At 47.1% G+C, this 230,686-nt stretch carries 213 protein-coding genes, 3 tRNA genes, 1 pseudogene, 1 riboswitch and 1 other annotated feature (2 of these 219 running past the window's edge); of the genes and pseudogenes, 171 read left to right on the top strand and 46 right to left on the bottom strand.

Going from position 1 to position 230,686, the window contains the following annotated elements:
- Both DL94_RS0100825 and uraA read right to left on the bottom strand, forming a co-directional pair.
- Nucleotides 1-649, bottom strand: partial view of an RluA family pseudouridine synthase gene (locus DL94_RS0100825; RefSeq protein ID WP_028128503.1) — the 5' portion only. The gene continues 230 nt to the left of window position 1, outside the view; only the first 649 of its 879 coding nucleotides appear in the window; the start codon lies at nt 647-649; the stop codon falls past the left edge of the window.
- The gene (uraA, locus tag DL94_RS0100830) at nt 646-1,923 is read right to left on the bottom strand and encodes a uracil permease (protein ID WP_028128504.1); all 1,278 of its coding nucleotides are present in this window, start codon (nt 1,921-1,923) and stop codon (nt 646-648) included. The genes DL94_RS0100825 and uraA overlap by 4 nt, the downstream gene beginning before the upstream one ends.
- A gap of 354 nt (nt 1,924-2,277) precedes the next feature.
- Between uraA and DL94_RS0100835 the strand changes: the two genes are divergently transcribed.
- From DL94_RS0100835 to DL94_RS0100900, 13 genes are all read left to right on the top strand, one after another.
- Nucleotides 2,278-3,507, top strand: a complete 1,230-nt coding sequence (locus tag DL94_RS0100835; RefSeq protein ID WP_028128505.1) for an aspartate kinase — start codon at nt 2,278-2,280, stop codon at nt 3,505-3,507.
- A gap of 189 nt (nt 3,508-3,696) precedes the next feature.
- Nucleotides 3,697-4,938 (top strand): aminotransferase class I/II-fold pyridoxal phosphate-dependent enzyme, encoded by a 1,242-nt coding sequence (locus tag DL94_RS0100840; RefSeq protein ID WP_081798726.1) that lies wholly within the window; start codon nt 3,697-3,699, stop codon nt 4,936-4,938.
- Between the two features lie 154 nt (nt 4,939-5,092).
- Nucleotides 5,093-5,719 carry a DUF47 domain-containing protein gene (locus DL94_RS0100845; protein WP_028128507.1) on the top strand — a complete coding sequence of 209 codons (627 nt, stop codon included), beginning with the start codon at nt 5,093-5,095 and terminating at the stop codon, nt 5,717-5,719.
- Nucleotides 5,712-6,707 (top strand): inorganic phosphate transporter, encoded by a 996-nt coding sequence (locus DL94_RS0100850; protein ID WP_028128508.1) that lies wholly within the window; start codon nt 5,712-5,714, stop codon nt 6,705-6,707. The genes DL94_RS0100845 and DL94_RS0100850 overlap by 8 nt, the downstream gene beginning before the upstream one ends.
- 120 nt (nt 6,708-6,827) lie before the next feature.
- Nucleotides 6,828-8,441: a nucleoside kinase gene (locus DL94_RS0100855; RefSeq protein WP_369793681.1), complete on the top strand. Its 1,614-nt coding sequence runs from the start codon at nt 6,828-6,830 to the stop codon at nt 8,439-8,441.
- A gap of 22 nt (nt 8,442-8,463) precedes the next feature.
- A complete protein-coding gene (gene radA, locus DL94_RS0100860; RefSeq protein WP_028128510.1) occupies nt 8,464-9,849 on the top strand; it encodes a DNA repair protein RadA in 1,386 nt (461 codons plus the stop codon).
- 103 nt (nt 9,850-9,952) lie between these two features.
- Nucleotides 9,953-10,264 (top strand): hypothetical protein, encoded by a 312-nt coding sequence (locus tag DL94_RS0100865; RefSeq protein WP_028128511.1) that lies wholly within the window; start codon nt 9,953-9,955, stop codon nt 10,262-10,264.
- Nucleotides 10,265-10,504: 240 nt separating this feature from the next.
- Nucleotides 10,505-12,571, top strand: a complete 2,067-nt coding sequence (gene recG / locus DL94_RS0100870) for an ATP-dependent DNA helicase RecG (protein ID WP_028128512.1) — start codon at nt 10,505-10,507, stop codon at nt 12,569-12,571.
- A gap of 86 nt (nt 12,572-12,657) precedes the next feature.
- Nucleotides 12,658-13,452 carry a 4-hydroxy-tetrahydrodipicolinate reductase gene (gene dapB, locus DL94_RS0100875; protein WP_028128513.1) on the top strand — a complete coding sequence of 265 codons (795 nt, stop codon included), beginning with the start codon at nt 12,658-12,660 and terminating at the stop codon, nt 13,450-13,452.
- Between the two features lie 17 nt (nt 13,453-13,469).
- Nucleotides 13,470-14,501, top strand: coding sequence for an aspartate-semialdehyde dehydrogenase (locus DL94_RS0100880; protein WP_028128514.1), 1,032 nt, complete (start codon nt 13,470-13,472; stop codon nt 14,499-14,501).
- Between the two features lie 239 nt (nt 14,502-14,740).
- Nucleotides 14,741-15,166, top strand: coding sequence for a DUF805 domain-containing protein (locus DL94_RS0100885; protein ID WP_028128515.1), 426 nt, complete (start codon nt 14,741-14,743; stop codon nt 15,164-15,166).
- A gap of 362 nt (nt 15,167-15,528) precedes the next feature.
- Nucleotides 15,529-15,681: a hypothetical protein gene (locus DL94_RS15930; RefSeq protein ID WP_156031620.1), complete on the top strand. Its 153-nt coding sequence runs from the start codon at nt 15,529-15,531 to the stop codon at nt 15,679-15,681.
- A 151-nt stretch (nt 15,682-15,832) separates the two neighbouring features.
- A complete protein-coding gene (locus tag DL94_RS0100900; protein WP_028128516.1) occupies nt 15,833-17,458 on the top strand; it encodes a peptide chain release factor 3 in 1,626 nt (541 codons plus the stop codon).
- 53 nt (nt 17,459-17,511) lie between these two features.
- Here the strand turns inward: DL94_RS0100900 and DL94_RS0100905 are convergent, their stop codons facing one another.
- Nucleotides 17,512-18,291 carry a DUF4931 domain-containing protein gene (locus DL94_RS0100905; RefSeq protein WP_156031644.1) on the bottom strand — a complete coding sequence of 260 codons (780 nt, stop codon included), beginning with the start codon at nt 18,289-18,291 and terminating at the stop codon, nt 17,512-17,514.
- 282 nt (nt 18,292-18,573) lie between these two features.
- On the opposite strand from DL94_RS0100905, the gene DL94_RS0100910 reads away from it, so the two are divergent.
- The 32 genes from DL94_RS0100910 (at nt 18,574) to DL94_RS0101070 (ending at nt 51,076) form a co-directional block, all read left to right on the top strand.
- Nucleotides 18,574-18,648: transfer RNA gene (locus DL94_RS0100910), tRNA-Arg, on the top strand.
- Between the two features lie 160 nt (nt 18,649-18,808).
- Nucleotides 18,809-19,189: a universal stress protein gene (locus DL94_RS0100915; protein WP_028128518.1), complete on the top strand. Its 381-nt coding sequence runs from the start codon at nt 18,809-18,811 to the stop codon at nt 19,187-19,189.
- Nucleotides 19,190-19,298: 109 nt separating this feature from the next.
- Nucleotides 19,299-20,288 carry a dihydroxyacetone kinase subunit DhaK gene (gene dhaK, locus DL94_RS0100920; RefSeq protein ID WP_028128519.1) on the top strand — a complete coding sequence of 330 codons (990 nt, stop codon included), beginning with the start codon at nt 19,299-19,301 and terminating at the stop codon, nt 20,286-20,288.
- Between the two features lie 12 nt (nt 20,289-20,300).
- Nucleotides 20,301-20,924, top strand: coding sequence for a dihydroxyacetone kinase subunit DhaL (dhaL, locus tag DL94_RS0100925; protein ID WP_028128520.1), 624 nt, complete (start codon nt 20,301-20,303; stop codon nt 20,922-20,924).
- 49 nt (nt 20,925-20,973) lie between these two features.
- Nucleotides 20,974-21,360, top strand: a complete 387-nt coding sequence (dhaM, locus tag DL94_RS0100930; RefSeq protein WP_028128521.1) for a dihydroxyacetone kinase phosphoryl donor subunit DhaM — start codon at nt 20,974-20,976, stop codon at nt 21,358-21,360.
- 13 nt (nt 21,361-21,373) lie between these two features.
- Nucleotides 21,374-21,973, top strand: coding sequence for a nitroreductase (locus tag DL94_RS0100935; protein WP_028128522.1), 600 nt, complete (start codon nt 21,374-21,376; stop codon nt 21,971-21,973).
- A gap of 126 nt (nt 21,974-22,099) precedes the next feature.
- Nucleotides 22,100-22,975 carry a UTP--glucose-1-phosphate uridylyltransferase GalU gene (gene galU, locus DL94_RS0100940; RefSeq protein ID WP_028128523.1) on the top strand — a complete coding sequence of 292 codons (876 nt, stop codon included), beginning with the start codon at nt 22,100-22,102 and terminating at the stop codon, nt 22,973-22,975.
- A 10-nt stretch (nt 22,976-22,985) separates the two neighbouring features.
- A complete protein-coding gene (locus DL94_RS0100945; protein WP_028128524.1) occupies nt 22,986-24,221 on the top strand; it encodes a DUF445 domain-containing protein in 1,236 nt (411 codons plus the stop codon).
- The gene (locus DL94_RS0100950) at nt 24,218-25,522 is read left to right on the top strand and encodes a DUF445 domain-containing protein (RefSeq protein ID WP_028128525.1); all 1,305 of its coding nucleotides are present in this window, start codon (nt 24,218-24,220) and stop codon (nt 25,520-25,522) included. Before DL94_RS0100945 ends, DL94_RS0100950 begins: the two co-directional genes overlap by 4 nt.
- Nucleotides 25,523-25,656: 134 nt before the next feature.
- The gene (glmM, locus tag DL94_RS0100955) at nt 25,657-27,006 is read left to right on the top strand and encodes a phosphoglucosamine mutase (protein WP_028128526.1); all 1,350 of its coding nucleotides are present in this window, start codon (nt 25,657-25,659) and stop codon (nt 27,004-27,006) included.
- A 3-nt stretch (nt 27,007-27,009) separates the two neighbouring features.
- Complete coding sequence (locus DL94_RS0100960; protein WP_028128527.1) at nt 27,010-27,786, top strand: sirohydrochlorin cobaltochelatase; 777 nt, start codon at nt 27,010-27,012, stop codon at nt 27,784-27,786.
- 135 nt (nt 27,787-27,921) lie between these two features.
- Entirely contained in the window at nt 27,922-28,272 is a 351-nt protein-coding gene (locus tag DL94_RS0100965) for an OadG family protein (RefSeq protein ID WP_028128528.1), read from the top strand.
- 21 nt (nt 28,273-28,293) lie between these two features.
- Nucleotides 28,294-29,424, top strand: coding sequence for a sodium ion-translocating decarboxylase subunit beta (locus tag DL94_RS0100970; protein WP_028128529.1), 1,131 nt, complete (start codon nt 28,294-28,296; stop codon nt 29,422-29,424).
- Nucleotides 29,425-29,704: 280 nt separating this feature from the next.
- Nucleotides 29,705-31,207, top strand: a complete 1,503-nt coding sequence (locus tag DL94_RS0100975; RefSeq protein ID WP_028128530.1) for an acetyl-CoA hydrolase/transferase family protein — start codon at nt 29,705-29,707, stop codon at nt 31,205-31,207.
- Nucleotides 31,208-31,266: 59 nt separating this feature from the next.
- On the top strand, nt 31,267-32,916 hold the full coding sequence (locus tag DL94_RS0100980; RefSeq protein ID WP_028128531.1) for an acyl-CoA mutase large subunit family protein: 1,650 nt from the start codon (nt 31,267-31,269) through the stop codon (nt 32,914-32,916).
- A 34-nt stretch (nt 32,917-32,950) separates the two neighbouring features.
- A complete protein-coding gene (locus tag DL94_RS0100985; protein ID WP_026765868.1) occupies nt 32,951-33,346 on the top strand; it encodes a cobalamin B12-binding domain-containing protein in 396 nt (131 codons plus the stop codon).
- A 102-nt stretch (nt 33,347-33,448) separates the two neighbouring features.
- A complete protein-coding gene (gene meaB, locus DL94_RS0100990; protein ID WP_026765869.1) occupies nt 33,449-34,390 on the top strand; it encodes a methylmalonyl Co-A mutase-associated GTPase MeaB in 942 nt (313 codons plus the stop codon).
- 28 nt (nt 34,391-34,418) lie between these two features.
- A complete protein-coding gene (gene mce, locus DL94_RS0100995) occupies nt 34,419-34,835 on the top strand; it encodes a methylmalonyl-CoA epimerase (RefSeq protein WP_014424707.1) in 417 nt (138 codons plus the stop codon).
- 116 nt (nt 34,836-34,951) lie between these two features.
- Nucleotides 34,952-36,481, top strand: a complete 1,530-nt coding sequence (locus DL94_RS0101000) for a methylmalonyl-CoA decarboxylase subunit alpha (protein ID WP_028128532.1) — start codon at nt 34,952-34,954, stop codon at nt 36,479-36,481.
- A 20-nt stretch (nt 36,482-36,501) separates the two neighbouring features.
- Entirely contained in the window at nt 36,502-36,657 is a 156-nt protein-coding gene (locus DL94_RS0101005) for a hypothetical protein (RefSeq protein ID WP_028128533.1), read from the top strand.
- Between the two features lie 36 nt (nt 36,658-36,693).
- On the top strand, nt 36,694-37,083 hold the full coding sequence (locus tag DL94_RS0101010) for a biotin/lipoyl-containing protein (RefSeq protein ID WP_028128534.1): 390 nt from the start codon (nt 36,694-36,696) through the stop codon (nt 37,081-37,083).
- Between the two features lie 181 nt (nt 37,084-37,264).
- Nucleotides 37,265-38,146: a metal ABC transporter substrate-binding protein gene (locus tag DL94_RS0101015; protein WP_037371119.1), complete on the top strand. Its 882-nt coding sequence runs from the start codon at nt 37,265-37,267 to the stop codon at nt 38,144-38,146.
- 132 nt (nt 38,147-38,278) lie between these two features.
- Complete coding sequence (locus DL94_RS0101020; protein WP_028128536.1) at nt 38,279-38,731, top strand: CtsR family transcriptional regulator; 453 nt, start codon at nt 38,279-38,281, stop codon at nt 38,729-38,731.
- 11 nt (nt 38,732-38,742) lie between these two features.
- Nucleotides 38,743-39,288 carry a UvrB/UvrC motif-containing protein gene (locus DL94_RS0101025; RefSeq protein WP_028128537.1) on the top strand — a complete coding sequence of 182 codons (546 nt, stop codon included), beginning with the start codon at nt 38,743-38,745 and terminating at the stop codon, nt 39,286-39,288.
- Nucleotides 39,281-40,366, top strand: a complete 1,086-nt coding sequence (locus DL94_RS0101030) for an ATP--guanido phosphotransferase (RefSeq protein WP_028128538.1) — start codon at nt 39,281-39,283, stop codon at nt 40,364-40,366. The genes DL94_RS0101025 and DL94_RS0101030 overlap by 8 nt, the downstream gene beginning before the upstream one ends.
- 2 nt (nt 40,367-40,368) lie before the next feature.
- Nucleotides 40,369-42,873 carry an ATP-dependent Clp protease ATP-binding subunit gene (locus DL94_RS0101035; protein WP_028128539.1) on the top strand — a complete coding sequence of 835 codons (2,505 nt, stop codon included), beginning with the start codon at nt 40,369-40,371 and terminating at the stop codon, nt 42,871-42,873.
- Nucleotides 42,874-43,099: 226 nt separating this feature from the next.
- Complete coding sequence (ftsE, locus tag DL94_RS0101045) at nt 43,100-43,786, top strand: cell division ATP-binding protein FtsE (RefSeq protein ID WP_028128540.1); 687 nt, start codon at nt 43,100-43,102, stop codon at nt 43,784-43,786.
- Nucleotides 43,776-44,663: a permease-like cell division protein FtsX gene (gene ftsX, locus DL94_RS0101050; RefSeq protein WP_028128541.1), complete on the top strand. Its 888-nt coding sequence runs from the start codon at nt 43,776-43,778 to the stop codon at nt 44,661-44,663. Before ftsE ends, ftsX begins: the two co-directional genes overlap by 11 nt.
- Nucleotides 44,664-44,665: 2 nt before the next feature.
- Nucleotides 44,666-45,784, top strand: a complete 1,119-nt coding sequence (locus DL94_RS0101055) for a murein hydrolase activator EnvC family protein (protein ID WP_028128542.1) — start codon at nt 44,666-44,668, stop codon at nt 45,782-45,784.
- 15 nt (nt 45,785-45,799) lie between these two features.
- Nucleotides 45,800-46,951 (top strand): S41 family peptidase, encoded by a 1,152-nt coding sequence (locus DL94_RS0101060; RefSeq protein WP_028128543.1) that lies wholly within the window; start codon nt 45,800-45,802, stop codon nt 46,949-46,951.
- Nucleotides 46,952-47,016: 65 nt separating this feature from the next.
- Complete coding sequence (locus tag DL94_RS15095) at nt 47,017-49,035, top strand: sensor domain-containing diguanylate cyclase (protein ID WP_028128544.1); 2,019 nt, start codon at nt 47,017-47,019, stop codon at nt 49,033-49,035.
- Nucleotides 49,036-49,189: 154 nt separating this feature from the next.
- Entirely contained in the window at nt 49,190-51,076 is a 1,887-nt protein-coding gene (locus DL94_RS0101070) for a type I glutamate--ammonia ligase (protein WP_028128545.1), read from the top strand.
- A 65-nt stretch (nt 51,077-51,141) separates the two neighbouring features.
- Here DL94_RS0101070 and DL94_RS0101075 read toward each other — a convergent pair whose 3' ends face one another.
- Nucleotides 51,142-52,743 carry a sensor domain-containing diguanylate cyclase gene (locus DL94_RS0101075; protein ID WP_028128546.1) on the bottom strand — a complete coding sequence of 534 codons (1,602 nt, stop codon included), beginning with the start codon at nt 52,741-52,743 and terminating at the stop codon, nt 51,142-51,144.
- A 235-nt stretch (nt 52,744-52,978) separates the two neighbouring features.
- Here DL94_RS0101075 and cpaB point away from each other — a divergent pair, with 235 nt between their 5' ends.
- The 55 genes from cpaB (at nt 52,979) to DL94_RS0101360 (ending at nt 112,821) form a co-directional block, all read left to right on the top strand.
- Nucleotides 52,979-53,905: a Flp pilus assembly protein CpaB gene (cpaB, locus tag DL94_RS0101080; RefSeq protein ID WP_051586234.1), complete on the top strand. Its 927-nt coding sequence runs from the start codon at nt 52,979-52,981 to the stop codon at nt 53,903-53,905.
- Between the two features lie 11 nt (nt 53,906-53,916).
- Nucleotides 53,917-55,464 (top strand): type II and III secretion system protein family protein, encoded by a 1,548-nt coding sequence (locus DL94_RS15100; RefSeq protein ID WP_028128548.1) that lies wholly within the window; start codon nt 53,917-53,919, stop codon nt 55,462-55,464.
- 36 nt (nt 55,465-55,500) lie between these two features.
- Nucleotides 55,501-56,361: a CpaE/TadZ family protein gene (locus DL94_RS13840; protein ID WP_051586235.1), complete on the top strand. Its 861-nt coding sequence runs from the start codon at nt 55,501-55,503 to the stop codon at nt 56,359-56,361.
- A gap of 15 nt (nt 56,362-56,376) precedes the next feature.
- Entirely contained in the window at nt 56,377-57,483 is a 1,107-nt protein-coding gene (locus DL94_RS0101095; RefSeq protein ID WP_037371031.1) for a CpaE/TadZ family protein, read from the top strand.
- 5 nt (nt 57,484-57,488) lie between these two features.
- The gene (locus tag DL94_RS0101100) at nt 57,489-58,445 is read left to right on the top strand and encodes a type II secretion system F family protein (protein ID WP_037371033.1); all 957 of its coding nucleotides are present in this window, start codon (nt 57,489-57,491) and stop codon (nt 58,443-58,445) included.
- 44 nt (nt 58,446-58,489) lie between these two features.
- Nucleotides 58,490-58,711 (top strand): hypothetical protein, encoded by a 222-nt coding sequence (locus tag DL94_RS13845; protein WP_037371035.1) that lies wholly within the window; start codon nt 58,490-58,492, stop codon nt 58,709-58,711.
- Nucleotides 58,712-58,811: 100 nt separating this feature from the next.
- A complete protein-coding gene (locus DL94_RS0101110) occupies nt 58,812-59,258 on the top strand; it encodes a TadE/TadG family type IV pilus assembly protein (protein ID WP_028128551.1) in 447 nt (148 codons plus the stop codon).
- 51 nt (nt 59,259-59,309) lie between these two features.
- Nucleotides 59,310-60,836, top strand: coding sequence for a CpaF family protein (locus DL94_RS0101115; protein WP_081798727.1), 1,527 nt, complete (start codon nt 59,310-59,312; stop codon nt 60,834-60,836).
- Nucleotides 60,837-60,850: 14 nt separating this feature from the next.
- Entirely contained in the window at nt 60,851-61,834 is a 984-nt protein-coding gene (locus DL94_RS13850; protein WP_051586236.1) for a type II secretion system F family protein, read from the top strand.
- Nucleotides 61,835-61,865: 31 nt separating this feature from the next.
- Nucleotides 61,866-62,642, top strand: a complete 777-nt coding sequence (locus DL94_RS0101125; protein WP_028128553.1) for a Flp family type IVb pilin — start codon at nt 61,866-61,868, stop codon at nt 62,640-62,642.
- Between the two features lie 12 nt (nt 62,643-62,654).
- The gene (locus DL94_RS0101130; RefSeq protein WP_028128554.1) at nt 62,655-64,316 is read left to right on the top strand and encodes a TadE/TadG family type IV pilus assembly protein; all 1,662 of its coding nucleotides are present in this window, start codon (nt 62,655-62,657) and stop codon (nt 64,314-64,316) included.
- A 13-nt stretch (nt 64,317-64,329) separates the two neighbouring features.
- Nucleotides 64,330-64,965, top strand: a complete 636-nt coding sequence (locus DL94_RS0101135; RefSeq protein WP_037371037.1) for a prepilin peptidase — start codon at nt 64,330-64,332, stop codon at nt 64,963-64,965.
- A gap of 12 nt (nt 64,966-64,977) precedes the next feature.
- Nucleotides 64,978-65,274, top strand: coding sequence for a DUF192 domain-containing protein (locus tag DL94_RS0101140; protein ID WP_231464428.1), 297 nt, complete (start codon nt 64,978-64,980; stop codon nt 65,272-65,274).
- Between the two features lie 66 nt (nt 65,275-65,340).
- Nucleotides 65,341-65,575, top strand: a binding site (T-box leader).
- 37 nt (nt 65,576-65,612) lie between these two features.
- Entirely contained in the window at nt 65,613-68,291 is a 2,679-nt protein-coding gene (locus DL94_RS0101145) for a valine--tRNA ligase (protein ID WP_028128557.1), read from the top strand.
- Nucleotides 68,292-68,309: 18 nt separating this feature from the next.
- The gene (locus DL94_RS0101150) at nt 68,310-69,620 is read left to right on the top strand and encodes a bifunctional folylpolyglutamate synthase/dihydrofolate synthase (RefSeq protein ID WP_028128558.1); all 1,311 of its coding nucleotides are present in this window, start codon (nt 68,310-68,312) and stop codon (nt 69,618-69,620) included.
- Nucleotides 69,617-71,497: an O-antigen ligase family protein gene (locus tag DL94_RS0101155; protein ID WP_369793674.1), complete on the top strand. Its 1,881-nt coding sequence runs from the start codon at nt 69,617-69,619 to the stop codon at nt 71,495-71,497. Before DL94_RS0101150 ends, DL94_RS0101155 begins: the two co-directional genes overlap by 4 nt.
- Nucleotides 71,460-72,089, top strand: a complete 630-nt coding sequence (locus DL94_RS0101160; protein ID WP_028128560.1) for a redox-sensing transcriptional repressor Rex — start codon at nt 71,460-71,462, stop codon at nt 72,087-72,089. Before DL94_RS0101155 ends, DL94_RS0101160 begins: the two co-directional genes overlap by 38 nt.
- A gap of 1 nt (nt 72,090) precedes the next feature.
- On the top strand, nt 72,091-72,975 hold the full coding sequence (locus tag DL94_RS0101165; RefSeq protein ID WP_028128561.1) for an ABC transporter ATP-binding protein: 885 nt from the start codon (nt 72,091-72,093) through the stop codon (nt 72,973-72,975).
- A gap of 151 nt (nt 72,976-73,126) precedes the next feature.
- Entirely contained in the window at nt 73,127-73,381 is a 255-nt protein-coding gene (locus DL94_RS0101170; RefSeq protein ID WP_028128562.1) for a type II toxin-antitoxin system RelB/DinJ family antitoxin, read from the top strand.
- Nucleotides 73,374-73,631 carry a Txe/YoeB family addiction module toxin gene (locus tag DL94_RS0101175; RefSeq protein ID WP_026765595.1) on the top strand — a complete coding sequence of 86 codons (258 nt, stop codon included), beginning with the start codon at nt 73,374-73,376 and terminating at the stop codon, nt 73,629-73,631. The genes DL94_RS0101170 and DL94_RS0101175 overlap by 8 nt, the downstream gene beginning before the upstream one ends.
- A 36-nt stretch (nt 73,632-73,667) precedes the next feature.
- A complete protein-coding gene (locus DL94_RS0101180) occupies nt 73,668-74,405 on the top strand; it encodes an ABC transporter permease (protein WP_028128563.1) in 738 nt (245 codons plus the stop codon).
- A 36-nt stretch (nt 74,406-74,441) separates the two neighbouring features.
- The gene (nudC, locus tag DL94_RS0101185; protein WP_028128564.1) at nt 74,442-75,281 is read left to right on the top strand and encodes an NAD(+) diphosphatase; all 840 of its coding nucleotides are present in this window, start codon (nt 74,442-74,444) and stop codon (nt 75,279-75,281) included.
- 84 nt (nt 75,282-75,365) lie between these two features.
- Nucleotides 75,366-75,561: riboswitch (cobalamin riboswitch) on the top strand.
- A gap of 137 nt (nt 75,562-75,698) precedes the next feature.
- The gene (locus DL94_RS0101195; RefSeq protein ID WP_028128565.1) at nt 75,699-76,691 is read left to right on the top strand and encodes a sirohydrochlorin cobaltochelatase; all 993 of its coding nucleotides are present in this window, start codon (nt 75,699-75,701) and stop codon (nt 76,689-76,691) included.
- Between the two features lie 155 nt (nt 76,692-76,846).
- The gene (cobI, locus tag DL94_RS0101200; protein ID WP_028128566.1) at nt 76,847-77,548 is read left to right on the top strand and encodes a precorrin-2 C(20)-methyltransferase; all 702 of its coding nucleotides are present in this window, start codon (nt 76,847-76,849) and stop codon (nt 77,546-77,548) included.
- Between the two features lie 24 nt (nt 77,549-77,572).
- Nucleotides 77,573-78,523 (top strand): ABC transporter substrate-binding protein, encoded by a 951-nt coding sequence (locus DL94_RS0101205; protein ID WP_072023078.1) that lies wholly within the window; start codon nt 77,573-77,575, stop codon nt 78,521-78,523.
- Between the two features lie 59 nt (nt 78,524-78,582).
- A complete protein-coding gene (locus DL94_RS0101210; RefSeq protein ID WP_231464457.1) occupies nt 78,583-79,536 on the top strand; it encodes a FecCD family ABC transporter permease in 954 nt (317 codons plus the stop codon).
- Nucleotides 79,536-80,315 carry an ABC transporter ATP-binding protein gene (locus DL94_RS0101215; RefSeq protein WP_028128569.1) on the top strand — a complete coding sequence of 260 codons (780 nt, stop codon included), beginning with the start codon at nt 79,536-79,538 and terminating at the stop codon, nt 80,313-80,315. The genes DL94_RS0101210 and DL94_RS0101215 overlap by 1 nt, the downstream gene beginning before the upstream one ends.
- A gap of 205 nt (nt 80,316-80,520) precedes the next feature.
- A complete protein-coding gene (locus tag DL94_RS0101220) occupies nt 80,521-80,745 on the top strand; it encodes a FeoA family protein (RefSeq protein WP_026761104.1) in 225 nt (74 codons plus the stop codon).
- A gap of 45 nt (nt 80,746-80,790) precedes the next feature.
- Complete coding sequence (gene feoB, locus DL94_RS0101225) at nt 80,791-82,686, top strand: ferrous iron transport protein B (RefSeq protein WP_028128570.1); 1,896 nt, start codon at nt 80,791-80,793, stop codon at nt 82,684-82,686.
- Between the two features lie 35 nt (nt 82,687-82,721).
- Nucleotides 82,722-82,886: a hypothetical protein gene (locus DL94_RS15935; RefSeq protein ID WP_028128571.1), complete on the top strand. Its 165-nt coding sequence runs from the start codon at nt 82,722-82,724 to the stop codon at nt 82,884-82,886.
- Between the two features lie 138 nt (nt 82,887-83,024).
- On the top strand, nt 83,025-85,082 hold the full coding sequence (locus tag DL94_RS0101240; RefSeq protein ID WP_028128572.1) for a methyl-accepting chemotaxis protein: 2,058 nt from the start codon (nt 83,025-83,027) through the stop codon (nt 85,080-85,082).
- A gap of 179 nt (nt 85,083-85,261) precedes the next feature.
- The gene (locus tag DL94_RS0101245; RefSeq protein ID WP_028128573.1) at nt 85,262-86,512 is read left to right on the top strand and encodes a PHP domain-containing protein; all 1,251 of its coding nucleotides are present in this window, start codon (nt 85,262-85,264) and stop codon (nt 86,510-86,512) included.
- A gap of 107 nt (nt 86,513-86,619) precedes the next feature.
- Nucleotides 86,620-87,627 (top strand): WYL domain-containing transcriptional regulator, encoded by a 1,008-nt coding sequence (locus tag DL94_RS0101250; RefSeq protein ID WP_037371041.1) that lies wholly within the window; start codon nt 86,620-86,622, stop codon nt 87,625-87,627.
- Nucleotides 87,624-87,938, top strand: coding sequence for a hypothetical protein (locus DL94_RS0101255; RefSeq protein ID WP_028128575.1), 315 nt, complete (start codon nt 87,624-87,626; stop codon nt 87,936-87,938). Before DL94_RS0101250 ends, DL94_RS0101255 begins: the two co-directional genes overlap by 4 nt.
- Before the next feature lie 26 nt (nt 87,939-87,964).
- Nucleotides 87,965-88,594 carry a hypothetical protein gene (locus tag DL94_RS0101260; protein WP_028128576.1) on the top strand — a complete coding sequence of 210 codons (630 nt, stop codon included), beginning with the start codon at nt 87,965-87,967 and terminating at the stop codon, nt 88,592-88,594.
- A 460-nt stretch (nt 88,595-89,054) separates the two neighbouring features.
- Nucleotides 89,055-89,807, top strand: coding sequence for a hypothetical protein (locus tag DL94_RS0101265; protein WP_028128577.1), 753 nt, complete (start codon nt 89,055-89,057; stop codon nt 89,805-89,807).
- Nucleotides 89,808-89,843: 36 nt separating this feature from the next.
- Nucleotides 89,844-90,635 carry a hypothetical protein gene (locus tag DL94_RS0101270; RefSeq protein ID WP_028128578.1) on the top strand — a complete coding sequence of 264 codons (792 nt, stop codon included), beginning with the start codon at nt 89,844-89,846 and terminating at the stop codon, nt 90,633-90,635.
- 92 nt (nt 90,636-90,727) lie between these two features.
- Nucleotides 90,728-91,699 carry a hypothetical protein gene (locus DL94_RS0101275; RefSeq protein WP_028128579.1) on the top strand — a complete coding sequence of 324 codons (972 nt, stop codon included), beginning with the start codon at nt 90,728-90,730 and terminating at the stop codon, nt 91,697-91,699.
- Between the two features lie 83 nt (nt 91,700-91,782).
- Nucleotides 91,783-92,358: an HD domain-containing protein gene (locus DL94_RS0101280; RefSeq protein ID WP_028128580.1), complete on the top strand. Its 576-nt coding sequence runs from the start codon at nt 91,783-91,785 to the stop codon at nt 92,356-92,358.
- Nucleotides 92,359-92,385: 27 nt separating this feature from the next.
- The gene (gene dnaE / locus DL94_RS13855) at nt 92,386-94,491 is read left to right on the top strand and encodes a DNA polymerase III subunit alpha (protein ID WP_051586237.1); all 2,106 of its coding nucleotides are present in this window, start codon (nt 92,386-92,388) and stop codon (nt 94,489-94,491) included.
- Between the two features lie 132 nt (nt 94,492-94,623).
- Nucleotides 94,624-94,839, top strand: a complete 216-nt coding sequence (locus DL94_RS15105) for a hypothetical protein (RefSeq protein WP_028128581.1) — start codon at nt 94,624-94,626, stop codon at nt 94,837-94,839.
- 252 nt (nt 94,840-95,091) lie between these two features.
- Nucleotides 95,092-96,960: a condensation domain-containing protein gene (locus tag DL94_RS0101295; protein WP_028128582.1), complete on the top strand. Its 1,869-nt coding sequence runs from the start codon at nt 95,092-95,094 to the stop codon at nt 96,958-96,960.
- Between the two features lie 34 nt (nt 96,961-96,994).
- The gene (locus tag DL94_RS0101300) at nt 96,995-97,432 is read left to right on the top strand and encodes an ATP-binding protein (protein ID WP_028128583.1); all 438 of its coding nucleotides are present in this window, start codon (nt 96,995-96,997) and stop codon (nt 97,430-97,432) included.
- Between the two features lie 52 nt (nt 97,433-97,484).
- On the top strand, nt 97,485-97,784 hold the full coding sequence (locus DL94_RS0101305) for an STAS domain-containing protein (protein WP_028128584.1): 300 nt from the start codon (nt 97,485-97,487) through the stop codon (nt 97,782-97,784).
- A 5-nt stretch (nt 97,785-97,789) separates the two neighbouring features.
- A complete protein-coding gene (locus DL94_RS16385; protein WP_028128585.1) occupies nt 97,790-98,407 on the top strand; it encodes a hypothetical protein in 618 nt (205 codons plus the stop codon).
- A 76-nt stretch (nt 98,408-98,483) separates the two neighbouring features.
- Nucleotides 98,484-98,559 (top strand) — tRNA-Lys (locus DL94_RS0101315).
- Between the two features lie 198 nt (nt 98,560-98,757).
- Entirely contained in the window at nt 98,758-101,013 is a 2,256-nt protein-coding gene (locus DL94_RS16265) for an amino acid carrier protein (protein WP_072023079.1), read from the top strand.
- Nucleotides 101,014-101,033: 20 nt separating this feature from the next.
- Entirely contained in the window at nt 101,034-103,832 is a 2,799-nt protein-coding gene (locus DL94_RS13865; protein WP_051586238.1) for a hybrid sensor histidine kinase/response regulator, read from the top strand.
- 60 nt (nt 103,833-103,892) lie between these two features.
- Nucleotides 103,893-105,257, top strand: coding sequence for a GGDEF domain-containing response regulator (locus DL94_RS0101330; RefSeq protein WP_028128586.1), 1,365 nt, complete (start codon nt 103,893-103,895; stop codon nt 105,255-105,257).
- Between the two features lie 180 nt (nt 105,258-105,437).
- Nucleotides 105,438-106,145, top strand: coding sequence for a hypothetical protein (locus DL94_RS13870; protein ID WP_037371044.1), 708 nt, complete (start codon nt 105,438-105,440; stop codon nt 106,143-106,145).
- Nucleotides 106,142-107,143 carry a nucleoid-associated protein gene (locus DL94_RS0101340; RefSeq protein ID WP_028128587.1) on the top strand — a complete coding sequence of 334 codons (1,002 nt, stop codon included), beginning with the start codon at nt 106,142-106,144 and terminating at the stop codon, nt 107,141-107,143. The genes DL94_RS13870 and DL94_RS0101340 overlap by 4 nt, the downstream gene beginning before the upstream one ends.
- A 14-nt stretch (nt 107,144-107,157) precedes the next feature.
- A complete protein-coding gene (gene hflX, locus DL94_RS0101345; protein WP_028128588.1) occupies nt 107,158-108,957 on the top strand; it encodes a GTPase HflX in 1,800 nt (599 codons plus the stop codon).
- Nucleotides 108,958-108,962: 5 nt separating this feature from the next.
- Complete coding sequence (locus DL94_RS0101350) at nt 108,963-110,210, top strand: methionine gamma-lyase family protein (protein WP_028128589.1); 1,248 nt, start codon at nt 108,963-108,965, stop codon at nt 110,208-110,210.
- Between the two features lie 33 nt (nt 110,211-110,243).
- Complete coding sequence (locus DL94_RS0101355) at nt 110,244-111,398, top strand: acyltransferase family protein (RefSeq protein ID WP_028128590.1); 1,155 nt, start codon at nt 110,244-110,246, stop codon at nt 111,396-111,398.
- 16 nt (nt 111,399-111,414) lie between these two features.
- Nucleotides 111,415-112,821 carry a protein O-GlcNAcase gene (locus DL94_RS0101360; RefSeq protein ID WP_028128591.1) on the top strand — a complete coding sequence of 469 codons (1,407 nt, stop codon included), beginning with the start codon at nt 111,415-111,417 and terminating at the stop codon, nt 112,819-112,821.
- Between the two features lie 68 nt (nt 112,822-112,889).
- On the opposite strand, the gene DL94_RS0101365 is transcribed toward DL94_RS0101360, so the two are convergent.
- The 4 genes from DL94_RS0101365 to DL94_RS0101380 all read right to left on the bottom strand — a co-directional run bounded on the left by DL94_RS0101365 (nt 112,890) and on the right by DL94_RS0101380 (nt 116,471).
- The gene (locus DL94_RS0101365) at nt 112,890-114,038 is read right to left on the bottom strand and encodes a GspE/PulE family protein (protein WP_028128592.1); all 1,149 of its coding nucleotides are present in this window, start codon (nt 114,036-114,038) and stop codon (nt 112,890-112,892) included.
- Between the two features lie 36 nt (nt 114,039-114,074).
- Nucleotides 114,075-115,562: an FAD-dependent oxidoreductase gene (locus DL94_RS0101370; protein WP_051586240.1), complete on the bottom strand. Its 1,488-nt coding sequence runs from the start codon at nt 115,560-115,562 to the stop codon at nt 114,075-114,077.
- Nucleotides 115,563-115,680: 118 nt separating this feature from the next.
- On the bottom strand, nt 115,681-116,256 hold the full coding sequence (locus DL94_RS0101375) for a 4Fe-4S binding protein (RefSeq protein ID WP_028128594.1): 576 nt from the start codon (nt 116,254-116,256) through the stop codon (nt 115,681-115,683).
- Nucleotides 116,253-116,471, bottom strand: a complete 219-nt coding sequence (locus DL94_RS0101380; RefSeq protein ID WP_028128595.1) for a 4Fe-4S binding protein — start codon at nt 116,469-116,471, stop codon at nt 116,253-116,255. Before DL94_RS0101380 ends, DL94_RS0101375 begins: the two co-directional genes overlap by 4 nt.
- 260 nt (nt 116,472-116,731) lie before the next feature.
- On the opposite strand from DL94_RS0101380, the gene DL94_RS0101385 reads away from it, so the two are divergent.
- Nucleotides 116,732-117,031 (top strand): LysM peptidoglycan-binding domain-containing protein, encoded by a 300-nt coding sequence (locus tag DL94_RS0101385; RefSeq protein WP_028128596.1) that lies wholly within the window; start codon nt 116,732-116,734, stop codon nt 117,029-117,031.
- Between the two features lie 84 nt (nt 117,032-117,115).
- On the opposite strand, the gene DL94_RS0101390 is transcribed toward DL94_RS0101385, so the two are convergent.
- Nucleotides 117,116-118,039 (bottom strand): YihY/virulence factor BrkB family protein, encoded by a 924-nt coding sequence (locus tag DL94_RS0101390; protein ID WP_028128597.1) that lies wholly within the window; start codon nt 118,037-118,039, stop codon nt 117,116-117,118.
- A gap of 213 nt (nt 118,040-118,252) precedes the next feature.
- On the opposite strand from DL94_RS0101390, the gene DL94_RS0101395 reads away from it, so the two are divergent.
- Together DL94_RS0101395 and DL94_RS0101400 are read left to right on the top strand one after the other, a co-directional pair.
- Nucleotides 118,253-119,131 carry an ROK family protein gene (locus tag DL94_RS0101395; RefSeq protein ID WP_028128598.1) on the top strand — a complete coding sequence of 293 codons (879 nt, stop codon included), beginning with the start codon at nt 118,253-118,255 and terminating at the stop codon, nt 119,129-119,131.
- Between the two features lie 84 nt (nt 119,132-119,215).
- A complete protein-coding gene (locus tag DL94_RS0101400; RefSeq protein WP_037371047.1) occupies nt 119,216-120,298 on the top strand; it encodes a haloacid dehalogenase-like hydrolase in 1,083 nt (360 codons plus the stop codon).
- A 15-nt stretch (nt 120,299-120,313) separates the two neighbouring features.
- Here the strand turns inward: DL94_RS0101400 and DL94_RS0101405 are convergent, their stop codons facing one another.
- Both DL94_RS0101405 and DL94_RS0101410 read right to left on the bottom strand, forming a co-directional pair.
- Entirely contained in the window at nt 120,314-121,543 is a 1,230-nt protein-coding gene (locus tag DL94_RS0101405) for a type II secretion system F family protein (RefSeq protein ID WP_028128600.1), read from the bottom strand.
- Complete coding sequence (locus DL94_RS0101410) at nt 121,533-122,582, bottom strand: type IV pilus twitching motility protein PilT (RefSeq protein ID WP_028128601.1); 1,050 nt, start codon at nt 122,580-122,582, stop codon at nt 121,533-121,535. Before DL94_RS0101410 ends, DL94_RS0101405 begins: the two co-directional genes overlap by 11 nt.
- Before the next feature lie 231 nt (nt 122,583-122,813).
- On the opposite strand from DL94_RS0101410, the gene DL94_RS0101415 reads away from it, so the two are divergent.
- A complete protein-coding gene (locus DL94_RS0101415; RefSeq protein ID WP_028128602.1) occupies nt 122,814-123,566 on the top strand; it encodes a PrsW family glutamic-type intramembrane protease in 753 nt (250 codons plus the stop codon).
- 25 nt (nt 123,567-123,591) lie between these two features.
- Here DL94_RS0101415 and nadE read toward each other — a convergent pair whose 3' ends face one another.
- Nucleotides 123,592-125,487 (bottom strand): NAD(+) synthase, encoded by a 1,896-nt coding sequence (gene nadE, locus DL94_RS0101420; protein ID WP_028128603.1) that lies wholly within the window; start codon nt 125,485-125,487, stop codon nt 123,592-123,594.
- 131 nt (nt 125,488-125,618) lie between these two features.
- Between nadE and DL94_RS0101425 the strand changes: the two genes are divergently transcribed.
- The gene (locus DL94_RS0101425; RefSeq protein ID WP_028128604.1) at nt 125,619-126,026 is read left to right on the top strand and encodes a hypothetical protein; all 408 of its coding nucleotides are present in this window, start codon (nt 125,619-125,621) and stop codon (nt 126,024-126,026) included.
- Nucleotides 126,027-126,083: 57 nt separating this feature from the next.
- Here the strand turns inward: DL94_RS0101425 and DL94_RS0101430 are convergent, their stop codons facing one another.
- Nucleotides 126,084-126,932: an AraC family transcriptional regulator gene (locus DL94_RS0101430; RefSeq protein ID WP_028128605.1), complete on the bottom strand. Its 849-nt coding sequence runs from the start codon at nt 126,930-126,932 to the stop codon at nt 126,084-126,086.
- 206 nt (nt 126,933-127,138) lie between these two features.
- On the opposite strand from DL94_RS0101430, the gene DL94_RS0101435 reads away from it, so the two are divergent.
- From DL94_RS0101435 to DL94_RS16500, 15 genes are all read left to right on the top strand, one after another.
- The gene (locus DL94_RS0101435; RefSeq protein WP_231464431.1) at nt 127,139-127,414 is read left to right on the top strand and encodes a diaminopimelate epimerase; all 276 of its coding nucleotides are present in this window, start codon (nt 127,139-127,141) and stop codon (nt 127,412-127,414) included.
- Nucleotides 127,415-127,603 carry a hypothetical protein gene (locus tag DL94_RS0101440; protein WP_028128607.1) on the top strand — a complete coding sequence of 63 codons (189 nt, stop codon included), beginning with the start codon at nt 127,415-127,417 and terminating at the stop codon, nt 127,601-127,603.
- Nucleotides 127,566-127,934 carry a YlxM family DNA-binding protein gene (ylxM, locus tag DL94_RS0101445; RefSeq protein WP_028128608.1) on the top strand — a complete coding sequence of 123 codons (369 nt, stop codon included), beginning with the start codon at nt 127,566-127,568 and terminating at the stop codon, nt 127,932-127,934. Before DL94_RS0101440 ends, ylxM begins: the two co-directional genes overlap by 38 nt.
- Nucleotides 127,931-129,319: a signal recognition particle protein gene (gene ffh, locus DL94_RS0101450; RefSeq protein ID WP_028128609.1), complete on the top strand. Its 1,389-nt coding sequence runs from the start codon at nt 127,931-127,933 to the stop codon at nt 129,317-129,319. Before ylxM ends, ffh begins: the two co-directional genes overlap by 4 nt.
- A gap of 39 nt (nt 129,320-129,358) precedes the next feature.
- Nucleotides 129,359-129,628: a 30S ribosomal protein S16 gene (rpsP, locus tag DL94_RS0101455; RefSeq protein ID WP_028128610.1), complete on the top strand. Its 270-nt coding sequence runs from the start codon at nt 129,359-129,361 to the stop codon at nt 129,626-129,628.
- A 29-nt stretch (nt 129,629-129,657) separates the two neighbouring features.
- Nucleotides 129,658-129,885, top strand: a complete 228-nt coding sequence (locus tag DL94_RS0101460) for a KH domain-containing protein (RefSeq protein ID WP_028128611.1) — start codon at nt 129,658-129,660, stop codon at nt 129,883-129,885.
- Nucleotides 129,886-129,954: 69 nt separating this feature from the next.
- Nucleotides 129,955-130,386, top strand: coding sequence for a YlqD family protein (locus tag DL94_RS0101465; RefSeq protein ID WP_028128612.1), 432 nt, complete (start codon nt 129,955-129,957; stop codon nt 130,384-130,386).
- Nucleotides 130,358-130,903 carry a ribosome maturation factor RimM gene (rimM, locus tag DL94_RS0101470; protein WP_028128613.1) on the top strand — a complete coding sequence of 182 codons (546 nt, stop codon included), beginning with the start codon at nt 130,358-130,360 and terminating at the stop codon, nt 130,901-130,903. Before DL94_RS0101465 ends, rimM begins: the two co-directional genes overlap by 29 nt.
- Nucleotides 130,893-131,627 (top strand): tRNA (guanosine(37)-N1)-methyltransferase TrmD, encoded by a 735-nt coding sequence (trmD, locus tag DL94_RS0101475; protein WP_028128614.1) that lies wholly within the window; start codon nt 130,893-130,895, stop codon nt 131,625-131,627. Before rimM ends, trmD begins: the two co-directional genes overlap by 11 nt.
- A 117-nt stretch (nt 131,628-131,744) precedes the next feature.
- Nucleotides 131,745-132,479: a hypothetical protein gene (locus DL94_RS0101480; RefSeq protein ID WP_028128615.1), complete on the top strand. Its 735-nt coding sequence runs from the start codon at nt 131,745-131,747 to the stop codon at nt 132,477-132,479.
- Between the two features lie 135 nt (nt 132,480-132,614).
- A complete protein-coding gene (udk, locus tag DL94_RS0101485; RefSeq protein WP_028128616.1) occupies nt 132,615-133,238 on the top strand; it encodes a uridine kinase in 624 nt (207 codons plus the stop codon).
- 209 nt (nt 133,239-133,447) lie between these two features.
- Nucleotides 133,448-134,848, top strand: a complete 1,401-nt coding sequence (locus DL94_RS0101490) for a sodium-dependent transporter (RefSeq protein ID WP_028128617.1) — start codon at nt 133,448-133,450, stop codon at nt 134,846-134,848.
- A gap of 137 nt (nt 134,849-134,985) precedes the next feature.
- On the top strand, nt 134,986-136,932 hold the full coding sequence (locus DL94_RS0101495) for an EAL domain-containing protein (RefSeq protein WP_037371052.1): 1,947 nt from the start codon (nt 134,986-134,988) through the stop codon (nt 136,930-136,932).
- A 110-nt stretch (nt 136,933-137,042) separates the two neighbouring features.
- Nucleotides 137,043-137,129, top strand: a tRNA-Leu gene (locus DL94_RS0101500).
- Nucleotides 137,130-137,404: 275 nt separating this feature from the next.
- Complete coding sequence (locus DL94_RS16500; RefSeq protein WP_255326868.1) at nt 137,405-137,527, top strand: hypothetical protein; 123 nt, start codon at nt 137,405-137,407, stop codon at nt 137,525-137,527.
- 236 nt (nt 137,528-137,763) lie between these two features.
- On the opposite strand, the gene DL94_RS0101510 is transcribed toward DL94_RS16500, so the two are convergent.
- Nucleotides 137,764-137,967: a hypothetical protein gene (locus DL94_RS0101510; protein ID WP_028128620.1), complete on the bottom strand. Its 204-nt coding sequence runs from the start codon at nt 137,965-137,967 to the stop codon at nt 137,764-137,766.
- A gap of 174 nt (nt 137,968-138,141) precedes the next feature.
- On the opposite strand from DL94_RS0101510, the gene DL94_RS0101515 reads away from it, so the two are divergent.
- The 6 genes from DL94_RS0101515 (at nt 138,142) to DL94_RS13880 (ending at nt 143,734) form a co-directional block, all read left to right on the top strand.
- Complete coding sequence (locus tag DL94_RS0101515) at nt 138,142-138,498, top strand: hypothetical protein (protein WP_028128621.1); 357 nt, start codon at nt 138,142-138,144, stop codon at nt 138,496-138,498.
- 219 nt (nt 138,499-138,717) lie between these two features.
- A complete protein-coding gene (locus tag DL94_RS13875) occupies nt 138,718-139,704 on the top strand; it encodes an XdhC family protein (protein ID WP_037371055.1) in 987 nt (328 codons plus the stop codon).
- 12 nt (nt 139,705-139,716) lie between these two features.
- Nucleotides 139,717-141,831, top strand: coding sequence for a xanthine dehydrogenase family protein molybdopterin-binding subunit (locus DL94_RS0101525; RefSeq protein WP_028128622.1), 2,115 nt, complete (start codon nt 139,717-139,719; stop codon nt 141,829-141,831).
- 15 nt (nt 141,832-141,846) lie between these two features.
- The gene (locus DL94_RS0101530; RefSeq protein WP_028128623.1) at nt 141,847-142,314 is read left to right on the top strand and encodes a (2Fe-2S)-binding protein; all 468 of its coding nucleotides are present in this window, start codon (nt 141,847-141,849) and stop codon (nt 142,312-142,314) included.
- Nucleotides 142,308-143,150, top strand: a complete 843-nt coding sequence (locus DL94_RS15490) for an FAD binding domain-containing protein (RefSeq protein ID WP_028128624.1) — start codon at nt 142,308-142,310, stop codon at nt 143,148-143,150. The genes DL94_RS0101530 and DL94_RS15490 overlap by 7 nt, the downstream gene beginning before the upstream one ends.
- Nucleotides 143,147-143,734 carry a nucleotidyltransferase family protein gene (locus DL94_RS13880; RefSeq protein ID WP_072023080.1) on the top strand — a complete coding sequence of 196 codons (588 nt, stop codon included), beginning with the start codon at nt 143,147-143,149 and terminating at the stop codon, nt 143,732-143,734. The genes DL94_RS15490 and DL94_RS13880 overlap by 4 nt, the downstream gene beginning before the upstream one ends.
- Before the next feature lie 74 nt (nt 143,735-143,808).
- Here DL94_RS13880 and DL94_RS0101545 read toward each other — a convergent pair whose 3' ends face one another.
- Nucleotides 143,809-144,669 (bottom strand): alpha/beta hydrolase, encoded by an 861-nt coding sequence (locus DL94_RS0101545; RefSeq protein ID WP_051586241.1) that lies wholly within the window; start codon nt 144,667-144,669, stop codon nt 143,809-143,811.
- Between the two features lie 412 nt (nt 144,670-145,081).
- Here DL94_RS0101545 and DL94_RS0101555 point away from each other — a divergent pair, with 412 nt between their 5' ends.
- The 30 genes from DL94_RS0101555 to DL94_RS0101700 all read left to right on the top strand — a co-directional run bounded on the left by DL94_RS0101555 (nt 145,082) and on the right by DL94_RS0101700 (nt 175,731).
- Entirely contained in the window at nt 145,082-145,885 is an 804-nt protein-coding gene (locus tag DL94_RS0101555; protein WP_028128627.1) for a Cof-type HAD-IIB family hydrolase, read from the top strand.
- Nucleotides 145,886-145,893: 8 nt separating this feature from the next.
- Nucleotides 145,894-146,832 (top strand): ComEC/Rec2 family competence protein, encoded by a 939-nt coding sequence (locus DL94_RS0101560; RefSeq protein WP_037371057.1) that lies wholly within the window; start codon nt 145,894-145,896, stop codon nt 146,830-146,832.
- Nucleotides 146,829-147,029, top strand: a complete 201-nt coding sequence (locus DL94_RS0101565; protein ID WP_028128629.1) for a DUF3006 domain-containing protein — start codon at nt 146,829-146,831, stop codon at nt 147,027-147,029. Before DL94_RS0101560 ends, DL94_RS0101565 begins: the two co-directional genes overlap by 4 nt.
- Before the next feature lie 13 nt (nt 147,030-147,042).
- The gene (locus DL94_RS0101570; RefSeq protein WP_028128630.1) at nt 147,043-148,089 is read left to right on the top strand and encodes an N-acetylmuramoyl-L-alanine amidase family protein; all 1,047 of its coding nucleotides are present in this window, start codon (nt 147,043-147,045) and stop codon (nt 148,087-148,089) included.
- 19 nt (nt 148,090-148,108) lie between these two features.
- Nucleotides 148,109-148,702, top strand: a complete 594-nt coding sequence (locus DL94_RS0101575; protein ID WP_028128631.1) for a GerMN domain-containing protein — start codon at nt 148,109-148,111, stop codon at nt 148,700-148,702.
- Between the two features lie 146 nt (nt 148,703-148,848).
- Nucleotides 148,849-150,135, top strand: coding sequence for a trigger factor (gene tig / locus DL94_RS0101580; protein ID WP_028128632.1), 1,287 nt, complete (start codon nt 148,849-148,851; stop codon nt 150,133-150,135).
- A 27-nt stretch (nt 150,136-150,162) separates the two neighbouring features.
- On the top strand, nt 150,163-150,774 hold the full coding sequence (gene clpP, locus DL94_RS0101585; protein ID WP_028128633.1) for an ATP-dependent Clp endopeptidase proteolytic subunit ClpP: 612 nt from the start codon (nt 150,163-150,165) through the stop codon (nt 150,772-150,774).
- A gap of 11 nt (nt 150,775-150,785) precedes the next feature.
- Complete coding sequence (gene clpX, locus DL94_RS0101590; protein WP_028128634.1) at nt 150,786-152,057, top strand: ATP-dependent Clp protease ATP-binding subunit ClpX; 1,272 nt, start codon at nt 150,786-150,788, stop codon at nt 152,055-152,057.
- Between the two features lie 75 nt (nt 152,058-152,132).
- Nucleotides 152,133-154,436 carry an endopeptidase La gene (gene lon / locus DL94_RS0101595; RefSeq protein ID WP_028128635.1) on the top strand — a complete coding sequence of 768 codons (2,304 nt, stop codon included), beginning with the start codon at nt 152,133-152,135 and terminating at the stop codon, nt 154,434-154,436.
- Nucleotides 154,437-154,485: 49 nt separating this feature from the next.
- Entirely contained in the window at nt 154,486-155,118 is a 633-nt protein-coding gene (gene yihA, locus DL94_RS0101600; RefSeq protein ID WP_037371060.1) for a ribosome biogenesis GTP-binding protein YihA/YsxC, read from the top strand.
- Between the two features lie 68 nt (nt 155,119-155,186).
- On the top strand, nt 155,187-155,645 hold the full coding sequence (locus DL94_RS0101605; protein WP_028128637.1) for a siroheme decarboxylase subunit alpha: 459 nt from the start codon (nt 155,187-155,189) through the stop codon (nt 155,643-155,645).
- 11 nt (nt 155,646-155,656) lie between these two features.
- A complete protein-coding gene (locus DL94_RS0101610) occupies nt 155,657-156,139 on the top strand; it encodes a siroheme decarboxylase subunit beta (RefSeq protein WP_028128638.1) in 483 nt (160 codons plus the stop codon).
- A 125-nt stretch (nt 156,140-156,264) separates the two neighbouring features.
- Nucleotides 156,265-157,449 carry a pyridoxal phosphate-dependent aminotransferase gene (locus DL94_RS0101615; RefSeq protein ID WP_028128639.1) on the top strand — a complete coding sequence of 395 codons (1,185 nt, stop codon included), beginning with the start codon at nt 156,265-156,267 and terminating at the stop codon, nt 157,447-157,449.
- A gap of 197 nt (nt 157,450-157,646) precedes the next feature.
- Entirely contained in the window at nt 157,647-159,008 is a 1,362-nt protein-coding gene (locus tag DL94_RS0101620) for a GumC family protein (RefSeq protein WP_028128640.1), read from the top strand.
- 125 nt (nt 159,009-159,133) lie between these two features.
- Nucleotides 159,134-159,727, top strand: coding sequence for a recombinase family protein (locus DL94_RS0101625; protein ID WP_028128641.1), 594 nt, complete (start codon nt 159,134-159,136; stop codon nt 159,725-159,727).
- 293 nt (nt 159,728-160,020) lie between these two features.
- Entirely contained in the window at nt 160,021-160,167 is a 147-nt protein-coding gene (locus DL94_RS15495) for an Arc family DNA-binding protein (RefSeq protein ID WP_231464460.1), read from the top strand.
- 102 nt (nt 160,168-160,269) lie between these two features.
- A complete protein-coding gene (gene wbaP, locus DL94_RS0101635) occupies nt 160,270-161,601 on the top strand; it encodes an undecaprenyl-phosphate galactose phosphotransferase WbaP (RefSeq protein WP_231464435.1) in 1,332 nt (443 codons plus the stop codon).
- A gap of 25 nt (nt 161,602-161,626) precedes the next feature.
- Nucleotides 161,627-162,754 (top strand): glycosyltransferase family 1 protein, encoded by a 1,128-nt coding sequence (locus DL94_RS0101640; RefSeq protein WP_037371063.1) that lies wholly within the window; start codon nt 161,627-161,629, stop codon nt 162,752-162,754.
- A gap of 203 nt (nt 162,755-162,957) precedes the next feature.
- Nucleotides 162,958-164,259 carry a hypothetical protein gene (locus tag DL94_RS0101645; RefSeq protein WP_028128644.1) on the top strand — a complete coding sequence of 434 codons (1,302 nt, stop codon included), beginning with the start codon at nt 162,958-162,960 and terminating at the stop codon, nt 164,257-164,259.
- Complete coding sequence (locus tag DL94_RS0101650; RefSeq protein ID WP_028128645.1) at nt 164,259-165,380, top strand: glycosyltransferase family 4 protein; 1,122 nt, start codon at nt 164,259-164,261, stop codon at nt 165,378-165,380. The genes DL94_RS0101645 and DL94_RS0101650 overlap by 1 nt, the downstream gene beginning before the upstream one ends.
- A 76-nt stretch (nt 165,381-165,456) precedes the next feature.
- Nucleotides 165,457-166,353, top strand: a complete 897-nt coding sequence (locus DL94_RS0101655) for a glycosyltransferase family 2 protein (protein WP_028128646.1) — start codon at nt 165,457-165,459, stop codon at nt 166,351-166,353.
- A gap of 130 nt (nt 166,354-166,483) precedes the next feature.
- Nucleotides 166,484-167,488: a GHMP family kinase ATP-binding protein gene (locus tag DL94_RS0101660; RefSeq protein WP_028128647.1), complete on the top strand. Its 1,005-nt coding sequence runs from the start codon at nt 166,484-166,486 to the stop codon at nt 167,486-167,488.
- Nucleotides 167,485-168,201, top strand: coding sequence for a nucleotidyltransferase family protein (locus DL94_RS0101665; RefSeq protein ID WP_028128648.1), 717 nt, complete (start codon nt 167,485-167,487; stop codon nt 168,199-168,201). Before DL94_RS0101660 ends, DL94_RS0101665 begins: the two co-directional genes overlap by 4 nt.
- A gap of 75 nt (nt 168,202-168,276) precedes the next feature.
- The gene (locus DL94_RS0101670) at nt 168,277-169,407 is read left to right on the top strand and encodes a glycosyltransferase (RefSeq protein ID WP_231464463.1); all 1,131 of its coding nucleotides are present in this window, start codon (nt 168,277-168,279) and stop codon (nt 169,405-169,407) included.
- Between the two features lie 55 nt (nt 169,408-169,462).
- Nucleotides 169,463-170,440 carry a hypothetical protein gene (locus DL94_RS13885; RefSeq protein WP_156031624.1) on the top strand — a complete coding sequence of 326 codons (978 nt, stop codon included), beginning with the start codon at nt 169,463-169,465 and terminating at the stop codon, nt 170,438-170,440.
- Nucleotides 170,441-170,548: 108 nt separating this feature from the next.
- On the top strand, nt 170,549-171,877 hold the full coding sequence (locus tag DL94_RS0101680) for a nucleotide sugar dehydrogenase (protein WP_028128650.1): 1,329 nt from the start codon (nt 170,549-170,551) through the stop codon (nt 171,875-171,877).
- A gap of 16 nt (nt 171,878-171,893) precedes the next feature.
- Nucleotides 171,894-172,973, top strand: a complete 1,080-nt coding sequence (locus tag DL94_RS0101685; protein ID WP_028128651.1) for a Gfo/Idh/MocA family protein — start codon at nt 171,894-171,896, stop codon at nt 172,971-172,973.
- Entirely contained in the window at nt 172,970-174,049 is a 1,080-nt protein-coding gene (wecB, locus tag DL94_RS0101690; protein ID WP_028128652.1) for a non-hydrolyzing UDP-N-acetylglucosamine 2-epimerase, read from the top strand. The genes DL94_RS0101685 and wecB overlap by 4 nt, the downstream gene beginning before the upstream one ends.
- 5 nt (nt 174,050-174,054) lie before the next feature.
- Nucleotides 174,055-174,636, top strand: coding sequence for an acyltransferase (locus DL94_RS13890; RefSeq protein ID WP_037371068.1), 582 nt, complete (start codon nt 174,055-174,057; stop codon nt 174,634-174,636).
- Entirely contained in the window at nt 174,637-175,731 is a 1,095-nt protein-coding gene (locus DL94_RS0101700) for a DegT/DnrJ/EryC1/StrS family aminotransferase (protein ID WP_028128653.1), read from the top strand. It abuts the gene before it with no gap.
- A gap of 45 nt (nt 175,732-175,776) precedes the next feature.
- Here DL94_RS0101700 and DL94_RS0101705 read toward each other — a convergent pair whose 3' ends face one another.
- Both DL94_RS0101705 and DL94_RS0101710 read right to left on the bottom strand, forming a co-directional pair.
- On the bottom strand, nt 175,777-176,154 hold the full coding sequence (locus tag DL94_RS0101705) for a toxin-antitoxin system HicB family antitoxin (RefSeq protein ID WP_037371070.1): 378 nt from the start codon (nt 176,152-176,154) through the stop codon (nt 175,777-175,779).
- Nucleotides 176,132-176,392: a type II toxin-antitoxin system HicA family toxin gene (locus DL94_RS0101710; RefSeq protein ID WP_028128655.1), complete on the bottom strand. Its 261-nt coding sequence runs from the start codon at nt 176,390-176,392 to the stop codon at nt 176,132-176,134. The genes DL94_RS0101705 and DL94_RS0101710 overlap by 23 nt, the downstream gene beginning before the upstream one ends.
- A gap of 106 nt (nt 176,393-176,498) precedes the next feature.
- Between DL94_RS0101710 and DL94_RS16270 the strand changes: the two genes are divergently transcribed.
- From DL94_RS16270 to DL94_RS15115, 13 genes and pseudogenes are all read left to right on the top strand, one after another.
- Nucleotides 176,499-176,861, top strand: a complete 363-nt coding sequence (locus DL94_RS16270; RefSeq protein ID WP_197020693.1) for a hypothetical protein — start codon at nt 176,499-176,501, stop codon at nt 176,859-176,861.
- Nucleotides 176,848-177,714: a GNAT family N-acetyltransferase gene (locus DL94_RS0101715; RefSeq protein WP_197020694.1), complete on the top strand. Its 867-nt coding sequence runs from the start codon at nt 176,848-176,850 to the stop codon at nt 177,712-177,714. Before DL94_RS16270 ends, DL94_RS0101715 begins: the two co-directional genes overlap by 14 nt.
- A 137-nt stretch (nt 177,715-177,851) precedes the next feature.
- Nucleotides 177,852-179,087: a polysaccharide deacetylase family protein gene (locus DL94_RS0101720; protein ID WP_156031626.1), complete on the top strand. Its 1,236-nt coding sequence runs from the start codon at nt 177,852-177,854 to the stop codon at nt 179,085-179,087.
- A complete protein-coding gene (locus tag DL94_RS15110) occupies nt 179,084-179,662 on the top strand; it encodes a hypothetical protein (RefSeq protein ID WP_051586243.1) in 579 nt (192 codons plus the stop codon). The genes DL94_RS0101720 and DL94_RS15110 overlap by 4 nt, the downstream gene beginning before the upstream one ends.
- A 158-nt stretch (nt 179,663-179,820) precedes the next feature.
- Nucleotides 179,821-181,137: an oligosaccharide flippase family protein gene (locus tag DL94_RS0101730; protein WP_028128658.1), complete on the top strand. Its 1,317-nt coding sequence runs from the start codon at nt 179,821-179,823 to the stop codon at nt 181,135-181,137.
- A 15-nt stretch (nt 181,138-181,152) separates the two neighbouring features.
- The gene (locus DL94_RS0101735; RefSeq protein ID WP_028128659.1) at nt 181,153-182,763 is read left to right on the top strand and encodes an asparagine synthase-related protein; all 1,611 of its coding nucleotides are present in this window, start codon (nt 181,153-181,155) and stop codon (nt 182,761-182,763) included.
- Between the two features lie 174 nt (nt 182,764-182,937).
- Nucleotides 182,938-183,810, top strand: a complete 873-nt coding sequence (locus DL94_RS13900) for a decaprenyl-phosphate phosphoribosyltransferase (protein WP_051586244.1) — start codon at nt 182,938-182,940, stop codon at nt 183,808-183,810.
- 12 nt (nt 183,811-183,822) lie between these two features.
- The gene (locus DL94_RS0101745; RefSeq protein ID WP_028128660.1) at nt 183,823-184,194 is read left to right on the top strand and encodes a DMT family transporter; all 372 of its coding nucleotides are present in this window, start codon (nt 183,823-183,825) and stop codon (nt 184,192-184,194) included.
- A 13-nt stretch (nt 184,195-184,207) separates the two neighbouring features.
- Nucleotides 184,208-185,185 carry an NAD-dependent epimerase/dehydratase family protein gene (locus tag DL94_RS0101750; RefSeq protein WP_028128661.1) on the top strand — a complete coding sequence of 326 codons (978 nt, stop codon included), beginning with the start codon at nt 184,208-184,210 and terminating at the stop codon, nt 185,183-185,185.
- Nucleotides 185,185-185,589 carry a divergent PAP2 family protein gene (locus DL94_RS0101755; RefSeq protein ID WP_028128662.1) on the top strand — a complete coding sequence of 135 codons (405 nt, stop codon included), beginning with the start codon at nt 185,185-185,187 and terminating at the stop codon, nt 185,587-185,589. Before DL94_RS0101750 ends, DL94_RS0101755 begins: the two co-directional genes overlap by 1 nt.
- Complete coding sequence (locus tag DL94_RS0101760; RefSeq protein ID WP_028128663.1) at nt 185,586-187,253, top strand: hypothetical protein; 1,668 nt, start codon at nt 185,586-185,588, stop codon at nt 187,251-187,253. Before DL94_RS0101755 ends, DL94_RS0101760 begins: the two co-directional genes overlap by 4 nt.
- A 200-nt stretch (nt 187,254-187,453) precedes the next feature.
- Nucleotides 187,454-188,020 (top strand): annotated as a pseudogene (locus tag DL94_RS16560) (transposase).
- Nucleotides 188,021-188,559: 539 nt separating this feature from the next.
- Nucleotides 188,560-188,904: a helix-turn-helix domain-containing protein gene (locus DL94_RS15115; RefSeq protein WP_051586245.1), complete on the top strand. Its 345-nt coding sequence runs from the start codon at nt 188,560-188,562 to the stop codon at nt 188,902-188,904.
- 590 nt (nt 188,905-189,494) lie between these two features.
- On the opposite strand, the gene DL94_RS0101785 is transcribed toward DL94_RS15115, so the two are convergent.
- Complete coding sequence (locus tag DL94_RS0101785; RefSeq protein WP_028128666.1) at nt 189,495-189,785, bottom strand: hypothetical protein; 291 nt, start codon at nt 189,783-189,785, stop codon at nt 189,495-189,497.
- A 446-nt stretch (nt 189,786-190,231) separates the two neighbouring features.
- Here DL94_RS0101785 and DL94_RS0101795 point away from each other — a divergent pair, with 446 nt between their 5' ends.
- Nucleotides 190,232-191,908 (top strand): carbon starvation CstA family protein, encoded by a 1,677-nt coding sequence (locus DL94_RS0101795; protein ID WP_028128667.1) that lies wholly within the window; start codon nt 190,232-190,234, stop codon nt 191,906-191,908.
- A gap of 451 nt (nt 191,909-192,359) precedes the next feature.
- On the opposite strand, the gene DL94_RS0101800 is transcribed toward DL94_RS0101795, so the two are convergent.
- The 8 genes from DL94_RS0101800 to cobO all read right to left on the bottom strand — a co-directional run bounded on the left by DL94_RS0101800 (nt 192,360) and on the right by cobO (nt 199,576).
- Nucleotides 192,360-192,725: a type II toxin-antitoxin system HicB family antitoxin gene (locus DL94_RS0101800; RefSeq protein ID WP_028128668.1), complete on the bottom strand. Its 366-nt coding sequence runs from the start codon at nt 192,723-192,725 to the stop codon at nt 192,360-192,362.
- Between the two features lie 2 nt (nt 192,726-192,727).
- Nucleotides 192,728-192,982 (bottom strand): type II toxin-antitoxin system HicA family toxin, encoded by a 255-nt coding sequence (locus DL94_RS0101805; RefSeq protein ID WP_369793676.1) that lies wholly within the window; start codon nt 192,980-192,982, stop codon nt 192,728-192,730.
- Between the two features lie 89 nt (nt 192,983-193,071).
- Nucleotides 193,072-195,141: a polyribonucleotide nucleotidyltransferase gene (locus DL94_RS0101810; protein WP_028128670.1), complete on the bottom strand. Its 2,070-nt coding sequence runs from the start codon at nt 195,139-195,141 to the stop codon at nt 193,072-193,074.
- 127 nt (nt 195,142-195,268) lie between these two features.
- Nucleotides 195,269-195,544: a 30S ribosomal protein S15 gene (gene rpsO / locus DL94_RS0101815; protein ID WP_028128671.1), complete on the bottom strand. Its 276-nt coding sequence runs from the start codon at nt 195,542-195,544 to the stop codon at nt 195,269-195,271.
- 134 nt (nt 195,545-195,678) lie between these two features.
- Nucleotides 195,679-196,239, bottom strand: coding sequence for a GNAT family N-acetyltransferase (locus DL94_RS0101820; protein WP_028128672.1), 561 nt, complete (start codon nt 196,237-196,239; stop codon nt 195,679-195,681).
- The gene (locus tag DL94_RS13910; protein WP_051586246.1) at nt 196,229-197,140 is read right to left on the bottom strand and encodes a LysR family transcriptional regulator; all 912 of its coding nucleotides are present in this window, start codon (nt 197,138-197,140) and stop codon (nt 196,229-196,231) included. The genes DL94_RS0101820 and DL94_RS13910 overlap by 11 nt, the downstream gene beginning before the upstream one ends.
- Before the next feature lie 187 nt (nt 197,141-197,327).
- Nucleotides 197,328-198,980, bottom strand: a complete 1,653-nt coding sequence (gene ilvD, locus DL94_RS0101830; protein ID WP_028128673.1) for a dihydroxy-acid dehydratase — start codon at nt 198,978-198,980, stop codon at nt 197,328-197,330.
- Between the two features lie 59 nt (nt 198,981-199,039).
- Nucleotides 199,040-199,576 carry a cob(I)yrinic acid a,c-diamide adenosyltransferase gene (gene cobO / locus DL94_RS0101835; RefSeq protein ID WP_028128674.1) on the bottom strand — a complete coding sequence of 179 codons (537 nt, stop codon included), beginning with the start codon at nt 199,574-199,576 and terminating at the stop codon, nt 199,040-199,042.
- An 82-nt stretch (nt 199,577-199,658) separates the two neighbouring features.
- On the opposite strand from cobO, the gene DL94_RS0101840 reads away from it, so the two are divergent.
- Nucleotides 199,659-201,278, top strand: a complete 1,620-nt coding sequence (locus DL94_RS0101840; protein ID WP_028128675.1) for an SGNH/GDSL hydrolase family protein — start codon at nt 199,659-199,661, stop codon at nt 201,276-201,278.
- A 53-nt stretch (nt 201,279-201,331) separates the two neighbouring features.
- Here the strand turns inward: DL94_RS0101840 and DL94_RS0101845 are convergent, their stop codons facing one another.
- The 20 genes from DL94_RS0101845 to argF form a co-directional block, all read right to left on the bottom strand.
- The gene (locus DL94_RS0101845) at nt 201,332-203,014 is read right to left on the bottom strand and encodes a ShlB/FhaC/HecB family hemolysin secretion/activation protein (RefSeq protein WP_231464438.1); all 1,683 of its coding nucleotides are present in this window, start codon (nt 203,012-203,014) and stop codon (nt 201,332-201,334) included.
- 158 nt (nt 203,015-203,172) lie between these two features.
- Nucleotides 203,173-207,153: a two-partner secretion domain-containing protein gene (locus DL94_RS0101850; protein ID WP_028128677.1), complete on the bottom strand. Its 3,981-nt coding sequence runs from the start codon at nt 207,151-207,153 to the stop codon at nt 203,173-203,175.
- Between the two features lie 217 nt (nt 207,154-207,370).
- Complete coding sequence (locus tag DL94_RS0101855) at nt 207,371-211,435, bottom strand: two-partner secretion domain-containing protein (protein ID WP_197020695.1); 4,065 nt, start codon at nt 211,433-211,435, stop codon at nt 207,371-207,373.
- A 279-nt stretch (nt 211,436-211,714) separates the two neighbouring features.
- Nucleotides 211,715-215,644, bottom strand: a complete 3,930-nt coding sequence (locus DL94_RS15775; protein ID WP_028128679.1) for a two-partner secretion domain-containing protein — start codon at nt 215,642-215,644, stop codon at nt 211,715-211,717.
- 159 nt (nt 215,645-215,803) lie between these two features.
- The gene (locus DL94_RS15120; protein ID WP_051586247.1) at nt 215,804-216,256 is read right to left on the bottom strand and encodes a CAP domain-containing protein; all 453 of its coding nucleotides are present in this window, start codon (nt 216,254-216,256) and stop codon (nt 215,804-215,806) included.
- A 272-nt stretch (nt 216,257-216,528) separates the two neighbouring features.
- Nucleotides 216,529-218,448, bottom strand: a complete 1,920-nt coding sequence (locus DL94_RS0101870; RefSeq protein ID WP_028128680.1) for a helix-hairpin-helix domain-containing protein — start codon at nt 218,446-218,448, stop codon at nt 216,529-216,531.
- Between the two features lie 214 nt (nt 218,449-218,662).
- A complete protein-coding gene (pcrA, locus tag DL94_RS0101875; protein ID WP_028128681.1) occupies nt 218,663-220,972 on the bottom strand; it encodes a DNA helicase PcrA in 2,310 nt (769 codons plus the stop codon).
- 78 nt (nt 220,973-221,050) lie between these two features.
- Complete coding sequence (locus tag DL94_RS0101880) at nt 221,051-222,697, bottom strand: putative manganese-dependent inorganic diphosphatase (protein WP_028128682.1); 1,647 nt, start codon at nt 222,695-222,697, stop codon at nt 221,051-221,053.
- 47 nt (nt 222,698-222,744) lie between these two features.
- Nucleotides 222,745-223,014, bottom strand: a complete 270-nt coding sequence (locus DL94_RS0101885; RefSeq protein ID WP_028128683.1) for a carbon storage regulator — start codon at nt 223,012-223,014, stop codon at nt 222,745-222,747.
- 129 nt (nt 223,015-223,143) lie between these two features.
- Nucleotides 223,144-223,581 carry a nucleoside-diphosphate kinase gene (gene ndk, locus DL94_RS0101890; protein WP_028128684.1) on the bottom strand — a complete coding sequence of 146 codons (438 nt, stop codon included), beginning with the start codon at nt 223,579-223,581 and terminating at the stop codon, nt 223,144-223,146.
- Between the two features lie 22 nt (nt 223,582-223,603).
- A complete protein-coding gene (locus DL94_RS0101895; RefSeq protein ID WP_028128685.1) occupies nt 223,604-224,131 on the bottom strand; it encodes a gamma carbonic anhydrase family protein in 528 nt (175 codons plus the stop codon).
- A gap of 126 nt (nt 224,132-224,257) precedes the next feature.
- On the bottom strand, nt 224,258-224,773 hold the full coding sequence (locus DL94_RS0101900) for an O-acetyl-ADP-ribose deacetylase (RefSeq protein ID WP_028128686.1): 516 nt from the start codon (nt 224,771-224,773) through the stop codon (nt 224,258-224,260).
- A 158-nt stretch (nt 224,774-224,931) separates the two neighbouring features.
- Nucleotides 224,932-225,309: a hypothetical protein gene (locus tag DL94_RS0101905; protein WP_028128687.1), complete on the bottom strand. Its 378-nt coding sequence runs from the start codon at nt 225,307-225,309 to the stop codon at nt 224,932-224,934.
- Between the two features lie 28 nt (nt 225,310-225,337).
- Nucleotides 225,338-225,658, bottom strand: coding sequence for an adenylyl-sulfate kinase (locus tag DL94_RS0101910; protein WP_369793682.1), 321 nt, complete (start codon nt 225,656-225,658; stop codon nt 225,338-225,340).
- A 183-nt stretch (nt 225,659-225,841) separates the two neighbouring features.
- Nucleotides 225,842-226,090 (bottom strand): DUF4268 domain-containing protein, encoded by a 249-nt coding sequence (locus DL94_RS15945; RefSeq protein ID WP_028128689.1) that lies wholly within the window; start codon nt 226,088-226,090, stop codon nt 225,842-225,844.
- An 18-nt stretch (nt 226,091-226,108) separates the two neighbouring features.
- Nucleotides 226,109-226,864, bottom strand: a complete 756-nt coding sequence (locus DL94_RS0101920) for an NAD-dependent protein deacylase (protein WP_028128690.1) — start codon at nt 226,862-226,864, stop codon at nt 226,109-226,111.
- On the bottom strand, nt 226,848-227,000 hold the full coding sequence (locus DL94_RS15950) for a hypothetical protein (protein ID WP_156031630.1): 153 nt from the start codon (nt 226,998-227,000) through the stop codon (nt 226,848-226,850). The genes DL94_RS0101920 and DL94_RS15950 overlap by 17 nt, the downstream gene beginning before the upstream one ends.
- 766 nt (nt 227,001-227,766) lie before the next feature.
- Nucleotides 227,767-229,185: an argininosuccinate lyase gene (gene argH, locus DL94_RS0101940; RefSeq protein ID WP_028128693.1), complete on the bottom strand. Its 1,419-nt coding sequence runs from the start codon at nt 229,183-229,185 to the stop codon at nt 227,767-227,769.
- Complete coding sequence (locus DL94_RS0101945) at nt 229,182-230,396, bottom strand: argininosuccinate synthase (protein ID WP_028128694.1); 1,215 nt, start codon at nt 230,394-230,396, stop codon at nt 229,182-229,184. Before DL94_RS0101945 ends, argH begins: the two co-directional genes overlap by 4 nt.
- A 40-nt stretch (nt 230,397-230,436) precedes the next feature.
- Nucleotides 230,437-230,686 carry the end of an ornithine carbamoyltransferase gene (gene argF, locus DL94_RS0101950; protein ID WP_028128695.1) on the bottom strand. 680 nt of this gene lie beyond the right edge of the window, so 250 of the gene's 930 nt are visible here — the last part of the coding sequence; its start codon lies beyond the right edge, outside the window; the stop codon is at nt 230,437-230,439.

Raw genomic sequence — 230,686 nt, forward strand, 5'->3', positions numbered from 1 at the left:
AGGAAAGCTCGCCATTGCTTTTGACCGTGCGGTAATGCGTACGGGCAGGCTTGCCCTCAGGGGAAACCTTGCGCAGAATGATGCTGGGCAGCGCCCGGGCAATGGGGGCGTCAACCGTGCCGGCGGCCGGGGAAAGGGTCCCGGCAATAAGCGCCAGATACTGACGGGTAAACTTTTTCGCACCTTTGGGGGAGAGCAGGTATTGTACCTGCGGCTCCTTGGCAATGAGCACGAGTCCGCTGGTATCTCTGTCCAGCCGATGAACGGGGTGGAAGGCGTGGGTTTCCCCGTGTTTTAGATACCGGTGCAGGACGGCGTTGCCGAGCGTGCCACTGTTTTCCTTGGGCACGGGATGAACAAGCTGTCCGGCCGGCTTGTTAACTATAAGAAGATATTCATCTTCGTACAATACTTCAAGGGGAATATCTTCGGGGATTACATCACTGGGGCGCAGAATATCATAAGTTATGATGTCGCCGGTTTTGACTGTTGCCCGGGCAGCGATGCAGATTTCTCCGTTGATGGCAAATGTGCCGGAATTTTTTATTCGTTTCCAAATGGTATTGGAAATGCCTTGCTGCGCCTTTAAAAACGCCTTGACGGGCATTGTCGTCAAGGCGTTGTCAAGCGTTACTGTTATGCGTGTCATGCGTTGCGCGGGTCATCATCAGCTAAGTCGTTTTCTACGGGCTGATGAATTTTGCCGACTAACTGGAAGGCCAGGGACAGGATGATGGCAACCACCGTGGCCAGGGACATGCCCTTCAGGGTAACAGTGCCCAGCGTGACACTGGCGGTGGAAACACCGAGGCCCAGTACGATAGCTGTGAGCATCAGGTTGATGGGATTGTTGTAATCAATGTTGCTTTCAGCCAGCACTCGGATACCGGAGGCGGCGATAACGCCGAAGAGCAGCAGGGAAACGCCGCCCATAACCGGTGTGGGAATGCTCTGAATCAGGGCAGCCAGTTTGCCCAGGCAGGACAGAACGATGGCAAAGACAGCAGCACCGCCGATAACCCAGGTGGAAAATACCTTGGTGATAGCGAGCACGCCGATGTTTTCACCGTAGGTAGTGTTAGGTGTTGAACCGAAGAAACCGGAAATGATGGTAGAGATACCATTGCCGAGAATGGAGCGGTCAAGGCCCGGGTCCTTGGTCAGGTCACTGCCGACGATATTACCGGTGACAATAAGATGGCCGACGTGTTCGGCGATAACCACCAGGGCTGCCGGCAGAATAATCATGAGGGCGTCGAAATTAAATTCCGGGCTGTAAAAGGTAGGCAGGGCAAACCAGGGGGCACTTTCCACAGTTGACAGGTCAACCAGCCCACAGAAAGCGGCGATGATATAACCGCCAACCACACCAAGCAGAATGGGGATAATGGCCAGGAAACCGCGGCAGGCGACAGAGGCGAAAATCGTAATTGCCAGTGTGGCCAGCGAAACGAAAATGGTCGTGTTGTCACCCTTGCCCGTCAGGCCGGCCATGTCGGCGGCCGTGGGCATGAGCTCCAGACCGATAACAGCTACAATGGCGCCCATCGCTGCCGGCGGGAAGAGGACGTCAATCCAATGCGTGCCAACCAGCTTTACGATAAGGCCAACCAGGCAGAATACGATACCTACGGCGATAAAACCACCTAAGGCCGCCTCGTAGCTGTATTTTTCCAAAACCAGAAATACAGGGGAAAGAAAAGCAAAACTGGAACCGAGATAAGCGGGGATTTTGCCTTTGCACAGCGTCAGGTAAAGCAGGGTGCCGATACCATTAAAAAGCAGAACGGTGGCCGGATTCACATGAAAGAGAATAGGCACCAGCACCGTCGAGCCGAACATGGCAAACAGATGCTGCAGGGATAAGGGCAGGGTGGAGAGCAGCGGCAGGCGCTCACTGACGCCAATGGTACGATTTTGCAAAATGATACACTCCTTATAAATGAATGGGTAAAACATATCTGTAATAATATAGCACAAAAGGGACGTATGTCCAATAATTAGTTGGTTACAATCGATGTCGGCTGGTTTTTATCATTTTGTATACAAAAATGCTGTAATATAAGCAAAGTTGTAATGTAATAATCACGATGTGTTTGTTGTAAATGAACAATTTTACATAAAACGGCGAAAATTTATAGACAACCGTCTTTTTTTACGCTATAATATGTTACGATTAAACAGTCAAAACATGGTAAAAATGCAAACCTTCATTATGTAATGGAGTCGTTTTGGCAAAGCGGACTTATGTTTTGCTGATATTTTAGGGGGAGAGTCATGGCACTTATTGTAAAAAAATTCGGTGGCAGCTCCGTAGCGACCACGGAAAAAATCATGAATATTGCCAAGCGTGTGCTGGGCGAAAAACGGCCAGAGGATAAAGTAGTTTTGGTAGTATCCGCCATGGGTGATACTACGGATGACTTAATTGCCCTGGCAGAAGGTATTAACAAAAATCCGTATCAGTATACCCGGGAAATGGATATGCTCCTGACCACGGGTGAGCAGCAGTCAGCAGCGCTGATGGCTATGGCCTTTAATACGCTGGGACAGCCGGCGGTATCCCTGACGGGGCCGATGGCAGGCATGAAGACTAATGATGTCCATACCAAGGGACGGATTGTCGATATTACGCCGGAACGTGTGCATAAGGAACTGGACAAAGGACAGGTTGTTGTGGTAACCGGTTTCCAGGGAGCTGATGAAACTGGTGACTATGTAACGCTGGGCCGCGGCGGTTCTGATACTTCGGCAGTGGCTTTGGCTGGTGCCCTGAAAGCGGATTCCTGCGAGATTTTTACCGACGTGGATGGCGTGTATTCCGCTGACCCGCGTATCGTGCCGGGCGCACGCAAAATGAACGAGATTACCTATCATGAAATGCTGGAAATGGCCCGTCTGGGTGCCGGCGTTATGCAGCCTCGTTCTGTGGAAATGGGTGAATACTTTGGTATTCCTATCCATGTGCGTTCTACGTTTACAACTGAAGCCGGTACGTTTATAAGGGAGGATTATACGATGGAAGATAAAGATTTTGTGATTCGTGGCGTAGCCCATGATGAAAAAGTAGCGAAGATTGCCGTGCTGGGTATTCCTAACACGCCGGGCATTGCCCATGAGATTTTCTCTGCTCTGGCTGATGCCAATATCGATGTGGATATGATTGTACAGAGTATCCGCAATATCGAAAAGAATGTTACGGATATGGTATTTACCGTAGCTGCCGGTGACCTGGCCCAGGCCAAAAAGGTGGTTGACGGTGTAGCTGACAAGCTCAGTGCCGTGGCCGTACTGATTGAAGAAGATGTGGCCAAGGTATCCATCGTTGGTGCCGGCATGCTGGGGAATCCTGGTACAGCAGCCCGTATGTTTGGTGCACTGTCTGCCAAGGGTATCAATATTGACATCATCAGCACTTCGGAAATCAGCATTTCCTGCCTGATTAAGGGCGCACAGCTTAAAGAGGCTGTAAATGCTATTCATGATGAGTTTTTTCCTAAAAAATAAATGACTAATGGCAAGCCGTCCGTGGGGACGGCTTGTTTTGTCACAGTTTAATATACATTTTAGAAAAAATATTGTATACATACAGCTGTACGGGTAGACAGGACAATAATAAACAGTTATGATATTATCTGTGAAAAGAATTACCTAAGTAGTGAATGAGTTTTGTACATCAGAGGGGAGCGCTTGCTTATGACAATGGCAGCCAGCCACGGAGCAACTAAGAAATTACGGGATGCGATTTTTGGAGCCACGGCGGCCTGCAACAAAGCGGCAGAGAAATATGGCCTGGATAAAGTGACCAATGCCACCATCGGTATGATGATGGACGATGCCGGCAAAATTGCCGTATTGCCTACGGTGGAAAAAGTTTTCCGCAGCCTCAGCGCGGAGGATTACTTCCGTTATGCACCGATTGCCGGTGTGCCGGAATACCTGGCGGAAGTAGAAAAGCTGGTCTTTGCTGACAATCGCCCGGAAGGTTTCATCGCATCATGCGCTACGTCAGGCGGTACCGGGGCCATTCATCATGCTGTAGCCAACTATGTGGAACGCGGCACGAAGGTACTGACGTCTGACTGGTTCTGGGGTACTTATAACGTAATCTGTAATGAATGCGGCTGCAAATTAGTAAATTACAAACTCTTTGATGAGGCTAATAACTTCAATATCGCCGCTTATGCTAACAAGGTAGCGGAGATTTACAAGGAGCAGGACAGCCTGCTGGTTATCATCAATACGCCGGCTCATAATCCAACAGGTTTCAGCCTGACGGAAGAGGATTGGGACCAGGTGCTGGCTCTGGCCAAGAAATACGCCGCCCAAGGCAAGAAGATGAGCATTTTGGTGGACATTGCTTACATTGACTTTGCCGGGGAGAAGAATGAAACTCGCCGCTTTATGAAAAAGTTCAGCAACCTGCCGGAAAATGTGCTCGTAATGTTCTCCTTCTCCATGTCCAAGGGGTACACGGCTTATGGTCAGCGTACCGGTGCACTGGTGGCGGTTTCTGCCAGTGAAAAAGTTATTACGGAATTCCAGGATATCAATAAATACACGAGCCGTGCTACCTGGTCCAATATCAACCGTGGTGCTATGCTGACGCTGGTGAAGATTCAGCAGGATGAAGAACTGCGCCGTCAGTATGAGGCTGAGCGCGACAGTTTCTATCAGACCATCAGAAAGCGCGCCCAGGTGTTCATGACGGAGGCCAAGGCCTGCGGGCTGCCGGCGCTGCCCTATAATGGCGGTTTCTTCCTGTCGGTACCGGCGGCTGACCCTCAGGCTGTCTGCAACAAACTGCATGATGATTTGATTTTTGCTGTGCCTTTAAAGGCTGGTGTGCGCGTGGCCGCCTGCTGCGTGCCGGAGGCCAAGATGCACGGTGTAGCGGAAAAAGTTCTCAAAGCCCTGCAGGCAGTAGAAAACTGGTAATATAGTTTACTATGGGAGCCAATTCTTCTATTTATTAGAAAGGATTGGTTCCTTTTTTCACGTGCTTTAAAATTTGCGGTTGAACAGGTATAGAAATGATGTTATAGTAAAATTGTGTGTATGTGATATTTCTTTCGGGAGGACGCAAAACAATATGTTTAAATTCAAGAAGAAAGACAGTGAGTTCTTTGACCTGTTTGTGGACAGTGCCAGATACTTTTATAAAGGCGCGCTGATGATGGACGAGGTTATGCTTGACTATAGCAAGGCCACGGACAAGGTAAAGGAAATCATGGATTTGGAGCATGAAGCCGATAGAATCAATGATGCAATTATCGATAAGCTTAATATGACATTTATTACCCCGATTGACCGGGAAGATATCTATGCACTGGCTAATGGCCTTGATGATGGCGTGGATTACCTGCAAGGGACGTTACAGCGCATTGTTATGTATCGCACTGGCAAGGCTATGACCGGGGCAGTGTCCCTGACCAAGCTGCTGATTGAAGCTACGGAAGAAATTATTCGCGCTTTCTCCTTGTTAAAGGATATTCGTAAAAATCAGGCGCAGATACTCGATGCCACTCATAAAATTGCCCAGCTGGAAAGTGAAGGCGACCGCGTGTACCGCCATGAAGTGGCTTATTTATTCGAGAAGGAAAAAGACCCCATTGAACTTATCAAATGGAAGGATATACTGGAAAAGCTGGAAGACACACTGGATCATTGTGAGAAGATATCTGACATGATTCGAGGAGTGGTAATGAAGTATGCATGAGTTACAGCTGTTAATATTCACGGTTATTGCCCTGGCTCTGCTCTTTGACTTCATCAATGGCTTTCATGATACGGCTAATGCTATTGCTACGGCAGTATCTACCCGGGCTATTCATCCCAGCTATGCCATCATGATGGCGGCAGTGCTGAACTTTTTAGGGGCTATGTATAGTACCGGCGTGGCTAAGACCATCGGCGCAGATATCGTCAGTTCCGCTAAGATGGTTGATGAGCATGTATTGATTGCCGCTTTGGCCGGTTCCATTATTTGGAATATCCTGACCTGGTGGTTTGCTGTGCCCTCCAGTTCTTCCCATGCTTTGGTGGGCGGCATTATCGGTGCTGTCATGGTGTCTGTAGGTGAGCAGGGACTGAACTTCTGGGGCATAGGCAAGATTGTTATCTCGCTTATTGGTTCGCCGATACTGGCAATTTGTACGGGTTGTATCGTAATGCTGCTGCTGTTCCGGATATTCGGCGGCTTTAGTCCCTCGGCGGTCAATCATAAGTTTAAAAAGATGCAGATTCTTTCGGCTGCGATGATGGCCTTTTCCCACGGTTCCAACGATGCCCAGAAATCCATGGGTATCATTACCCTGGCACTCGTAGCCGGCGGCTATATTGGTGCGTTTGAGGTTCCCACCTATGTTAAGGTTCTTTGTGCTACGGCTATGGCACTCGGTACGGCCATGGGCGGACGACGTATCATCAAAACCATCGGCGGTAAGATTTTTAAGCTGGAGCCGATTTCCGGCTTTGCCGCAGATTTGAATTCTTCGATTGTTATCTTCGGTGCTACGTTGCTGCATTTACCGGTCAGCACCACCCACGTGGTATCCGGTTCCATTATGGGCGTGGGTACTGCCAAGCGCCTTAATGCTGTGCGCTGGGGCGTGGCTCAGCAGATGGTCATGGCCTGGGTGCTTACCATTCCCTGTACGGCACTGATGGGGGCCGGTATTTACAAACTTGTATGCTTGTTTATGTAAACGCAAAATTTTCACACAATTATATAGCAAAAACAGGACTCAAGTGTTACAATAGTAGTAATACTTGAGTCTTTTTTGTGCAAGGACTCCCACATAAGGAGGTGTTGGACCATGGCGAAGATGGTTGAATTAAAGGAATTAGCGCAGGCAGCACAAAGGGATTATGACAGTGAAATTGTGGCCGGTCTGGTCAACAACGAAATCCGCGATTTACAGAGTGAAGTAGATGCGGACAGTGTTATTTCGTTTATCGAGATGAACAGCTCCTGGGGCTGGCGGATATATCGCCGGACCTTGCTCTTTATCATGTTTGCGGCGGTGCATGAGCTATATCCGTCAGCGGAAGTGGTGGCAAAGTTCAGTGCCAACAAGGGACTGTTTTGTGAACTGTTGCATTTTAACGGCGGTCTGAACGAATACGAACTCGGACGTATAGAAACGCGTATGCGTGAGATAATCAGCGAGGATAAGGCCATTGTCAAAATGAAGATGAGCAGGGAACAGGCCGTGCGTATTTTCAAGAACAACCGTCAGATTGAAAAAGCCAATCTGATTGCCTCCTTGCAGATGGACAAGGTCAGTCTGTACCAGTGCGGTGATTTTTATGATTATCTTTATGGTGTAATGATAGGCCATACGGGCAGCGTGGACAGATTCGCCCTGGATTTTGAGGCCGGTGGCATCCTGCTGCGCATTCCCGATATGGATACTGAGGGGCAGGTCAGGGAACGACTGCCACAGCCCAAACTCAGTCAGATACTGGCAGAGTCCAAGGAATGGGCGGCGGCTGTGCAGTGCAATTTTGTACCGGATTTAAACCGTATCAACCGGCATGGGGATATCAGTGAGCTTATCCGCGTGTCCGAGGCCTTGCAGGAAAAACGTATTTCCCAGATTGCTGATCATATAGCTGACAATAAGGGCAATTTGCGGCTGATTTTGATTGCCGGGCCATCTTCTTCCGGCAAGACTTCTTTTGCCCAGCGTTTACGGGTACAGCTGCGGGCAAACAGGCTGGTGCCGGTGTCCATATCATTGGATGATTATTATGTGGACCGGGAAAAAACGCCAAAAAAGGCAAATGGTGAGTATGATTTTGAGGCCTTGGAGGCCATTGACCTCGAACTCTTTAACCAGCACCTGTTGGCTTTGCTGGCTGGCGAGGAAATAATTATACCGCGGTACAACTTCCTCACCGGGCTGCGGGAATGGGATGAGTCACGGCATATGTCAGTGACCAGGAATCAGCCTATCATTGTGGAGGGCATTCATGGCCTGAATGAGCGCCTCAGTGAGTACGTTCCGCATAGCCGGAAGTTTAAGATTTATATCAGTGCGCTGACGCAGCTGAATATTGACGCGCATAACCGTATTTCCACGACAGATGCCAGATTGATTCGGCGTATGGTCCGGGATTATCAGTTCCGGGGATTTGGCGCGTTAAAAACATTAAAACAGTGGGCCTCGGTACGGGAAGGGGAGGAAAAAAACATTTTCCCCTATCAGGAAGAAGCAAATGTGATGTTTAATTCCGCCCTGATTTATGAACTGGGGATATTAAAGCATTATGCCCAGCCGCTTTTGCAGTCGATACCGCAGGATATTCCCGAACATGCTAATGCCAAGCGGCTGTTGGATATTTTGCAGTATTTTGATGATATTACGGCGGAAGATGATATCCCTAATAACTCAATTTTACGGGAGTTTATCGGTAAGTCGGTATTCTTTAAATGATTTTATTAAGGATGGATGATAGTTGGCCAAGAAGAAAAAATCGGTATTTGTCTGTCAGGACTGCGGTTATGAATCAGCAAAATGGATGGGGAAATGCCCGGGCTGCGGAGCCTGGAATACCATGGTGGAAGAGGTAATAGCACCGGAAAATAATGCCGGCGGGGCTGGCGGCCTGCGGCTGGGCCTGTCTGACAGTCAAAAGCCCCAGCCGATTGCAGAGGTAGCGATTGAGGATTTGCCGCGTTTTGCCACGGGCTCAGGTGAGCTTGACCGGGTACTGGGCGGCGGTGTAATTCCCGGTTCCATGGTACTGATTGTCGGTGACCCGGGGGTGGGCAAGTCCAGTCTGACATTGCGTGTCTGTGCTGACGTGGCCAGGGCCGGGCGCAAGGTTTTGTATGTTACCGGCGAAGAAAGCACCCGGCAGGTACGTATGCGCGGTGACCGGCTGGGTGCCTTGGCTGATAAGCTGTATGTGGTCAGTGAAACCAACATGGAAACAATAGAGGCACATATAGAAAATACACAGCCGGAACTTTTGGTTATCGACTCGATTCAGACGGTATTCAAGCCCGAGGTGCAAAGTGCCCCAGGCAGTGTTTCGCAGGTGCGCGAGTGTGCGGTGGACATTTTGCGGATAGCCAAAGGCAAAGGCATTGCGGCGTTTGTTATCGGCCATGTGACCAAAGACGGCAACTTAGCCGGCCCCCGGGTTTTGGAACACATTGTGGATACGGTGCTGTACTTTGAAGGGGAGCGCAATGCCGAGTACCGTGTTTTGCGTGCCGTGAAAAATCGTTTTGGCAGTACGAATGAACTGGGCCTGTTTGAAATGCGCGATGTAGGGCTCGTTGACGTGCCGGACGCCTCCAAGCTCTTCCTGTCTGACAGGGAGGGGGACAGTGGTACGGTTATTATCCCTACCGTGGAAGGTACACGCCCCTTGCTGGTGGAACTGCAGGCTCTGGTGGCACCAACGCCTTACGTACCGCCTAGGCGCACCGCAGATTCTGTGGATATCAAGCGTATTCAGCTGCTCTTGGCGGTGCTGGAAAAGCGTGTGCATTTACAGGTTGGCGCCTGTGACGTCTATGTGAAGGTAGCCGGAGGTATTAAGATTGATGAACCGGCTGCGGACCTGGGCATTTGTGTGGCGATGGCCTCCAGCTTTGCTAACCGGCAGCTGCGCCCCAAGACTATTGTCTTTGGCGAGGTAGGTCTTTCCGGGGAGGTACGGGCTGTAGGACAGGCCGATGTGCGTATCAATGAGGCCAAACGCCTGGGCTTTCAGCATGTGATTCTGCCCATGAAAAATTATCGTCAGCTGGGGGCGGAGATTAGCGGAATTAAGCTGTACGGGGCGGAAACTGTCGGCGATGCCCTGCGGCTGGCTATGCCTAAAAACTGAATAATAGCAGTGTAAAGGTAATGTCAAGCGCACTGTCTTGACTGCAATCAACATAACTGTTATCATAGAACATGTTGAATAAGTATTTGGAGGAATCTTTTTTTTGGAAGATTGCAGAGAACGGGTCAAGAAGATCAGCAATTCCTGGGAACCGGAATTGTGCCGTGTCTGTGCAGATATGGAGGAACGTGTCTGCATGGATATTTATCATGTCGGGGCTGCTGCCCCGGAACGTCATAAGATGACGCTGCAACGGGCGGCCGAATACATCAGCAGCATGGCTGCGGTTATGGATATCAAGAGTATGCTGCGTGACTTGGACCACATTACCATTCGCAGACTTAAGGACAGCCGCTTGATTTATCGTTTGACAGCCCGGTATGGCTACGCAGAAGAAGAATTTAAGGCCATATAACGAGGCAAGAAAATGTCCCCCACCTCAGCAGGTGGGGGCACGAATACCAAAACAGGTGGCGATCATATCTCCCGCCTCGTTGAAACGCCAAGAGGAAGTTTTGCCTATGGCAAAACTGGAACAACGGCGTTATAAGGAGAAAGCCTTCCTTTCGAGGAGGGCTTTTTCTGTATGTGCATGGCAGGAATAAAAATATTTTAAGAGAATAATTAGGCAGTATGATATTTTGGGTGTGATTTTTTGAAACTTACGGATTCATTGCAATATGTAAAAGGTGTGGGGCCAAAGAAACTGGCAGAGTTAAAACGGCTGGGACTGCAGTCTGTATATGACCTGCTTACTTATTTTCCCCGTACTTATGAGGACCAGAGTGTCCTGACACCGATAGCTGAGCTGCAGGCCGGTCAGCGGGCCACAGTGTCCGGCACCATTATGAACCTGATGGACAGGCAGGGCGGCCGTCGGGGCATGTCCATACTGACAGCGCTTATTGGTGATGGTACAGGCATGCTGCAGGTTACCTGGTTCAATCAAAAGTATCTGAAGGACAAGCTGAAGGTCGGACGCCGGGTGTTTGTCACGGGAAAGGCAGCCTATGCTTATGGCGGCCGGGGACAGTTTGCCATGAGCCAGTTAAGCGGCTTTCAGATTTTAGATGACGCTGAGGAGCCGGAACAGCTGACCGGGATTATGCCGGTTTATCATGCAACGGAAAAGATGAATCAGAAATTTTTCCGCAAGCTGCTGGCAAATCTTCTGACCGCGGATTTGGAAATTGCAGAACTATTGCCTGCAGGTGTTGTGAGCCGTTATGACCTGCTGTCACGGGCCAAAGCCTTTAAGGGGATACATTTTCCAGCTGATTTTGCGGAGTTAAAACAGGCCAGACAGCGGCTGGCCTTTGAAGAACTCTATCTTATTCAGTGCGGTCTGCTCCTGCTTAAACGGCAGGCTCGGGAAAATAGTCAGGGGATTCGTCACCTGCTGAACAGTGAGCTGGTGCGAAAATTTCAGGACAGCCTGCCCTTTAAACTGACAAGCGACCAGGCGCGAACCTGGCAGGAAATCGCGCGGGATATGGAAAGTCCGCTGCCTATGCGGCGGCTCGTGCAGGGTGACGTGGGTTCGGGCAAGACTGTTATTGCCATGCTGGCGCTGGTAAAGACTGTGGAAAACGGCTATCAGGGAGCTATGATGGCGCCTACAGAAATTTTGGCCAGCCAGCATTACGAAGGCTTTGTCCGGCAGCTGGAACCGCTGGGCATACGCGTGGGCTTTTTAACGGGGCGCTTGACGAAAAAGAAACGGGAAGAAATGTATGCAGCCATTGCGGCGCAGGAAGTGGATATCGTCATCGGCACGCATGCGCTTATACAGGAAGGCGTACAATTTGCCAAACTGGGACTGGTGGTAACGGACGAACAGCACCGTTTTGGCATTGCCCAACGGGCGGAACTGGAGAAGAAGGGCAGCCTGACACCTGATGTGCTGGTGATGACAGCTACTCCCATTCCGCGTACGATGACGCTGACGGTTTACGGCGACCTTGATGTGTCGCTGATTCAGCAGCTGCCGCCGGGACGTCAGCCTATTGCTACTTTTGTACGCAAGCCGGACCGGCGTACGCTTATTTACGACTTCGTGCATAAACAGCTCGAGGCCGGCCGTCAGGCCTATGTCGTCTGTCCGTTGATTGAGCTCAATGAGGAAAGCAATCTGCCGTCGGCAGAGGAAGTATATGATGAATTGGTGCATGGTATCTTCCGTGATATGCCCTGCGGTCTGGTGCATGGCCGCATGAAGGGGGCCGATAAGGAGCAGGTGATGCAGGACTTCTACGATAATAAGTTAAAGCTGCTGGTATCGACAACGGTTATCGAGGTCGGGGTAAATGTTCCCAATGCCAGTATTATGGTCGTCGAGAATGCCGAACGCTTTGGCCTGGCGCAGCTGCACCAGCTGCGGGGGCGTATTGGCCGTGGGCAGTATAAGTCCTACTGTATACTGGTGTCGGAAATGAAAACGGAAAATGCCCGGGAACGGCTGAAAATCATGGCTGATACGACAGATGGATTCAAACTGGCTGAGGAAGACCTGCGCCTGCGCGGCCCAGGACAGTTCTTTGGCTCCATGCAGCATGGTCTGCCGGATTTGAAAATTGCCGATGTTTTAAACGATATGGATATTCTGCTGAAGGCTCGGCAGGCCGCACAGGAAACGGTGCAGGATGCGGCGGAACGTCACGATATTCTGCCGATTCTGGCCATGCAGTACAAAGAGCAGTTTGAAAATATCACGGATACCTAATGTGTTTTCCTTAAGAACAACTTGACATAATTGATAGACATAGTATACAATAAATCTAGTTTTGATTGGCATAGGAGGCGTGCGTTTTGACAACAGTATTGGTTAATGGAGCCTGCGGCCGGATGGGGCGTGCAGTGCTCAAGGCTGTGGCTGAAGCAAAGGATTTGGAACTGGTGGGCGCCGTGGATATAACAGGCGGTGCTGATGCCGGCGAACTGGCTGGTGTCGGGGCAAATGGCGTGAAGGTGGAAACGGACCTGAAAACTGCTTTGGCCCGTTTGCAGCCGGAGGTTATGATTGACTTCACCCGTCCAGATGTGGTTTATGGTAATGTCATTACGGCTCTGCAGGCCAAGGTGTCGCCAGTGGTGGGGACAACGGGTCTCAGTGATGAACAGAAGGCTGATATCAGGAAACTGGCAGAGGAAAATGATACGCCGGCCTTTATCGCGCCGAATTTTGCCATTGGGGCAGTATTGATGATGGTCATGGCCAAACAGGCAGCAAAGTATATGCCTGAGGTGGAAATCATCGAACTGCATCATGATAAGAAATTGGATGCTCCTTCCGGTACGGCGGTGCAGACGGCAGCGATGATTGCCGAAGTGCGTGCTGCCCACAAACAGGGCCATCCCGAGGAGAAGGAAAAGCTGTCTGGTGCCCGTGGCGCTGACTATGAAGGTATGCACATTCACAGTGTGCGCCTGCCGGGATATGTTGCCCATCAGGAGGTTATCTTTGGCGGCCTGGGACAGACGCTGACCATTCGTCATGATTCACTGAATCGTGAATCCTTTATGCCCGGTGTGGTGCTGGCAGCAGAAAAGGTACGGAGCCTTAAGGGGCTCACCGTCGGTCTGGATAAGTTATTAGAGTTTTGAGAGAGGATGAAACGTTGATGAAAAAGTATAATGTGGCAATTCTGGGTGCAACGGGTGCTGTTGGACAGGAATTTTTAAATCTTATTGAAGAACGTAATTTCCCTTTTGCTGACCTCAAGATGCTGGCCTCCAAGCGCAGCGCCGGCAAGAAAATCCAGTTTATGGGCAAGGAGTACACGGTAGAGGAAGCCACCACGGAATCCTTTAAAGATGTGGATATCGCCCTGTTCGCCGGCGGCAGCGCCAGCAAGGAATTTGCTCCGGCAGCAGTTAAGGCTGGGGCCGTGGTTATTGATAACTCCAGCACCTTCCGTATGGACCCGGAAGTTCCGCTGGTAGTACCGGAAGTCAATCCCGAGGCGATTGCCCAGCATAAAGGTATCATTGCCAACCCGAACTGTTCCACTATCATCATGGTAATGGCGTTGAAACCTCTCTATGATATTGCTAAAATTAAACGCGTCGTTGTTTCGACCTATCAGGCTGTTTCCGGCGGCGGTAAAGAGGCTATGGCCGAACTGGAACAGCAGGTGCAGGATATTGTGGCCGGCAAGCCTGTAACGGCTAATATTCTGCCCGGTGCAGCTTTGAAGAAACATTATCAGATTGCCTTCAACCTGCTGCCGCAGATTGACGTCTTCAAGGAAAACCTCTACACCAAAGAGGAAATGAAGATGATTGATGAAACGAAGAAAATCATGAGTGATAATGACATGCGCATTACCGCTACGACTATCCGTGTGCCGGTGTACCGCAGCCATGCCGAATCCGTAAATATCGAATTCGTGGACGAGGTCAGTGAGGACGCAGCCCGTAAAGCGCTGGCTGCCTTCCCCGGTGTAGAAGTGGTGGATAATCCTGATGAACAGCTCTATCCGCAGCCACTGGAAACTTCCGGCAAGAACGATGTAGCTGTAGGCCGTCTGCGCAAGGATTACTCTGTGGACCATGGTCTGAACCTTTGGGTTTGCGGCGACCAGATTCGCAAGGGTGCAGCCTTAAACGCTCTGCAGATTGCTGAGTACATGATTGAAAAGGATATGCTTTAAAACATAGTTTTGTTTAGTGGTCGACGTAATAGAAAAAAGACAGTTTGTGCAGTATTTGCTGTGCAGACTGTCTTTTTCTGTTCAGATAGTTTAACAACGGGTAATTAGCTTATGAAGGCAGGAATTATGCCGGTTTTAGCGAAATTCATAAGGATAAGAAGTAAGGATACATAGATACGTTTCCATGTATCTATGGGATAAAAATTATAATTCTTGACATTGGATAAGGGGGAATTATCATGGACAAGCAAAAATATGTTCCTGACCAAACTATTTTGGAGATGTTCCTTACGGGAAAAAGCAGGTTGAATCGCTTGCGGTATTTTAAAAGAGTAATGGTTTTAGTGATTTTAATAAACCTGCTCAATTTACCTCTTGAATTTATGGGAATAGATGTTAATAATCCGCCCCTCGCTATTTGTGTATATGTGGTGATAAATTTTTCGCTGTTTCTGCTTATAGGATATCGTCTCGATGTACGGCGTCTTCATGACAGTGGGAAGGGAAAAACGCTGGCAGTTGTTTCAGTTATAGTGAATGTAGGTTCTATAATGAGTCAATATGTTTTGCTGGTTGCGGTTCTGCTTTCGTTATATATTCTTTTTGTCCCGGGGAGTAAGGGCGATAATGAATATGGTCCGGACCCCTTGGGCGATAATGAATGACCAAACACAACATCTACGGCATCACCGAAGGCGATGGCATGTACCTGGCACCCAAGGACAGGGTAGCCATCTGGTAAAGAATAGAGCAAATGTTGGTTTAATTTTTATAGCAAAAAGGTGCTGGGATATAAATGCTTTCGCATTTCATCACAGCATCTTTTTTGATTTTGACAACTACCTTCGGTAGTTGTCTGCATCTTGCTATCTTCTTTAAGAGGTGATATCCACGCTGCCCCAGAGTTCCTTTGAGGTATCAGTATTAGACGTTTTTTTTTATATCGCACTACACACTTTTTGCATTCGGGTATATAAAGAACAGAACGCAAGACAACAACACTCAAAGATGTGAGGAGGAAAAGAAAATGGATAAGAAATTCATGAACAAGATGGACAATATGGCACTGGATAAGGTGGCTGGAGGTAAGCGGTACGTTTATCCTACTGATGATCGTCGTCCGAATCGTCCGATTAAAACGTGGCATATAGAACGCAAACAAGTCATACGTTATAGATAAAAATTGGTTAAAAAGAGAGCACAGGGTGCTCTCTTTTATTGTATTCCGTTCTTATTTTATGGTAAAATGGATATTATGTGAGTTTCACGGTACTTTCAAACGGAAAAACATATGTTTGTATCAATTTTATAGTACAATTGGAGGATTTGCTTTGTCAGCTTTAAGCGCAGAACTTAATAAGGAAATTGAAAAGCGCCGTACCTTTGCCATCATCTCTCACCCTGATGCTGGTAAGACGACGCTTACGGAAAAACTTTTGCTTTATGGTGGGGCTATCCATCTGGCTGGTTCCATTAAGTCCCGTAAGACACAGCGTCATGCGGTTTCTGACTGGATGGAAATCGAAAAGCAGCGTGGTATCTCTGTTACCTCGTCGGTATTGCAGTTTGATTATGACGGTTATCGTATCAACATTCTTGATACCCCGGGGCATCAGGACTTCAGTGAAGATACTTACCGCACTTTGATGGCTGTGGACAGTGCTGTCATGGTAATTGACGTGGCTAAAGGTGTCGAGGCGCAGACGAAAAAACTCTTCAAGGTTTGTAAGCAGCGCGGTATTCCTATCTTTACCTTTGTCAACAAGCTCGACCACTTTGGTAAGGCGCCGATTGATTTAATGGATGAAATTGAAACCGTGCTGGGCATTCGCTCGTATCCGATGAACTGGCCTATTGGCCAGGATGGCCAGTATATGGGTGTATATGACCGCCGCAATGACAAGGTGCTGCTTTTTGCGGCTGATACGTCTCATGGTCAGGAGGCCCGTATTGCTGATTTTTATGAACCGGATGACCCGGAAGTTGTGGCCCGTGTAGGCGAAGATGTGTGGCAGGCCCTGCAGGACGATTTGGAACTTCTGAACGAGGCCGGGGAAGACTTTGACATGTCAAAGGTAAACAGCGGTGAACTGACGCCGATGTTCTTCGGTTCAGCTATGACCAACTTCGGCGTACAGGACTTCCTGGAAGGTTATATCCGCATGGCACCGACGCCGCAGCCGCGTAAGTCCTCTGAGGGGCTGATTGCTGCTGATGATGAGAAGTTCTCCGGTTTTGTCTTTAAGATTCAGGCCAATATGAACCCGGCACATCGTGACCGTCTGGCCTTTATCCGTATTTGTTCCGGCAAATTCGAGCGCAATATGGAAGTCTGGCATGAACGGACGGGCAAGATGCTGAAACTGGCCCAGCCGCAGCAGTTCCTGGCGCAGGACAGACAGATTATCGATACGGCTTATCCCGGCGATATTGTAGGTTTGTTCGACCCTGGCGTGTTCGGTATCGGCGATACGGTCTGTGATGCCAGCCATAAGTTCAAGTATGCGGATTTCCCGGTGTTCCCACCGGAAAAATTTGCCCGTGTGCAGGCCAAAGATACCATGAAACGCAAGCAGTTCGTTAAAGGTATCGAGCAGCTGACGCAGGAAGGGGCTATTCAGCTCTTCCAGCAGGCTGGTGCTGGTACGGAATCCTATATCGTCGGCACGGTAGGCACCCTGCAGTTTGAGGTGCTGGAATATCGCTTGAAGAACGAATACAATGTAGATATCGAAATGAATATGCAGCCCTATGAAGTGGCCCGCTGGATGGCCTTTGAGGACGGTCATGAGGTGACGCCGGCAGAACTCAAAGGTGCTGACCGTGGCATGTTCGTTTATGACCGCCATAACAATCCCGTATTGCTCGTGAATAACGAGTGGGCGCTGGGCTGGATTACGGACAACAATCCGGAACTCTTGCTTAATCATGTGCCCTTTGACAAAAAAGAGGCCTAAAAAATATGACCTGACATGTTCAAGTTGACGTGTCAGGTCATTTTTAGGTTGTATCATTCGTTGTCAAAATAAAGCTGCCTGATTTCAGCGGCCATATCAGGGATATTGGTGGGGCGTACATGGACGCCGTAGCCGACAAAGAGCGGCGGCGTGGCAAAGCGGGGCATGATTTTTATATAAACCCTGCCTTGCAGCTGGTAGAAGAAGAGATTGTAGCTTTGCACCCGTCCCTGATGAAAATGACGTGTCAAAAAACTGGTGCCGGTCTGAATAAAATGGGCCATGGCAGCAATGGCCGCAGGTGTATTGATATCCGCTGGAACAATATTTAATTCCCAAAAGCCGATACGGGGCGTCGTGGCAATATTGAATTCCACATTGCCTGCACGGGTGATAAGCTCGCCGGCAAATTCTTCCGGCAGGACGGCCAGTGGCTGGGCCAGTTCAGGAAAGGCCACAAGCTGCATATGGGGGTGACGGATAGTACCGCCGGAAAGCGGGCCGTAATTTTTAAAGAACAACACATCAGCGTAGCGTCCTGAGTTCAGCATTTTTTGCCAATGGTGCAGGCCAAAACGCAACAGCCGCTGCATGTGTTCGGGCGTATAGTCCGGTATATCACTCTGGCATTTATCCGTTTCAATCAGCACGAACTGGTCTGTGCCGGACAGGACATTGTATTTATTGCGCAGGAGGATGATGGGCCCGTCGGCAGCTATGATGTCAGTGAGCTCAGCAGTATGGCAAAAAGGACAGTAATTATCCGGATGACGAATGGTTTCCGGCTTTTGCCTGCCAATTTGCATATTGAAATCAATAAGGTTGTAGGGCAGATTCATAAATATCCCTCCTGAGGGAGAATTGATGTTAGTCCCATTATAACGCCGTTGTTCCAGTTTTGCCATAGGCAAAACTTCCTCTTGGCGTTTCAACGAGGCGGGAGATATGCTCGCCACCTGTTTTGGTATTCGTGCCCCCACCTGCTGAGGTGGGGGACATTTTCTTGCCTCGTTATAACGCCGTTGTTTTGTTTTTGCCATGCGTAATTTTATAAAATTCGGTCATAGAGTTGACAGGAATCGTTGATTTATGCTATTATATTCATCGTCGATAAAGCGCTCGTAGTCCAGTGGATAGGACGTTAGCCTCCGGAGCTGAAAGCGGCAGTTCGACTCTGCCCGAGCGCACCACTTGTAAATGACTTCCCCGTCAAAGTGCAAAACTTTGATGGGGATTTTTTGTTTAAATATAATTGTCTTAAATAATTTTCCTTGATAAAGCAGGATTTAATCACGGGTTTAACGAAATAATAAGCATATAATGGAGATAAACTCGTGGGGAGGTTTTATTATGGGGAAAATTCAAAAAATCCTCGTGCCTGTTGACGGTTCCGTTAATGGCTGTAAAGCTGTAGACGAAGCTATTTTCCTGGCAGAAAAATGCAAAGCTGATTTGGATTTTGTCTATGTGTCCAGTAATATCAACAAGGATATTCCCAGTCATATTGTCTTTGACCGCATTTGGGAAAAGATTCCGCAGGAGCTGCGGGCGGCCAAACATGTGGAAACGGGCAGTATTCATAAGGCTATCATTCGTGTGGCCGCCCAGGAACACAGTGATATGATAATCATGGGCAGCCGGGGCTTAGGGCTCTTCAAGGGAGCGCTTATCGGCAGTGTCAGTCAAAAAGTCATTGAAGAATCACCGATTCCTGTAATGGTGATTAAATAAGCTTAACTGACAGACAGTTTTCCTTGGGGAAAGCTGTCTGTTGTTGTGTATAACGAGGCAAGCTGAAATAATGCCAGCATCATTGGCCGGCAAGGGAGGATTTTGGGCAATGAAGAAACTTATCAATGCGGTGGACTCAGTTGAGGAACAGATGGTACTGGGGCTGGTAAAATCTGCGCCGCATAAACTGCGCAAACTGGACGATGGCAATATTATTGTCCGCGCTGTCAAAAAAGAAGGCAAGGTAGCGCTCGTCAGTGGTGGCGGCAGCGGTCATGAGCCGGCGCATGGCGGTTTTGTTGGTGAAGGTATGCTGGATTGTGCCGTAGCCGGGCCGGTGTTCACTTCTCCTACCCCTGATAAGATATTGGCCGGTATTCAGTCTGTGGCCGCTGATAAGGGCGTTCTGTGCATTGTCAAGAATTATGCCGGTGATGTGATGAATTTTGAAATGGCTGTCGATATGGCCAATGATGAGGGGCTGGAGGCTGACTATGTTGTAGTCAATGATGATGTGGCGGTGAAAGACAGTCTGTACACCACGGGACGCCGCGGCGTGGCCGGAACTGTACTGGTACATAAGATTGCCGGTGCCAAAGCTGAACAGGGGGCCAGCCTGGCGGAAGTAAAGGCGGTGGCAGAAAAGGTTATTGATAGCGTCCGTACCATGGGCATGGCTGTTTCTCCCTGTACCGTTCCGTCTGTAGGCAAACCCGGCTTTGAACTGGCTGACGACGAGGTGGAAATCGGCATTGGCATTCATGGCGAGCCGGGAATAAAACGTGAAAAAATCAGCAGTGCTGCGGCTGTCGCACAAAAGCTGCTGGATAAAATACTGGCTGACCTGGACTTCAGGGGCCAGGAAGTTGTGGTAATGGTAAATGGCATGGGCGCAACGCCGCTGATGGAACTTTATATCATTAACAACTTTGTGCAGGATTATCTTAAAGAGCAGGGCGTTAAGGTCTATGACACCATGGTGGGCAATTATATGACCTCCATTGAAATGGCCGGTTTCTCCTTGACACTGCTGCGCTTGGATGATGAAATGAAAGCGCTTTACGATGCCAAAGCAGATACACTGGCTTTAAAACGCTAAGGAGATGTAAGGATGTTAGACACAGCAAAAATTGTAGAAATTATTCGGGCTATGGCGGCACGGATAGAGTCGGAGAAGGATTTTTTAACGCAGCTTGACAATGAAATCGGTGATGGCGACCACGGCACAAACATGGCACGCGGCTTTAAAGCTGTGGCGGAAAAACTGCCGGAGCTCTCTGGTGGTGATGCCGGAGCTATCTTAAAAGGTGTTGGCATGCAGCTGGTGTCCAATGTGGGCGGAGCCTCCGGGCCGCTTTATGGCACGGCTTTTATGAAGGCTGGTAATGTCTTAAACGGCAAGGACAAAATTGGGGCGCAGGATTTTGCACAGGCCCTGGCGGCGGCGATTGGCGGCATAGAAATGCGTGGCAAGTCCACAGAGGGCGAAAAGACCATGCTGGATGCCCTGTGTCCTGCTTATAAAGCCCTGCAGGAAAAGCTGGCTGCTGGTGCTGATTTAAAGGCTGCTATGGGAGCGGCGGTTGAGGCGGCGCAAAAAGGTGTAGAATATACAAAGACTATTGTTGCTGCCAAAGGCCGGGCCAGTTATTTGGGGGAACGCAGCCTCGGACATCAGGACCCTGGGGCGACATCTTCACTATATATGCTGCAGGAAATATTCAAGTGTTTGTAGGAAAATTATTAAGGCTTTAAGTTCCTAAGGTTCTCGTGGGGTGAGAAAATTGGTAGGTATAGTAATCGTTTCGCATAGCGAAAAGTTAGCTGCAGGTGTAGTGGAAATAGCCAAAATGATGGCGCCGGACGCGCCGATTGCCGCTGCCGGCGGTATGGAGGATGGCACACTGGGGACAAGCTACGGCAAGATAAGTGCTGCCGTTGATGAAGTTTATTCCGCTGACGGGGTGGCGGTGCTTATGGATATGGGCAGTGCCGTTATGACCACGGAAATTGTCATCGAAGATATGGGTGACCGTAAGGTGACCATGCTTGATTGTCCGCTGGTGGAAGGCGCGGTGCTGGCAGCTGTAGAGTCGACCGGGGGCATAACCCTGGAAGGACTGGCGGAAAAAATCAAAGAGGCTTATAATGTGAGGAAATTTCCAGAATAAAGGTGGGGGACAAATGGAAAAAGATGCGCTGAATATCATTGCTACGCGGCATAGCACCCGTAAATTCAAACCGGATATGGTGGCGGAAAGCCTGCTCGACCAAGTTATTGAGGCTGGCCGCAGGGCACCCAGTGGCAAGAGTAAAAATCAGAACCATTTTTTGGTGATACGTGACCAGGCTATACTGGCTAAACTGGTGGAACTTGTGCAGAGTGAATTCGCCAAAATGGAAATCACCCCGGAAAATGAGGCTAATATTGGCGGCGCTATAAAACTCTCGAAGAAGGGAAATTATGTCTTTAAGTATAATGCGCCGGTGCTGATTGTAGTGGCCAATCAGGAAAACTATGGCAACAACATGGCAGATGTATCCTGTGCGCTGGAAAATATGCTGCTGGCTGCTAATGCTTTGGACCTCGGCGCCTGCTGGATAAATCAGCTGCGCTGGCTTAATGACAATCCTGTGCTGCAGGCTTATTTGCAGGAGCTGGGCTTAAAAGAGGGCGAACGGGTATATGGCTCTGTAAGCCTGGGGTATCCTGATACACCCGATGGTCTGCCGAATAGAAATATAACGTCCATTAAAGGCAATGAAGTGACTTATATAGGCTAAAATGGCGCAATCCGAGCGTGGGCAGGCCTCACGCTCATTTTCATGTACGCATGGGGTGGCAGAAGAATGCGGAAATATGTATAATAGGTAAGGACGATAAATACAAGCAGTAAGGGGATTATCATAATGCAGAAGATAAGAAAAGCAGTTATTCCGGCTGCCGGTTACGGCACGCGTTTTTTACCGGCGACGAAGGCGACGCCTAAGGAAATGCTGCCGATTGTGGATAAACCGACGATTCAGTATATCGTTGAGGAGGCTAAGGCCAGCGGTATTGAAGATATTCTTATCATCAGCGGTCATGGCAAGCGGGCCATTGAGGACCATTTTGACAGTGCCCCGGCGCTGGAAATGGAACTGCAGGCCAAGGGCAAGACTGATTTATTAAAAATCGTACAGGAAACTGCAGATATTAACATCCATTATATCCGCCAGCGTTATATGCGCGGCCTGGGTGATGCTATTCTCTGTGCCCGGGCGTTTATGGGGGATGAGCCGTTTGCGGTGCTGCTGGGTGATGATGTGGTTTATAATCCGGATAAACCGGCCCTTGCTCAGCTTATTGATATATATGAGGCCACGGGCGGTTCTGTCCTGGGGTGTCAAAATGTTCCTGAGGAGAAGGTTTCTGCCTATGGTATTGTAGCCGGCAAGGAAACAGATAACAGCCGTCTGATGCGCGTTTCTGATATGGTGGAAAAACCTGCCAGGGAAGAGGCGCCCAGCCGTATGGCAGTATTGGGGCGCTACATTATCAAGCCCCAGATATTTGACATACTGACGCAGACCAAGCCGGGCAAGGGCGGCGAAATTCAGCTTACCGACGCTCTTAAAGAATTGGCCCGTCAGGATGCTGTGTATGCTTATGACTTTATCGGTCAGCGTTATGATGTCGGCGACAAACTGGGCTTTTTGAAGGCGACGGTGGAATTCGCTCTGCGCCGAGAAGATTTGGGCGCTGACTTTAAGGCGTATTTAAAGGAGATTGTGACGAGAATCTGAGGTGTAATTCTTGCAGAAGAAAAATAAAGCCAATTTGGCCTTAGGGATAAGTGCAGCAGGATTTCTCGGGACCATGGGCATAAATGCCGGCTTTTGGGGCGGCATGGTTCATCATGGTTTTTTGGCGGCGACGATTGGCGGTCTGGCAGATTGGTTTGCCGTGACCGCCATTTTTCATCGTCCTCTGGGGATTTCCTATCGTACCGATATCCTGCGGCGTAACCGTGCGCGTATTATGGACGCTCTGGTGACCTTTGCCAGTGAAGACCTGCTGAGTACGGAAAACATCATGGGCGTAATTGAACGGCAGAATGCCGCGCAGCTCCTGGCCGATTATTTTCTTCACCGCGGTGGTCGTAAGCGTGTGCATGAGGTGGTTCAGGCTGTAATGCTGAAATCTGTCAACGATATGGACACCAAACGCATTGCTGGCGAACTTGCGCCGGCTATCAAGGAAGGGCTCCAGTCGCTGGCTGTAGAGGATATTTTGCCGGAAATATTGCGGCTGCTGGCGCAGAAACGTCATACGGACAGGCTGCTCGCCAGTCTGGTGTCCATTGGCAGGCAGGTTATTGAGTCGCCGGCGTTAAAGGCTGCCCTTTTGGAACATATCCGTATCCTGCGGGAAAGTTACGAAAAGGATTCGGCCGGACGTGCCTTTGTGCTCGCCTCCATGGGAATTACGGATGAAAAGATTTTGTCCCTGCTGACGGAACGCATTGAGGCGCGGCTGGATAGTCTGCAGGCTGCCGGTGTTAATGCGGGCAGTGAATTACAGGCCGGACTGACAGCGATGTTATTAAATCTCAGCCAGGACGAGCGCCTGCGTGATTTACTGAAGGACCGCAAAGAGCAGCTGCTGGATAATATCGACCTGGCCGGTGGCTTGTCGCGCTGGCTGGAACATAACATACAGGGGGATAACCCTTTTTGGCTGCCACAGCTGGAGGCATATACGGACAGCCGAATTGATGAATTTATCAGTTCGGCGTCGCAACAGGAACAATTTGACCAGGCTATAAAGAAAATCCTGCGCGGTGAACTGAATAAGCATCATGTTCTGATTAAGGGAATTATCAAGGAACGGCTGAATGAGTTTTCCGATGATGAACTCGTGGCCTTTGTGGAAGGCAAGGTTCAGGACGATTTGCAGATGATTCGCATAAACGGCTCACTGGTGGGCGCCTTGGTGGGCATGGGCTTATACCTGCTGATGGCCTTGGCTGAAAGGATGTGGGGCTTATGAGCAATGGTTTTAACAAAGCAGATAAAACACTGCTGATAGTTTTTATTTTGTTTCTGGGCACCATGTTCCTGCATTTATGCTATCCCCATAGTTTGGCTGTTGATGGCCTGCTCTTTGCCAGTGAGGCGGCGCTGGTGGGCGGCATTGCGGACTGGTTCGCCGTTACGGCCCTGTTTAGAAAGCCGCTGGGCTTTCCCTATCATACAGCGATTCTGCCGCGGCGCCGTGACGCTTTTATCAAGGCGTCAACCTTTTTGGTGCAGCAGGAGTTCTTTTCCCGGCGCAAGATTTTTAATCACCTGGAGCGCCTGCATATCATGCCGATGGTCATGAACTGGCTGAAAAAGCCGGCTACCAGTGCGCAGCTCACCTCTAAACTGGTGGATTATGTCAGGGATTTTCTTCTGCATCAGAATACGGAGCAGCAAGCCCGTGTGCTGGCAGAAAAAGTGCGCGAGTCGCTGGCACGGGTAGAGCCGGAGGACTTTTTTGCCATGTGGGGCGGCTGGCTCAGAAAAACCGGCAAGGATAAGGATTTTGTCATGCGTGTTGCCGGTTACTGGCAGCAGCAGGCTCAGGGGGATGAGGCGCGCAAGCAGATTCAGCAGATGCTGGAGGCTTACGAAGAAGAAAAAATCGGCGAAAATCCCCTGGCCAGATTGATGGCCGGTTTTGCCCAGGCCATTGACCTCATAAATTATGAGGAGGCGGCGGCGCTTATTCAGCAGCAGCTGCTGGTCATGCTGCAGGAACTCGGAACCCGTGATTCGCAGCTGCAGCAGGATATTCTGCACCTGTTTTATGAAAAGGCTGAAGTGCTGAATCAGGACGCACAATTTCATCAGCTGACGCATGAACTGAAGGACAGCCTGCTGCGTGATTTGCCTGTGGAATCAGCCATCAGGCAGATGCTGGCCCATTTGCAGCAGCATTTTCTCGAGGACCAGGCCCGGGAGGTTGACCCACTGGCCGAACACATGCCGGCTTTGCGCAGCCGCCTGGAAGAGCTGATTGGCGAGGAATATGAACGCACCTTGCGGCTGTTGGAACGTGATGAAAACCTGCGTGCTATTTTAGGCAGTTTTCTTTATGATGTGATTGCCCGGACGGCCCTGCATGCGCAGGCGCTTATCGGCGTAATCGTCAGGGACGTTCTGCTCAGGCTTACTGATGAGCAGCTCAATCATCTCGTTTATGATAAGGTTGAACCTGACCTCTTGTGGATTCGCATGAATGGCTCCATTGTGGGGGCAGGCATAGGTCTGATTATGTTTGTGCTGCTGCATATTGCCGGCGTATAAAGAATGCCGTAATTATCTGCTGGGGCAGTGGCGGAAACGTGGATTTTTACCCGTAAATATGCTAAGATATTTAACGTGATACTCAAAAAACGGAAACAGCGGCACAGCCGCTTATCTAGGAGGATATTATTATTATGGCAAGATTATTTGGTACTGATGGTGTTCGCGGTGAGGCAAATGTAAGCCTGACACCGGAGTTGGCTTATCGTCTGGGCCGTGCGGCTACGATTTATTTTGGCCGTGATACGGAAGAACAGCCGTTGATTCTCATTGGCCGTGATACGCGTCTGTCCGGTGAAATGTTTGAGGCTGCTTTGACGGCTGGTATCTGTTCTGCGGGCGGCCGGGCAATGCTGGCTGGTGTCATTCCTACGCCGGCTATCGCTTATCTGGCACGTCGTCATAAGGCTAAAGCTGGTATCGTTATTTCGGCATCCCATAATCCGTTCCATGATAACGGTATTAAGTTCTTCGGTGGTGACGGCTACAAACTGCCGGACGCTGTCGAAGATGAGCTGGAGGCTATTGTACACAAGCTCGAAGAAAACGATGATATGGCCCGTCCGACTGGTGAGCACATCGGCCATATCGAGTATCGTACGGACTTGCTCAATCAGTACATTGAATTTGTTATCAGCACCTGTCAGGAACGTTTTGACGGCATGAAGGTTGTTCTGGACTGCTCCAATGGTGCAGCTTACCAGGTTATGCCGAAGGTGCTGCGTGAACTGGGGGCCAAGGTTAAGGTTATTCATGCTCTGCCCAATGGTGTTAATATCAACGATAAATGTGGTTCTACCCACATGGAATCCCTGCAGAAGGCTGTTGTCGAAAACAATGCTGACTTTGGTATTGCGCATGATGGTGACGCTGACCGCTGCCTGTGCGTTGACGAGAAGGGGCAGATTATCGATGGCGACCACATTCTCGTAATGTGCGCCCAGGATATGATGAAGAAGGGCACGCTGCCGCATAATACGGTTGTGTCCACTGTTATGGCTAACATCGGTTTCCACAAAGCCATCAAAGAGGCTGGCGGCCGCGTAGAAGTTACCCAGGTGGGTGACCGCTACGTGCTGGAAAATATGTTAAAGAGCGGCTATAAGATTGGCGGCGAGCAGTCCGGTCACATCATCTTCACGGACTACAGCACGACGGGTGATGGTCCTATCACGGCTTTGCAGGTACTGGCCTCGCTGAAACGCAGCGGCCGCAAGGCATCGGAACTGACGGCGCTGATGACTACTTATCCGCAGCTGCTGGTCAACGTCCGTGTAGCGACCAAGGAAGGCTGGGAAGATAACAAGGCCATTGCCGAGGCTATTGCCAAGGGTGAGGCTGAACTGGGCAATGACGGCCGTATTCTGGTGCGTCCGTCCGGTACGGAACCGCTGATTCGCGTTATGGCTGAAGGCCCGGACCAGGCACAGCTTGAAACCATCTGCAACGCCATCGCTGATGTAGTCAAAAAAGAGCAGGGCTGATATATGAAACAGGCAATATTGTTTGCAAGTTTCGGTGTTGTAAATGCTGCTGCCCGGACTGCCTGTATCGATGCGGCAGCCGCGCAGATTGCTAAGGCTTTTCCTGCTTATGAGGTACGTCAGGCTTATACCTCGGTATTTATAAAAAAGAAACTGGCTGAGCAGGGGATTCAGGTGGATTCCCTGCCTGAGGCTTTGTCTAAACTGCAGGCAGACGGATTTTCCCGTGTTATCATTCAGCCGGGATATCTGACGGCTGGAGAAGAATACGAGAAAAAAGTATTAGCCGTGATGGAGGCACAGCGGCAAAATTTTGCTGAGCTGATTATCTCCCGGCCGCTAATGCAGCAAAGTAAAGATTGTCAGGATATGCTTATGGTGCTGCAGCAGATTTTTTCCCTGGAAAATGGTGAAGAACTGGTGCTGGTGGGCCATGGCTCACCGCATCAGCACAATCCAGCTTATGAAAATCTGCAGGCGGCGGCTGATGAAAATAACCTGCCGATTCATATCGGAGTTATTGAGCCGACGGATACACCGGATTATGCGGCCGTGCTGGCGAGGTTACAAAAGTGCAATAGCAAAAAACTGTTGCTGGCGCCGTTATTGCTTTCCGGGGGAGCGCATGTCAATGAAGATATCGCCGGCCCGGAGCCGGAGTCCTGGCTGAGCCGTTTACAGGCGGAGGGATTTGTTGTCCGCACCAGTCTTAAAGGTCTGGGAGAATATCCTGCATTCCAAAAACTTTACGTACAGCGTATACAGGAACTGGTGTTATAAAATTTAGTAAATAACCTATATTTATAAATTATATTCGCATAAAGTATTTTTATTTTTATAAATATGGGGTATAATAACCTAGTATGAGTGTCTATAATAGGCAAGGGATGCCTAAAAGATGAATGAGGTGAGTACATGTCACATCCAGTAACAACTAACCCGTTGATTATTATGTTAATCAACATGACCGTTGTGTTCTTGGTGCTTATGGCTCTAGGCGTGGTCATCAATTTGATTCATTACATTGACCCGACGAAACCCAAAACTGCACCCAAGGAAGAAGCTCCGGCGGCACCTGCCCCAGTGGCTGAACCTGAATCGGCAGCGGCTGCACCTGTGGAAGAGGGGATTTCTCCCGAGGTCGTCGCCGTTATAGCCGCCGCTGTGGCCAGCATGGGCTGTGCCGGAACGGTTAAGGCTATTCGTCCGGTAGAACGTAACAACTGGAAAAATTCCGGCCGCAATGCAATTCAGGGCCGGGGTTAAAGCAGGGAAGGAGGAATTATTATGGAATTATTACAAGCATTTGGCGTTTCCCTGCAGGCCGTTTGGGCGGACAGTGGTTTTTCCGCTTTTACCATGGGCAATGGCATTATGATTCTTGTCGGCCTTGTCCTGCTGTACATGGCCATCGTTAAGGAATTTGAACCGCTGCTCTTAGGTCCTATCGCCTTCGGCTGCGTACTGGCAAATTTCCCGCGCACGGGATTCTTTACTGAACCTGGACTTATGCAGGCTATTCATTTTGGTATTGAAAATGAAATTTTTCCGCCGCTTATTTTCCTGGGCATTGGTGCAATGACGGACTTTGGTCCGTTGCTGGCGCGTCCGGTCACCCTGCTTTTGGGTGCGGCTGCCCAGATTGGTGTGTTCGTAGCGCTGGTTGGTGCTATGATGTTAGGCTTTACGGTACAGGAAGCTGGTGCTATTGGCATCATCGGTGGTGCTGACGGCCCGACGGCTATCTATCTGTCCATTCAGATGGCACCGCATCTGCTTGGTGCTATTGCCGTAGCTGCTTACTCTTACATGTCTTTGGTGCCGCTGATTCAGCCGCCGGTTATGAAACTTCTGACCACGCAGAAAGAGCGTGAAGTGGCTATGGAACAGCTCCGCCCGGTTACGAAATTCGAGCGCGTTTGTTTCCCCATTGTGGCAGCTATCATCATCAGTCTGCTGTTGCCGCCGATTGCCTCGCTGCTCGGCTGTCTGATGCTCGGTAATCTGTTCCGTGAATCCGGTGTTATGGATCGTCTTTCCGATACGGCACAGAATTCCCTGTGCAACATTGTTACGATTTTCTTGGCTACTGGTACTGGTATGACCATGAATGCTGACGACTTCCTGCAGCCGGCAACGCTGCTGATTATCGGCTTGGGCTTGGTGGCCTTTATTGCTGGTACGGCTGGCGGCGTTATCTTCGGCAAAATCATGTGCCGTGTATCCGGCTGGAAAATCAATCCGCTTATTGGCTCTGCCGGTGTATCCGCTGTGCCGATGGCTGCCCGTGTCAGCCAGGTCGTGGGCATGAAGGCCAAACCGGGCAACTACCTGCTCATGCATGCTATGGGCCCGAATGTGGCAGGCGTTATTGGTACGGCCGTAGCTGCTGGTACCATGTTGGCTATGCTCAAATAATTATGGATAAATAATAACAATTAAGTCAAAAACAGGCAAACCGCCGTCAAGTCTTACTTGACGGCGGTTTCTTTTCGTGCTAACATAAAACTTGTGGTATAATTGCAACATAGTAGTATGATAATCTATGATTATAATTCATGGTTTTGATAACTTGTTGTTATCATAGACAGGAATATATGTAATTATAGTTACTATTTATCTACTTGCAGTTAGACCGGGAGTAAAAATCTGTTGCCGGAATCGAAGATGAGTCGGCACTGATGAGGGAGGATTTTCCATGATTGATATTCTCGACCGCGTGCGCAACAAAGAGTTGCAGAGCAAGATTGTCACGGCGGAAGAAGCAGCAGCTTTTTTCAAGGAAGGCATGAATGTTGCAACCAGTGGTTTTACTGCTTCGGCATATCCGAAAGCTATTCCACTGGCCTTGGCTGAACGGATGAAGAAGGAACCGTTCACTATTAACCTCTGGACAGGCGCTTCTACCGGCCCGGAGCTGGATGAGGCATTGGCAAAAGTTCACGGTATTAAGAAACGTTTACCCTACCAGACGGATAAGGACCTGCGCAATGAAATAAACGACGGTTCCGTAGATTATCTGGACCTGCATCTTTCCGAGTCGGCTCAGCTAAGCCGCTGCGGTTATCTCGGCAAGGTTGATGTGGCTATCGTTGAGGCCTGTGCTATTACGGAAGAAGGCAATATTATCCCGACGACGTCGCTGGGCAATGCTGCCTCCTATGTACAGAGTGCTGATACGGTTATCGTGGAAGTCAATACTTCCCAGCCGCTGGAACTCGAGGGTATGCATGATGTTTATACCCCGATGGACCCGCCCAACCGTCTGCCGATTCCTATCGTTAAGGCCACGGACCGTGTAGGTACGACGTACATTCCCTGCACACCGGACAAGATTAAATACATTGTTCCTTGCGATATTCCGGACCATACGCGTCCTTTGAAGGCCATTGATGACGACTCCCGTAAGATGAGCCAGTTCACGCTGGACTTCCTCAAGAAGGAAGTAGAGGCTGGCCGTATGCCGAAGAACCTGCTGCCGCTGCAGTCCGGTGTAGGCAATGTAGCTAACGCTGTTATGGCTGGTTTCGTTGATTCTGACCTCAAAGACCTGACGGTTTATACCGAAGTTATTCAGGACGGCATGCTCGACCTCATTGATGCCGGCAAGCTCCTGATTGCGTCTGGTACGGCTTTCAGCCCGTCGCCGGAAGGTATGGCCCGTTTCTATAAGGACGTTGCCAAGTACAAGAAATACCTGCTCCTGCGTCCGGAAGAAATTTCCAACAGCCCGGAAGTGGTGCATCGTCTCGGTGTTATCGCCATGAATACGGCTATCGAAGTGGATATCTACGGCAACGTAAACTCCACCCATATCACGGGTACCAAGATGATGAATGGTATTGGCGGCAGCGGCGACTTTGCCCGTAATGCTTACCTGACTATTTTCTATACACCGTCCATTGCGAAAGACGGCAAGATTTCCGCTGTCGTGCCGATGTGCTCGCATATCGACCATACGGAACACGATGTGGATATCATCATTACTGAGCAGGGTATTGCTGACCTTCGTGGCAAAGCACCGCGTGAGCGTGCACTCGAAATCATCAATAACTGCGCACATCCGGACTATCGTCCGATTCTTCTGGATTACTTCGAAAGAGCAACCGAAGCAACCCATCATGCGAACACGCCGCACATTCTGGAAGAGGCCCTGTCCTTCCATGAACGCTTTGTGGCTACGGGCAGCATGAAAAAATAAGGTAGACTATATAAATATAAAAAATAGAACTGTATGAATTGAATAGGAGGCATATCCTCATGAGCACGGAAGAAATCCAGGCTGAGCTTGCAAAATACGAAGCCAGCGTAGAAAAAGCAGTAGCACGTTTCCCGGAACGTCCGCACCTTCCCGAGCAGCGCCTTTATACGCCGCTTGATATCAAGGGCGATGATTATGCTGATGAAATCAGTTTCCCGGGTGTTTATCCCTTCACCCGTGGTGTACAGCCCACTATGTACCGTGGCCGTTTCTGGACCATGCGTATGTATGCCGGTTTCTCCACGGCTGAAGAATCCAACAAGCGCTATCGCATGTTGATTGAAAACGGTGCTACGGGCCTTTCCTGCGCCTTCGACCTGCCGACTCAGATTGGTTACGATTCCACTGACCCGATTTCCGAAGGTGAAGTTGGTAAGGTTGGTGTTGCTATCGACTCTTTGGCTGATATGGAAACGCTCTTTGACCAGATTGACCTGGGCAAGGTTTCCACTTCCATGACCATCAATGCACCGGCATCTGTACTTCTCGCTATGTACATTGCCGTGGCTGAAAAGCAGGGCGTTCCTGCTGACCAGCTCCGTGGTACGATTCAGAACGATATTCTGAAGGAATACGCAGCCCGCGGCACGTATATCTTCCCTCCGCGCCCGTCCATGCGCCTTATCACGAATATCTTTGAATACTGCTCCAAGAATGTACCGAAATGGAACACCATTTCCATCTCCGGTTATCATATCCGTGAGGCAGGTTCCACGGCGGCTCAGGAAATCGCCTTCACGATTGCTGATGGTATCGCTTACTGCGAGGCTGCTATTAAGGCAGGCTTAAAGATTGATGACTTCGCCGGCCGTCTGTCCTTCTTCTGGAATGCGCATAACAACGTACTGGAAGAAGTGGCGAAATTCCGTGCATCCCGCCGTATCTGGGCCAAGGTTATGAAGGAACGTTTCCATGCAGAAAAGGATAAATCCATGATGCTGCGTTTCCATACTCAGACCGCTGGTTCCATGCTGACGGCTCAGCAGCCCAACAACAACATCGTCCGTGTTGCTTTGCAGACGGCCGCAGCTGTTATGGGCGGCACGCAGTCCCTGCATACCAATTCCCGCGATGAAGCACTGGCTCTGCCGACGCAGGAATCCGTTACGATTGCCCTGCGTACGCAGCAGATTGTTGCTTACGAAAGCGGCTTGGCTGATGTCATCGACCCGCTGGCTGGTTCCTACTATGTAGAGGCCATGACGGACAAGATTGAGGCCGAAGCTTGGGATTACATCAAGAAGATTGATGATATGGGCGGTGCCGTAGCTGCTATCGAAAAAGGCTATATCCAGAAAGAAATTCAGGATTCCGCTTACAAATGGCAGATGGATGTTGAATCCGGTGCCCGCACCATCGTTGGTGTCAACAAATTCCAGATGGAAAATGAAGAACCTCCAAAAGACCTGCTGAAGGTTGATGAAGCTGTTGGCGAACGCCAGAAGGCTAAAGTCAATGCCATGAAGGAAAAACGCGACAATGAGGCTGTTAAAGCAGCTCTGGCTGACCTCAAGAAAGCCTGCCAGGACGAAAACGAAAACCTTATGCCGCATATCCTTAATGCCGTTAAGACCTACGCAACACTCGGTGAAATCTGCAACGTTATGCGTGAAGTTTTCGGTGAATACGAGGCACATGTAAGCCTGTAATCAACAGCGTAGTTTTAGCTTGGAGGAATACAAAATGGAAAAGAAAATCAGAGTTCTTGTTGCCAAACCGGGCCTTGATGGCCATGACCGTGGTGCGAAAGTTGTTGCCCGCGCTCTGCGCGATGCTGGTTTTGAAGTTATTTACACGGGCCTGCGCCAGACTCCGGAACAGATTGCCGAAGCTGCCCTGCAGGAAGACGTTAATGTTGTTGCTATGAGCATCCTTTCCGGTGCGCACGGCCATCTCTTCCCGAAAGTGGTTGACCTGGTTCGCGGCAACGGCATGACTGATACCCTGATTATCGGCGGCGGCGTTATCCCCGATGGCGACATTCCGGCACTCAAAGAGGCTGGTGTTGCTGAGGTATTCACGCCGGGCACGCCGACCAGCGATGTGGTCAACTTCATCAAAGAAAATGTAAAGCTCTAATAATTTAAGCAAGTATCTAGTGTTAGGAGGGGGAAGCTGCATAAGAAGGGCTTTCCTTCCTGACACTATTTTCTTGCCAAACTACCGAAAGGTGGTGACATCATGGATATAGCAAAAGAGTTACTCAACGGCAATCGTCTGGCCTTATCCAAGGCGATTACAGCCATTGAAAACGAATATCCCGAGGCCACGGAGATTATGAAGGAAATCTATCCGCATACCGGCCATGCTTATGTTTTAGGTATTACCGGGCCGCCGGGCGCTGGCAAGAGCACGCTTACGGATAAGATTACCCGCGCTTATCGCGCACAGGGCAAGACTGTCGGCATTGTAGCTGTTGACCCGACCAGCCCCTTTACCGGTGGTGCTATTCTGGGCGACCGTATCCGTATGAATGAGCTGACACTTGACGCAGGAGTCTTTATCCGCAGTATGGGCACCCGTGGCAGTTTAGGGGGACTTTCCCACAAGACTGCCGACGCTGTAAAAGCGATGGATGCCTTTGGAAAGGACATCATTATTGTCGAAACTGTCGGTGTAGGCCAGTCGGAGGTGGATATCGTTAAAGCCGCCGACACTACGATGGTCGTGCTGATTCCCGGTATGGGTGATGATATTCAGGCCATCAAAGCCGGTATTTTGGAAATCGGTGATTTGTACTGCATCAACAAGTCTGACCTTGACGGGGCAGACAAACTGGTGCGGGAAATCAACATGATGCTGGATTTGGACAGCTTTATGACGGACTGGCGGCCGCCGATTACCAAGGTGATTGCCAGCCAGAATGAGGGTATTGAGGACTTAATCGGCACAGTCGAAAAGCACAGGGCGTATATCGAAGGCAATGGGGAACTGACCCGCCGCCGCACGAAACGCACCCGTGATGAAATGCTCGATATCTTAAACAGCGGCATTAACAATTTTGTCAAAGGACAGATTGTGGATAGCGGCCGTTTGGATGAATACGTCGAAAAAATCCGTGCCCATGATACAGACCCTTATACTGTAGTAGGCGGTCTGATGGATGAGATGTTAAAAAAATAATTTACATATTTTTAGGAGGTTGTGCATTATGTTTAAGGTATTAGGTGTAGACCATATTGGTATTGCTGTAGGTGACCTGAAAGAAGTAGGCTCCTTCTGGGGCGATATGCTGGGCCTGCCGAACAATGGTGAAGAAACTGTTGAAGAACAGAAAGTAACCACGGGTTTCTTCCCGACGCCGAACGGCAGTGAAATTGAACTCTTAGCAGCTACGGCTGATGATTCCCCGATTGCCAAATTCATCGAAAAGAACGGCGGCCGCGGCGGCATTCAGCACATTGCCCTGCGTGTAGATAACCTCGAAGCAGCATTGGCTGACCTCAAGGAAAAAGGCGTACGCCTGATTGATGAAAAGCCCCGTAAAGGTGCCGGCGGTGCCAAGATTGCCTTTGTTCATCCGAAAGCCTCCCATGGTGTTCTGCTTGAACTTTGCCAGCGCGACTAATCGCAGCATTTACCATAATTATTTATCACTAGGTAATAATAACTTGCAATTTCCCGGCAAATAGTGCAAAATATATAGCGGAGAACACAAAAGCTAATTATATGAGGAGGTATATAATGGCTACTGTTCAGGAAAAAATTGATTTAATGCATGCCAAAAAAGAACATATCATGCAGGGCGGCGGCGAAGCTCGTATCGCCAAACAGCATGAAAAAGGCAAGCAGACAGCACGTGAGCGTATTGCCAAGCTCTTTGACGAAGGTACTTTCGTTGAGCTGGATATGTTTATGAAACATCGTTGCACCAACTTCGGTCAGGAGAAGAAAGAACTGCCCGGCGAAGGTGTAGTGACCGGTTACGGTACGGTTGACGGCCGTCTGGTTTATGCTTATGCACAGGATTTCACCGTCGAAGGCGGTTCCCTGGGTGAAAAGCATGCACATAAGATTTGGAAGGTTATGGACCTGGCCATGAAGATGGGTGCTCCCTGCATCGGTATCAACGATTCCGGTGGTGCGCGTATTCAGGAGGCTGTAGACGCCCTGTCCGGTTACGGCGGCATCTTCTTCCGCAACACGGCAGCATCCGGTGTTATCCCGCAGATTTCCGTAATCATGGGACCCTGCGCCGGCGGTGCTGTATACAGCCCGGCTATCACGGACTTTATCTACATGGTAAAGAATACGAGCCAGATGTTCATCACGGGCCCGGCAGTTATCAAATCCGTTACGGCTGAAGAAGTAACGGCTGAGGCTCTCGGTGGTGCTATGACGCATAACACCCGCAGCGGTGTAGCTCACTTTGCCGCCGAGGACGAGGACGACTGCATTAAGCAGATTCGTTACCTGCTGTCCTTCCTGCCGAGCAACAACATGGAAGACGCGCCGATTATGGAAACCGGCGATGACCCGGACCGTCAGGATGAAAGCCTGAACACGGTTATTCCGGACAACCCGAATGCACCGTATGACATGAAGGACGTTATCCGTTCCATCGTCGACAATGGTGAATTCTACGAAGTGCATGAGCACTTTGCTACCAACATCATCTGCTGCTTTGCCCGTTTCGACGGCCGCAGCGTTGGTATCATTGCCAACCAGCCGAATGTTATGGCCGGCTGCCTGGATGTTGACGCATCCGATAAATCCGCGCGTTTCATCCGTTTCTGTGATGCCTTCAACATTCCTCTGGTTAACCTCGTTGACGTACCGGGATTCCTGCCGGGCGTTGACCAGGAACATAATGGTATCATCCGTCATGGTGCCAAGATGCTGTATGCATACAGTGAAGCAACTGTTCCTAAGGTTACGGTTATTACCCGTAAGGCTTATGGCGGTTCCTACATCGCTATGTGCTGCCGCGAACTCGGCGCTGACCAGGTTATGGCTTGGCCGACTTCGGAAATCGCTGTTATGGGCCCGGCTGGTGCCGCTAACATCATTTTCCGTAAGGACCCGGACAAGGACGCCAAGACGGCAGAGTATGTGGAAAACTTCGCTACGCCGTACGTTGCTGCTGAACGCGGCTATGTAGATATGGTTATCGAGCCGAAGGAAACCCGTCCGTGCATTATTACGGCACTGAATGCTCTGGCCAGCAAGCGTGAAGTTGGCCCGGCTAAGAAACATGGGTGCATTCCGCTTTAATCTTTCGGAGGTCTTTTACCATGAAAACTGAAGCAAATGGCGCTTCGCCAGAAGTAGTAGCAGCAATTACCGCTGCTGTCCAGATGATGATGGGCAACAAGGTTATCGCTGTACGTATTAAGCGCAGCGATGTATGGGCACTGTCCGCCCGCGGCGGTCTGGCCCGGCAGTTCTAATCCTTGTGACAAGAATCTTTGATGGGGGAATATTTAATGAAAAAGTTCAATATCACCGTAAACGGCACGGCTTATGAAGTCGAAGTTGAAGAAGTAAAATCCGCTGTTGCAGCTCCGAAGGCTGCACCGGCTGCTCCGAAAGCAGCTCCGGCTCCGGCCGCTCCGGCTGCACCGGCAGCTCCGAAGAAGGCTGCTGTAGCCGCTGGCGCTGGTGAGCATTCTATCGATGCTCCGATGCCGGGCAAAATCGTGAAACTCGTTGCCAGCGAAGGTCAGTCCGTTAAGGCTGGCGAAACCCTGCTGATTCTTGAAGCCATGAAGATGCAGAACGAAATCGCTGCTGACGCTGACGGCGTAGTAAAGAGCTTTAATGTAGCTGCCGGCCAGAGCGTTAAGGCTCACGAATCCCTGGTTATCCTGGGCTAATTTCATAGCGAATCAGAAAAGAGCACTGCGGTGCTCTTTTTTGCTGTCATATGAACGAATAGACAATTGATAATCTAACTCAATTACCTTGACAAGTCAGTCTGACACCTGTAGAATGTGATTTGTTTCTTAATTAGATGTTGTTATCATTGGGAAGGAGTTATGCTGCTTGAAAAAGTTAATGAGTATATTGCTGGCTGTTCTCGTATGTGTTTTTGCCGTAGGCTGCGGCGGCCAGACAGCCCAGGACAAGAAGGAATTTACCATCGTCACGTCTTTCTATCCCATGTATATTGATGTGCTGAATATCACCAAAGGGGTGGAAGGTGTTAAGGTGGTCAATATGACCAAGCCGCAGACGGGCTGCCTGCATGATTACCAGCTGACCACTGAAGATATGAAGACACTCGAAAGCGCTGATGTGTTTGTAGTTAATGGTGCCGGGATGGAAAGTTTTTTGGAAAAGGCTGCCAAGCAGAATCCGAAGATGAAGACCATCGAGGCCTCCAATTATAAAGATATCAATCTGCTGAAAGATGGGGAGGCTGACAATCCGCATGTGTGGTTATCGGTGACCTATGCCATTGCCCAGGTCAAGGCCATTACTGCCGGACTGTGTGAGGCAGATCCTGGTCATAAGGACGCTTACCGCAAGAATGCTTTGGACTATTGCATGAAACTGGAGCAGCTTAAAGAGGAAATGCACGGTGAGCTCGACAAGCTGCCGCATAAGGATATTGTGACCTTCCATGAGGCTTTCCCGTATCTGGCTAAGGAATTCAAGCTGAACATCGTCAGTGTCATTGAACGTGAGCCGGGCACAGAGCCGACGCCGCAGGAACTCGAGGACACGATTACGAAGGTGAAGGGGCTCGCTGCCAAGGTGTTGTTCACGGAACCGCAGTACTCTCCGGCAGCAGCGGAAACCATTGCCCGGGAAACAGGGGCAAAGATTTACCAGCTTGACCCGGTAGTAACTGGTGAGGCCAATGAAAGCGCTATTGATGCTTATATCGATACCATGAAAAAGAATATGGCGGTGCTTAAAGAAGCTCTGCAATGATGATGAAAATGACTTGTCAGCGTTGACAAGTCATTTTTTCTTGCCAAAAGTCAAAAAAACAAATATAATATAATAAAAGTCAAATGGTCAATTGTGATTTATAAATAGTTCGGATTTTAGAGGGTGAGAGAAATGAGCAATATTGCCGATTTGATTGAAGCCTATATCCTGCGGCAGCTGGCTACGCAGCAGGACGGCAAAGTGGAGCTCCGGCGCACGGATATCGCTGACGAGATTTCCTGTGCTCCGTCGCAGATTAGCTATGTGCTGTCCACCCGTTTTACCCAGGACAAGGGTTTTGTGGTGGAATCCCGGCGCGGGCTCGGCGGTTTTATCCGCATTGTGCAGGTGCCGGTAAAAAATATGGTCTATGAGGACATGCTGGACAGCATTCATGTGGATACAGAGCTGCCGGTTGTACAGTCCATGATAAAATATCTGTTGCAGCATGAAATGATTACCGGCCGTGAGGCCTCGCTGATGATGCAGTTTGTGGTTTCGATATTCCAGTCGGAATCCATCACACCTAAGGAACGGGTGCGTATGCTTAAAACTATGCTGCTTACATTGGAGAACTTTTCCTAGGGGGTGTGTTTATGTTATGTGATGATTGTGGCCGTAAGGAAGCGGTGGTGCACATTACCCAGATAGGGGCTGATGGCCGGGTAGAAAAGCACCTGTGTGAATCCTGTGCGGCAGCATATAATGATTTTGTGGGTGTGCAGCAGGATGGCCGCCATGTATCTGTGGATGATTTCCTGCGCGGAATTTTCGGCAGTGCACAGGGGCAGGAAAATAAGGCCTCTGGTGGCACGGGCGAGCTCAGCTGTCCGCACTGTGGCATGAGTTACCGTGATTTCCGTCAGACGGGAAAAATCGGCTGTGCGGCTTGCTATGATACTTTCCGCGTTCAGTTGGAACCAATTTTGCGGCGTATTCATGGTTCCAGTGTACATCGGGGCAAAATTCCGCATCGCAGCGGCGGCACGCTGGAATTAAAACATACCATTGCCCAGCTGTCACAGCAGTTAAAGGCCTGTGTAGAGCAGGAGGAATATGAAAAGGCGGCGGAGCTCCGTGATAAGGTGCGGGCTTTGAAACAGGAACTGCAGCAGAAGGAAGGAGGCCAGGACCATGAATGAGCTGGATACATTGTTACAGGCCAGCAAAGTGGCCTGGCTGACAGCTGAAGGAGACGACAGCGATGTAGTTCTGGCCAGCCGCATTCGCCTGGCCAGAAATTTACGGCAGCTGCCCTTTCCCAACCGGGCTGACCTGGCGCAGCTGCAAAAAGCCGATGAGAGCCTGCAGAGTGCCATGCCGTCGGTGGAGACAGCACTCGGGGAACACATGACACGGGTGGACATGGAAAATATTTCCGGTCTGCAGCGTGAAGTACTGCGGGATAAGCAGCTTATCAGCGACAATCTGCTGAAAAATCCCCAGCACCGGACGGTATACTGCAATGACAGCCAGAATGTCAGCATTATGGTCAATGAAGATGACCATATACGCATACAGTGCCTGACACCGGGACTTAATCTGGAAACGCCCTTGCAGAAGGCTTTTGCCGTGGACGATGCTTTGGAAGGACAGCTCGATATTGCCTTTGATGAAAAGATGGGGTATCTGACAGCCTGTCCTACCAATATGGGTACAGGTCTCAGAGCCTCGGTGCTCCTGCATTTACCGGGCATGGTTTATACCCGTAATGTCAGCAGTATCATCAATATCTCACCGCAGCTGGGGCTGGCTGTAAGGCCGTTATTTGGCGACGAAAAAGAACAGCCGGGCTGTCTGTTTCAGATTGCCAACCAGCTGACACTCGGTTACTCGGAACAGGAACTCATTGATAACCTGCGCGGTGCGGTGACGGAAATCGTCGCGCATGAACGCCGGGCGCGCAAGGCCCTGGCTCTTTACATGAAGGAACGCCTGGAGGATGAAGTCTGGCGTGCCGTGGGGACATTATCTTATGCCCGGCTGCTGTCGGAGAAAGAAGTGCTGGAACTGGCCTCACGCCTCCGTCTGGGGCTGGACCTCAAACTCATTCGGGGAATTGCCCCGGAGTGTTATGGTGAGGTGCTTATCAGCGGCCGCAGCAGTTTCCTGCAGAATTTAGCAGAAAATGAAAACCTTACAAAAACGGAAATAGACAGATTACGGGCACAGCACGTACGCAAAATTTTGGAAAGGTACCGCCTGCGCCTGGAGGAATAACTATGGATTATCGAAATCATTTTACCAGCCGGGCAATAAAGGCCATAGAGTTTGCCCAATATGCAGCCCAGGATTTGGAGCAGGATTACATCGGTACGGAACATATCCTGCTGGGGCTCCTGCACGAACGGGAAGGGCTGGCGGCCAGAGCTATGGCGGCGTTGGGCATGAGCTTTGAAAAAGCCGTGACGCAGATAAAACGCATTGTGGCCCGGGAGGCGCAGTATCCTTCGGATAATCCCTATTACACGCCACGTGCCAAACGGGTGATGGAAGGGGCTGTGGAGGAGGCGCAGGGCTTAGGTCACAACTATATCGGCACGGAGCATATCCTTCTGAGCCTGCTCGAAGAAACCGAAGGCGCGGCCGTGGAGATTTTTGAGCTGATGGGCGTGGACCCGGACGCTTTGCAGGATGAAGTCATGGACAGAATTGACGGTCAGCACCCCGAAGGTGACGGGCCACTGCCGGAACAGCGGACGGGGCGTCATCAGCGTGAGGGTACACCCTTGCTGAAAAAATACGGCCGTGACCTTAACCGCATGGCCCGGGAGGCGCAGATTGACCCGGTTATCGGCCGCGAGCAGGAGATTCAGCGCGTCATTCAGATTCTCTCCCGGCGCACGAAAAATAATCCCATTCTGCTCGGGGAGCCCGGCGTAGGGAAAACAGCTATTGCCGAAGGTCTGGCCCAGCGTATTGTGGAAGGTTCTGTGCCCTATATGCTGCAGGACAAGCTGGTTATTTCCCTGTCCATGGCCTCCATTGTGGCCGGGGCTAAATACCGCGGTGAATTTGAAGAACGCCTGAAGGGGATTATCGAAGAAATCCAGCGGGCCGGCAATGTCATTCTCTTCATTGATGAAATGCATACCCTGGTGGGGGCCGGTGCCGGTGAAGGCGCTTTGGACGCGGCCAATATCCTGAAACCTGCCCTGTCCCGGGGCGAGATTCAGATTATCGGCGCTACTACCTTGGACGAGTACAAGAAACATTTGGAAAAGGACGCGGCGCTTTCCCGTAGGTTCCAGCCCATCATGGTGGAAGAACCTGGCATTGAGGACGCGGAAAAAATCCTCAGGGGCCTGCGCAGCAAATACGAGGAGTTTCATCGGGCCACCATTGAGGATGAGGCCATTACCGCCGCTGTACGGCTGTCACACCGCTACATTACGGACAGGTTCCTGCCGGATAAGGCCATCGACCTGATGGACGAGGCAGCCTCCAAGGTACGTATGCGGCAGGTGGTGCCGACGGAACAGATGCATGAGCTGCAAAAGAAGTTAGAGCATACGCTGATTGAAAAAGAGGCGGCCATCACGGCGCAGGAATATGAACGCGCTGCCAGCCTGCGTGATAAATCATCGCAGCTGAAGGCCGAATTGTCCGCCAGCAAACAGGTATGGGAGAAAAAAGGCCAGAATCATATAACTGTGACAGCTGAGGATATTGCGGCCGTGACAGCCCAATGGACGGGTATTCCCGTAAGTCAGATAGCTGCCAGTGAGTCAGCGCGCCTGCTGAAACTGGAAAAGACACTGGGGGCACGGGTTATCGGCCAGGCGGAGGCTGTCAAGGCTATAGCCAAGGCCATTCGCCGGGCACGTTCTGGACTGAAAGACCCCAAGCGCCCGATTGGTTCTTTCCTGTTCTTAGGTCCCACGGGCGTGGGTAAGACCGAGCTGGCCAGGACACTTGCCAATGCCCTCTTTGGTTCGGAGGATGCCATTATCCGCTTTGACATGAGCGAGTATATGGAAAAGTATTCCGTGTCCCGCATGGTGGGAGCCCCTCCGGGCTATGTAGGTTACCAGGAAGGCGGCCAGCTGACGGACGCGGTACGGCGTAAACCGTATTCCATAATCTTGCTCGATGAAATTGAAAAAGCCCATCCCGATGTCTTTAATATTTTACTGCAGGTGCTCGATGATGGCCGCCTGACTGACGGTCAGGGGCGTACGGTGGATTTCCGCAACACGGTTATCATCATGACGTCCAATGCCGGTGCCAGCCTGCTTAAAAAGAGCAGCGGCATTATGGGCTTTGCGGTCAGTGGTGACGATGAGCAGAGCGCCGAGGAAAAAGCCGCTAAACAGCGGGTGCTCGACGCGGCTGCGCATACGTTTAAACCGGAATTTCTCAACCGCGTGGACGAACAGCTGGTGTTCCGTCCCCTCGGCCGCCCGGAACTGAGCAAAATTGTCGATATTCTGCTGCAGGACGTCAAGTCACGGCTGGCAGAAAAGGATATTGCCTTGGAGATAAGTCCTTCTGCCCGGGGTAAACTCGTGGAGGCCGGTACGGATTTCAAGTACGGTGCCCGGCCGCTTAAACGCGCTATCCAACGGCTGGTGGAGGACGAAATTGCCGAACTCTTGCTGGCCGGCAAGTTTAAGGCCGGGGATACCATTTGTATCCGCAAGAGCGGCAAGGTGCTGGATTTTTCCAGGAAAAGCAAGGCGGCAGCCAAGCCGCGCAGCCGTAAGGAGCAGGTAAATGTCCCATAATAAATTACTGCCACCGGGAAAAGGACGCTGGCTGGTGAATTTTCTGACCAACTTTTTCTGGGCCATCGTCTGGCTCGGACGCAGCATAATAAGATTCGTGCAAAAGAAATGCAAATAGCAGGAGGAGCTATGGCTGCAACAGTCCATAGCTCCTTATTTTTTGCTTTTCTGGTAGAAAATATGATACAATAATGATTAGCTTATTTTTATGGGAGGAAAAATCCTGATGATACAGATGCGTGAGGTCTGTAAGACCTATGATACAGGCGTAGTGGCTTTGAGCCATGTAAACGTGGATATTCAAAAGGGCGAATTTGTCTTTGTCGTGGGCCCCAGCGGTGCCGGTAAGTCCACTTTTATCAAGATGCTTTTCCGGGAAGAACTGCCCACCGAGGGCCGTCTGCTGGTGAATGGTCACGATGTGGTGGAGATGGACCGTTCGGAGGTGCCATATCTGCGCCGTGAGCTGGGGGTAATCTTCCAGGACTACCGCCTGCTGCCGGATAAGACCGTGTTTGAAAACGTGGCCTTTGCCATGCAGGTAATCGAGGCACCGCGCCGGCTGATGCAGCGCAGTGTCAATTCTGTGCTTGACGTAGTAGGCCTGCGTGATAAATACAGGAGTTTCCCCTCACAGCTGTCCGGCGGTGAGCAGCAGCGTGTGGCCATTGCCCGGGCTATTGTCAATAATCCGTCCATCGTCATTGCGGACGAACCTACCGGTAATCTGGACCCGGAAACCAGCTGGGATATCATGGATATTTTCAAGCGCATCAACAGGGCAGGTACCACTATCGTTATGGCCACCCATGACCGCAATATCGTCGATACCATGAAAAAACGGGTAATCGCCATCGAAGATGGCCGCATTGTCCGCGACCAGCAACGGGGAGGCTATGGCTATGAAGCTTAGAACAGGTGAATACTTTATTCAGGAGGTTTTCCGCTCCCTGCGCCGCAACAACTGGATGTCATTTGCCTCCATTGGTACGGTGGCTGTGTCGTTATTCGTGCTGGGGGTATTCCTCATTCTGGTTTTGAATATGAACCGTATGGCCTCCACACTGGAATCACAGGTACAAATCAGCGTTTATCTGGAGGAAGATTTAAGCCGCCAGCAGCGTATTGATTTGCAGAGCAATATCGAAAAAATGCAGGGCATTGATACGGTGAAATTCGTGGATAAGGACGAGGCCAAAGCGCGCCTGTCCGAGCGCCTCGGAGACCAGAAATATCTGCTGGAGGCTTTGGGGGACAAAAATCCGCTGCCTGACGCCTTTGAGCTGACGGTAGCCCAGCCGGATATGGTGGAAACGGCGGCTAAGGCCATTGAGCGTATGGACGGGGTAGAGTCGGCCAAATATGGTCAGGACGTGGTGGAACACCTCTTTGACATCACCCGGCTCATGCGTATTTTCGGTCTGGTGCTGATGCTGCTGCTCGCCGGCGCTACGATTTTTATCATTTCCAATACCATCCGCCTGACGGTGTTTGCCCGGCGGAAGGAAATTGCCATTATGAAATATGTAGGCGCTACGGACTGGTTTATCCGTTGGCCGTTCCTGATGGAAGGCATTGTACTGGGCTGTATCGGCGGAATTTTGTCGGCTATAGCGCTGCGCAGTTTCTACGCGGCTATGGCTGCCAAGATTTACAGCACTTTGGCCTTTTTCCCGCTTATGCCCCAGTATCCCTTTATGAACTATGTGACAGTCGCCATTATTCTGTCGGGCATGGTTATCGGGGCCATCGGTTCGGCCTTCTCCTTGAAACGTTTCCTTGAGGTGTAATTATGGAAAAATGGCAAAAAGTTACGGCGGCTGCTGTTCTGGCTGCTTTTTCCACGTCTACTGCGGCGTATGCCGCTTTAGAAGATGACAAGGCCAGCTACGACAAGCAGGCCGAGGATAAACGGGCGGAAAGCGATGCCCTGCAATCCAAGATAGAATCCTTATCCGAGGAAAAACGCGCCATCGATGAAGAGGCTGATGCGGCGATTGCAGAGCATAAATCCCTGCGCGCCGCGCTGGATGAAACCCTGCAGCGTCTGGAACAGAATGAAACGCGCCTTAAGGAAGTTGAGGCTGATTATCAGAAAAAGAGTGATAAACTGGGCAAGCGTGTCCGGGATATCTATGTCAATGGTCAGATTTCCTATTTGGACGTACTGTTCGGTGCTAAGGACTTTTCCGATTTGATGACACGCATGGACCTGCTGAAAAAAGTCATTAAGCAGGATTATGATTTAGTGCATTTGGTGCTGAACGAGAAAACAGAAATCGAAACGACGAAAAAGAAACTCGAAAAGGATAAGGAAACCAGGGCTGAACAGGAATTAAAAGCCCGGCGGGCTCGTGAGTCGATGGAGGAGAAGGTTCGCAAGCGTCAGGCTATCATCGACCAGATGAAGAATGATAAAGCCACCGTTGACAGACAGTACGATGAACTCATGGCGGCCTCCAAACAGATAGAGGAAATGCTCCGGCGCAGCAGTATGGCTAACATGCCGGCGTCTGCCGGCGGCGGCAATGGCTCCATGATTTGGCCGGTGGGCGGTACGATTACCTCCGAATACGGCTGGCGCGTTCACCCGATTACCGGTACGCAGAAGTATCATAGCGGTATCGATATCGGTGCTGATTACGGTGTGCCCATAGCGGCGGCCGCCTCCGGGACGGTAGAATATGCCGGCTGGATTTCCGGCTATGGCAATACCATCATCATCAATCATGGCGGCGGTATTACCACCCTGTATGGGCACAATCAGTCTCTGGCCGCATCCGTAGGCCAGCAGGTCAGTCAGGGAGAAACCATTGCTTACTGCGGCTCCACGGGCAACTCCACCGGTCCGCATTGTCACTTCGAAGTGCGGCAAAATGGTGAACCGGTAAGCCCGTATGGTTATCTCTAAACAGAGGTGAAATTGTTGAGTAAGAAAAAGATATGCCTGATAATCGTCCTGACGGCGCTGATTTCCAGCTTTTTGACCGTTGCGGCGCTGGTGAATCTCGCAGGTCTGGGCAAGGAAAGTGCCGGTGATTTACTGCGGTTCTTCGGGGTTAAACGCATGATTGAATCCCGTTATGTGAATGAGGTAAATTCCACCAGTCTTATTGACGGGGCGATAAACGGCATGGTGCAGTCCCTCGGCGACCCGCATTCAATTTATATGAAATCCTCCATGTATAAGACGTTGAAGGAACATACGGCCGGCGCTTTTGGCGGTATCGGTGTCACCATGGGCTTTAAGGACGATAAAGTCACCATCATATCGGTACTGGAGGGCACTCCGGGAGAACGGTCCGGGCTGAAAGCCGGTGATGAAATCCTGACTGTTGACGGTACGCCGGTGACGGAGTATCAAAGCGAGGAAGTGGCCATGCATATTCGCGGTGAGGCCGGAACCAAGGTCAAACTGATGATTCACCGCGAGGGCAGTGAGGACACGGAATATACCCTGGAACGGGATATCATCAAGGTGCCGTCTGTCAAGGGCAAAATGCTGGAAGGCTCCAAGATGGGCTATATCCGGATTGCGTCTTTTGGCGAAAACACCGGTGAGGAATTTAAGTCTGAATACGCTGCGCTGGAAAAGGCCGGCATGCAGGGGCTGATTGTTGACCTGCGGCAAAATCCCGGCGGCCTAATCACGAGCTGTGTAGAGGTAGCTGATATGCTCGTGCCCAAGGGCAATATTGTTTCCGTGGTGCAGCGGGATGGCAGCAGGGAAGAATATGATTCTTCGCTGGAAAAGGCTAAATATCCTTTGGTGGTGCTTATTGACGGTAATAGTGCCAGCGCGTCGGAAATTTTAGCCGGGGCCTTGCAGGATAGGGAGGCGGCCACCCTGGTGGGCACTAAATCCTATGGCAAAGGTTCCGTACAGGTCGTGGTGCCGCTTTTCCATGACGATGGCCTGAAACTGACCATTGCCAAGTATTACACACCCAACGGCCGTTGTATTGACGGTGTCGGCATTGAGCCGGATGTCACGGTGAATTTTACTGAGGACAGCCGGGAGGATACGCAGCTAAACATGGCAAAAGAAGTTTTGCAGGGAAAAATGTCCCAGCTGTAGGTAACAGGTTGTAACCGCGTGCACAGGAAGGGCAGGCGGTTACATGTATTGGGGAGTTTTGGGTTATGTTTCGTTCTATCAAGATGCAGATACTCGCGCTGTGTCTGACATCGATGTTTGTACTGGCTGTGTGCATGGGTACAGTCAGCGTTTTATCCATTGACCGGCTGACGGTGGATAGTGAAGCGCAGAATATGAACCGGGTGGCGGAAAACCAGCGGGAGCTTATCAATGTCGAACTTATACAGGCTGAAGATGTGACCAATTTCGTGGCCCGCGACATTGAACGCCGTATAGGCAGTCCGGAGGATTTACGCAGTAAAACTGTCAGGCAGAACGTGGCAGCCGATGTAAATCATTCTTTTCAAAATGCCGTAAGCAATGTGGATTTTATCTGCTCATATTATATATACTATGTTGAGTCGCTGGCCGGCACCGATGACAATCTGTGGCGCGTCCGTCCGTATAATAAGACGGAGTTTGAACCGCGTAAAATAACACCGATATCGTCATTTGCCCATGATGATGTCAAACATACCAGCTGGTATACGCTGCCGGTCAAAAACGGCAAACCTGTCTGGGTGCCGCCGTATTACTCAGAAGTTCAAGAACGCTATATGCTTTCCTATGTCGTGCCTATTTTTAAGGGAGATACCTTAGTAGCTGTGGTGGGGGTGGATATTGACTTCCAGCAGTTCCTGAACCGTATCGAAAAGGTGCCTGAGTATGCCTCCGGCAAGGCCTTCTGTACTGATTTGACGGGTAAGATACATTACACGGCTGACAATCCCGAAGGCATAGAGGCCAGCCGCAACGGTCAGCTGCTGCAGCAGGCGAATAAGTTTTTTGTCGCCCCGCGCAATCGCAGTGACCAGCTGGTACGTTATCAGTGGAATGGCGTGGAATATGATACAACAGCGGTGAACCTGCGTAATGGTCTGGCGCTGATGGTACTGGCACCGGTACAGGAAATCCATTTCATGTCATTTCTGCGGATAATCCAGCTCGTGGTAGTGTTCATCATCATGGTGCTGCTGTTCTCCTTGGTTAGTATCGCCATGACCAGGCGGATGACCAGACGTCTGCAGGATTTGACTGCCGTGGCTAATGATATCGCTGCCGGCAATCTCGATGTTGATGTACCGTCAGGCGGCCATGATGAAATCGGTGATTTAAGCCGGGCACTTGGACGGACGACCAGTGAACTAAAAAAATCCATGGATAAAATGGAACGCATGACCTATTATGACTCCCTGACAGGTCTGCTGAACCGCCTTGGCCTCGATGAGGCCCTGCGGAAGTGGTGGGACAGGTCACGTCAGGCCGTGCTGATAACCATGGACATCGATGATTTTAAGCTGATAAATGACCTGTACGGTCATGATGCCGGTGATGTGGCCCTGCAGCGCATGGCCGAAATGCTGCAGTCCTTCTTTGGCAGCAACAGTATTGTGGCCCGCAATGGCGGTGATGAGTTCGTCGTGGTCATGCAGAATATTGCGCTCGAGGACGCTTGGCCCCGTATACAGGAATTTGGTATGATGGCCAAGAATTATACGGTGGGCGGCCAAAATTACAGCTTTACTACTTCGGCCGGTTTTTCCGCTTATCCGCAGATGGCCGAAAGTCTGGGGGATTTGTTCCGTCAGTCTGACGAGGCCCTGTACGCCGTGAAACTAAAAGGCAAAAATAACTGCGGCGTCTATGATGAATCCCTGGCTAATCAGGACAGGAGCCAGCTGGGATTCAACCTGCGGATTGTCAGCAAGAACCTGCCGGCCGCGCTGTGCATTTACCGGCTGGATAAGGATAACACCCTGCTGTATGCCAATGATATGTTCCTGACCTATGCAGATTGTGCGAATATGAACGAGCTGCAGAAACATATTCATGGTTCGGTACTGAAACTGCTGCCGGCGGAAGAGGTGGAATCCTTCCATCAGGACGTAGATGAGGCACAGGTTTACCATTATCATCTCTGTTCCTGTCAGGGACGGCGGCTAAAAGTGTCAGTGCGGCGCCGTATCGTCAAACATCCGCTTTACGGGCAGATTTGTTACAGCATTATGACGGAAGAAAAATAAAAATAGGGGTTTACAGCTTAACATAAATATGCTAAACTTCTACATGTAGTTGAATAACAAATGGCAATGGAGCCATGCAGAGTTACTATCCCTGTGGGGATTGGTATCTTTGCATGGCTTATTTTAATGTGATTATGTAAAGGGTGGTATGAAGATGGAAGATTTAATCTATGTGATTCCGGCAAATTCCCGTAAAGAGGATATCGTAGCTCAGTTAAAGGCTCATCCGGAAATCAAATACGTTTCCCTGGTCGGCGTAGATATGGCCGGCAACGATACCGATGAAAAGATTCCCGTACGGATTTTCCTCAAAGACATGGATGATTTCTATGCCGGCACGGCAGTACAGACCGACGGTTCTTCCGTTGTGCTGACGGGTATCGCCACCCTGAACAACGCCAAGGTTGATATGCCTATTGACCCCACGGTGAACTGGTTCGTGGACTATAACATGGAATTCTACGATGAAGAAACGGGCAAGCCGGTAGGAACCCTGCGTATTCCGTCCTTCCTCGTGCATGATGGCAAGCGCGTTGACTCCCGGGCAGTACTGGCTGACACTTTGGACTATGTCAAAAAAGAACTGCTGGCAACGTTCAAAAAATATCCCAAGATTTCCGGCCTGGAAAGCATTGACGGCAATGACGTTGTAGATATTAAATTCACCTCTGCTACCGAATTGGAATTCTGGGTTAAGACGCCGCTCGAAGAGGCTGCTATCGAAGAAATGTCCGCCTCCCAGGTCATGCAGGAACAGTACTGGGAACGCACGCATGGTGCTGTTCGTACGGCAATGGAAAACTGCCTGATTGAACTCGATAAATACGGTTTCCAGGTGGAAATGGGCCACAAAGAAGTGGGCGGCCTTAAAGCCCAGATTGACGGCAGCGGCAACATGACGCATGTTTGTGAACAGCTCGAAATTGACTGGCGTTTTGCTGATGCCCTGCAGGCTGCTGACAATGAAATCTTTGTCCGCACGGTAGTAAAGGAAACCTTCCGTTCCATCGGCCTCGAAGTAAGTTTCAAGGCTAAACCGATGATTGGCCTGGCCGGTAACGGTGAACATACGCATATCGGCATGGCTGCTGTCACTAAAGACGGCAAACTGCACAACCTCTTCACGGCTGACGACCAGCGCAAGGACTTCATGAGCGCCGTAGGTTACGGTTCCATGATGGGCCTGCTCAAAAACTACGAAGTTATCAATCCGCTGGTATCTGCAACCAATGACTCCCTGAACCGCTTGAAACCCGGTTTTGAGGCCCCGGTATGTATCGTTACTTCCCTGGGCCATCGTCCGGACCAGCCGTCCCGTAACCGTACGATTCTTACGGGCCTTATCCGCGACCTCGGCAATCCTTATGCTACCCGTTTCGAACTGCGTGCCTGCAATCCCTATACCAACACTTATCTGGTATTGGCTGCAATTTATTCTGCCTGCCTTGATGGTATCAAGATGGCGGTACAGCACACGACAGCTGAATTGCTGACGGAACTTTCCAAGGAGGCCGGCGAAGAAGGTTTCTATCTGGAAAAAGACCGTGCTTACCGCAGTGAAAACGATGTATTTGAAGATTATAGTGCTGAAGAACGCGACCGCCTCTTTGGTGCTCCCCCGGCTACGGTTTGGGAAAACATGCAGAATCTGGACAACTATCCGGAGAAGAAAGCTGTTATCACTGCCGGCGGCGCGCTGGATGACACCATCCTGAACGCTTTCCGTGCCGGTGCGCTGCTGCGCTGGAAGACGGAGCTCATCGCCCGTATCATTCCGGAAAACCGCGATATCGTCCGCGCCGCCAAGGAAATCAAATCTGATTTCGTAACGGATTTGGATTCCTACAACTGGAACAAAATCAATGGTATCCGCGCTTATCTGGCCAAGGACAGCATTGATGAAAAGTCCCTGTTCACGCTGCTTATCAACGCTCTGAATGAAGGCGACTACGCCGCTGCCTCCGGCCTGCAGGTGGAGATGTACGACAAGATTGAGGAACTCAAAGCCCTCTACGACAGCTATGTAAAGAACATGATTTAACAGGTTTCGGCCATAAAAATGAGCTGACCCGTCAATTGACAGGTCAGCTTGTTTTTTATAGGCAGTTATTTATTTAAACTGTCGAGGTTGGCAAAATCGCCTTCGTCTTCCCCGGAAATATAGTAGCAGTCGCGTTTTTCCTTGGCGGCAAACAGGGCCAGGTCAGCGGCATGGAAGAGGTGATTGTAAGTCTTGCCGTTCTGCGGTGATACGGCAATGCCGATGCTGGCGCTAAGGCCGGCGTTAGTATCGCCGATGACCAGGTCACGGGCCAATTGATTTATCTCGGCGGCTTTGCGCTTGATGATGGTCAGATCCTTTTGATTGTCGATGATGACTACGAATTCATCACCGTCCAAATGGCCGACACAGTCATAGGCGCGGAACAATTCTTTGAGTCCCTGGGCAAATTTTTGCAGGATGCGGTTGCCGTACTGGTGGCCTTCTTCCTTAGTGGCTTTTTTGAAGTTATCCAAATCAATGAGGAAAATAGCCATCATGCCAGGAGCTAAGGACTCTTCGTATTCCTGCAGCCGTTTGCGGCAAGTGGTTTCGATAGCGGCGCGGCTGGCCAGGCCGGTCAGGGCGTCCGTATCGTTTTCCTGCCGCAGATTATTGCGCATGGCGCGGATTTCATTGATAGCCGTAGCCATTTCTCCCAGTTCGTCCTCGGAGAGAATGCTGAGTTTTGTTTCGTCTTCATGTCCCTTGACGATATCCGTAACCACTTTGCAAATTTGGCGGATGGGGCTGGTTATACGGGTGGCGATGAGGTGGGCACCGATACTTACAAATATCAGCAGCAGAATACCGATAATCCCGACACGGATAACTTCTTCATTAGCAGCCCGGAAAATGACGCTGGTGGGCTGAATGGTAGCTACGTTCCAGCCGGTCAGCTGATTTTGCGAACAGCTGACAAAATAATCTTTGTTGTTGAGGGTGATTCTGGCGATACCGTTTTTCTCGTCCATAACCCTGAGTATCTTTTTATTGTAATCGGGGTCGCTGTTTTCGGCACCGTCAGGATTGGAATTGGCGATAATTTTGCCCTCCTGATCCAGAACGAGGATAGAAAGGCTGTTAACGCTTTGGGCGTCGATGAATTGCTGCAGATTATCCAGGTATATGTTACGCTGAATTGCGCCTATGGGCTGGTGCTGGTCATTGAAAATGGGTACTTCCATGACGACAATCATTTGGCCGGTGGCCATACTGACGACAACATTGGAAACGTTATCGTGTCCGGCCAGAGCCTCCTGAAAATGGCGGCGCTGATTGATATTGACGAGGGGAGAGTTATCACTGCGGATAAGCTGTTGGCCGGTAGCATTGGCGATGGCTGTAATATTTTTATCCCGAAATAGTTCGTCATTGTCATGGAGCATTTTTTTGACAGATTCGGCAGCTGCCGGATTGCCGGTAATTATAAAATCTTTTATCACAGGATTGTCGGCTATTGTATGCAGCGTATAGAAATTATTTTGTATTCTATTGGTGATGTGCTCGTTAACGATGGTATTGTTCATCAGACCGGTGTTTTTGGCGTGATGCTCCATGTGGTCAGCCAACCGCCAGCCGCTGTAAACAATTACTGCAATCAAGGGGATTATGCCCATCAGGACTAAAAGCAGGAATAATTTGTTATGTATACTTTTTTTACGCATTTTGCTACACCTCTTTTAGTGATTTACTGATAATTTTGATATTTATAACATTATACCGCTAAAAAAGGATTTTTTCTATGGTTAAAATAAAATATAAAATTGGTACAATTCGCAGGAAAAAGGCATCGTGATTGCGAAATAATAATTAAAGCTGTATAATAAGTGTAGGGAAGTATTTAATTATTATAATAATACAGATAATTTTGTAAAATTTTTAGAAATGAAGGGGATGCCAATGTTTTCCAAGCTAATGGATGTACTAAACGATTTACAGCCCAGGCAGTTGTTGATGCTGGCAGGGGGAACAGCGGTAGCAGTGTTTTTGGTAGTCTATCTGGCTTTAACGGGACTTACCAATAATGTTGGAGAAGTGCCAAAAGTAAATCAGCCTGCCCAGTCACAGACAGTTATGACGCAGGTAGTGATGGCCAAGGAGGATATTCCTTCCCGTACCGTCATACAGGAAAGCATGCTGGAAATGAGAGAAGTACCGGTGGATTCATTGCCCCGCGGTGCGATGATGAGCATGCAGGACGTGGTCGGACAGCCGGCCGCAGCGACAATTTTTGCCGGCGATGTCGTTACCTTGTCCAAGCTGATTGTCGATAAGACTAAAGTCGGCTTTGCGGGAGAAATTCCGGAGAATTGCCGGGCGGTGTCGGTAGGTGTAAGTGAGATTACCGGTGTGGCCGGCTTTGCCAAACCCGGGGATTACGTGGATGTAATTCTGGTCGAGAAAAACAATCAGGGGGCTACCAGCCGTTTCCTGCTCAAAAATATCCTGCTTTTAGGGATAAATCAGGATGCAGCCGCTGCTGCTGCGCAGGATAAGAACGGGGATAAGAATAAAACAAAGTCAAAGCCGGCGATTGCGACTCTGGCCTTGGAGCCTGACGATATGCTGCAGCTTGTTTCCGCTGCGGCTGTTGGTGAAATTTATCTGGCCCTGCGTCCGTTCCATGCTAACGACAAGGGCAGCTTTTTGAACACCTACAGTCTGCGTTCAGCCCGAGCAGGCGAGGTGACAGCAGCACCGGCACAGCCAGTGGCAGCACAGCCGGTTCAGGCAGCAGCGCCAGCACCGGCTGTCAGTGCGCCGGCAGCTCCAAGAGCGTCGGCACCCTATGAAATTATTCAGGGCGATAAAGTAGTTACGAAGTGAGGGTGGATGGCGTGAAGTTAAAAAATTTGGGAATTATAAGCGGCATTTTTGCCAGCTGCTGCTTGTGCACAGCCAGTGCCTCAGCGGCGGAATTATTATCAGTGGGAGTGCATAGTTCCAAGTATATCTCTATGCCGACAGCCATTACCCGCATCGCTGTCGGTGATCCGGATATAGCAACAATCGTGCAGGTACCTTCCTCCAATTCGGAGTTCTTGATAGTGGCACATAAGGCCGGCACGACATCACTCTTTGTCTGGTGCGATGATGGCGCGCGCTATGAATACATTGTTGGCGTGTCCCCCGAGGATGAAGGACAGGCCAAAGTCATTGAAAGCGCTATCAATCTGCCGGGTGTCCGGGTTAAGATGGTCAATGGCAAGGTGCTCCTGTCCGGTACGGTAGAAAATCAGTACGAACGCAATTATGCCGTGCGGACGGCCCAGCTCTTTGTATCTGCGGCAGATAAGGGCAACATCAGCGTGGGCAGCAATACCAGCGCCCGCCTGGAAACCAAGGGCGCCCGCACGGAATCGCGCAATGGTGTAGTGGGCGGCAACAATATTGCCGATGATGGTTCGGTAATCGACCTGCTGCATATGCGTCATCCTTCGCAGATTAAGCTGGAGGCACAGGTTATTGCCATCAATCCCAAGGACCAAAGCGATTTGGGCTTTGTCTATGGTTCGAATACCGGCTCTGACCTGTTGAGTACGCCGGGTGTATTCTACGCTGGCGAAAGCTATGGTTCCGGCAGCACGACTTTCCGCAACAATCCCTGGAAGTGGCTGACCGATCATCATAGCAATATCAATGTCGCTTTGCAGGCACTCGTAGTGCAGAATAAGGCCAAGATTCTTTCGCGGCCGAGTATTACGACGATGAGCGGTGAGGCTGCGCTCATTCAGGTGGGCGGCGAAATTCCTTATACCACCAGAGACAGCAATGGCAATCCTTCGACGGAATTCAAGGATTACGGTATTATCCTGCAGTTTAATCCCGTAGTTGATGCGGAAAACCGCATTGTATCGGCCATTCATACCGAAGTCAGCATGCCCAGTGGGGAAACCGTTGACAAGCAGCCTATTTTGGACAGACGTCAGGCTGATGCTGTCGTGACGGTAACTCCGGGCACCACCATGGTAATTGGCGGCCTGATGGATTCCCGGGAATATAAGATAGTACGCAAATTCCCGTTCCTCGGAGATATTCCTGTTATCGGTGAATTCTTTAAATACACCTCTACCACGCAGGACCGGCAGGAACTGATTATTCTGGTTACGCCGCATCTCGTGGACGAAAATAACGCCGCCAAGGCCGAGGTGACCAAGGATATGCACGAGCTCTATCAGAAAGACCAGAAAGAAAGAGCTGATATGAAGAAGGTAGACTTCAACGAACAAAATGCGGCTGCTGAAAAAAAGGCAGAAAGCGAGACTGCACCCAGGCAGCAGGCGGCAAACCGGGAAGGGGATGATTCCCGGCAGGTAGCAGCAGAGATGTCCCGGGAATCAATTCTGGGCAAATACCTGAACCGCGATGTATTGCCCGGTAAATAAGGGCAGGTGCAGTAAGGGGAAGGAGTGATTGCTGACATGGAAGGGCATAGCAGTATTATCATCGCTGTTTTCAGCACTTCCTCCGGCAATGGAAAAACCATTACGGCCATCAATCTGGCTGCCGGATTGGCAGAAGAAGGCTACAGGACATGTCTGGTAGACCTTGACCTGCAGTTTGGGGACGTGATGGGGTATCTGGATTTGGTTAGTGATTATACCATAGCCGATGCCCAGAGGGCCATACTGAGAGATGAACAGCATTTCAAGATAGATGATTATCTGACGGAATATAAGTGCGGTGAGGCCTCTTTTGCTGTACTGCCGCCACCCCGGGAAATAAATGATGCTTATCAGATTAACGTCGAGGCTGTGGAGAAAATCATACGCTCCATGCGTGGTTTTAACTTTATTGTGCTGGACCTCACGGCAGTGTTCAGTACTTTGAATCTGGCCATGCTGGATTTGAGCACGGTTATAAACTATGTAGGCGTGATGGATTTCCTGCCGGCGGTGAAAAATTATAAAGTCGGCTATGACACGCTCCTGCGCTTTGATTATGAAGAGAGTAAAATCTGTCTGGTGGAAAATATGACGGACCAGGACAGATATATAAAATCCCGGGATGTAGAGCGGCTGTTAGGGACGAAGATTTATCATCATTTGCCCAGTGATTATCAGGCCGTCACTTATTCCATACGTATGGGCAAACCGCTTATGTATTGCATGCCTTTGTCACCGCTGACGCAGAGTTATTGGCAGCTGGTGGACCGTTATACCAACCGCAGTAAGCAGTCGCGTGCAGCCCTGCAGTATGAGGAACAAAAGACAGGGCGGAAGAAAATTCTTTCGTGGCTATTTGGGGACGATGACTGGCATACGGCAAATAACACGAAATAAGGGCAGGTGACCAAGGTGAATTATCGCGTAATACTTGTAGAACGGGACGCCGATATGTTGTCCCGAATGGCCGGGATATTAAAGGCTGATGATACATTTGACCTGGCATCGACTTATCATGAAGTGGATATGGCCTTAGGCCAGAGTTCTGTTTTCCGGCCTACACTGTTTTTGATAGACATGGATTCCGCTGACGATGTGAAATATATTGCCCGTTTTGTTAAGGCTTATCCGCAGGCACAGATTCTCGGGCTGCTTAGCCAGTGGAAATCTTCTACCGCCGAAAAATTGTTGGCGGCCGGGGCCAGCGGCTGCATATTAAAACCCTTTAGTACAGCGGACGTTGTCGAGGCCCTGGCAATTTATAAACGCCGCGGCAAGCCACTGCCGACACGTACTTTGGCGTTTTTTAGTCCCAAGGGGCATTCGGGCAGTACTACCATGGCTACGGTACTTGCCATTGAACTGGCCAAGCTGAGCGGTGAGTCTGTGGGAATTATCGACGCTGACCTGCAGTTCGGTGATGTGGCGATGTTCTTTGACGCTGTACCCCGTCATAATGTGGTCGAGGCTACGCATGATATCAATTTGCTGACTCCGGCCGCATTGGAACATTATTTTCATAAAGTAGGGAATGGTGTCTGGATTATGAGCGGCCCCCTGCAGCCGGAACATGCTGAACTTGTGGAGGCTGACCGCCTGATTGAAGTTGTGCGGATGGCCGGCAGTTTGTTCCGCTATGTAATTCTCGATTTGCCGGTAGGCTTTAATCCGATTTCCCTGGCCCTGGCTGAATGTGCGGATACGGATATACTGATTTCTATGATTAGCAGTGGTCAGGAAGTCCGGCACATGAAACGTTCTCTCAAGATGTTTCACATGTGGGATAACTACGGAAAGCAGGTCTATACTATTTTTTCCGGCGTGCATAATTGCACTGAATCCCATAAGCGCAAAATTGAAGGAGAACTGGGGCGTTCGGTGACGTTGTTTTTGCCGGAGGAACGGCGGATAAAAGATGTTGCCGGCAGCGGGCGGCTGATGAAGGATTTGCCGGAAGGCACGCCCTTTATCGAGGCCGTGGCAAAATTTGCCGGTGATATTATCAGCGGCAGGAGGTGAGGCCGATGGTTATTTTTGCAGCTATTGTGGCCGCTATCGCCGCCTTCGTTATGGTGCTGTTGGTGACCGTTTACTTCCAGCATTTACGGCGGATGAGCATCTTCTACCGCTTGCGCCGCCATCATGTCATTGAAAGCGGCCAGGTGCTGGAACAGCCTTATCTGGAACGCATGCGCGGCTGGTTGCGGAAAGCGGCAGCCCCGTTGGCTGAGCATGGTCCTGTACAGGTACTGGACTTCCGCATGCGTCAGGCAGGAATTCCGCTGCTCGGCGGTGAATTCATGATTATGTTATTGGTCAGCGCCTTAGCGGCATTCTTAGGCAGCTGGATGCTGACACTGGAAACGGGCACGGCGCTGCTTATCGCCGCCATGACAGTAATCCTCTTATGGCTGACGGTGTCCTGGCGTATCTACAGCCGTCGCAATGCTTTTTCTGAGCAGCTCGGTGACTGCCTGACTACCATTTCCAATGCCCTGCGCGCTGGTTACAGTTTTCCGCAGGCGGTGGAGGTAGTAGCCAAGGAGATGGAACCGCCTATCAGTGACGAATTTGCTCAGGTGTACCGCGAAGTTGGCATGGGTGTGCCGCTGGAGGCTGCACTTGAGGCAATGGGACGCCGCGTCGGCAGTGCTGATTTGGATTTGGTGATAAATGCCGTTCTCATTCAGCGTGAAGTCGGCGGCAACTTGGCGCAGATTCTCGATAATATCAGCGATACTATTCAGGAACGCATTCGCATGAAACGCGAAATCTTCGCCCTGACGGCACAAGGCAGGCTGTCAGCCTGGGTACTGATTATTTTACCGTTTGCGTTGGCCTTGTTTATGTATTTTTTCAATCGCGAGCAGTTGATGGTACTGATTGAGGACCCGTTAGGCCGTATGGCGCTGCTTATTTCCTTGTTATTGGAAGTTATCGGCTATGTGGTAATTCAAAAGATTGTCCATATAGACGTATAATTTTAAAGATGTAAGTATATGGTTTTAGGAAGGATGTGGATGATATGTTACAACGTATTGAAAAGATTTGGTCGGAAAAAGGTCAAGGCATTGTGGAATATGCGCTGATTCTGGCCTTCGTAGTGGCAATTGCTGTAGTTGCTTTGAAGAGTGACAGCGGCATCGGACAGAAAATCCAAAATCTCTTCGATAACACAGGTACTAAAATTGAGCAGGCAGGACAAAATGTCGGTGGCGGCACGGGTGGAGGCTCCACCAATCCGTAATGAAGGCACATAGTTTATGTAAGACGGAGGAAAGAGCTTCTTGGTGTTGTGGGAGGCTCTTTTCTCGCTATAGTGGTTTAGAGAAGGGGAGGTGCAGCTGGTGAACAGACAAAAAGGCCAGTCTATGGTGGAATTTTGCCTGGTTTTGCTAATTCTGCTTCCCGTGATATTGGGCATGATATACGGCGCCTTTGCCTATGCTGATTACCTGCAGTACAATACAGCCGTGCGCGAGGCAGCCAGAGATATTGCTATGCAAAAGGATGCAGCAGCACGCCTGGTCAGTGTAAATAAGATAAATAGTAATAAACATAGCAACGATTATGCCCAACCGCTGACGAAACTCTACACACCGGAATTTTCTGCAGCCGTAAAGGAACCTGCAGAAGAGACTACAGCCAATCCGGACACGGGGTCAGTAACGGTAAGTGTGAAACTGACGCTCGCCGTAGATACAGTCCTGTTGCCGAAAGAATTAGGGCCCATGCAATGCAGCATGCCTATAGAACCGCTGGTGCCTGTCGCCGGTTCGGCAGCTAATCCGTAGAGCAGGAATAGCAGTAGTTTAGTGATACGATAGCAGCAAGGTGGGGATGATATGTCGCTCTTAAAGCGTTTGGGAAGAACAAAGGAACAAGCCATCAAGGAAGTGGAAAGAAGGGGCGTAAATCAGCCGGCCGCCAATCTACAGGAACAAGCTGATAAAGGCCGGGAAACTGCGCCGCGCAAAGCTCCGGCATGGACACCGGACGAACATCAGACTTATTCCCGGCTGGGGGAGAACAAACATACAGATCATTCTCATATGGCGTCTGCGTTTGCGGCGCGCCGTTCTGCTGTGGTGCAGATAGACCAGATTCAGGCTTTAAGATTGGCTATTCATCGTCGGATTGTGGATGAAATGACGGTGGCTGAGCAGCAGCTCATTGCTCAGGGCAAAGAGGCCCGGGAACAGATAAAGAATTTGATTTCTTCCTATCTGGAACGGGAAATGGTCAATAGCAACTATAATCTGTCCCGGGCGGAACGCATGGCTCTCGTGGACGATATTTGTGATGAGCTGCTGGGCCTTGGCCCCTTGGAACCGCTCTTAAAAGATGATTCCATTACAGAAATTATGGTAAACGGCCCCAAGGATATCTTTGTGGAACGTGGCGGCAAGCTGCTGCTCACCGATACCCGTTTTTATGATGATGCCCATCTGATGAATATTATTGAGCGTATACTGGCACCGCTGGGCCGCCGCGTAGACGAGGCGTCACCTCTGGTTGACGCCCGTCTGGCAGACGGTTCGCGTGTAAATATCATCATTCCGCCGTTGTCGCTTACAGGTCCGACACTGACCATCCGCAAATTTGCGCAGAATGCCTTATCCGTGGAAAACCTTGTAGGGCTGGGCACTATGAGCGAAGAGATGGCGATGTTCTTGGAAGGCTGTGTTAAAGCGCGGCTGAACATTCTGGTTGCCGGGGGAACCGGCTCCGGCAAGACGACGACGCTTAACGTACTGTCATCTTTTATCCCGTCCGCTGAGCGCATTGTCACCATCGAGGACGCAGCCGAACTCAGGCTGCAGCAGCGCCATGTGGTCATACTGGAATCACGTCCGGCCAATATCGAGGGCACGGGTGCGGTTACCATTCGTGACCTGGTACGCAACGCCCTGCGTATGCGTCCTGACCGCATTATTGTTGGTGAGGTTCGCTCCGGTGAGGCTCTGGACATGCTGCAGGCCATGAATACCGGCCATGATGGCTCAATTACCACGGCCCATGCCAATAGTCCCCGTGATGTGCTGTCCCGTTTGGAGACCATGACACTGATGGCTGGCATGGAGCTGCCGGTACGTGCTGTGCGTACGCAGATTGCATCGGCTATCAACCTGATTATTCAGCAGTCACGCCTGCAGGACGGCAGCCGTAAACTCACCCATATCACCGAAGTTCAGGGCATGGAAGGTGATACGATCATCTTACAGGATCTGTTCCGTTATGTGCAGGACTATATTGATCAAGAAGGCCGCTCTGTGGGACATTATGAGGCTACAGGCCTGCAGCCTACGTTTATGGATAAATTCCGTATCCACGGTGTGGAACTGCCGCGGGATATATTTAAAAAGCACTGAGGGAGGGCATAACCATGATTATTTTAGTGGCTGCATTAGTGACAGCTTTGGTTATGGCAATGCTGTTCCTCTTGCTTTACGCCGCCCGCCGTCCGCAGATGCAGACGCGTCAGCACCTGGAACGCATGATTGCCGAGGCTGAGGCCGAGCGCAGCGCAGCCAGACAGCAAAAACGCCGGTCAGCGGCCGCGGAAACGGGTGTGGTTTCCGATTATCACTATATGCGTGAGCAAAGCTTTAAAGAGCGTATTATCCGCCCACTGATGAAGGGGATGGAAAACTGGCTTATGCGTTTTGCGCCGCGGGAACTCAGGACGATGATGGAAAATATGCTCCTGCATTTGGGCATGCAGGAACAATGGAGCGTTAACCGTCTGGCTGCTGGCTGGGTATTATGGGTAGTGGTCGGCGGTATCTTTGCCCTGCTGTTCATATCGGCCTTTTCGCCGCTGCTGCTGCCCCAGCAAATTGCAATTTTCATTTTGGGATTGATTTTAGGGGCGCTTGTTCCCTTTATGTTGCTGCAATCGGCTATCAGACGGCGCAAAGCCGCTATCCGGCGGCAGCTGCCGGAGTTTCTCGATTTTCTGTGCGTCAGTGTTCAAGCCGGCTTATCCTTTGATGGCGCTGTGACCAAAATCGTTAACCGCATGAAAGGCCCTCTGATGGATGAATTCCGGCGTATGCTCCGCGACATGGGGCTGGGTATGGATAGGCAGCGAACCTTGAATCAGCTGGCTAAACGCTGTGATGTAGAGGAGATTTATCTTTTTACGGCCTCAGTAATACAGGCGGAACATTTGGGCACAAGCATGTCCAGAACTTTGAAAATGCAGGCTGACAATATGCGTGACCGCCATCGTCAGACAGTACGGGCATTGGCCTTGAAGGCGCCGGTAAAGATTATCTTCCCGATGATATTGTTTATCTTTCCTTCAATTTTCGTAATGGTGGTCTTTCCAGCAGCTTTGACGCTGCTGAAATCCCTTAACAGATAGGCAAAGATTTACTGACTGGAGGTGGGACAGGATGATGACAAAGCTGCGGAAAATACTGCGGGGAGAAAAGGGGCAGAGTTTGACGGAATGGTGTCTGGTGGCACTGCTGGCGTTGGGAGTGTTTCTCCTGTTCAGGGAATCCAGCCTGCTCACCCAGGCGAAGAACACCTATGATAATGTGGGCAGCTATCTAAGCGGTACGACGAAAACCGCCCAAAACCTCAGCAAGTATGGTACAATCTCCAACACGGAGCTCATGCAGATTGCTAATGAAGAGCGGATATCGCTGGACCAAAAGACTTTGGAGAATCTGGCCGGGGCTTTTATCGGCAAGACCAAAAATGAGATAAGAGCCATGCTGATAAAGGACCCCAATTTCAATAAATACGACGCGGGCAAAGAATTAAATCAAGGCAATCTGCTCTTTGACTATTACATTGAAAAAACCGGTGATGGTGAAGACGGGGCGGTACAGACGAGATTTGGCAATACCATGGTTTCCACCGATAACCTGCTCAATTGGATGCAGGGCAACTATACGTCGTTTGATACGAAAAATAATGCACTGACTATGGATAACCGCCTGTTCTACTCCAATGATGTAATTGACCCTTCGGGCGTAATGAACGGTACGGCGCATGAAGAAGGTACGTATGCCGTCAGTGTGCGCTGCACATTCAATTTTGACAAAAGCGGCAAGGTGGAGAGTGTGCAGATTTGGGCTACCCGTAATAAACAAAAAAAGGGAACAAATACCTGGATTAGAAATGAAACAGACGGGCTCATGCATTTAATGGTTAAAAATTAAGGGGGGAGTATCATGAGAGGAAAGTCTGCCGAAAAAGGGACGGTCTTAGTCTTTGTCGCTCTCATGCTCCCCTTTTTGGTATTTTTTGCCGGTATGGGAATCGATGTAGGGCGTGCTTACCTGTATAAATCCCATATGCAAAACGCTGCCGATGCTGCTGCGCTGGCCGGTGTGGAGAAAGCCGGCGGCTTGAAGGGCAGATTGGTGCGGAGCGGCGAGGTGCCGCTGAACAGCAATATTATTCAGTCCGAAAGCTCGGCTGTTGCTGACGAGGGCGCCAATAAAATCCTGGCTATGGATAAAAACAATATATGGAACACGCAGAACAGCAATACCCATACCGAAATGCGCAAAATTGTACGCACGGATTTAAAAAATCCGATAATGAAAAATCAGGCGGCGACCTATTATTATAAGGTCGTTTTGACCGATGATATGCCGTTTGACTTTGCCAGGAACTTTTTGCCGGCTGATTTGCTGCCAGACAATTGGAAGATATATGTAGAGGCCTGGGCAATGTCTAATGTACGCGAGGGCGGCATAGATTTGGACACGCAGCTTAGAGCGGCAAGAGATGCCTATACAGCTGGTACTTTTCAGGAATTAGAGGCTGGCTTAAAAAAACCGAGCAACTTTAGCAGTAAACGCGATTATGCCAAGGCAATCAGTTTTACCAACAAAGGGCCGGCCTATAATGCAGATGGAACCAGGACAGAAATCCACGATATGGATGGTACGGCGTCTTTGAACAATAATATGAAAAGCCTGTTTGTAAATTTTAAACCGGATTTTATTACCAGCCAAAAGATGACTGGCGACTGGGACCTTCATAAAATAGCCAATATGACGGTGCAGGAGGCCAGGGAATACATTTATGCCCTCGGCATGCAGATTACCAACTGGCGGATTGTTGACGCGTCAGGTACGGCATTGGAAGAAAACGAAGGCGGCATTTCCCTGTGGGGAAGGTTCTACGAAAAGCTGGTAAAATATTTTGGGGAAAATGTAGCCAAACAACTGATGTATACGCCGATAACCTCTGTTATCAATGTGACTAATCCTTACCCGGTAAGAGAGCTGGAACAACTGTCAGAGGACGAAATCTCCTATGATATACGCACGGACGAACCTAATAAGCTGGACCCTCTCTTTATCCGCATTGAAAGTGAGGAATATAATACAGGTTCCGGCAGCACCAGCTGGGTTACCAACACAGCCCGTGATATCAATATCAATATCCTGGCTGATAATACACCCAAATCAACCATTGCCGGGAAATATTATTATCGCCCCATGTTGTTCTTCTACGATGGCCCGGTGGGGGATAATGATGAACGCGGTACAGGACGTAAGTCACGCACGGTTACTTTGAATCTGGATAAAGACTTCCGCGGTATACTTTACGCCCCCAACAGCCCGGTGTGTGTGCAGGGGAATGGTCATAAGTTCCAGGGAATTATCGTCGCTGAACGTATCGTGGATGCTGCCGGCAATACCATAGAAATGCCGGGTGAGCTTAACAGCACGACGAATCCGGATTTTCAGTTATTCTATACGAAACTCGGCCTCAGTGAGGCTTACTACGATGACTTTGGTGCCATCGCTCTTACAGTTTATAATGACCCCAAACAGGATATCGTTTTTCTGACGGAACGGGCGAAGGTTACTATCTAAGGTGGTTCTCTTTATGTTGTTGATAAAACTATTGGCTGCCATCGCCTTGGCGGTGGCAGCCTCCTTGTGCGGTACGCGCTGGATTGATTCCCTGTACCGCCGGAAGGGAGAAATACTTTCCTTTCCCAAGCGGATTGCTGAGCAGGCTGTTGCGCGTCGCCGCCGCATGCCGGCCGTTATGGGCGCACTCTTTGCTTTTTCCGTGCTGGTAATAAACTGTCCTGTCTGGCAGAGCGGCTTTATTATGGCGTACCTGTTCTTTCTGGTATTGTTTGCTTTTACTGATTTTGAACAGCAGGTAATCTTTGACATAATGCTGCTGCCCTGCGCTGCCCTGGGACTTGTCAGTACAATTTTGACAGGTCAATCACTGCTGACGCATTTGCTGGCGGCCCTGGGCGGCGGCGGCCTGTTCTTACTGCTGGCACTTATCAGCAAGGGAGCCTTGGGCGGCGGCGATATAAAGCTCATAGCTTGTTTAGGACTATGGACAGGGATAAATGACCTGTCAGATATCATGATTATCGGCTGTATCGGTGGCGGCGTTGCCGCACTGCTGCTCCTGCTGACCGGCCGTATAAAAATAGGAGAAAATATGGCTTATGGCCCTTATTTTATCTTTGCCGCCTTGTATGTATTGTTTCGCTGACAGGAAATGCCTATGAAAATTCAACTGGAATACGCCGACACCTTCTGGCGACGCTTTTGCGGCCTGATGTTCCGCAAACAGCTGCCCCCGGGACAGGGCCTGCTGCTCGCTCCCTGCAATGGCGTCCACATGTGCTTTATGCGCTTTGCCATTGACGCCATTTTCATCGATAAGGACTACCGCGTACTGAAAATCGCCCCCAACCTAAGGCCGTGGCTGGGGATAGCCTACTGCCATAAAGCCTGGGGCGTAGTGGAAGTAGCTGCCGGTGAGGCTGAAGGGATAAACATAGGTGACATAATGGCATGATTTATTACTAAAATGCATTGTCAAGTGTCAGACTTTGTGATAAAATTAACGTCATGTTAGAAAAATAGCAAGGCAATGACGAAGAGGAGTAGGGCTATTCCTGCGGCAGAGAGAGAAAACGGCTGGTGGAAGTTTTCGTGCAGGGGGCGTGAAGGTCGCTTCGGAGCTTTTGGGCTGAACTATAGTAGGCGCAAACGTCTGGCCGCGTTAAGGCTTTGAGCTGACTTGTCAGATTGACATGTCAAATTGACAGGTCAGGAACATTGGTGGTACCACGAAAGTATGCGCTTTCGTCCTTTGGGGCGGAGGCGCTTTTTAGTTTATTGAGGAGGATTACAATGAGCGAGATTCAGGAACAGGAAAACAACATTCCGAAGGTTTATGACCCGCAGTCTTTTGAAAAGAAATGGTATAAGTTCTGGGAGGACAATAAACTCTTCCATGCTGAAGTGGATAAGAGCAAGAAACCTTACAGTATGGTTATTCCGCCACCGAATGTCACGGGGCAGCTGCACATGGGCCATGCGCTTGACAATACGCTGCAGGATATTTTGATTCGTTTCCGCCGCATGCAGGGTTACAATGCTGTCTGGATTCCGGGCTGTGACCATGCCGGTATCGCTACACAGGCTAAGGTTGAGGCCTCCCTGCGTGAAGAGGGGACGAACCGTTATGAACTTGGCCGCGAAAAGTTCCTCGAACGCGTTTGGGACTGGAAGGAACAGTATGGCAACCGCATTATGTCCCAGCTGCGTTCCCTGGGTTCTTCCTGTGACTGGGACCGTCAGCGTTTTACGATGGACGAAGGCTGCTCGGCCGCTGTGCGTGAAGTGTTCGTAAGCCTGTATGATAAGGGGCTTATCTACCAGGGCACGCGCATTACCAACTGGTGCCCGAACTGCAACACGGCTATCTCTGATATCGAAGTGGAGCATGAAAATGAAAACGGTCACCTCTGGCACCTGCGCTATCAGGTAGAGGGTGAGGACCGCTATGTGGAAATCGCCACGACCCGTCCCGAGACCATGTTCGGTGATACGGGTGTAGCTGTACATCCCGACGACGAACGTTATAAGGATATCGTAGGTAAGACTTTGATTCTGCCGATTGTCAACCGCCGTATTCCGCTGTTTGCCGATGAGTATGTAGACAAGGAATTCGGTACTGGTGCCGTCAAGGTTACGCCAGCACATGACCCCAACGACTTTGAAATGGGGCTGCGTCACAACCTCGAACAGATTAAGGTCATCAACAACGATGGTACGATGGGCGAAGGCGCTGGCAAGTACAACGGCATGGACCGTTACGAATGCCGCAAGGCGCTCGTGAAAGAGCTCGAAGAACTCGGCGTACTCGTGTCTGTTGAAGAACATGAACATGCTGTTGGTCATTGCTCGCGCTGCCACAGCACGATTGAACCGCTGGTATCCAAGCAGTGGTTTGTGAAGATGGAATCTTTGGCTAAGCCGGCTATGGAGGCAGTTAAAGACGGCCGCATTAAGTTCGTGCCGGAGCGTTTCAGCAAGATTTACCTGCAGTGGCTCGAAAATATCCGTGACTGGTGTATTTCCCGCCAGCTTTGGTGGGGGCATCGGATTCCGGCCTGGTACTGTGATGACTGCGGTAAGACCAGCGTATCCCGTACGGACCTGACGGAGTGTCCGCATTGCCACAGCCAGCATATTCATCAGGACGAAGATGTACTTGACACCTGGTTCAGCTCCGGTCTCTGGCCGTTTGAAACCATGGGCTGGCCGAAAGAAACGGAAGAGCTTAAGCATTTCTATCCGACAGCTACGCTCGTAACCGGTTACGACATCATCTTCTTCTGGGTGGCCCGTATGGTTATGATGGGCCTGGAATTTGGCAAGGATATTCCGTTCCAGCATGTATTTATCCACGGTCTGGTACGCGACAGCCAGGGCCGCAAGATGAGTAAGTCCCTGGGCAATGGTATTGACCCGGTAGAAGTTATTGAAAAATACGGTGCTGATACCCTGCGTTTCATGCTGATTACGGGCAACACGCCGGGCAATGATATGCGTTTCTATTGGGAACGTGTGGAGTCTGCCCGTAACTTTGCCAACAAGATTTGGAACGCCTCCCGTTATATGCTCATGAACCTCGAAGGCTTTGACAAGAGCTTTAAGCCGGCTGAGGAAGATTATACTCTGTCTGATAAGTGGATTTTGTCCCGTTATGCGCGTACGGTGCGTGACGTTACGGAAAACCTTGATAAGTTCGAGCTCGGCGAGGCCGGCCGCATGATTTATGAATTCATTTGGAATGAGTTCTGCGACTGGTATATCGAGCTGACGAAGGCACGCCTTTACGACAAGGAAAATGTCCGTGCCCGTAATACGGCCCTGTATGTGCTGTCCACCGTGCTTGAAGGTACGCTGCGCCTGCTGCACCCGTTCATGCCGTTCCTCACGGAAGAAATCTGGCAGAAGGTGCCGCATGCTGATGACCTCAAGAGCATTATGGAAACCAGCTGGCCGGAAGTTCAGGCCGAGTGCATCAGCGACGAGATTGAGGCTGATATGACGGCCATCATGGAAACTATCAAGACGGTTCGCAATATGCGTGCGGAAGTCGGCGCTGCTCCGAGCAAGAAGAGCGAGCTTATCTTAAGCTTTACGGACGAATCCTTGCGCGCTGTATTTACGGAAAACCAGAGCTATCTTGATAAGCTGGCATCTTCTGAACCGATTACGATTCTGCCAGCTGGTGCTGATAAGCCGGAAAATGCTATGGCCGGTGTGGTAAACGGTGTGGAAGTATTCCTGCCGCTTAAGGGCCTTATTGATGTGGATAAGGAAACCGCCCGCCTGACCAAGGAACTGGAAAAACTCGACAAGGAAATCAGCCGCCTGGCCAAGAAACTGGGCAACGAAGGTTTCCTCGCCAAGGCTCCGGCTGATGTAGTAGCAGGTGAGAAGGAAAAGCTGGCCGGCTACGAGGAAAAGAAAAAATCTGTGGAAGGCCGTATGCAGGATTTGGCCAAACTGAAATAATCGTTAGGAGAACCCTATATGAATTATCAGGAATCGCTGGCGTATTTAGAAAGTCTTAATATTTTTGGTATCAAACTTGGTCTGGAACGCATGCAAAAATTGCTGGCACGTTTGGAGCTGCCGCAGGAGCGGTATCGTACCATTCATGTGACCGGCACCAATGGCAAGGGTTCGGTGTCTGCCATGTTGGCAGGCATCCTGCGCCATTCGGGGATTCACACAGGCTTTTACAGTTCACCGCATCTCGTTTCCTATACGGAGCGGATAAGGGTGGACGGGCAGGCCATCAGTGAGCAGGAATTTGCCGACTGTCTAAGTTCCATCAAGGTTTACATTGACCAGATGATAGCAGACGGTGAGGAATGTCCTACCCAGTTTGAAGTATTGACAGCGCTGGCTTTTTTCTACTTTGCCATCAAGCATGTGGAATACGCCGTCATTGAAGTAGGTTTGGGCGGACTTTTGGATTCCACGAATGTCATTGTGCCGGAAGTTTCCGTTATCACTAATGTCACCCTGGAACATGCTGACCGCTGCGGCGGTACGCTGGCCGGGGTGGCCCGGCATAAGGCCGGGATTATCAAGGAAGATGTGCCGGTGGTGACGGCCGCCAAGGGCGAACCATTGGAAATTATCCGCCAGACGGCCGAGGAAAAGAACGCTGACCTGTTTGTGGCCGGTGAAGATTTTTCGACAGAGTTTATCAGCTGTGCGGAAAACTATCAGTGCCTGGAGTTTACCTCCCATTTGCTGGGCGTGGTCAAGGAACCGTATTCCCTGCATTTGTGGGGCAAACACCAGATAGAAAACAGCGCTCTGGCAGTTATGACGGCACAGCTGCTGCATAATACTGATGACAGAATAACCAATAAGACAATCGATGACGCGCTTAGTCTGGTCAGCTGGCCGGCCCGGTTTGAGCGGGTTGATTTGGGTGAACAGAAATGCATTGTTGATGGGGCACATAATCCGGCTGGTATGCAGGCACTGCGGGAAAGTCTCGATATGTACGTGCCGGCCCCGGAACGGGTGTTCCTTTTGGGAATTTTAAAGGACAAGGATATCGAGTCCATGCTGGATATTCTTCTGCGTCCTAATGATACCGTGGTGGTCACAGTACCGCATTCAGAAAGAGCGGCTGACCCACAGCAGCTGGCACAGAAGGTTGCTGCCCATGTGCAGCATGTGGAGGCCATAGCTGATAACAGCCAGGCCCTGGAGCGTGCTTTGGAACTGGCCAATAAGGAAAAATTATTGGTGCTGGCCGGCTCCTTGTATCTGGTGGGCGGTGTGCGTAAATTGCTGCTGGATAAGAAGGGGGGAGAATGATGGCAAAACAAAAATCCCCGGAAATGACGGCAGTGGAGCAGCGGCGTAAGGCCGCGATGCGGCAGAGATGGCAGCAGCGGTTAGAAAAGTGGGCGTGGTATGGTGTGCTGGCAGAGGCCTTTTTCCTGCCATTGTTTCCCTCGCTGGCAACTGTGGCCCTGCTTATCACCACGGTGATTACGGCTTTGCGTTTCCGCATTGATGAGGAGTTTGTCTTTCGGCAGCTGCCTTTTGACGTGCCGGTAGGCCTGTTTGTACTGTTAAGTGCCCTGTCCATTTTGGTATCGCCGGACAAGGGATTCAGCTTTTATAACTGGTATAATCTCGTCGGCGTTTATGTGCTGACATATCTGGTGGTGGGGCAGAACCTGCGCAGTGTCCGGCAGATAAAGGAAATTCTGGCGGTATCGGCAGCAGCGGCCGTACTCGTACTGCTGTACGGTTTCCATCAGTTCATGTTTGGCATTGATATAAGTTCCATGAAATGGGTGGACGGTGAGGCTTTCCCGGAACTGAGAAAACGTGTTTTTTCCACTTGGGAGAATCCCAACATTCTGGCCGGTTATCTGGACGCTGTTATCTGCATAGGCCTGGGGCTTTTCTTAAAGTGCGGCACCAGGCAGAAACGCATTGTTCTAGGCGTATTTATGGCAGCGGCGGCAGCCTGCCTGGCCATGACTTATGCCCGTGGCGCCTGCCTCGTGATTGCCATTATCTTTGCTGTCTACGGCATGCTTAAGGATTGGCGGGTACTGCTGGCTTGTGTGGCTGTGGGGGCTGTGCTCCTGCTGTCGGACCAGGTTCTCTATGAGCGCCTGACTTCGGTCTTTACCAAGGTTGACACTTCTTCGGAAATGCGTCTGGCCTTTTGGGAGAGCACCGTGGCGATGATTCAGGACCATCCGTTCCTGGGTATAGGCTGGGGTGCTTACTGGATGGTATATCCCGAGTATGATTTCTACCTGCAGGGGGCGGATATCCGCATTGTCCATGCGCATAATCTGTATCTGAATTACATGGCAGAAATCGGTATCCCGGGGGCAATTTCATTCTTTTGGCTGTTCTTTGGCTCGCTGTGGCTGGCTTTGTGGCAAAAGTTTAAGCCGGCCGAACCTGTACCCCAGGAGCCGACGCCCTTTGACTACAATGCGGAGACGGCGGCTGATGTGGAGCTGAAAAAAGTTGCTGACAGTGTTCAGACTGATGACCTGCCGCAGGAACCGCCCGTGTGGAAGGATTTTTGTGACTGGCAGGATTACCGGCTGCTCGGCGGCCTGTCGCTGGGCCTGGGGCTGGCCATGATATCGGTGGCTCTTAACGGCTTTACCGATGACCTGCTGTTTAATATTCCCACGTCCATGTTCCTGTGGACGCTGCTGGCGATGATTGCGGCGGTAGCCGAGTTTAATCAGCCGGCGGAAGAGGAAAGCGAGCCTGCGCCGGTGGAAGAACCCATAAGTGACTGGGGAAATGCCCTGGGAACAGATGCGGCCCCGGAAAAAACGGAGGACGACCCGTTTGCCAAAATGTATGCTGACCCGGTGCCTGAGAAAAAACAGGCTGAGGTGAAGGCTGAAACAAAAGCTGCCGCCCAAACTGAACCTGCGGCGGAGGAGAAAGCAGCTGCTACGGCAGAAAAACCTGCTGTGGAGACTGCGCCTGTTGTGGCGACTGCCCCTGCGACGGAAAAAGCGGAAACAGCAGAAACTGCAGAAAAAGTGGAGAAAGCTGCGGCAAGCGAAGGCGAGTCACAGTCCTCCGCCGAAGTTAAAGATGAAGTAAAAAACGAAGTTAAAGACGCAAAAGTCCAGCTAAAAACAACAGGGGAGGAAAAGCACGATGAAAAGTCCGACGACCATATCAAAGGCGACCATTGACCGGCTGCCGCTTTATTTCCGCACCCTGCGCCTGGCTCAGGACGAGGGGATTGATATTATTTCCTCTGATGAGCTGGGACGCCGTTTAGGCATAACGCCGGAGCAGATTCGTAAGGACTTGGCCTCCTTTGGGCAGTTTGGCAAAAAAGGCGTAGGCTATTACGTCAATGAGCTCAAACGCAATGTGGGCGATATTCTGGGACTGAACAATCACTGGAACATTGCCATTGTGGGCATTGGTCATCTGGGAGCAGCCCTGGCCAATTTCCATAACTTTGTTAGTCTGGGTTTTAATCTGGTGGCACTGTTTGACGATGACCCGGCGGTTATTGGCACGACGGTAAATCATGTCAAGGTTGAAGACACGGAGAACATGGCCCAGATAGTGCAGGAACGTAATATTCATATCGGCATTATCGCCGTGCCGGCAGCTTTTGCCCAAGGGGTTGCTGATAAACTGGTGGCGGCAGGTGTCCGGGGGATTTGGAATTTTGCCCCCATTAAGATGGAAGTGCCGGAAGGTATGCATATTGTCAACGAAGATTTGTCGGTAGGACTCAGCAGTTTGTCTTATCACATAAGCCATAAATGATATGATTATAATAAGTAAGCTTACGAAAAGTTTCCCGTACAAGACCAAGCAGGGAACGAAAAGTGAAAAGCTGGCCGTGGAGGGACTGTCGTTGACAGTCCCTTCTGGCCAAATATTCGGCTTGTTAGGCCCTAATGGTGCCGGTAAAACGACGACGATTCGCATGCTCACCATGCAGTTAAAGCCAACCGCCGGCAGTATCTCCTATGATGGGCAGGATATAGCCAGCCAGGGACAGCAGGTCAAAAGCCTGATCGGTGTGGTGCCGCAGCATGTTAATTTTGACCAGGATTTGACCGTAGGGGAGAATCTGGAACTGCATGGACGCCTGCACCGTATGCCGCGTGAAGAGCGCCGCCAGCGCATTGCTGAGCTGCTCGACTATGTCGAGCTCAGCGAGGTGATAAATGAAAATGTGCGGCGGCTGTCCGGCGGTATGAAACGGCGGCTGCTCATTGCCCGGGCGCTTATGCATAAGCCAAGGATTCTGTTTATGGATGAACCCACAGTGGCACTTGACCCGCAGGTGCGGCGCCGGATTTGGGATTTAATCCGGGGACTGGCCCGTGATGGCGTTACGGTTTTTCTGACCACCCATTACATTGAGGAGGCCGAAAGTCTGTGCCAGCAGGTAGCCATTCTTAACAAGGGCAAATTGATAGCCCTGGATACGCCGGAAAATTTCAAGGAGCAGCTGGGCAAGTTCACCGTGGAATGGGACGGCGAGGACGGGCGCAGCTACCGCTTTTTCACGGACAAACAGGCAGCCGCAGCCTTTGCCGGCAACCTGGAGGCCGCCGGCGGCATACTTATACGTCCCACGAATCTGGAGGACGTATTCATTGAGCTGACAGGACATCCAACGCGAAGTAACCTTGAAGTTTAATAGACGTTTATCTTGAAGGAGCTGTACTCTGATCTGATTCGTTCTGGGCGATGGAATGCATATGGCTATGTGTATTGGGATTAAACAAAGAATGTGTATTTACATTGTAAGTGCTTATGTAGTATAATTAGCTTAAAAGGAGGGGTATACTATGAAAGCAACTACACTTACAATGAGGGTTGACCCTGTACTTAAAGAGCAGGCAGAGGCATTATGTGCTGAAATGGGGCTGACTCTGTCAACAGCATACACCATGTTTCTGAAGGCAATGGTACGGACACGCTCGATTCCTTTTCCGATAACTGCTGACCCATTCTATAGCAAAAAGAACCAGGCATATCTTGCCGAATCCATAGCAGAACTGGAAGCAGGCGGCGGAGAGGAGCACGAGCTCATTGATGTGTAAAAAATGGTCTGGTCGTGCGTGGCAGGAATATCTTGACTGGCAGTTGGAAGACAAGAAGACTGTAAAACGGATAAACGCTCTGATAAAAAGCGTAGAGCGCGATGGCGTACTGGAAGGCATAGGCAAGCCTGAGCCACTTAAACATAATCTGCAGGGCTGGTTCAGCCGGCGGATTGATGACGAAAACAGGCTGGTATACCGTGTAAAAGAAAACACTATAGAGATTGCCCAGTGCAAAGGGCATTATTGATTGGGCTGTGCATAAGGGTGGAATCTGACCATGGAAATGTTATATGATACCTGGACGGTGTTCTGGCGTGACTGGGTGGTTCTGAAACGGCGGCTGACCAAGTTTATCCTGGCTCGCATGGTGGCGCCGATGCTGTATCTCGTGGCCTTCGGCTGGGGTCTGGGGCGCAGTATCAACGTGGGCAGCGGCAGTTATCTCGATTTTCTCGTGCCGGGAATCCTGGCCCTGAACTCGATGAATATCAGTTTTAATAGCATTACGCCCGTACATGCGGAGCGCATATATCATAAGAGTCTGGAAGAATATATTCTGGCACCGATAAGGCCGGCCGCTTATGTTTTAGGAAAAGTTCTGGCCGCGGTTCTGCGCAGTATGCTTTCCAGCCTTATTATCCTGCTGCTGGCCTATGCTTTCGGGGCGCATTTGCATTTGTCGGCGCTCATGCTCGTTGTGCTTGTTCTGAACGCCGTTATCTTTGCCGAGGTGGGGTTCTTTGCGGCCATGAAAATCAGCACTTATGAGGAAATGAGCCAGGTAAACACTTATATCCTGCTGCCCATGTCCTTTTTGTGTGGTACTTTTTTTGCGACGCAGGCATTGCCGGCGGCAATCCGCGTGGTTATTGAAATACTGCCGCTTACACATACGAGTATGCTGCTGCGCAGTATGGGCAGTGGTGCCGGTGCTGATGGTGTTTCGCTGCTTGTACTGGCAGTATATGCCCTGGTAGGTTTTATTTTAAGCCGGCAGGCTTTTGTGAAACTGATAAAATAAGCGGCTGAGGCAATGGAAAGGCGATGACGATTAAAAATGATACAGGATATATATCCGCATAAGCTGAGCAACGTATTTGTACCGTCTGCGCAGCCCAAGGCTGATGATATAATAATCTGTGTAAAGGATAATGGCATATTGGTAAGAGAGTCGGCGGACGGGATAAGATTTCCCGTATGGCAGGAAATGTCGCAGGGCATAACCTGTCGTTATCTGCTGAGCCTTGACCAGACAGGTGTTTATTACGCCGAACAGGAAGGGCTGGAACCGTGGGCAGGTTTTGCCTACAAAACGCTGCGGGAAATCCGCTATAATATTGGCGGCCCCCAGGAGCTCATGTATCTTGCCTATACGGCCTGGCACCTTATCTGCTGGTACAGGGATAATCGTTATTGCGGCCGTTGTGGTCATGAAACGGAGCATGCGGAGAAGGAACGGGCGCTTTGCTGTCCACATTGCGGCAATACCATTTATCCGCGGATTGTACCTGCTGTTGTGGTAGGTGTTACCTGGGGCGATAAGCTGCTCCTGACCAAATACGCCAATCGTAAAATGAGTTTTTACGCACTGGTGGCCGGCTTTACGGAAATAGGTGAAACGCTCGAGGAATGTGTGGCCCGCGAGGTCAGGGAGGAAACGGGGCTGCAGGTCAAAAATATCCGCTATTATAAGTCACAGCCCTGGGGCAGTGTGCAGGACCTGATTGTGGGCTTTTTCTGCGATGTGGCCGGTGATACTGATATCCGCCCGGATAATAATGAACTGGGCGAGGCCGTTTGGGTTGCGCGTGAGGATATCCAGGGACAGAAGGACGACTGGAGCCTGACCAATCACATGATGATGCTCTTTAAAGATGGCCGGGAACCACGCGCCTAATATTTACTGGCGCTTATCTTTACATTGACACCATCTATGCAAGCGTTTATAATAAAACATGTGAGAAAATCACAATTTTTATTCAATTACATAAGAGGAACAGGTGCTGGCCGGCGCACATCCGGCAGCTGAAAAGAGAAGCTGGTTAAAGACCAGCGCGGTCCCGCCACTGTAAGGGGAGCGAACCTGCATAGTTAAGTCACTGGAAATGCTTTTTCTGGGAAGGCGCAGGCAAGCTATGAACCAAGCCAGGAGAACTGCCTGTTTGACAATCACCGTTGCGGCCCAAGGGAGGCTGCTGAACCTGCGAGCGATGGGGAGGGGATTTTTCGTCAGGGTTCTTTATGATGAAATTGACACCTTTTGCGCGCAGACGTGAAAGGTGTTTTCTTATGGAAAATGTAGGAGGTATAAGTTATGAAGAAATGGCAAAAGACGTTAGCGGCAGCTATTGCCTGCGGTGCAGCATTCTCTATGAGCTACGTTCCGGCAGAGGCAGCATACCAGCTCAATGAGGAGGTCAAGGCTCCGACCAAGGCTTTGAAACAGGCATCTGAAATCGGTGTGCTGAAAAACGAAAACCCGGCTATGGCTAATCTGGCCAACAAAGACGCCATTGTAGTTATGACTTTTGGCACGACTTATAAAGATACGCGGGCTAAGACCATTGACGCCACGGTGAAGGCTATTCAGGCTAAGCACCCGAATACGAAGGTCGTTACGGCCTATACTTCCCACATCATCATCAATCGTGTGAAGAAGAATGAAGGCATTACTTATCCGACGCCGGAAGAGGCCCTGGAACAGCTGAAAAAAGAAGGCTATACGCGTGTAGCTCTCGCCAGCCTTGATGTAATTCCGGGCATGGAATACAACTACAATATCGGTGTATACCACAACTACAAAGACCAGTTCAAGAAAATGACGCTGGGTACGTCTTTGATGTACTGGCAGGGACAGGAAGAACAGGCTGATGATGTGGCTGAAACCATCAAAGCACTGTCCACGCAGTTCCCGAAACAGGGTAAAGATGATGCCATTCTGATTTTGGCACATGGTACGCCGCAGGTATCCAATGCTTACTATTCCGTAATTCAGGCAAAACTTGACGAAGCCGGTTATAAGAACGTATATGTTTACACGGTTGAAGGCTGGCCAAATCTGGAAACTGTCCTGCCCAAGCTCAAGAAGAATGGCATTAAGCACGTTACCCTCATGCCGATGATGATGGTAGCTGGCGACCATGCCAACAACGATATGGCTGGCAAGGAAGAAGATTCCCATAAATCCATTCTGGAAAAAGCCGGTTACAAGGTAGACGCTTATATCCATGGCATTGGGGAAAATAAGGCTATCCGCGACCTTTATGTAAAACGGGCTGAAGATGCCTGGAATGCTCTGGAAAAATAAGATTTCACCATATTCATTTAAATGACACTGACATAGCTATAGCCGCTTGCCCTATCGATCAGAAAGGGGTGAGCGGCTTAGCGTGTATTTGACAGGGGTAAATCATCATAGTATGATAGGCAAAGATACTATTGTTGTATGGAGGTTTTTGATTCATGAGTGGAATCTTTTATGGTATTGGCGTGGGCCCCGGTGATCCGGAACTGTTGACGGTAAAGGCTATCAAGGCCATTGAAAATGTAGATGTGCTGATTGCGCCGAAAACGGAAAAGAAAGAAGGCAGCGTGGCCCTGACTGTGGCCAAGCCTTATCTAAAAAAAGACGTGGAAATTGTCTATCAGGTTTTCCCGATGGTAAAGGGCTTTGCAGAAAACAGCACTGAGGCCTGGGAGGCCAATAAGCAGGAGATTCTGGCGCTCCTGCAGGCCGGCAAAAATGTGGCGTTTCTCACCATTGGCGACCCGATGTTCTACAGCACCTATATCTACATATATCGCCTGTTGGAGCATGAGGACGTGGAGATTAAGACCATTCCGGGGATTCCGGCGTTTGCGGCCATAGGCAGCCAGCTGGGCTATCCTATTGTCGAAGGGGACGACGTGCTTACGATTATTCCGGCCACAGCCAGCCCGGAAAAGGTGGAAAAGGCCATGCAGGCCGCTGATAATGTGGTACTCATGAAGGTTTACAAAAACTTTGAGGAAATGGCTGATCTGCTGGCCAAGAATGAGATGGCGGAGCAGGCAGTGCTCGTCAGCCGGGCCGGCCTTGATGACGAGAAAATCATTTACAACGTGGTGGCTCATAAAAAGGATAAGCTGAACTATCTGTCGACGATTTTAACCCGTAAAAATTAAATGTTCCATAAAAGATAGGGGACGATGAAATTGAAGGGCTATGTAAAAATAATCCTGTCCATTATGATGATGGCGCTGGTGCTGGCCGGCTGTGGTCAGGAGGCGGCCAAGCCTGCTAACCAGTCAGGTTATGCTACTCTGACCGATGACCTCGGACGGCAGGTGGAACTAAGCAAGAAACCGGCCAGAATTGTAGTGACATCGGCATCGTTTTTGGAGCCTTTGGAGGCGGTGGGCGGTGCTGACCTGGTAGTCGGCCGGCCGGATTCCCGGACGAAGATGCCGGAGTTTGCCAAAGACCTGCCCAGTGTCGGCAAGGTTTATCAGATTGATACGGAAAAGATTATCGCCTGCCAGCCGGACCTCGTGATTATCAACAAGGGCATGAACGAAAAATTGGTTGATACCCTGGAGGCTAACGGCATTAAGGCGCTGGTGCTCGATATGAAGAGCTATGCTGATGTGCAGAAGGAAGTAAGCACCCTGGCGGTGGTAACCGGCAATAAGGAAAAAGGCGAACAGCTCATAAAGGATATGGATGAAAAAATTGCGGCGGTAAAGGCGCGTATACCGCAGGAAAAACGCCGGGTATCCATCATTCATAGTACCAGTCAGGGGCTGACGGTGCAGCTCGAGGGCAGTATTGCCGGTTCGGTGGCAAAGATGCTGGGCTGGGAGAATGTAGCCAGCGGCACCAAGCCACTCGAAAAAAATCCTGACGCTGCTCCTTACAGTATGGAAACCCTGGTGGAGCAGAACCCGGAAATCATCTTTGTGACGAGTATGGGCAAACTGTCAGCTATTAAGGCCAGTATGGAAGAAACTATGCAGGGCCCGGCCTGGCAGAGTATTCCGGCAGTACGGGAAAAACGCGTTTATTACCTGCCACAGGAGCTTTTCCTGCTGAGTCCCGGCATTCATTACCCGGAGGCCGTAGAGACGATGGCAAAATGTGTTTATCCTGACGCAAAGTAAAGGACATATTATATATGATGACAGCAGATTTTTCTGCAGGCGGAAAACGGCGGACGCTCATGATGTTAGCGTTGGTCGTTTTTGCCTGTTTGGGGATAGTAATAAGTATAGTGAAAGGCTCGGTCGACATTCCCGTGGGGGAAGTGCTCACTTTGCTGACCGGTACGGAAAGCAGTCCGCAGGGGCAGATTATCTATAACATACGTCTGCCGCGAACGCTGGTGGCTGTTTTGGTGGGCGTGAATCTGGCACTGGCCGGGGCGATTTTGCAGGCCGTGATGAAAAATCCTCTGGCTGACCCGCATATTATCGGCATATCAGCCGGGGCTGGGCTGCTGGGGATACTGGTCATGCTGGCCTTGCCGGCATACGCTTATCTGGTTACGCCGGCGGCGTTTGTCGGGGCTATGGGCGCGGCGATGCTCATATATGTACTGGCCTGGAAAAACGGGATACGTCCCATTCGTATTATCCTGGCCGGCGTGGCAGTGTCGGCGTTTCTGAGTGCCGGTATATCAGCCTTGCTGATTTTTTACAGCGACAGGGTGCATAGCGCCCTGATGTGGATGGTGGGCGGCCTGTCAGCACGCAGCTGGCCGCAGGTCGAAATGCTCTGGCCGTACACGGCAGTATGTGTGGTTTTATCTTTGCTGGCTGCCCGGCATTTAAATATTTTGCAGCTCGGCGATGAAATGGCAAAGGGTTTAGGTGTGCGCGTGGGACTGACGCGGATTATCCTGTCGGCACTGGCGGCCCTGCTGGCAGCCAGTGCGGTTTCCGTGGTGGGACTGCTGGGATTTGTAGGCCTGATTGTGCCGCATACGGCCCGGCTATTGGTGGGCTCTGACCATCGGATTATGCTGCCGGCTACGGCCCTGCTCGGCTGTGGTGTGGTGACGCTGTGTGATACCATTGCCAGAACTGTTGTAGCGCCGGTGGAACTGCCGGTAGGGATTATCATGGCTGTTTTGGGTGCGCCCTTTTTCTTGTATCTGCTGAGGAGGGAACTGTGATGGAGCTGGCAGTAAAGAATTTACAGGTGTCCATCGGGGATAAGGAAATTCTGCACAGTGTGTCGGCAGTTTTCCCGCAGGGCAAGCGCACCGCCATTATCGGGCCGAATGGGGCAGGCAAGTCTACGCTGCTGAAGGCTTTAGCAGCTATCAATACTGACTATCAGGGGAAAGTCCTGCTCGATGGCCAGGAAATCCGCGCCCTGGGCCGTAAGGCCATTGCCCGGAAGATTGGTATTTTGCTGCAGGGTGCAGTGGCACCGCCGGATACCACCGTGCGCCAGCTGGTCGATTACGGCCGTTTTCCCTACCGCAGCCTGTTTTCGCGTGATGTAAAGCAGGACAGGGCAGTGGTGGAGTGGGCCATGGCGGCAACGCAGGTGGTAAAGCTGGCTGACCGTCAGGTGCAGACGCTTTCCGGCGGCGAACGGCAGCGCGTATTCCTGGCCATGGTGCTTGCCCAGCAGCCGCAGATTTTGCTGCTGGACGAACCTACCACGTATTTAGATATTGCCCATCAGCTGGAAGTTATGGATATCGTGGTGCGGCTGAACAGGGATTACGGCATGACGGTTATTATGGTGCTGCATGATATCAATCATGCGCTGCAGTATGCTGATGAAATCCTCATTCTCAAAGGTGGTTTGATTAAAGCACAGGGGAATCCCGGTGAGGTTATGACAGTTGAGCGCCTCGCAGATACGTTTGGGGTTAAGGCTGATGTGTTTGTCAACAGCCAGGGCAAGAGCGTTTTGTCACCGCTGGAATTAGTTAAATAATATGTATGGGGAAAGTATCCTGTACTAAGCAAGATGAGTCCGTTGCGTTTGGCAGCGGACTTCATTTTTTTATGAAAAACAAATGAAAAATATTTCTATTTGTAAATGAGAATCCTTGACAAGTGTTATTGATATGCGTTATCATGTGTTAAGTAGAAATAATCTCATTATCATTATCAAGAATTTGTATTAGGAGGCGTTGATTTTGACATTGAAAGACGGTAAAACCGGCATGACGCTGAAGATTCAGCAGATTGGCGATTCCGACCTCAAAGAAAGATTGATGACCATGGGGCTTACCCCGGGGACTAAGGTAAAGGTATTGCGCAGTGCTCCGTTGGGTGACCCCATTGCTATTGGTGTTCGTTCGTATAATCTGGCTCTGCGTCGCGACGATGCGGCTAAAGTTCAGGTGCAGCAGGTAAATTAAAGTCCTTGGACGTTAAGAATGAACAGAGGAGATGTATAAACAACAATGTCAACATTAGCAGTAGCACTTACCGGTAATCCCAATGTGGGTAAATCCACTATCTTTAACGAACTGACGGGAGCCCGTCAGAAAATCGGCAACTGGCCGGGGGTTACGGTAGATAAAAAAGTCGGTTACACCCGTCATAAAGACCGGGCTATTTCCATTGTGGATTTGCCGGGTACTTACAGCATCAATGCCCGTTCGCCGGAAGAAAAAATCGTTATCGATTATCTCATGAACACGAAACTTGACCTCGTGGTTGACGTGGTGGACAGCTCCAACCTCGAACGCAACCTGTTCCTGACGATTCAGCTCATGGAGCAGGGGATTCCCCTGCTTATCGACCTCAACATGATGGACGATGCAGAGCGCCGCGGGATTAAGATTGACTGCCGTAAGATGGAAGATGCGCTGGGCATGCCGGTCGTAGAAACCATAGGCCGCAGCACCAAGAGCACCAAAAAACTGCTCGATGTGTTCACCACCACGGTTATGGCCAATTACCAGCCCAGCGACAGGGTGAAGGCTCATATCGCGAAGGTGCAGGAAATCAAGGCCAGCAGTAAGAGCGAGGAACAGAAAAATGAGGAAATCATTGAGGCTCGCTATGCGCTGATTGATACGGTGATGGCTGAGGCCGTAACGGCCAGCAATGTCGGTGCTACTACCTCGGAAAAAATGGACAGATTCCTCGCTAACGGCATTTTGGCGCTGCCTATTTTCCTGGCTATCATGTATGCTGTATTTAATATCACTTTTGAATGGATTGGCCAGCCCATCGCTGACGCCCTGGATGCGGCCATCAATGAGGATTTCCTCGAATTTGCCAAGGATTATCTGACGGAGGCCGGTGTGGCTGAGTGGATGGTATCTTTGGTCTGCGATGGCGTTATCTCCGGTGTAGGTGCCGTGCTGACGTTCGTACCGCTGATTTTCGTCCTGTTCTTCTGCCTGTCCTTCCTCGATGGTACGGGCTACATGGCTCGTATTGCTTTCATCATGGACCCGATTATGCGCCGCTGCGGCCTCACGGGTAAAGGTGTTATGCCCTTGATGATGGGCTTTGGCTGTGCTGTGCCGGCAGTTATGGGCGCAAGAGCTCTGGATTCGGAAAAAGACCGTATGGTTTCCATCATGGTTACGCCGTTCCTGACCTGTGGTGCTAAGCTGCCAATTATGGCTCTGTTTGCTGCTATGTTCTTCCCGGACAATGCCGCTAATATTGTTTTTGCGATGTACATCATCGGTGTGGTTATGGCTATTGTGGCTGCCAAATTGCTCGGCAGCTCCGTGTTTAAGGAAGGCGGCTCCACGTTCCTGCTTGAACTGCCGCCGTATCGTATGCCGGATATGAAGACGGTTCTGCTGGAAACCTGGGATAAGGGTAAAGGCTATCTCGTAAAGGCTGGTACGATTATCTTTGCCGCCTCCGTTCTGCTGTGGGTTATGTCCAATTACAACTTTGACGGCCCCTGTGAAATCAACGAATCCATTCTGGCTACGCTGGGCAACTGGATGAGCACCATCTTTGTGTTCCATGGCTTTGCTACCTGGGAGGCTGGTGCTGCACTCCTGTCCGGTATCATGGCCAAGGAAACTGTAGTCGCAACTATCGGTATTCTCTATGGTGCTGACGATGTTTCCACGGAGGCAGAGGACGCTGTGGAAACGGCTGATACCCTGCTGAAAACTGGCATGGCTACGAGCTTTACGGCTCTGTCGGCATTTGCCTTCATGATTTTCTCCCAGCTGTATACGCCCTGCGTAACGGCACTTGGTACTATCAAGAAAGAGGCCGGCGGCTGGAAGTGGATGGGTTTCTCGGCGGTTTATATGTTTGCCATTGCCTGGGTTGTTTCCCTGCTCGTATATCAGATTGGCCGTCTGCTTGGTTTCTAATTTATTTTGCAAAATTTCATAGAGGAGGAATTCTTATGGCAACCTTGATGGTAGGGGCTGTATTGGTTGTGGCCCTGTTCTTTGCCCTGCGGCATGTTTATTACAACTTCCGTGACGGCAAGCATGATTGCTGTGGTAGTGAAAGTTCTGGCTGCGGCTGTGGTTGTGCCGGTTGTCAGGGCGTTCCTGAAAAGAAATAAAAAATTGCTCTTCCCGTGAGGGAAGGGCGTTTTTTATGCAGGAAAATAATAGGGAAAAGCGAAATAAAAAAATAGTAAGGAAGAAATTGCTGAATCTGTGGCAAGCGATGGGAATTGAAAGGGAAAGCGGTGATTTAAATGACTAAACCACAGGCCAGTATAAAGACACTGTTTATCATCAGTATTATTGTTTTGACAAGTGTACTGCTGGCAATTCAGACGTTCATCAATATCGGACAGTTTAAAAACGGTATGGAGGAACAGGTAAAGGCGACTTTATCTGCCCAGGCTGGTGAGATTGCCGGGAAATTGGATCAGCGCATACTGCAGGTGGCCCAAAAGACCAGCGGTTTGGCGCGTGGCATATCGCAGCTGAAATCTTATGACACCGATGTGATGTTTGGCATGGCAGATGGCTATGTACTGTCTGACCCGCTGATTATCGGCAGCGGCTTTTGGTTTGAACCGCGTGCTTATGAGGAGAGCATTGAATTTTACGGCCCGTATCGCGCTAAAAATGCCAAGGGCTCTGTTGATTTGGACATGAGCTACAGCAATGCCGAATACGGCTACAATAAAATGGATTGGTATACGAATGCCATGAAAGCCCCGGGGACAGTGGCCTGGACAGGGCCGTATCTTGATGAAGTCAGCGGCACTACCATGCTGACCAGTGCGGCTGCTGTGCAGAAAAACGGCAAGAGCGTTGGTACTGTTACGGTAGATATCGGCATTACGGAATTAGAAGACTATGTCAAAGGGATAACCATTGGTACGCATGGTTATGCTTTCCTTGTCGGACAGGATGGTTATTATCTGGCCACGCCTGATGCTGATAAGAACATGAAAACCAAAATCACCGAGGAAAGCAATAAAGAGTTAGCAGCCTTTGGCCAAAAGGTTGTTAACCTGAGCAATCTCGACCTGACGGAAACGGCGGCTTTTGGGGAGGACAGCTATGTTATGGCTGCGCCGCTTTGCATTGATAATATGAAACTGGTGCTGGTTGCCCCCAAGGCAGATTACCAGGGAGCTATTACCCGTTCCATTTGGATAAGTGTTATCATGGCGCTGGTGGTTATGATTATCCTTTGTGCCGCCATGATTATCATCTTTAACCGTCGTGTGGGCGGCCCAATTGAGTACCTTATGCAGGAGGCTGGTAAGATTGCTGATGGTGACCTCACCGGCAAAGTCAATGCTGAGGCCAAAGATGAAATGGGCAATCTGGGCGTATCGCTCAACAACATGATAAAGAATCTGCGCGGTGTCATCAGCAGTGTCAATGATATGGCCAAGGACGTGGCCGTTGCCAGTGAAATGCTGACGACGAGTGCTGAACAGTCAGCCCAGGCCTCACACATGGTAGCCAACAGCATTGTTTCCATTGCGGAAGGTGCCAGTGAACAGGCCATCGAGGCCAGCAACATTCAGGAAAGTGCCGAGCAGGTAACAGAGGCGGCACAGGGAATAGTTAAAGATACCCAGCTTGTCTTTGACAATGCAGTGCATGCCAAGGAAAAAATCAATCAGGGACGTAATTCTATCGAAGATGCTGTACAGCAGATGAATAACATCACGGCCAGCACTGACAGCATTCAGGCGTCCATTGAGAAACTCAATAACAGTTCCCAGCAGATTGCTGATATCGTACAGATGATTACCGGCATTGCTGAGCAGACCAACCTGCTGGCGCTCAATGCGGCGATTGAGGCTGCCAGAGCCGGTGAGGCCGGCCGCGGCTTTGCGGTGGTGGCGGACGAGGTGCGCAAACTGGCTGAAAGCTCGAATCATTCGTCCCAGCAGATTGCCCAGCTGGTCAAGGCTAATCTCGAGGATATGAAAGTGGCCGTAGAGGCCAGCCACAGTGGTGCGCAAAGCGTACAGGCCGGTATTGAAACGGTTAAGTCCGCTGACCAGGTGTTTGCGGATATTGTCAATGTCATTGACGATTTGACAAGTCAAATCCAAAAGATTGCCCAGGGTATAGAAGTCATGGCCAAGGACAACGAAAGCATGCTGCAGGCCAGTGTGACCATCGCCAATACCAGTGGCAAAAATTCCGATGAGGCGCAGTCCGTATCGGCTGCCGGTGAGGAGCAAAGCGCCTCCATGCACGAGATTTCTGACGCCGCCCGCAACCTCGCCAAGTTGTCCGGCGATTTGCAGGAACAAATGAAGAAATTTAAATTGTAAAACGATTGTGTTATAAAACGAACAGCGCCTGATTATTGGTATAATCAGGTGCTGTTTCATTTTACGGCATTTTTATGGTTCAAAATTGTCAGTGTGTGTTGTTATGGGAAAATTTTTTCACATAATATTTGTTAGAATGAAGTTAAGGAAGTCAGATATTAGTGAATGTGGAGGAAATAATGTGTAAGGAAAGTATTATTAAAACTCGTATTGATGATGCTAAGGAGAGACGTGTCGAACTTCATGCGCATACAAAAATGAGCAGATATGATAGTGTAGTATCAGCTAAAGATTTGATAATGACTGCAGCCAGGTGGGGATGGGAGGCAATTGCCATCACTGATCATGGCGTAACACAGGCGTTTCCAGAGGCTGTAAAGACTGTGGTTGAGAATAATTTGAACCTTAAAGTGATATATGGAATGGAAGGATATATGACAGGTGAAGATTACAAGCAAGGAAGAGCTAATCATGTATCTATTCTGGCTAAAAATATAGAGGGGATATATAACCTGAATGAGCTTGTGAGATTATCTTTTCGCCATATGTTTAGGCAAAATCGCATTCCTAAAAATAAAATAGATAAATACAGGGAAGGATTGCTTATCGGTTCGGCTTGTATAGCTGGAGAATTATTTCAAGCAATCATTAAAGGATACAGTGATGAAAAACTTATCAAAATTGCAAATTTCTATGATTATTTAGAAGTACAGCCTTGGGGGTATTACAGGCATTACATGCTTTATGATAATTATTGGATTCAAAGTTTTAAAACAGAAGAGGATGCACAGAAGGTTATTTATAAGATAATTGAATTAGGGGAAAGGTTGAACAAGTTAGTGGTGGCTACAAGTGATGTCCATTTTCTCGATGAAGATGATGCTGACATTCGTGCGGTTCTTAAGCATGCAATAGGATTTCATGATGCTGATAAACAGCCTCCTTGTTTTTTGCGGACGACAAAAGAAATGCTGGATGAATACAGTTTCCTTGGCAATAAAACAGCTTATGATATTGTTGTAAAAAATCCACGATTGATTGCAGATATGGTTGAAAAAATTGTACCTATGCCAACTGGCGATGATACAAAATTAATGTTGAATTTAAATGATGCAGATAAAATGGATTCATGGGACGATGGGGTATTTAGAATGTCCGTCATAAAGAAAATAGCTAAGGTTACGGCAGAAAGTTATATAAGACGTTATATAGACGAAAGAAAAGTAAACTTCAGTGATGAAAAAATAAAGGATATATTAGACGGGATAACAGGTGTCAAGACGCATACGGATGTTCATGGTGATATGATTATTAACGTACCATATCGCATCTATAAACTTTTACCTACACAAATTTTGCCATCCACCAATATCTGTATCTCACATTATGATAGTAACGCATTCCTGAATTTTAGAGATGAAAAGACATAAAAATGAAAAGAGAAATACATATGCTGAATTAAAGGGATAGAAAACGAAGATATCGAATATTACATAAAAGTGTGCAGCTTCCTGATTAGGTATATGTTATTGGAGTGATGATATTGCGTGTGTATGCTGGAAGTAACAAAAAAATGTTGAATATGTTGGTGCTGGAGATTCTAAAAGAATATACTGATGCTGAACATCGCCTGACGCAACAGAAAATCATAGACCTGTTATACCATAATTACGGGGCAAAGTGTGACCGTCGTTCCATCCGGAACAACATACAGTCTTTGAAAGACATGGGCTATGAGATATATACGGAGCGTGGGTGTTACTTGATGGAGCGAGATTTTGATGATGCAGAATTGCGGTTACTTATTGATAGTGTCTTGTTTTCTAAAAATATATCAGTTGCACAGAGTCAACGTTTAATCGAGAAAATTAAAAGTCTAGGGAATCGTTACTTTAGTGCTAAGGTTAATCATATATCCAATTTGCCTGAACTCCACCATGCTGATAATAAGCAGGCAATGATTGTCTTAGATACGTTAAATGATGCGATAGAGGCCAAAAGGAAGGTGCGCTTTGTCTACAGCCAGTATGGTATAGACTTCAAGCTCCACCCTAAAAGACCAGAGCCATATACTGTAAGCCCTTATCAAATGGTGGCTAACAATGGGCGCTATTACCTGATGGGAAATTATGACAAGTACGATAATATATCACATTACCGAGTCGACCACATTACATCTATAACCATGCTGGATGAACCAGCAAAGCCCAAAAATAAAATCAAAGATTTTGTACAGGGATTCAGCCTGCCTAAGCACATGGCTGAACACATTTATATGTATAGTGGTGAAAGTGTAGATGTTAAATTCGTAGCAGATATTGGCCTGATGAATGAATTAGTAGATTGGTTCGGCAGGAATTTCAAAATTGATAAAGAAGATAACAACAAGATATTGGTAACAGTAACATGTAACGAAAATGCGATGTTTCATTGGGCGCTGCAATATGGTCAGCGAATTGAGGTTAAGGCACCACAGGTTTTAAGAGACCGTATAAAAATGGCAATAGAAGGTATGGCATCAAAGTACAGGGAGGAAAACGTATGAGTGCCGCTGAGCGGATTTTAATGTATGGAGTATCTGCAGAGCAACATACAAAGATTGCGAAATTATATCCATTAGAAAAAGGATATGAATTATCGGAAACAGATGAGCTGAGAGACTTGATTGCTGTCCCTGCAAAAGCTATTGTAATAAATCCCAATATCTTAAGTGAAGATGAGAAGGCTTTGATTTTTGACTTCTATTTGCAGGTTCATGCTCCCGATGATAGTTTGGTTATGATTTTTACAGAACCCATAACTATTCCGGCAGCATTAAAGCATTCAGATGTTCACATTCTGGATAATATTATATGATTCATTTATGCAAGGAGGTATTTATCATGAATTTGAAGGAAGCTTTTCAAACGCAGAACAAAATCAATGAATTACTGAGTTATATCACCAGGTATCTGTCCAATAATGACAACGTTATGACGATTACGGAAAAACACTTGCGTAGCAAGGCATTAAAGGGACAGAAGGATGAGACTGTCGATGTCAGTGAGCGGAGCGAAGAAGGATTTGCTGTAGAGGCATTGTTAAAAGTTTGGCAGGAACTTATGGAAGAAAAAGAAAAACTGTCGTGCGCAATCGGCAAGGCTAAGGCAGGGATGGGCTTTAACCTTGACGCAACTGTAGATGCTAATAAAAGTAGGCGGTCAATGCTTCAGGCATTACAAGGGTTGGCAAACTTAAAGAGTTCTCATGAACTGCAAAAGGGAGAAGGCCAAGGGTATGTGTTTAACAATGATGGCAATCAAACTTCCTACTACTATGATATTGACCGTATTATGACGATTGATTATGACAGAAACAAGGTAAGGGCAATGGTTAAGGACTTTAATCGCAAGGCTGACGAAGCATCTCTCAAGATTGATGAAGCATTGCTCGCTACCAAAGTTGATTACACGCCCAGGTTTGACCTGGCCGGTGAGAACCAATTTATTGTTGAGGAATTGCTGGAAAAATAATCAGGATATAATCAGCCACTTTAGCAGGGGCATTCATTAAAGGGAATTCGGTTCAGGTGCAGATGAACTATGAAGCTGCATGCAAATTACTAATGATAGCTGATAGCTATTTGTGTATGGAAATTATGGCCTAGAGCCTGAGGTGTGTACCTCCAATGTCCATTATGACGATTCAACTATCGCTATTTCGTTATTCGTTAGACGTTATATCTCCATATCGTCTTATCATTATGACCTAATAACGTTTCGCTTTTGGAAAGTTCCTTGTGTAAGGAATAGAAATATTACGTTAAATGCCGGGGCCTATTCTTTTTGATAGGTGTTCGGCAATAGAAGGAGCTTTGATGGATGCTTCTGCTAAAGTGGCTGATTAATATTATGATGCATATAAAATAGTAAACATGTCACTTTGATAAATAAAAAGAAAGGGAGTTGTTGCTTAATATTGGAGAATGCTAACATGGATACTATAGTAGATGTTGGTTCTTTTACTGACTTGATGACCTATGATGATTTTGTTGCAATTGAGCTGTTAAATGTGCAAGATGAAAATACAATATTGAAAATGGATAAAATTAGTAATGTCATAATAATAGAATACTGCTCGAAATATTCTTATAATTACTCTAAAAGAATCATGTTGATTGTTAAAAAATATAATGATATCGATGTAAAAATAAAGAAAATAATCCATACTGATACTAATTATAGTGTGGCATGCTTTGATGATACTAAAAGAAGGATGTCAAACATTCAGACATTGCTTGTTCGTAATCCATATGATATTCCACCAAATATTAGTAAACTTAAAAAACTAATCGATAAAGAAGTAATGGAAAAAGATTATCAAAGTATGGATTTAATAGAAAATAAAAAAGAATTTGAAAGAGCAGAAAAAATATGTGATGAATATATATATTATCATATAATGTATAATTCAAAGTTGGCTTTTTATTATTTCATACATAATAAAGCTTTAATTTATGTGATAGATGGGATTGATAAGTATAGAGGATGTTCGAAAGAGCAAAAAATTTTAGTAGATGTGATTCGATTTCGGGTAGAATGTGGTAAAAAATGTATATTGAGGCTCTGGGATCTTGATTCTGGATTTGAAGAATTATCATCTAGATTAATGGATTTGATTGAAGATGGAAAAGTCGAAATACATTATTATAACTATATGAAATTAGGATTATCATACGTGAACTAAAATTGATTTAACAATTACAATTGTTAAGGTGGCTTTATGGAAATTTATGAATCAGCTGCAAAAGAGTATGAAAGAAATTTGTCTGAAATGGCTTATATGATGACTTATAATGAATTTATAGCCTGTGTTTTTTTTGATTTAGACAGTGGTAATAAAATTGTAGGCATAGATATAGTTGATAATGTATTACGGATAGATTATTGGCAGTATTGTATTCATGAACGTGGGACTAAAATAAAATTTATTTCTCGATATACTACTGATGTTAATGAAAAAGATATTCAGGAAAAATATGGATTTGACTATGATTTAAATGTATTTGATAATATTGACACGCGTAAATATTATATTGAATTATTGCTTTATTGTTCTAAAGATAAAATTCCACCATGTCTTCAGCGAATAAAAAATAAAATAGATACTGCATTAAAAGAATTATTATGGGAAAAAAGAATGTTGATGGAATATGGTCACTTCAATGATTATGAAATTTTATCTGCTGATATGATTGTTGATAATTATTATAATAATTTAGAAAATGATAGTTTTGGAGAATTGTTTTATTGGTGTGTGCGTCCTACACTTGAAAAATGCATAGTGTGTGGAATAAATGAATATAGGGGACGTTATAAAGAACAAAAAATTATAGCTAATGTAATTCGATGCTTAGGTAAGTATGGCAAAAAATGTAGACTGGAGTTATGGGACCTTGATTCGGGATTTGAAGAGTTATCGTCCAGGTTAAAAGAGTTGATTAAAAATGGGAAAATTATCTTGGATTTACAGCGATATAAACGAGTAAATAATACAAAGTTCATATATCGATAATTTAATGATATATCGAAAGGATTTTGATGGATGCTCCTGCCAAAGTGGCTTGATAGTATGTTATATGATTTTTATAGAGGAGGAATTCTTTTATGGCTGAAAGATTAAATAGAGATATCTTGTATAGTGCAATCAAAAAAAGATGGGAAAAATATAATCCTATGAATAGTGGCGTAACGTTCTACAAATGTAAAACAGATAAAATGAATTCAGAGACAAGAGAAAAGTACTATTTGGCTGATGTTAATGATAATTTTTGTTATGAAATGTCTTCTAATCTTGAAGAAAAATTTGGCGGTGCTAATGAAATTAATGGAAAAATGAGAGCACTATATTCATCTTCGGCGATGACATATAACATTTTTACTAGTAAAAAAATATCCAGTGATAAAGTGAAGGTTATAAAGTCTGTTGATGGTTTAGAATCAAATATTATATATAATCTAAGATTTGAGGAGCCATTACCAGCTTTGTCTACTCATGCAAAACTAGATGCATGTATAGAATCTGAAGATAAATCAACAATTGTTTTTTTTGAGATGAAAATGCGTGAGTGGCTTATTGGAGGCCCGAGTTCTCTTCCTAAAACATATATGGACGCTAATATTCCTTCTCAAATTAAAGGTTTATTTGAGAAGTATATTAAAATCAAAAAGGAAAATAATAAGCCTGTAACGATAGAAAACGATGAGAAATTTAAATGCTCAAATGATTATTTTGATGTTTTCCAAATTATAAAGCATGTTTTAGGAATATACAATGCTATCCAAAATGAGAAGTTTCCGAAAGGGAAGAAAATAAGATTAGTAATTGGCTACTGGACAATACCTGATGATTTGTTTGATGATAAAAATCCCAAACAAAATAAGCAGAAAGTGAAATACGGAAATATAAAGAAACAAATGGAAGCTGAAATAGAAGATTTTATAAAAAACTTCAATGGTATTAAAAAGGAATTGTTTAAGGAATATGATTTTAAGATAGAGAGGATGACAGTAAAAGATATTGTTGATTGCTTGGATAAAACAGAGGAAGAAGAAGAATATTTAAAGCGATATATATAAGATAATTATATAGAGGTGAAGTTACCAATATATAACTTACGAGAACGTAACTATAAAGAGTGTTACTAGGAGGAATAGATGCCATGGAACTTAAGGAGCGTTATGAGGCGTTAAAAGCTAAAGTTATCAATCGCAAGGAACAATTTGCAGAATTAATGAAGTTCATAGAAGAAGAAACGGCTTATCTTACAACGCCTGCCTCCACAAAATTCCATCTTTGCCGTGAGCGTGGCTTATTGGAACATAGTGTCAACGTGGCAGAGAACCTGCTGAAAATCAAAGCAGTACTTGCCCCGGAAATCAGTGATGAAAGCTGTGTCATTGTGGCTTTGCTTCATGACTTAGGCAAGGCTGGGATGCCGGGGCAGCCACAGTATATCAAGAATGAGCCCAGCCCCAAGCAGAAGGCTTATGGCTATCCTGCTACTACGCCGTATCGCTTCAATAAAGACCTGTTATATCTGAGTGTTCCTATCCGCGGACTTTATCTAGCAGCCAGTCGTTTCCCTCTGACAGAGGAAGAAGTACAGGCCATAGTCTATCATGATGGGCAATATGTAGAAGATAATCGCAGCGTGGCGGCAAGGGAGGGGAAACTTACCTTACTTTTGCAGTATGCGGATAATTGGAGTGGCTTTATTGTCGAAACTGCAGAATGAAATATTCATCATATAGGAGGGCAGACTATGACAGCGTTTGATGAGAGCAGGTTTGCTCATCTTCATGTCCATTCAGAATACAGTCTTTATAGCGGTGTAGCTCGCATCAAAGAACTGGTGGCAAAAGCTAAAGAACTTGGGATGAAACATTTAGCGATTACCGATTATGGAGCATTGTACGGAGTTATACCTTTTTATAAGGAATGTAAGGAACAGGGAATAAAGCCGATTATCGGCTGTGAACTGTATGTGGCTCCTGCCTCACGATATGACCGCTGTGCTGTTGATGGTGTAACGTACTACAATTTGATTTTGTTGGCAGAAAATCAGACGGGCTATAAAAATCTGGTGAAACTTGTGTCGTTGGCCAATATAGAGGGTATGTACCATAAGCCACGAGTGGATAAAGAACTTCTACAAAAGTATCATGAAGGGCTTATCTGCTTGTCATCTGGTGCTGATGGCGAAGTCTATCGTGCAATTAGTAGCAACAATAAGCCAAGAGCGGAAAAGGTTGTTCAGAAATACATCGATATTTTCGGCAGGGAAAATTTTTTCATTGAGATTCAGAATCACGGTTTAAGTAAAGAGAATAGTGTCACTGAAGGATTGGTTGAATTAGCTAATAGTTTTGGCTTGGGATTGGTGGCTGCCAATGATTGCCGGTATATTTGTCGGGATGATTGCAAGCTATATGCTGTTTTACAGTGTATAGAGAAGTCCATAGAAATGGACGAGTTTAGGTCTGGTGGTTATGACAATGGGGAGTATTACCTGAAATCTCCACAGGAAATGGCGGTGTTCTTCTCGGAATACCCTGAAGCTATTATAAATACCGTGAGAATAGCTGAACGTTGCCACGTTGATTTTGATTTCGGGCAATCTTATGTGCCTGTATTTCCGATTCCTCAAAATTGCAGCAATGATGATGAATACTTGTGTGAGTTGTGCGAAAAAGCTCTTCCTGCATATTATTCAGATATTACAGATGAAATATGGGGACGTTTGTATTATGAACTTGACATGATTAAGCGGCGTGGTTTTGCAAGATATTTTCTAATTGCAAAAGATATAGTTGAGTTTTGCCAGGAACATAAAATCAATGTAGGAACAGGTTGTAGTTCTTTACTAGGCAGTATTGCTGCTTATGTCTTAGGAATCAATAAGATAGACCCGCTGAAATACAATTTAGCAGCTGAATCTGTTTGGCATACAGCGCACATGTTTTTACCTGAATTTTATTTAGCTTATAACCAACATCAAGATAATCGCGATGTCGTCATCAATTATCTAAAGGAACGTTATGGTTATGACAGTGTGGCGCAGATTGCTGTTTTGGGAACTATGACAGCTAAGGGTATATTTCGAGATGTGGGCAAAGCCTTGGGCATGGATTATGAACAGGCAAATGATATAGCAGAAACTATACCAAGTGAATTGGGGATAACTTTGGATGAAGCGTTAAAAACGTGTGTGGATTTTCGCCGGTATTATGAGTCGTCGGAAGTAATCAGGCAATGGATTGACTTGGCTCGTGGGCTGGAAGGTTTGCCACGGCATGCCTCTACGCATGCTGCAATGGTGGTTGTTGCTCCTGGTTCGCTGATGAATTACTTGCCGATATCTGAATCAGAAGAGAGTTTAGTGGCAGAATTTCCAGTGGAAGATTTGGAGGAGCTGGGAATGCTTATGGTGAGCTTGACGCCGTTACGTACATTGACTGTAATCAACGATACTTTGGAGAATATAGAATGTAATTGTGGCGTAAAGCTGGATATCAACAATATCCCGTCAGCTGATGAACTGACGGCAAAGCTGCTATGCGAAGGACAAACAGGGGCATTGTTCTGTCTGGACAATCCAGCCAGGATTAGTGTAATAAAGGAACTGACACCTAAAACTTTTGCTGATCTTATCCGTAAAGACGTTCTTTTGAGTTTGCGAATTTCTAGTATTGCTGATGCGGTGTTGATTTGGCAATCAGCATACCTAAAGGCGCATTATCCTAAAGAGTATATGACAGCGGCGCTTAACAGTGTTTTAGACAATAAATCTAAATTGGCAGCATATCTTGACGTTGCTAAACGTATGGGGCTTGAAAAGGGATGGGCAACAGCTGCTTTACATCGCTGACGGTCAAATCCTCAGCGATTTTTAATGTAATCTTCAGTCAATTTTCAGTTAAGGAGAGTAGACTGAACATGATTTGGCAGGGGCGATATTCTTCGCACCCTGTGGATAACTTTATAACAGGAGGAATACAGTATGAGGATCAGCAAGTTGCGAAACATGTCAAAGTCGTTGTTCTGGGGCGACAGACCTTTACCTGAGGACTCTGAAATGAAGGGGGTAATCGAAACAGATAACGGCCACACGGGGATACTTCTCAAACTTAAGAACGGGTTGTATGTGCTGGGGAAAGCAGGTACACTTTGTAAACTCAATCAGGAGAAGATTCGCCACAAATTGAAGGAAGCGTAATGGTCGGCAGACCATGAATATATGATTAAAGCCAGTCAGGTGAGCCTGACTGGTTTTTTTTACAGGAAAATGACCGTGAAATGTAGAATAAGTCTGTATGTGCTATAACTGTGAGCAATATGGGGGCATGATATGCAGCGCAATGCTGCTTGGTACGTCAAAAAATGGGAATACCTGGGTTCGACTATAGGTTTTAATACTACATATTGTTACCCTTTGGAAAAGGAAGGCTTAGCAGGGAGGTAAATATTTATGGAACCGCAGAAGATAAAAGTTGAGGACTTGCCCAGCAATGAATTTGGTGTTCTTAAGCAGTTATATGGTCCGCAAATAGAAGAAACGCATGGCTATTCGCGTAATAAAATAACTTATGTCAGGGAACTTTCGGGGGAGGAAAAAACATATTTTCATTACCGCAATGCGATGAATCCAGTGGGCAGTGTCATGCAGGGCCTCTACAAGGTTAAGGGGAATTTATTGCCGACCTATTTTAACAGGGCCTTATATACATTGATTCAGGAAACGGAGGCTTTGCGGCTTAATTATTGCTCCGTTGGCAAGCGTATACTGGCGGTGGTTCTTGATGAACAGCGCGATATACCCCAAGTGGTGTACCGTAATCTGGAGAGCATGGATGGTGATGAGCTCGATGTAGTTCTGCGCCGTATCATGGAGTCGGAACTGCGTCAGGGCTTTGACCTGCGCAGCGGCAGTCTGGTGCGGTTCAGTGTCCTGCATACCAACCAGTATGAGTTCGCTGTTGTTGTGACAGCTGTGGGGGCAATTATGTCGCAGATAAATCTGCGGAAACTCTTTGCCCTGGCTGTTAATGAATCGTATAAGCCGGCAGCAGACGGCAATGGCATTAAGGGCATGAGTGCTGCCGCTCTGGCTGAACCCATCAAGGAATACTGGCGGAATTTCTTAAAGGATTTTCCGCAGCAGCCGGAACTGCCTTACTATCATAAGAGCACGAGAGATTTATATAAGCAGGAGGCGTATGTGTCTTATATTCCGGCAGATTTACTGGCGGAACTGCGCCTGCGCTCCAAAGATAAGAAAATGATGCTCATGGCCATTTTGCATACGGCCTGGGGGTTGCTTTTGCAGCGTTACAATCAGCGTGATGATGTAGGTTTTGCGCTTTTTGTGCCGCGGCGCGGTAAGGCTGCCGAGGAGGGAATTACGCCCAGCCTTGTGCCTGTACGCCTGCAGGTGAAGGGAAATCCCACCGTTCAGGAACTCGTGACCAAGGCTTTCCAGCAGTTCGTTATTTCTCAGCCGTACGCCTCACTGGGGCGTGAAAACATCGAAGATGTGCTGCGTAGTCAGGCCAACGGCTTTGATCATGTGCTCAATTTCTGTGATTTCTTTCAGGAGCGCCTGTCTTATGTTGATGTGCCAGGGCAGCCAACAGGGCAGCTGGTAATGCAGAATTCTTACGATGGCCGGGATTTGAAACTCAGTATTTCCTTCCGCCGGGAGGAAAATAAGGTGATTATCTCCTTAGTCTATGACAGCGGTGAGTTCAAGATGAACGATGTCAAGCGGCTGCTGAAGGAATATCAGCTGATAATTCAGCAGATGATGATGGACTGGAATGTGGCTGTGTATGATTTCCGCGCCAAGCTCGAAAAACGGCTGGAGGCCGAAAGAATCAGCGGCAGCCTGCAAGTGCAGGATTCCCGGGCCGTACTGCAGAATTATCTGTCGAAACTGGCTTTGTTCCAGGAGTGCGAGCTCGGTATACAGCAGCTATTTATGGGCGGTGCTCGGCAGCAAATCATGTTCGAGGGCGACCGTATAGATGCCGACAGTATCGAAGATAATATGATTTTCCTGGTCAGCGGCAAAATAGTCCGCAGTATCGAAGTTGGTGACGGCTGGTATAATACGCTGGATATTCAAAAGGAAAACAGCTGGCTTAATGAAAGCGTGCTGCTGCCCGGTCACCGTAATAAATACTCTATGGAGGTACTGACGGATCAGGCTGTTATCATTCAAATACCTTTATCCGGGTTTATGGCCATATTGAAACGCTATCCGCAGGTCGGACAAAATATTTTCCGCCATGTCATCAGACAACTGGAAAAATATCAGCGGTTATGGATACAGTCGTGAGGTCCTGCTTTAGCAAATTAGGTGGGGGATGATTATGAGCGAACCAAGAGAATTGCTGATAGAGGCCAAAGTAGAAAATCTGCCAGCTGTGAATGAATTTGTAGCCAGTTTGCTGGAGCCGCTTAACTGTCCGGTGAAAGTGCAGCTGCAGCTGGACCTGGTGGTGGAGGAGATTTTTGTCAACATTGCCAGCTATGCTTATGGTGACAGCGTTGGTAAGGCGCTGCTGCGTGGACGTACTTATGATAATCCGCAGAGTCTGGAATTGTCATTTATTGACGAAGGTATACCTTATAACCCCTTGCAAAGAGAAGCCCCGGATCCTGATACGCCGCTGCTGGACAGGGAATTAGGCGGCTGGGGAATATTCCTCGTTAAGAAGAACGTGGACAACATCAGCTACGAATATAAAGATGGAAAAAATATATTAACCATACGAAAAAACATAATTATGCAGGAAAATGAAAATTAAACGCGAATTTCTACATTATGGTTACATATCACGGTGAAAGGAGATTTTCATTATGGAAATCAAAAAAGAACTCAATGGTACGGCTTTGACGCTTTTTCTGTCGGGACGTCTGGATGCTGTTACGGCTCCGGATTTAGATAAGGTTGTACAGAATGATTTGACGGGCATTACGGATTTGACGCTGGATTTTTCCGAGCTGGTATATGTGGCATCAGCTGGCCTGCGCGTATTATTGCTGGCCCAAAAACGCATGAAGAAACAGGGATCTATGAAACTTACGCATGTAAGTGAAGATGTGAAAGATGTACTGGATATGACAGGATTTATTGATTTCCTGACAATAGAGGAATGATGGCGATGAAAACCAATAAGATAACCGTTAACAGTAATGGTTATGGTATGGAAAAGGCTTTGGATGAAGTCGAAGAATTCAGCAAAGCGATGGGCTTTGATGAACGCAGCGCTCGCAGGGCCAGACTGTTAGCGGAAGAAACCATGAGTATGGTACGGGCCATAGTTGATGATTTTGTGGCCAGCTTTTGGATGGAGAGTACGCCTGAATGTAAATGCGAGCTGCATTTAGTGGCCGATTCCCCGATGAACTACGAAAAAAAACAGGAGCTTATTGACGTCTCTACGACCAAAAGCAACGACGCGTCTGTGGGGATTATGGGGAAAATTAAGGATTTCATTGAGGACAGCCTCTATAACATGAAAGATGGTGCCAGTGTGGCCATGGGCGACAGTCATTTTATGACTATGGGCGGCGTGGCTATGGCTACAGATACATATACCTGGTCACTGGAAAAGTACCGCCGCGACTTAAAGAAGGCCGATTCGCAGACAGAGTCCGAAGAAGATGAGTATGGGGATTTGGACGAACTGGAGAAATCCATTGTGGCCAACATCGCTGATGATGTGCGCGTTTCTGTGTCGGGCAACCGGATTGAGATGATTATCCGTAAAAATTTTTGATGGTTTTTTATAAAAGTTCTTGACGGTCTGTCGGGAGAGTGATATTATATTACTTGTCCTTGAGAGCAAGGCCAATGACTCACTAGCTCAACTGGCAGAGCAACTGACTCTTAATCAGTAGGTTCACGGTTCGATTCCGTGGTGGGTCACCATATTGAAATTTATAAGAGTTGTGATGAAATGCGCAGGCATTTTTCACAGCTCTTTTTGTTTTTCTGCAAAATATGCTTGTGGTTTCTGAATGCCTGGGTTGGTTAACACGGCAGGAGAAGGACTTTTACCAACATTGTCGAACTATAAAATAGATATGACGTTCAAGTATGGACGTGGGAGAGAGGACTGGGAATCTGATGGAAACAATTATGCAAATAAACGGAGTGTTAAATCACTTTGTTTGGGGGCCGCCTGGCCTGCTTTTGCTGGTGGGGACAGGTATCTATCTGACTATTCTGCTCGGCTTGCCCCAGCTCCGTTATTTCTTCCGGGCTCTGGCCGAAGTATTCAGCTTTAGAAAAAAAGGCGAAGATGATAAAACCATTTCCGCATTTGCGGCGATGACTACAGCGCTGGCAGCAACGGTGGGAACCGGCAACATTGCCGGGGTAGCAACAGCCTTGCACCTGGGGGGGCCTGGGGCTTTGGTCTGGATGCTCGTTTCGGCCTTTTTGGGCATGTGCACCAAGTTTGCTGAAGTAACGCTGTCTGTTCATTTCCGCAAAAAGGATGCGCAGGGCGATTGGCGCGGCGGTCCCATTTATGTTTTGGAATATGGCCTGGGTGAGTGGGGCGGCGTATGGAAACATATCGGAAAGTTTCTGGCTGTTCTGTTCGCACTGTTTGCGCTGCTGGCGTCCTTGGGGATGGGGACGGCTGTTCAGGCAAATTCTGTTGCTGAAGTGCTGTTCAAGGGCTGGAACGTGGACCCTCTGTACAGCGGAGTGATAATGGCTGGCGTGGTAGGTCTGGTTATCATCGGCGGACTCAGCAGTCTTTCCCGGGTGGCTGTGCTGGTTGTGCCCTTCATGGTCGTTTTTTATATTGTGGGGGCCGGTGTTTTACTGCTGAGTTACGGGGCGCATATTCCGGCTGCTATTGTAACCGCCTTGCAGATGGCTTTCAACTTGGACACTTCTGCCGTGGCCGGAGGGGCAGCAGGCTGGTGTGTAATGGAAGCTATGCAGCGCGGCATTGCCCGCGGCGTATTTTCCAATGAGGCCGGTATGGGCTCTGCCCCTATGGCCTATGCCACAGCGGAGTGTGTTCATCCTGTGCAGATAGGTTTGTATGGTATCTTTGAAGTGTTTTTGGATACCTTTGTTATCTGTACGATTACGGGACTGTCAATTCTGGTGACAGGTACGATGACATACTTCCCGGAACTGACGGGGGCGCAGCTGGTACTGCAGGCGTTTGAACTGGCGATGGGCCCGGCCGGTAAATACATTCTTTCCCTCGGTATGCTGCTCTTTGCTTTCACGACAATACTCGGCTGGTATTGGTACGCGGAAACAGCAGGGACATATTTGTTCGGTGTACGGTTCAAAGCGGTCATGAAACCGCTGTTGATTTTGATGATTATTGTCGGAGCCTCCGGCTGGCATTTAGTTGACGCCTCCGGCTATGAATTTTTGAATAACATATGGAATATTTCGGATACGCTCAACGGTCTGATGGCTTTTCCCAACCTGATTGGCCTGCTTTTGCTTTCGCTGACGCTGCGGCGGCTGGTGAAGGATTATGAGGCGCAAAAGGAACAGAATACGTCTATTTCGTCTGAAAAACGATGGTCCGAGAATATGCGGCAGGTGCTACTGGTGTCTGTTTGTGCAGCTTTGCTGCCGCTGGCCATAATTTTCGCTGGCAATAGTTCGCGTGATGATTTCCGTACAAATGACGTTTCCCTGCAAAAGGTAGTGGATAGCGGCCAGTTAGTTCTGGGGGTTGATGACAATTTCCCACCAATGAGTTTTACGGGCGATGATGGGGAAATGGCCGGGTTTGACATTGACCTGATGCGTGAGATTTGTTCCCGGCTGGGCGTTGAGTGTGTGGTGCGTCCCATTGCCTGGAAACACAAGGACGATGAACTTAATAGCCGGAATATTGACTGTGTGGGCAGTATGTCTGTAATCCCGCAGGCCCAGAAGGATATGAGTCTGTCGGAAGCCTATGTAAAAGATAATCTGATTTTTGTTGTGCGTGACGATAGCAATGTTATGTCACTGCGTGACCTAAAAGGTAAAGTGCTGGGCACACAGGCAGGCTCAACAACATTTGATGCTGTTCATGCCTCAGAACTTTGCCAGGATATAAAGGTGGTTTCCCTGCCGGACAATATAACGGTGCTGCAACAGCTGAAAGAAGGTACGTTGGATGCTGGCCTGGTTGATTCGCTGGCGGCATTTTATTTCATTCGTTCGAGCCATGAGCGCTATTTTATTCTTCACGACAGCCTTAGTGAAGAGGCTTTGGCTATGGGATTCCGCAAAGAGGACAAAGAACTGCGTAACCGGGTACAAAAAATCCTTAGCGAAATGAAGGCTGACGCTACGTTGGGAAAAATATCGCAAAAGTGGTTTAAAAGCGATATTATGATTGTCAAGTAAACTCTGTCAGGAGGAAGAACATGGAGGCAAAAAAACATATAAATGCGAGTTCTGTCCTGAAGAGAATAGATATGACCACGGTTATTATAATGTTTTTCCTGGCTGTCTTTATGGCTTATTACACCATGCTGCAGTCGGAGATGAAACAGAAAATTATCGTTAATCAGGAACTGGTCGCTACCAGGGCCGCAGGTCAGATAAACGATTATCTCTCCACAGGTGTCAGCATTATACGGGGAACCTCGTACACTCTTGATGACATGATTCGCAAGCGGAAATCTCATGCGGCTATGCTCGATTTTTTGCAGAATCAGTCAGCGGCAGCCAAACACCTTACAGCAGAAAATTCGCCGGGATTATATGCTGTGGTGGAGGGGGATTTCCTTGATGGTACTGGCTGGATTCCGCATGATGGTTATATACCGCAGGAGCGCCCCTGGTATGGATGTGCGATGGCGAATATCGGACAGGTAGCTGTCGTGGACCCCTATCTTGACGCGCAAACCCATACTATGAAGATTGCGTTAGCCAAGTCGCTCTGTGATGTGAAAAGTGTGGTGGCCATGGACTTTTCCCTGGAACACCTGCAGAATATGACGGAGGAACTGGCGGCCCATGGCGATTCCGATATTGAAATCATTTTGGACCGCAAGTATCAGGTCTTAGCCCATTCGGACAAGGCGGAAGTTGGTAAATGCTATCTTGACGAAGAAGAGACGTTTGGCAGGGCACTTATCGATAAGCTGCGTTCTTCTAATGAGAAGTATATTTCTTTCCGGTACGGTGATGCGGAGTATATCGCGTACACGCTGCCGGTAGCAAATTCCTGGCAATGCGTGTCGGTGTTTGACGCGACAGCGACCTTTGCCCAGCTGCGAAGAACCCTTGTTCTGACTATCTTTGTGCTATTGCTGGTTGTATCCATACTGATGATCATCATGACCCGTTACGAAAAAAAGACGCGTCTGGCACAGGAACTAAATCAGAAAGCAGAAAGTGCAGCTTTAGCCAGTAAGGCCAAGTCGGCATTTTTGTCGAATATGTCCCATGAGATACGCACCCCTATCAATGCGGTGCTGGGCATGAACGAAATGATTCTGCGTGAGAGCCGCGAGCCTAATGTAATCGAGTATTCCGAGAACATTCGTACAGCCGGCAATACGCTGTTGGGGATTATCAATGATATCCTTGACTTCTCCAAAATCGAGGCAGGGAAGTTGGAAATCATTCCCGTGGATTATGACCTTTCTTCCATGCTGAATGACCTGGTTAATATGATTCATACCCGCGCTGACGCCAAGGGGCTGACGCTTTTGTTGGATTTTGACCAGGAAACACCGCGCCTGCTCTTTGGTGATGAGGTGCGCGTCAAGCAGGTCATTACGAATATCCTAACCAATGCGGTGAAATATACAGAAAAAGGCAGTGTAACGCTGAAAGTAGGGTTTGAACGGATTCCGGCGGCGCCGGAGGAGGTTCTGCTCACTGTGTCGGTTAAGGATACCGGTATTGGCATAAAATCGGAAGATATGAAAAAATTATTCTCCAAGTTTGAGCGCATAGAGGAAAAGCGCAACCGCAACGTGGAAGGAACCGGCCTCGGCATGACCATAACGCTTAATCTGCTGGAAAAAATGGGTTCCGCCCTGCAGGTGAAAAGTACTTATGGTGCTGGCTCGACGTTTTCCTTTAAACTGCGGCAGCGTGTGGTCAAGTGGGTGCCGCTTGGCGACTATAAAGAGTCTTACCAGGCTTTGCTGAAAGGACATAAGAAATATCGCGAGAAATTTACGGCCCCGGAGGCCCTGGTGCTTATGGTTGATGACAATCCGATGAATCTGACGGTGTTCAAGAGCCTGATTAAGCAGACCAGGGTACAGGTGGACACGGCAAATGATGGCGATGAAGGCCTTTTGCTGGCGCAGGAGAAAAAATACGATATCATTTTCCTCGACCACATGATGCCTAACAAGGACGGTATTGAAACGCTGCAGGAACTGAAAGGTCAGACAGGCGGCCCTAATCTGACAACACCTGTAATCTGCCTGACGGCGAATGCCGTTTCCGGGGCCCGCGAACAGTACATTGAGGCTGGTTTCAATGACTATCTGACCAAACCTATTGATACAACTAAGCTCGAAGATATGCTGCTGACATATTTGCCGGCGGAAAAGCTGCGTGAGGCCGGGGAAGAGGACATGGCGGCGCAGGAAAATATGGATATTCCGGCAAGCCTGGCACCCCTCAAAGGGGCAGATTGGCTGGACCTCAGTATTGGCATACAAAACAGCGGTTCTGCCGAGGCATATCTGCCGCTGCTGCGGATTTTCTATGATTCCATTGATGAAATGGAACAGGCCATCGAGGGCTTTTATGCTGATAGAAATCTGAAAGACTATACCATTAAGGTGCATGCGCTGAAAAGTTCGGCCAGAATTATTGGGGCCAAGGATTTCGGTGAAGAGGCACAGCTGCTGGAAAATGCCGGCAAGGCGGGAAATATGGATTATATCCGCGCCCATCATGAGAAATTTATCGAAACCTATAGAGGTTTTAAGGCCCCCTTGGCGGCGGTCTTTGCGGCAGCACAGCTGATGGATGATACGGATAAACCCGAGGCAGATATGGAACTGATGGCCAGTGTCTACGAAGAAATGCAGGCGGCAGCGGAAGATATGGATTGCGACCGCCTGGAAGATATTTTAACCGAGATGGACGAGTACCGTATCCCTGCTGCAGATGCCGAACTCTATAAAAAGATTAGACAAGCTGTAGAACATTACGACTACGAAACCATTTTGTCATTGCTGAAAAAATGATGGAATAAAAATAAAAGAAAAATAAACGTGAAGATAGATGGTAGAAGGTAGGAGATAAATATGGGAGTATGGATTGTAGTTGTAGATGATGACGCCCTGACGCTGACGCATGTTAAGCGTATCCTGCGCGAGCATGATATGCGTGTCAGCTGCCTGCGTTCCGGACGTGACTTGTTGAAATTTATGACCAAAAATTCGCCGGATTTGGTATTGCTCGATGTACAGATGCCGGAAAAGGACGGGTTTGAAACCTTTCAGGAACTGCGGAAACTGGAAGAGCAGGCCGGCCGGGCGTCTACACCTATCATATTCTTAAGCGGCATGGAAACAAGTGAGGTGGAGAGCCGCAGTTTTGAACAGGGGGCAGCGGATTTTATTCGCAAGCCTATCCATAAGGATATCCTCATAAGACGCATAATGAATACCGTCAATCATAACAAGGAAATCGAGAGCCTGAAAGAAGAGGCGGCGCTCGACAAGCTGACCGGTTTTTTGAATAAAGCGGCAGGTACAGCCAGAATTGCCAAACTCTGTGCCGGGCAGTCAGGTATGTTGGTGGTTTTCGACCTTGATAATTTCAAGATGGTCAATGATATTTATGGTCACAGCATGGGCGATAAGTTTTTGCAGGCTTTGGCTGATGTTGTCCGGCGTAATATCAGGGTGCAGGACGTGGTGGCGCGAATTGGCGGAGACGAGTTCATGGGCTTTTTCGCCAATATGGTAAATGAAACGGCGTTGTCCAGCCTGCATCGCAGACTGAATGAGGGGCTGCTTAAAGAGGCGGTAAAACTAGCCGGGGAGAGCTTTGACATTCCCCTGAGCATTTCAATGGGGGCCGTATTGGTACCGGACCATGGACGGGACTATGAGATGCTCTTTCCCCTGGCTGACAGTGCCCTGTATAAGGTAAAACAAAATGGCAAGAACGGCAGCAGGTTGTATGGACAGGATGGCGTAACCGAGTTAACCGGTGAGACTGATATCAAAAATGAGTTTATCCATATTACGCAGCTGGTGGAGGGCTGGCAGCGAAGTGGCGGGGCGATTTCTATCGACCTGGAGAAATTCTCCCTTATCTATCGGTTCCTGCGGCAGTTCTACAAGCGCTATGGCGGCATGGTCGTCAAACTGATGTTTATCCTGTCGGAAGAAAATAATGGGGAGAAACGCCCATACAGTCTGTTGGATGCTGCCGACAGATTCGAGCTCTGCCTGCAGGACACCCTGCGGAAAAGCGATATGATACTGCGGCACAAGCCTAATCAGTTTTTTGTACTTTTGCAGAATCTTTCGGAGAATGATTTCCCCGTCGTGTTCAATCGTATCATGGATGTCTGGGAGGCCGGGGACAATCATGCCGGTATTCATATCGAATATCTCATGGAGTATGTAATCTATGAGAAAGAAAACTACGATAAATAAAGATTTAACCCCAACAGGGGGCTGGCAGGGGAAAAAGAAAATTTGACTGAATTAGGGAAAATGAGTTATTATAGGTAAGCAAAGGAGCATATTTTACCTACTTATTTAACTTTAAGCAGATTTTGATTTGTATGAGCTCTTAGGCATAGCCTAGGGGCTTTTTCTATATGGGAGCAGGCCATGAAAGAGGAAACCATTGCAAAGATAAAAGAAGAAACGGCCTCCTGGCAGTATATGCAGGAACTGCCGGATACCTGGCAGGGCTTTACCCTTGACCGGGAACCGGCTGTCGGCAAGGATAAGTATGACTTGTACCGTTATGTCAATGAAGAATGGCATAAAAGCGCCATTGTTTACTTTCATGAAGAAACCCATGAGTACAAGGTCAGATTAAAAATTGGCCTCATAGAATTCTGCCGTATAGAATTCATTACCGGCAGCCTGGCTGAGTTTGAGGAGCTTTTAAAAGCGCAGTTTGAGCAAATGCTCCATGATATGGCTGAGTTTAATCCTGCGACTTTAAGCAGTATTGTCGTGGATAAGAAAATTCTGACCTGGGAGGCAGGGCAGGAACTGCCGGCGGAAAAGGAAGGTTTCTCCCTGTTTATCCGTCCGCAGGAACCGGTCAAAATCAATAATGGCTCGTATATTGTTATCGATTATGTAAATTTTGCGTTAGAAAGCAGCTTTACGGTTTATTATAATATTTACCGGGACGAGTTCTTTGCTGAGGCTCGTATATGGAATATTCCCGATGTAAGTTACGAATTTGACGCCAGCGACTTGGAGGAGCTGGAGGAAAAATTGCGGAGCCGTATGACAGCACGCTTGCAGCAGGTGCGCGGCTGGGCAGAGGAGCAGGCACGAAAGGAGCAGGAAAAAGCATGATAATCATAGATAAGGCAATACTTCATATACTGGACTTTAATTCGGGCATGACGGTGTATTCTGACGAAACTTTGACGGTACAGGACAGTATCGAAACGTTTTTGCTGAAACATATAGAAAAGGCCTGGGGAAGTCAAGATGCCAAACCAGGCTCTTTCTATGATGACAGTCATTGCCAGGAGCTGCTTAGTGAATACCTGGCGGGGGAAATGTCCTTTGTGCCGTTTTCCAAGGAACTGGCCAAGAAACTCGAAGAGGCTTTTGTTCATGCTGAGGAAATGGCCTCGGCCGATGTTATTGTGGCTGATGTACGTATTGATGATGTGCGTCAGATTGTCATTTTTAAATCCAACAGCCATATCGGCTATACCCATCAGGTGAATCAGACGGATAAGGGCATAAAGAATGAAATCATCAATCACTATTCCATCATGCCTAACCTCAGTCAGAAAATGGAAGAATATGCGTTCATCAATGCGGAAACGAAAGAAATTTCGGTGACGGCGAAAAAATATACCATTGATGGCAGCAGTGTCTATGTATTTCCGGAAATCCTGCTGGAATGCAGCCTGGCTCCTTCCCCGAAGGAGGCCATAAAGAACCTCAGCAAGACGGCGGCAAAGGTGGCCGAGGCCTATGGTCAGGACAAGGTGGCTACCGAGGCGGCAGTGAAAAGCTATGTGACGGAAAATATGCAGAGCAGTGACGAGCTCGACCTCGTGGAGGCCGGCAAGGAGATATTCAAGGAGAATCCTTCCATGCAGGCGGACTTTGACAATGCCATCAAAGAGGCCGGTTTTACCGAACCGGTAAAAATGGACCAGGAGGCAACCATCAAGAAGATGTGCAAGCATAAGTTAAAGACGGATACGGGGATAGAACTGACAATTCCCTCGGATTACTTTGACAATACGGAGTATCTCGAGTTCCACAACAACGATGATGGTACCCTGTCCATTATGCTTAAACACATCGGCAATATCGTAAATCGTGGCTGACCGGGAGAAAAAACATGCAAGTAAATGGCGATTTGGCCAATATAAAAACTTATATACTGGAAAAACTGCAAGCCCTGTATGATTTGCGTGTGCCTATCGGCCAGCTGTCTACCAGGGAACTGAATGAAAGTATGCTGTCCATTACGGCGGATACGGACAGGGAAGTGGCTGTTTACCTGAATCGTCAGGGCAAGGTCGTGCAGGTGTCCCTCGGGGATACGGCAACGGTTGACCTGCCGGAGTTCAAACAAAAGACGCGTTCGGAGCTGCGCCTGTCGGGAATACGCTGTATCCATACCCATCCCAGCGGCGATGTGCGCCTGAGTGACCCGGATTTATCTTCCCTGCGGCGCCTGCGCTTTGACTGCATGGCGGCCCTGGGACGCCGGGAGGGCAAGATTGTGGGCTGTCTGGCCTTTTTTACGGGAGAGGCCGGCGAAGATGGCACGCAGATACTTACGCAGTATGGCCCGGCAGAAGATAAGGTGCTGCACCAGATTAACCTCAACATGCTGATTACGGTGGTCAATAAGAAACTGGCCGCCCAAAGTACGAAAACCACAGCGGACGAGGAAGAACGGGCCATTCTGGCTGGTGTGGAACGGTCTGGCGGCATTTTTCCCATGGAGGAATCCATGGCCGAGCTGGCCAGACTTACGGAAACTGCCGGTGCGAAAATAGTAGGCTGTTTTACCCAGCGCAAGGAAAAACCGGACGCGGCTTTATTCCTGGGCAAGGGCAAGGTGAATGAACTGGCCATGGAGGTGCAGAACCTCGAGGCTACACTGCTGATTGTCGATGATGAACTGACGCCCTCACAGCAGCATAATCTTGAAAGAATGCTCGGCATTAAGGTCATTGACCGCACAGCCTTGATACTGGATATCTTTGCTCAACGGGCCAGGTCCCGGGAGGGCAAGCTGCAGGTGGAACTGGCGCAGCTGCGTTACAATCTGCCGCGTCTCAGCGGTCAGGGACTGGCCCTGTCACGTCTGGGCGGCGGTATAGGTACCAGAGGCCCTGGGGAAACAAAGCTCGAAGTTGACCGGCGGCGGATATACAGTAAGATTCATGATATCGAGGAACAGATTAAGGGTGTGGCCAAAAGCCGCAGCCTGCACCGCAGCCGGCGCAAGGAATCGCGGATTCCGCTGGTGGCACTGGTAGGTTATACCAATGCCGGCAAGTCCACCCTGCTCAATAAACTCACTGGTTCGGAGGTCTTTGCCGAGGACAAGCTGTTTGCTACTTTGGACCCGACAACCAGGCATTTGGTGCTGCCCGAGAAACAGGAAATACTGCTGACAGATACGGTAGGTTTTATTCAAAAACTGCCGCATACGCTGGTCACAGCTTTCCGGGCAACGCTCGAGGAAGTGCAGGAGGCTGACTTATTATTGCATGTGGTCGACGCCAGCGGTGACCATATCGAAGAACAGATTGAGGCCGTGGTGGCGGTACTGCAGGAACTTAATGCCGCCGATAAACCGGTGTTGTTTGTCTTTAACAAGGCTGACAAGCTGACCAATCCGCATGTACGCGAGCAGCTCCTGCATGGCCGGGACGGTGTCTTTATCTCCGCGGTGACGGGGGAGAACCTTGACGGCCTGCTGCGCAGGGTGGAGGGCTTTTTCCAGGAGAGCCAGGTGCGCATGACGTTACTCGTGCCTTATAGTGAGGGCAGTGTAGTTACCAGATTGCATGGCCTTAATGCTGTGTTGGAAACGGCCTATGAAGAGGCAGGGACAAAAATGACTGTGCGCCTGCCGCTGTCGGAGAAAGATAATTTTAGTAAGTATGAAATAAAGGAGTAAGTAAATTGGCTTTTTCGCAAAAACTTGTTGATTTAAAACAGGAGGTACTAAAGGACTCCCAGGAACTTTTTGCCCGGGTGGACGCTATTGCTGAGGAAAACACCTTAAAGGTTTTGGATGCTATGCGTGAGTGCAAGGTGTCTGACGCCCATTTCAATACGACTACGGGTTATGCTTATGATGATATCGGCCGGACGAAACTGGAGGAGCTTTACGCGAAAATTTTCGGTGCAGAACGCGCGCTGGTCCGCACGCAGTTCGTTTCGGGCACGCATGCGCTGGCTACGGTGCTGTTTGGTATTCTGCGCCCCGGTGATGAACTCGTATCCCTGACGGGCAAGCCCTATGATACTATGCAGACGGTAATTGGCTATGAAAATCCCAGCCCGGGCTCGTTAAAGGAATTTGGTGTCCTCTATAATGAACTGCCGATGATTGACGGCAAAGTGGACATGGACGGAATTAAGAACGTGATTACGCCAAAAACCAAGATGGTTGAGATTCAGCGTTCCCGTGGTTACAGTATGCGTAATCCCTTGTCCATCGATGATATCCGGGCTATTTGCGACGAAGTTCACCGCCTTAAGCCGGACTGTATCTGCTTTGTGGATAACTGCTACGGGGAGTTTGTAGACACCTTGGAACCTACGCAGGCAGGGGCCGATATTATGGCCGGTTCCCTGATTAAAAATCCCGGCGGCGGTATTGCTCCTACGGGCGGCTATGTCGTCGGCCGTAATGACCTGGTAGAGCTTACGTCCTACCGTCTGACGGCACCGGGCATGGGTGATGAGCTGGGGGCCAGTCTTTCCAATAACCGCCTGCTGTTCCAGGGCTTATTCCTGGCACCGCATGTTGTGGCACAGTCCATCAAAGGCGCAATTTTTGCAGCCGGCATGTTTGCCCGTCTGGGCTATAAGACTTTGCCACTGCCCACAGATGTACGCGGTGACATCATTCAGGCCATCGAACTGGGTACTGGGGAAAATCTGGTGGCCTTCTGCGGCGGCATTCAAAAGTATTCCCCGGTTGATTCCTTTGCTGCACCGGAACCGTGGGATATGCCCGGCTATACCGACCAGATTATCATGGCGGCCGGAACCTTTGTGCAGGGGGCATCGATTGAGTTCAGTGCCGATGGCCCCATGCGCGCTCCGTACAATGTTTACCTGCAGGGCGGCCTGACCTTTGAGCACGCTGTAATTGGCATTATGGGAGCTGCCCAGGCTATTGAGGATTTAAAACAGAAATAAGTTTCGACGATAAGTGATAAAGAAGGTTTTAGCATGTTACTTAGACAACATCGGCGGCTGCCGTCCCTGGATGTGTTCCGGGGACTGGTCATCGCCTGCATGCTGTTGGTAAACGGCCTGCCCGATTTTGCCGGGGCGTATCCGGTGCTGCTCCATTCGCCCTGGGAAGGCATAACGCTGGCGGATTTTGTCATGCCGGGCTTTATCTTCGCTATGGGGACAGCCGGGGCTTTACATTTGGCCAAGTATGGGCGGAATAGGGAAAATGATATTTTCGGGCGGATTACACGGCGCTCGTTGATATTGATACTGCTGGGGCTGTTCCTCAGTCAGATGCCGCTTATCCTGCAGCACTTCTTTACTCCCGGGGGAGCCTCAGCGGGACTGCTGGCACAGATTATTGACCATGGCCGGGTGTTGGGCGTTCTCCAAAGACTGGGGCTGGTGTATTTTTGTGGCATGATTCTGGCCTGGGGGCTGGAACGAAACTCCCTGTTAAATACCATGGCCTTTTTACTGCTGCTGCTTTCTTCTGTGTGTTTTCATCTGTATGATACGAGCAGCCCGTTTAGTCCCACGGATAATATCAGCATGGTTATCGACGGGATTTTCCCGGGGGCGGCCCATTGTTATATGGGCGGTAATTTTGACCCCGAGGGACTGTATGGCACGATTGCCGCTACAGCGTCAATGCTGTTTGGCATAATGGCCGGGCGTCATTTGACCGTAGATAATGCGCCGGTCTTTGAACGGGTGGGCAAAATGATACTGCATGGCAGCGTCCTGCTATTGGCAGGCGGCCTTTGGAGCTATATGGATATAATCTGCAAAAATCTGTGGACGGCACCGTTTGCCCTGCTGACCAGCGGCTTTTGTATGTGGCTGCTGGCTTTGCTGGAAATCAGCTTTTCCTTTATGCCGGATTTTATGGGCTGGTTATGCGCTCCCTGGCGCTGGTTGGGCAAGAATGCCTTGCTGTTCTATATTCTGCCGGAAGTGGTGCTGATGACGCTGTGGCAGGTGCATACAGCGTCAGAAATGCCCTTGTATCCCTGGCTATGGTCTGTTACACTGAAGGGCATAGGCAATATTCCTTTGAGTATTCTGCTCTTTACGTTGTTATGGATTTGCTTGTGGCTGCCCCTGGCGAAATACTTGCACAAGCATGATATATTGTTTAAGGTTTGAGAAGGCAGGTGTTAATATGGTTAAAAGTTTTTTGCATGGTAAAATGAAATGGCTGTTGTGTCTGGCGGTAGTCACCTGTGGCTTTTGTTTCGGCAGTATAAACGCCTCAGGGGCTGAGCCCATTCCCTTGCGCGGCATTGTCGAAGGTTTCTATGGCACGCCCTGGACGCAGGAAAAACGTCTGGATATGCTGAAATTCTGTTCTGACCATAATCTTAATGCCTATATCTATGCACCAAAAGATGACCCGTATCATCGGGCCAAGTGGCGTGAACCATATCCGCAGGATAAACTGGCTGATTTGCAGGAACTTGTCAAAACTGCCAAAGCCAACAATGTGCGCTTTATCTTTGCCATTTCCCCGGGGCTTGATATAGAGCTTTCCGGTTATCGGGGCGTACTGGACAGAGTGGCCATGGAAAAGAAACTCATGGCCATGTACGATTTGGGCGTCCGGGACTTTGCCATTTTCTTTGACGATATAAAGAATAAGGACGGCCGCGGCCAGGCGGAATTCTTAAATTGGGTGAATGAACATTTCATCGCCAAGCATGCGGACGTTGCGCCGCTCATTACCGTACCGACGGAATATTTTCGTCAGGATATGGAAGAAAATGGCAGTATCAAGGAATATACGCGGGATTTTTCCCAGACACTCGATAAAAATATCCTGGTGCTCTATACCGGGGAAAAAGTTGTGCCTGACGGGCTGAGTGACACAGATTATCAGGCGGCCCTCAGCCTGTATGGCCGCAAGCTTGGTGTCTGGTGGAACTATCCGGTCAGCGATTATTTGGAGGCCAAGCTGGCTTTGGGATCGGTGGAAAAATTACCGCAGGATTCCGTCATTCCGGCGATATTCTTCAATCCGATGAAACATGCGGAATTGTCGAAAATCAGTTTGTCTACGGCTGCTGATTACGCACAGAATCCCGGCAATTATGACGCCGTTAAATCCTGGCACAAAGCTATCAAGGACTTATATGGGAACTTGGCGCCGGCTATGGAAAATTTTGCTGACCATAGCCAGCACATGGTGGTATCCTGGGCTGTTATCGGCCCGGAAGATGGTGCTGCCCTGCGCGTGCTGCTGAATGAGTACTGGCAGGCTGACAGTCCGGCGGACAAGCAGAGCAAACAGGAAAAAGTTGTTCAGGAATTGACTAAGCTGGACAATAGTCTGGCCACATTAGAACGGCAGCTTTTGCCGCAGCAGCTGGCTGAATGCCAGCCACAGCTGGCCCAGTTGCGGCGTATCATCAAGGCAGACCTGACGGGTCTGGCAGTCCTGGCAGGCGATAAAGCTAAGGCTGAATCGTTTAAACAGGAACTGGCGGAGGTAAGAGCGCATGATAAAACCGCGCTCATATCAGAAACCTGTGCCAGAGCGTTTTTAAATGAACTGGCAGGGCATATAAAATAATAATGCTATAAAAACAGAGGCCATGACTTTGTCATGGCCTCTGTTTTATTATGGTAAAGATTGATTTGTCAACTGCCGTATAATACGCGCCGGACTTCTTCTTTTGTTGTCAGACTAGCCTCAGCTTTATTATCGCCATCAGTTTGCATGGTTTCCATGCCATTGTCGCAAGCCAGCCTGGTCAGCACTTCCTGACTTTGACCTGTCAAAATTGCCTCCCGGATTGACTGGTCAACTACCATCAATTCATGAATGGCAAGCCGGCCGCAGAATTTGCCGTTTTCACCAGCTGCCGTTCTACGGACAAGTCTTTGGGCCAGGACGCCGGTCAGCGTTGCCGCCAGCAAATATGGAGGTACGCCCATTTCTAGCAGGCGGAAAACCGTGGCGGTGGCATTTTCTGTGTGCAGGGTGGTGAGGAGTAAATGACCGGTCAAAGCCATTCGTACTGCCATCATTGCTGTTTCCTCATCGCGAATTTCCCCCAACAGAATTCCCTGTGCGTCCTGCCGTAAAATTGCCCGCAGGCCGCTGGCATAAGTAAGGCCTGCCTTAGGGTTTAATTGTACCTGATTTATGCCAGTTATATGACGTTCGATAGGATCCTCTAACGTAATCCAATTCCGTTCCACTTCGTTCAGCTCACGCAGGGCCGCATATAAGGTGGTGGTCTTTCCCGAGTTCATCGGCCCGGTGACAATTATAAGCCCGGACGGGCGCCGAATAAGCTGGCGAAATTTGTTTTCAGTATCCGGACTAAAGCCCAATTGGCTAAGGGATAAAAGTTCCTCCTGCAAGTTCATCAGTCTGAGTACCAGCATTTCCCCGCCGGACACGGGCATGGCAGCTGTTCTGATATCGAGTTTTTTATCACCGGCAGAAAAAACAAAGGAGCCATCCTGAGGACGGTTGCGAACCGCAATATCCATACCGGCCATAACCTTGATTCTGGAGCTTAGGCGCTGTGCCAGCTCCAAGGGCAGGCGGTAAGGCAGTTCTTGCAGCAAGCCATCGCAACGGCAGCGGAACCGTACTTCCTGTGCTAATGGTTCGATGTGCAGGTCACTGGCACCCAGTTTTACAGCCTGTTTCAGTAAAAAATTAGCCAGGCGTACAATAGCACTGTTACTTTGCTCTGGCATATTTATTCCCGGTTCCAGCTGCTCACGCTGACATTGCGTTACGAGGATATGCCAAAATTTCTCATCATCAGTCACGCTTATACCAGCTTTCTCATTAAGAAATCTGTATTATTATTTTCTGCTGCTTACATAACTTCTTTCTTTGGCAGGTATGGCTTTCCAATCTACATTATTGGCAGCAATGCCATGTTTCAGTCCCCAGGCGGCGGCAATGCCGGCAGCCTCGCCAATGCTCATGCAGGTGGGCTGAATGCGCATGGAGGCCTGCAGGATAAAGCTGGCGCTGATGGCCCGGCCAGCGACAATCAGGTTGCCGATTTCGTTGGTTACCAAGGAGCGGTAGGGGATTTCGTAATAAGCACCCTTGGGCAGCTTTTCCGATACCTTTTCGCCATGGGCGTCAATGAACCAGGCAGTACGGCAGACCGCGTCAGCATAGCGGCTCTGGTTATGGTAATCGTCCTCGACAAGATAATGTTTGCCGCGGATACGCCAGGATTCACGAGCCCCCAGCATAGCGGCCTCCCGGCTGATGAATGCATGCTCGAACCCGGGCAGGTGTTTCACAAGGTAGGCAGCGATATGACGCATCATCTTGCGGCCTACAGTAACGGCTTTGCTGTAGGAAAGCGGGTCAGAGGCGCTGTATTCTACAGGAATTTCCGGGCAGTTCATGCTCATGACGCCGTTTTTGCCGATGATGGAATGGGCCTGCAGGTATTCGGCCTCTTTCTGTGTAAGCTCACCAGATTCCACGCCGCGTGCCATCAATTCTTCCAGCTTGTAACGCTGTTTGCGGTGCATGGCCTCGGCAATTTCAAAATGAGGAGGTTTGGACTTGCACCAGTCTTCTTTTAGTTCGACGGCCACATGCTGGTAGAGGCGATTTAAATCAATGCCGCCCATTTCAAAGCGGAAGGACATGGGCTGGTTGTTGCCGGTCTTTTCATAGCCTTTTTCAAATGGGACGCCGGCAGCGCGGGCAAGGTAGGCATCGCCTGTCGTATCGATAAATGTTTTGGCCCGAATGGCAGCCAGGCCGGCGATAGTCTGCACGATAACGGCGGTGATATTGCCTTTGTCCACGATACTGTCAACCAGTACGCACTGATATAAGATATTGACGCCGGCCTCCTCGCACATTTCATCATAGATAAGTGACAAAGTTTCCGGATTATGCCAAACCTGTCGGGTGACGCCGTCATAGTGTTCAATACCATGACGGTGCAGCCTGTCTTTTACTTCTGCGACATAAGGCGTATCGCTGTCAGGGGCCAGTGTGTCCATAAAAGGATAAACACAGCCGAGGACAGCCAGGCCGCCCAAGGCAATGCCGCGTTCTACGAGAACGGTTTTGGCACCTTTGCGGGCGGCATTTATGGCAGCTGCGGCACCTGACGGCCCACCGCCGCAAACGCATACATCAGTATCAAAGAGTAGGGGAATTTCGCGGCCTGCATAGGCCATGGTTCCTGCCTGCGGCGTGCTGGGCGTGGCGGCCATACCTGGCGTGGTACCGGCGGCCAGACCGGCAGCAGCCAAAGAGGCCATCTTTACAAATTCCCGACGTGAAATAGGGAGCGAAAATGATTTTTGCATGGATAAGCTCCTTCCTGTTTGTTGCATTGCAGTTAATAACTATACAGGAATATTTCTGTCATGGCGTGCTGTTTTCCTTTAATTATCGTGATTAAAAGAATAAAGGTGAGATATTTTTTCATTCCGGCAGGTTGGGGCTTTTAGCCTGGCAAATCAGCTGCGTCAGCGTACCCATAGGGCAGTAAACGCACCATGACCGCGGACGGAATAAAAGCATGGTAACAAGAGCGATGACTTCGGAGGTCAGCATAAGACTATACAGGCCAAAAGCAAATTGTGCTGTCCAGGGGGATACGTCTCCGCTATAGGCCCACTCCCAGGGAAAGTGGAACGTCCATAAAAGCGAAACCACCTGCTGCAGGGATTCGATGCCGCTATAAACGAGCCAGGTTGTATAGAGCACACTGCCGAACATGCCGAAGAAAAATACCATAAAGCCAAAACGGAACGCCTTGCCCTTCATCCAGGCAGGCATATCTTTACGCCGGGAAAAGCCCAACTGCCCTAGAGCCCGTAGTGTCTGCCCGCGGTCGCAGTAGCGGTTGCAAAAGCGCTTATTGCCGAAAAATATCGCCATAATGAGGGGCAGGGCAAAGCTGATAAGCCCGAGCCAGGAAAAGAGAATATTAAAAAATCCCAGGCCGAAGTAAAGCAGCGACCAAATCCACAGATAGTGATACCAATGCTTGTTCATGCGCGCACCTCCAGTTTTATGATGGAGGCTGGACACTCACGGACGCATTTGCCGCAGCCTACACAGAGAGTTTCCTTAACTTTGGCAAACTGCCCTTGATAGACGGCAATGGCACCTAACGGACATACATCCTCACAAGCCCCGCAGGCTGCACATAATTCCCTGTCCGGAACCGCATAGCGCGGTGATAGTTTTTTCGTTATTCGTTCACCCATAAACATTTCCTTTCTGACCATAGTACACAGGCATTATAGGGGAAGGAGAGTATTTTGTCTGTGTTTCGGTCACGATAAAAATTTTTTTATACAATACACACTTTGAGCTTTCAGGGATATAAAGATTAGATAGATAAACAAGAACACCTAAATAAGTGTGGGAATCTGAAAAAATTTAATTTTTTTTGTAATACTTTTTCAGGTGATACGTATATATGTTTAAAGGGCATAAGCCTAAGTGGATACAGGAGGACAGGACGATGAGAAAAGTAGTTATGGCAATGATGATGGCGGCCTTTATTATCTGTGCCAGCAATATTACCGAGGCAGCTGAACTTGACCATCGTGCCTGGACGGTAGTACATGTATCCTACCAGGTACAGCAGGGGGATACCCTGGAAAGTATTGCCAAGAAGTACATGCAGAAAAATACCTACGGTGCCCGGGAAGTAAATGAATTCCGTGAGGGGATTCGGGAGCTTAATGAATGGCTTTTGACCAGGGATATCAAACCAGGGGACATTCTCAGGATAAATTACTGGGAAAAAATAGATAAGTAAGGCAATGGGATGGGACTGATTGCTATAGCAGAGGCCCTCATAAGTCAGGAAATATAATCTGACTTATGGGGGCCTCCATATTGTTCAGGAATTATTTTGGGCCTGCATGGCGGCAATTTTGTTCCGGAGTTCCATTTCGTTAAGTGCCATTAAGAATTCGATACCGTAAATGATAAAACTGACAATGAATTTAAACCAGACAAACAGGGCAAAGAGACCAAAGAGGGAACCGTAGGCAATGCCCATACTGGGGATAAGCGTCATACACCAGCCGTAAATACCTGTGGCGGCCAGCCACAAGAAAGTGACCAGCAGCGCAGTGATAAAGGCCTGTCTGAACGGTGGCGTATAAGAATGGGGCGCAAAGATATAGAAAAAAGTGAGCCAGACAACGAGTACCACAAAGGGCAGGAAAACGCGCAGGAAATTCCACAGTCCGAGGAAAAAGGCCGGCAGCTGGCCGTCCTCATTCAGATAGTAGACCAGGGAATTGCCAAAGACAGGCAGCCCCAGAGAGAGAAATATAACCACCATTAAACCAAAGGTAAAGATAATACCCTTGGCGTATACCAGGATATTATGGCGGTTATCCCGGGCCATGGCAGCTGTATTGGCATAATCAAGGCTATCGGTGGCGCGTGTCAGTATCACCAGACCTTGCACAAAACTGTACAGGGAGAAAAGACCTGTCACCCACATCCACAGGCTGCTGCGGCTGGCCATAATGCGCGTGATATCACTCATAAGCGGCCCGGCCATACGTTCGGGCAGATAATGGGACGCCATACCGTAAATAGCGTCGACCTGTGAGGCCATGACGAACAGCATCAGGTTTACTGTAAATACCAAAAAAGGCAGGAAACCCAACAGAAAATAATAGGTAGTACCAGAGGCCATGTCAAACCAGCTGGAAATGCTATGGTAGGCAGTGAACCTTTGGTAGAAAAAATATATGGTTTCCCAAAGGGGCGTCAGCCGTTTTAAGATGCTGGCTACTAATTTATCCATAAATGCTCACCTTATCTATGATTTTACCCGATATATTCTACACGCTGCGTTTATTTCCTGCGTGCGCCGTATAAATGACAAAAAACACCGTCGCAGGGGGATATTTTGCAGGGTTTAAGACAGCAGCGTAGAAGTTTATATTGTTGCAGCATAAATATTGCTGCCCAAATTAAGCACGGCCATCAGAAATATTGCCGGGAACAGGAGAACATTATGAAACAATATGCTTGTATAGATATAGGCGGTACAGCCATTAAGTACGCAATGCTGACAGAAGAGGGGCAGATTATCACCCAGGGACAGCGGCCGACGAATATCGACACTGACGGCAGCGGTGATATTCCACGCAAAATAGCTGCGATTGTGCAGAGCCTGCAAGCAGAGTGTGGCCAGGCGGCAGGTGTGGCCGTTTGTTCCCCGGGACTCATTGACGCAGAAAAAGGTGAGGTTATATTTGCCGGGCCCAATTTTCCCGGTTATAGCGGCATGAAACTGCGTGCAGAAATAGAAAAGTTGACGCATTTGCCATGTACGGTGGAAAATGATGTAAACGCTGCCGGCCTGGGGGAAAGCTGGCTCGGAGCCGGCAAGGGTACGAAAAGTGCCTTTTGTATCTTTGTGGGAACAGGCATAGGCGGCGCTTTGGTACTGGACGGTCATGTTGTTCATGGCGCGGCTGCGGCCGCAGGTGAGATAGGTTTCCTGCCAAGTGACGGCGGCCATCTGGAACGGGTGGCGAGTGTGCCTGTATTACTTAAACAGACAGGCGCGGCAACGGGAGAGGAAGTTTTTCAGCGGGCGGCCGCAGGCGATGAAAAAGCGCTGGCGGCACTGGATGATATGACGAAAAAGATTGCCCAAGGCCTGGCCGCCATTTGTTGTGTAGTAAATCCGGAGGTATTGATAATGGGCGGTGCGATAATGGCCCAGCAGGATTATTTTGCCCCGCGCCTTAATAAGTATTTACAGGAGCTGTTGCCGGCGGCCTTGCTGGCCAATACGCATATTGCCTTTGCCCGGCTCGGGACAGCCGCAGGCTTTACAGGTGCGCTGCGGTATTTCCTGCAGACAAAGAGAGAAATTTTAGCTTGAAACAGGAATATGCTGCAGTTTTGTGGAAATTATTTGCCATGTGCTTATATCGCAGGCAGATGACGAAAAGGGAGGATTTCGGTAATGAAAAATAAAAAACTTTGTACGGCTGTTCTGTTAGCAACTTTGAGCCTGGGCTTTATGGCAGATGTACCAAGCTCTGAGGCCATGTCGCGGGCAGAAATCTCGCAGATTTCCGTGAATAAACAGGGCAGCAACTTCAAGTATTGGAACAAGGAGGCTGCCTCTTATCAGGCGCTTGTTTCCTATGTTAAAGATGTTACCAACACGAAGAGCAAGAATTTCATTCCCGTGGAAGACCGTATTGCTGTTTATGACATGGACGGGACTTTTATATGTGAGACAGCCCCTTATTATTTTGATGGCATGCTGTTCATTGAACGGGCTGTCAATGACAAGAACTATAAGGCGTCGCCGGCGGACCGGGAGTTTGCCAAAGGGCTGGAACGGTTTATTCGCAGCAAGGATGCTGGTGACAAACTGGGCAGCAGTGCGCCGCATCAGGCCGCTGTGTTTGAGGGCATGAGCTATCCTGAGTACACGTCCTATGTCCGGAAATTTATGGAAACGCCGGTGGAGGGCCTGACTAACCTAAAGTGGGGCGAGGCCTTTTACCTGCCGATGGTAGAAACTATTCAGTACCTGCAAAATAATGGCTTTCAGGTGTATGTAGTTTCGGGAACTGAGCGGCAGCTGGTGCGCGTTCTCGTTTGTGATGCCCTGCATATTCCCGAAAATCGAATCATCGGCACCGATATCGAAGTCAAAGCCAACCATCAGGGCGATAAGAATGGACTGGATTATGCCTATAAAAAAGGAGATTCTCTGGTGCGGGGCAAATTTGTCATCAAGAATCTCCAAATGAACAAAGTGCAATCCATCGTCAGGGAAATAGGTAAGCAGCCGGTGCTGGCCTTTGGTAATTCCAGTGGTGATACCAGTATGCTTAACTATACGGTGAACGATAATAAGTACAAGAGTGCGGCCTTCTTCCTGCTGTGTGATGACCTGCAGCGAGAACTGGGGGATAGCAAAAAAGCGGAAAAATGCAAGAAACTGGCCACGGAAAATGGCTGGGTTTCCGTTTCCATGCGGGACGATTTTAAGACCATTTACGGTGAGAATGTAAAGCGCAGCGCCAAGTGATGTGATGACTTCAGCTTACATGGTCAAAGCGTCCATAGTATTTAGCAGCGGCATAATCACCGACAGCACAAAGAAAAATACCAGACCGCCGACCAGAAAAATGGCAGCAGGTTCAGCTAAAGCCTGCAAGCGTGCAGATTCATTTTCCATCATAACTTTGCAATAGTCAGCACCTTTGGTCAGCATCGTTTCCAATTTACCGGATTGTTCACCGGCAGCCAGCATTTCCTGCAGGATTGCCGGAAAACTAGGGCATTCTTCCAAGGCAGCTCGCAGCGAGCTGCCTTGTTGTATTTTTTGACGCACCTGTCCTAATTGCTGGGCCAGGTAGCTATTGTCCAAGGATTTGCCGGCCATTTCCAAAGCCAGCGGCAGTGCTATCCCCTGTTCGAGCAGGGAGGCTAGTGTCGACAGTGCCAGCATCCAGTCTGTATGCAGGCGTAAACTTCCCAATAAGGGCAGGGCCAGCTGACAGCGTTCATAATACAGTTTTACCTTTGTAGATTTTCGCAGGGCCAGTATGACGAGCAAGCCTAAAATGACAATGACCAAAGTCATATCTCCGTAATCCCTAAGAAAGGCCGCTGTACTTAATAAAATTCTTGTCGGCAGGGGCAATTCCACCTGCAGGTTTTCCAGCATAGCGGCAAAGGCCGGAAGAATCACCAAAGTCATAAAGACCAGCGCGCCTACAGCTGAACAGGCCAGAATCAGCGGATAGAGCAGGACGGATTTAAGTTTTTCCCGGGCAATGGTGGTCTGTTCCAAATAATCAGCCAGACGAATCAATACCGTATCCAGGGTACCGCCGTTTTCACCGGCCTGTACCAAGTGAACAACCTGTGCGGAAAATATTTGCGGATATTTACCTAAGGCCGCTGATAAACTATTGCCTTGCATTACGGCCTGATGCAGTTTATTTAGGACCTTAGTACAGCTGTTTTCCCTGCTGGCCGCAGCTAAATTACGCAGTGCCTCATGCAGGGGAATCCCGGCCTCTGTCAGGACGGCCAGCTGCCGAAAGAATAGTGCCTGCTGTCCTGTCGTAAAGCCTCCGCCCACAAAACTGATTAAATCCTGTAGATTTTTGCGTGTGGACGCAGATTTTTCTTCTGCCGCTATCAGATTTGTTACCCATAAACCTTGCTGCCTGATTTGCCGGGCGGCCTCCTGCCGGCTGCCGGCCGCAATATTTCCTTGAAAATGCTGGCCGGCACGATTGCAGGCCGTGTATTTATAATTCATAACTTTCTCCCTGTTGACGTTCCCAAGTTTCCCGGCTTATCCTGCCATTTTGCCAAAGGTCCTGCAAAGCCTGGCTGCGTGTCTGCATGCCTTGCTGCAGGTGACTCATCATCACCGCTGACAACTGGCTGTATTTCCCTTGTCTGATTAAACTGGTGACCGCAGGAACAGACAGCAGCACTTCGTAGAGTGCGGTCCTGCCGCCGTCAGCCGCTGGCAGCAGAGTTTGGGAAATAATCCCTGTCAAAACCTGGGCGATTAAGGCCCGAGCACTTTCGTGTTCATTACTGGGGAACATTCCTTCCATGCGCAGGATAGTTTCTGCCGCACTGCGGCTATGCAGTGTTCCGAGCACGAGCATACCTGCTGCGGCGGCAGTCAAAGCCGTTTCCAAGGTTTCCCGGTCACGAATCTCACCGACCAGAATCACGTCAGGCATTTCCCGTAAGGCACCGCGCAAGGCCTGCGGAAAGGAATAAAAATCACGTCCCCATTCCCGTTGACTGATAAAACATTTGTCAGGCTTAAAAACATATTCGATGGGGTCCTCTAACGTAACAATATGACAGGCTTTCTCGTGGTTTAGTTCAGCGATAAAAGCTGCCAGCGTTGTCGACTTGCCGGAGCCGGTACGGCCTGTCACCAATATAAGTCCCTGGTCAGTCTCCTTTATCTTTTGCCAGGCTTTAGGGGCATTAAGTTCCGCAAGGCTGGGAATCCTCTCCGGCAGCAAGCGGCACGCCAAAGCCGGCCAGCCTTGCTGGTAGTAAGCATGCACCCTGAACCGCCGCCCGTCATAATTCCATGACATGTCAATTTCCCGTTCGCTGGTCAGTTTTTCCCGTTGATACTCACTCATGATAAAGGCACAAATTTCTGAAAGCACAGATTCGGTCAGCGGGCAGCAGGCGAGTGGCTGCAAGGCTCCCAGGCACCGCATGTATGGCCTTTGCCCGACGGTTAAGTGTATATCTGAGGCCGCGCTTATGATAGCCTTGTGAAAAAATTCCTGCCAATTTATTTCGTCACACATAGACATTCACCTTGATATTTTCTAATGTTAAAGTAATTCTTCTACAAACATTCTTAAATACCTGCCATGAAAGTAAGACATTTGTGGCAGGTTAATGCTCAGGGGAAACTGCCATAGGCGAAATTAAGTCTGCTGAATTGCAGGATTAAACTAATGTAAGGGAGAATTTTCTCTTATATCGAGGCAAGCAAATACGGCGTTATAGGGAAGGCGCTGTTCCGTTGGGAGGTGCAGATAATGGAGCTTATTCAGTTAATTCTTGCCGCCATAATCCTTGGATTCATTTATAAGAAAATGCTCAGGTGGGGCGGGGCAGACAGTATTTCGCCAAAGCAGGCTTATATTTCCTTAGGCCTGGGGGTATTGGCTACGATAATTACGTTTATCCTTGCTATTGTCATTGCTATGTCAATTGTAGATTTAGGATACAATCTGGCAGATATAGAAAATCAATTTGTAAAGGCGTCAGCGTTGGCTTTCTTTCGTGCCGGTTTCCCGGAGGAACTGGCCAAACTGCTTATGATAGTCCTGGAAGTTAAACTGTTTAAGCCGGATAACATCTACAAATACATTTTAATCGGTGGCGGTGTGGGCATGGGCTTTACCCTGAATGAGGAATTAGTGTACGGCGGTACGCTTATGGGCTTTTGCCGTTTCTTTACCGTAGCTTTCCACATGCTGCTGGGCATATTTATGGCAGAATATATCGGCAGGGGGCATTTCCATAAAGCAAATGGCGAACCGTACAAATTGCTATACCTTACGGCTTTTCTCGTGCCTGTAGTTATTCATACATTCTATGACGCTTTGACCGCCTATAATCCGGCTGTGGAGATAGGCGATATTGATGATGAGGTTGTGGGAATGTGGTTATTGGCAGCCATTGTTTTTGAAATCTGTACCATTATCTGGCAGGTTGTGTATATCAAACGTATGAAAAAAATTGCCGCCAAGTATGTTAATTATAAATTCAATAGTATTTCGGCATAAGAAAAGAGCCCCGCGGGGCTCTTTTTTAGTTCGCTTGCAGCAATTGCTGTTTGAGCTGGCGATATTTTAAAGTGTAATAGGGGCCGTTTTGGGCCTCACGATGGTCAAAGCCATAGGCGCGGCGGCTGATGGCCAGGATAGGCGGTGCCTGAATGCGCTTGGCCACGGCCATGCCGGTGAACAGATTCCACCAGCGTTCGAGGTCAGCGATAAATTCCTGTGCTGTGGGGAAATATTTGGCCACGAGGCCCGGGGCACAGCCGAGATTTTCTTCCAATGTGCCGGCTGCATACCATTCCAGAATATCTTCGGGAGCGGCTTTTTGCCAGCGCTCGATAAAGGAGCGGAAGAGGTAATCGTGATAAGGATATTTTAAGGGGTCGCCCTTGCCCTCGTCTACGTTTTGGGCAGAGGAAAGCTCGGCGCTCGGAACAATGTCAATAATTCCCTGCGGCACAACTTCGCGTCCGTAAATGACGTCGTTCATGTAATGGGCCAGGTCATACACCTGATATTTCCACAGGTCAGCCAAGGCGGCCAGGAAACCTGACTGGTCACCGTACAAGGTGGAGTAGCCGACCGTGGTTTCTGCTTTGTTGGCATTGCAGGTAAAACCGCCGCCGAAGGCAGCTGCTGCGCCTGCCAGTACCCGGGCACTGCGGTCACGGGCCTGAATATTTTCCGTGACAAAGGAAGAAACCGTGAGGTTTTGGTTTGACATGTCAGTAAGATAGGTGATGGGCGTTTCGGAAAGCTGTTTGACAGTATGGTCAACGGATTCCTGAATGGGTATTACTGCATACTGGCAACCCAGATTATCGGCCAGCTCCTTGCTGAGTCCTTTGGTCGTCGCGGAATTAAAGACGCTGGGCATATTGACAAGCAGCAGGTTTTCCGGGCCGACAACCTTGGCGTATAATGCCGCGGCAACAGCCGAGTCAATGCCGCCGGAAATGCCAATAACCACCTTTTGCATGTGAATGTTTTCCAGAAAACGGCGGATACCATAGTGCAGGGCGCGGTAAATATGCGCAATGTCAGATTCCGCAGCCGGTGTTATTTCCGGGATAGATGGCAGCTTATCCAAATCCACAATGGTCAGTTCTTCCTGATAAGTGGTGCTGGTCAGGCAGACACCGCCTTTGTCGTTGTAGGCGGTGCTGGCACCATCGAAGGTATAGACGGTTTTTCCGTTGTTTTGCAGGCCGATGGCGTTGACATAAAACAGGGGAACGCCGGCGTCTTTAGCCTGCTGGCCGAATACCCGATGGCGTTTATCATTTTTTCCGAGCGTATAAGGCGAGGCCGAGATATTGACGAACATGTCAATACTGGCTTTTTCCTTTAATATCTGCAGTGGTTCTAAGGCGTAGTTGTCACTCCAGCCGTCTTCGCAAAGCAGACAGCCGATATGATAATTTTTGCCGCGTACGGTAAGGCTGACCGGGGCGATGAGTTCCGCCGGCGTTCTGCCTTCTTCAATAGCCAGCTGCTGCAGGCTGAAGAAATGCCGGGTATCGTCAAACTCACGGTAATTAGGCATCAAAGTTTTGATGACATAGGGATAAGACTGGCCTACAGGTGTAAGCAGCTGGCCGTCCTGGGCGGTGAAAAAAGCATTGTACTTGCGCACACGCCCGTCATTGTTGGTTTTCTCCCAGTCCATGGCGATATTGCCGAACATAACAGTGAGCCCCTGCGAGGCGGCGATTATTTCCTGACCGTAATGTTCGCAGTCTGCGAGGAAACTTGTCTGTTCCCAGGTATCACCTAACAGATATCCGGGAATGGCCATTTCCGGGAAAATGATGATATCGGTATCCTGTTCCCGGGCCTCGGCAATCATGCGCAGCATGGCAGCGGCATTTTTGTCGGGATGACCGGGGATGACTTCCATTTGCGCCATAGCTATTTTTAACAAAGCATTCACTCCAATGCAGTATATTTTTGCGTTTATGGTTAAATGATACGCTAGTTGTCAGGGGAAGTCAAACAAAGTGACTTAAGAAAACGGCACTTACAGCCGATATAAAAGCAAAGGGGGGGAGAGGTATGCGAGTTGCAGGCCTTGATGACAGCGTGGCTGGCGTCACTAATATGGAAAAAGCCAGGACACAGGGTACAGATGCTTTTAAGGATATGTTTGCGGGCCTGGTGCAGGAACGCATTGCTAATCTGACCGAAACGCTCGAGGAAATGAATGCCCGGCGGGCGGAATTGTCCGAGCTGAAAGCCCAGCAGAAATGTACAGAGATAATCCGGCATGTGCTGCCTGATGGCAGTGTTTTGGTAAAAGAATTTGTGGATGGCAAGCTGGACAGCTGCTATCGCAAACCGCCGCATTTAAAAGATGTGCCGGATGACAGTAAGCCGGTTCCCCAGGCAGCTGATGGGACGGAGCTTAAATCCCTGCGCAAAATGAAAAAGGTGCCGGCTGTGCGGATATTTGATGATATATAAGTTATATATAAAGAGGCAGAGGTCATCATACAGTTGATGGCCTCTGCCTCTGTCAGGTTATTGTTTGCGATAATCACGGGGCGAACATTTAAACATTTCTTTAAATGCCCGGGAGAATGTAGAGTAGTCGGCAAAACCGACTTCCTCACTGATGGCGGTGATGGGCATATCTGTTTTCAGCAGGTCACGGGCCAGCAGCAGGCGTTTGCTGCGAATGTACTGGTGAATGCCATAACCAGTGTCGGCCTTAAACTTGCGCATTAAGTAGAACTTACTGATATAGGCCTGGGCTGCCAGTTCATCGATGGGCAGGTCATGCGCCAGATTGGCATTGATGTAGGTGATTATCTGTTGAATCTTGGGGTCATAGGTGGCATTGTTCAGTCCGGATAATTCATGTTCATGCAGGGAACGGTTTAAAAGTATCATAAATTCAATGAACATAATTTCGGTGAAAAGCTCATTGGCAAAGCCCTTGCTCCGGGCTGTTTTTTCCAGCTTGTCCATGTGAAAGAGCAGGTCATGGCTGGTGCCGGGGGGCTGGTGCATGACACTGCTGTTATCACGGGCGTAGGTAAAGCACTGGGCCAGGTCCACATGCTCAGCATTTTGCTGTTGCCAACGCCGTAAAAAGTCCGGCGCTACATAAATGACGATGCGTTCGTATTCTTTATTATCATCAGTGAATACGGGGCGATGAATTTCACCGGCGGCAACAAAGACAATGTCCCGGGGAGCCAGATGATATGTTTTGCCTTCAATAACATAATCTACAGCACCATCAAGAAACATGATTATCTTATGGAAGTCATGATAGTGAAAGGGGATGGGTTTCAAGGCAGCGTCTTTTAAACGGAAAACACGGAAGTCGCTGACAAGATATCCTTTCTTTTCATAGTCGCTCATAATTTTCCCCCTCATAACGAATTTGTTCTTAGTATAGTACAATTTTTGCAATATTGAAAGCATATTTTAAACTTTTATTGCAAATCTGACCTTGCTATAATAAAACCATCGAAATTATTACAGCTTATGCAGATTATAAAGAAAGGCCGGTGAGCAGGATGTTGTTAGTTCGTTTATATCGTGTGGAGGATAAGGAAGTTATGATTATGGACGGGAATCAGGGATATATGCCTGGTGAAAATGCCATCCGCCTGCTGGCCAGCCGTAAGTTTGGTGTTGGTGCTGACAGGGTGATTATCCACAGCGAGATGAACGGGCAGCGCAGCTTTACAGTGTATGACGCTGAGGGTTATGCGTGCGCTTTGACGGCTGCAGACCGCGCGTTGCTGGGACGCCAGGCCGATTGTGAGGTGCGGCTGACGGATTACTTCGCCGGGAAAATGCGTCAGGCTGATGAGTGTGAACTGGCGGCTGCCTGTTAATTGGATATTGATATAATGATAAAGATGGGGCGAGCACTCCATCTTTTTTATATTGCCAAGGAAAAATACTTGACAGCCTATAAAACCTTCGCTATAATAGCCTATGTCAAGGGGGAAACCTTGGCACCTATTTTTAAAGCAGGTGATGGCGATGATGGAGCAGCTCTTGTATTTATCCACGTTGTTTGATTTATATGGGGCATTGCTTACGGAGAAACAGCAGGAATGCCTGCGTATGCACTTGTTTGAGGATTTTTCCTTATCGGAAATCGGTGAAGAGCTGGGGATATCCCGGCAGGCGGTTTACGATAATGTCCACCGCAGTGAAAAAGCGATGGAGTCCTACGAGAAAAAATTAGGCCTGGCGGCCCGTTACCAAGGTGAACGTCAGGAGTTAGCCAAAATTTATGAAGCAATCAAGGGACTGAAACAGCCGGGCAATGCTGAGGCTGTTGATGAAGTCCTGGACCGCTTGGAACCCTACACTGTGCAGGGTCACGGTCAGGAGGTATCCGTTTGATATTTGAAAGCTTATCCGACCGCTTGCAGGAAACATTCAAAAAACTTCGCGGTCATGGCAAGTTGACGGAGGACGATGTCAACGAGGCCATGCGGGAAGTGCGAATGGCACTTCTGGAAGCTGATGTAAACTTCAAGGTCGTCAAGAACTTTATAAAGACTGTCAAGGAACGGGCTATCGGTCAGGATATACTCGAAACCTTGACGCCGGCTCAGGTGGTTATCAAGATTGTTGATGAAGAGCTCACCAACCTCATGGGCGGTACGCAGAGCCGTATCAACATAAGTCCAAATCCGCCGACCATCATCATGATGGCAGGTCTGCAGGGTGCTGGTAAAACCACGTCTGCTGGTAAGCTGGGCTTGTCCCTTAAAAAGCAGGGCAAACGTCCGTTGCTGGTTGCCTGTGATATTTACCGTCCGGCTGCTATCAAGCAGTTGCAGGTAGTGGGCAAACAGCTCGACATTCCCGTGTTTTCCATGGAGCAGGGCACCGATGCGGTGACCATTGCTAAATCTTCTATTGCTTATTCGCAAAGTCATGCCAACGATGTTATCATCATCGATACGGCAGGCCGCTTGCAGATAGATGAAGCTTTGATGCAGGAACTGCGTGATATCAAAGCTGAGGTCAAGCCGCATGAAATTCTGCTGGTTGTGGATGCCATGACCGGTCAGGAATCCGTAAATGTGGCGCAGACCTTTAATGACAGCCTTGGCCTTGATGGTGTCATCATGACCAAGCTGGACGGTGATGCCCGTGGTGGTGCAGCACTGTCTGTAAAGGCTGTTACCGGTGTGCCCATTAAGTTTGTGGGTATGGGAGAGAAACTGGAGGCACTCCAGCCCTTCCATCCTGACCGCATGGCCTCCCGTATCCTCGGGATGGGCGACGTGCTTTCTCTCGTAGAAAAGGCTCAGCAGACCTTTGATATGGAAGAGGCGCGCAAGATGGAGAAAAAGCTGCGCAAGGATGAATTTACCTTGGATGACTTCCTCTCCCAGATGCAGCAGGTCAAGAAACTTGGTTCCCTCGAGAATATCCTGGGCATGATTCCTGGCATGGGCGGCATCAAAAAACAGCTGGAAGGTCAGGATATTGACCTTGATGGCAAGGAAATGCGCCAGATTGAGGCCATTATCAAATCCATGACGCCTAAAGAACGGGCGGACATCGGTATCATCAACGGCAGCCGCCGTAAACGTATCGCCATGGGCTCCGGCACCAAAGTGCAGGACGTCAACAAGCTCTTAAAGCAGTTTGGCGAAATGAAAAAGATGATGAAGAAAATGAAAAAAATGCAAAAGGGAAAAGGGTTCCCGGGCTTAGGCAGCTTAGGCAATCTGGGCCTCGGAAACTTCCCGAAAATGCCCTTTATGCGTTAATTTTTATACACTCCAATTTGCGAAAGGTGGTGAAATTTCATGGCAGTAAAGATTCGTTTGAACCGTATGGGTGCAAAGAAGAACCCTTTCTATCGTATTGTGGTTGCTGACTCCCGTGCTCCGCGTGATGGCCGTTTTATCGAAGTTCTCGGTAACTATGACCCCTCCAAGCAGCCGGCAGTTGTCAACGTTGACGAAGCAAAGGTTCTTGACTGGATGAACAAAGGTGCTCAGCCGACCGATACCGTTAAAAATCTGTTCAGCAAGCAGGGCATCATGTCCAAGTTCGCTGAATCCAAGAAGAAGTAAGCTAAGTGCTTATTGGAAAGAGGCTCGACATGAAGAAACTTGTTGAAGTTATCGCCAAATCCTTAGTGGAGCATCCCGAAGCTGTCGTTGTTGATGAACGGCAGGAGGATGGGCAGACCGTGCTCAGCCTTCACGTGGCAGAGGATGACATGGGTAAGGTCATCGGGCGTCAGGGGCGTATTGCCAAGGCATTACGTACCGTGGTCAAAGCCGCGGCCACTCGGGAAAATACGAAAGTCACGGTTGAGATTATTTAAAATAAAAGCGGCAGGTTTCTTTTTAGGGACTTGCCGTTTTTACTATGTATGAAGAAAAGGGGAACTGTCATGGATTCTATTTCACTGAAAGTGCCTGTTACTATTAAGGCAAAACTTACGGAAAAACTTAAGACGAAGATTCTTACGGAGCTGGAAGAAGGCATTAAGCGTGCTGAACTCGAACTGCAGCAGCTTGATATTCAGGAAAAGCGTGTAATGCAGGAAAATCAGCCGGCTAATCCGGAACAGCCCACGATGGAAGAAGTACAGCGTTTTCAGTCCATTCAGGCTCATTTCGGCCAGGAACGTCAGAAACGTCTGGAATTCCGCGAAGAGTCCAATGCCCGTAAGGAAGAAATGGAAAAAATGGTTATTGGTGCGGAAATCGTTCAGGGCACGCTCGAACATCAGGTGGAAGTCCATGTAGGTGATGACATGCGTGAAATCATGAACGTGGAAGTGCTGGTGGAAGATGACAAGATTATCGCCATTCGCGGCTAAGAAAAACAAACGGGACAAAAATCGCGTTACCATCGGCAAGGTCGGGGCCGCCCATGGCATTCATGGGGAAATGCGGATTATTCCCCTGACAGATTTCGTGGAACGCTTTGCTGACATGACGGAAGTTATGGTTGGCAGTGAACTGCTCCATATTGAAAGCTGTAAGTATCATAAGCAATATGTGCTGATGAAATTTAAGGAATATCCCGTCCGGGAGGCGGCAATGAGCCTTACCGGCAAGCTGCTGACCGTTGACCGCAGTGAGGCGGCGCCGTTAAATGAAGGCGAGTATTACACCTTTGACATCATTGGCCTGACCGTTTTTGACATGTCAGGCAATGAGCTGGGCACGGTGGAAAATGTCCTGCGTACCGGCAGCAATGACGTGTATCAGGCACGCCGCACAGATGGCGGTGAACTTCTGATACCGGCGCTGAAAGCCGTAGTCAAGGAAATTGACGTAGCAGGCGGCCGCATGGTCGTAGATATGCCTGAGGAGATTTCCGATGCGCATTGATATGGTGACAATATTTCCGGAAATGTTTGCTGGCCCGTTTGGTGACAGCATTACCAAACGGGCTGTGGATAAAGGTATTTTGGATATTCATTTTACCAATTTCCGCGATTTTGCTGAGGATAAACATCATCATGTCGATGACAGCCCTTTTGGCGGCGGTGCCGGCATGGTGTTAAAACCGGAACCAATGTATAAGGCTGTGCGTGATGTACTAGCCAGAACTGCCGAATACGCTGCCAATCGCCGGGTACTGATTATGGACCCGTCCGGCCCGACTTTTAATCAGGAAAAGGCCAAGGAACTGGCGGCTTATGACCAGCTGGTTTTTATCTGTGGTCATTATGAGGGCTTTGATGCGCGTATTTATAAACTGGCTGACGAGGCCATCTCGATTGGTGATTTTGTCCTTACAGGCGGTGAACTGCCGGCTATGGTGATTACTGATGCGGTATCGCGTATGCTGCCAGGTGTACTGGGGCATGAAGAATCAGCACCTACGGATTCCTTCTATGAGGGACTGCTGGAATTTCCTCAGTATACACGTCCCCGGGAATTTGAAGGCATGGAAGTGCCGGAGGTGCTGCTTAACGGTGACCATGCCAAAATACGGCAGTGGCGCCGGGAACAATCCCTGCTGGTGACGCAAAAATATCGTCCTGACCTGTTGGCTAAGGCTGACCTTACTGACAAGGACCGCCAGTTTTTGGCAGACACAAATAAATAAATCTAACAGACGAGCGAAAGTTTTCCTGACTATCATTAGCCGGCAGGAAAATTTCGCTCGTTTGTCGTATTGGATAAAGTATAAATGTAATTGTGAGAGATACCAGGAGGATAAGCTATGAAAAAATCCCACATCATCGCTGTTGCAGCAGTTTTGTACCTGCTGATTATGGTCATCGGTGTGGCGGCTTATTTTGCCTATGAAACAGAACATGCCAAAGTAGAAAAAGCACGGCAGGCAGCGCAGACGATGACAGAAACAGCACCTGCGGCGAAGAAACAGGAAAAAGAGCCGGAAGAGAAGGTTGACCCGGCACTTATCCAGGCGGCGGCAGCAAAAAAAGCCGCAGAAAAGAAAGAGCAGGACCTGAAAGGCGGCATGCATTCAGAAACCATCAATGGTGTTACTTACTATAAACATACATGGCCGAAAAAGCTGGCACCTGGTGTGTATTTGCGCCCGTTTGTGGCCGAAGGGCAGGGGGGCTGCCTGCTGAAAAACGACGTTTATTATTTTTACACTATTCATGACGCAGAGCAGACGGCCTGGGTGATGGGGGACCATCTGGACATTGCCGCCGGCGGTCAGACCACGACGCTGTCTTTTGACCCGTCAACCATGCATAAACACATGGCCTCCGATGCGGAATGGCTATCGGAAAATTATGTGGTCAATGCCGATAAGAAAACGGTAGCGGCGTTTAAACGCATTGCCCAGTCCAAACAGGGCAGTATTGTTTATTATAATAGCAGTACAGGCAAGGCCAGACGGCATGAACTGAGCATAGAAGAAGTGACAAGAATTAGTGAAATGGTCGAGTTGTATGAGCTTTTGCAGCAGGACCAGCAGTGACCAATGGGGCAGTGGTAATATTGTTTTGTATGGATTGACTCTATAACCTATTTATTCAAATTGTCAGTTTTTTATATGTGTTTTTTGTGATATAATACTCCTAATGCTGTATTATCAAAGGAGGTGTTGCACCAAATGAAAACAACGATTATCGGTATAGCTGGAGGTTCCGGCTCGGGGAAATCCACCTTTACTAATCGCTTGAAAAGTTTTTTTGGTGAAAACATAACCGTCATTTATCATGACAACTATTATCGCGCTAATGATGCCTTGTCCATGGAGGAACGCCGCAGGATAAACTATGACCATCCGCAGGCACTCGAAACAGATTTGCTCGTTAAGCACCTGGAAGAACTTAAACAGGGTAAAAGCGTAAAATGTCCGGTATATGATTTTACGCAGCATAACCGTTCGGATAAAACGATTACCATTCATCCCAGCCGCGTCATTGTCGTGGAAGGTATTCTTATCTTACAGGATGAACGTTTGCGCGATGCTTTTGACATAAAGATTTTCGTAGAAGCTGATGCTGATGAACGCATTCTGCGCCGCGTGGTACGTGACATGGATGAACGCGGCCGCGAACTGCAGGATATCATTGAGCATTACCTGGCAACGGTTAAGCCGATGCATTATCTTTATGTAGAACCGACGCGTAATGTGGCTGATATCGTTCTCAACAGCGGTTTGAACGATGTGGCTTTTGATGTGATGAAAACCAAAATAGAACATATTTTGGAAAATCCTGATGAAGATTAACAATATACAAATGTCCATTTGACATAACAGAGCGGATTAACTCAAGCAGCCGTAAATCTTGGTATATGGCCAGGATTACGGCTGTTTTTATGTTAAGGCTAAAATAAATGTTTAATAGAGAAGAACAAAGGTCTATGTAAATAATAAAATACTTTACAAATAACTGTAATGGTGTATAATGGTCTTATTAAGAATTAGAGGTGATGTACATGAACGAGAAAAAAAGCAAGGACAGCAGCTTTTCCGGCCAGCTGGGATTCGTCCTGGCGGCAGCCGCCTCCGCAGTAGGTGTGGGTAATTTATGGCGGTTTCCTTATTTTGCGGCAAAGGATGGCGGCGGAATTTTCCTGCTGACGTATCTGATTTTGTTGCTGACGTTTGGTTATGCGTTGTTGTCATCGGACCTGGCCATTGGGCGCCGTACCCAGCTTAGTTCCATTAAGGCCTATGGCGCCATGAAACCTGGCTGGAAGTTTTTGGGAATCCTGACATTTATGGTACCGGCAATTATAATGACTTATTATGCAGTTATCGGTGGATGGATTACCAAATATGCGGTGACCTTTTTGACCGGCAGCGGCGCGGCAGCAGCCAGTGATGATTATTTTGTAGGCTTTATTACCAATCCTGTGGAATCTGGCATTTATGCTGCAATTTTCATGCTGGCAACAGCGTATGTCGTTTACCGCGGGGTAGAACGGGGCATTGAGGCGTCCTCACGTATAATCATGCCAGTGCTGCTGGTTACGGTGGTGCTGATTTCGATATACGTACTGACGCTGGAAGTTCATGACCCCAGTGGTGCAGTTCGTACTGGTTTGCAGGGCATGGCTATTTACTTACTGCCCAACTTTGAAGGCCTGACACTTAGCAAGTACATTCAGATTGTACTGGACGCTATGAGCCAGATGTTTTATTCTTTGAGTGTGGCTATGGGTATCATGATTACCTATGGTTCCTATGTAAAGAAGGACGTAAACCTTAATCAGTCCGTATCCCAGATTGCGATTGTGGATACTGCTGTAGCAGTTCTGGCAGGTATGATGATTATCCCGGCAATCTTTGCTTTCTCCGGTATGGAAGGCATGGCTGCTGGCCCGAAACTCATGTTTGTATCCCTGCCGAAAGTGTTCAATTCTTTGGGGATTGTGGGTATTATCATCGGTGCTGCTTTCTTCCTGATGGCAATTTTTGCTGCCTTGACCAGTTGTATCTCCGTTCTGGAGGCAATTGTGGCCAACTGTATGGAAATCTTTCATGCTGAACGTAAAAAGGTTACGCTGCTTGTCAGCACCTTCTACACAGTGATTACGGTAGTAATTGCTTTGGGCTACAGCCTCTTTTATGTGGAGGTGGGCCTGCCTAATGGTTCTACGGGACAGCTGCTCGATATTATGGACTATATCAGTACGGCCTGCATGATGCCGATTATCGCTTTCCTGTCGGCAATTCTTATCGGCTGGCTGGTAAAACCGGAATGGATTATTTCCGAAATGGAGGCCGATGGCAGCCGCATGCCGCGCAAAGGTCTTTACCGCGTGATTATCCGCTATGTGGCTCCTGTAGTAATGGTAATCCTTTGCCTGCAGGCCTTTGGCTTGATAAACTGATTTTAATAATGCTTTTAAACGCACTTGCCTGGCAGGTGCGTTTTTCTTTTAAAAAAATTCAGCAGGGAAAAGTAAATTGATTGTCGAATCTATAATATTGAGAGAATAAAAGAGAAAGCATTATGAGGGAAATAAATATGGGTAATTGGCTTAGTGCTTACAACTATGACTTTGCTTTGGCAACCATTCCCGTACAAATTATATTGATGGTCGTATATTACTTGCGCCGTCAGTTGCCAACCAAGAAAAGCCAATATTTCTGGCTGGTCATGGTGATGAACCTTTTCATGACAGTTACAGATATTTGGGCATGTGAATTAAATGAAGTTTGGCAGGAATATCCCCTGTCTTTTTCGTATGGGCTTAACATGGCTTATTTTATCAGCTTTATCCTGCGTGGCTGGGCCCTGTTTGCTTATGCGGCTGAGGTGGCAGATGCTCCCAAACGGTGGGGAAATATATTTTCCCGCATTATGACACTGCCGGCTTTGATACTGGTGGTTATGGTGGTATCTACTCCTTGGACAGCGGCAATTTTTACCATGGACCCGGTGTCGGGGTATCATAATACCAGCATGTATTACTCCATTTATTACTGCACCTGGTTTTATATTCTGGCCTCGCTGGGCGTGGTATTTTACTGGCGCAGGGAAATGTCTTTGAAGTTGCAGATGGGCCTTTATACAGGTAATATAATCCTGGCTGTCGGCCTGGTCATGCGTCATTCCTTCATGAATACGCTGGTGACGAGTTTCTTCAGTCTGCTGGTAATCCTGATTATTTACCTCACGGCGCAGAATCCGGACTCTTTTAGGGATAGAAAGGTAGATGTCTTTAACCGGGCTGCCTTTTCGGAAATGGTGACCGAATTTATCCTGTCTGGTGTGCCTTTTTCCTGCCTGGGGATTTGTGTCAAGGATTATATGCTCTATAAAGCTGTTTACAGTACGGAACCGATGTACGCCAGCCTCGCCAATATCGGCGCCTGGCTGAATGCACAGTTTAAGGGATTCTATATTTTCTACTTTGGTAATGGACAGCTGGTACTGCTTAATCAAAGCCTGGACTATGTAGATGTGCAGGGAATGACCAAAAGCATTAAGGAACGTTTCCTGAAATCATGGCATGCCAATGGTGGGGTGGAAGTGCCCCTGGATGTGGATACGATTTTCCTATCCCGTTCCATTCCTAAAGTCGATGTCAATTCCGTAGAGATTTGTTTGGAACGCGCTTTCAGCGAGGTGTCCAGAATTGATAATCCCGAGGTGTATGTAGTTGACGAGATGCTTTTGGAAAAAATCAATCGTCAGGAAAAAATAAAAATTGCCCTGGGCAAGGCTTTACGCAATGGCAGCTTAGAGATAAATCTGCAGCCGTTATATGCTGTTAAACAAAATAAGATGAATGTGGCAGAAGTTCTGGCCAGGTTATATGATGATGAGTTGGGCTATATACCACCACAGGAATTCATTCCTATTGCGGAGAAGTCCGGCAATATTATGGAACTGGGACGTCAGATTTTTGCCAAGACATGTCACTTTATCAGTGATTATGATCTGGCAGCGTTGGGGATAGATTTTGTGACGGTCAACCTGTCACCGGCGCAATGCATGAATAAAGGCCTGGGTGAAGAACTCGACCGCATTGCCAGACGCCATAAGATTCCTTTGCATAAGATTCGGCTGGAGATTACAGAATCTGCCACTGGGGATATGGATACGTTGGCCTCCCAAATGCAAAAAATGGAAAACATTGGCGTACGGTTCCTGCTTGATGATTTTGGTGCCGGGACGTCTAATCTGGTACGTCTGCTGAATTTGCCGTTCAGTATGGTAAAAATAGACATGCAGCTGGTATGGTCATATTTCCGCAGCTCGAGCAACATGCTCGTTCATATTATGAAAATGTTCTGTGATGAAAAAATATCTATTATCGTGGAAGGCGTAGAAGATAAGCATATGGCCCAGACACTGGCTGATATGGGCTGTGAATATGAACAGGGCTATTATTTCTCGCCGCCGCTGCCAGTAGATGAATTTGTCGCTTTTATTGAAAAACATCGTAATACAAAGTGGCTTGAATAAAAGTATGGTGGTTTTTTACTGGAATTGATGGTTTATTAAAAAAAGTGTTTGACAATAACTTCTATGTATGCTAATATATTTTTTGTCAGCAACGCATTGTGGTTGCTAACGCCGGCGTGGCGGAATTGGCAGACGCAGCAGACTCAAAATCTGCCGTTGGCAACAACGTATCGGTTCAAGTCCGATCGCCGGCACCACTTGTAAATCAAGGCTCCGTGAGATTTTCACGGGGCTTTTTTGTTGTATTTTTTTAGGGGATTGACAGCCAGTTGACAGCCACCAGAATTTAATCGGTAGAGTCAAATTTATTTACTTACCCCCATATTTTTATAGGGGTAAGTAAATTTAGGTATTGTTTTAATTTCCTATGCATTTATGTTCAAAAGACTGCTTATTTATAATACGCAGAGATATCAAAGACTACCAACGCATAATCAACCTGCCACGCCCCGAACCACAGAGGCACATACGTATGGCCATGTACAAACGCGCCGCCCAATTCGCCCCCTTTGCCGCCTTGACCGGCTATGAAGAAATAGTGCAGGCAACGGCCCAGGCTCACGAAAAAGCAGTGGCGGGCGGAGCTGTGTTTTAAGTATGATAAAAGGTGCTGTGATATATAATGCTTTTGTATTTCATCAAAGCACCTTTTTGATTTTGACAACTTACTTCGGTAGTAGTCTGCAGCTTGCTATCTTCTTTAAGAAGCGATATCAACGCTGTCTCAGATTTCATTTAAGGGATCAACATTAGAAGTTGTGTCTATGTAGCCCCAAGGTTTATTTTTGGCACATCAGGCGGTGGAGGATAAATGCACCCTCCTGTTACGATTTACATAATCTCAACCGTAAGTTCTTTCTTATCCATCATTTTTATCATCTCCATCCTTGATTCTCTGTCAATAACCGGATTTAGTTCATTCGGGATGATCACATCATCCCAGGAAGAACCCGGGGGATCCCCCAGGGGGGGCGTCTCAATTCCGCCGGCAATCATTTCCATTTCCATAATCTCCAGTTCTTTCTTGTCCATCATTTTTGACAACCCCTTTCCGGTAAGCTTAGTTGACTATGTTTACCTTTGCCTATACATACGCTTGATAAAGTCAAGTATTACATTTTTTTCTCCTGCACTACACACTTTTCGCTTTCGGGGATATAAAGAACAGAAAGCAAAAACAACACTTAAAGATGTGAGGAGGAAAATAAAATGGAAAAGAAATTCATGAATAAGATGGACAATATGGAATTGGACATGGTAGTTGGCAGCTTTGATTACGGGTATGGATCTGGTAAGAATATTTGGGTAGATGGCAAAAAGTACTATGTCGTGTATAATCGTACTCTCAACCAGAATGAGTTTTATGATTACTCTAAAGGTGATGTGACAAGACAAATGATTCAGTGGAATCTTGATTGTGGGGAAACACAAATTCGCTATTACAATCAAAGAGTTGGTGATCTTACGGCCAGTGTGCGGGATGAAGCAAGGTCACGTGGAATGACAAGAAACAAGGTTGCCGTTCGACCGATGACTCGTCTCCCCGGAGTAGGTTCTGCCGGTTAAGACTCTGAAAAAGACGTTCAAATTAGATTTCTCAATAGGCAGAGGGCATATCATAAGGTATGCTCTCTTTGCTATATGTGTAAATATATGTTCTGTGTCCAGCACTATAACGAAAGGATTTTTATGTTCGTTTATAGAATACATATTCAAATATAGGGGAAACGAATGGACGAGAAATCTAACACGTTTGGATTAGGCGATAATAAAGCAGGTGGGAAAATGCTGGATAGGGGCTTGTTTTTGGCGTTACAAGGCTTGCCGGCTGTTGGCAGGAATGAAGTGCTTACACTATTGGCCGGGCCGGAACGAGGGAGCAGAGTGCTGTTGTCTGACGGAAAAATCTTATGGCAGCATGGTACAGGGGATTTTTTTCAGCAGGTTAACGATTCGGCTGCGGTTTTTGTTGACCCGGTGCCAGCGAATAAGGAATTGGTCATCTGCGGTGCCGGCCATGTGGCGCTGGCGGTGATTACTTTGGCCCGGATGGTGGATTTCCATATTACGGTGATTGAAGACCGTCCGGATTACGCAGAGAAGGCGTGTGCGGCAGGGGCAGATAAAGTAATTGTTGAAGACTTTGGCAAAGCGTTGGCCAGGATTCCGGGAGGAGCTAATTATTATTTTGTGGTTCTGACACGGGAACATCAATATGATGAAATCTGCCTTAGAACCATTTTACAAAAAGATTTTGCCTATGCCGGTGTTATGGGCAGCAGGCGCAGGACAGAGCTATTGCGGCAAAGTCTTATTGCCGCAGGTGTTCCAGCAGCGGCAGCAGCTCAACTGCATGCGCCGATTGGCCTGGACATTGGCGCGGAGACGGAAACGGAAATCGGTGTGGCGATTGTGGCCGAACTGATAAAAAATGGGAAGGCTGGCAATTTTCCGGCCAAACTCGTTACAGCTGCCTTGCAGGCAAGCGAGCCGTTTGTGTTGGCGACCATCATCCGCCGCAGTGGCTCGGCACCACGAAATGTCGGCACTAAGATGTTAATATTTGCTGATCATATTGTGGCAACTATCGGCGGTGGCATCCTGGAAACAAGGATTATCAGCCGGGGACGGCAGATGCTTATGGAAAAAGATACGCACGATGTTTGGGAACAAGTGGATATGCGTGGTGATGATGCAAGGGGCGGGCATATGGTATGCGGCGGTATTGTCGATGTGTTATTGGAGTATGTGAACCCGGCAAAGAACCGCTGAGGAGGGAAAGTCATGGAAGATATCAGTAAAGCCGTTGAGCGTAAGGACCATCGGTTAAAGATGTCCGGGCGGGCAGAATATACATGTGATAAACGTATGGAGGGTATGCTCTATTCTGCATTTGTCCGCTCGGAAATAGCGCATGGCCGGATTTTGGATATAAAGCTGCCTGTTCTGCCTGAGGGGTATGTGGCGGTAAGCGGTCATGACCTGTATGACAATCATCTGCCTGTCATTACGGATGAACATGAACAGCCCATCTTTGCTATTGATGAAGTCTGCTTTGTCGGGGAGGCAATTCTCATGCTAGCCGGGCCTGATTTGCAAAAAGTCCGGCGTCTTTGCCGGGAAACGAAAGTGGTTTATGAGGAACTGCCCGCTGTGCTGACGCTGGATGAGGCCACAGAAACGGCCGCGCATTATCATTATCACAAGGGGGATGCAGAGGCTGCTTTTGCGCAAGCGGCGCAGGTGGTCGAGGAAGTTTTCACTACCGGGTATCAGGAGCAGGCCTATCTGGAAGTGCAGGGCATGGTGGCACAATGGGACGCAGAGAACAGGAAAATGCACGTCTTCGGTTCGATGCAAGCGCCGTATCATGTGAAAAATGCTGTGATGCGCGTGCTGGGGCTGGACGCAGAGCATGTCCGTGTGGTGCAGGAAGTTACGGGCGGCGGTTTTGGCGGCAAGGAGGATTATCCCTCACTGATAGCTTGTCAGGCGGCGGCAGCGGCGAAGAAAGCCGGGGCCCCGGTTCGTGTCGTCTATGATCGCCGGGAGGATATGACGGTTACAACCAAACGTCATCCGAGCAGGGTGCGCTATGCCGCAGCTTTGGACGCGCAACATCGCATTATCGCGCTCAAGGCCGATATCTGTCTTGATGCCGGAGCCTATCCGGGATTGTCCAGCGTAGTGCTGCAGCGTTCGTTAAACGTAGCGGCCGGTGTTTATAAAATTGATAATCTCGATGTTGATGGGCGGGCGGTCCTCACCCATACAGTGTCCAATGGTGCTTTTCGTGGCTTTGGCGCTCCCCAGGTTTTTTTTGCTATAGAATCGCTAATGAATCATCTGGCAGCTAAGGTGGGGATGACACCACTGGCGTTCCGGCAAATGCATATGGTGCAACAGGATAACGATACGGTGACCGGCGGCAAGTTCCATTATTATGTTCCCCTTCCTGATTTACTGGCCAAGGCAGAGGAAATGTCTGACTATAGCCGCAAATACGCGGCCTATTCACAGCCGCAGCAGGGACGGTACCGCAAAGGCATTGGCCTGTCTTTGTTCATGCATGGCTGTGGCTATACCGGTTCTGCGGAAAAGGATTTCTTGCGCCCACGTGTCATATTGCGCAAATATGCAAATGATACGGTGGAAATACTGTGCGGCAGTGTGGATATCGGTCAGGGCCTTAAGACGACGTTTAGTAAGATTGCTGCGGTGGTCTTGGACCTGCCACTGGAGCGTGTTATCTTCCACAATCCGGATACCGACCGTGTGCCGGATTCCGGGCCGACAGTGGCCTCGCGCTCTATTATGATCGTGGGGAAACTGGTGGAGCGGGCGGCAAAGAAACTGAAGGCCGTCTGGGAAAGCGGCAAGGAGCAGGAAACAGTGGCTGACTACGAATCACCTGAGCTGATTCCTTGGAATTTGGCTAAATTCAACGGCGATGCTTACCCCGCGTATTCCTGGGGAGTCAATGTCGTTGAACTGGAGGAAGACTGCCTGACCGGAATGACGAAATTGCTTGGAGTTTGGGGTGTATTTGATGTGGGCACGGTTATCGACAACACCGTAATGCTGGGCCAGGCTGAAGGCGGCATACTGCAGGGAATCGGCTATGGTTCCATGGAAAAGATGGAATCAGCAGCGGGGAAAATCCGTCAGACCAGCTTTACTGATTATATGATTCCCACGGCTATGGATACGGTACCGAATCAAATTGCCTTTGTTGATAATTATTATGAGTATGGCCCCTTTGGTGCCAAGGGGGCAGGCGAACTGACTCTGCTGGGCGGTGCACCTGCTTATACAGCTGCAGTTGAGCAGGCCACGGGCAAGTCTTTTCATGCCATTCCGCTGACGCCGGAGCGTATTCTGGCGGCACAGCAGAAATAAGCAGAGGTGGAGAACATGATAGATTTTATATTAAACGGCAAAAAATGCACAAGTCAGCTGCCGCCGCAGAGCCGCCTGCTGGACGTATTACGGGAAGAATTTGGCCTTACGGCCCCCAAGGAAGGCTGCGGCGAAGGGGAATGTGGTGCCTGTGCTGTGCTGGTGGACGGGATGCTTTGGAATTCCTGTATCACTCCCTTGGCCAATGTGCAGGGGAAAAGCGTGCTTACGCTGGAGGGGTTCCGTGATACGGAAAAATACAAGCTGCTGGAAAAATGTTTTGGTGAGGCTGGGGCTGTGCAATGCGGTTTCTGTACACCGGGAATGATTATGGCGGCCGAGGCCCTGCTCAGAAAGAATCCCCATCCGCAGGAGGCAGACATACGCGAGGCGATTTCGGGCAATCTCTGCCGCTGCACAGGTTATAATATGATTATCAAGGCTATCCGCATGGCGGCAGAAAAGGGGGCAGGATTATGGTGAAGACCTATATGCCATGTTCTGTGCTCGAGGCTTTGCGTCTGAAACAGGAGGCACAGTCAGAGGCAATTTTTGTAGCTGGCGGTACCGATATCATGCCGTCTGGCCGGACAGCTCCTGTGCTGATTTATCTGCAGGGGCTGACAGAACTGCAGGAAGTGTCAAAATTTGATGGCGTTCTGCGTATCGGGGCTGGTTGTACCTATACACAGCTTATCGGGGACGAACGGATTCCGAAAATTTTGCGAGAGGCCATGCACGAGATTGCGGCCCCTGCTATCCGCAACGTAGGCACGATAGCCGGAAATATCTGTAATGCCTCCCCGGCCGGGGATACATTGCCGCTGCTCTATGCCATGGATGCCGTGATAGTGATGGGGAGTCTGGATGAACAAGGACAGCTCAGGACACGCAAGCTCGGTATTGAGGCGTTTATCCAGGGCGTCCGCAAGATTACCCTGGAACCGTCGGAAATGGTTCTGGCTGTGGAGATTCCCTGCAATTCTTATGAGCAGATGACGAAATTGCAACGGTACAAAGCAGGCGCCCGAAAAGCGCAGGCTATAGCGAAACTTTCCTTTGCCGGCATCTGCAGGGTGGAAGATGATGTTCTGCAGGATGTACGCCTTGCCTTTGGGGCTGTAGGGGCAACAGTAATCCGCAGCCGGAAACTCGAGGCAAAACTTAAAGGCCTGACTTTGACGGAACTGGCAGCAAGGCGAACGTCAATTGTACAGGAATATGGAGAGTTATTGCGGCCTATCGATGACCAGCGTTCTACCGCTGATTATCGGCGGCAGGTATGTCTCAATCTCTTGGAGGATTTCCTGAGCTTATGAAAACCGGGGCATTGATACTGGCAGCAGGTTTATCCTCCCGTATGAGAGCGTTTAAGCCAATGCTGGAACTGGCAGGAAAAACGCTGGTAGAACACGTCATTGGTCATTTTAGGCAATTTGGCTGTGAATATATTTTTGTAGTGACTGGCAGGGACGCGCAGATTCTGGAGTCATTTTTGACGGAAAAATTTCCTGGTCAGATAGACTTTGTACGCAATCCGGACTACGCAACAAGCGATATGTTTACATCAGTGAAACTGGGCTTAAAAGCTCTGCCGGAAGATTGTACCAGTATTTTCCTGACACCAGCAGACGTGCCATTGTTTGATGCAGCGCTGCTAACACAGATGGACGCGGTTGCCGCGCCAGTTGTACGTCCTTCTTATAAAGGAAAGGCCGGTCATCCCGTGTTGCTGCGAAAAAATGTATGGTGCGGCATTTTGTCCTATCAGGGTGAAGGGGGCTTGAAGGGCGCATTGCAAACAGCGCAGCAGGCGTTCGTGGAGGCTGCCTCCGCAGGTATTCTGCTCGATGCTGATACGCCGGAGGACTTGCAGCGGCTGCGAGAATTCCTGGGCAGATGAATTACGACTAAGAAGGGGCTGGTGCACTTTATAAATGTGCACCAGCCCCTTCTTAATGCTTATTTTTTTTACAATCATAAGGCGTTCTTTGGCGCTGAAATAATTTTTAGCTGCTTATGGAAATAATCAGCAACGAGTTTTACGGCGCCGGCGGTATCTTTGGTAAAGCCATGGTCCTCCTGCGGGAGCAGTTTTACTTCGCTGTTAAAATATATACGCTGATAGCGCAGGCTGTAGGTGTAGGGAACCACAGTATCATGAAGTCCATGCAGCATATAAGCCGGCCCCTGATATTGGGCGGCAGTTTCATAAATCGGTAACTGCTGCGCGGTTTTAACGTAATTGGCACCAAGTTTCAGACCGTCAAAAATATCCACGGCTGCAGGAAGGTTGATTACATCATACTGCTTGCCGAATAGTATGCCGCGAATGGCATCTTCACGCAGAACGGCAGCAGGTGCCATAAGCGCCAGACTTTTTACCTTTTGTGTCCCCAGAATACCTGCTGTCATACTGGCAACAACACCGCCCTGCGAGTGGCCGGCAAAGGAAATAGAGGTAACGCCCGGAAGTTTGGCGGCGTATGCATACACCTTTTTGGCGTCCTCAATTTCATTGGGGACGGTCATGTCCTGAAAGCGTCCCTCACTCTTGCCGTGGCCGTTGAAGTCAAAGCGGAGGGAGGCAATGCCATCTTTTTCCAAGGCATCGGCCAAGCCTGTGAGCAAAGCATGTTCTTTATTAGCAGTGAACCCATGCATGATGATGACCAAGGGATAGTTTTTCTGCTGGCTGGGCGTCTGCAATACACCTGCTAACTTACCGTGGTCACCGTCAATAGTGATATCCCTGCTTTGTGCCAGGGCAGAGTGGCTGCTGCCCAGCAGGCTGATAGTTATCGCCCCCAGCAGGGCCAAACTTTTTAAACTAATCATTGAAACATCTCCATTCCTAAATATATATACTTATTATAATGCCGGCAAAAAATAGTATCAAATAAAACGTAAATTAAATGCGAACCATTGCCTAAAAGCGGGGAATGGTGCTACAATGTGCTTGCAAACAAGTGTATTTCCTGCTGTAAAATGCTTGAATGCGACTGCGATTTTTAGTAACATAGGAACAGAGAAGATTATAGTGACAATAGATAGGGGACTTTGGGGTGGATTGGTTAAAAAAAGCAATCAAGCCGATCGATGTACTGATTGCCTTAGCAGGTATATATTTACTGGTTTTTAGAATTGACTATCAGAATATGGATACTCTCGATAAGGTATACTTAGGGTGTTTTGGCTTTTGGTTTCTGCTGTTGGGGATTAGATGCCGTATCTATTGGAAAGGACAACAATGACGAAGGCTATTTTTTTTGATATCGATGGTACGCTAATCAACATTCGTAAGCACCACACCAAAATAACACTGCCGGTAAAAAGAGCAATTCAGGAATTACGGGCAGCCGGGCATCATACTTTCATTGCCAGCGGCCGTCCCTGGGCTTATTTGGACCCCGAGCTTACGGAATCGGGACTTTTTGACGGTTTTGTCATCATGAACGGCGCCGTGGTCATTCTGGACGGGGAAGTAATTTTCCGTCAGGACATGCCGGCAGAAACAATCCGGGATATGGTGAAACTCGCGGAGGCCAAGGGCGTTGAGTACATTTTGGAAAGTCATCCTTACGTCTACTTGCGTGAAGAGTTTAAGGGGCTGGAAAATGTTTATCGCAATATAGATATTGATGTTGAGAAATTCGTGCGGCAGTTTGACCTGTCAAATGTCAAAGCCGGCAAACTGGAGTTTCTCTGTGATACACCGGGCGCTGACGGCTTATTTGACAAGCTATTGTCCTGGCCGGGGGTAACAGGGCTTATTGACCCGACGCTGCTGAAATATATGGAATTATATGCGGCGGACATTTCCAAAGCTACCGGCATACAACGGGCTTTAGAATATATGAACATCTCCATAGAAAACAGTTATGCCTTTGGGGACGGTCTTAACGATTTGGAAATGATGGGGACGGTAGGACACGCTCTGGTGATGGGCAATGCCGGGCCGGAGTTAAAGGCTTTGGCCGAACATGTTCTGCCGACGGTGGACGAGGACGGCGTGGCCGAAGGAATTTACCGTTACATTCTGAAAAGGCTATGAGGTGAATTATGCGAAATAAACTAGGTATGATTCTGGGGCTGGTATTACTAATTACCAGTCTGCTGACGGGCTGTGGCGCGCCAAACGCGGCAAACCAGCCGGCAGCGCAGAACGAAGAAAAAGCCGCCAGCGCTGACAAAAACAAAGAGCTTACCGTAACCATGCTGAACGTGGGGCAGGGAGACGCAATTCTCATCAAAACTGCGGAACAGACGGTGCTTATTGATACCAGTGATTTGGACGAACAGGAAAAACTGCGGGCAGAGTTGAAAAAAGCGCAGGTTAAACGCATTGATAAACTTATTCTGACACATCCGCATGCTGACCATATTGGCGGCGTGGATGGTGTAGTCCTTAAAGACTACGAGGTTGGCGAAGTTTATGACAACGGAATGCCGTCCAAATCCAAGTTATACCTTAACTATATGAAAAAACTTAAGCAGAAAAATATTCCCCGTCATGCCCTGACAGCCGGAGATGTTCTTGACTTGGGCGGCGGTGTGAGCTTTAAGGTACTGTCACCACCTAAAGATGTTGTAGAAAAAGGCAGTAAGAGCACGGATAATCATGATCCGAACAATGAGTCGGTGGTTGGCAAGCTGATTTTTGGTAATTTCTCCATGATGTTTACAGGTGATGCTGAACAGCAGGCGGAAAAAGTCATGGTCGATAATTTTGCCGGTGATTTGCGCAGTACGCTGTTAAAAGCCGGGCACCATGGCAGCAAGACATCTTCCTCGGCAGCGTTCTTACGGGCCGTACAGCCGGAAGGTGTTCTGATTTCCTGCGGTGCCGGCAATGACTACGGTCATCCGCATAAGCAGACCATGAAAAAATATCAGTCGTTGAAACTGAAAATTTACGAAACAGACCTAAATGGTACCATCGTGGTAACCTCCGATGGTAAAAGCTATAAAATCAAGCCGGAAAGAGGGGACGCACAATGATTTCCGCTTATATTGACCGCTATGAGGGCAGCCTGGCGGTACTGTTGCTGGGGGACGATATGAAAAAAGTCAATTTCCCCCGGGAATATCTCCCTGCTGAGGCAGGCGAGGGGGACTATATCAAAATAGATATAGCCCTGGATGAAGAGGCCAATGAAAAAGCGGCCCAAGAGGCATTGGAACTCCTCAGGGAGTAAGGAGGCAGACTTAATGAATAACGTATTCCGCTGGGCAAGTTTGGTGGGCGTTTTAGCAGTTGTATTGATGATGCTGCCCTTCAAAGCAGAGGCAGCCAGTCAAAATGAATTAAATTATTTTCAAACTAGTAATGTCGAAGTTGAAGGACGTAAAGCCTTGCGTATCGAAATAGGTATGACAGAGGAAAATCCTGACTATAAAGTCACGGAAATGACTTTTTTGCGCCGGCAGCTGATTATTGATATGAAAAATACCCGTCAGGGCAAGCTGAGGGACAATATTGCTCTAAAAGGCAATTTAGCGAAAAAGGTTAATCTGGAAAAACAGGGCGATAATCTGCGTGTCAGCATAGATTTTGTCAATGAGGTAAACAGCAATAATTACCGTATCAGCACGCTGCCAGCCGAACGGCGCAGCAAGAAACCGTTCCGTATAGTCATTGAGGTGCTGGAACCAGGTGAAGGCAGCGATATCAATGCACCGGGAATTAAGGGCAAGACCATTGTCGTTGACCCGGGACATGGCGGCAGCGACAGTGGTGCTGTAGGGCCTACAGGTGTAAAAGAGAAGAGTGTTTCCCTGGCTGTGTCCAGGAAGGTCCAAAATCTCCTGACGAAGGCCGGAGCCAAAGTAATCATGACGCGCACGACCGATGTGGATGTTTATGGCGTCAACGCTACGGACAGGCAGGAACTGCAGGCGCGCTGTGATGTTGCTAACCGCGTTCCGCAGACAGCCTTGTTCTTATCGATTCATTGTAATGCTTTTTCCAATCCGTCGGCTCATGGCATGGAAACATATTATGCCGCAGGTTCTGGCCGGGGCCAAAAGCTGGCAGCATATTTAAATGACGAGCTGGCTAAAGCGGGCGGCCTGTTCAACCGTGGCGTGAAAACCGCTAACTACTATGTACTGCGTCATACCAGCATGCCGGCCTCCCTGGTGGAACTGGCGTTTATTACTAACCCGCGTGAGGAAAAACTGCTGAACAGCGATGCTTATCAGAATAAGCTGGCCAAAGCCATTGTGCAGGGCATTGTCCGTTATTTCCGCGGCTGATTTATAGGGAGATGATTAGATGAAAAAAATGCGTTACATGCTGCTGGCGATGTTGGCACTTATCCTGCTATGCGTCCCCGGCTGTGACAATAAACAGAATAATGCCGGCGATGTAAGCAGCAAATCCGCCATTACAGCGGAAAAGGGCAGTTCGCCGCAGACGGTTACGCCGGAGGCGGAAAAGACACAGACTAACGGCAAACTGACCATCAATGTTTACTATCCTGATGAACAGGGCATGAAACTGGTGGCCGTTAAGAAAACCGTTAAACTGGGCAATGATGATAAGTATACTGCCGCCCTCAAGGCCTTGATGTCCGGTACCAAGGAAAAAGGTTTGGCAACAATTGTACCCAAGCAGGCTAAAATTAAGAGCGTCAAGGTTAAAGACGATACAGCTTATGTAGATTTTGACGAAAATCTGGTCAAGAAGTTCATTGGCGGTTCCACCGGTGAAGAAATGCTGGTAGGTTCCCTCGTCAACACCCTGACGGAGTTCAGCGAAATCAAAAAAATCCAGATTCTCGTAGAAGGGAAAAAGATTGATTCCCTGGCTGGTCATTTTGACCTGACAAAACCGGTTGAGAGAATGACGAATCTTATCAAAAAATAATACTAAACGGGTTTAAGGACGCGCAAAAAACTTGTTTTTTTGCGCGTCTTGTGTTATGATATGAAAAGTATGGCATATTGTCGGCAGCAGTCTGGCGAACGTATGCCTGCGCATGATTTAGATAATACAGGAGGTCATCCCAGACAATGAAAGTTACTGTAGAAAATGGTGAAAACCAGCAGGTTACTCTGACTATTGAGGTTGAAGCAGCAGAGGTTTCCAAGGCAACTGAGAAGGCTGTAAAGCGTCTCGGCAACCGTGTAAATATTCCCGGATTCCGCAAGGGCAAAGCTCCGCGCAAAATCATTGAGCGCAATGTAGGCATGGAAGCTATCATGCAGGAAGCATTCGACATCGTTGCTCCCAAGGCATTCGCTGATGCTCTGGAAGAACAGAAGATTGACCCGGTAACCCGTCCGGACATCGACATCGTTACCCTCGAAGAAGGCAAGGATCTCGTGTTCAAGGCTACGGTTACCCCGCGTCCGGAAGTTACCCTGGGCGAATACAAAGGCCTGAAAGTAGAAAAGAAGGTTGCTGAAGTAACTGACGAAGATGTGGAAAAGCAGATTAAGACTTTCCAGGACCGTCAGGGCAAGATGGTAGACGCTCCGGAAGGTTCCGCTGTTAAAGACGGCGACTTCACGACGCTGGACTTTGAAGGTTTCGTAAACGGCGAAGCATTCGAAGGCGGCAAGGGTCAGGACTACCCGCTGCAGATTGGTTCCGGCAGCTTTATCCCGGGCTTTGAAGATCAGCTCATAGGCGCTAAGATTGGCGAAGAAAAAGAAGTAAACGTGAAGTTCCCGGAAGAATATCATTCCAAGGAACTGGCTGGCAAAGATGCTATGTTCAAGTGCACTATCCGCAGCATCAAGCAGAAGGAACTGCCGGCTATCGATGATGAACTGGCTAAGAAAGTCAGCAAGTTTGAAACGATTGCTGAACTTCGTGCTGATGTTCGCAAGAACCTGGAAGAAAATGCTCAGCGTCAGGCTGAAAACACGCAGCGCACTGAGGCTATCGAGCAGGCTACCAACAACATCACTGTTGACATTCCGGCTGTGATGATTGACAACCGTGTAAACGCTATGATTCAGGAAATGGCTATGCGTCTCGAGCAGCAGGGCATGAACCTGGAAATGTACCTGCAGTATGCTGGCACTGACCTGGCTAAGATTCGCGAAGACTATCGTGAAACGGCTGAAAAGAACGTTAAGACTGACTTGATGCTGGAAGAAGTAGCTAAGGTTGAAAATATCAAAGTTGAGGCTAAGGACCTTGACGCTGAAGTTGCTGGCATGGCTGCCGCTTATGGTGCTACGCCGGTACAGATTCAGAAAATCATTAAAGAGCAGGGTCGCGTTGGCGATTTGGCTGCTACCGTACTCCGCAAGAAGACGGCACAGTTCATCATTGACAACATTGCCTAATAATTCCCTGCGTATGGGGGTATTCCAATGAGTTATGTACCAATGGTCGTTGAACAATCTAACCGCGGCGAACGGGCTTATGATATATATTCCCGTCTGCTGAAGGACAGAATTATCTTCCTCGGCGGTCCGATTGATGATAGCGTGGCTAATGTTGTTGTAGCCCAGCTCCTTTTCCTGGAGTCTGAGGACCCGGATAAAGATATTTATCTCTACATCAACAGCCCCGGCGGTGTTGTTACTGCCGGTCTGGCTATCTATGACACCATGCAGTATATCAAGCCGGACGTTTCGACGATTTGTATCGGTCAGGCTGCCAGCATGGGAGCTGTGCTCCTTACTGCTGGTGCCAAAGGCAAGCGTTTTGCTCTGCCTAACGCCCGTGTTATGATTCACCAGCCATTAGGTGGCGCACAGGGCCAGTCCACGGATATTCAAATCCAGGCCCGTGAAATTCAGCGTATCCGCGAAACCATCAATGATATCTTTGTGGCCACAACCGGCAAAGACAAGGATGCCATCAATACTGATACGGAACGCGATAATTTCATGACAGCCCAGGAGGCCAAGGCCTATGGTATTGTGGATGAAGTAATTACCCGTCCCAAACGGACGAAAAAATCTGACGCAAACGATTGAGGGGTGATGTCATGTTGAAGTTTGGGGATGAGAAAGGCCAGCTCAAATGCTCCTTCTGTGGTAAAACCCAGGAACAGGTACGTAAGCTGGTAGCAGGCCCTGGCGTCTATATCTGTGATGAATGTATTGAACTGTGCAATGAAATCATTGAAGAAGAGTTCAGTGACGAAGCAGAGGTAGAGCTGAAGGACGTCCCGAAACCGAAGGACATCCGGGCTATACTTGACCAGTATGTTATCGGTCAGGATGACGCGAAAAAAAGCCTCTCCGTTGCCGTCTACAATCACTACAAGCGCATAAATATGGGACTGGCCAAGAGTGAGGATGTGGAACTGCAAAAGTCCAATATTCTCATGCTGGGACCTACCGGCAGCGGTAAAACCCTGCTGGCTCAGACTTTGGCCAGAATTCTCAATGTGCCCTTTGCCATTGCCGACGCCACGGCACTTACAGAGGCCGGCTATGTGGGTGAGGACGTAGAAAATATCCTCTTAAAACTCATTCAGGCTGCTGATTATGACGTGGAAAAGGCGGAACGCGGTATCGTCTACATCGACGAAATCGATAAGATTGCCCGCAAATCGGAAAATCCGTCGATTACCCGTGATGTTTCCGGCGAGGGCGTGCAGCAGGCACTCCTGAAGATTCTCGAAGGCACGGTGGCCTCCGTACCGCCGCAGGGTGGCCGCAAGCACCCGCATCAGGAGCTTATCCAGATTGATACCACCAACATTCTCTTCATTTGTGGTGGTGCCTTTGACGGTATCGAAAAGGTCATTGAGGCCCGTTTAGGCCAAAAACAGATGGGCTTTGGTGCCGATATCAAGTCCAAGCGGCAGAAACGCAATGTGGGCGAGTCCCTGAAAAAGATTCTGCCGGAGGATTTGCTCAAACACGGGCTTATCCCCGAGTTTATTGGCCGTGTGCCTGTAGTTGTAACCTTGGAATCCTTGGACGAAGATGCTCTTATCAGCATTCTCACCAAGCCGAAGAACGCACTGGTAAAACAGTATGCCAAACTGCTCGAGCTTGATGGCGTTAAGCTCTCCTTTGAAGATGAGGCTTTAAAACTCATCGCCCGGGAGGCGCTGAAACGCAAGACCGGCGCACGCGGCCTGCGTTCGATTATCGAAGGTATCATGCGTAATGTTATGTATGATATTCCCTCGATTGAAGGTGTTACAGCTTGTCATGTAACCAAAGAAACGGTAAATAATAAAAAAGACCCTGTGCTCACCATCGAAAAGAAAAAGAGGGCTGACAGTGGGGAGGCATCTGCCTGAGGGTAGACGCAAAGCAAGGCGTTGCAGAGGGCAGCGCCTTGTTTAATATTTTAGGATAGAAGAGGAGGGAACCAAATGGCGGAAACACGAACATTGCCATTATTGCCGCTGCGCGGCATGGTAGTATTCCCTTATATGATGATACATTTAGACGTCGCCCGTGACCGTTCCATGGCTGCTATTGAAGAGGCTATGGTTGAGAATCGCGAAGTGATGCTCACCACGCAGATGGATGCGGAAAAGGAAGAGTTTACCCCGCAGGACCTGTATAAAGTCGGCACGGTGGCCGAAGTGCGGCAGGTGATAAAGCTGCCCGGTGACCTGGTCAGAGTTTTGGTGGAAGGCAAACATCGTGCCTTTATCCATGAGTACCATGAACAGGAAAAATTTGATGTGGTGGACGTGGAAGAATTTCACGACCGTATCGATACTTCCCTGAACATGGAGGCCCTGAACCGTGCTGTAGTACATCAGTTCGAAGAATGGGTGCGCATGTCCAAGAAGATTCCACCCGAAACGCTGGTATCCGTGGCCATTATCGATGATGCCGGCCGGTTGGCTGACCTCATTGCCAGCCATTTGAATCTTAAGGTGGAAACACGCCAGGAACTCCTGGCCGCCATTGACGTGAAGGAACGGCTCGAAAAACTCTACGCCGTACTTTCCCGGGAAATGGAAATCCTCCAGATGGAAACGAAAATCGGCAAGCAGGTACGCAAGCAGATGGACAAAATCCAAAAGGATTACTACCTGCGCGAGCAGATAAAGGCCATTCGTCAGGAACTCGGCTATAAAGACGGCAAAGGTGAAGTCGAAGAACTGCTGCAGAAACTGCATGAGGGTAACTACCCCGAAGAAGTCTGCAAGACCGTGGAAAAAGAGCTCAGCCGCTTGGAAACCATGAACAATATGCATGCGGAAACCGGCGTTATCCGCAACTATGTGGACTGCCTGCTCGAACTTCCCTGGAATGACGAATCCGTGGACAATGTTGACATTGCCGCCGCCAAAAAAATTCTGGACGATGACCACTATGGACTCGTGAAAGTCAAAGACAGAATTCTTGACTATCTGGCTGTCCATAAACTGGCCAAGGACCGCAGCGCGCCGATTCTGTGCCTTGTCGGTCCTCCCGGCGTGGGCAAGACCTCACTGGCGGCGTCTGTAGCCAGAGCTACGGGACGGGAATTTGTCCGGGCCTCCTTAGGCGGTATTCGTGATGAGGCGGAAATCCGCGGCCATCGCCGTACTTACGTTGGCGCTATGCCCGGCCGCATTATCGACGGTATCCGCAAAGTGGGTAAGAAAAATCCTGTGTTCCTGCTCGACGAAGTGGATAAACTGGCTGGCGACTATCGCGGCGACCCGGCAGCAGCGCTGCTGGAAGTCTTAGACCCGGCACAGAATTCCACCTTCAGCGACCATTTTGTTGACATACCATTTGACTTGTCAAAAGTCTTTTGGATTGTCACGGCCAATAATTTAGGTAATATTCCGCGTCCCCTGCGAGACCGCATGGAGATAATCCAGCTTTCCAGTTATACCGAAGTGGAAAAACTGGAAATTGCCAAGCGTTATCTGCTGGCCCGCCAGCGGACGCAGAACGGCTTAAAAGCCAAGGATATAACGATTGGTGCCGGTGTATTCAATAAAATCATCGCTGATTACACCAGAGAGTCCGGTGTCCGTGAATTGGAACGCGTTATCGGCCAGGTCTGCCGCAAGGCTGCGCGTAAAATTGTAGAAGGGGAGGAAACTCCCATAAAGATCACCAGGAAAAATCTTATCGATTTTCTTGGTAAGACCAAGTACCATGACACCAAGGCTGCTAAAAAGCCGCAGGTTGGTGTAGTCACGGGCATGGCCTGGACGGAAGTAGGCGGTACAATTCTGCCGACAGAAGTCACGGTACTGAAAGGCAAGGGCAAACTAATCCTCACCGGACAGGTGGGCGATGTCATGCAGGAATCGGCCAAGGCCGGACTTACCTACATTCGCAGCCGTTCCGATAAACTGAAACTGGCCGCAGATTTTTACGAGAATGATGATATTCATATTCACCTGCCGGAAGGGGCTATTCCCAAGGACGGCCCGTCAGCCGGCATTACCATGGCCACGGCTATGATTTCCGCTTTGACCGGACGCAAGGTCAGAAATGACGTAGCCATGACCGGGGAAATCACCCTGCGCGGCCACGTGCTGGCTATCGGCGGCCTGAAAGAAAAGGTGCTCGCAGCTTACCGCGAAGGCATGAAAACCATCATTCTGCCCAAGGACAACGAAAAAGATATCGAAGATATACCTGAAGTTGTCCGGGAAAAACTCGAATTTGTGCCCGTAGAATCCATGGACGAAGTTTTAAAGACAGCTTTAGTATGATGATAAAAAGCCTTCCCGTTTGGGAAGGCTTTTACAAGGAGATGAGAAAATGAGCAATGACAAAGAACGGGTTATTATCACCCAGGGCAAATACATCGCCTCAGCTGTCAGAAAGGACCAGTATCCCGAAGAAGACCTGTCGGAAATCGTTTTTATCGGCCGTTCCAATGTAGGCAAGTCCTCCTTGATAAACTCTTTGACACGTGTCAATAACCTGGCCAGGGTTTCCTCCCAGCCCGGCAAGACGCAGACGATTAACTTCTTTGAAGTCGGCATTAAAATCGCTGAGGTAGAGGAGCGCAAAGCCTTTTATCTCGTGGACCTGCCCGGCTATGGCTATGCCAAAACCGGCAAGGAAAACCGTAAAATCTGGTCAAAATTTATTGAAGAATACTTTCTGACCTCACCGCGGCTGCGTTTTGTCTGTCAGCTGATTGATATTCGTCATGAGCCCATGGCCTCTGATGTGGACATGTTCAACTGGCTGGTGGACAATGACATTCCCGTGCTGATTATCGCCACCAAGGCTGATAAAATCGGTAAAAACGCCCGGGCCAAGAATATTGCGGCCATCAAACGCAAATTGGGCATTAAGGAAATTTCGGTTTTGCCGTATTCTTCCCTAAAAAATGAAGGACGTTCAGATTTACTTGACGTTATCGGTGATTCTTTGTTAGAATAATATCAGAGAAATGTGAATCTGATTCATTTATTTTATTTTACGGAACACCATCGGGAAGAGGGATTATCATGATGGAACTTACGGCTTTTGACAAGTCATTATTAAACTTGCTGCAGGGAAATCTGCCTGTATGCAGCCACCCCTTTGCCAAGCTGGCCGAGGAACTTGACACAGACGAGGAAACAGTCTTAAACCGCCTGCAGGAACTAAAGCAGGAGGGCTACTTGCGGCGGATTGGCACGTTCTTTGACTCCAATAATCTGGGATACAAGGGGACACTGGTGGCCTTAAAAGTTGACCCGTCAAAAATGCAGACTGTGGCCGAGTCCATCAACTCGTACCCTGGCGCAACGCACAATTATGAACGCGAAGGCCGTTATAACCTGTGGTTTACACTTTTGACACCTAATTTGGAAACAGAGCAGCAAATCCTGTCTGAGGTACAGTCCTTAAATGGTGTAGAGGATATGCTTAATCTCAAAGCCAACAAGAAATACAAAATCAATGTGCAGTTTAAATTACATTAAGGGAGAGCAGTATGACCGCAGAAGATATTACAGAGCTTGATAAAAATATCATTCGCGTCCTGCAGGGCGATTTCCCTCTGGTGGCTGAACCATATAAGACACTGGCCGAGCAGGCTGGTGTCAGCGAAGAAGTCTTTATGGACCGCATTCGGGATATGCAGGCGACGAAAAAAATCCGCAAGATGGGCGCTGTCCTGCGCCATCGTGAAGTTGGTTTCAGTGCCAATGTACTGGTAGCCTGGGAAGTTCCGGCCGCGCAGCTTGATGAAATCGCCCAAAACATGGCGAAAAGCCCCTCCGTAACACATTGCTACGACCGCAATACCGCACCTGACTGGCCCTATAACCTTTATACCATGGTTCATGGCCACAGCCGGGAAGAATGCGAGCAGGTGGTAAAGCAGCTGGGGGAGGCCAACGGCGTCAGCAAGCACGTCATGCTCTACTCCAAACACGAGTGGAAAAAGACCGCCATGAAATATTTTTGCGAATAAATGATATATAATGACCAAAGGCCCGCGTGCCTTTGGTCATTTTGCTTTATTTTACTATAAAAATGTGTTAATATGTAAACAGTGTTTTATTAAAAGTGAAATCTGTTTGTTAGTGAGGGATATTTATGGTAAATGACAAAATGTATGAACTTGGTACCAAGAAATCAACTATCCGCACCATCTTTGAATTCGGCCGCAAACGTGCAGCCGAGGTGGGCGAGGAGAATATATACGATTTCAGCTTGGGCAATCCCAATGTGCCCACGCCGGAATTTATCAAGGAAACCGCCATTGATATCCTGACCAATATGGAGCCCAGCGCTGTGCATGGCTATACCGTCGCCCCGGGTAATCCCCAGACGCGCGCAGCCCTGGCTGCAAGTGTCAACAAACGTTTCGGCACTGATTACACCGCGCAAAACTTTTTCCTGACGGCCGGTGCTGCGGCCTCTATTACCATTTGCTTTAAAGCCTTGTTTCAGCCGGAAGATGAATACATCACCTTTGCACCCTTCTTCCCGGAATACCGGGCTTTTGTCGAATCCGTAGGGGGCAAACTGGTTGTAGTACCTGCCCAGCCGCAGGACTGGCAGATTGACTTTGCCGCCTTTGAACAGCTTGTCACGCCACATACCAAAGCTGTAATCGTCAATTCGCCCAACAATCCGAGCGGCGCCGTTTACTCGGAGGCCACGATTAAAAAGCTGGCAGAAATTCTGCAGGCTAAGGAAAAGGAATACAATCATCCCATCTTTATCATTGCCGATGAACCATACCGCGAAATCGCTTTTGAAGGATACACGGTGCCGTATATCCCGAATTACTACGACAATACACTGGTCTGCTACTCTTACAGCAAATCCTTCTCCCTGCCCGGCGAGCGTATTGGCTATATCGTAGTGCCGAATAAAGTGGCTGATTTCGGCAAGGTATATGGCTCTATTGCCGGTGCCGCCCGCGTGCTGACACATGTCAACGCCCCGTCCCTCTGGCAGCTGGTTATCGGCCGCTGTGCCGACAAGCCGTCAGATATCAGCACCTACGTAAAAAACGGCCAGCTCCTGTATCAGGGCCTTATCGACGCCGGTTTTGAATGCGTCAAACCGCAGGGGGCATTCTATCTCTTCCCCAAGTGCCTGGAAGAAGACGACTACGCCTTCTGTGAACGCGCCAAGAAATACGACCTGCTGCTCGTTCCCGGTGCCGACTTCGGCTGCCCCGGCTACTTCCGCGCCGCATACTGCATAAAAACTGAAACCATCGAAAAATCCCTGCCCCTGTTCAAAAAACTGGCAGCAGAATACAAATAACTTTATATCAGTGTTGATATTTAGTTTATAGCAGCCAAGTTTTTAGGCGAATAGTTAATTTACAAATAATGTTTTCGCTGATATTTATTATTTTATGAAAAAAACTTGTTTGGCATAGAGTATATATGGTATCATATATAGGTGTGTACAGGAGGTTTTCTGTTGCATAAATAAAATGAAAGCGGAGAAATGGCATAATGGAAAATAGTCAGGAAGAAGCAATTGATTTAGGCAGATTGATGCAAATAATATATGACCGCCGTAAAATAGTCGGCGGCATTGTCGGAGGCTGCACAGCTTTAGCACTTATTGTGTCACTGGTCTTACCCAAAACATATGAATCAACCACGTTAGTTCAGACACGCAGTGCCGGCAAAGACATCGGTGGTGCGGCAGCTATGGCTGCGGCTATGGGTATAAGTATAGGTGGCAGTTCGTCGGCAGGTTCCCCATTAAATTATATTGAACTGATGAAGTCCCGTGCTGTTTTAGAGCCGGTTATTGACAAGCTGGAGTGGCCTGACGAAAAGAAAAAGCCAGATGCTAAAGGTTTTGCCAAGTCTGCACTTAAAATAGAAAATACCAAGCAAACTAATTTGATAACGGTTACGGCAACAGGAAAAACGCCGGAAGAGGCGCAGATGATAAGCCAAGGTGTAGTGGATAATTTTTTGGCTATGCAGACTGATATGAATAAGCAGACGCAGAGCATATTGGTTAAGTTCCTCAATGAACGAATTTCTGATGCTAAAAAGGATTCTGATGAAGCAGCCACTAAACTTGCCGTTTATTCCAAGGAGCATAATATTTATGCACCTGATGAACAGGCTCAGCTTTTGATGACTAAATTAGACGTTTATGATAAAGCGATTAGCGATACAATTGTTGAGCAGAAATCTGCACAGGCTGAATATGATGTAGCTACGGCTAAAATAGGTCAGCAAAGTTCAAGCGCTCGTGCATATAACATTAGTGATAATGCTGTAGTACAAAAAATTCGTTCAGCTATCGTAGAAAAACGTATAGAACTGGTAGGTTATCAGCAACAATTTACTGATGAACATCCCAGTGTTGTAAAGGCTAAAGAAGAATTAGATAATTTAAACAGTCAACTAGTATCTGAGGTTAATGCTGCTGTTAATTCCAGTGGTGCGGCTAGTTTAAGTACTACTAATGCAACGCTTCTCAGCAATCAGGCGGTAGCTGAAGCTAAGGCTAGTGCGGCTAAAGCTAGCGAAGCTGCATTAAGGGAAAAGAAATCTGAAAAAGAAACTGAAATGGGAAATTTCCCAGAGGCTGCGATGAATTTTATGCAGCTGAAAAGTGATGCTAAGCTGAAAGAAGAAGTGTATCTCAATCTGGTTAAGGAATGTGAAAAGGATAAGATTCAGGAAGCCATGGAGTCCATGGACATTCAGGTTATTGATCCGGCTAATCTTCCTGATGAAGACAGACCGTCAGGCCCACGAAAAAAACTGATAACTGCTATCGGTTTTGTTATCGGGTGCCTAATTAGTTTTGGATATGGATTGATTTGTTACAAACGCGAAGAAGCATAAAATAATAAACGGGGCTGTGCATAGGTGAGAAATCACTTTATGCACAGCCCCGTTTGATTTTCCGCTTTATGAATTATGTATATAGGTGGGGACTAAAATCTATATATTCATAGGGAGGAAAATTTATGAAAACTTATGCCTACATCCGTGTATCATCTTTGGATCAGAACGAATCACGCCAGCTAAAAGCAGTCCAGGAACTCCGTATTCCCAAACGAAATATCTATTTGGACAAACAGTCTGGAAAAGATTTCCAGCGGGACAATTATAAAAAGCTCCTGCGCGTGCTGCGCAAAGGCGACTTGCTTTATATCCTGAGCATAGACAGGCTGGGACGCAACTACAAGGAGATACAGAACCAATGGCGCTATCTGACCAGCGAACTGGAGATTGATATCTGCGTAATTGATATGCCGCTCTTGGACACAAGAAGGTACAAGGACCTGCTGGGAACCTTTATCGCCGATATAGTGCTGCAAATCCTGTCCTTTGTCGCCGAATCAGAACGGGATAACATCAGAAAACGTCAGGCTCAGGGTATAACGGCAGCCAAAGCCAATGGCATCCGCTTCGGACGTCCGGAGGTAAAGATACCGGCAAACTTTGAATCACTGGTAAAACGCTGGCGCAATCAGGGCATATCACTTGAACAACTTTTAAAAGCCTGCCGCATCAGCAAATCTACCTTCTACAGACGACTTAGAGAAATGAATATTTAACAAAAAGGGCATCCTTGCTAACCAAGCAAGGATGTCCTTTTTGTCTATGTCATGTGTCATAAAGTATACTTTTTGATACTCCTAAAAATTGCATTGCAAACAATCAATTTTCTCCTCTGAGTCTCAAAAAGTCCTTTCCGAGAAGAAAATCGCAAAAAAATTAGACATAAGCTGCGCTCTTTGCTATAATGAGTTTTGTGATATTCACGGTGTCAAAAAGTATACTTTTTGACAAAAGTTACATTGCAAGATAAAGGAGAAATAGTATGTTCCAAGTGCGCCAAACAGAAGAAATGATAAACAAAACTTTCCGGCTCCCTCGAAATCTGCTAGAAGAACTGACTAAGGTAGCTGAATCTGAACAGGTATCAGTAAATAATCTTGTGCGTCAATGTTGTGAATACGCATTGAGCAATATGAAAAGTACCTTACAAAAATAAGAAGGGAATTGCGTGACATTGACTTTGGAATCGACGAACAATTCTATAAGCCAAAAGGCTAGACGATATTTTACACCGTTACTATTTATGGCAGGGGACTATATGGCTATCTTAGCCACAGGCAGTTTGGTCATAAAACTTTACGGTCTGTCATTAAACAGCAGCTACATTTATCTATGGCTGCCGCTGACGTTTATCATCTTCCTGGCTCAAAACAGGGCTTATACGGCAATGCAGCCCTTTATCTACACTGTACGTAGTATTTTCTACGCCGTGACATATGGGCTACTGGCTTGCGTAGTGGCTATTTACTTCTTCACAGACTGGCAGGCGGCAAGGTCGTTTTTTGTCGTGTTCTGGCTAGTGGCGCTCATATTGTTATGGCTGGAGCGCTTTGCAATTAGCTTGTGGCTGAAACGTGCGCATCACCTTTACGAAGAAATAATTCTTGTGGGGGCCGGGAGAACAGCGGAAAGGACACTACACTTCTTTCAGGATGATTTGGGGTACCGTTACCATGTGACTGGCATGATAGATGACAACCCAATTTCTGCAAAACTGGTAAACAAATATCCAATCTTCGGTAAAGTCTGCGAAGCAGAACAGATTATTAAGGCATATAAGTGTCAGACTGTGATTATAACCGCGCCAGGGATGGAGAAGGAAAAAATACAGAAACTAATTGTAAGTGTACAGCCTCTTGTACGAAATTTGGCATATGTACCTGACTTAATTGGGACACCAATGATAGGTGTAAAAGCACAGGTGCTTTTTACAGAAGAAATACTAATGCTCCATATGCATAATAATCTTGCTGTAAGACGTAATAAAATCTATAAACGTGTCTTTGATTTGATTTGCTCTATAGCCGGTGGCCTTTTAATATTGCCTATACTTTTGTTGGTGACTATATTAGTAGCTATAGACAATCATGGAAACGTGATTTTTGCCCACCGACGCGTTGGTAAAAATGGTAAAGAATTCCCCTGTTATAAGTTTCAAAGTATGATTCCAAACGCGCAAGAGAAATTGGAAGAATACCTTAAGACAAACCCTGAAGCTAGAAAAGAGTGGGAAGAAAGTTTTAAGCTGACTAATGACCCCAGAGTGACAAGATTAGGGGCATTCCTCCGAAAAACGAGTCTTGATGAATTGCCACAGTTATGGAATGTAATCAAAGGTGATATGAGCCTTGTCGGCCCACGGCCAATAGTGAAAAAAGAAATCGAACGCTATGGCCCGTATTTTAGAGAATACTCTATGGTATTGCCAGGTATAACAGGCATGTGGCAAGCAAGTGGCCGCAGCGATACAACCTATGAAGAACGCGTGGCTATGGATACATGGTATGTAAGAAATTGGTCAGTATGGTTGGATATTATGTATTTGGCAAAGACTTTTCAAGTAGTGTTTTTGGGGAAAGGCGCATATTGAAAAAAGGATGAGAATAGAAGACTTTATGGATAAGCAAAAGCCTATACGTGTGTTACAAATTATTGGTATTGTTTGTGGTGGTGGTGTAGAAGCGGTTATCATGAACTATTATCGAAATATAGATAGAACAAAAGTACAATTTGATTTTGTTATTGATGGCTATGAAAGATCTCTCCTGGATAAGGAAATAGAAAGTTTAGGTGGACGTGTATATCATGTAGAACCTTATAAGAAGAATATTTTACGATATATGAGTCAGATTTATCATATTGTAAAGGGAGGTCAATATAGTATAGTACATTCTAATATGAATACACTATCTATATTTTCACTATTTCCTGCATGGCTGGCTGGAGCAAGATTACGAATCCTGCATAATCATTCTACGGCGGTACAAATTGAAGGGATGCGTACACTGATGAAATATATTTTGCGACCCTTTGCGCCATTGTTTGCAAATCATTATGTGGCATGTTCCGAAATAGCTGGAAAATGGATGTACGGAGAGAGGGCTATGACTTCGGGAAAAGTCGTGGTTTTCAAAAATGCGATAGACGTAGAAAAATACTCTTTTGACATACAAAAGCGTTCAAAATTACGTGAAAGTATTGGACTGACATCAGAGCAAAAGGTAATTGGACATGTAGGCAGATTCGTTTTTCAAAAAAATCACTCATTTCTATTGGATGTCTTTGCAGAAATAGCTAGGCATGATGACAAAGCGGTTTTGATTTTGATAGGAGATGGGGAATTATGCTGTGAAATGAAATCTAAAGCTGGCAGACTGGGGATTTTAGATAAAGTTAAATTTTTAGGCTTGAGAGCAAACGTGGCGGATTTATATAATGTTATGGATGTTTTTGTACTGCCTTCCTGGTATGAGGGATTGCCGGTAGTTTCAGTGGAGGCTCAAGCAAACGGATTGCCGTGTGTTATTTCTGATAAAGTTTCCATAGAATGTTGTCTGACAACTTCTGTGCGTTTTATGTCATTGGAGGCGGGGGTAAAATGCTGGTCAGAGGCTATAGTTGATATGTCATGTGAGCGTAATAATCGGTCAGTTGAGCAATTACGTGAAAATTGCTTTGATATCAGCAGTGAAGGAAGAAAATTATTAGATTGGTATAGGGGTATAAAAGAATCATTAGGATGAGGGGAAGAATATCCATGACTATTGAAATATTAATCGAAAAATCAATTGTGTTTGAGTGCATGGAGATGTGTATATAATGGACTAATTTAAATAATAATAGAGAATTTCTATGGAGTTTTATGCGGATGCTTTAGAGGGCGGTAAAGATGCTTAGATGATACATAAATTAAAGACGTTAATTTGACTTATAAAGGCTGTATAATATGATAAAAAATAATATATCAAGAAATTGGTTTTTTTGGTGGGGATTATTTTTTCCTATGCCAGCATTGGCTTTTGGCTTAGGAGATTATAAAGTAGGTGCTGCGAATTTTATATTACTATGTATTGTTTTAAAGAAAATAGTGGAGAAAATTCGTTCGAAAAAACTGATAAATCGAATATATACGTTACACTTTGCTTTTGCTATAAGTATTGTATTTACAATGTGTGTTACTGTTCTTACGATGAAGAATGATTGGATGGTAAAGGCATTTGGATTTGAAATTAAAATGATATTCTTCTTGTTTTGTTTTATTTTTTTGTTTAATAATGAAGAACTAAAGAAGAATAAAATGTTTTTTTTTGAGGGGTTATTTTACGCAAGTGTGATAAATTTAATTTGGGGATGGGCCCAAATGTATTTTGGATATATTCAAGGGATAAATATTAATAAAGTGGTTTTTGGGGAACTTTTAGGAATAGATGCGGGAATCAATTGGGATCAAAGTGTAGCTCATAACATTGTTTATAGAATTTCTGGATTGTCATGGGAAACAGCTAGTTTCGCAATAATTGAGATAATAGGGTTAATTTTAACTAAAAATTATTATTTACGTGTAATTATAATTTTAACGCTACTTGCATCTACATCAAAAACAGCAATTATACTAATGGCCGTTCTATTTGTTTACTGGCTATATCAAAAACTTAAATTTATTTTTTATAAAGAATATATATTTTTAAGGAAAAAAGAGATATTTAAAATTACAGTGATGTTGGCACTTATAATAGGAGTTGTAAGTTGCTTTAGTGATTTTGCATTTGATTACTTTCAAAGGGCGATAGATTTAGGATTACTTGTAATTGAATCATTAACAACAAATACGAATGCTTCAGCTAATGTACATAAAATGTATTATGAAAAAGTAGTATACATTTTAGATAATTCAAGTATATATAATTGCCTGTTTGGTTATGGTATGTTCACTGCAGGTTTTCCTTATACGCAAAATAATTTGATTGCGTTTAATGGCGTATGGAGCCCAGAAACAGATGTGATAACAATACTTATAGGCAATGGAGTTATTGGTTTTATAATATACTATTTAATTTTAGCTAAAGGTTTTTTAAAAGCGGAAGATTATATTGACAAGAAATTTATATTAGTTCAAATAATTGGCGGTATAACCTATTTGTATTGTCAGGGATGGATGATTCCATTATTTATGATTACTTTATCTAATCTTGGAAATAATGATAAAAATCCATTGAAGATAACGAATAATTGCAGGGGGGGCATATAGTGCATATATTAGTAAATTACACAGGTCGTACTGGAGGTGGAACTGGTGGTGGAGCTGATTATGCCTATAAAATGACTCGAGAACTTTGCAAACTGGGACTGGATGTATCAGCAATTGTTTCCAAGCAAGCAGATAATTTATCTGATTGGCAGAGCTTACCTTTAAGAAAATTGGTACAGATAGATACCTATACGAATAAGTGGCAATTTTTATATAGAAGTGTATGGTTTAAACTAAGAACCAGGCGAAGTTTAAAGTTGGCATTCTACGATGAAAAAATCGATTATCTCTATGTGCCTATGATTACTTATTGGTCATATTGGATAAATGATATATTTCCACATGTAAAACAAATATTGACCTTACATGATCCTGTAGTACATAGTGGGGAAAGTCGTATAAATAGGCGATTGTTTATGAACGTTCAGCGTATCATAACTGCAGATAAACTGATAATTCTAAGTGAGTGTTTTCGTGATTTTACTGAGAAAACATATAAAAAAAAATCTGATGATGTTTTGACAATACCGTTACCATCAATTGACATACCAACAGGAAGTAGAAATATAGGCATTAGATATGATGATAACAAGATAAATTTTTTGTTCTATGGGCGTATCGAGGCTTATAAAGGATTGCATGTACTAGCGGCAGCTTATAGAAAAGTGACCCAAAAGTATAATAATGTAGCACTAACAGTGGCTGGCAGTGGAGATTTTTCTGATTATCAAGCAGATTTCGATACATTGCAAAATGTTACAATTATTAACAGATGGATAAATATGGATGAAGTAGAGAATCTTTTTAAAGGAAAGCGAATTATAGTGCTCTTGCCATATCTTGATGCTACACAATCCGGCGTAACGAGTATTGCAATGTTATACCACGACTTGGTTATAGGGACAAATTCAGGCGGGTTATCAGAACAAATACAACATAAAAAAACTGGATTATTAGCTAAGCCAGGAGATGCTGAAGATTTGGCTAATAAAATGATTTGGGCTATTGAGCATAAAGACGAGTGTAATAGTTATATAGAGTGTGCATATAAAAAAGCGAAGAAAATGACATGGGCTAATGCTGCTAAAAAGCTTCTAGCCTCACTGGATAACATTAGCTAGTTTTATAATATTTTTTAAATTGATGAATGTGTAAGTATTTTGCTTATAATGTGATTGCATGGAGTGTAAAACGATTGTGAATTATAATATAACCAGTAAATTTAGAATGATGGCTATTATGATAAACTATAATGGGTATAAAGACACATTAGAAGCTGTTAGTAGTCTACAACAATCTAGTATTAAGTGTGATATTTTAATTGTTGATAATAATTCAGATAACCATGAAGGAAAAAGGTTAAAGGAATCATTGCAAAATATAGTTGTGTTATGCAGTAAGAAGAATTTAGGTTTTTCAGGCGCTAATAATCTTGGTATTTCGTTTGCATTAAAGAATAATTATGACTATATATTGTTAATCAATAATGACACTACGGTCGCTGATAACATGATAGAAGAACTGTTAAAAGAGTCTGAATATAATGTTGTAGTTTCACCAGCAATGTATTATTATTCATCACCTAATAAATTATGGTTTTGCGGAGGGAAACTAAGCAAAATAACTGGTAGAGTATGTCATTATCATAAAGAGATGAAAGAACCTTTTTATTGCTCTTTTTTGACTGGATGTTGCTGGCTAGTGCATAATAGCATTTTTCGTAAGGTTGGTAATTTATCAGAAGAATATTTTATGTACTGTGAGGACACAGATTTTTGCATACGCTTAGCTATACATAATATAAGAATGAAGGTAGTTCCAAAGGCAAAGCTTTGGCATAAATGTGGCATGTCAAGTACTACAGGTTTTTCAGAGTATTATATGGCTAGAAATAATTTTATTAATTTGAGAAAATATAAAGAATTTTATTCTTGGTGTGCTGTTTATATTGCTGTTTTTTACTATATTTTAAAAATTTGTCGATTTATATTATATAGACATTCTGAATGGAGAGCCATAGTATGGGCGTTGTTGGATGCTTATCATGGGCGTATTGGAAAAACAGATAGAGATTTTACTGCTATTGATTCATAAATATCAAGAAAATATGATGGATTTATAGGATTATAATGAGAAATTATCGTAACGGATACAACAATATTGTTTGTGTTCCATCTTGATTATTAGATGGGGATATATTCATGATGAGTACATGGAGGATTTTATGATTATAACCAGAACACCTTTTCGAATGTCTTTTTTTGGCGGTGGAACGGATTTAGCTTCTTTTTATGAGGAATATGGTGGTGCTGTATTATCATCGACATTTGACAAATATTGTTATGTAAATGTGCGGCATTTACCTCCTTTTTTTGATTATCGCACACATTTGACATATTCAAAACAAGAAAAAGTCAATACAGTGAGTGAAATTACTCATCCTTTGATTCGTGAGGCCATACGTTTTTTGGATATTCGTGAAATTCGCTTGTTATATGATGCTGACTTGCCGGCGCGAACAGGGCTAGGTACAAGTAGTTCCTTTGCTGTGGGGATGCTCAATGCTTTTTACGCATTGAAAGGCAAACAGGTGGATAAAAAGCGGCTGGCAGATGAGGCCATTTATTTGGAACGGGAAATGTGCAAGGAAGCTGGCGGTATTCAGGATCAGATCGCGGCGGCTTATGGTGGATTGAATAGAATCGATATGGATCGTCATGGCTACACAGTGAAACCGATTGTAATATCTAATCAGCGTAAGCGTGAGTTAAATGATCGTCTGATGTTGTTTTTTACAGGGTTTACACGCTTTTCTGCAGATGTACAGCAGAAAAACAGTCAAAGTATGCCAGACAAAATTAAGCAGCTTCTGCGTATGAAGGATATGGTTAATGAAGCTGAGCGAATTTTGATTTCCAAGGGTAGTCTGGATGATTTTGGTCTGTTACTGCATGAATCCTGGCAACTGAAGCGTGGTTTGTCTTCAAGTATTTCAACTAATGCGATAGATGCAGTTTATCAAAAGGCCATGGAGGCTGGTGCTTCAGGGGGGAAGTTGCTTGGCGCTGGCGGTGGCGGATTCCTGCTTTTTTATGTGGAGCCGGAAAAACAGTCGGCTGTGCGTAAGGCTTTGCGTGATTTGTTATATGTGCCATTTATATTTGAAAATACCGGTACGACTGTAGTGCATTATACTGCAGAGGAGTATGAATTAGAGGAAAATAAGTGAAAAATTTATTAACGAAAGAAGCTATAGTTTTGGCTGGCGGTTTTGGAACCCGCTTGCGTCAAGTAGTTTCGGATGTGCCCAAGCCTATGGCTTCGATAGATGCTAAAGGTACTCCGTTTTTGACGTTAGTACTTAAACAATTAGTCAAGCAGGGGGTTGAGAAGGTTATTTTGTCTGTTGGATATATGGCCGAAGTTATTCAACAATTTTTTGGTAATTCCTATGCTGGGATGACTTTGCTATATTCTGTTGAAGATGAACCATTGGGTACAGGCGGTGCAGTGAAAAAAGCCATGACTTTATGTACAGGTGATCTTGTCTTTGTGTTGAATGGTGATACTTACTTCGACGTTGATTTTGTAGAGATAGAGCGGCAGCATCGAAAGACTGGGGCGGATTTTACGCTGGCAGCCCGTGAAATGTCTGATTTTGACCGCTATGGTGCTTTGGTGATGACCGAAGATGATAAGGTAATCGCCTTTTTGGAAAAAAAATACTGCGATCACGGATTTATTAATGGTGGTATCTATTGCATGGAAAGAACACTTTTGTCTGATATGGATAAGAAGACTTTTTCTTTGGAAAAAGATTTTTTAGAGAATAGAATAGATTTTCTTCATATCGTAGCATATAAATCGAATGGTTATTTTATAGATATTGGTATACCTGATGATTATCAGCGAGCTAGAAAATATTTTGGAAGGGAAAATTAAGTCGTTCACCGAAATAACGAATAATAATTATTTTGAGTATGTTTTACGTGTTGCGAGGGAGGGGAATCTTTGTCTATGAAAAAAGGGTATTATATTTTTTGTGGCACCAATAATGATTTACAAAACGGGTCTTCTGGCGTTATGAAAAAAATGCAAAGACAAGTAGACGTATTAAATAATTATTTTGATACGGAATTTATAACTATTAATGAGCCTGAAAACTATCATAGAGGAATTGTAGATAAAATATTATTTAGGCTACCAAGTGTTTCATATCCTAGAGATTACATTCAAGCTGTTAATTATATGGATTCACCAGATTTTATATATATTAGAAGAACAATGGCAGATAAAAATTTTATCGAATTTCTGTCTGCGCTACGTTCGAAATTTCCGGCTTGTAAAATAATCATAGAAATATTCACTTATCCATATGAAAAAGATGAATTTGATTCTTGGAAGTTGAAGCCTTTTATTTATAAGGATAGAAAATACCGAAAGTTTTATAAGAAATTTATTGATAGATTCACTACGTATTCCCCAGATAAAGAAATATTTGGCGTATCAACAATAAATATTATGAATGGCATTAATACTAAAGATGTTGAGCCCATTAAGCCTTCGGAACATGATGTTAATATACTAAATTTAGTTTTTGTTGGATATATGCAAAAACATCATGGGTTAGAAAGACTTTTAAGCGGAATGTATAATTATTATAGTAAAACTCAAAAGAAAAAGGTTGTTTTTCATATGGTAGGAGATGGCCCGGAGCTTGATAAGTACAAGGCTATGGTGGATAAACTATGTTTATCTGATTATGTTATAGTATACGGACCTAAAAAAGGAAAAGAGCTTGAGAATATTTATAATCAAGCAGATGTAGCTGTAGATTCTCTTTCACTTTATAAAGCAGGGCTTGATTGGTTGAGTTCCTTAAAATCGAGAGAATACTTAGCAAAAGGCTTACCAATAGTATCAGGATGTAGAACGGATGTGTTTGAAAAATACCAATGTGATTATCATGTGGATTTTGCAAATGATACAACCCCACTTGAAATTGAGAGAATTGTTAACTGGTATTATGATTTGTCAAATCAATTTGTCAACAAAACAGAGATGACTAAGGCAGTACATGAATATGCAGTAGAACACTTAGATAGTTCTGTGGTTATGAAGCCAGTGGTGGATTACATCTATTCTTGATAGTTAAAATTAAAGGCATATAAACATTATTGTGAACGTGAATGCGAGGAATTAGATGAATAGTTTATTTTTGAGCTATGTAACTAGTCTTTATTATACAAAAATTAAGCCTAGATTTTCTAAAGCACCTGTGCTTGCTAGATTTAGACCATTTATGTATAAAAATCGAATTGTTTGTAACAAAAATGAGGCTCATTCTATGATTGCCAGTTTTTTGGAAAGTGGCAGACCATGTATGATAGCGAGATATGGATTTACAGAGGCGCAATTGCTCGGAAGATTTTATATGAAATATACGCTTGGTTTTGATCTGGCTAGGCAGTATAAAAGAGTATATGGATGGCTTTATGATACTGCGGGATTCTTTTCAAAGAATCATAAGAGAGTTGAAAGTGATGTTGATAAATTTTGCAATTTAATGATTGATGCAAGTAAGAATGTTGATGTTATTGGTGCCCACTGCGGAATGTTAGAAGATTATGTCATTAATAAATGTTGTCCGAACGATGTAAATATTACATTATTTGATAATTTAGCAATATTCATAGCTGATAAAAGTTGGGGGAGGTGTTTAAAAGGAAAGCGGGTATTATTAGTTCATCCTTTTGCAGACACAATACAGCGACAATACAAAAAACGTATGTCTATTTGGGGGGGGCGTACTGACATATTGCCTGATTTTGAGCTGTTAACCTATAAAGCTATTCAAACTATAGCTGGGAATAATGTTGAATTGTATGAAGACTGGTTTACTGCTCTCGATATAATGATTAATGATATCAAAAAGATTGATTTTGATATTGCTATAATCGGTTGTGGCGCTTATGGATTCCCTTTAGCATCGGAGATAAAAAATATGGGGAAGAAGGCTGTACACTTGGGAGGTCAAACACAGGTCATTTTTGGAATATTAGGCAAAAGATATGACAGCAGTCCTGCTCTTCAAAAATATATTAATGAAAGTTGGGTAAGACCTGACGAGACTGAAAAACCTAAAAATTATAAAGATGTTGAAGGTGGCTGTTATTGGTGAATCATTTCAAAGTGTCATACATGTGTAAATGGATTGTTGCTTGTGTAATAATTATCAGGTTCATGTTTTAATTAACGTAAAAATAATAAGGGGATTGGTGTTTTTTTAATGAATTTTAGTAATATTTATTTAGAACTTATTGCCGGTCAGGCGAAGCTGGCTTTGGTGGGCTTGGGCTATGTTGGCATGCCTATTGCGGTTGAGTTTGCCAAGCATGTTCCGGTGATTGGTTTTGATATCAATGAAAAACGCATATCTGAGTACAGAAAAGGTATAGATGCTACCAACGAAGTGGGGGCAGCTATTGCACAGACTACAGTGGACTTTACAGCAGATGCATCTCGTTTGAAGGAGGCGCGGTTTATCATTGTGGCGGTGCCGACACCTGTTAATGAGGATACCACGCCAGATTTGCGTCCCATCGAAGGTGCAGCACGTACAGTTGGCGAAAATTTGTCTCCTGGTACGATAGTAGTATTTGAGTCAACAGTATATCCTGGCGTTACGGAAGATATATGTATACCTTTGATTGAGCAATACTCTAGACTTAAATGTGGTGTCGATTGGAAAATTGGCTATTCTCCTGAACGCATCAATCCCGGTGACCGGGTGCATACGCTGACTTCTGTGGTCAAGGTGGTATCTGGAATGGATGAGGAATCGTCTAGAGAAATTAAAAAGGTTTATGACATTATCATCAAAGCCGGAACTCATCCTGTATCTACAATCAAGACAGCAGAAGCAGTCAAGGTTGTAGAAAATAGTCAGCGGGATATTAATATTGCTTTTGTTAATGAAGTGGCAATGATGTGCGATCGAATGCATATTGACACAGCAGAAGTTATTGAAGGAATGAATACCAAGTGGAATGCACTGGGGTTTCGTCCTGGCTTAGTAGGTGGTCACTGCATAGGGGTAGATCCATATTATCTGACCAACGCTGCCGAAAAGCTAGGTTATCACAGTCAGATTATCCTGAATGGTCGTAAGGTAAACGACAGTATGGGAGCTTATGTAGCAGATGCCGCCATTAAGCAGATGATAGAAGCTGGTATGGCACCGAAAAAAGCTACGGTTCTGATTTTGGGCATCACATTCAAGGAAAATTGTCCTGATACCCGGAATAGCAAGGTGGCAGATATTATCAATCGTTTGCAGGAATTTGAGATCGATCCAGTTGTTGCTGATTCCTGGGCAGATTCTGATGTAGCTAAAGAGGCTTATGGTGTTGATTTAGTGCCTGCAGATGACTTGCCGAAAGCGGATTGTGTGATTGTGGCAGTCGGACATAAAGAATATCGTAGTATGTCCATGATGCAGCTGAAAAAACTCTTCAAACCGGAACTTTCTGATAGCGAAAAAGTGCTGATTGATGTCAAGAGCCTTTACCGCAAAGATGAGTTAGAGGCTTCGGGAATGCGCTACTGGCGTTTGTAATGGGGGGAAGTAGAACATGAAATATGCATTAATCGGTTGCGGTCGTATAGCTACGAATCATATCAAGGCGGCCGTAAATAATAAGCTGAAGATTGCGGCAGTCTGTGACATTGTGCCGGAGAAAATGGAAGAACTGCTGTCTAAGCATGAGCTGGCGCAGGATAGCAGTATTGTCCGATTTACGGATTATAAGGAAATGCTTACGGCAGTCAAACCGGATTTTGTCAGCATTGCCACGGAATCCGGCAAGCATGCGGAAATCGCGCTGTACTGCATAGACAACGGCATTCATGTGATTATCGAAAAGCCGATGGCCATGAGTATGAAAGATGCGGATGAGATTGTCCGCCGTAGCAAGGAGCAGAATGTCAAAGTAGCGGCCTGCCATCAGAACCGCTTCAATGTAGCGGTACAGAAAATGCGGCAGGCCGTGGAAGGCGGCCGCTTTGGTAAGCTCTCCCACGGTTCCATTCATGTGCGCTGGAACCGCAACCATGGTTACTATGACCAGGCAAAATGGCGGGGCACCTGGGCACAGGATGGCGGCGCCCTGATGAATCAGTGCATCCATGGCATCGATCTGTTCCGCTGGATGTTAGGCGGCGAAGTGGACACCATCTACGCCCAAACCCGCCAGCAGTTCCATGATTATCTGGAATGCGAGGACTTGGGCATGGCGGTAGTGACTTTCAAAAACGGGGCTATCGGCACCATCGAAGGAACGACCAATGTCTATCCGCAGAATCTCGAAGAAACCCTGTACCTTTTCGGTGAAACCGGCACGGTAAAGCTGGGAGGCAAGTCCACTAATAACATCGATGTATGGGATTTTGCCGATGAAACGGAATCCGATCAGGCTAACAAAGGTCTGGAAGAAGCAACCAGCAATGTCTATGGCAATGGCCATACTAGCCTGTTCGCCGATATGATGGATGCCATCCAAAATGACCGCGCTCCTTATGTGGATGCGGAAGCTGGCCGCAACGCTGTGGAGATGATTTTGGCCATCTATAAATCCGCCGCCACCGGCCAGCCGGTAAAACTGCCGCTCCAAGATGTGGCATCCACGGATTTTATAGGGAGATTTGACCGATGAAAATTTTGACAGTAGTAGGTGCAAGGCCACAGTTTATTAAGGCCGCGGTGGTATCCCATGTCCTGCGGCAAAAGCATACGGAAATACTGGTACATACCGGCCAACATTTTGACTATAACATGAGCCAGCAGTTTTTCGATGAACTGGATATTCCCGCGCCGGATTACAATCTGGGCATCAGCGGCGGCAGCCATGGCGAAATGACGGGCAAAATGCTGATGGAGATTGAAAAAGTGCTGGTCAAGGAACAGCCGGACTGGCTGCTTCTTTATGGCGATACCAATTCAACCCTAGCAGGCGCCTTGGCGGCGGCCAAGCTCCATATTCCCATCTGCCATGTGGAGGCGGGAACCCGTACCCATAGCCGTACCAACCCTGAGGAAATCAACCGCATCTGCACCGACCATGTGTCCAGCCTTTTGCTGGCCAGCACCCAAAGCGGCATGGAGGATATGGCAAAGGAGGGGCTTGCCGGACGTGGCCAGCTGGTGGGCGACCCCATGTACGATGCCTTTATCCAGTACAGCGGCAAGAAAAATATCGCCGATATCGAATTGCAGCTCTTAAACGGCGGCACAGCCCGGGTGCCGGAAAAGTATTGTTACTTGACCTGTCACCGTGAGGAAAACACCAATCGGGATGAGGATTTGCAGGAGATTTTCAAGGCCATGGAGAGCCTTGATATGCCGGTAATTTATCCCGTCCATCCGCGAAATCATGCAAGAGCCCTGCGCCTGGCAGAGAAAATGCTGCTGACCAATATCATCCTGGCCCAGCCAGTGGGCTATCTCGAAAGTGCCTGCCTGGTCAAACATGCCCAGTGCGTTGTCACAGATTCCGGCGGCTTGCAGAGAGAAGCGTTCTTTGCCGGGAAGAAGTGCGTGACCATACTGCCCTTTGTCGTCTGGGCTGAAACTATGGTGGGGAATCGCAATAATTTAGCGTCTCCGAAGGCCGAAGATATTTTAGCAAAATTGCAATTGCCACAAACAATAGATGAGGATTATCAGCCTTTTGGTGATGGGAAAGCATCTGAGAAAATTGTAGCAGCCATGGAAAATGCGGAAAGGAAGTAACGATAGTGGTAAATGAAAAAGAATATTTCGCGCATGAAACGGCAGTGGTAGATAATGGTGCAAAAATTGGCAAGGACACGCATATCTGGCATTTTTCGCATGTAATGGGCGGTGCAGAAATCGGTGAAGGCTGCAACTTGGGGCAGAATGTCTTTGTTGCTAACGATGTAAAAATCGGCAACAAGGTCAAGATTCAAAACAATGTCAGTGTGTATGAAGGCGTGCAGTTGGAGGATTACGTGTTCTGCGGTCCCAGTATGGTATTTACGAATGTGCGCACGCCGCGTTGCGAATATCCGCGCAATACATCAAAGGATTATGCAGATACCATTGTTAAACGTGGCGCAAGTATTGGCGCGAATGCGACGATTGTTTGTGGTACAACCCTGGGTAAGAATGCTTTTGTAGGCGCAGGTTCTACGGTAACCAAGGATGTGCCGGATTACGCTATGGTGTATGGCAATCCCGCCAGAATCAAGGGGTATATGTGTGCCTGTGGCGATACCATCGTGGATGCTAATGCGAAGGAACTGCATTGCGACCGTTGTGGTGTGCATGTGAAATTAAATAAAGAAGGTGCGAAATAAATGATTCCTTTCGTAGATATGGCCGCACAGCAGGCTTCTATTAAAGATGAACTGGACAAGCGGCTGGCGGATGTGCTGGCTTCGGGCAAATTTATTCTTGGCCCCGAGGTCAAAGAATTAGAAGAAAAACTAGCTGACTATGTGGGCACGAAATACTGTATTACCTGTGCCAGCGGTACGGATGCTTTGCAGATTGCCTTGATGGCTTTAAACATTGGTGCTGGTGATGAAGTGATTACCACGGCATTTACTTATATTGCCACAGGTGAAGTTATTGCTCAGGTCGGTGCAACGCCAGTATTCGTGGATATTGACCCTGTGACCTATAATATTGACCCGTCAAAAATCGAAGCAGCCATCACGGATAAGACAAAAGCTATTATTCCGGTCAGTCTTTATGGTCAGTGCGCAGACTTTGACGAAATCAATGCCATTGCGGAAAAACATAATCTCGCCGTAATCGAAGATGGTGCGCAGAGTTTTGGCGCGACTTATAAAGGAAAACGTTCCTGTGGGCTGTCTACCATTGGTTGCACCAGTTTCTTTCCGACTAAGCCGTTAGGCTGTTATGGGGATGGTGGTGCTATCTTTACCGATGATGAAAACCTGGCCAAGGCTATGGACCAGATTCACCGTCATGGTCAGGACAGAAGATACCATCATATTCGCATGGGCTTGAACAGCCGTCTGGATACGTTGCAGGCGGCTGTCTTACTGGCAAAAATGACGAAGTTCGATGAAGAAATTAAACGTCGGGAAGAAGTGGGTAAACGTTATACCAGCCTGTTCAAGGACATTAAAGGCGTAAAAACGCCGACCGTCAAAGATGACAATACTTGCGTTTATGCCCAGTACACCATCGTAGTGGAAAATCGTGACGAATTGCAGGCTAAGCTAAAGGAAAAAGGTATTCCAACCGCGGTACATTATCCGATTCCCTTGAACAAACAGCCTATCTTCGAAAATATGAGCCATGTAGGCGCGATTCCAAATGCCGAATATGTGGCAGAGCATGTAATCAGCTTACCTATGAGTGCATGGTTGAAGGATAAAGATATGGATTATATTGTGGAGGCTATTAAGGAATTGGTTTAAGGGTATAAAAATTGACGGGTCATTTTGACCCGTCAAGAATTATGCTTATGCTGTATGGAAGGCATCGTTGCGGGAAAGAAGGTACATGCAATACTGATTCATGCTGATGCCCTCGCGTTTGGCGTGTTCAGCAAGTGCTTTGTGAAGCCCTTTGGGAATACGGAGTTTGAACTGCCCGGAATATTGATTGACTGTTTCTTCCGTAGGCTCGGGGATATCAATACCATCTTCAAGAGCAGATAATAGCCACTCGCGTTTTGCATCTTCGGCATTGCGGGCAACAGAATCCAATGTTTCGCCGCAGGTAATGCAGCCGGGAAGCTCCGGATAGCGGGCACCATAGCCGCCTTCAACAGTATCCGGTATGATTTCTAATTTATAAGGAAGGGCGAGATAGTAGTCAATCGTTTTTGTCTGCTTCATCTTCATCAATCCTTTCGATGGTCTCTTTGACCAAAATGATGTAAATACGCTTGATGGGCTCGTGAGTAGGAATGGTTATGCTGTTATAACCTTCCTTACGAAAAGTAGCATGGCTGCTGCCGCCATGGGGAAACTTTAGCGTGTAGCCGTAGGATAAAAGGACTTTCTTAACTTCGTCAAAACGCAGTCCTTTGTCTAAGTTTTTGATGCGTTGCAGAAGTTTGTCGAATTTGGACATGGTAACACCTCGATTTATGTTTATTATACCGTGGTGTTATATATGGTGTCAATGAGAACTTCGGAAGGAAGAATAAAGTTCTCAATAGCAGAGAAAGTGCAATGGCGTGAGTGGTGTTAGTCTGACTCCGATACCCATATCTTCATGCGGGATTGGTGGTTGGATGCAGAGTCATGCCACACTTTCTCTATACAAAACAAAATTGCATGGTTTTGATGTGATTGCTCAGCCTATATTTACGCCCAAATTGGGCTCGTATCAAACGGCCAAACAAATTTTACAATTTGCTATGGTATGGCAAGCAGGTCGTAGCAAACCTAATCTAAGTGGAGGAGATTATTTTGACGAGCAAGGAAAGATACCGCAAGTTATGTGCGGAGGAGCCGAGCATACCCATATATTCACGGGATTGGTGGCTGGATGCAGTGGCACCTGGGGGATGGGATGTCGTGACGGTGGAGAAGAATGAAAAAATCATCGCTGCTATGCCCTATGTAACGGCAAAGAAGTATGGATTTACCCGTATTGTTATGCCGCCGCTGACGCAAAAGCTGGGCCCGTGGCTTTCCTATCCTGCTGGTCAGAAATACTCAAAGAAACTGGATTATGAGAAAAAGACTTTTAATGAATTGATTGAAAAGCTTCCAATGGTGGATGCATTCCATCAGAATTTTGACTACCGCATTGAAAACTGGTTGCCCTTTTACTGGCAGGGATTTTCGCAAAGTACCCGCTATACCTATGTACTAGATGACCTTAGTGATATGGCGGCCGTTGAAAAAGGCTTTGCTCATGCTAAGCGGCAGAATATCAAAAAGGCTTTGGATAGCAGTTTGACGGTGAAATTTGACTTGTCAGCGAAAGCATTTTATCAGCATCATCAAATGACACTGGGGAAGCAGAATCTGTATGACAAGTCAGTGAGTTACAGTTTTGAACTATTCCAACGGATTTATGATGCTTGCTACGCCCACAATGCTGGGAGGACGATTTATGCTGAAGATGTGGATGGTCATATTCAAGCAGCACTTTTTGTGATATGGGATGAGAATAGCGCCTATGACCTTATTAGTACTATTGATCCAGATTACCGCAAGTATGGCGCAGCAACGTTATTAGTTTGGGAAATGATAAAGTTTGTGGCCGACAAGACAAAGCGGTTTGATTTTGAAGGCAGTATGATTGAGGGCGTGGAAAATTCCTTCCGCAAGTTTGGGGCGAAGCAATATCCTTACTTCAATATCAGTAAAATATATAACAAGCGGCTGAAAGGCTTGCATCATTTGAAAGAAGTTCTTCGCATATTAAGAGGGCGAAATTAATGTTAGTTATTCATTGCAATAATAATTTTCGGCCAGAACGGGAATATATTTTGTCTTGTATATTCCATGACTTTTGGCAGGTGGATTATGAAATAAAATACGAAAAACGATCGGATATAGAAATAGAGTTTGCTGATATGCGGCTATATGTTGCAGATACCTTTCTGCAAATGCGGGAAGATGACTGGCTGACTTTGACAACGCTGCCTCAGCAGCCCTTGGCGCACGTAATGGTGCCGGAAGAATATGATACTTGTGTGACGGATAGGGACTTGCCGGTAATTTATGGTGGTTCTAGTGCGAAGTTGTTCGCACCGGATGATAGGCATTGTACATTAGATATTTTCGGTTCGGCGCTGTTCATGCTTACCCGTTACGAAGAAGTAGTGAAAAAAGAGCGGGATGCATTGGATAGATTTTCAGCTATGGATTCATTGGCGTATCAGGAAGGATTCTTGGAACGACCCATCATCAATGAGTATTTGGAAATTCTGTGGCAGTGGCTAAGTAACCATTTCCCAGAGTTGAAGCGGAAAGAACGGCAGTTTGCGATTATGCCCACACATGATGTGGATAATCCCTTTTGGAGCCTGGGAGTTAATTGGTATCATCGCGGACGAATGTTGGCAGGAGATATTCTGAAGCGGCGGGATTTTTCGCTGGCAAAAGAACATCTTGGCTATATAGCCAATGCTGTCAGCGGAAAATATGCCGCTGACCCGCACAATACCTTTGACATGATTATGGATATCAGCGAAGAACATAATCTGACCAGTCATTTCTACTTTATGACGGCTCAAGGAAGGGACGATAAGGATGGCAATTATGACATCATGCACCCGGAGGTTAGGAAACTGGCTTGTAGAATGATGGAACGGGGACACAAAATAGGGATACATCCTGGCTTTGGAAGTAAGGATACGGCGCAGCTTATCAAGAATGATACCGACAGACTGCGGCGGATGATTGCAGCAGAAAAAATTCCCGTGGATAGCTTCGGCGGCCGCCAACATTATCTGCATTGGAGTGCACCACATACTTGGCAGTATTATGAGCAGGCAGGGATAATTTACGATACCACGCTGAGTTATGCCGACCATATTGGTTTTCGCTGTGGGATTTGCTATGAATACCCCGTGTACAATGTGGCAACCCATGAGCAATATAGTCTGCATGAATATCCGCTGGCGGTGATGGAATGCAGCGGATTGGCGGAGCGGTATATGAATCTTTCCTATGAGGAAATGCTGAAAAGGTGCCGGGTGCTAAAAGATAAGGTTAAGAAGTATCAAGGCATTTTTGTGATACTGTGGCATAATACCAGCTTTATGACGGAGGACGATGTAGTGTGCTATCGAGGAATTTTGGCATGAATATTATAAGGAAGATCATTAACTCTAGCCATTATGTGCTAAAATATTGCATTTTTGTCCGCAATATCAGTATAGTCTATGCTATCGATTCGGTAGGTTATAGCCCTCGATACAGCGCGGATGTGCGCCATGTTACAGCAGAGAACGTGGGCGATGCCGGAATTTTTCAGGCAGATCATTACTTGCAAAGTTTTCATGAATTTTTACAACGAGGAGATGAGGGGTATTATGCCTATCTGGATGGCAAATGTGCCCACCGTTCCTGGGCTCTTCATAATGGTGTGATGGATGTGGACATTTTCTATCATCGTCAGCTGAAGGAAAATGAAGTTTTTATCCATTGGTGTGAGACAGCAGATTGGGCGAGGGGACATAATCTGTATCCTGCAACGTTGGGGCAGATTATTGTCGATAATCCCGGTAAGCGAGTGTGTATATCTGTAAATAGAAATAATGTAGCATCCAGAAGAGGGATTGAAAAGGCAGGGTTTGAATTGCAGGAAAAAGTAACAACTACAGTGGTGTTAGGTATGAAATGGACATCTATAGAAAACATAGCGACTAATGTGTACTGAGGGGGACGTCTATATAAAGAAATTTTATGTACCGTATCTTGATATACAGATCAAAGCAAGTGAAGTAGCATGAAAAAGTTACACATTATCATTATTGCGCAAGGCGTGTCATTCATAATACAGCCACTGATTGATTCAGATAAGGAGGGAGGGGCAGATTGCTAAGAAATATTCTGACATTGTTGACAGGCACTCTGTTTGCTCAGGCGGTAACGATACTGGCGTCACCTATTCTCAGTCGCTTGTACAATCCTGATGATTTTGGAGTATCGGCTTTATATGCAGCATTAGTGGGAGCTGGGACTATTGTCGCTACAGGGAGTCTGGAGTTGGGAATATTGTTGCCTCGACAGGAACGAACAGCGTATCATGTGGCAATGGCAAGTGTTATTTGTAGTTTTGCTTTTGGAATTATCTCTTTTAGTATTGTATGTTTGCTGCATGATGAGATATGTTTGTGGCTTAACAATCCTTATTTTGATGTTTGGCTTTATTTGGTGCCGTTTGGAATTGTAATATCTGCGGTGTCAGGTGTTATACAAAATTGGATCAATCGGCATAAGGAATACAAACTAATGACTTCTGTGCGAATGGCACAATCTATGATAACAGTAGGGCTTAATCTTATACTTGGAATGAGGAAGTTTATTACTGGAGGCTTAGTAATTGGTGCGTTTGTTGGTAGCTTGGCTGGTGTGATGTTGTTATGGAGCCATGTTCGACAAAATGTGCATGATTTTGTTTTGAATCGAAGTAAACTATTGGGGGTTATAAGTAGGTATAAGGATTTTCCTCGATATAATATGTTTTCACAGCTGCTCAATAATTTATCAGCATCTTTGCCAGTATTTATGTTAGGCATATTTTTTTCCCCAGAAGTAGTCGGCTTGTTTGCTATGGCTAATCGATGTGTGAGTTTGCCGATGTCCGTAATTGGCGGTAGTACAGCACAAGTATATATTCAACAAAGTGCTGAATTACGTTGGCAACCGGAAAAACTGCGCAATCTTACTGAATCAGTGTTCAGCAAATTGCTAATGTTATCTATGTTGCCTTTTACCGTTTTATTTGGCTTTGGGGATTATATTTTTGCTTTTGTATTTGGCGATAATTGGAGAATCGCGGGAGAGTATGCTCAAATACTTTGTCCTTGGCTGGTGTTTGTATTTATCGGTTCACCTATATCATCACTACTGTTGGTATTGGATAGACAAAAGGAGAGCCTGATTTTTAACGTGTCAATCTTTATCTTGCGTATGCTGGCTTTTGTGGTGGGCGGATATTATATGGCAGATGCAGAAGTAACGTTGATGTTATATAGTGGCGTAGGATTTTGTATGTGGGTAGGTTTGCAGGGGTACATTCAACGGTTAGCAGGTATTCCGTTGGGAAAATCAGTAAGGGAAATTTTGTTGTATATTGTTGTTCCGTTTGTGGCTGTATGGTTGCTGAGAATCTTATGTTTTAGATTATAAATTGGAGTGAAAAAATTGCTGGAATTACATTTAACGAATAATCGAGCGTTTGCGTGGCAGCAGGCCGGGAATGTGTGGACTAAGGGGTTTTTGTTTGCATCGAACGGACGGCAATATGTAGGCGTGGATTTACCGGAATTCTTTTTAGGTATTGAAACGGAACAAGACTTTGCTGAAAGGCTTCGTGAGGCTAATGGCAGCTTTTGTGTAGCAGTAAAAACTGCTAATGGTTATATGGTGGCTGTTGACCGTTTGCGGTCGATGTTGATGTTTGTGGCGCAGCGTGATGGACGTATTATTATTGGCGATGATGCTAATGCCTTGCGAGATAAGTTAGGGCTGGACGAATCTGATTTGGATGCCTTAAAGGTGGAGGAGTTGCGTCAATCTGGTTATACAGTGGGCAGTCATACAATTTACAAAAGTATAGCTCAACTGTGTGGCGGTGAGTATGCAGTGATAACGGAAAACAACTATTCTATCAATTATTATTACGAGCATACGCATGGCAATTTTATGACGATCAGTAAGGCAGACGCATTTCAGCAGTTGGATGGTATATCTGAGCGGATGTTTAAGCGGCTGATTGAGTCTGTAGATGGACGACAGATTGTTGTGCCTCTTAGTGGTGGTTATGATTCCCGATATATTGTGGCATGGCTTAAAAAGTTGGGCTATGAAAATGTATGCTGCTTTACCTATGGGCGCAGGGATAGTTTTGAGGTACAGATTTCCCATCAAGTGGCAAAAAAACTTAATTATGAATGGCATTTTGTAGAATATACTGATGAAACATGGCAATCGATATTTGCCGAGGAATGGCGGTCGTTTTATGAATACTCCGGGCAGTTAAGCCAGCTACCTCATTGTCAGGATATTTATGCTATTAAGACTTTGCTGGAGCGGGGAATTATCCATAAGGATTCTGTGGTGGTACCGGGATATTGTGGTGATGTGCTTGGGGGAAGTTTTTTAGTCGAGGATAAGACATTAGTGGAGATTAGTAAAACTGGATTGGCAATGTATATCAATAAATGTCATTTCAACTTTATGCAACCTACAAATTTGACCGCTATGGTAGTAGCAGATATAGAATCAGATATATTAAAAGACATTTCAGTTTTAGATTCTTTTAATTCCGAGATGGAAGAGTGGCTGACAAAACATCGCTGGTCAAAGTTTATTGTCAATGCCTTACGCGGCTATGACTACTTTGGCTTGGAATGGCGAATGCCACTTTGGGATAACGAACTTATGGAATTTTGGTATCGTGTACCAAATGAACATAGGAGCCGGGTCACTTGGTATGATGAATATTTGTTGACTGGTGTTTTTAAAGAATATGACATTGATATTGTAAAAGATATGCCTGCACCGCAAAGCCTAGTTGTTTCGAACATCAAGCGCTTAGTGAAAAAATCGCCATTAGGAAATGAGGCGAGGAAATTGCATACCTATATAAGACGGAAATTGGGTAAGGTTCAGGATTTTAATCAAACCAGCAGTATCTGCAATTACATAAAGAATGATTCCAGAGTAACAGGTACAGAGAATATTGCTGATCCGAATAATGTTAATGCATTTTTGGTACAGTGGTATTTGCAGAAAATAATAGAATATCACTGATTGTCCTAAACGGGGGATACGATTCATAAAGTGTTAATGCATTTTTTATGAGTTCTTTAATTTATTTTTCGATAAATTAGTCATTTCCACTATTTTATAAATTGATGTGCTTTAATAAAATGAATTTGAAATTTTATATATGTATAATTAAATTCTTAGCAGGGAGGTATATAGATGGGCGACATAATAATGTCGGTGGTACAGGAAATGCGCCCCAGTCAGTGGACAAAAAATATGTTGGTTTATGCGGCGTTACTTTTTGGCGGTAGTTTGTTTGCTGAGAATAAGCTGTTACTGACGACAGTTGCTTTTGGGGCGTTTTGCTTAGCTAGTAGTGGTGTGTATTTTGTTAATGATATTGCTGATGTAGAGAAGGACAGGTTGAATCCGAAAAAATGTAAACGACCGATTGCAGCAGGTAAAATTGACATGCCAATTGCGTGTGTCTGCGCGGTGCTTTTGTTTACGGGGGGGGGATATCTTTCTTATACAGTAAATGAAGGTTGTTTTTCTTTGCTTGCAGTATATGTGCTACTGAATATTGGTTACACGTTTTACCTCAAACATATTGTTATTATTGATGTGATGATTATTGCGGCTGGGTTTGTTATAAGGGCTGTTATGGGGGCGGTGGCCATAGGGGAAGATATGACCATGTGGTTTTTACTGTGTGTGATGTTTTTGTCTCTGTTTCTTGCCTTGGGGAAACGGCGGCATGAACTTGTGGCCTTGGAAGATAACAAAGTTGCTCAGGGACGAAAGGTCTTGCAATTTTATAGCGTTGACCTTATTGACCAATTTATGACCATCGCCACAACAGCATTGCTTATCTGTTATGCCCTTTTTACCGTAGATGTCAATACTAAAAACCATGAAAGCATGCCTTATACTGTGCCGTTGGCGTTATATGGCATGTTCTACTACCTCTATGTGGTGCGGGTGAAGCATGGTGGTGGCGCACCGGATGAAGCATTATACAAGGAAAAGCCAATAATGGCTGTAGTTCTTCTGTACTTAGTCAGCATTATTGTGATTCGTAACTTGTGATGGGGGAAATTTATGAACTTTGTTAATTTTATATTGGTTCTTGCAGGAGTACTGTTAAATGCTGCGGCTCAATTATGCATCAAGCAGGGAATGAATATTATTGGTAACATTTCGCTGGATACTGGAGCTGTTTTAGCAATGATTCTTAGAGCAGCTACAAATCCATATATTATTGCAGGCTTGACGTGTTATGTAATTTCCGTACTGGTTTGGATGGTCGTTCTTTCTAAAGTTGAAGTAAGCTTGGCTTATCCTTTTTTGAGCATTGGCTATATTGTTACTGCTTTCGTGGGTTATTTTTTTATGGGCGAAACTTTAGGGCTGTATAAGATACTGGGAATCGTTACGATTTGTGCAGGTATCGGCATTATGTTCAAGGCATAAGGGGGATTATTTAATGCGTTATGTAGTAGTGGGTGGTAATGGTTTTGTAGGATACCACTTGGTGAAAGAGTTGTTGACAACAGGTGAAAACATTGTTGTTTTAGATACGTTGCGACCCAAAGCGGATATTCAAGATAAAATTGTGTATCAGGAAATGGATATTCGTAATCAGAAGGCTGTGGACAGCTTTGCGTTTACTCCTGACGATGTGGTGGTACAGTTAGCTGCAAATCAGTATCATGTCAAGGTGCCCCAAGGGGAAAAAGCAATGCATGACTATTTCTTTGGTACAAATCTTGTTGGTACGCAAAATCTATTGGTGTCAATGGAAAAGCAAGGCTGTAAAAATATGATTTTCTTCAGTACAGATATGACTTATGGTAAGCCACAATACTTGCCAGTAGACACTAAGCATCCGCAAGTGCCGTTTGGTTACTATGGTGCTAGTAAAAAAGCTGCTGAAAAGGTATGCCGTCAGTATCGAGAAAAAGGATTTAACATTACAATTTTCCGTCCACGCATGATTTTGGGGCCAGGAAGATTAGGAATTTTAGCCAAATTATTTCGGCTGATGGATTATAATTTGCCAGTACCACTTATTGGCAAGGGCAAAAACTGTTATCAGATGGTATCGGTATTTGACTGTGTACAGGCCATTATAAAATGTGTTGAGCATGGCATACCTAATCGTGAATATAATCTGGGTTCCGATAATCCGCCGACGGTTTATGAGCTTTTGCATGATGTAATATATGATGTCGGCTCACATTCCTCCCTGATTCGTACAAACGGAAAAATGGTAAAAACGATATTAGCTGGAATGGGGCACTTAGGAATTTCTCTCATGTATCGGGAACAATATGAAATTGCTGATGAGAATTATATTCTTGATATTCAAGCAACCAAAGATGAGCTTGGATGGCATCCTCAGTATAATGACAAGGATATGTTATATTCGGCTTATGAAGCATATAAAGGGGCGGGCAACTGATGATTTATGTCTTAATACCTTTTTTGTCATGGTGCATAGCAGGCTGTTTGAAATTTGTGATTAACTGCCTGCGCTTCGGGCGCAAGGCGAAGTCAATGATTGGCTATGGTGGTTTTCCAAGCACCCATACTACTATAATGTCATCAGTGGTATTCTTTGCAGGATTTAAAGAAGGATTTACTACACCATTGTTTTCCATAGGGTTAGGGGCATTGTTAGTATTGGTTATTGATGCTCATGGATTGCGCCGCAAGGTGGGAGAACAAGCAAAAATCTTGAATGAGTTGCAGGATGATATAGCTTTGCGGGAAAGTATGGGGCATAGCTGGGGAGAAATCTTTGGCGGCCTGATATTAGGAATAGCAATCGCATATTGGAGCAGTATTTTATCGGGGGAAATATGAAACTAAAAACATGGCGACAATTAAAATTTTGTTACGCGATTATTCTGTTATCGATTATCCTATACTTAATGAGACCATTTTTCTCGGTAGAAATAACAGACGAGGTTTTTGCAGTTTCGGAAATATACAATTTTTCACAAGGTAATATTCCCTTTATGGATGTATGGACAGCTCAAACGGGAGCTTGGTTTTTTACCCCGTTTTTGAGTTTATATATGTATCTTAATGGTGGCTTAGATGGAGTGGTCTTGTATTTTAGGATTTTGTATGTAATAGTAGCTTTCTCGTTAGTGATAATCACTTATTATTGTTTGAAGCATCAAACTGTTTATGATGATAAAATACCTTTTTATACGCTAGTGCCTATATTGTTGCTAGTTCCATATTCTACGTTCATGTGGTCGTATAATTATTTTTTGAGTTATTCCCATTATTTGGCTGCTGTATTATTATTTACGATAAATAATAATGAGCGGGAATATGGTAAATATTGCTTGATGGGAAGCATCATGGGGATTGGATGCTGTGGCTATCCGCCGATGATTATTTCTGCTTTTTTGCTAGCTGTGCCAATTTACTGGAAGCACCGTCGTACTTATGGTAAATATCAAATGATGGCCTATCTGGTATCAGGAATGACGATTGGGAGTTTGTTCCTGTTATATATTTTTAGTCATGGCAGTTTGGAACAATTTTCATTGGCATGGGAAGCAATCATGCACTCTCCGCATGAGGAGGGGAAGGTTTTCGGTTTAAAAGGAATTTTACAGATTTTTGTAAAACCTTTTTTGAGTAAAGACCTATTTTTTATATATTTGCTTGTCGTATGTGGTGTAGTTTGGCATTGGCGAAAGACAGATAGTTTTTTTAGGTATTGCTGGTATTTGCTTTTTGCTATTTGGCTTTGTACATACTCTACTCATCCAATGTATGTTTCCCTTGTTATATTAGTATCGATAACTTTTTGCTACTATCTGTGCAGCAAAAGAAGGTTTGTGGAAAATATGGGAATGTCAGTATTAACATTTGTATTAGGAGTGCTGGTTTACTGCATTTCCTCGGATAATATGAGTATTATAGTGGCCATTGGTGTTTTGGGCTCTTTGGCAATGTTTTTGTCAATTATATATTGGTGGCAAATGTACCGTGAAGAAATATTAACGGAAAAAATATTTCATATTGGACTGGCAATGTTATGTTTATCAGTTCTTAGCTCATATACTTATGTTTATCGTGATGTACATCCTTGGCAGGTTGAAGCGAAAGTTGAGTCTGGGATTTATAAAGGGTTGTACACGACCAATGCTCGTAAACAGTATGTGGAAACTGTTGAGAAATTTGTAAACTTTAATGTCGCGCATGAAGATAAAATTTGTACTACTTGTTTAGCACCTTATGTTTATCTTATGGCTGAAGCTAAATGTTTTACACCATGGACGTGGGATAGTCAATTCTTAGCCAGGGGGAAGAAGAATGCAAAGCCGTTAATAAGTTGGTTTGAGGCCAAGGGCGAGTTGCCAGATGTATTTATTGGTGTGTCATGGAAGGGATATGAATATCCTAATGATGCAATCGAGATAAACAGGTTTATGAATGAAAATGGATATAGACTGGTGGCAGAAGATTATATTAATGGCGAGCGTATTTGGTGTTGGCGGCGTTGATTAATGATTGATTATGAATCGTGGAATTATTTGAGGAGGTGATGTTTGTATGTAACTGCAAAGTAATACAGTGTACTCTGCTATAATGATGTATATGACAGACTGAGCATTATCTTTTCAGGCATTGCTGAGCGTGGCGAGTTCAATGCCGCATATATCAGTATCAGGAAACGCGAAAAGTTGCCAATGCACAAGCGTTTCTGTCAGGATTTAGTGGAGCCCTGCTTTCGGACGGATATCAGGGCTATAATAGCGTAGACAACGTCAATCGCCTTGGAGGCTGGCCTCATGCGCGCCGTAAGTTTGTCGATTCACTTCCGCAGAAAAAGGAAGGAGCTGCCGATACGGTTGCTGGTCAAGGCGTCCTCAAGATAAACAAATTGTTTGAGATTGAGGATAATCTTCGGAATTGTAGCCCTGCTGAGTGACAAAAACAGCGAAAGTTTCAGTCAAAACCAGTGATTGAGGATTTCTTCACGTATATTGAGTCCAAACGGGATATTGTATTGCCCAAAGGGAACCTTGGCAAGGCTATTAGTTATGCTATAAATCAGAAATCGGAGCTCACCTCATTTTTAAAGGATGGAAATGTTCCAATCCATAACAAAGCCTGCGAACGAAGTGTTCGTGCATTCTGCATTGGCCGCAGAGCCTGGCTTTTTGCAGGATCGCCCAAAGGTGCAGATGCCAGCGCGTATATATACAGTCTTGCAGAAACAGCTAAAGCGAACGGAAGGATTTTATGGGAATTGGTACCATCCAGATGATTTGCAGCAGAAGTTTAATAAGATTAGCGACTATTGCCGTGAGCAAGGGATAGAGTTGGTGTTTGTATTTCCGCCAACACATATTGATTTGCAAGAAAGAGTGGCAGATTTTTGCTTAACGGAATATTATCGAAATTATAAACAGGAAATTCGTCAGCTGGGATGGAAAGTATATGATTTTGATGTACCTAATGAATTGACAGTGAACAGGCTGTTGTATAAAGACCCATATCATGCAGGGAAAGAAGTAAAGGAAAAAGTTGTACTTGATGTGTGGGAAGATAAATAGAGAACTAGAGCCATGATATGAACGATGTTTGTTGTTCTGACCTTAACTTAATGAAATTGGTCAATTTGCCCCGTCAATAATTGTACTTATGTAGTATGAAATGCATCGTTGCGTGAAAGTAGGTACATACAATACTGATTCATACTGATACCTTCGCGTTTGGCGCATTCCTAAAGTGCCTTGTGAAGTCCTTTAGGAATGCGGAGTTTGAACTGGACAGAGTATTAGTTTCTTTGAGGAAATATGATTCATGATTGATGTTAATAATAAATTGCTCGAATGGCGCGAGTTTTATGGGTATAAACAAAAACAGGTTGCGGAAGCTATAGGCGTCAATCGTACTACATATGCAAATTATGAATGTGGCAGGCGTTCTCCGGACATAGATGGGTTGGTCAGGTTGGCCAGGTTCTATGGGATTTCTCTTAACGAGTTGGTAGGTTGTAATACAAGTGAATCTGACAACATGGTTTTGCTGCCTCGTGACAGGCAACTGTTGGAGAATTTTCATAAGTTATCTGACATAAAGCAAAGGGCCTGCTTAGCCCATATGAAGCTTGATGTAGAGTTGGATTTTGAATTTCGTGACAAATAGTGGTATTAACTTAGGCAAGTATGACAAGGGGGAAGGTGCTGCCTAAGTCAGAAGATATTGCCAGGCTCGCCAGCTTCTACGAAATGAGCGTGGATGAATTTTGGATGCTTAATGGAATAGTGTTATAACAAGGCATTAAAAGTAAGGAGGGATTTGCATGCGCAAGAAGATTGTATCGGCAGCAGCTATGGCAGATAATAAGGCTATTCATGACTGGCTGATGAAGGAAATGGCAGCACAAGCCAAATAAGCAAACAAGCCGCTGAATTAACGGGCTGTATGTCCTGTTAGTTCAGCGGCTTTACTTTGCCATCATGAGATTTTTCGGGTTAATAAAAGGATATGTCTTACTTTTATTGCATTATTTTTATTCGATATTATTTGTAGTTCGTATTTTCCAGAAAATAGTCTGGAAGTTTAAGCCGCCAACTGAATTTGGCGTAGGGCATTGGAAGCACCCTTATGATGATATAATGACTTGGGGAGTAAAGGCAGTGTTAGATGCCGACTTTGCACTGAACAAATTCCTTGGTAAAAGCGGTTTACGCTTGCCTGGCTTATCGGCATTAATGATTGGTACGGTATCCTGGTTATAGAGATCCGTTTTTTATCATATTTTGAAGTCTTGGGTCATATTTTGCGAATTTGTGTAACTCTTCGTTTGTGGGCCAACGATATCCATTCATAAGGTAATTACACCAGTCGTAAACGTCATAGTGCATGACATATTGTGCGCCGCCATATTCACGGCATTTTTCTATAAGTCCGCTATTACGGATAAGATTTTTTCGTTCTTCGCGAGATATGCCACGTTCCTTGAGAACAAGCATAATCGTACCAAAGAATTTTTTTACTTCAATACGAAATGATGAAAATAGCATTTATAATTCCACCTTTCTAATATTTGATATGTGATTAATAGCGTCTTTGATAACATTATATCACTATATTATGGCAAGAAAAAGTTAAATCATAAAACGTTTTCAAAGGTAATGGAGCTGCCATCGTCAGCAAAGCTGAATATAGCAGGATGGAAAATATATAAATCCTTCATATTGAGTACTCCAAGCGGCAGACACCTTGTGCGAAGAAATTCGACGGGAGGGCGTTATATGGTAGAAAGCATGAAAACATGGTATAATATGGTAGTCTAACTATATACACAATAAGAATCGAAGTCAATACCCTAATGGTGTTGGCTTTTTCTTATTATATTTAGGTTTACAAGTTGACACATATTTATAATAGTGTTATTATACTCATTGTACATAAATGTCTAGTGGAATAGCACTTATATTATTCCATTTCTTGAAGGAAGGTCTTATTTATGAATGGTTTAACACTAGTGGGCTTTGCCCTGGTGGCCTTTGTGGCTGCTTATTTCCTGTACGGGCGTTGGTTGGTGCGGACATGGGGAATTGACCCGACAGCTAAAACGCCTGCACAAATGTACGAGGATGGGGGAGATTTCGCTCCGGCATCACGGTTTACAGTTTTTGCACATCAGTTTTCTTCGATAACTGGGGCCGGGCCTGTGACTGGGCCTATTATTGCGGCTATGTTCGGTTGGGCACCGGCTATGCTTTGGCTGCTGGTAGGCGGCATTTTCTTCGGTGCGGTACAGGATTTCACGGCTCTGTATGCGTCAGTTAAGAATCAGGGCAAGAGCATGGGTATGCTGATTGAACAGTATGTCGGTGCTGCCGGCAGACGGTTATTCCTGTTGTTCTGCTGGTTGTTTACTTTACTGGTTCTGGCAGCGTTTGCTGATATCCTGGCCAATACGTTCAACGGCTTTACCAAGGCTGGTGCGTTAAATGTTCCCGGGGCTCAGGCAGCTACTATTTCTTTGTTATATATTGTTGTAGCTATGGGCTTTGGCTTTTTTATCCGCCGTTTTGAGCCGTCCGGGATTGTAAAACTGCTCGTGGCTATTGTATTGGTTGTGGCAATGTTTGCAGTAGGAATGGAGTTCCCGCTGTATCTTGATGCTAACAGCTGGCGTTATGTTACTTTTGGTTATTGCTTTATTGCTTCGGTACTGCCCATGTGGCTGCTGATGGAGCCGCGTGATTATCTGAGCTCTTTCCTGCTTCTGGGTATGGTATTTGGTGGTGTAGTAGGAGTGCTGGTTGCCAATCCGGTCATCAATATGCCTGCCTTTGTTGGTTTTACGGTTAAAGGTCAGTCTTTGTTCCCAATTCTCTTTATCACGATTGCCTGCGGTGCTGTGTCCGGTTTCCATAGTCTGGTTTCTTCCGGTACTTCTTCCAAGGCTATTAAAAATGAACGTGATATGCTGCCGGTTGGCTATGGGGCAATGCTTGTTGAATCCCTGCTGGGTGTGGTCGCTCTGGTAATTGCCTGTGCAGCTGCCAGCAATGGTACTTTGCCGCAAGGGACGCCGTTCCAGATTTTTGCTGGTGCTATCGGCGGTTTCTTCCAGATGTTCGGTCTGCCGGCTGCAGTTTCGGCCTGCATTATAACCATGTGCGTGTCTGCACTGGCCATGACGACAATTGACTCAGTGGCCCGTATCGGCCGTATGTCCCTGCAGGAACTGGCAGCGCCGAGCGAAGGCCAGGAGGGAACCCCTGTAGAAAAATTCCTGATGAATCAGTATGTAGCAACGATTATTACCTTGGTACTGGCTTATGCATTGTGCCTGGCAGGTTATATGAATATCTGGCCGTTGTTCGGGGCAGCTAATCAGTTGTTGTCAGCATTGGTACTGATTTCCTTGGCATTGTTCCTCAAAACCACGGGACGTACGGGCTGGATGTTATATGTACCGATGACGTTTATGTTCCTGGTGACCATGAGTGCGCTGGTACTCAGTGTAGTTGGGATTGTCGGCAAATTGTCTGCAGGAAACTTTGTATTGATGGTGGACGGCTTACAGCTGGTGCTGGCAATTGCGTTGATGACATTGGCTGTCTTGGTTGCTAAACACTGTGGCAGCGGCTTGCTGAAGTCTGACGAGCCTGAGACTGTAACGGAATAAAAGAGTCCTTTCGATAAATATAAGATAAGGAAAAGCCCCTCGGTAGCTACTCCGAGGGGCTTGCTTATTGATAGCTTTTATTAACCTTTAGCTATTTATATTATACCATATCTTGCAAATTTGACAAGGATAATATAAAATAAAGCGTGCTGCGGATCATATCCCTCACCGTAGTGAAGGGAGGTGAGCTTATTGATAGATACTTTTATTAACCTTTCTTTGTCGGTCGTAGCAGGTGTAATTAGCTACTACATCTGCAAGTGGCTGGATCGGCAGTGACGCAGCAACAGCACAAATGCTCTGAATAGCTACCAGAGCGCAAGCCCGGCCGCATGGTCGGGCTTTTTTACTTGTAACTTCCGATAAGTATAAATTATCGGAAGTAAATAATATAGCAAAAAATAAGAAGAATCCACGGCGTTATTGTCGTGGATTCTTCTTATTATATAATTTATTTTTGAACTGATGTTCTCAAACCGCCAGCCAATATACTTGTTACCAGTTGATTCAAACTTACGCCTTCGTTTTTTGCACTTAAGGCTAAAGCTCTGTGCAAACTCTTAGGAATGCGCAAATTAAATCTGCCGCTATATTCATCATCACTTTGCGGTTCCGGAATAGCAATACCATCTTCTAAAGCTGCTAATAGCCAGTTTTCCTTTGCGTCTTCTAACATTGAAAGGATTTCTTCTTTTGTCTCGGCTTGTGTGATACAACCTTTTAAATCAGTTATATAACCTACATAGCCTCCTTCTTTAGCGGCAACAATAACTTCCTGATAAGGAAGTGACATATAATACTGGAGATCTTTCTTCATTATTACCCCTCCTGTGATTCATCCCATAAATCCATTACAGTCTTTACATAAGCCTCTTTTACATAAGGTGCTTTACGTGGTACGGTCAACGGCATGCGGCCTTTCTTTCTATAGGTATAATGACTTGAACCGCCGCGAGGTTGGCTTGCTGTATAGCCCAGACTGCGGAGTACTTTATCAATTTCATCAAATGTAACAGTCTTAGGGTTATTGCGTATTTTCTGCAATAATTTTTCCCATTTACTCAACGGACTCACCTCAGTTTTATAGTACCATATTTAGTACTATATGGCAATATAAAACAGGCGCAACCTGTTTTAGGTCACGCCTGATAAAATGTTAAATTTTACAGCAGCACTTTATGGCTGAGGTTTACACGGCCCTTGTCGTCGATTTCTACGACTTTGACTTCGAGCTGGTCACCAACTTTGACTACGTCCTCCACGTTTTCTACGCGGCGGTTAGCCAGCTGGGAAATATGGCACAGACCTTCTTTGCCCGGCAGCACTTCGACAAAGGCGCCGAACTTCATAAGTCTGGTTACTGTACCCGTATATACCTGGCCTACTTCGACTTCACGGACGATATCTTCAATCATCTGACGAGCTTTCTTCATACCTTCTGCATCATTGGAGAAAATGAAGATATTGCCATCTTCATGAATATCAATCTGTACACCAGTAGCGTCGATGATACCCTTAACCACTTTACCGCCGGTACCGATGACTTCGCGAATCTTGTCCACCTTAATCGTGATGGTTTCCACTCGCGGTGCATACGGTGACAGGTCAGCAGCCGGTTTGTCAATGCATTCCAGCATTTTGCCAAGGATAAAGGCACGGCCGCGTTTAGCCTGCTGGAGTGCCGAGGACAGAATGTTGCGGTCGATACCGGCAACTTTGATATCCATCTGGATAGCCGTTACACCGTTTTCCGTACCAGCAACTTTAAAGTCCATATCACCAAGAGCGTCTTCCATGCCCTGGATATCAGTCAGAATGGTATAAGCGTCCCCTTCCTTGACGAGGCCCATGGCTACGCCGGAAACCGGGCGCTTGATAGGCACGCCGGCCTGCATCAGGGACAAGGTGCTGCCGCAGACAGAACCCATGGAGCTGGAACCGTTGGACTCCAGAATTTCGGACACGAGGCGGATAGTATACGGGAATTCTTCCGTGGAAGGAATAACCGGCACCAGCGCGCGCTCCGCCAAAGCACCATGACCGATTTCACGGCGTCCCGGGCTACGGATAGGTTTCGCCTCACCGACGGAATAGCCAGGGAAATTATAATGATGAATATAATGTTTAGTTGTTTCGGGGCCAAGGCCGTCAATAACCTGTTCATCACTCAGCGGGCCAAGGGTGGTTACAGTCATAACCTGCGTCTGGCCACGGGTAAAGAGTCCGGAACCATGTGCGCGTGGCAGCAGGCCGACTTCGCAGCTGACCGGGCGCACTTCTTCAAGGGCACGGCCGTCCGGGCGAATCTTTTCATGGGTAATCATGTGACGCACGATTTCTTTTTCCAAATCATGCAGCGCCATGGCAATTTCCTTATCCATTTCAGGATAATCTACAAGGAAGTGTTCCATGGTGTCAGCATTGATATCAGCGATATGGGCATCGCGGTCCAGCTTGTCCGGGTTACGGGTAGCGGCGTCCAATCTGTCCTTGGCATATTCGCGAATAGCCTGTTCCAGTTCTTCCGGCACGGTAAAGAGTTTCGTAATGCGCTTTTCCTTACCGCAGGCCTGCTGAATTTCTTCCTGGAAAGCTACAATGCGTTTGATTTCCTGATGGCCGTACAGAATGGCATCGAGAATGACGTCTTCCGGCAGTTCGTTAGCACCGGCCTCTACCATCATCACGGCGTCTTTGGAACCGGCAACGGTGAGGTTCAGCGTGGAAACTTTGCGCTGTTCTTCCGTGGGGTTGATAACGAATTCATCGTTTACACGGCCGACACGAACACCGGCAATTGGGCCCATGAAGGGAATATCAGACACGCACAAAGCGGCTGACGCACCAATCATGGCTGCCAGTTCCGGAGCGTTATCCTGCTCCACCGACATAACCGTAGCTACTACCTGCACATCGTTGCGGTAGCCTTTCGGGAATAACGGACGGATAGGACGGTCAATCAGACGGGCACAAAGAATGGCGTCGCTGGACGGACGGCCTTCTCTTTTTATAAAACCACCGGGAATTTTGCCGGCAGCATACATTTTTTCTTCGTAGTCAACAGTCAGCGGGAAAAAATCCACGCCTTCCCGGGGTTCAGCGGACGCTGTGGCTGTAACCAGAACCACCGTATCACCATAACGGACAAAGACAGCGCCATTAGCCTGTTTAGCCAGTTTGCCGTGTTCAATGGTCAGCTTACGGCCGCCCAGTTCCATTTCAAAACTCTGCATATATTTGCCTCCCTATAAACTTCTTACGAAGCTAAGTATTCGACATATTTTATATTTATCCTTTATACAGGATGATATACAACAAAAAAGCGGGAAAGATCCCGCTTTTTTCTCCAGAAATCGCTTATTAGCCAATCGTAGCGCGGATGCCGAGCTTAGCGATGATGGAACGATAACGCTCGATGTCCGTCTTGTAGAGGTAGCTGAGGAGACGGCGGCGATGACCAACCATCTTCAGCAGGCCACGACGGGAATGATGGTCCTTCTTGTGCTCCTTCAGATGATCAGTGAGATACTGAATGCGAGCAGTCAGTACAGCAATCTGTACTTCCGGGGAACCCGTGTCACCTTCGTGAACGGCATACTTCTTCATGATTTCCTGTTTTGCTTCCTGAGTCAGCATTGTAAAACTCCTCCTATAAATTAAAAATGTCCTGCAGCTAAGATAACGTCGGAGTACCTCGCAATCTGAGCTGTGGATTGTGCGAAAACACTTTAGTAAGTATAGCACAGCAGCTGATACCTGTAAAGTAAAATTTACTTAATAGCGCATTCCATAAAGACGCGGTCATCGCTGCGGATTTCACCGGACAGGTGCTGATATTCTATGCGCTGCGTCATGTTAGGAATAATCTCATAGCCAAGTTTCTTATGCGCTGCCAGGGAGGCCTCGTTGATAGTTTTGGTACGGCTTAACATCTTAGGCACGTCAATTTTCTTGCGTAATTCTGACTCCATGTCCGAAAAAATCTGATGTTTGCGGTAAGCCTTGCCAACACCAACTTCTTCAATGAACCAGTAATCATTGATAGCAAGGCCGTTTTCTGCCGCAATAGCAGCTACGGTCTCATTCTTAGCCAGGGGTACGGCGGCTAAAAAGCCGGCACAGCGGTATATCTCCTGGTCAAGGCAGAAAATTATAAGCCCTTTATCAGCATAATTTTTAAAGAGTTTTTCTACCTCTTCTGCCGTAAAATACTCTTCGTATGGCGGTTCGGAAAAACACTCCAAATATGTTTCGAACAGCTGGGTTTTAGCAAACAACTCTGCCATGGAAACCGGGTTATCGACGGTAATAAATTCTAAATTATTTATCATCATAAACTCCTGTAGAATCACAAACCAGCGCGGCGTAGTCCTTAATGAATTCGACAAACTGGACATCAACATCAGAAAAAGCCTTTTCCCTGCCCCAGTTAAGCGTAATCTGTACGTCCTGCAGCGGTTTTAACTGACGGCGGACAAAGTTTTTCTCTGCCCGGGTGACAAAATTGGGCAGGATAGATACCCCCATGCCGTTAGCAACGAGCTGCTTTATGGTCTTTATCTGGGACGTACACAGCATGATGTTGGGGACAAAACCTGCGTCATTACAGCGCCGGGATACTTCCTGATACTGGAAGGTGCGTGGCTGCTGCATAATGAACTTCTCATCTTTGAGGTCATTAAAACTAACGATTTTCTGACTTGTCAACGGATGTGACGACGGCAGGCAGACGCTCATGGAATCACGCATGATGATAAAATTATCTTCCGCGGCAGAGCTTACTGCGCCCAGCACAATGCCAAAATCCAGTTCGCCCAAGGTCAGTTTATGGCGGACTTCCTCCGAGTCGCTATACTCATGGACATCGAGGTTGATATTGGGGAAAGACTGCTGAAATTTGGTAAACAGGTCCGGAAAAAGATAGGCCTCTACCATGGGGGGCAGGCCAAACTTTATCGTCCCCTGGTAATCGCTGCGGTAACGCTGCATATCCTTCAGCGCCACGCCCATATCCCCCATTATTTTCTGGGCATGCAGCAAAAATGCCTGACCGGCCTCCGTGAGATTTACTTTCTTCTGACTGCGGTCAATGAGTGTCAGGCCCAATTCGGCCTCAAGTGCTTTGATGGCCTTGGTTACTGAGGGCTGTGATACATGTAGCGATTCAGCGGTACGCGTAAAGTTTTTCCAATGACTAATCGCACAAAAATACTCCAACTGTCTAAATTCCATAAAAAGGCTCCCCACACATTTATATAAGTAACATTCAGTCTATGTATGTTCCGCTATTTTTCTATCTATGCGAAACTCTTATCTATTCCCTAATATACATTATACTATAACTGAAAGTTTTTGTGGGGAGTTTTTAAATAAATCCCCTGAATGTCCATGTCAGACACTCAGGGGATAATTAAAAATATTATTTTACTACAGCGCCGGTGCTAGCAGATGTGGTCATACGGGCATAACGGGCCAGATAACCATGGTTGATTTTCGGCTCGGGCTGCTGCCAGTTTTGACGACGGCGTGCCAGTTCTTCATCACTGACGGAAAGTTCCAGTTTGCGGTTGGGAATATCAATGATGATTTCATCACCATCTTCAATCAGGGCAATGGGACCGCCCTCCATAGCCTCAGGCGATACATGGCCTACGCAGGCACCCTGGCTGGCACCGCTGAAACGGCCATCGGTGATAAGACCGACTTTGAGACCGCGTCCCGTGATAACAGCTGTAGGATTGAGCATTTCCTGCATGCCAGGGCCGCCCTTGGGGCCTTCATAACGAATGACCACCACATCACCATCGTGAATTTCACCGGCCATAATGGCATCACAGGCAGCCGTTTCCGAGTCATAGCATTTGGCTTTGCCCTTATAAGTCAGCATATCCTCAGCTACAGCGGAGGCTTTTACTACAGCGTAGTCAGGCGCCAGATTGCCTTTGAGGATAGCAATGCCGCCCTCGTTGCGATACGGTGCGTCCACAGAGTGGATAACCGTGTTATCTTCGACAGGCGTGTTTTTAATTCTGTCGCCAAGGGTTCCCGTAACGGTCAGTGCGTCAAGATGGAGCAGGTTTTTCTTGGACAGTTCGTTCATTACAGCGGAAATGCCTCCGGCCTCATTGAGGTCTACCATATGGTGCTTGCCGGCAGGGCTCAGTTTCGCGATATAAGGCGTACGGCGGGAAATCTCGTCAAAGAGCGGTGCCGGAATCTCAATGCCTACCTCATGGGCGATAGCCGTCAGATGCAGAACCGTATTTGAAGAACCGCCAATGGCCATATCTACGGAAATGGCGTTTTCAAAAGCCTCTTTCGTCATGATATCACGCGGACGGATATTCTGTTTTAAAAGCTCCATAACTACTGCCCCGGCACGCTTGGCAAGCAGACGGCGGCCACCGGTATAAGCGGCAGGAATTGTACCATTCCCCGGCAGAGCCATCCCCAGCACTTCTGTCAGGGAGTTCATCGTATTGGCGGTAAAGAGACCGGCGCAGGAGCCGCAGCCTGGGCAGCATTTAGCCTCCAAATCGGCCATTTCCTCAGCGCTGATATCGCCGGCGGCAAATTTACCGGCAGCCTCGAAGGCCTGGCTGACGCTGACATCATGTCCCTTGTAACGGCCGGGCAGCATGGGGCCGCCGGATACTACAACGGCAGGAATATTCAGCCGGGCTGCAGCCATCAGCATACCAGGAACGACTTTATCGCAGTTTGGAATAAGCACCAGGGCATCAAAGCCGGAGGCCATGGTCACAGCCTCAATGGAATCGGCAATGAGTTCACGGCTGGCCAGCGAGTATTTCATTCCCGTATGGCCCATGGCGATACCGTCACAGACACCAATAGCCGGAAATTCAATCGGCGTACCGCCGGCAGCGGCTACACCAAGTTTGGCAGCCTCAGCGATTTCCCGCAGGTGAATATGACCGGGAATTATTTCATTGAAGGAATTGCAAATACCGACCAGCGGCTTATGCAAATCTTCCGGGCCAAAGCCATTGGCATGAAACAACGAACGATGGGCGCAGCGGGTGGCACCCTTTTTTACATTATCACTCAGCATATTTACACTCTCCTAAGTTTTGGGATACAAAGCTGTTTACAAGTTTACAACATTACAACTTAAAATTCAATACCCTGCTGGGCTTTAATACCTTTTTGATACGGATGTTTTATTTCTTTCATTTCCGTTACCAGGTCAGCACGCTCGATAAGGCTGTCGCAGGCATCACGGCCCGTCAGTACCAGGTGCAGTTCAGCCGGACGTAAATCCAGCAGCTCCTGCATATCCTGCTCGGTAATAAGCTCATATTTTACGGCATAGTTTATTTCATCGAGAATGATCAAATCCCATTTGCCATTTTTGATTTCTTCCTTGGCACGCTGCAGGGTTTCCTGGGCTGCGGCTTTATGTTCCTCCTGTGTCGTTGGCCCTTTGTTGGTAAATCCCAGGCCACCCTGGTCAATTTCGATACGGTCATCAATGTTTTTCAGGGTTTCAATAGTCTTTAATTCTCCATAAGTGCAGCCGCCCTTGATAAACTGCAAAATGAGCACACGGAAACCATCGCCCCAGGCTCTTATCGCCAGCCCGAGGGCAGCTGTGGTCTTGCCTTTGCCGTTGCCCGTATGTACTATTACTAAACCATGCTTTTTCATTCCACATCACCTCAAAAATATGCTATACTTATTATAATTACGTTAAAATGTATAAAAATCCTGTCAATGTTGGTGTTATTTTATGAAGAAATTTTTGATATTTTTACTTATAACTTTGGGATTTACGGTTTTAGCGGCTTTTATGGCAGAAAAAACCGACGTAATGGGGCTGCGTTCCATGACGCTGCAGACTTCCTTTGATGAACATGACGGACACATGGTCTTGTCATGGACACCGCTGCCCTATCCCTGTTTTTATAAAGTAGAAACCTACTCCCCCACTACAGGACTGGTGGAAGGGGAGCCGGCGCAGCATTTTTGGGGCAGTGGTATAACCATGAAAGCCTCTTATGATGTACCAGCCGGGGCTATTCCCATGAATTACCGGGTTACGGCCTACGGCATGTTTGGCCCGCTCACGGAACCTTCCGAGCCCATTTTAAACCCGCTGCACACACAGGAAAAACTAAGTCCCGTAACTATTTATCACTATGGACAGAACAATCCGGCCAGCCTTATGCCCTTCCTTGTCTGGCACAGCGTTCCCAATGCCGTCTGCTATGAGGTGGAACTCTTAAGCGGCAAACCGGCCCAGGAAGGCGGCGTCCTGCCGGATAAGGCCAATCACCTGGACAGCACACAGCAGATCTTCACCAACGGCTGGCAGGCCGATTTAAAGAAGTACGCCGGCCGCAAATTCATTTACTGGCGCGTCCGGGCACTCGATATTCACCACCAGCCCATTGGCGAATTCTCACCGGCTGAAGAACTGTATATCGATGCCAGCCTGCCTCAGCCCAATCACCCTTTACTCAACGAGTACGACCAAATGCCAGGGTTTACCATGCCGATATATCCCGTTTACCAGTGGATTCCTTTGCATAATATTGCCCGTTATGAAGTAGAGCTTATGGTAAAGCCACCTGCGGAAGAAAACAATGGCTTTGCTACGCCTGATGCCGCCTGGCGCAAAGTTGTGGACTCAGCTACAGCCTGCTATGACGAATATCCCCGTCCTTATGCCGGAGATTATTACTGGCGTGTCCGGGGACTTGATAAGGCCGGCAATCCCATTGGTGTCTGGTCTGACACGGCGCACTTCATTGTCAAGCAGCAGCCGGAGCGTGTTCCCGTAGCAGTACTGGGTGACAGTATCACCCACGGCGGCGGCGCTGTCTCCAATTCTCCGGCAGCTTTGGAATACAGCTACACGACATATTTTGACTTTCCATGTTTGAATCTGGGGCGCAGTGGTGACACTTCCACAATGACCATGCAGCGTTTTGAACAGGATGTACTGCCCTTTAAGCCATTGAATCTCATTATTCTTACTGGCACCAACAGCCTCAGGGCACCGAATCTCAATCCGGAAACCATCATCAACGACCTTGAGGCTATCCGTCAGAAGTGTGAGGCCAACGATATTCGTCCCATCTTCCTGACGCTTATGCCCATCAATCCTGCCAATATTCAATTCGCTTTTCGTACCATCACAGACAAACGCTGGCAGGAAAAACTCCAACAGGTCAATGGCTGGGTACGCAATCAACCCTATTTTATCGACCTGGAACCGTACTTCTATGATTCCAGCCGAAAGGTCATGGATACGAAATTCTCCATCGATGGCCTCCATCCCGATATTATCGGCAAAATGCTGATGGGGGAAATCATCAATCAGCATAAGGACGTATTCCGCAAATAATATACTAAAAGACTGGCAAAAAGCTCTGCCAGTCTTTTTTAGTGTTCTTGTTTTTAGAAATAAACGCCGCCACGAATCCAGAAGTGACCACTGTTATCAGTAGAATCTGAAACTGGTTTTTCTGGCCCTAACCGCCATGCAAAATCGGTGCGAATGAACCAATCTTCATAACGGGAGAAGATAAGGCCAATGCCGGCACCTTCCAAATGACGATAGCTATCGCCAGCGTTACTCATGCGGAGAATGCCGCCGTGGTCGAAATAGAAAGCCAGCTGCAACTGTTTATCCTGTTCTTTAAGCGGAATCAAATGACGCAGTTCAGCTCTGACGATATAACCGCTGTCACCGGAGGCCTCACTGGAAGGATAAGCACGTACGCCGTTGAACCCACCCAGGCTCATATGCTCTGAGGAATCCAAATCCTGATATGCGTACTGGCCTCTGCCGGAAAGCAACAGATACCAGCGAGGATTCAAGTCCTCACGGCGTGTGATATAACCTTTGAGTTTGTAGTAGCTGCCACTAGGATGATTTGGACTTAGCGTATCTTTTGAGTAACCTACATTACCAAACTTGTTCTCAATGCGCCAGAAGGTACTGCCATGATGGTCTGTTTCATCACCATATAAAGAAAGAATTATGGCATTACCATTTTTATCATCTGTAAATCCAGCTAAGCGGTATTCATCTTTCAAGGCGCTGTGCTCATAGCGAATGCCTGTATAAAGATTATTTTTTTGACTGCGGCGAATAGCATAATCAAGCCCCACATTAAAAATACGGGCTGTACCTACAGCATCCAACTGCTCATATTCCGCACCCATATTATAACTTAAAACGTTATACCCTACAGATGCTTTCAAGCCATCCACAGCTACGGGAATAGAATAATTGAAACCATAGTTATATAGTTTTTTGTTGGTATATAAACCACCAATTGCAAAATGGTCACCTTCATGGGCCAAATTTAGGAAATCGTAATCAATTCCCAACTCGTTATAACCGGTATGACGGTTGCCGTAATTATCTACGGTGACAAGTCCCTGTTTGCCCTTGTGCTTGTTGAGGTCAATTTCCACATGTACCGTACCTGGTTCAGAACCCTGGGACAGTACAGCCTTGGCGTCAGCACCGGCTAAATCTGACAACAGCCAGATAGCACGCTGCAACTTATCTTTGGTCAGGTATTCGCCCTGTTTCAAGCAGCGTACTTCACGCGCTACAGCCGAATCATGAATAGTCGTATGGTTGCGGATAGTCAGCTTGTCAAACTTACCAACTTCCACAGCATACTCTACAATGCCGTTGGTGATTTTCTGCACAGGCAGATATACGCGTACCGCCACATAACCACGGTCACGGAAATACGCTGACAATTCGTCAGCACCTTCCTCCAAATCACGGAAGGAGAGTAGTTTTCCCTTGCGCTTATCGAGGACAGCCAGCAGCTTTTCTTCCGGGTAAATATCCTGCCCAGTCACTTTAAAGCCCTTGACTTCTACCTTGACTTCATCCGGTAAATCAAGTTCCGGACGGGAATCAGGTATGGACACATCAGCTTTGTCTTTTTTGTCTGCATCAAGTATAGCCTGACGTCTTTCATTGGCATCTTCAGCCAGCTGACCGGCATTGATACCTTCAGTTCCTGGGACAGGAGCAGCATCTACTGCTGTAAAAGATAAGCTCCCCATAGTTGTTGCCAGTAAAACAGCCCTGGTTAATTTATTTACTAACAATCAAAATACCTTCTTTCCTATATGTGTAGTGTTTATTACTTACAAAGACATGCGCTGAATGCGATAGCGATACTGATACTGCTATCGCATTCAGATATTTTCACATGTCCGGCAAATCATTGATAATGTTTAATGCTTCATGTATATCCGTAACGGTATTACTTAAGAAGTGACGTTACCTCGCTCTTGTTGTCGAAATGAATGTAAACGCCATTCAAATCATCGAGCGTGATACCCATTTCTTTAAAGGCTGCAAACAGGGCCAGTGACTCAACTTCCACGTTCTTAGTCACTTCACCTGCCAGCAGAATGCTCTTACTAGCATTATCCGTCGGATAAATGTCAAAGGTAGAACCATTATAGGTCAGTTTGAATTTAGCTGTACCGGCCTGTGTAGTAAGTTCCTTATCATACTCCCGATACTGATTCTGCGGCTGGTCAGGTTCCGGCAGGACCTTAGCGGAGGGTTCCATCTTCACCTTATCCGGGTCAATGGAAACATCATATGTGCCATAGAACTTAACCTGATGTAATTCTTCACGGAAGAACGGCAGTTCAGCACTCTGCAAACCTAATACCCGGTCAGTACCAGGTGCAGGACGATTGGCTGTCGTGTAAGAAGCCGAACCGTCCACATTCGTAGTGGTGAGGTTATCAAGCTGTGGTTTTTCATAATTTTGATTCTTATTTGACTGAGGTGTTTGCTGTGGTGTTTGCTGTGGTGTTTGCTGTGGTGTTTGCTGTGGTGTTTGCTGTGGTGTTTGCTGTGGCTGTGGTTGTGGTTGTGGTTGTGGTTGTGGCTGCGGATCTGGCTGTGGATCTGGCTGTGGATCTGGCTGTGGATCTGGAATCATAGCTTTAGTTACTTTAAGTGTTCCAGGATTAAACGCAGTCTTATAGCCGAAATCTTCCAGTCCCACTTTGGCATTTGCCGTATTTTTCAGCTCAATACCATCCTTATATTCACCTTCGACATCAGGCGTAACACCATCTTTCAAGCCTGCTGCCACCTGGTCTAACTTATAATTGCTCTTAAGGGCATCAACATCGCCATCCTTGAAATTTGCTGTAAATCTGCCGTTCAAAGCACTACCATTAAGCATGTAGCTTTCAGCATAATCCAATACAGGCATTTCCTCGTCAGCTGCTTTTGTTTTATCATTAGCCGTGTAAAGAACTTCCGGCGTAGCTTTGAAAATGAAACGGTTATGGGAATCATCAGCAGCATTGTACTGGAATCCAGTCTTGCCCCAGCTCCAGACAGCAAATTCATTACTGTTCAAATTGCCAAGGTCATCACTAGGATTATCAGAATAGATCTTCCAGGCACTGCCATCGCCAACCTGTATAGCTTGTTCTGGTACTGATGCTCTTAAGAATCGCATTGTTGTTACGGGAACGGCAGTTTTGTTGTGGAAATTACCCTGTGCAATTATTTCTACGGCCTTTGAATTATTTTGAGCATCGGACTTTATTTTACCGTTAATAGTTACATCATTATCTGCGACCATACTGATAGTATTACCAGCAGTAATTGCCCCCGTGGTTATATCATGATTTGGAGCTGCCGCTCTTGTAACAATAACACCGTCTTTCCGTGCATCATCGCCAGCAATAAGTTCTACCAAGCCACCAGCATTTGTAGCCCCGCTAATAGTGGTATTATTAGTAGATATGGTCTTTACATCATTATCAACATACACAGAACCCTTGAGGTTAATGTTGGCAGAAGATGCTACAGTCAAGTTGCTCAGCTTAGTATCGTTACCAATATCACCACCAATAGTAGTTTCACCAGCATTGATATTTAAAGCTGTATGTGCAAGATTAGTTTCAATCACACTGTACTTATATTTGTCATGATTACTACAAACATCATCCCACTTGGCATAGAAACGATCCTTAGCCGTATTAGGATCATATGCTGAATAATTTACACTTAATGCAGTTTGCGAGCCTTCGTTACTTTCACCTTGATCATCATTCGGTTCACCGGGCGCAAAGTTGCTGTATATCACATTACCATTTGCATCTATAGGTTTTTCACCGTGATTATTTCTCACTGATTCCGAAATACTACTAGGCTTCTTATAGTCTTCTTGGTTTAAATATTTCCCTATCCTTTGAATAAAGAAAATTGTTCCTTTTTCATTTTCATTACCATCAACCCAGGCCCAATAACGTACGGGGTTACCGTCAGCATCCTTGTACCAGCCACCGTCTAAAGCAGTATTACTATTACTTTTTTTGGCTTCTACAAGAATTTTCACGGTACCATCAGTATTATATTGTACTTCTGGTTTACCATCTTTTAAGATAACATTACCATTCTCGTCAGCTTTTACGGCAACTACATGACCACCAACAAAGGCTTCGGACTTATTGTTAGTATCAGGTGGAATCGTTGCACTGATAACAGCATCCTCTAAGGCTCCCGTAATTACAGCTAAATACGACTTTGCTGTAGTGTTATCCCCAAAATATGTCTTTGCTGCAGCATTAGCATTTCCCCAGGTTGTATTAGAACCATTATTCCAAAGGCTATATGCATTCGCTGAGTTGATTGTTCCGTTAACAAAAACACTACCGCGTTTTATATTATTCTTATCAGTATTATCTTCTGTATACAGATCTACAGTATTACCAGTTGCCAGCAGTACTTCGTTCCCACCGAATGAAATATTGCCGCCTTTCGTATTTATGGTACGAGTTGTCTGTGTCTCGTTTTTTATCAAATTAGTTAATTCATCATTTTTTAAGCCAATATACGTACCATTATCGCCTGTCGTTGTAAAATCGCCACCGTTTGTAGCGATATCACTGCGGATAATTACAGCACCGTCACTGCGGGTAGATTTCGTGCTATCTTTATTATCCCCATTCAGGTTTACATCCAGCTTTCCTGCTTCGCTCGTAATAGCAGCATCCACACTAATATTGCGGCCAGCAGTCAGGGATAGACTCGTATCCTTTATGCTTCTATCGTCATTTTTGTCAGCCTTTATAATATTCCAATTAATCGTTATATCCGAATAATAATCCTCCCGTAACGGACTGGCTACAATATTGACATTTGTATCACGCAAGGTATCACTAAGGGATGTTGCACTAATTACAGCCTTCTTCTTCTCTTCTGTGTTTCCAGTGGCAATTGTATCAATAATCGCATTCGTACTAAGAATATTTAAGGTTCCTGCCCCTTTATCTGCAGATTCTGCATCAATTTTAGAGCCATCTGCTACTTGCACCTTATCGCCAACAAGATTTACATCTCCCAGCAATATCATATTGCCAGCATCATCCTTATAAATTCTGTTAGCGGCTGAAACCTTCTCTGTATTGACTAAATCCTGCATTACATTTTGTGCATCCTTCGCCTTCATTAAGACTGCCTTTAATGTACCGCTGTTTATGACCTGTCCACCTTTGCTTAAGTTTTTGACGCGAACACCTATTTTGCTGTCATAATCTAATATCTCTTCTGAAGATTTAGCCGAGGCATTATCCAGATTAAACAACTCAACGCTATCACCAGAAACCAAATTCACCTGCCGTGCGTTGATTGTACCTTGGTTTTCCACTTTGTGAGCAATCAACGCCACTAAACCATTTTCAGCTTTAATATTGGCAAGATTGGAGACCGTTATTGGTTCCTCAGTATTTCCATTGAATTCATAAGTACCTTTGTTAAAATTACTGTTAATAATATCTCTTGTTGATGCTACTAAGCTGCCAACCTCGACTTGTGCACCTTCACCAAAGGTAATACCGTTTGGATTGATTAGAAATACTGTGCCATTTGCGTCACCAGATAGCGTTCCGTATATTTCTGATAAGTTGTTACCCGTTACACGATTTAACACCAGCCAGCTGCCACCATTTTCACGATGGAAATTTACGGAATGGTCTTTGGCGATACTAAAGTCACTCCAAGTTGCAACAGATTTGTCTTTTCCAACATTTAATTCCAAATGAGTATCACTAGATTTTTCTACATTTTTGGATACGCCGTCTGATTCCAGCCCTACCGGCAAACCAGAATCTGGCATCGCCATCACGCTCGGCATCCACGCCGTGGCCATAATGGCTGCTGTCAGAGCCAACATTTGTTGTTTTCTGAATTTTGCAATCCTTTTCATAAGCTGCCTCCTCCTTTTCTAATTCTCTTTTAATAATAAAAACCAAGCATAGTATAACATAATCAAGGACATGTGACCATATTATCACGCAAAATAATCGTAAAAAATTTATAATTGTTACAATTATAAAATGTTTTACACTAAAATACGCATTATGCGTGACAAAAGTCACAGGCTGGATTGTGACTTTTGTCACATCTTTTAGGCTGTTTTACTTTCAATTACGAAAGGAATTGTCACTTTTCTTACTGAAATGCGTGTAAACACCGTCCAAATCGTCAAGAGTTATGCCCATTTCCTTGAAGGCGGTAAACAGCGCCTGCGACTCAACATCCACGTTTTTAGTCACATCGCCAGCTATAAGCATATCCTGGGCAGAACCATCAACAGGATAAATATCAAAAGTAGAACCGTTATAGGTCAGCATGAATTTGGCCACGCCTGTTGGAGTAGTCAGTTCCTTTTCATACTCACGATACTGGTTCTTTGTCTGTACAGGTTCCGGCAGAACTTTGGCCATGGGTTCCATCTTTACCTTGTCCGGGTCAATAGAAACATTATAGGTGCCATAGGATTTTACCTGCCCACCTTCTTCACGGAAGAACGGCAGTTCAGCACTTTGCAAACCTAATACCCGGTCAGTGCCAGGTGACGTACGAGGAGCCGTAGTGTAAGAGGCCGAACCGTCAACATTCGTGGTAGCATGTGGGTCAAGCTGCGGGGTTACATCACCAGGGTTCTCGGTATTAGACTTCGGTTGCGGTTTTACATCACCGGGATTTGTATCTCCTTCCGGTTCTGTGGGCGGCGTCGGACCTGGTTCTATGCCAATAACCGTCAATGTACCAGGTTTAGCATCTAAAATATATCCATGGTCACGTGCCGTAGTTTGCATGTTGGTAAAATCAATCTTATAGGTGCCAGCTGCCGCATTGGCAGGAAAACCTGGCGACTGCGTACCAACATTATTAAGGCCATACTCAGCAAGCAGGCTGTCGTCAAAACCATCGCGGAAATTGTTTGTATAACGTCCGCTTAATTCGTTATTGAAGGTATAGCCTGTGTCAGTAAGTACTTCCCCAACCTGTTTGCTGGCATCGTTGGCCGTAAAGGTAAGCGTCGGGTTGTACTTAAAGACAAAACGATTGCCTGTAGCCGCAGAAGTCGATGTACCATCCCAGCCCCATTCGGCAAAGTTGCCACTGTCAAGATTACCCAGATCGTCACTAGGACTGTCAGAATAAATCTTCCAGGCACTGCCGCTGCTCACCTGTATCGCTGGGCTCTGATCTGCTGTAACAGCGTTTAATCTAAACAAACGCATGGGAGTCACTGGCACGGCAGTATTATTGTGGAAATTCCCCTGTGCCCTGATTACCACAGCCTGCTGATTACTGTCAGCCTCTGCCTTTAACGTGCCATTGATGGTAACGTCATTATCCGCTGTAATACTTATGGTTTTACCAGTAACAGCATTAACATTTACATCACGTCCGGCTATAGCTTTATCAGCGCCGGTGCCAGCAAACAAGGAAACATCTTTGCCAGCCTCAGCAGCTTGCGCAAGTAAAAGACTATTTACAGCCGTTGCCGACAGATTCCCATCAACCTGCACGGAGCCATTAGCTTTGATATCGGCATTAGCATTGACGGTCAAGTCATTCAACTTGGTAATACTGCCCACATTCCCCTGCAGGTCAACCTTATTACCCTTGATGTCAAGGGAAGTTTTCCCCAGTTCCGTTTCTACCACATAAGTCTTTATGAGGTCATTGTTATCATGGATGTCCTCATAGATATCATCCCACCGGGAATGATAGTTTATGGCCAGACAGTTCTGGGTATTTATTTGAATTAAATCATCATTAGGTTCATTCGCAAGGAAATTGGTATAGCCATAGGCTTTGCCAAAATGTTTGAGCTGCTTGTAATTCGCTTGGGTAGGTTCAATGCTAGTGCCCTGGGCACTCTGTATAGCCTGCACATAAAAGACCTTCCCTGCTTCAGGCCCGGTCACCCATGCCCACAGGCGCACCAAAGTGTTGTCGTTGACCTTGTACCAGCCGCGATTTCCGTTCTCCGCTCTTACATTGTAGCTATTTTTCCCATACGCCGTATCAGTATAGATGAGCTGCAGCTTTCCTTCAGGTATTTTGCCATCAGCTGTCAACCCTATTAAATTTATGTTGCCATTTTCGTCTACCGTACAGGTAACACATTCCGGCATAGCCACCACATGGCCGCCGATATGGGATTCCGCTTCAGTGGGGGCCACAGAATTCACTACAGCATCCTCCAGGCCGCTGGTGATGACAGCCAGGTATCCCCCCTGTTCCTCAGCACTTTCCTTGGACCCCTGCAATGTTACATTATGTAATGCGCCGGATTTATTGTCCCAGGGAATCTTAGCGCTAGTCCTTCCTATGGTGTACTTGTTTCCTGAATCCACCTTACCAGTAATGGTAACATCACCAGCAGACTTGCCGTCTGCTACAGTCGTATCCAGTGTCACCTTGCCGCCGGTTGCCAGCAGGACTTCACCGTTCAGGGTGATATTGCCGCCGTTCGTTACCACAGTCCGGTCTTTACCTGCTTTTTCACTATCCTTCAGCCCAAAGTATGTTCCGTTCATACCAGTAGTGGTAAAATCGCCGCCATTGGTGTTAATGTTGGCTCTGATAATAGACGCACCATCTATTCGCTCAGATTTACCATCCAGTTTGTTATTGGAATTCAAGGTAAGATTTAGTTTGCCGGCCGTACTCGTAATATCCGCATCCACACTGATATTGCGCCCGGCCGTCATGGTTAGGCTGGTGTCAGTTCCATCTTCCTTTTTTATCTCATTGGCAACCTTAATGTCTGTGAAGTCTGTCGGGCTGCCAGGTTTTGCTACGACATTGACATTGGTGGTTTTTAGCGAGGATGTAATAACGCGATTATTGACCACATTGCCACTATCTGTTGTAATAACATCATGGCTGATATTGACATTGTCACTTTCAATGTTCCAGGTGCCAGCCTGACCGTTTTCCCCTGCGGCATGAATGCTGGCCACCTTAAAGTAGCTGGAAGAGTCTTTTTTTAATTTTTTGTTACCTGCTACCAGTAAGTCCTTAGTGCCGATGGTATTGATGACACCGCCATTCACCGGCCCATCAGCTTTTACATTACCTGCCACAATCAGCTTCTCAGCCTTCAAAGAAATACTGCCGCCATCGGCCACCTTTTCCCCATCAATTACCGATGTGGCCTCGTCCTCACTCAGTCTTCCTATAGCCTTCACAGCATTCTCGGTGACTATGCTGTTGCCCTCAATGCTGATATGACCGCCGTTGCCGCTCTTAATGGTTTTGCCGTCTTTTGTCTGTCCGCCATTGGCTCTTATATCGCCGCTATTCCAAATACTATAGCCACGAATATCTATATCGCCGCCATCCGCCAGAATTATATTACCTTCTGCGTCCTTCGTTATCTTCTTGGCAGCTACTACGCCGGAATTTGCGATTATCCCATTTAAGGCCTTCTTAGCCTCCCCGGCTGTCATCACAACATAGCCATCATTAGCCGACAACGTACCAGAGTTGAGGATATTCACGTCAGCGCTCTCATCTACGCCAGCATTTACCTTAATGCCAATCTTGTCATCCAGTGCCAGCTCAATTTCATTACCTGTTCCTATACCAATCTGGCCAGCTGAAATTTTACCTTTGTTTATTACCTGATGGGCAAGGAGAACTACCTTTTTATCATTGGACATGCTGATATTGGCTAAATTATTTATGACACCAACAGTATCGCCTTTCTCAAATAAATACTTGCCATTTATAAAGTTATCATCAGTGATATTCAAAGTCGAGGCAACCAGGCTCCCTACATCTATCTTAGCACCTTCACCAAAGGTAATGCCACTAGGGTTTATCAGGAATACTGACCCGCCTCTTCCTTTGATTTCACCATATATTTCTGACATTGGCCCGTTGGGAACACGATTGAGCACCCTAAAGCCATCTGTTCCCTTAAAATTTACTCGTGCACCACTGCCAACATTGAAGGTGTCCCAGTTTATAACAGCACTGCCGTTAACTTTCACGGACATCTGATTTTTCTCTTTAACAATACCATCTCTGCTTATGTCGGCATTACCTTTGATTAAGTTTTCTCCTGTGGGCAACGCATCTGTTGCTGGTGCAGCTATCACGCTCGGCATCCACGCCGTGGCTAAAATGGCTGCTGCCAAAGCACATAATCGCTGCTTGCGCAGCTTTGTTATTCGTCGCATAAGCATCTTCACTCCTTTTTAATCTATTTTTAATAGTCTGACCATTTTGAGTATAGCACCTTTTTTGATAATTGACTATATACTTTTGCAAAATAATGTAAAAAGCCACAGAAAAACTGTGGCTTTTTAAGATATCATTGATATAACGTTATTTAGTTGTCTTTAGGAGCAACAGCCAACGCCTCCGCATCGAGAACGATGTCATCATCAACCTCAGACACTTTGACCGGGCCGCTGCGTCCCTTTAAATCGTCAATTATTTTTTTGCCATTACTCTCTTTAGCGGCGAAAGGGTAACACCTCTTTCTTGCCATCAAAATGAGTATATACGCCGTCCAAATCATCAAGGGTTATGCCCATTTCCTTGAAAGCGGCAAAGAGCGCCTGCGACGAAACATCCACGTTTTTAGCCGCATCGCCAGCCATTAAAAGGGCTTTGGCCGAGTTGTCTACCGGATAGATATCAAAAGTAGAACCGTTGTACGTCAGCATAAACTTAGCTGCACCGGCCGGTGTTGTCAGTTCCTTTTCATACTCGCGGTACTGATTCTTCGGCTGGTCTGGTTCAGGCAGAACCTTCGCCGTTGGCTCCATCTTGACCTTATCCGGGTCAATGGAAACATCATAGGTGCCATAGAGTTTTACCTTACCGCTTTGCTCACGGAAGAAAGGCAGTTCAGCACTCTGCAAACCCAAAACTCTGTCAGCACCGGGGCCGACGTTGCGTTCTGCCTCTGTATACGATGCTGATCCATTGATATTTGTGGTCTCATGAAGGTCAAGCTGTGGCCGATTATATTCATATTGCTCAGCAGATGGCTCTGTTGGGGCTGTGGGTTGAACCGGCGTTGATGTTGGTGTGGGTGTTGGTGTAGGTGTTGGTGTAGGTGTAGGTGTTGGTGTAGGTGTAGGTATTGGTGTAGGTGTTGGTGTAGGTGTTGGTGTTGGGGTGGGTGTTGGTGTTGGGGTGGGTGTGGGTGGTGGTGTGGGTGTTGGGGTGGGTGTGGGTGGTGGTGTGGGTGTTGGCTTATCTTTTACAATTAGATTACTGGGTACAAGTATGTTCTTATATCCTGCTGCAATTACTGTATTTTCACCAATATTGAATCCGATTGTATATTCCCCAGGATTTGCTTCCTTCGCGTAACCTTCGGACACAGTGCTGATGGTATTCAGTTTAGCAGCAACATCCTCTCTAGCGAAGAATTTATCCCTATAGCCATCAAGGAAATTATTAGTATACTTGTTTTCCAGCTCATTCTTAAATGTATAAGCAACCGGAGTCTTTAAAGTACCCCATTCTTTTTCTCCGCCATCCTCGGCAGTAAAGGTAAGTGTTGGGTTATACTTGAAGATATAACGATTGCCCTCGGCAGCCGTGCTAGTGTTGCCATTCCAGCCCCATTCGGCAAAATTGTTGCTGTTCAAATCGCCCAATATATCTGCGAACGGCGTATTAGAATATACCTTCCAATGACTGCCCTCACCAACTTTCAGTGCATTGGCACTATTAGAAGCCTCATTTAAGAATCTCTCTTGAGCACGAATTTCAATGGCATTTTGTGTATTCTCTGCAGAGGCAGCAAGAATGTTATTTATATTAACGTCTTTCTGAGCACTTATAAAAATACTATTATCGACAGCAACTGAATCACCTGTAATAACATTACCTTTGGAATTTATATCTAAGTTTGCTATCTTTGTAATATTTCCAATTTTATCTGATAATGTTGTATCACCGGCATTTATACTTAATGAGCTGTGTCCCAACTTGGATTCAACCATGTAGTTGTATATATATTTGTTATTTGCGTCAACTATATCATCTTCTGTATCATCCCATTGCGAACGTAATATTTTGCCTAACTGATTTAATTCATATGTATCATAATTCACAGCCAATGCAGTCTGACTTGTGTGTCCTTTGTCATCATTAGGCTCGCCAGGAGCGAAGTTGACGTAATACCCACTTACTACATAGCCATGATCTGTTTCGGTAGTATCACCTATATCATGGGGAGTGTAGTTATTTCCTGCAACATTTTCGCCATAAATTTGTACGTAAAAAATTTTACCTTTTTCTTCACCTTCAGTCCAGGCCCAATAGCGTGCATAGCTTCCATCTCTAAGCTTATACCAGCCACCATTTTTTCCTGATACATTTGTGTTGTCATTGATGATGGTTTTTACAGATTTATTATCCCCTTCCCCTACATATAACACTTCAGGTAATAAGCTGCCTTCAGTGGTCACTTCACCGTTTCTATTCCTGACTTCGACAGCTTTTCCTTCCGAATCAACAACATAGTCAACATCTGGGCCGCAACCATCTTTATGCACAACCTTACCATCTTCATCAACGTAGTTTCCTTTAGCGGTTTTTACTGCAACTACATGACCACCAGCATATGCTTTCTGTCTAAAACTAAAATCCAATGGAGCAGTAGAAGATACTACTGCATCTTCCAAGGAACTAGTAATAACTGCCAAATAAGAGTCGCTTTCAGATTTAGCTTTCGATTCAGCCTCAGACCACGATAGCGGTTTTTTCTTATTCGTTGATGGATCCTTATTGGTAATAGTTTCATAATAATTCGCAGAATTAACCGTCCCATCTATAATGACACTACCATTCTTATTATTGGAGGTTGTATCTAATGTCACTATGCCACCAGTTCCTAATAAAACTTCAGCACCACCAAGTTTAATATCTCCACCATGAGTCTTTATATATCTATCGGTGTTAATCTCTGACTTATTCTTAATGCCAAAATACGTCCCATTTGTCTTTACATCATTACTATTAAACTCAGAAGTTTTAAAATCACCTCCGTTGGTATCAATATTAGCTCTTATTATATTGGCACCGTCATGGCGAATTGAATTTGTCTTTTCAAAACCAGCCGTATCGCCTTCTAATATAAGATTCAACTTGTTTGTCTTGCTCATGATATCTGCATCAACACAAACATCACGTCCAGCTGTAATAGTTAATGTCGTATCGTTTGGAATATTTGAGACATTAGCCTCCAATTCATTTGCAACTTTTGTAATAGGTTCGCTAATATGAACATCAGAGAAATAATTTTGAATTGTTGGACTGGCCGTAATATGCACATTGGTATCAAGCAGCGATTGGCTGATAACATCGCTATATATAGTATTATTAGCGCCACTCTTATCAACTGTTAATACTTTACCAGTACTGTTCCAAGTTCCGGCTTTAGTTCCATCTTCTGATACAGAGTGGATATCAGCGCCATTAATCACTTTGATATTTTCATAGCCAGTAGTGGTAATCGTTCCCCCTTTGGATACTAACTTTCCACTAACTGTAACATTAGCAGCCGCCAATGCGATATTACCGCCATCTCCGGTAAGTTCTACCACCTGCTTACCGTTTTCATCTTTGCTGACTTTGATTTCTTTGGCAACTTGAATCGTTCCCGTGTTTTTGATAAGGCTGTCAGCAATATTCTGATCTATATTTTTGGTATTAAAAAGGATTAAGTTTTTTTCAGGATCAATCTTGGCATCATTTGGCAAATCTATCTGCATGCTTATTTTATCAGTATAGCTTAGTTCAATTTTATCCCCAAAACCCATGGCAACATCTGATGCAGAAATCGTACCTGCGTTATTGATAATATGAGCCAGGATTGCCACATAGCCATCTGTGGCGGCGATATTAGCCGTTCCTTCTACAGTTATGGCACGTTTATTATTATCTGCTTTTTCAAATACATATTTGCCTTGCATGAAACTTTCGTAATCCGCTTTCATGGTAGAGGCTACCAAGCTGCCAACATCGACTTGTGCACCAGCACCAAAGGTAATACCATGGGGATTTATTATAAATACTGTCCCCCCAGTGCCATTAAGAATACCATCAATACGAGAACTGTCATTTCCTGTTACACGGTTTAAAACTGCCCAACCAGTATCATTCGGCTTACTAAATGTTACGCTATGGCCTTTTGCAATGTTAAATGACTCCCAGTTTATAGCCGCTTTATCAGCATTTAGTGTGACCTGCATTTGTTTTTCTTTAGAGGTATCAACTACCGCACCTTGTAATAAGGCTTTATCATTAGTTGCTAATACCGGCAAATCAGGAGCCGCCATCACGCTCGGCATCCACACCGTGGCGATAATGGCTGCGGTCAGCGCCCCTATGCGCTGTTTTCTGTGTTTCGCTATCCATGTCATTTCGTTCCCCTCACTTCCCCTTTGTCATATCTGTAGCGTTACTCAAAATTGTATGACTATTCTAATTATAGTATAGCAAAAATCTTTTCTTTTGAAAAGATTTTACTACAAAAAACCACGGCTTTAGCCGTGGTTTTTTATCCCAGTTTGGCTCTTCTGTCACTCCCCTGCAAAGAGCAGTGCCCAGTAATAATGCCCATCTTCCTTATTGTACTTGCATTCAACACCCATGCGCACATAGTGGCGGCCAAGGATGTTAGCACGATGAGTTGGAGAACCCATCCATGCACGTACAATTCTCTGAGCGTCTTTAACCCCGCTGACTGCCAGGTTTTCACCAAACCAGCCGCAAGTGCCATTTTCCAGAACTGATTTAACATCTCTGCCATCAGGACGCTGATGTGCGAAGCTCACCTGAGCCTCTTTTGCTCTTACATCTGCACAACGACCGATCATGTCATCGAGTACCAGCGGCTGCAAGCCTGCATTAACTCGTTCAACATTCACGAAATACTGCACTTCAGTCCGAATATCGGAAGCAAAAACAGGAGATGCTACAATCAGAGCTGCGAACATGACCAGTGCAAACATAATGCGCTGCATAGTTCTCATAGTAACCTCTCCTTTGCTTTGTTACAAATCCATTGCTTTGAGCACAATGTCTCCACACTTTATGCCTCCCCACATAAGCAGGGTACGCAGGATTCTTCACAAAACCAGTAAGATAGTTACGTCATTGCTGACTGCAACGTGTTTTACTGTTACGGCTATCACATAACCGTACAATCCGCAGTTCTGTTAACCTATTCAGTTAGGAATATGACCTTTACACGTTTATTATAACATGCAAAGGTCAATATGGCAATATCTGAAAATTATTTCTTTTATGACAGCATATTTACCAGTTCTTCCGGGCTGATGAGTTTTGTCCCTACCTCCCGGGCTTTGACAGCTTTACTGCTGGTACTGTTGACGTCCTGAATGACAAGATAATCTGTTTTGCTGCTGACAGCTTTCCCCTCTTTGCCGCCGGCTGATTCAATAAGTTCCACATAGTAGCTGCGCGGCTGGGCCATTTTGCCGGTAAGCACAAATATTTTTCCGGCATAGTCACCAGCAGGCGCTGCCACCTTTTCATAAGGGGCAATGGAAACGTATTGTTCCAGATTCGTGACTGCCTGCATAAAATTCTCCGCGGTAAGAGTTTCCGCTGTTTTCGGACCGATGCCATTGATTTCCTGCAGCATTTCCTGCGGATTTTCAGCGGTGGCTATTTTATCAGCCAGGTTTGACAAGTCACCGAAATTATCCGCCAGAATTTTGCCAACATCGCTGCCAATACCAGGCAGGCACAAGGCTTTGATAAAGCGCGGCAGTTCAACATTTTGTCTGGCGGCTTGGATATTGCCGTAGAGCTTTTCTGCGGACTTGCGGGCAAAGCCTTCCAGGGATTCGAGCATTTCTACGGTAAAGTTAAAAAGCAAAGTATAGCTGAGTTCGGCCGCCGGCGTCTGTGTCTTGGCGTAGGCCACCATCTTACGGGCGGTTTCAATGGACAGGCCATCAATGTTTAAAACATCTTTGCTGCCCACAAAGGCAATGTCCTGTGCCAGACGTTCATCACAGGCCGGGTTAACACAAAACTGCTGGCCATTGACTTCTTCGAGCGGCTGACCACAGGAGGGACAAACAGCCAATGAGATTTCCCCCGTGCCTTCCTCTAAAACTCTGGTAATCTGCGGAATGATTTCATTGGCCTTATGAATCTCCACCGTAGCACCGATTTTTATCCCCAGTTCTTTAATCATGGCCGCATTGTGCAGCGAGGCCCGGGTAACCGTGGCCCCATCGATTTCCACCGGGTCGACCACAGCCACCGGCGTAGCTTTGCGGCGCCCCATCTGCCAGATGACATCACGGACAACCGTGACAAATTTCTCTGACAGTGCCTTATAGGCAAAACCATTACGCGGATGATGGGCAGTATAGCCGAATTTTGCCAAGCTGTTTTCCTGGCAGCTTTTAATGACGATACCGTCAATGGGAATGTTCTGCCCCTTTAAGCTGGCGTAATAGTTTTCGATAGCCGGCAAAGAGTTATCTGCGTCAGTCAGTTCCTGCATGTCCGTAGCCGTAAAGGCCGTCTGCTCAGCAATAATTCTTCTGGCCGCCAGCGGCGTAATATCTTCCCCGGGTATTTCATAGCAGACATAACTAAGATAATCCACAAACGGGCTGCGCTCCTTACGCCGCAAGATACCTGCCGCCGCATTGCGCATATTCTTCATGGGTTCTTCGCCCTGGGCGGTCAATTCCTCATTCATTTTGGCAAAGTGTTCCTGCGTGATATAAACCTCGCCGCGAACAGCATAGCCGCTGTTATTAACACCAGCCCCCTCATAACGGCTGATAAAATTAGGCAGCACCTCACCAATCCGGCCGCCCAGACCACGGGTAACAAAACGGCAGGAACCATCAGCATTAGGATAAGCAACGACCGTCAGTCCGTCATACTTCGGCTGAATCACGACCGGCCACAATTCTGCAACCTTTTTGACCAGGTCCGCCTCACTATCCACGCCCTTAGTCCATTTACTCAGGGATGTAACCGGATGGGGATGGGAAAACTTGTCAAAATCCCCTGCCGCACTGCCGGGCACATAGTTCAAATCCTCAACACCATATTTATCAATATAAGACCGCCGCAAAGCATCGTATTCTTCATCAGCCAAAACAGGATTGTCCAGCTCATAATATTCCCGGTCAGCCTTTTTAATCGCCGCCAGATGTTCTTCACGAGTCACTAATATTCACCTTCTTTATAAACGAACCCCTTTAGACATGACATTATTTTCAATACAGGCAGGCAAAAGCCAGCCGCAGGGGGATTGCTTTACGGAGCGTTTGACGCCGCTGCGTCTCAGCGCAGAAAAGTAATCCCCCTGCGACTGGCGTCTTTTCACCTCATTGTTAGTATTAAAATGTCAATGTCAAAAGTCAAAAGTCAAATGTCAAATGTCAAACCTTGCTAATCGGCGCATATTTCTGCATCAGTCCTTTGACGCCCTGTCCCGGGAAGGCAATCTTCAGCTCAACTTCTTCACCTTCACCCTTAACAGAAACGACTGTACCAACACCCCATTTACCATGCTGGGCCTTATCCCCCACCTTCCACTCTACACTGGTGTCGGGGCGGATAACGCCGGTTTGTGGCTGCACATTGACGCTGCGCTTTTGCATGGAGTTCAATACTTCAAACGCTGACTTAGCCTTATCCGTAAAGGCTGCCGGATTGCGTCCCATCTGACTGGCACTGGGGCGGAAAGTCATGGTACCGCTGCGCTGCTGCGGTCCATAATGGTTGGCATTGGCAAAGCCATAGGAATTTGCCCGGGGGATTAACGCCTCCGTATATTCCTCCGGGATTTCCCCCAGGAACCGGGAACGGACAGCCGGACTTGTCTTACCGTAAATGGTACGCTGCCGGGCACAGGTCAGATAGAGCTTGCGCTCAGCCCGGGTAATGCCCACATAGCAGGTACGGCGTTCTTCCTCAATTTCATTTTCATCCATCAGGGTACGGGAATGTGGGAACAAGCCTTCTTCCATGCCAATCATAAAGACCGTGGGGAATTCCAGACCTTTGGCAGCATGGAGAGTCATAAGTGTTACCCGGTCATCTTCAAGCTCGGCATTGTCGATATCCGAAACCAGGGACAAAGTAGCCAGGAAATTTTCCAACGTGGGATTTTCCTCGCTCTTTTCAAAGTCACGCGCCACGCCGATAAATTCCTTAAGGTTTTCGATACGGCTTTCATTTTCCGGCTTGTTTTCTTCTTTAAGTTCGCGCAGGTACCCGGATTCTTCCAATACCTTTTCGATTAAATCATCGATATGCATATTGGCCTGATAGCCCATGTATTTAAAAATAAAGGTCGCAAACAGCTCCAAGGGTTTCTTGGTGCGTGCCGTAATACCGGGAATGGCATCAAGTGTATCCGGATTGGAAATGACATCAAAAACCGTCAAGCCGTTAGCGTCAGCATAGGCGGCGATTTTGCCCAGGCTCGCAGCCCCCAGGCCGCGTTTGGGCACGTTGATAATCCGCATGAGGCTGACAGTATCCAAAGGATTGTATATCACACGCAGGTAGGCCAAAATATCCTTGATTTCCTTGCGGTCATAGAACTTCAGCCCCCCGACCATAGTGTAGGGAATGCCGGAACGCATAAAAGTTTCTTCGACCACACGCGACTGGGCATTGGTACGGTAAAGAATAGCAATATCACCATAGGAGGCATTAAAAATGGTCTTTTGTTTCATGACCGTGGTCGCTATGAACTGTGCTTCATCCCGTTCATCACCGGCCTCATATACGGTAATTTTCTCACCAGTGGTATTTTCCGTCCACAGTTCCTTTTTCTTGCGGTTGATATTGTGTTCGATAACCGCATTAGCTGCCGCCAGTATATTCTTGGTAGAACGATAGTTCTGCTCCAATTTGATAGTACGGGCCTCCGGATAATCCTGCTCAAAATCCATAATATTGCGGATATCAGCGCCACGCCAGCCATAAATTGACTGGTCAGCGTCACCCACAACACAAAGGTTATGGTGCTTGGCGGCGAGAATCTTGGTCAGCTGGTACTGGGCACCATTGGTATCCTGATACTCGTCCACCAGAATATATTTAAAACGGTTCTGATATTTTACGCGGACTTCCTCATGTTCTTCGAGCAGCAGCACGGAAATCATCAGCAGGTCATCGAAGTCCAAAGCATTATTGGTACGCAGTTTCTTGGCATAAAGCTTGTAGATTTCCGCCACTTTCTGCTGGAAGAAACTATCCGCGTCCCGTTCCATGGCCTTAGGCCCCATCAACTGGTTTTTAGCGTTGGAAATAGCATTTTGCACAGCGCTGGGTGCATACTGCTTGGGGGCCAGATTCATTTCCTTAAGGCATTCCTTTATGACCACCTGGCTGTCACTGGCGTCATAAATGACAAAGTTGCGCTTATAAAGGCCCGTGGCCTCAATTTCCCGGCGCAGGAATTTAGCACAAAAAGAGTGGAAGGTGGAAAGCCAGACGTCTTTTGCACCTTCACCAATCATGCGGTCAACACGGTCACGCATTTCCGTGGCAGCCTTATTGGTAAAGGTAATGGCCAGAATGCTCCACGGGGCCACGCCTTTAGCCAAAAGATTGGCAATCTTACAGGTCAGTACCTTGGTTTTACCCGAGCCGGCACCGGCCATAATGAGCAGCGGTCCGTCGGTATGCTCCACTGCTTTTGTCTGAGCGGGATTAAGTCCTGCAAATATATCCAAAATAGCCTCCTAATTACTATCCTCAGAAATAAAACCCGCCCTCTCCCGAAAGAGGGGCGGTATATATGTAATTTACGATTATTTGCTAATGCACTTTACAGCCTCAGAAAGGGGCGGAATGATCTGTTTCTTACGGCTCATGACGCCGGGCAGGTATACATGAGTACCGCTGGCATCCTTCTTGAAGGCCTCACCGATAAGCGTCTTGGGCGAACCGGCATAGAGCAGGTAAGTTGCCTCTTCGAGTATATCCGTAACCATAACCAGGCTCATATCGAAACCATCATGCTCACAGATTTTCGTCATAGCCTCAATCAGCTGCGGTTCCAAATCCATGACTTCCTTGGTGTCCATCACAGAAATCTGGCTGACGATAATGCGGTAGTCGCCAATCTGGAATTCCTTCAGGTCATTCTTGGCAATTTCCGAAGGCGTCATATCACCGATGCCGGAACCAGCTTTGAGCATAGCCATGCCGTACTCGTTGATGTCTACGCCGGCGATTTCAGCCAGACGCTGAGCCGTTTTCTTGTCGTATTCCGTGCAAGTCGGGGATTTAAAGAGCACTGTGTCGGAAATGATAGCCGACAGCAGCAGGCCGGCAACAGATGCCGGGATATCGATATCCTTCTGCCAGTGCATGTTGGCAACGATGGTAGCCGTGCAGCCGACCGGCTCAGCATGGGTGAAAATCGGTTCGCTGGTCTGAATACCGCCCAGACGATGATGGTCCACGATTTCGAGAATCTTGGCCTCTTCAATACCTTCAACAGCCTGACCGCGTTCGTTATGGTCAACGAGAATAACCTGTTCACGTTCCGGAACCATGAGATTATCACGGCTTACCACACCAACGAGCTTGTCGTTTTCTACTACCGGATAGTTGCGGAAGTTGGTTTCTTCCATCGTGCCCTTGATATCGGAAAGCATATCCAGCGGCTTGAAACATACCGGATTTTCATGCATGATACGGCGGATAGGCACGCACTGGTTAATCAGGCGGGCTACGGTATAAGTGTCATAAGGCGTAGACAGGACAAACATGCCCTTGGCCTCAGCAGCCTCAATCACATCGGCAGATACACGGCCATTGCCCGTAACCACCAGACAGGAAATCCCCTGATTTACGATATCGATAAGAGTTTCATCATGGCGGTCGCCTACGAGTACAACATCATTTTCATTGATTATGTTTTTAATCATGCTGATGGAGCCGGCCGCAATACGCACATTGCCCTTGATGAAGTCGCCTTCTTCGCCGGATACCAGTACCTTACTGTCGGTAGCAGCGATAACATCACGATAACGTACACGCATTTCTGCCAGGTTCTGCATACCCAGTTCCTGGAAATAACGTTTAGCCAGGTCAGAAACCGTCACAATACCTACCATTACACCCTTGCTGTCCGTAACGGGCACGGAACGCAAATCATGTTCACGCATAACCTCACCCAGACGGCGCAGGGTATCATGCTGACGTACCACGATTTTGCTGTCGAGCATAACATCCTTGACACGGGGATACAAATCAGTCAGCAGCAACGGCTTTTCCACCTTGAAATACTCCAGAGCGTATTTCGTTTCAGCATTCACCTTGCCAGCCCGTGCCGGAACAACATTTTCGCCCAGAGCCTGCTTCAAATGAGCATAGCCGATAGCCGAACAGATGGAGTCCGTATCGGGGTTGCGATGACCGATAGTATAAATAGGTTTTGCGCTTTTCATAAAAGAAAATTCCTCCTCATATAATAGACGATATTGTAGATATCGCGTTAATTACAATTCACTTGCGTCAGGGCGTCAGCCATTGACTCCTGGAGCCGGCAGTCCACCTTGATATTGTCACCATGGGGCAGTTCCTCCGCCGCATGACGCTTAGCCATTTCGGCAAATTCCTGAGGCTTTTCGGCCCGTTTAACGGAAATCTCGGTTGGCGCGGTTACACCAATCTTAATCTTACCACCACTGACTTTGACAATTGACACCACAATGTTGTCGCCAATCATAATTTCTTCATTTGCTTTTCGGGTCAAGACCAACAAAGTCCCATCCCCCCTTTATTCCGTTACAGTCAATGATACCACAAACATAAAGGTAATTTCAAATCTTGACAAAGAAAAAACCTTCCAGAATGGCAATTTCTGAAAGGTTTTCGGTTATTCGCTTATAAATTAGTCCTTAACGTGATATTCTCCGTCCAGGATTTCAGTTTCGTTGAAGAAAATATGAATTTCCCGCTGCGCATTTTCCGGGCTGTCGGACGCATGAACGGCGTTGCGGCTGCCACTGGTGGCAAAAAGTTTACGGATAGTACCCTCAGCGGCTTCGGCCGGGTTGGTCTTGCCGTGCAGTTCGCGGATACGGGCAATGGCATTTTCCCCTTCCAGCACTAAAGCAATGAGTGGCGCCGAAGTCATAAAGCCCACCAGGTCATTGTAATACGGGCGGCCGATATGCTCAGCATAATGAATGGAGGCCAGACGTTCGTCCATTTTGAGCAGTTTCATGCCGACAATACGAAAACCTTCCTGCTCGTAGCGTTTGATGATGTCGCCACTATGATGTTTGGCAAAAGCGTCAGGTTTAATGAGTACCAGTGTTTTTTCCATGTTAAAAATTTCCCCTTACTGTTTATTTTTGCGCTTCGAGTTCATCCTCATAACGTTTTGCTATCAGTCCGTAATTATCCACGGATACCTTCAAGGCCTCGATTTCATCATCACGTAAAGCACGGATAATCTGGGCAGGGTTGCCATATACCAAAGAATTCGAAGGTATTTTCTTATGCTGCGTCAGCTGCGTGCCGGCACCGATGATAACATTATCACCGATTTCCGTATGGCCAAGAATAACAGAACCCATGCCGATAAGGCAATTATTGCCGATTTTGCGGCTATGAACGACGGCATTGTGACCAATGATGACATTGTCGCCTATTTCCGTAGGCTCATCAAGCATAACATGAATGGTGCAATTGTCCTGAATATCACAATTCTTGCCAATGCGTATTTTCTGAAAGTCACCACGCACCACAGCGTTAAACCATAAATGGCTGCCTTCGCCGATTTCCACATCTCCTACGACAGTAGCCGATGGTGCGATAAATACATCCTTCCCTATATTGGGCGCTTTTCCTTTATACGACAGGATAGTGCTCATAGATACCGCCTCCTAGTTCGTCTAGTATAATTATTATTTGCTCTTATATTATAGCAATTTATGCAAAATTGTGCAAATCCGGCTGACCGTAAGCAGTTATGAGCCTGTCATAAATTTGTTTTGATGTCAGCATTTCTGTAACGCTCCGTCATACACCAGCTTTGTCCGTTCATCAAACAATACCCACAGAACTTCGTCAAACGCCTTAGGGTACTCCTTTACGACTTCTCTGACCGCCCCAATGGCAATCTCCGCTGCCTGTTGCACGGGATAGGAATACACGCCCGTTGATATTGATGGAAAAGCCACGCTACGGATGCCTCTCTCAATGGCCAGCTCCAGTGAGTTACGATAGCAGCCAGCCAGTAGTGCTGCTTCACCATGACTGCCACCATGCCATACCGGCCCCACAGTATGGATGACATAACCGCAAGGCAATCTGTATGCCTTGGTAATCTTTGCCTGACCTGTCCTGCAGCCATTCAGAGTCCGGCACTCTGCCAAAAGCTCCGGCCCAGCGGCTCTGAGTATGGCTCCATCCACGCCACCACCGCCAAGCAGGCTCTCATTGGCGGCATTGACAATGGCATCGGCATAATGTTTTGCCGTAATGTCTCCCAGTTCCGTCCTTATAATAGTCATGTTGCTATTCTCCCCCTTCTGCTTATTTCGGTAAGTGCAAACACACCAAAGCACATGATTGGTGTCACACAGGAGCGTAACCCCTACACCATATCTTTGCGCCACTTCTTCTGTCTGCCGTACTACCGGACAGGCATCGGCATCAACGTAAATACGCATCACAGCATATTGAAGGTGAGCTTCATGCCTTTATGGATTTCATTCTGCTGACAGCGATTCGGGCAAAGTACATTCTCGCTTTCGTAAGGTACAAAAATCTCTTCTACCTCATCCTGATATAGCAATTCGATGCTGTAGATGCTTTGCTCATTCATAAGCCTCTCGAAAACACTCAATTTCCCACGGCCTAATTTGTCGGCACTTTCCCTTAAACAAATGCCTACCTGCTTAGCCTTTTTGCTGCGTCTGTATATACCGTCCTTATAGGAAATATATTCCAGCACCTCACCGAAATACAAGGACTCCACATCCTTGATGTCGATGATGACGCTCCCACCATTTCGGAACTTCAATTTGATTTCAAGTATATCAGCCATTTATAGTCCCCCATAACTACATCCACTATTACCGCATCTTCAAGTCCAACAGCACCCTGTCCGTCACCCAAGGCGATATTACCGTGTATCCAATGCCCGCTCCATCCAGGACGGCCTTGATTTCCTCATCCTTCACCTTAGCCCGCTCCAGATTGGTTTCCTTACGCCCATCAATGCTGATGAATTCGTCATTCCGATGGAGTAAATATTCCACATTGTCACCCACCAGCTCCGTCTTATGCCCCTTGCGCTTCAGCTTCGAAAAAATATCTGCGGCGATGGTGCTCTTGCCATGATGGATGAATCCATCCGCAACTACAAAGCTGGCAACGTTTCTGCACCAATCGATTTAACGGGGTTCTAACCATGAGTTTTGCTATTCGTATGGGAATCCCGGAAATATACCCACGATATTGAACCGCTAACCAAACGATATGGAGTCAAAGTTTGGCAGTCTTATCTGGAGAACAACACCAGCCGTGCTATGCGTATGTACTGGGTATATGGACCAGAGCGCCAAACAGCACCAATATCACAGATGCACTTTAAATGCCTTTTTTATTCTGAGCATGACATCTATTATCCAATCAAACTGCCCTGCCCACTGGCTCTTATCGTCAAATTTTACATCGTTCTTTTCTATGCCGATTCGACTTGCCTTGCGTTGTGGCAGTTCGCGCCAATTTAAGGTTAAGCCGGCATCACTTTCGATTTTCTCTTTGTTTTTCTCAAGTTCATGAAACAGCTTCTTATCATCATCGATGTAAAGCTCAACATACAATTCACTGCGTTTCGTCTATCATGTTCCCGTCCTCCCCTTATTTACAGCTGCACTCAGCACCTTGCCGATAGGTTCACGAATAAGCAGGTTTGCTGAAGTATCCGCCCTGGTGGCTGTCTTATTGATGACCACTAAGTTATCCCCTCGGAAATAGTCCAGCAGACCTGCCGCCGGATACACTGCCAAAGATGTGCCGCCCACAATAAGCGTATCGGCTTTGCGTATGGCTCTTACAGCATTTTCAAGTACCAGTTCATTAAGTGCTTCTTCATAGAGCACGACATCCGGTCGCACAACACCACCGCAATGTGCACACCGTGGAACAACCCCCCTGCAATTTTCTTGCAAAGCATAGTCTAAGCTATAACTTCTGCCACAATCCATGCAGTACCACCGCATAACCGTTCCATGAAGTTCATATACTTCTTCGCTGCCAGCTTTCTGATGCAAACCGTCGATATTCTGTGTTACAACAGCCTGCAACTTCCCCCTGCTTTCCAATTCAGCCAACGCCTGATGTCCTTCATTGGGTGTTGCTTCCAAAAAAATCATTTTGTTAAAGAGGAATTCAAAAAACTCCTCCGGATGGCTCATCAGGAAGGTATGAGACACCATTTCCTCCGGACTGAATCGTTTGTTCAGCTTTTGATTATAAATACCATCAGCACTGCGAAAATCTGGTATCCCAGACTCTGTGGACATCCCCGCTCCACCAAAGAACACAATGTTGGAGCTGATACCGATTATTTTGGCTAATTCATTTGTTTTGCTCATCGTAATCATTCCTTACCTTGCCGCATAGTTTGATGCCTTTGTAGTAGCCATCCTGGTTTATGGCAGATGCCGCCATCGCTGGAATTGTCATAGCAAGCAGTAGCAGAACTGTAAATATGGCTGTCAGCTTCCTCATGGTCGATTACCTCATTTCAACATCTCACTTAAACTGTGGGGAATTCCTCGCGGTCCTCGTACAGCATAAATTCCATATTCCCCTTTGAGCAGTGCAAAAGGGAATTCATCTGACTTGTATCGCTTCAGCAGCTTGATTTTCATAAGCGCCGTGATGGTCAATCCCTTTTCGGCATAATCGAAAGGTATATGACATCCATTATGAGTCCGTACCACTTACGGTTATCCTCATGGCGAAGAACGGCATAGTGCGGAAATCGCCGCCACAGATGCTTCGGCTCTGTCCTATATTTTCCATTTGCGTACCGAAGCACATCTTCTCGCAATGTTTTCACCACCATCACCTCTAGTCAAAAATTCGCTGGAAACTGGCTTAATTCCTGCCTTCATGCCCATTTTGCACACCCTGCAAATGGTGCTTTGACAAATACCTGCACCGTACAAACGGGGCGCTTTCTGTCCTGCACCCCCCGGAGCAAAAAGCCGCAAAAGTCACCATCCTTATCCATGACCTGAATACAAGTCTCTCCTATACGATGCAAAAACACCTCGAAGCCCCTTATTTCATAGGGGTTCGAGGTGTTTCGCGCTCTTTGTGCTTGTATCAATTCGGCTAAGATTTTGTCTACGATGATATCCGAAGGCTGCGGCGCTGTCATGTATAATTTATCACCATAGATGTCAAAAAAGCCTTGCAGAATGGCTGTCCTCTGCAAGGCTCTTGTAGCTATTTTGACTGGTCAATTTGACTTGTCATTTTTGACCTGTCAAATCTGTTGACTCGTCAATGTCGTATTGGTCTTTTTTTCAGCATCGATAAGTTCCTGTGCGGCGGTCAGCTGCAGTTTTACCTGCTCCGTTGACGTACCGCCCAAGGAAATACGCTGGTTGACGCAGGTCTCGGGCTTCAAGGCCTCGGCAATGTCAGCCTCAAAGAGCGGCGAGAGTTCCTGCAGTTCCGGCAAGGTCATATCGGCAAGATATTTGCCCTCGGCAATGCATTTGTGCACCGCCGTACCGGATACCGCATGGGCCTGACGGAAGGGCATGCCCTTCTTTACCAGGTAGTCGGCAAGATCAGTTGCATTGGAGAAATCCTCCTCCACAGCCTTGCGCATAACATCTTTCTTGACCTTCATGCCACGGATAAGCTGAGCATAGACACCCAGGCTGAATTTCACCGTGTCGATGGCGTCAAAGATGCCTTCCTTATCCTCCTGCAAGTCCTTGTTATAAGCCAGCGGCAGGCCTTTGACCGTGGTCAGCATGGCCATCAGGTGGCCGAATACCCGGCCGGTCTTGCCGCGCACGAGTTCAGATACATCGGGGTTCTTCTTCTGCGGCATCATGGACGAGCCTGTGCAATGGGCATCGTCAAGTTCCACAAAGGAGAACTCCCGGCTGCACCACAGAATGGTTTCTTCAGACAATCTGGACAGATGCACCATCAAAATGCTGGCTGCGGACAGGAATTCCATGATGTAATCGCGGTCGCTGACAGCGTCCAGGCTGTTGCCGTAAATCTGCTCGAAATTCAGCTGCTTGGCCACCATTTCCCTGTCGATGGGGAATGTCGTCCCTGCCAGAGCGCCGGCGCCTAAAGGCATTATATCGGCACGCTGGTAAACACCGCTAAACCGGGCAAAGTCACGGGAAAGCATGCCAAAGTAGGCCAGCAGATGATGGGCAAAAAGAATCGGCTGTGCCCGCTGCAAATGCGTGTAACCGGGCATAATAACATCCTGATTCTTCTTGGCAGTTTCTATCAAGGTTTCCTGCAGGTTGATAATTTCCTGCTGTACGGCCACAACTTCGCGGCGAATGTACATGTGCGTATCGAGCGCCACCTGGTCATTACGGCTCCGGGCGGTGTGCAGCCGCCCACCAGCCTCACCAATGGCCTCAGTCAGCCGCTTTTCGATATTCATGTGGATATCTTCCAAATCCACCGAGAAGTCAAAATCCCCAGCCTCAATCTGCTGTTCGATATCCTTAAGGCCCTGCAGAATGGCCCCGCAGTCATCATCGGAGATAATGCCGCACTTGGCCAGCATGATGGCATGGGCAATGGAGCCGGCAATATCTTCGTGATACATGCGTTTGTCAAAGTTTATGGAGGCCTGGAATTCGTTGACCATTTCATCTACGGTCTTGGTGAAACGGCCTCCCCACATGGCCTCACTCATTTACCCGTCTTCTCCTGCATCAGAGCACGAACTTTGAGCGGCAGACCAAAGAGGTTGATAAAGCCCGTAGCATCAGCCTGGTTGTACACATCATCATGTTCAAAGGTTACAAATTCCTGGCTGTACAGGGAGTACGGGGAAGTTGCACCTGCGGAAATGATATTGCCCTTGTAGAGTTTGAGCTTAACCTGACCGGTAACCGTCTGCTGCGTGCTGTTGACAAAAGCGTCCAGAGCCTCACGCAGCTGGCAGAACCACATGCCATCATAAACTAGTTCAGCATAACGGATGCCAACCTGCTGTTTGTAATGATAGGTGCTGCGGTCAAGGCAGAGGTATTCCAGTTCACGATGTGCATAGTAGAGCAGGGATCCGCCCGGATTCTCATATACGCCGCGGGACTTCATGCCCACCAGACGGTTTTCGCAGATATCTACGATACCAACGCCATTGCGGGCACCGATTTCGTTGAGTTCGGTCAGCAGTTCTACAGCGCCGAGTTTCTTGCCATTGACAGCAACCGGTTCGCCCTTTTCAAAGTCGATGGTCACATATTCCGGTTCGTCCGGAGCATCCTTGGGAGCCTTGGAAATCAGGAACATGCTGTCCTTCGGTTCATTGGCCGGGTCTTCAAGGTCTGCACCTTCATGGGACAGATGCCAGATGTTTCTATCCATGGAATAAGTTTTGTTTTCCGTAGCAATGGGGATATCATGTTTCTTGGCATATTCGATTTCGGCAGAGCGGGAATCGAGATCCCATTCACGCCACGGAGCAATCAAAGTGATGTTCGGTGCCAAAGCCTTAACGGTCAGTTCAAAACGCACCTGGTCATTGCCCTTGCCGGTAGCGCCATGAGCGATAGCATCTGCGCCTTCCTGCTTAGCGATTTCCACCAGTTTCTTGGCAATGATCGGACGGGCAAAGGAAGTACCGAGCAGGTACTTATCTTCGTAAACAGCACCGGCTTTGAGCGTCGGCCATACATATTCCTTGAGGAATTCTTCCTTAAGGTCAGCAATATAAACCTTGGAGGCGCCTGATTTCAGAGCCTTGTCATGCACAGCGTCCAGTTCGTCCCCCTGCCCTACATCAGCGCAGCAGGCGATAACTTCGCAGCCGTCATAATTTTCCTTGAGCCAGGGAATGATAACGGAGGTATCAAGACCACCGGAGTAAGCCAGAACTACTTTTTTAATCTGTTTAGCCATAATGAAATACTTCCTTTCTGTTTCTAAATCTATAAACGCCTTAACCCATCGTCAGGGCCATAATGGCTTTCTGGGTATGGAGGCGGTTTTCTGCTTCGTCAAATATAACATGAGCATTGGCCTCTAAGACTTCCTCGGTGATTTCCTCACCGCGGTAAGCCGGCAGACAGTGCATTACGATAGCCCGCTTGTCAGCGTGTGCCATAAGCTCCTTGTTGACCTGATAGGGCGCAAAGATTTTCTTGCGCGCATCGTGCTCATCTTCCTGTCCCATGCTGGCCCAGGTATCC

It is taken from the genome of Selenomonas sp. AE3005 (assembly GCF_000686945.1).
In the GTDB taxonomy this organism is placed as follows: domain Bacteria; phylum Bacillota; class Negativicutes; order Selenomonadales; family Selenomonadaceae; genus Selenomonas_A.

What these genes read in the sequence shown, in the direction of transcription:
- DL94_RS0100835 (WP_028128505.1), top strand. Translation starts at nt 2,278, where the DNA reads ATGGCACTTATTGTAAAAAAATTCGGTGGCAGCTCCGTAGCGACCACG.
- DL94_RS0100840 (WP_081798726.1), top strand. Translation starts at nt 3,697, where the DNA reads ATGACAATGGCAGCCAGCCACGGAGCAACTAAGAAATTACGGGATGCG.
- DL94_RS0100845 (WP_028128507.1), top strand. Translation starts at nt 5,093, where the DNA reads ATGTTTAAATTCAAGAAGAAAGACAGTGAGTTCTTTGACCTGTTTGTG.
- DL94_RS0100850 (WP_028128508.1), top strand. Translation starts at nt 5,712, where the DNA reads ATGCATGAGTTACAGCTGTTAATATTCACGGTTATTGCCCTGGCTCTG.
- DL94_RS0100855 (WP_369793681.1), top strand. Translation starts at nt 6,828, where the DNA reads ATGGTTGAATTAAAGGAATTAGCGCAGGCAGCACAAAGGGATTATGAC.
- DL94_RS0100880 (WP_028128514.1), top strand. Translation starts at nt 13,470, where the DNA reads ATGAAAAAGTATAATGTGGCAATTCTGGGTGCAACGGGTGCTGTTGGA.
- DL94_RS0100885 (WP_028128515.1), top strand. Translation starts at nt 14,741, where the DNA reads ATGGACAAGCAAAAATATGTTCCTGACCAAACTATTTTGGAGATGTTC.
- DL94_RS15930 (WP_156031620.1), top strand. Translation starts at nt 15,529, where the DNA reads ATGGATAAGAAATTCATGAACAAGATGGACAATATGGCACTGGATAAG.
- DL94_RS0100915 (WP_028128518.1), top strand. Translation starts at nt 18,809, where the DNA reads ATGGGGAAAATTCAAAAAATCCTCGTGCCTGTTGACGGTTCCGTTAAT.
- dhaK (WP_028128519.1), top strand. Translation starts at nt 19,299, where the DNA reads ATGAAGAAACTTATCAATGCGGTGGACTCAGTTGAGGAACAGATGGTA.
- dhaL (WP_028128520.1), top strand. Translation starts at nt 20,301, where the DNA reads ATGTTAGACACAGCAAAAATTGTAGAAATTATTCGGGCTATGGCGGCA.
- DL94_RS0100935 (WP_028128522.1), top strand. Translation starts at nt 21,374, where the DNA reads ATGGAAAAAGATGCGCTGAATATCATTGCTACGCGGCATAGCACCCGT.
- galU (WP_028128523.1), top strand. Translation starts at nt 22,100, where the DNA reads ATGCAGAAGATAAGAAAAGCAGTTATTCCGGCTGCCGGTTACGGCACG.
- DL94_RS0100950 (WP_028128525.1), top strand. Translation starts at nt 24,218, where the DNA reads ATGAGCAATGGTTTTAACAAAGCAGATAAAACACTGCTGATAGTTTTT.
- glmM (WP_028128526.1), top strand. Translation starts at nt 25,657, where the DNA reads ATGGCAAGATTATTTGGTACTGATGGTGTTCGCGGTGAGGCAAATGTA.
- DL94_RS0100960 (WP_028128527.1), top strand. Translation starts at nt 27,010, where the DNA reads ATGAAACAGGCAATATTGTTTGCAAGTTTCGGTGTTGTAAATGCTGCT.
- DL94_RS0100965 (WP_028128528.1), top strand. Translation starts at nt 27,922, where the DNA reads ATGTCACATCCAGTAACAACTAACCCGTTGATTATTATGTTAATCAAC.
- DL94_RS0100970 (WP_028128529.1), top strand. Translation starts at nt 28,294, where the DNA reads ATGGAATTATTACAAGCATTTGGCGTTTCCCTGCAGGCCGTTTGGGCG.
- DL94_RS0100975 (WP_028128530.1), top strand. Translation starts at nt 29,705, where the DNA reads ATGATTGATATTCTCGACCGCGTGCGCAACAAAGAGTTGCAGAGCAAG.
- DL94_RS0100980 (WP_028128531.1), top strand. Translation starts at nt 31,267, where the DNA reads ATGAGCACGGAAGAAATCCAGGCTGAGCTTGCAAAATACGAAGCCAGC.
- DL94_RS0100985 (WP_026765868.1), top strand. Translation starts at nt 32,951, where the DNA reads ATGGAAAAGAAAATCAGAGTTCTTGTTGCCAAACCGGGCCTTGATGGC.
- meaB (WP_026765869.1), top strand. Translation starts at nt 33,449, where the DNA reads ATGGATATAGCAAAAGAGTTACTCAACGGCAATCGTCTGGCCTTATCC.
- mce (WP_014424707.1), top strand. Translation starts at nt 34,419, where the DNA reads ATGTTTAAGGTATTAGGTGTAGACCATATTGGTATTGCTGTAGGTGAC.
- DL94_RS0101000 (WP_028128532.1), top strand. Translation starts at nt 34,952, where the DNA reads ATGGCTACTGTTCAGGAAAAAATTGATTTAATGCATGCCAAAAAAGAA.
- DL94_RS0101005 (WP_028128533.1), top strand. Translation starts at nt 36,502, where the DNA reads ATGAAAACTGAAGCAAATGGCGCTTCGCCAGAAGTAGTAGCAGCAATT.
- DL94_RS0101010 (WP_028128534.1), top strand. Translation starts at nt 36,694, where the DNA reads ATGAAAAAGTTCAATATCACCGTAAACGGCACGGCTTATGAAGTCGAA.
- DL94_RS0101015 (WP_037371119.1), top strand. Translation starts at nt 37,265, where the DNA reads ATGAGTATATTGCTGGCTGTTCTCGTATGTGTTTTTGCCGTAGGCTGC.
- DL94_RS0101020 (WP_028128536.1), top strand. Translation starts at nt 38,279, where the DNA reads ATGAGCAATATTGCCGATTTGATTGAAGCCTATATCCTGCGGCAGCTG.
- DL94_RS0101025 (WP_028128537.1), top strand. Translation starts at nt 38,743, where the DNA reads ATGTTATGTGATGATTGTGGCCGTAAGGAAGCGGTGGTGCACATTACC.
- DL94_RS0101030 (WP_028128538.1), top strand. Translation starts at nt 39,281, where the DNA reads ATGAATGAGCTGGATACATTGTTACAGGCCAGCAAAGTGGCCTGGCTG.
- DL94_RS0101035 (WP_028128539.1), top strand. Translation starts at nt 40,369, where the DNA reads ATGGATTATCGAAATCATTTTACCAGCCGGGCAATAAAGGCCATAGAG.
- ftsE (WP_028128540.1), top strand. Translation starts at nt 43,100, where the DNA reads ATGATACAGATGCGTGAGGTCTGTAAGACCTATGATACAGGCGTAGTG.
- ftsX (WP_028128541.1), top strand. Translation starts at nt 43,776, where the DNA reads ATGAAGCTTAGAACAGGTGAATACTTTATTCAGGAGGTTTTCCGCTCC.
- DL94_RS0101055 (WP_028128542.1), top strand. Translation starts at nt 44,666, where the DNA reads ATGGAAAAATGGCAAAAAGTTACGGCGGCTGCTGTTCTGGCTGCTTTT.
- DL94_RS15095 (WP_028128544.1), top strand. Translation starts at nt 47,017, where the DNA reads ATGTTTCGTTCTATCAAGATGCAGATACTCGCGCTGTGTCTGACATCG.
- DL94_RS0101070 (WP_028128545.1), top strand. Translation starts at nt 49,190, where the DNA reads ATGGAAGATTTAATCTATGTGATTCCGGCAAATTCCCGTAAAGAGGAT.
- DL94_RS0101075 (WP_028128546.1), bottom strand. Translation starts at nt 52,743, where the DNA reads ATGCGTAAAAAAAGTATACATAACAAATTATTCCTGCTTTTAGTCCTG.
- cpaB (WP_051586234.1), top strand. Translation starts at nt 52,979, where the DNA reads ATGTTTTCCAAGCTAATGGATGTACTAAACGATTTACAGCCCAGGCAG.
- DL94_RS13840 (WP_051586235.1), top strand. Translation starts at nt 55,501, where the DNA reads ATGGAAGGGCATAGCAGTATTATCATCGCTGTTTTCAGCACTTCCTCC.
- DL94_RS0101100 (WP_037371033.1), top strand. Translation starts at nt 57,489, where the DNA reads ATGGTTATTTTTGCAGCTATTGTGGCCGCTATCGCCGCCTTCGTTATG.
- DL94_RS13845 (WP_037371035.1), top strand. Translation starts at nt 58,490, where the DNA reads ATGTTACAACGTATTGAAAAGATTTGGTCGGAAAAAGGTCAAGGCATT.
- DL94_RS0101115 (WP_081798727.1), top strand. Translation starts at nt 59,310, where the DNA reads ATGTCGCTCTTAAAGCGTTTGGGAAGAACAAAGGAACAAGCCATCAAG.
- DL94_RS13850 (WP_051586236.1), top strand. Translation starts at nt 60,851, where the DNA reads ATGATTATTTTAGTGGCTGCATTAGTGACAGCTTTGGTTATGGCAATG.
- DL94_RS0101125 (WP_028128553.1), top strand. Translation starts at nt 61,866, where the DNA reads ATGATGACAAAGCTGCGGAAAATACTGCGGGGAGAAAAGGGGCAGAGT.
- DL94_RS0101130 (WP_028128554.1), top strand. Translation starts at nt 62,655, where the DNA reads ATGAGAGGAAAGTCTGCCGAAAAAGGGACGGTCTTAGTCTTTGTCGCT.
- DL94_RS0101135 (WP_037371037.1), top strand. Translation starts at nt 64,330, where the DNA reads ATGTTGTTGATAAAACTATTGGCTGCCATCGCCTTGGCGGTGGCAGCC.
- DL94_RS0101140 (WP_231464428.1), top strand. Translation starts at nt 64,978, where the DNA reads ATGAAAATTCAACTGGAATACGCCGACACCTTCTGGCGACGCTTTTGC.
- DL94_RS0101145 (WP_028128557.1), top strand. Translation starts at nt 65,613, where the DNA reads ATGAGCGAGATTCAGGAACAGGAAAACAACATTCCGAAGGTTTATGAC.
- DL94_RS0101150 (WP_028128558.1), top strand. Translation starts at nt 68,310, where the DNA reads ATGAATTATCAGGAATCGCTGGCGTATTTAGAAAGTCTTAATATTTTT.
- DL94_RS0101155 (WP_369793674.1), top strand. Translation starts at nt 69,617, where the DNA reads ATGATGGCAAAACAAAAATCCCCGGAAATGACGGCAGTGGAGCAGCGG.
- DL94_RS0101160 (WP_028128560.1), top strand. Translation starts at nt 71,460, where the DNA reads ATGAAAAGTCCGACGACCATATCAAAGGCGACCATTGACCGGCTGCCG.
- DL94_RS0101165 (WP_028128561.1), top strand. Translation starts at nt 72,091, where the DNA reads ATGATTATAATAAGTAAGCTTACGAAAAGTTTCCCGTACAAGACCAAG.
- DL94_RS0101170 (WP_028128562.1), top strand. Translation starts at nt 73,127, where the DNA reads ATGAAAGCAACTACACTTACAATGAGGGTTGACCCTGTACTTAAAGAG.
- DL94_RS0101175 (WP_026765595.1), top strand. Translation starts at nt 73,374, where the DNA reads ATGTGTAAAAAATGGTCTGGTCGTGCGTGGCAGGAATATCTTGACTGG.
- DL94_RS0101180 (WP_028128563.1), top strand. Translation starts at nt 73,668, where the DNA reads ATGTTATATGATACCTGGACGGTGTTCTGGCGTGACTGGGTGGTTCTG.
- nudC (WP_028128564.1), top strand. Translation starts at nt 74,442, where the DNA reads ATGATACAGGATATATATCCGCATAAGCTGAGCAACGTATTTGTACCG.
- DL94_RS0101195 (WP_028128565.1), top strand. Translation starts at nt 75,699, where the DNA reads ATGAAGAAATGGCAAAAGACGTTAGCGGCAGCTATTGCCTGCGGTGCA.
- cobI (WP_028128566.1), top strand. Translation starts at nt 76,847, where the DNA reads ATGAGTGGAATCTTTTATGGTATTGGCGTGGGCCCCGGTGATCCGGAA.
- DL94_RS0101205 (WP_072023078.1), top strand. Translation starts at nt 77,573, where the DNA reads ATGAAATTGAAGGGCTATGTAAAAATAATCCTGTCCATTATGATGATG.
- DL94_RS0101210 (WP_231464457.1), top strand. Translation starts at nt 78,583, where the DNA reads ATGATGTTAGCGTTGGTCGTTTTTGCCTGTTTGGGGATAGTAATAAGT.
- DL94_RS0101215 (WP_028128569.1), top strand. Translation starts at nt 79,536, where the DNA reads ATGGAGCTGGCAGTAAAGAATTTACAGGTGTCCATCGGGGATAAGGAA.
- feoB (WP_028128570.1), top strand. Translation starts at nt 80,791, where the DNA reads ATGTCAACATTAGCAGTAGCACTTACCGGTAATCCCAATGTGGGTAAA.
- DL94_RS15935 (WP_028128571.1), top strand. Translation starts at nt 82,722, where the DNA reads ATGGCAACCTTGATGGTAGGGGCTGTATTGGTTGTGGCCCTGTTCTTT.
- DL94_RS0101240 (WP_028128572.1), top strand. Translation starts at nt 83,025, where the DNA reads ATGACTAAACCACAGGCCAGTATAAAGACACTGTTTATCATCAGTATT.
- DL94_RS0101245 (WP_028128573.1), top strand. Translation starts at nt 85,262, where the DNA reads ATGTGTAAGGAAAGTATTATTAAAACTCGTATTGATGATGCTAAGGAG.
- DL94_RS0101250 (WP_037371041.1), top strand. Translation starts at nt 86,620, where the DNA reads ATGATATTGCGTGTGTATGCTGGAAGTAACAAAAAAATGTTGAATATG.
- DL94_RS0101255 (WP_028128575.1), top strand. Translation starts at nt 87,624, where the DNA reads ATGAGTGCCGCTGAGCGGATTTTAATGTATGGAGTATCTGCAGAGCAA.
- DL94_RS0101260 (WP_028128576.1), top strand. Translation starts at nt 87,965, where the DNA reads ATGAATTTGAAGGAAGCTTTTCAAACGCAGAACAAAATCAATGAATTA.
- DL94_RS0101265 (WP_028128577.1), top strand. Translation starts at nt 89,055, where the DNA reads ATGGATACTATAGTAGATGTTGGTTCTTTTACTGACTTGATGACCTAT.
- DL94_RS0101270 (WP_028128578.1), top strand. Translation starts at nt 89,844, where the DNA reads ATGGAAATTTATGAATCAGCTGCAAAAGAGTATGAAAGAAATTTGTCT.
- DL94_RS0101275 (WP_028128579.1), top strand. Translation starts at nt 90,728, where the DNA reads ATGGCTGAAAGATTAAATAGAGATATCTTGTATAGTGCAATCAAAAAA.
- DL94_RS0101280 (WP_028128580.1), top strand. Translation starts at nt 91,783, where the DNA reads ATGGAACTTAAGGAGCGTTATGAGGCGTTAAAAGCTAAAGTTATCAAT.
- dnaE (WP_051586237.1), top strand. Translation starts at nt 92,386, where the DNA reads ATGACAGCGTTTGATGAGAGCAGGTTTGCTCATCTTCATGTCCATTCA.
- DL94_RS15105 (WP_028128581.1), top strand. Translation starts at nt 94,624, where the DNA reads ATGAGGATCAGCAAGTTGCGAAACATGTCAAAGTCGTTGTTCTGGGGC.
- DL94_RS0101295 (WP_028128582.1), top strand. Translation starts at nt 95,092, where the DNA reads ATGGAACCGCAGAAGATAAAAGTTGAGGACTTGCCCAGCAATGAATTT.
- DL94_RS0101300 (WP_028128583.1), top strand. Translation starts at nt 96,995, where the DNA reads ATGAGCGAACCAAGAGAATTGCTGATAGAGGCCAAAGTAGAAAATCTG.
- DL94_RS0101305 (WP_028128584.1), top strand. Translation starts at nt 97,485, where the DNA reads ATGGAAATCAAAAAAGAACTCAATGGTACGGCTTTGACGCTTTTTCTG.
- DL94_RS16385 (WP_028128585.1), top strand. Translation starts at nt 97,790, where the DNA reads ATGAAAACCAATAAGATAACCGTTAACAGTAATGGTTATGGTATGGAA.
- DL94_RS16265 (WP_072023079.1), top strand. Translation starts at nt 98,758, where the DNA reads ATGGAAACAATTATGCAAATAAACGGAGTGTTAAATCACTTTGTTTGG.
- DL94_RS13865 (WP_051586238.1), top strand. Translation starts at nt 101,034, where the DNA reads ATGGAGGCAAAAAAACATATAAATGCGAGTTCTGTCCTGAAGAGAATA.
- DL94_RS0101330 (WP_028128586.1), top strand. Translation starts at nt 103,893, where the DNA reads ATGGGAGTATGGATTGTAGTTGTAGATGATGACGCCCTGACGCTGACG.
- DL94_RS13870 (WP_037371044.1), top strand. Translation starts at nt 105,438, where the DNA reads ATGAAAGAGGAAACCATTGCAAAGATAAAAGAAGAAACGGCCTCCTGG.
- DL94_RS0101340 (WP_028128587.1), top strand. Translation starts at nt 106,142, where the DNA reads ATGATAATCATAGATAAGGCAATACTTCATATACTGGACTTTAATTCG.
- hflX (WP_028128588.1), top strand. Translation starts at nt 107,158, where the DNA reads ATGCAAGTAAATGGCGATTTGGCCAATATAAAAACTTATATACTGGAA.
- DL94_RS0101355 (WP_028128590.1), top strand. Translation starts at nt 110,244, where the DNA reads ATGTTACTTAGACAACATCGGCGGCTGCCGTCCCTGGATGTGTTCCGG.
- DL94_RS0101360 (WP_028128591.1), top strand. Translation starts at nt 111,415, where the DNA reads ATGGTTAAAAGTTTTTTGCATGGTAAAATGAAATGGCTGTTGTGTCTG.
- DL94_RS0101370 (WP_051586240.1), bottom strand. Translation starts at nt 115,562, where the DNA reads ATGCAAAAATCATTTTCGCTCCCTATTTCACGTCGGGAATTTGTAAAG.
- DL94_RS0101375 (WP_028128594.1), bottom strand. Translation starts at nt 116,256, where the DNA reads ATGAACAAGCATTGGTATCACTATCTGTGGATTTGGTCGCTGCTTTAC.
- DL94_RS0101380 (WP_028128595.1), bottom strand. Translation starts at nt 116,471, where the DNA reads ATGGGTGAACGAATAACGAAAAAACTATCACCGCGCTATGCGGTTCCG.
- DL94_RS0101385 (WP_028128596.1), top strand. Translation starts at nt 116,732, where the DNA reads ATGAGAAAAGTAGTTATGGCAATGATGATGGCGGCCTTTATTATCTGT.
- DL94_RS0101390 (WP_028128597.1), bottom strand. Translation starts at nt 118,039, where the DNA reads ATGGATAAATTAGTAGCCAGCATCTTAAAACGGCTGACGCCCCTTTGG.
- DL94_RS0101395 (WP_028128598.1), top strand. Translation starts at nt 118,253, where the DNA reads ATGAAACAATATGCTTGTATAGATATAGGCGGTACAGCCATTAAGTAC.
- DL94_RS0101400 (WP_037371047.1), top strand. Translation starts at nt 119,216, where the DNA reads ATGAAAAATAAAAAACTTTGTACGGCTGTTCTGTTAGCAACTTTGAGC.
- DL94_RS0101405 (WP_028128600.1), bottom strand. Translation starts at nt 121,543, where the DNA reads ATGAATTATAAATACACGGCCTGCAATCGTGCCGGCCAGCATTTTCAA.
- DL94_RS0101410 (WP_028128601.1), bottom strand. Translation starts at nt 122,582, where the DNA reads ATGTCTATGTGTGACGAAATAAATTGGCAGGAATTTTTTCACAAGGCT.
- DL94_RS0101415 (WP_028128602.1), top strand. Translation starts at nt 122,814, where the DNA reads ATGGAGCTTATTCAGTTAATTCTTGCCGCCATAATCCTTGGATTCATT.
- DL94_RS0101425 (WP_028128604.1), top strand. Translation starts at nt 125,619, where the DNA reads ATGCGAGTTGCAGGCCTTGATGACAGCGTGGCTGGCGTCACTAATATG.
- DL94_RS0101430 (WP_028128605.1), bottom strand. Translation starts at nt 126,932, where the DNA reads ATGAGCGACTATGAAAAGAAAGGATATCTTGTCAGCGACTTCCGTGTT.
- DL94_RS0101435 (WP_231464431.1), top strand. Translation starts at nt 127,139, where the DNA reads ATGGACGGGAATCAGGGATATATGCCTGGTGAAAATGCCATCCGCCTG.
- ylxM (WP_028128608.1), top strand. Translation starts at nt 127,566, where the DNA reads ATGATGGAGCAGCTCTTGTATTTATCCACGTTGTTTGATTTATATGGG.
- rpsP (WP_028128610.1), top strand. Translation starts at nt 129,359, where the DNA reads ATGGCAGTAAAGATTCGTTTGAACCGTATGGGTGCAAAGAAGAACCCT.
- DL94_RS0101460 (WP_028128611.1), top strand. Translation starts at nt 129,658, where the DNA reads ATGAAGAAACTTGTTGAAGTTATCGCCAAATCCTTAGTGGAGCATCCC.
- DL94_RS0101465 (WP_028128612.1), top strand. Translation starts at nt 129,955, where the DNA reads ATGGATTCTATTTCACTGAAAGTGCCTGTTACTATTAAGGCAAAACTT.
- rimM (WP_028128613.1), top strand. Translation starts at nt 130,358, where the DNA reads ATGACAAGATTATCGCCATTCGCGGCTAAGAAAAACAAACGGGACAAA.
- trmD (WP_028128614.1), top strand. Translation starts at nt 130,893, where the DNA reads ATGCGCATTGATATGGTGACAATATTTCCGGAAATGTTTGCTGGCCCG.
- DL94_RS0101480 (WP_028128615.1), top strand. Translation starts at nt 131,745, where the DNA reads ATGAAAAAATCCCACATCATCGCTGTTGCAGCAGTTTTGTACCTGCTG.
- udk (WP_028128616.1), top strand. Translation starts at nt 132,615, where the DNA reads ATGAAAACAACGATTATCGGTATAGCTGGAGGTTCCGGCTCGGGGAAA.
- DL94_RS0101490 (WP_028128617.1), top strand. Translation starts at nt 133,448, where the DNA reads ATGAACGAGAAAAAAAGCAAGGACAGCAGCTTTTCCGGCCAGCTGGGA.
- DL94_RS0101495 (WP_037371052.1), top strand. Translation starts at nt 134,986, where the DNA reads ATGGGTAATTGGCTTAGTGCTTACAACTATGACTTTGCTTTGGCAACC.
- DL94_RS16500 (WP_255326868.1), top strand. Translation starts at nt 137,405, where the DNA reads ATGGCCATGTACAAACGCGCCGCCCAATTCGCCCCCTTTGCCGCCTTG.
- DL94_RS0101510 (WP_028128620.1), bottom strand. Translation starts at nt 137,967, where the DNA reads ATGATGGACAAGAAAGAACTGGAGATTATGGAAATGGAAATGATTGCC.
- DL94_RS0101515 (WP_028128621.1), top strand. Translation starts at nt 138,142, where the DNA reads ATGGAAAAGAAATTCATGAATAAGATGGACAATATGGAATTGGACATG.
- DL94_RS13875 (WP_037371055.1), top strand. Translation starts at nt 138,718, where the DNA reads ATGCTGGATAGGGGCTTGTTTTTGGCGTTACAAGGCTTGCCGGCTGTT.
- DL94_RS0101525 (WP_028128622.1), top strand. Translation starts at nt 139,717, where the DNA reads ATGGAAGATATCAGTAAAGCCGTTGAGCGTAAGGACCATCGGTTAAAG.
- DL94_RS0101530 (WP_028128623.1), top strand. Translation starts at nt 141,847, where the DNA reads ATGATAGATTTTATATTAAACGGCAAAAAATGCACAAGTCAGCTGCCG.
- DL94_RS15490 (WP_028128624.1), top strand. Translation starts at nt 142,308, where the DNA reads ATGGTGAAGACCTATATGCCATGTTCTGTGCTCGAGGCTTTGCGTCTG.
- DL94_RS13880 (WP_072023080.1), top strand. Translation starts at nt 143,147, where the DNA reads ATGAAAACCGGGGCATTGATACTGGCAGCAGGTTTATCCTCCCGTATG.
- DL94_RS0101545 (WP_051586241.1), bottom strand. Translation starts at nt 144,669, where the DNA reads ATGATTAGTTTAAAAAGTTTGGCCCTGCTGGGGGCGATAACTATCAGC.
- DL94_RS0101555 (WP_028128627.1), top strand. Translation starts at nt 145,082, where the DNA reads ATGACGAAGGCTATTTTTTTTGATATCGATGGTACGCTAATCAACATT.
- DL94_RS0101560 (WP_037371057.1), top strand. Translation starts at nt 145,894, where the DNA reads ATGCGAAATAAACTAGGTATGATTCTGGGGCTGGTATTACTAATTACC.
- DL94_RS0101565 (WP_028128629.1), top strand. Translation starts at nt 146,829, where the DNA reads ATGATTTCCGCTTATATTGACCGCTATGAGGGCAGCCTGGCGGTACTG.
- DL94_RS0101570 (WP_028128630.1), top strand. Translation starts at nt 147,043, where the DNA reads ATGAATAACGTATTCCGCTGGGCAAGTTTGGTGGGCGTTTTAGCAGTT.
- DL94_RS0101575 (WP_028128631.1), top strand. Translation starts at nt 148,109, where the DNA reads ATGAAAAAAATGCGTTACATGCTGCTGGCGATGTTGGCACTTATCCTG.
- tig (WP_028128632.1), top strand. Translation starts at nt 148,849, where the DNA reads ATGAAAGTTACTGTAGAAAATGGTGAAAACCAGCAGGTTACTCTGACT.
- clpP (WP_028128633.1), top strand. Translation starts at nt 150,163, where the DNA reads ATGAGTTATGTACCAATGGTCGTTGAACAATCTAACCGCGGCGAACGG.
- clpX (WP_028128634.1), top strand. Translation starts at nt 150,786, where the DNA reads ATGTTGAAGTTTGGGGATGAGAAAGGCCAGCTCAAATGCTCCTTCTGT.
- lon (WP_028128635.1), top strand. Translation starts at nt 152,133, where the DNA reads ATGGCGGAAACACGAACATTGCCATTATTGCCGCTGCGCGGCATGGTA.
- yihA (WP_037371060.1), top strand. Translation starts at nt 154,486, where the DNA reads ATGAGCAATGACAAAGAACGGGTTATTATCACCCAGGGCAAATACATC.
- DL94_RS0101605 (WP_028128637.1), top strand. Translation starts at nt 155,187, where the DNA reads ATGATGGAACTTACGGCTTTTGACAAGTCATTATTAAACTTGCTGCAG.
- DL94_RS0101610 (WP_028128638.1), top strand. Translation starts at nt 155,657, where the DNA reads ATGACCGCAGAAGATATTACAGAGCTTGATAAAAATATCATTCGCGTC.
- DL94_RS0101615 (WP_028128639.1), top strand. Translation starts at nt 156,265, where the DNA reads ATGGTAAATGACAAAATGTATGAACTTGGTACCAAGAAATCAACTATC.
- DL94_RS0101620 (WP_028128640.1), top strand. Translation starts at nt 157,647, where the DNA reads ATGGAAAATAGTCAGGAAGAAGCAATTGATTTAGGCAGATTGATGCAA.
- DL94_RS0101625 (WP_028128641.1), top strand. Translation starts at nt 159,134, where the DNA reads ATGAAAACTTATGCCTACATCCGTGTATCATCTTTGGATCAGAACGAA.
- DL94_RS15495 (WP_231464460.1), top strand. Translation starts at nt 160,021, where the DNA reads ATGATAAACAAAACTTTCCGGCTCCCTCGAAATCTGCTAGAAGAACTG.
- wbaP (WP_231464435.1), top strand. Translation starts at nt 160,270, where the DNA reads ATGGCTATCTTAGCCACAGGCAGTTTGGTCATAAAACTTTACGGTCTG.
- DL94_RS0101640 (WP_037371063.1), top strand. Translation starts at nt 161,627, where the DNA reads ATGGATAAGCAAAAGCCTATACGTGTGTTACAAATTATTGGTATTGTT.
- DL94_RS0101645 (WP_028128644.1), top strand. Translation starts at nt 162,958, where the DNA reads ATGATAAAAAATAATATATCAAGAAATTGGTTTTTTTGGTGGGGATTA.
- DL94_RS0101660 (WP_028128647.1), top strand. Translation starts at nt 166,484, where the DNA reads ATGATTATAACCAGAACACCTTTTCGAATGTCTTTTTTTGGCGGTGGA.
- DL94_RS0101670 (WP_231464463.1), top strand. Translation starts at nt 168,277, where the DNA reads ATGAAAAAAGGGTATTATATTTTTTGTGGCACCAATAATGATTTACAA.
- DL94_RS13885 (WP_156031624.1), top strand. Translation starts at nt 169,463, where the DNA reads ATGAATAGTTTATTTTTGAGCTATGTAACTAGTCTTTATTATACAAAA.
- DL94_RS0101680 (WP_028128650.1), top strand. Translation starts at nt 170,549, where the DNA reads ATGAATTTTAGTAATATTTATTTAGAACTTATTGCCGGTCAGGCGAAG.
- DL94_RS0101685 (WP_028128651.1), top strand. Translation starts at nt 171,894, where the DNA reads ATGAAATATGCATTAATCGGTTGCGGTCGTATAGCTACGAATCATATC.
- wecB (WP_028128652.1), top strand. Translation starts at nt 172,970, where the DNA reads ATGAAAATTTTGACAGTAGTAGGTGCAAGGCCACAGTTTATTAAGGCC.
- DL94_RS0101700 (WP_028128653.1), top strand. Translation starts at nt 174,637, where the DNA reads ATGATTCCTTTCGTAGATATGGCCGCACAGCAGGCTTCTATTAAAGAT.
- DL94_RS0101705 (WP_037371070.1), bottom strand. Translation starts at nt 176,154, where the DNA reads ATGAAGCAGACAAAAACGATTGACTACTATCTCGCCCTTCCTTATAAA.
- DL94_RS0101710 (WP_028128655.1), bottom strand. Translation starts at nt 176,392, where the DNA reads ATGTCCAAATTCGACAAACTTCTGCAACGCATCAAAAACTTAGACAAA.
- DL94_RS0101720 (WP_156031626.1), top strand. Translation starts at nt 177,852, where the DNA reads ATGCGGCTATATGTTGCAGATACCTTTCTGCAAATGCGGGAAGATGAC.
- DL94_RS15110 (WP_051586243.1), top strand. Translation starts at nt 179,084, where the DNA reads ATGAATATTATAAGGAAGATCATTAACTCTAGCCATTATGTGCTAAAA.
- DL94_RS13900 (WP_051586244.1), top strand. Translation starts at nt 182,938, where the DNA reads ATGGGCGACATAATAATGTCGGTGGTACAGGAAATGCGCCCCAGTCAG.
- DL94_RS0101745 (WP_028128660.1), top strand. Translation starts at nt 183,823, where the DNA reads ATGAACTTTGTTAATTTTATATTGGTTCTTGCAGGAGTACTGTTAAAT.
- DL94_RS0101750 (WP_028128661.1), top strand. Translation starts at nt 184,208, where the DNA reads ATGCGTTATGTAGTAGTGGGTGGTAATGGTTTTGTAGGATACCACTTG.
- DL94_RS0101755 (WP_028128662.1), top strand. Translation starts at nt 185,185, where the DNA reads ATGATTTATGTCTTAATACCTTTTTTGTCATGGTGCATAGCAGGCTGT.
- DL94_RS0101760 (WP_028128663.1), top strand. Translation starts at nt 185,586, where the DNA reads ATGAAACTAAAAACATGGCGACAATTAAAATTTTGTTACGCGATTATT.
- DL94_RS15115 (WP_051586245.1), top strand. Translation starts at nt 188,560, where the DNA reads ATGATTGATGTTAATAATAAATTGCTCGAATGGCGCGAGTTTTATGGG.
- DL94_RS0101785 (WP_028128666.1), bottom strand. Translation starts at nt 189,785, where the DNA reads ATGCTATTTTCATCATTTCGTATTGAAGTAAAAAAATTCTTTGGTACG.
- DL94_RS0101795 (WP_028128667.1), top strand. Translation starts at nt 190,232, where the DNA reads ATGAATGGTTTAACACTAGTGGGCTTTGCCCTGGTGGCCTTTGTGGCT.
- DL94_RS0101800 (WP_028128668.1), bottom strand. Translation starts at nt 192,725, where the DNA reads ATGAAGAAAGATCTCCAGTATTATATGTCACTTCCTTATCAGGAAGTT.
- DL94_RS0101810 (WP_028128670.1), bottom strand. Translation starts at nt 195,141, where the DNA reads ATGCAGAGTTTTGAAATGGAACTGGGCGGCCGTAAGCTGACCATTGAA.
- rpsO (WP_028128671.1), bottom strand. Translation starts at nt 195,544, where the DNA reads ATGCTGACTCAGGAAGCAAAACAGGAAATCATGAAGAAGTATGCCGTT.
- DL94_RS0101820 (WP_028128672.1), bottom strand. Translation starts at nt 196,239, where the DNA reads ATGATAAATAATTTAGAATTTATTACCGTCGATAACCCGGTTTCCATG.
- DL94_RS13910 (WP_051586246.1), bottom strand. Translation starts at nt 197,140, where the DNA reads ATGGAATTTAGACAGTTGGAGTATTTTTGTGCGATTAGTCATTGGAAA.
- ilvD (WP_028128673.1), bottom strand. Translation starts at nt 198,980, where the DNA reads ATGCTGAGTGATAATGTAAAAAAGGGTGCCACCCGCTGCGCCCATCGT.
- cobO (WP_028128674.1), bottom strand. Translation starts at nt 199,576, where the DNA reads ATGAAAAAGCATGGTTTAGTAATAGTACATACGGGCAACGGCAAAGGC.
- DL94_RS0101840 (WP_028128675.1), top strand. Translation starts at nt 199,659, where the DNA reads ATGAAGAAATTTTTGATATTTTTACTTATAACTTTGGGATTTACGGTT.
- DL94_RS0101850 (WP_028128677.1), bottom strand. Translation starts at nt 207,153, where the DNA reads ATGAAAAGGATTGCAAAATTCAGAAAACAACAAATGTTGGCTCTGACA.
- DL94_RS0101855 (WP_197020695.1), bottom strand. Translation starts at nt 211,435, where the DNA reads ATGCGACGAATAACAAAGCTGCGCAAGCAGCGATTATGTGCTTTGGCA.
- DL94_RS15775 (WP_028128679.1), bottom strand. Translation starts at nt 215,644, where the DNA reads ATGACATGGATAGCGAAACACAGAAAACAGCGCATAGGGGCGCTGACC.
- DL94_RS15120 (WP_051586247.1), bottom strand. Translation starts at nt 216,256, where the DNA reads ATGAGAACTATGCAGCGCATTATGTTTGCACTGGTCATGTTCGCAGCT.
- DL94_RS0101880 (WP_028128682.1), bottom strand. Translation starts at nt 222,697, where the DNA reads ATGAAAAGCGCAAAACCTATTTATACTATCGGTCATCGCAACCCCGAT.
- ndk (WP_028128684.1), bottom strand. Translation starts at nt 223,581, where the DNA reads ATGGAAAAAACACTGGTACTCATTAAACCTGACGCTTTTGCCAAACAT.
- DL94_RS0101895 (WP_028128685.1), bottom strand. Translation starts at nt 224,131, where the DNA reads ATGAGCACTATCCTGTCGTATAAAGGAAAAGCGCCCAATATAGGGAAG.
- DL94_RS0101900 (WP_028128686.1), bottom strand. Translation starts at nt 224,773, where the DNA reads ATGACTATTATAAGGACGGAACTGGGAGACATTACGGCAAAACATTAT.
- DL94_RS0101905 (WP_028128687.1), bottom strand. Translation starts at nt 225,309, where the DNA reads ATGGCTGATATACTTGAAATCAAATTGAAGTTCCGAAATGGTGGGAGC.
- DL94_RS0101920 (WP_028128690.1), bottom strand. Translation starts at nt 226,864, where the DNA reads ATGAGCAAAACAAATGAATTAGCCAAAATAATCGGTATCAGCTCCAAC.
- DL94_RS15950 (WP_156031630.1), bottom strand. Translation starts at nt 227,000, where the DNA reads ATGAGGAAGCTGACAGCCATATTTACAGTTCTGCTACTGCTTGCTATG.
- argH (WP_028128693.1), bottom strand. Translation starts at nt 229,185, where the DNA reads ATGAGTGAGGCCATGTGGGGAGGCCGTTTCACCAAGACCGTAGATGAA.
- DL94_RS0101945 (WP_028128694.1), bottom strand. Translation starts at nt 230,396, where the DNA reads ATGGCTAAACAGATTAAAAAAGTAGTTCTGGCTTACTCCGGTGGTCTT.